205 protein-coding genes, 2 tRNA genes, 5 pseudogenes and 1 riboswitch (1 of these 213 only partly in view) are annotated in these 230,686 nt (G+C 67.0%); of the genes and pseudogenes, 129 read left to right on the top strand and 83 right to left on the bottom strand.

The annotated features are described in order from the left end of the window. Positions 1 to 31 precede the first annotated feature (31 nt). The gene (locus RCH22_RS14230; protein WP_323508156.1) at positions 32 to 301 is read left to right on the top strand and encodes a DUF1003 domain-containing protein; all 270 of its coding nucleotides are present in this window, start codon (positions 32 to 34) and stop codon (positions 299 to 301) included. 470 nt (positions 302 to 771) lie between these two features. Here RCH22_RS14230 and RCH22_RS14225 read toward each other — a convergent pair whose 3' ends face one another. Continuing rightward, positions 772 to 1,245 (bottom strand): hypothetical protein, encoded by a 474-nt coding sequence (locus RCH22_RS14225; protein WP_322136637.1) that lies wholly within the window; start codon positions 1,243 to 1,245, stop codon positions 772 to 774. Between the two features lie 139 nt (positions 1,246 to 1,384). Between RCH22_RS14225 and RCH22_RS14220 the strand changes: the two genes are divergently transcribed. Next, complete coding sequence (locus RCH22_RS14220) at positions 1,385 to 1,738, top strand: hypothetical protein (RefSeq protein WP_322189253.1); 354 nt, start codon at positions 1,385 to 1,387, stop codon at positions 1,736 to 1,738. A 210-nt stretch (positions 1,739 to 1,948) separates the two neighbouring features. Here RCH22_RS14220 and RCH22_RS14215 read toward each other — a convergent pair whose 3' ends face one another. The 6 genes and pseudogenes from RCH22_RS14215 to RCH22_RS14190 form a co-directional block, all read right to left on the bottom strand. Beyond that, positions 1,949 to 2,650 carry a GntR family transcriptional regulator gene (locus RCH22_RS14215; RefSeq protein WP_322136635.1) on the bottom strand — a complete coding sequence of 234 codons (702 nt, stop codon included), beginning with the start codon at positions 2,648 to 2,650 and terminating at the stop codon, positions 1,949 to 1,951. 202 nt (positions 2,651 to 2,852) lie between these two features. Beyond that, positions 2,853 to 3,623: pseudogene (locus tag RCH22_RS14210) on the bottom strand (transposase); the annotation flags it as partial. A gap of 72 nt (positions 3,624 to 3,695) precedes the next feature. After that, positions 3,696 to 3,905, bottom strand: a pseudogene (locus tag RCH22_RS14205) (M1 family aminopeptidase); the annotation flags it as partial. A 28-nt stretch (positions 3,906 to 3,933) separates the two neighbouring features. Beyond that, complete coding sequence (locus RCH22_RS14200; protein WP_322136634.1) at positions 3,934 to 4,536, bottom strand: hypothetical protein; 603 nt, start codon at positions 4,534 to 4,536, stop codon at positions 3,934 to 3,936. Positions 4,537 to 4,557: 21 nt separating this feature from the next. Next, positions 4,558 to 5,688, bottom strand: coding sequence for a DJ-1/PfpI family protein (locus RCH22_RS14195; protein WP_327014460.1), 1,131 nt, complete (start codon positions 5,686 to 5,688; stop codon positions 4,558 to 4,560). Positions 5,689 to 5,868: 180 nt separating this feature from the next. Further along, complete coding sequence (locus RCH22_RS14190) at positions 5,869 to 6,813, bottom strand: alpha/beta hydrolase (RefSeq protein ID WP_322136632.1); 945 nt, start codon at positions 6,811 to 6,813, stop codon at positions 5,869 to 5,871. A 163-nt stretch (positions 6,814 to 6,976) separates the two neighbouring features. Here RCH22_RS14190 and RCH22_RS14185 point away from each other — a divergent pair, with 163 nt between their 5' ends. From RCH22_RS14185 to RCH22_RS14175, 3 genes are all read left to right on the top strand, one after another. Further along, a complete protein-coding gene (locus tag RCH22_RS14185; RefSeq protein WP_327014459.1) occupies positions 6,977 to 7,918 on the top strand; it encodes a helix-turn-helix domain-containing protein in 942 nt (313 codons plus the stop codon). A 102-nt stretch (positions 7,919 to 8,020) separates the two neighbouring features. Further along, positions 8,021 to 8,479: a hypothetical protein gene (locus RCH22_RS14180; RefSeq protein WP_322136630.1), complete on the top strand. Its 459-nt coding sequence runs from the start codon at positions 8,021 to 8,023 to the stop codon at positions 8,477 to 8,479. Between the two features lie 3 nt (positions 8,480 to 8,482). Further along, positions 8,483 to 9,055 (top strand): TetR family transcriptional regulator, encoded by a 573-nt coding sequence (locus tag RCH22_RS14175; protein ID WP_322136629.1) that lies wholly within the window; start codon positions 8,483 to 8,485, stop codon positions 9,053 to 9,055. 139 nt (positions 9,056 to 9,194) lie between these two features. On the opposite strand, the gene araA is transcribed toward RCH22_RS14175, so the two are convergent. The 3 genes from araA to RCH22_RS14160 all read right to left on the bottom strand — a co-directional run bounded on the left by araA (position 9,195) and on the right by RCH22_RS14160 (position 13,632). Further along, complete coding sequence (gene araA, locus RCH22_RS14170) at positions 9,195 to 10,715, bottom strand: L-arabinose isomerase (protein WP_322136628.1); 1,521 nt, start codon at positions 10,713 to 10,715, stop codon at positions 9,195 to 9,197. Then, a complete protein-coding gene (locus RCH22_RS14165; protein WP_322189257.1) occupies positions 10,712 to 12,352 on the bottom strand; it encodes an FGGY-family carbohydrate kinase in 1,641 nt (546 codons plus the stop codon). Before RCH22_RS14165 ends, araA begins: the two co-directional genes overlap by 4 nt. Before the next feature lie 83 nt (positions 12,353 to 12,435). After that, positions 12,436 to 13,632 (bottom strand): LacI family DNA-binding transcriptional regulator, encoded by a 1,197-nt coding sequence (locus RCH22_RS14160; protein WP_322140600.1) that lies wholly within the window; start codon positions 13,630 to 13,632, stop codon positions 12,436 to 12,438. Here RCH22_RS14160 and RCH22_RS14155 point away from each other — a divergent pair. Then, the gene (locus RCH22_RS14155; protein ID WP_322136624.1) at positions 13,603 to 14,448 is read left to right on the top strand and encodes a sugar phosphate isomerase/epimerase; all 846 of its coding nucleotides are present in this window, start codon (positions 13,603 to 13,605) and stop codon (positions 14,446 to 14,448) included. The two genes, RCH22_RS14160 and RCH22_RS14155, sit on opposite strands and share 30 nt — an antisense overlap. Here RCH22_RS14155 and RCH22_RS14150 read toward each other — a convergent pair. Beyond that, on the bottom strand, positions 14,421 to 15,305 hold the full coding sequence (locus tag RCH22_RS14150; protein WP_322136623.1) for an AraC family transcriptional regulator: 885 nt from the start codon (positions 15,303 to 15,305) through the stop codon (positions 14,421 to 14,423). The two genes, RCH22_RS14155 and RCH22_RS14150, sit on opposite strands and share 28 nt — an antisense overlap. A gap of 165 nt (positions 15,306 to 15,470) precedes the next feature. Here RCH22_RS14150 and RCH22_RS14145 point away from each other — a divergent pair, with 165 nt between their 5' ends. From RCH22_RS14145 to RCH22_RS14125, 5 genes are all read left to right on the top strand, one after another. Beyond that, on the top strand, positions 15,471 to 16,571 hold the full coding sequence (locus RCH22_RS14145; RefSeq protein ID WP_322140601.1) for a glycoside hydrolase family 88 protein: 1,101 nt from the start codon (positions 15,471 to 15,473) through the stop codon (positions 16,569 to 16,571). 33 nt (positions 16,572 to 16,604) lie between these two features. After that, positions 16,605 to 17,417 (top strand): gluconate 5-dehydrogenase, encoded by an 813-nt coding sequence (locus tag RCH22_RS14140; protein ID WP_322189259.1) that lies wholly within the window; start codon positions 16,605 to 16,607, stop codon positions 17,415 to 17,417. A gap of 57 nt (positions 17,418 to 17,474) precedes the next feature. Continuing rightward, positions 17,475 to 18,113, top strand: a complete 639-nt coding sequence (locus RCH22_RS14135) for an RpiB/LacA/LacB family sugar-phosphate isomerase (protein WP_323508581.1) — start codon at positions 17,475 to 17,477, stop codon at positions 18,111 to 18,113. 72 nt (positions 18,114 to 18,185) lie between these two features. Further along, positions 18,186 to 19,520: an MFS transporter gene (locus RCH22_RS14130; protein WP_323504847.1), complete on the top strand. Its 1,335-nt coding sequence runs from the start codon at positions 18,186 to 18,188 to the stop codon at positions 19,518 to 19,520. A 151-nt stretch (positions 19,521 to 19,671) separates the two neighbouring features. Further along, a complete protein-coding gene (locus tag RCH22_RS14125; RefSeq protein WP_322136617.1) occupies positions 19,672 to 20,850 on the top strand; it encodes an MFS transporter in 1,179 nt (392 codons plus the stop codon). A gap of 180 nt (positions 20,851 to 21,030) precedes the next feature. Here the strand turns inward: RCH22_RS14125 and RCH22_RS14120 are convergent, their stop codons facing one another. The 3 genes from RCH22_RS14120 to nrdD all read right to left on the bottom strand — a co-directional run bounded on the left by RCH22_RS14120 (position 21,031) and on the right by nrdD (position 25,529). After that, positions 21,031 to 22,539: a DUF222 domain-containing protein gene (locus RCH22_RS14120; RefSeq protein ID WP_322140603.1), complete on the bottom strand. Its 1,509-nt coding sequence runs from the start codon at positions 22,537 to 22,539 to the stop codon at positions 21,031 to 21,033. A 148-nt stretch (positions 22,540 to 22,687) separates the two neighbouring features. After that, positions 22,688 to 23,290: an anaerobic ribonucleoside-triphosphate reductase activating protein gene (gene nrdG / locus RCH22_RS14115; RefSeq protein WP_322136615.1), complete on the bottom strand. Its 603-nt coding sequence runs from the start codon at positions 23,288 to 23,290 to the stop codon at positions 22,688 to 22,690. Continuing rightward, on the bottom strand, positions 23,283 to 25,529 hold the full coding sequence (gene nrdD, locus RCH22_RS14110; protein WP_322136614.1) for an anaerobic ribonucleoside-triphosphate reductase: 2,247 nt from the start codon (positions 25,527 to 25,529) through the stop codon (positions 23,283 to 23,285). The genes nrdG and nrdD overlap by 8 nt, the downstream gene beginning before the upstream one ends. A 446-nt stretch (positions 25,530 to 25,975) precedes the next feature. On the opposite strand from nrdD, the gene RCH22_RS14105 reads away from it, so the two are divergent. The 4 genes from RCH22_RS14105 to RCH22_RS14090 all read left to right on the top strand — a co-directional run bounded on the left by RCH22_RS14105 (position 25,976) and on the right by RCH22_RS14090 (position 28,701). Beyond that, positions 25,976 to 26,527, top strand: a complete 552-nt coding sequence (locus RCH22_RS14105; protein ID WP_322136613.1) for a hypothetical protein — start codon at positions 25,976 to 25,978, stop codon at positions 26,525 to 26,527. A 110-nt stretch (positions 26,528 to 26,637) separates the two neighbouring features. Then, complete coding sequence (locus RCH22_RS14100; RefSeq protein WP_327014458.1) at positions 26,638 to 27,540, top strand: DUF6545 domain-containing protein; 903 nt, start codon at positions 26,638 to 26,640, stop codon at positions 27,538 to 27,540. Between the two features lie 31 nt (positions 27,541 to 27,571). Then, on the top strand, positions 27,572 to 28,027 hold the full coding sequence (locus RCH22_RS14095) for a hypothetical protein (protein ID WP_322136611.1): 456 nt from the start codon (positions 27,572 to 27,574) through the stop codon (positions 28,025 to 28,027). Further along, complete coding sequence (locus RCH22_RS14090; RefSeq protein WP_322136610.1) at positions 28,024 to 28,701, top strand: hypothetical protein; 678 nt, start codon at positions 28,024 to 28,026, stop codon at positions 28,699 to 28,701. Before RCH22_RS14095 ends, RCH22_RS14090 begins: the two co-directional genes overlap by 4 nt. 53 nt (positions 28,702 to 28,754) lie before the next feature. Here the strand turns inward: RCH22_RS14090 and RCH22_RS14085 are convergent, their stop codons facing one another. The 4 genes from RCH22_RS14085 to RCH22_RS14070 form a co-directional block, all read right to left on the bottom strand. Further along, positions 28,755 to 29,141, bottom strand: a complete 387-nt coding sequence (locus tag RCH22_RS14085) for a DUF1304 domain-containing protein (RefSeq protein ID WP_322136609.1) — start codon at positions 29,139 to 29,141, stop codon at positions 28,755 to 28,757. Between the two features lie 80 nt (positions 29,142 to 29,221). Next, the gene (locus tag RCH22_RS14080) at positions 29,222 to 29,551 is read right to left on the bottom strand and encodes a hypothetical protein (protein ID WP_322136608.1); all 330 of its coding nucleotides are present in this window, start codon (positions 29,549 to 29,551) and stop codon (positions 29,222 to 29,224) included. Next, a complete protein-coding gene (locus RCH22_RS14075) occupies positions 29,544 to 30,203 on the bottom strand; it encodes a hypothetical protein (protein ID WP_322136607.1) in 660 nt (219 codons plus the stop codon). Before RCH22_RS14075 ends, RCH22_RS14080 begins: the two co-directional genes overlap by 8 nt. Beyond that, a complete protein-coding gene (locus RCH22_RS14070) occupies positions 30,200 to 30,775 on the bottom strand; it encodes an RNA polymerase sigma factor (protein WP_322136606.1) in 576 nt (191 codons plus the stop codon). Before RCH22_RS14070 ends, RCH22_RS14075 begins: the two co-directional genes overlap by 4 nt. A gap of 134 nt (positions 30,776 to 30,909) precedes the next feature. On the opposite strand from RCH22_RS14070, the gene RCH22_RS14065 reads away from it, so the two are divergent. From RCH22_RS14065 to RCH22_RS14055, 3 genes are all read left to right on the top strand, one after another. Further along, positions 30,910 to 31,566, top strand: a complete 657-nt coding sequence (locus RCH22_RS14065) for an Asp23/Gls24 family envelope stress response protein (protein ID WP_322136605.1) — start codon at positions 30,910 to 30,912, stop codon at positions 31,564 to 31,566. 123 nt (positions 31,567 to 31,689) lie between these two features. Further along, a complete protein-coding gene (locus RCH22_RS14060; protein ID WP_322136604.1) occupies positions 31,690 to 31,956 on the top strand; it encodes a GlsB/YeaQ/YmgE family stress response membrane protein in 267 nt (88 codons plus the stop codon). A 149-nt stretch (positions 31,957 to 32,105) separates the two neighbouring features. After that, positions 32,106 to 34,004, top strand: a complete 1,899-nt coding sequence (locus RCH22_RS14055; protein WP_322189263.1) for a polysaccharide deacetylase family protein — start codon at positions 32,106 to 32,108, stop codon at positions 34,002 to 34,004. Between the two features lie 98 nt (positions 34,005 to 34,102). On the opposite strand, the gene RCH22_RS14050 is transcribed toward RCH22_RS14055, so the two are convergent. Continuing rightward, positions 34,103 to 35,080, bottom strand: a complete 978-nt coding sequence (locus RCH22_RS14050) for a magnesium transporter CorA family protein (protein WP_322140604.1) — start codon at positions 35,078 to 35,080, stop codon at positions 34,103 to 34,105. Between the two features lie 238 nt (positions 35,081 to 35,318). On the opposite strand from RCH22_RS14050, the gene RCH22_RS14045 reads away from it, so the two are divergent. After that, on the top strand, positions 35,319 to 36,419 hold the full coding sequence (locus tag RCH22_RS14045; protein WP_322136602.1) for an ABC transporter substrate-binding protein: 1,101 nt from the start codon (positions 35,319 to 35,321) through the stop codon (positions 36,417 to 36,419). Between the two features lie 49 nt (positions 36,420 to 36,468). On the opposite strand, the gene RCH22_RS14040 is transcribed toward RCH22_RS14045, so the two are convergent. Together RCH22_RS14040 and RCH22_RS14035 are read right to left on the bottom strand one after the other, a co-directional pair. Then, on the bottom strand, positions 36,469 to 37,365 hold the full coding sequence (locus RCH22_RS14040; RefSeq protein WP_323510572.1) for a hypothetical protein: 897 nt from the start codon (positions 37,363 to 37,365) through the stop codon (positions 36,469 to 36,471). An 82-nt stretch (positions 37,366 to 37,447) separates the two neighbouring features. Continuing rightward, the gene (locus RCH22_RS14035; RefSeq protein ID WP_322136600.1) at positions 37,448 to 37,639 is read right to left on the bottom strand and encodes a hypothetical protein; all 192 of its coding nucleotides are present in this window, start codon (positions 37,637 to 37,639) and stop codon (positions 37,448 to 37,450) included. Positions 37,640 to 37,783: 144 nt separating this feature from the next. Here RCH22_RS14035 and RCH22_RS14030 point away from each other — a divergent pair. From RCH22_RS14030 to panD, 11 genes and pseudogenes are all read left to right on the top strand, one after another. Then, a pseudogene (locus RCH22_RS14030) lies at positions 37,784 to 38,026 on the top strand (trypsin-like peptidase domain-containing protein); the annotation flags it as partial. A gap of 50 nt (positions 38,027 to 38,076) precedes the next feature. After that, positions 38,077 to 38,358: a hypothetical protein gene (locus RCH22_RS14025; protein ID WP_322137420.1), complete on the top strand. Its 282-nt coding sequence runs from the start codon at positions 38,077 to 38,079 to the stop codon at positions 38,356 to 38,358. Between the two features lie 66 nt (positions 38,359 to 38,424). Further along, on the top strand, positions 38,425 to 39,300 hold the full coding sequence (locus RCH22_RS14020) for a helix-turn-helix domain-containing protein (RefSeq protein ID WP_322140605.1): 876 nt from the start codon (positions 38,425 to 38,427) through the stop codon (positions 39,298 to 39,300). A 62-nt stretch (positions 39,301 to 39,362) separates the two neighbouring features. Further along, positions 39,363 to 40,544, top strand: a complete 1,182-nt coding sequence (locus tag RCH22_RS14015) for an acyl-CoA dehydrogenase family protein (RefSeq protein ID WP_322136598.1) — start codon at positions 39,363 to 39,365, stop codon at positions 40,542 to 40,544. Between the two features lie 109 nt (positions 40,545 to 40,653). Continuing rightward, entirely contained in the window at positions 40,654 to 41,844 is a 1,191-nt protein-coding gene (locus RCH22_RS14010; RefSeq protein WP_322136597.1) for an SLC13 family permease, read from the top strand. Positions 41,845 to 41,929: 85 nt separating this feature from the next. Continuing rightward, entirely contained in the window at positions 41,930 to 42,646 is a 717-nt protein-coding gene (locus tag RCH22_RS14005) for a PRC-barrel domain-containing protein (protein WP_322136596.1), read from the top strand. Between the two features lie 265 nt (positions 42,647 to 42,911). Then, positions 42,912 to 43,109, top strand: a complete 198-nt coding sequence (locus RCH22_RS14000; protein ID WP_322136595.1) for a hypothetical protein — start codon at positions 42,912 to 42,914, stop codon at positions 43,107 to 43,109. A 382-nt stretch (positions 43,110 to 43,491) separates the two neighbouring features. After that, complete coding sequence (locus tag RCH22_RS13995; protein WP_322136594.1) at positions 43,492 to 45,240, top strand: chromosome partitioning protein; 1,749 nt, start codon at positions 43,492 to 43,494, stop codon at positions 45,238 to 45,240. A gap of 105 nt (positions 45,241 to 45,345) precedes the next feature. Next, positions 45,346 to 45,978, top strand: coding sequence for a hypothetical protein (locus RCH22_RS13990; protein ID WP_322136593.1), 633 nt, complete (start codon positions 45,346 to 45,348; stop codon positions 45,976 to 45,978). Between the two features lie 154 nt (positions 45,979 to 46,132). Further along, entirely contained in the window at positions 46,133 to 47,101 is a 969-nt protein-coding gene (locus RCH22_RS13985; RefSeq protein ID WP_322140606.1) for an FKBP-type peptidyl-prolyl cis-trans isomerase, read from the top strand. 82 nt (positions 47,102 to 47,183) lie between these two features. Then, positions 47,184 to 47,594, top strand: coding sequence for an aspartate 1-decarboxylase (gene panD / locus RCH22_RS13980; RefSeq protein ID WP_322136592.1), 411 nt, complete (start codon positions 47,184 to 47,186; stop codon positions 47,592 to 47,594). On the opposite strand, the gene RCH22_RS13975 is transcribed toward panD, so the two are convergent. Further along, a complete protein-coding gene (locus RCH22_RS13975; protein ID WP_322140607.1) occupies positions 47,547 to 48,083 on the bottom strand; it encodes a pyridoxamine 5'-phosphate oxidase family protein in 537 nt (178 codons plus the stop codon). The genes panD and RCH22_RS13975 overlap by 48 nt on opposite strands. Positions 48,084 to 48,236: 153 nt before the next feature. Between RCH22_RS13975 and RCH22_RS13970 the strand changes: the two genes are divergently transcribed. Next, complete coding sequence (locus tag RCH22_RS13970; protein ID WP_322136590.1) at positions 48,237 to 49,034, top strand: transglutaminase family protein; 798 nt, start codon at positions 48,237 to 48,239, stop codon at positions 49,032 to 49,034. 205 nt (positions 49,035 to 49,239) lie between these two features. Here the strand turns inward: RCH22_RS13970 and RCH22_RS13965 are convergent, their stop codons facing one another. From RCH22_RS13965 to RCH22_RS13955, 3 genes are all read right to left on the bottom strand, one after another. Further along, complete coding sequence (locus RCH22_RS13965) at positions 49,240 to 49,731, bottom strand: potassium channel family protein (protein ID WP_322136589.1); 492 nt, start codon at positions 49,729 to 49,731, stop codon at positions 49,240 to 49,242. A gap of 85 nt (positions 49,732 to 49,816) precedes the next feature. After that, on the bottom strand, positions 49,817 to 50,491 hold the full coding sequence (locus tag RCH22_RS13960) for a response regulator transcription factor (protein WP_322136588.1): 675 nt from the start codon (positions 50,489 to 50,491) through the stop codon (positions 49,817 to 49,819). Next, positions 50,488 to 51,756, bottom strand: a complete 1,269-nt coding sequence (locus RCH22_RS13955) for a histidine kinase (protein WP_322140608.1) — start codon at positions 51,754 to 51,756, stop codon at positions 50,488 to 50,490. Before RCH22_RS13955 ends, RCH22_RS13960 begins: the two co-directional genes overlap by 4 nt. Positions 51,757 to 51,959: 203 nt before the next feature. On the opposite strand from RCH22_RS13955, the gene RCH22_RS13950 reads away from it, so the two are divergent. Beyond that, entirely contained in the window at positions 51,960 to 52,658 is a 699-nt protein-coding gene (locus RCH22_RS13950; RefSeq protein ID WP_322136585.1) for an ABC transporter ATP-binding protein, read from the top strand. Next, positions 52,655 to 53,947: an FtsX-like permease family protein gene (locus tag RCH22_RS13945; RefSeq protein WP_322136584.1), complete on the top strand. Its 1,293-nt coding sequence runs from the start codon at positions 52,655 to 52,657 to the stop codon at positions 53,945 to 53,947. The genes RCH22_RS13950 and RCH22_RS13945 overlap by 4 nt, the downstream gene beginning before the upstream one ends. 11 nt (positions 53,948 to 53,958) lie before the next feature. Here the strand turns inward: RCH22_RS13945 and RCH22_RS13940 are convergent, their stop codons facing one another. After that, positions 53,959 to 54,675: a TetR/AcrR family transcriptional regulator gene (locus RCH22_RS13940; protein ID WP_322136583.1), complete on the bottom strand. Its 717-nt coding sequence runs from the start codon at positions 54,673 to 54,675 to the stop codon at positions 53,959 to 53,961. 69 nt (positions 54,676 to 54,744) lie between these two features. Between RCH22_RS13940 and RCH22_RS13935 the strand changes: the two genes are divergently transcribed. The 4 genes from RCH22_RS13935 (at position 54,745) to RCH22_RS13920 (ending at position 57,810) form a co-directional block, all read left to right on the top strand. Continuing rightward, positions 54,745 to 55,761: an ATP-binding cassette domain-containing protein gene (locus RCH22_RS13935; RefSeq protein ID WP_322137363.1), complete on the top strand. Its 1,017-nt coding sequence runs from the start codon at positions 54,745 to 54,747 to the stop codon at positions 55,759 to 55,761. Next, the gene (locus RCH22_RS13930) at positions 55,758 to 56,588 is read left to right on the top strand and encodes an ABC transporter permease (RefSeq protein ID WP_322136582.1); all 831 of its coding nucleotides are present in this window, start codon (positions 55,758 to 55,760) and stop codon (positions 56,586 to 56,588) included. The genes RCH22_RS13935 and RCH22_RS13930 overlap by 4 nt, the downstream gene beginning before the upstream one ends. 81 nt (positions 56,589 to 56,669) lie before the next feature. Next, positions 56,670 to 57,113 carry a VOC family protein gene (locus tag RCH22_RS13925; protein ID WP_322136581.1) on the top strand — a complete coding sequence of 148 codons (444 nt, stop codon included), beginning with the start codon at positions 56,670 to 56,672 and terminating at the stop codon, positions 57,111 to 57,113. After that, positions 57,106 to 57,810 carry a GyrI-like domain-containing protein gene (locus RCH22_RS13920; protein ID WP_322136580.1) on the top strand — a complete coding sequence of 235 codons (705 nt, stop codon included), beginning with the start codon at positions 57,106 to 57,108 and terminating at the stop codon, positions 57,808 to 57,810. Before RCH22_RS13925 ends, RCH22_RS13920 begins: the two co-directional genes overlap by 8 nt. 214 nt (positions 57,811 to 58,024) lie before the next feature. Here RCH22_RS13920 and RCH22_RS13915 read toward each other — a convergent pair whose 3' ends face one another. After that, positions 58,025 to 58,816, bottom strand: a complete 792-nt coding sequence (locus tag RCH22_RS13915) for a LysR family substrate-binding domain-containing protein (RefSeq protein WP_322140609.1) — start codon at positions 58,814 to 58,816, stop codon at positions 58,025 to 58,027. 86 nt (positions 58,817 to 58,902) lie between these two features. Here RCH22_RS13915 and RCH22_RS13910 point away from each other — a divergent pair, with 86 nt between their 5' ends. Next, positions 58,903 to 59,343: a DUF5997 family protein gene (locus RCH22_RS13910; protein ID WP_134558379.1), complete on the top strand. Its 441-nt coding sequence runs from the start codon at positions 58,903 to 58,905 to the stop codon at positions 59,341 to 59,343. Between the two features lie 115 nt (positions 59,344 to 59,458). Here the strand turns inward: RCH22_RS13910 and RCH22_RS13905 are convergent, their stop codons facing one another. Next, positions 59,459 to 60,172 (bottom strand): alpha/beta fold hydrolase, encoded by a 714-nt coding sequence (locus tag RCH22_RS13905; protein ID WP_322189273.1) that lies wholly within the window; start codon positions 60,170 to 60,172, stop codon positions 59,459 to 59,461. A gap of 193 nt (positions 60,173 to 60,365) precedes the next feature. Here RCH22_RS13905 and RCH22_RS13900 point away from each other — a divergent pair, with 193 nt between their 5' ends. Further along, complete coding sequence (locus RCH22_RS13900) at positions 60,366 to 60,953, top strand: NUDIX hydrolase family protein (protein WP_134446366.1); 588 nt, start codon at positions 60,366 to 60,368, stop codon at positions 60,951 to 60,953. Positions 60,954 to 61,007: 54 nt separating this feature from the next. Here the strand turns inward: RCH22_RS13900 and RCH22_RS13895 are convergent, their stop codons facing one another. After that, complete coding sequence (locus RCH22_RS13895; protein WP_322136577.1) at positions 61,008 to 61,520, bottom strand: hypothetical protein; 513 nt, start codon at positions 61,518 to 61,520, stop codon at positions 61,008 to 61,010. A gap of 153 nt (positions 61,521 to 61,673) precedes the next feature. Here RCH22_RS13895 and RCH22_RS13890 point away from each other — a divergent pair, with 153 nt between their 5' ends. Further along, positions 61,674 to 62,369 (top strand): response regulator transcription factor, encoded by a 696-nt coding sequence (locus tag RCH22_RS13890; protein WP_322136576.1) that lies wholly within the window; start codon positions 61,674 to 61,676, stop codon positions 62,367 to 62,369. A gap of 3 nt (positions 62,370 to 62,372) precedes the next feature. Next, positions 62,373 to 63,803: a HAMP domain-containing sensor histidine kinase gene (locus RCH22_RS13885; RefSeq protein WP_322136575.1), complete on the top strand. Its 1,431-nt coding sequence runs from the start codon at positions 62,373 to 62,375 to the stop codon at positions 63,801 to 63,803. Positions 63,804 to 63,842: 39 nt separating this feature from the next. Here RCH22_RS13885 and RCH22_RS13880 read toward each other — a convergent pair whose 3' ends face one another. The 4 genes from RCH22_RS13880 to RCH22_RS13865 form a co-directional block, all read right to left on the bottom strand. Continuing rightward, on the bottom strand, positions 63,843 to 64,337 hold the full coding sequence (locus RCH22_RS13880) for a GNAT family N-acetyltransferase (RefSeq protein ID WP_322136574.1): 495 nt from the start codon (positions 64,335 to 64,337) through the stop codon (positions 63,843 to 63,845). Between the two features lie 112 nt (positions 64,338 to 64,449). Continuing rightward, positions 64,450 to 66,141 carry a DEAD/DEAH box helicase gene (locus RCH22_RS13875; RefSeq protein ID WP_327014457.1) on the bottom strand — a complete coding sequence of 564 codons (1,692 nt, stop codon included), beginning with the start codon at positions 66,139 to 66,141 and terminating at the stop codon, positions 64,450 to 64,452. A gap of 291 nt (positions 66,142 to 66,432) precedes the next feature. Beyond that, positions 66,433 to 67,071 carry a DUF1684 domain-containing protein gene (locus RCH22_RS13870; RefSeq protein WP_327014456.1) on the bottom strand — a complete coding sequence of 213 codons (639 nt, stop codon included), beginning with the start codon at positions 67,069 to 67,071 and terminating at the stop codon, positions 66,433 to 66,435. Further along, on the bottom strand, positions 67,068 to 67,634 hold the full coding sequence (locus tag RCH22_RS13865; RefSeq protein ID WP_327014455.1) for a hypothetical protein: 567 nt from the start codon (positions 67,632 to 67,634) through the stop codon (positions 67,068 to 67,070). The genes RCH22_RS13870 and RCH22_RS13865 overlap by 4 nt, the downstream gene beginning before the upstream one ends. Positions 67,635 to 67,676: 42 nt before the next feature. Between RCH22_RS13865 and RCH22_RS13860 the strand changes: the two genes are divergently transcribed. The 5 genes from RCH22_RS13860 to RCH22_RS13840 all read left to right on the top strand — a co-directional run bounded on the left by RCH22_RS13860 (position 67,677) and on the right by RCH22_RS13840 (position 71,527). Continuing rightward, complete coding sequence (locus tag RCH22_RS13860) at positions 67,677 to 68,111, top strand: EVE domain-containing protein (RefSeq protein ID WP_327014454.1); 435 nt, start codon at positions 67,677 to 67,679, stop codon at positions 68,109 to 68,111. A 65-nt stretch (positions 68,112 to 68,176) separates the two neighbouring features. After that, positions 68,177 to 69,448 carry a hypothetical protein gene (locus RCH22_RS13855; protein ID WP_327014453.1) on the top strand — a complete coding sequence of 424 codons (1,272 nt, stop codon included), beginning with the start codon at positions 68,177 to 68,179 and terminating at the stop codon, positions 69,446 to 69,448. A gap of 19 nt (positions 69,449 to 69,467) precedes the next feature. After that, positions 69,468 to 70,049: a hypothetical protein gene (locus tag RCH22_RS13850; RefSeq protein WP_327014452.1), complete on the top strand. Its 582-nt coding sequence runs from the start codon at positions 69,468 to 69,470 to the stop codon at positions 70,047 to 70,049. A 116-nt stretch (positions 70,050 to 70,165) separates the two neighbouring features. Further along, positions 70,166 to 70,468 (top strand): DUF427 domain-containing protein, encoded by a 303-nt coding sequence (locus tag RCH22_RS13845; protein WP_327014451.1) that lies wholly within the window; start codon positions 70,166 to 70,168, stop codon positions 70,466 to 70,468. Positions 70,469 to 70,717: 249 nt separating this feature from the next. Beyond that, complete coding sequence (locus tag RCH22_RS13840; RefSeq protein WP_327014450.1) at positions 70,718 to 71,527, top strand: nuclease-related domain-containing protein; 810 nt, start codon at positions 70,718 to 70,720, stop codon at positions 71,525 to 71,527. 135 nt (positions 71,528 to 71,662) lie between these two features. Here the strand turns inward: RCH22_RS13840 and RCH22_RS13835 are convergent, their stop codons facing one another. From RCH22_RS13835 to RCH22_RS13815, 5 genes are all read right to left on the bottom strand, one after another. Beyond that, positions 71,663 to 72,157, bottom strand: a complete 495-nt coding sequence (locus tag RCH22_RS13835) for a SprT-like domain-containing protein (protein WP_327014449.1) — start codon at positions 72,155 to 72,157, stop codon at positions 71,663 to 71,665. Next, positions 72,157 to 72,423 carry a hypothetical protein gene (locus RCH22_RS13830; protein ID WP_327014448.1) on the bottom strand — a complete coding sequence of 89 codons (267 nt, stop codon included), beginning with the start codon at positions 72,421 to 72,423 and terminating at the stop codon, positions 72,157 to 72,159. The genes RCH22_RS13835 and RCH22_RS13830 overlap by 1 nt, the downstream gene beginning before the upstream one ends. Positions 72,424 to 72,712: 289 nt before the next feature. Further along, a complete protein-coding gene (locus RCH22_RS13825) occupies positions 72,713 to 73,258 on the bottom strand; it encodes a hypothetical protein (RefSeq protein ID WP_327014447.1) in 546 nt (181 codons plus the stop codon). A gap of 128 nt (positions 73,259 to 73,386) precedes the next feature. Further along, a complete protein-coding gene (locus RCH22_RS13820; protein WP_327014446.1) occupies positions 73,387 to 80,364 on the bottom strand; it encodes a hypothetical protein in 6,978 nt (2,325 codons plus the stop codon). A gap of 228 nt (positions 80,365 to 80,592) precedes the next feature. Then, positions 80,593 to 81,462 carry a fused MFS/spermidine synthase gene (locus RCH22_RS13815; protein ID WP_327014445.1) on the bottom strand — a complete coding sequence of 290 codons (870 nt, stop codon included), beginning with the start codon at positions 81,460 to 81,462 and terminating at the stop codon, positions 80,593 to 80,595. Between the two features lie 375 nt (positions 81,463 to 81,837). Between RCH22_RS13815 and rpoB the strand changes: the two genes are divergently transcribed. From rpoB to RCH22_RS13800, 3 genes are all read left to right on the top strand, one after another. After that, complete coding sequence (gene rpoB / locus RCH22_RS13810) at positions 81,838 to 85,329, top strand: DNA-directed RNA polymerase subunit beta (protein WP_134449706.1); 3,492 nt, start codon at positions 81,838 to 81,840, stop codon at positions 85,327 to 85,329. Positions 85,330 to 85,376: 47 nt separating this feature from the next. Continuing rightward, positions 85,377 to 89,288 carry a DNA-directed RNA polymerase subunit beta' gene (locus tag RCH22_RS13805; protein ID WP_322138823.1) on the top strand — a complete coding sequence of 1,304 codons (3,912 nt, stop codon included), beginning with the start codon at positions 85,377 to 85,379 and terminating at the stop codon, positions 89,286 to 89,288. Positions 89,289 to 89,487: 199 nt separating this feature from the next. Beyond that, on the top strand, positions 89,488 to 92,385 hold the full coding sequence (locus RCH22_RS13800; RefSeq protein WP_327014444.1) for an EAL domain-containing protein: 2,898 nt from the start codon (positions 89,488 to 89,490) through the stop codon (positions 92,383 to 92,385). Between the two features lie 288 nt (positions 92,386 to 92,673). On the opposite strand, the gene RCH22_RS13795 is transcribed toward RCH22_RS13800, so the two are convergent. Then, complete coding sequence (locus RCH22_RS13795; RefSeq protein WP_327014443.1) at positions 92,674 to 92,841, bottom strand: hypothetical protein; 168 nt, start codon at positions 92,839 to 92,841, stop codon at positions 92,674 to 92,676. Positions 92,842 to 92,850: 9 nt separating this feature from the next. On the opposite strand from RCH22_RS13795, the gene RCH22_RS13790 reads away from it, so the two are divergent. Continuing rightward, the gene (locus RCH22_RS13790) at positions 92,851 to 93,129 is read left to right on the top strand and encodes a sugar transferase (protein WP_327014442.1); all 279 of its coding nucleotides are present in this window, start codon (positions 92,851 to 92,853) and stop codon (positions 93,127 to 93,129) included. Positions 93,130 to 93,135: 6 nt separating this feature from the next. Here RCH22_RS13790 and RCH22_RS13785 read toward each other — a convergent pair whose 3' ends face one another. Together RCH22_RS13785 and RCH22_RS13780 are read right to left on the bottom strand one after the other, a co-directional pair. Then, positions 93,136 to 93,873: a CPBP family intramembrane glutamic endopeptidase gene (locus RCH22_RS13785; RefSeq protein ID WP_327014441.1), complete on the bottom strand. Its 738-nt coding sequence runs from the start codon at positions 93,871 to 93,873 to the stop codon at positions 93,136 to 93,138. A gap of 38 nt (positions 93,874 to 93,911) precedes the next feature. Continuing rightward, on the bottom strand, positions 93,912 to 95,750 hold the full coding sequence (locus RCH22_RS13780; protein WP_327014440.1) for a bifunctional diguanylate cyclase/phosphodiesterase: 1,839 nt from the start codon (positions 95,748 to 95,750) through the stop codon (positions 93,912 to 93,914). Between the two features lie 190 nt (positions 95,751 to 95,940). On the opposite strand from RCH22_RS13780, the gene RCH22_RS13775 reads away from it, so the two are divergent. From RCH22_RS13775 to RCH22_RS13740, 8 genes are all read left to right on the top strand, one after another. Then, positions 95,941 to 97,383, top strand: coding sequence for a polysaccharide biosynthesis tyrosine autokinase (locus RCH22_RS13775; protein WP_327014439.1), 1,443 nt, complete (start codon positions 95,941 to 95,943; stop codon positions 97,381 to 97,383). Next, positions 97,380 to 98,093 (top strand): low molecular weight phosphatase family protein, encoded by a 714-nt coding sequence (locus RCH22_RS13770; RefSeq protein WP_327014438.1) that lies wholly within the window; start codon positions 97,380 to 97,382, stop codon positions 98,091 to 98,093. The genes RCH22_RS13775 and RCH22_RS13770 overlap by 4 nt, the downstream gene beginning before the upstream one ends. A gap of 2 nt (positions 98,094 to 98,095) precedes the next feature. After that, positions 98,096 to 99,112, top strand: a complete 1,017-nt coding sequence (locus RCH22_RS13765; RefSeq protein ID WP_327014437.1) for a hypothetical protein — start codon at positions 98,096 to 98,098, stop codon at positions 99,110 to 99,112. Positions 99,113 to 99,279: 167 nt separating this feature from the next. Further along, the gene (locus RCH22_RS13760) at positions 99,280 to 100,773 is read left to right on the top strand and encodes a sugar transferase (RefSeq protein ID WP_327014436.1); all 1,494 of its coding nucleotides are present in this window, start codon (positions 99,280 to 99,282) and stop codon (positions 100,771 to 100,773) included. 68 nt (positions 100,774 to 100,841) lie between these two features. Then, positions 100,842 to 101,891 (top strand): hypothetical protein, encoded by a 1,050-nt coding sequence (locus RCH22_RS13755; RefSeq protein ID WP_327014435.1) that lies wholly within the window; start codon positions 100,842 to 100,844, stop codon positions 101,889 to 101,891. 119 nt (positions 101,892 to 102,010) lie between these two features. Then, a complete protein-coding gene (locus tag RCH22_RS13750; protein WP_327014434.1) occupies positions 102,011 to 103,150 on the top strand; it encodes a polysaccharide biosynthesis C-terminal domain-containing protein in 1,140 nt (379 codons plus the stop codon). Continuing rightward, positions 103,147 to 104,154: a glycosyltransferase gene (locus RCH22_RS13745; protein WP_327014433.1), complete on the top strand. Its 1,008-nt coding sequence runs from the start codon at positions 103,147 to 103,149 to the stop codon at positions 104,152 to 104,154. Before RCH22_RS13750 ends, RCH22_RS13745 begins: the two co-directional genes overlap by 4 nt. 320 nt (positions 104,155 to 104,474) lie before the next feature. Further along, positions 104,475 to 105,221 carry a hypothetical protein gene (locus RCH22_RS13740; protein WP_327014432.1) on the top strand — a complete coding sequence of 249 codons (747 nt, stop codon included), beginning with the start codon at positions 104,475 to 104,477 and terminating at the stop codon, positions 105,219 to 105,221. Between the two features lie 258 nt (positions 105,222 to 105,479). On the opposite strand, the gene istB is transcribed toward RCH22_RS13740, so the two are convergent. The 6 genes from istB to RCH22_RS13710 form a co-directional block, all read right to left on the bottom strand. Then, positions 105,480 to 106,235, bottom strand: coding sequence for an IS21-like element helper ATPase IstB (gene istB, locus RCH22_RS13735; RefSeq protein WP_327012613.1), 756 nt, complete (start codon positions 106,233 to 106,235; stop codon positions 105,480 to 105,482). Continuing rightward, positions 106,232 to 107,470, bottom strand: coding sequence for an IS21 family transposase (locus RCH22_RS13730; protein ID WP_327012612.1), 1,239 nt, complete (start codon positions 107,468 to 107,470; stop codon positions 106,232 to 106,234). Before RCH22_RS13730 ends, istB begins: the two co-directional genes overlap by 4 nt. A 36-nt stretch (positions 107,471 to 107,506) precedes the next feature. Continuing rightward, complete coding sequence (locus RCH22_RS13725; protein WP_327014431.1) at positions 107,507 to 108,910, bottom strand: hypothetical protein; 1,404 nt, start codon at positions 108,908 to 108,910, stop codon at positions 107,507 to 107,509. A gap of 202 nt (positions 108,911 to 109,112) precedes the next feature. Further along, entirely contained in the window at positions 109,113 to 109,727 is a 615-nt protein-coding gene (locus RCH22_RS13720; RefSeq protein WP_327014430.1) for an acyltransferase, read from the bottom strand. 159 nt (positions 109,728 to 109,886) lie between these two features. After that, positions 109,887 to 110,780, bottom strand: coding sequence for a glycosyltransferase (locus RCH22_RS13715; protein WP_327014429.1), 894 nt, complete (start codon positions 110,778 to 110,780; stop codon positions 109,887 to 109,889). A 336-nt stretch (positions 110,781 to 111,116) separates the two neighbouring features. After that, on the bottom strand, positions 111,117 to 112,262 hold the full coding sequence (locus tag RCH22_RS13710; RefSeq protein ID WP_327014428.1) for a glycosyltransferase: 1,146 nt from the start codon (positions 112,260 to 112,262) through the stop codon (positions 111,117 to 111,119). Positions 112,263 to 112,990: 728 nt separating this feature from the next. Here RCH22_RS13710 and RCH22_RS13705 point away from each other — a divergent pair. The 13 genes from RCH22_RS13705 (at position 112,991) to RCH22_RS13645 (ending at position 129,555) form a co-directional block, all read left to right on the top strand. After that, complete coding sequence (locus RCH22_RS13705; RefSeq protein ID WP_327014427.1) at positions 112,991 to 114,232, top strand: glycosyltransferase; 1,242 nt, start codon at positions 112,991 to 112,993, stop codon at positions 114,230 to 114,232. A gap of 38 nt (positions 114,233 to 114,270) precedes the next feature. Then, positions 114,271 to 115,323, top strand: coding sequence for a GDP-mannose 4,6-dehydratase (gene gmd / locus RCH22_RS13700; protein WP_327014426.1), 1,053 nt, complete (start codon positions 114,271 to 114,273; stop codon positions 115,321 to 115,323). Then, positions 115,320 to 116,306, top strand: a complete 987-nt coding sequence (locus tag RCH22_RS13695) for a GDP-L-fucose synthase (protein WP_327014425.1) — start codon at positions 115,320 to 115,322, stop codon at positions 116,304 to 116,306. The genes gmd and RCH22_RS13695 overlap by 4 nt, the downstream gene beginning before the upstream one ends. Positions 116,307 to 116,759: 453 nt before the next feature. Beyond that, positions 116,760 to 117,290, top strand: coding sequence for a sortase (locus RCH22_RS13690; protein ID WP_134564254.1), 531 nt, complete (start codon positions 116,760 to 116,762; stop codon positions 117,288 to 117,290). A gap of 217 nt (positions 117,291 to 117,507) precedes the next feature. Next, complete coding sequence (locus tag RCH22_RS13685) at positions 117,508 to 119,247, top strand: DUF4012 domain-containing protein (protein WP_327014424.1); 1,740 nt, start codon at positions 117,508 to 117,510, stop codon at positions 119,245 to 119,247. A gap of 139 nt (positions 119,248 to 119,386) precedes the next feature. Then, positions 119,387 to 120,805, top strand: a complete 1,419-nt coding sequence (locus tag RCH22_RS13680; protein WP_327014423.1) for a polysaccharide biosynthesis tyrosine autokinase — start codon at positions 119,387 to 119,389, stop codon at positions 120,803 to 120,805. A gap of 386 nt (positions 120,806 to 121,191) precedes the next feature. Next, on the top strand, positions 121,192 to 122,682 hold the full coding sequence (locus RCH22_RS13675; RefSeq protein ID WP_134564251.1) for a sugar transferase: 1,491 nt from the start codon (positions 121,192 to 121,194) through the stop codon (positions 122,680 to 122,682). A gap of 366 nt (positions 122,683 to 123,048) precedes the next feature. Further along, positions 123,049 to 124,113: an O-antigen ligase family protein gene (locus RCH22_RS13670; protein ID WP_327014422.1), complete on the top strand. Its 1,065-nt coding sequence runs from the start codon at positions 123,049 to 123,051 to the stop codon at positions 124,111 to 124,113. Beyond that, positions 124,110 to 125,459: a glycosyltransferase gene (locus tag RCH22_RS13665; RefSeq protein WP_327014421.1), complete on the top strand. Its 1,350-nt coding sequence runs from the start codon at positions 124,110 to 124,112 to the stop codon at positions 125,457 to 125,459. The genes RCH22_RS13670 and RCH22_RS13665 overlap by 4 nt, the downstream gene beginning before the upstream one ends. A 52-nt stretch (positions 125,460 to 125,511) precedes the next feature. Continuing rightward, positions 125,512 to 126,618, top strand: coding sequence for a glycosyltransferase (locus RCH22_RS13660; protein WP_327014420.1), 1,107 nt, complete (start codon positions 125,512 to 125,514; stop codon positions 126,616 to 126,618). Then, positions 126,615 to 127,700 (top strand): glycosyltransferase family 1 protein, encoded by a 1,086-nt coding sequence (locus tag RCH22_RS13655; RefSeq protein WP_327014419.1) that lies wholly within the window; start codon positions 126,615 to 126,617, stop codon positions 127,698 to 127,700. The genes RCH22_RS13660 and RCH22_RS13655 overlap by 4 nt, the downstream gene beginning before the upstream one ends. 77 nt (positions 127,701 to 127,777) lie before the next feature. Next, on the top strand, positions 127,778 to 128,383 hold the full coding sequence (locus RCH22_RS13650) for a DapH/DapD/GlmU-related protein (RefSeq protein ID WP_166788308.1): 606 nt from the start codon (positions 127,778 to 127,780) through the stop codon (positions 128,381 to 128,383). Beyond that, the gene (locus RCH22_RS13645) at positions 128,380 to 129,555 is read left to right on the top strand and encodes a glycosyltransferase family 4 protein (protein ID WP_327014418.1); all 1,176 of its coding nucleotides are present in this window, start codon (positions 128,380 to 128,382) and stop codon (positions 129,553 to 129,555) included. Before RCH22_RS13650 ends, RCH22_RS13645 begins: the two co-directional genes overlap by 4 nt. 2 nt (positions 129,556 to 129,557) lie before the next feature. Here the strand turns inward: RCH22_RS13645 and RCH22_RS13640 are convergent, their stop codons facing one another. The 4 genes from RCH22_RS13640 to RCH22_RS13625 all read right to left on the bottom strand — a co-directional run bounded on the left by RCH22_RS13640 (position 129,558) and on the right by RCH22_RS13625 (position 132,847). Then, positions 129,558 to 130,640 carry a glycosyltransferase gene (locus RCH22_RS13640; RefSeq protein ID WP_323503013.1) on the bottom strand — a complete coding sequence of 361 codons (1,083 nt, stop codon included), beginning with the start codon at positions 130,638 to 130,640 and terminating at the stop codon, positions 129,558 to 129,560. Positions 130,641 to 130,727: 87 nt separating this feature from the next. Further along, positions 130,728 to 131,249, bottom strand: coding sequence for a YdcF family protein (locus RCH22_RS13635; protein ID WP_134564244.1), 522 nt, complete (start codon positions 131,247 to 131,249; stop codon positions 130,728 to 130,730). 123 nt (positions 131,250 to 131,372) lie between these two features. Continuing rightward, positions 131,373 to 132,236: a glucose-1-phosphate thymidylyltransferase RfbA gene (gene rfbA, locus RCH22_RS13630; RefSeq protein WP_327014417.1), complete on the bottom strand. Its 864-nt coding sequence runs from the start codon at positions 132,234 to 132,236 to the stop codon at positions 131,373 to 131,375. A 2-nt stretch (positions 132,237 to 132,238) separates the two neighbouring features. Continuing rightward, a complete protein-coding gene (locus RCH22_RS13625) occupies positions 132,239 to 132,847 on the bottom strand; it encodes a dTDP-4-dehydrorhamnose 3,5-epimerase (protein ID WP_327014416.1) in 609 nt (202 codons plus the stop codon). A 66-nt stretch (positions 132,848 to 132,913) separates the two neighbouring features. On the opposite strand from RCH22_RS13625, the gene rfbB reads away from it, so the two are divergent. The 6 genes from rfbB to RCH22_RS13595 all read left to right on the top strand — a co-directional run bounded on the left by rfbB (position 132,914) and on the right by RCH22_RS13595 (position 139,277). Then, a complete protein-coding gene (gene rfbB, locus RCH22_RS13620) occupies positions 132,914 to 133,903 on the top strand; it encodes a dTDP-glucose 4,6-dehydratase (protein WP_327014415.1) in 990 nt (329 codons plus the stop codon). 110 nt (positions 133,904 to 134,013) lie between these two features. Next, positions 134,014 to 134,241, top strand: coding sequence for a sugar nucleotide-binding protein (locus tag RCH22_RS13615; RefSeq protein ID WP_134564238.1), 228 nt, complete (start codon positions 134,014 to 134,016; stop codon positions 134,239 to 134,241). A 142-nt stretch (positions 134,242 to 134,383) separates the two neighbouring features. Further along, complete coding sequence (locus RCH22_RS13610; protein ID WP_327014414.1) at positions 134,384 to 135,838, top strand: lipopolysaccharide biosynthesis protein; 1,455 nt, start codon at positions 134,384 to 134,386, stop codon at positions 135,836 to 135,838. 560 nt (positions 135,839 to 136,398) lie between these two features. Further along, complete coding sequence (locus RCH22_RS13605; protein ID WP_323503019.1) at positions 136,399 to 136,944, top strand: sortase; 546 nt, start codon at positions 136,399 to 136,401, stop codon at positions 136,942 to 136,944. 195 nt (positions 136,945 to 137,139) lie between these two features. Then, the gene (locus RCH22_RS13600; protein ID WP_327014413.1) at positions 137,140 to 138,453 is read left to right on the top strand and encodes a UDP-glucose/GDP-mannose dehydrogenase family protein; all 1,314 of its coding nucleotides are present in this window, start codon (positions 137,140 to 137,142) and stop codon (positions 138,451 to 138,453) included. Between the two features lie 50 nt (positions 138,454 to 138,503). Beyond that, entirely contained in the window at positions 138,504 to 139,277 is a 774-nt protein-coding gene (locus RCH22_RS13595; RefSeq protein WP_327014412.1) for an HAD-IIB family hydrolase, read from the top strand. Between the two features lie 13 nt (positions 139,278 to 139,290). Here the strand turns inward: RCH22_RS13595 and RCH22_RS13590 are convergent, their stop codons facing one another. After that, positions 139,291 to 139,593, bottom strand: a complete 303-nt coding sequence (locus tag RCH22_RS13590; protein WP_327014411.1) for a hypothetical protein — start codon at positions 139,591 to 139,593, stop codon at positions 139,291 to 139,293. Positions 139,594 to 139,800: 207 nt separating this feature from the next. Then, a complete protein-coding gene (gene galU, locus RCH22_RS13585) occupies positions 139,801 to 140,694 on the bottom strand; it encodes a UTP--glucose-1-phosphate uridylyltransferase GalU (protein WP_327014410.1) in 894 nt (297 codons plus the stop codon). A gap of 200 nt (positions 140,695 to 140,894) precedes the next feature. Between galU and RCH22_RS13580 the strand changes: the two genes are divergently transcribed. Together RCH22_RS13580 and RCH22_RS13575 are read left to right on the top strand one after the other, a co-directional pair. Next, a complete protein-coding gene (locus RCH22_RS13580) occupies positions 140,895 to 141,575 on the top strand; it encodes an LCP family protein (protein ID WP_327014409.1) in 681 nt (226 codons plus the stop codon). Between the two features lie 9 nt (positions 141,576 to 141,584). After that, positions 141,585 to 141,923 (top strand): hypothetical protein, encoded by a 339-nt coding sequence (locus RCH22_RS13575; protein ID WP_327014408.1) that lies wholly within the window; start codon positions 141,585 to 141,587, stop codon positions 141,921 to 141,923. Between the two features lie 424 nt (positions 141,924 to 142,347). On the opposite strand, the gene RCH22_RS13570 is transcribed toward RCH22_RS13575, so the two are convergent. The 4 genes from RCH22_RS13570 to RCH22_RS13555 form a co-directional block, all read right to left on the bottom strand. Further along, positions 142,348 to 142,686: a hypothetical protein gene (locus RCH22_RS13570; RefSeq protein ID WP_327014407.1), complete on the bottom strand. Its 339-nt coding sequence runs from the start codon at positions 142,684 to 142,686 to the stop codon at positions 142,348 to 142,350. Positions 142,687 to 142,869: 183 nt separating this feature from the next. Further along, positions 142,870 to 143,379: a VanZ family protein gene (locus RCH22_RS13565; RefSeq protein ID WP_327014406.1), complete on the bottom strand. Its 510-nt coding sequence runs from the start codon at positions 143,377 to 143,379 to the stop codon at positions 142,870 to 142,872. 247 nt (positions 143,380 to 143,626) lie between these two features. Further along, positions 143,627 to 144,382: an ATP-binding cassette domain-containing protein gene (locus RCH22_RS13560; RefSeq protein ID WP_327014405.1), complete on the bottom strand. Its 756-nt coding sequence runs from the start codon at positions 144,380 to 144,382 to the stop codon at positions 143,627 to 143,629. Beyond that, on the bottom strand, positions 144,379 to 144,645 hold the full coding sequence (locus RCH22_RS13555) for a hypothetical protein (RefSeq protein WP_327014404.1): 267 nt from the start codon (positions 144,643 to 144,645) through the stop codon (positions 144,379 to 144,381). The genes RCH22_RS13560 and RCH22_RS13555 overlap by 4 nt, the downstream gene beginning before the upstream one ends. A gap of 224 nt (positions 144,646 to 144,869) precedes the next feature. On the opposite strand from RCH22_RS13555, the gene RCH22_RS13550 reads away from it, so the two are divergent. Then, positions 144,870 to 145,898 carry an LLM class flavin-dependent oxidoreductase gene (locus tag RCH22_RS13550; RefSeq protein ID WP_327014403.1) on the top strand — a complete coding sequence of 343 codons (1,029 nt, stop codon included), beginning with the start codon at positions 144,870 to 144,872 and terminating at the stop codon, positions 145,896 to 145,898. A 104-nt stretch (positions 145,899 to 146,002) separates the two neighbouring features. Then, entirely contained in the window at positions 146,003 to 147,106 is a 1,104-nt protein-coding gene (locus RCH22_RS13545; protein WP_327014402.1) for a hypothetical protein, read from the top strand. Positions 147,107 to 147,598: 492 nt separating this feature from the next. Here the strand turns inward: RCH22_RS13545 and RCH22_RS13540 are convergent, their stop codons facing one another. The 5 genes from RCH22_RS13540 to RCH22_RS13520 form a co-directional block, all read right to left on the bottom strand. Continuing rightward, on the bottom strand, positions 147,599 to 149,107 hold the full coding sequence (locus RCH22_RS13540) for an MFS transporter (RefSeq protein WP_327014401.1): 1,509 nt from the start codon (positions 149,105 to 149,107) through the stop codon (positions 147,599 to 147,601). Between the two features lie 2 nt (positions 149,108 to 149,109). Next, complete coding sequence (locus RCH22_RS13535) at positions 149,110 to 149,673, bottom strand: PadR family transcriptional regulator (RefSeq protein WP_327014400.1); 564 nt, start codon at positions 149,671 to 149,673, stop codon at positions 149,110 to 149,112. Positions 149,674 to 149,808: 135 nt separating this feature from the next. After that, positions 149,809 to 149,882: transfer RNA gene (locus tag RCH22_RS13530), tRNA-Pro, on the bottom strand. A 172-nt stretch (positions 149,883 to 150,054) separates the two neighbouring features. After that, positions 150,055 to 151,041: a metallophosphoesterase gene (locus tag RCH22_RS13525; RefSeq protein ID WP_327014399.1), complete on the bottom strand. Its 987-nt coding sequence runs from the start codon at positions 151,039 to 151,041 to the stop codon at positions 150,055 to 150,057. Beyond that, positions 151,038 to 153,560: a transglycosylase domain-containing protein gene (locus tag RCH22_RS13520; RefSeq protein ID WP_327014398.1), complete on the bottom strand. Its 2,523-nt coding sequence runs from the start codon at positions 153,558 to 153,560 to the stop codon at positions 151,038 to 151,040. The genes RCH22_RS13525 and RCH22_RS13520 overlap by 4 nt, the downstream gene beginning before the upstream one ends. Positions 153,561 to 153,670: 110 nt before the next feature. Here RCH22_RS13520 and RCH22_RS13515 point away from each other — a divergent pair, with 110 nt between their 5' ends. Continuing rightward, the gene (locus tag RCH22_RS13515; protein ID WP_327014397.1) at positions 153,671 to 153,832 is read left to right on the top strand and encodes a hypothetical protein; all 162 of its coding nucleotides are present in this window, start codon (positions 153,671 to 153,673) and stop codon (positions 153,830 to 153,832) included. Between the two features lie 54 nt (positions 153,833 to 153,886). After that, positions 153,887 to 154,357, top strand: coding sequence for a RidA family protein (locus tag RCH22_RS13510; RefSeq protein WP_134449663.1), 471 nt, complete (start codon positions 153,887 to 153,889; stop codon positions 154,355 to 154,357). Here RCH22_RS13510 and RCH22_RS13505 read toward each other — a convergent pair. Beyond that, the gene (locus tag RCH22_RS13505; RefSeq protein WP_327014396.1) at positions 154,354 to 155,625 is read right to left on the bottom strand and encodes an acyltransferase; all 1,272 of its coding nucleotides are present in this window, start codon (positions 155,623 to 155,625) and stop codon (positions 154,354 to 154,356) included. The two genes, RCH22_RS13510 and RCH22_RS13505, sit on opposite strands and share 4 nt — an antisense overlap. Positions 155,626 to 155,687: 62 nt before the next feature. Further along, a complete protein-coding gene (gene acs, locus RCH22_RS13500) occupies positions 155,688 to 157,643 on the bottom strand; it encodes an acetate--CoA ligase (RefSeq protein ID WP_327014395.1) in 1,956 nt (651 codons plus the stop codon). A 607-nt stretch (positions 157,644 to 158,250) separates the two neighbouring features. Here acs and RCH22_RS13495 point away from each other — a divergent pair. The 5 genes and pseudogenes from RCH22_RS13495 to RCH22_RS21210 all read left to right on the top strand — a co-directional run. Then, positions 158,251 to 159,196: pseudogene (locus tag RCH22_RS13495) on the top strand (TadA family conjugal transfer-associated ATPase). 14 nt (positions 159,197 to 159,210) lie between these two features. Next, positions 159,211 to 160,224, top strand: coding sequence for a hypothetical protein (locus RCH22_RS13490; protein WP_327014394.1), 1,014 nt, complete (start codon positions 159,211 to 159,213; stop codon positions 160,222 to 160,224). A 484-nt stretch (positions 160,225 to 160,708) separates the two neighbouring features. After that, on the top strand, positions 160,709 to 160,915 hold the full coding sequence (locus RCH22_RS13485; RefSeq protein WP_327014393.1) for a DUF4244 domain-containing protein: 207 nt from the start codon (positions 160,709 to 160,711) through the stop codon (positions 160,913 to 160,915). Beyond that, the gene (locus RCH22_RS13480) at positions 160,896 to 161,294 is read left to right on the top strand and encodes a TadE family type IV pilus minor pilin (protein WP_327014392.1); all 399 of its coding nucleotides are present in this window, start codon (positions 160,896 to 160,898) and stop codon (positions 161,292 to 161,294) included. The genes RCH22_RS13485 and RCH22_RS13480 overlap by 20 nt, the downstream gene beginning before the upstream one ends. A gap of 86 nt (positions 161,295 to 161,380) precedes the next feature. Beyond that, positions 161,381 to 161,671, top strand: a pseudogene (locus RCH22_RS21210) (Rv3654c family TadE-like protein); the annotation flags it as partial. 126 nt (positions 161,672 to 161,797) lie between these two features. On the opposite strand, the gene RCH22_RS13470 reads toward RCH22_RS21210, so the two are convergent. Beyond that, positions 161,798 to 162,040 (bottom strand): hypothetical protein, encoded by a 243-nt coding sequence (locus RCH22_RS13470; RefSeq protein ID WP_327014390.1) that lies wholly within the window; start codon positions 162,038 to 162,040, stop codon positions 161,798 to 161,800. A 141-nt stretch (positions 162,041 to 162,181) separates the two neighbouring features. Between RCH22_RS13470 and topA the strand changes: the two genes are divergently transcribed. From topA to RCH22_RS13440, 6 genes are all read left to right on the top strand, one after another. Beyond that, on the top strand, positions 162,182 to 165,256 hold the full coding sequence (gene topA, locus RCH22_RS13465; protein ID WP_327014389.1) for a type I DNA topoisomerase: 3,075 nt from the start codon (positions 162,182 to 162,184) through the stop codon (positions 165,254 to 165,256). After that, positions 165,253 to 165,915 (top strand): dTMP kinase, encoded by a 663-nt coding sequence (gene tmk, locus RCH22_RS13460; RefSeq protein ID WP_327014388.1) that lies wholly within the window; start codon positions 165,253 to 165,255, stop codon positions 165,913 to 165,915. The genes topA and tmk overlap by 4 nt, the downstream gene beginning before the upstream one ends. 55 nt (positions 165,916 to 165,970) lie before the next feature. Continuing rightward, a complete protein-coding gene (locus RCH22_RS13455; protein ID WP_327014387.1) occupies positions 165,971 to 167,170 on the top strand; it encodes a DNA polymerase III subunit delta' in 1,200 nt (399 codons plus the stop codon). Positions 167,171 to 167,270: 100 nt separating this feature from the next. Next, a complete protein-coding gene (locus RCH22_RS13450; RefSeq protein ID WP_327014386.1) occupies positions 167,271 to 168,881 on the top strand; it encodes an alpha/beta hydrolase in 1,611 nt (536 codons plus the stop codon). A gap of 75 nt (positions 168,882 to 168,956) precedes the next feature. Then, positions 168,957 to 169,595 carry a TetR family transcriptional regulator gene (locus RCH22_RS13445; protein ID WP_327014385.1) on the top strand — a complete coding sequence of 213 codons (639 nt, stop codon included), beginning with the start codon at positions 168,957 to 168,959 and terminating at the stop codon, positions 169,593 to 169,595. 52 nt (positions 169,596 to 169,647) lie between these two features. Further along, a tRNA-Thr gene (locus RCH22_RS13440) sits at positions 169,648 to 169,720 on the top strand. Between the two features lie 51 nt (positions 169,721 to 169,771). Here RCH22_RS13440 and RCH22_RS13435 read toward each other — a convergent pair. Then, the gene (locus RCH22_RS13435) at positions 169,772 to 170,344 is read right to left on the bottom strand and encodes a hypothetical protein (protein WP_327014384.1); all 573 of its coding nucleotides are present in this window, start codon (positions 170,342 to 170,344) and stop codon (positions 169,772 to 169,774) included. Between the two features lie 420 nt (positions 170,345 to 170,764). On the opposite strand from RCH22_RS13435, the gene RCH22_RS13430 reads away from it, so the two are divergent. The 3 genes from RCH22_RS13430 (at position 170,765) to RCH22_RS13420 (ending at position 172,176) form a co-directional block, all read left to right on the top strand. Beyond that, a complete protein-coding gene (locus RCH22_RS13430; protein ID WP_327014383.1) occupies positions 170,765 to 171,025 on the top strand; it encodes a hypothetical protein in 261 nt (86 codons plus the stop codon). Positions 171,026 to 171,096: 71 nt separating this feature from the next. Then, positions 171,097 to 171,318, top strand: a complete 222-nt coding sequence (locus RCH22_RS13425) for a hypothetical protein (RefSeq protein WP_327014382.1) — start codon at positions 171,097 to 171,099, stop codon at positions 171,316 to 171,318. A 69-nt stretch (positions 171,319 to 171,387) separates the two neighbouring features. Beyond that, entirely contained in the window at positions 171,388 to 172,176 is a 789-nt protein-coding gene (locus RCH22_RS13420; RefSeq protein ID WP_327014381.1) for an alpha/beta fold hydrolase, read from the top strand. 119 nt (positions 172,177 to 172,295) lie between these two features. Here RCH22_RS13420 and RCH22_RS13415 read toward each other — a convergent pair whose 3' ends face one another. Then, positions 172,296 to 172,796: a 2'-5' RNA ligase family protein gene (locus RCH22_RS13415; protein WP_327015535.1), complete on the bottom strand. Its 501-nt coding sequence runs from the start codon at positions 172,794 to 172,796 to the stop codon at positions 172,296 to 172,298. Positions 172,797 to 172,929: 133 nt separating this feature from the next. Then, entirely contained in the window at positions 172,930 to 173,835 is a 906-nt protein-coding gene (locus tag RCH22_RS13410; RefSeq protein WP_327014380.1) for a LysR family transcriptional regulator, read from the bottom strand. Positions 173,836 to 173,951: 116 nt separating this feature from the next. On the opposite strand from RCH22_RS13410, the gene alsS reads away from it, so the two are divergent. From alsS to RCH22_RS13385, 5 genes are all read left to right on the top strand, one after another. After that, a complete protein-coding gene (gene alsS / locus RCH22_RS13405; RefSeq protein WP_327014379.1) occupies positions 173,952 to 175,742 on the top strand; it encodes an acetolactate synthase AlsS in 1,791 nt (596 codons plus the stop codon). Continuing rightward, positions 175,739 to 176,473, top strand: a complete 735-nt coding sequence (budA, locus tag RCH22_RS13400; RefSeq protein ID WP_327014378.1) for an acetolactate decarboxylase — start codon at positions 175,739 to 175,741, stop codon at positions 176,471 to 176,473. The genes alsS and budA overlap by 4 nt, the downstream gene beginning before the upstream one ends. Positions 176,474 to 176,715: 242 nt before the next feature. After that, a complete protein-coding gene (hemG, locus tag RCH22_RS13395) occupies positions 176,716 to 178,254 on the top strand; it encodes a protoporphyrinogen oxidase (RefSeq protein ID WP_327014377.1) in 1,539 nt (512 codons plus the stop codon). Further along, complete coding sequence (locus tag RCH22_RS13390) at positions 178,251 to 179,453, top strand: TIGR04053 family radical SAM/SPASM domain-containing protein (RefSeq protein WP_327014376.1); 1,203 nt, start codon at positions 178,251 to 178,253, stop codon at positions 179,451 to 179,453. Before hemG ends, RCH22_RS13390 begins: the two co-directional genes overlap by 4 nt. Next, positions 179,450 to 180,655, top strand: a complete 1,206-nt coding sequence (locus tag RCH22_RS13385; protein ID WP_327014375.1) for a ferrochelatase — start codon at positions 179,450 to 179,452, stop codon at positions 180,653 to 180,655. Before RCH22_RS13390 ends, RCH22_RS13385 begins: the two co-directional genes overlap by 4 nt. Before the next feature lie 57 nt (positions 180,656 to 180,712). Here RCH22_RS13385 and RCH22_RS13380 read toward each other — a convergent pair whose 3' ends face one another. After that, complete coding sequence (locus tag RCH22_RS13380; protein WP_327014374.1) at positions 180,713 to 181,321, bottom strand: TetR/AcrR family transcriptional regulator; 609 nt, start codon at positions 181,319 to 181,321, stop codon at positions 180,713 to 180,715. Between the two features lie 47 nt (positions 181,322 to 181,368). Here RCH22_RS13380 and RCH22_RS13375 point away from each other — a divergent pair, with 47 nt between their 5' ends. The 17 genes from RCH22_RS13375 (at position 181,369) to RCH22_RS13295 (ending at position 201,130) form a co-directional block, all read left to right on the top strand. Beyond that, positions 181,369 to 181,497 (top strand): hypothetical protein, encoded by a 129-nt coding sequence (locus tag RCH22_RS13375; RefSeq protein WP_327014373.1) that lies wholly within the window; start codon positions 181,369 to 181,371, stop codon positions 181,495 to 181,497. A gap of 110 nt (positions 181,498 to 181,607) precedes the next feature. Beyond that, entirely contained in the window at positions 181,608 to 182,822 is a 1,215-nt protein-coding gene (locus RCH22_RS13370) for an aminotransferase class I/II-fold pyridoxal phosphate-dependent enzyme (protein ID WP_327014372.1), read from the top strand. Between the two features lie 119 nt (positions 182,823 to 182,941). Next, a complete protein-coding gene (locus RCH22_RS13365; RefSeq protein WP_327015534.1) occupies positions 182,942 to 184,192 on the top strand; it encodes an aminotransferase class I/II-fold pyridoxal phosphate-dependent enzyme in 1,251 nt (416 codons plus the stop codon). A gap of 23 nt (positions 184,193 to 184,215) precedes the next feature. Continuing rightward, positions 184,216 to 185,199 (top strand): Gfo/Idh/MocA family oxidoreductase, encoded by a 984-nt coding sequence (locus RCH22_RS13360; RefSeq protein ID WP_327014371.1) that lies wholly within the window; start codon positions 184,216 to 184,218, stop codon positions 185,197 to 185,199. A gap of 114 nt (positions 185,200 to 185,313) precedes the next feature. Next, on the top strand, positions 185,314 to 187,623 hold the full coding sequence (locus RCH22_RS13355; protein ID WP_327014370.1) for an EAL domain-containing protein: 2,310 nt from the start codon (positions 185,314 to 185,316) through the stop codon (positions 187,621 to 187,623). After that, positions 187,587 to 189,968 (top strand): EAL domain-containing protein, encoded by a 2,382-nt coding sequence (locus tag RCH22_RS13350; RefSeq protein WP_327014369.1) that lies wholly within the window; start codon positions 187,587 to 187,589, stop codon positions 189,966 to 189,968. Before RCH22_RS13355 ends, RCH22_RS13350 begins: the two co-directional genes overlap by 37 nt. Next, a complete protein-coding gene (gene dacB, locus RCH22_RS13345; RefSeq protein WP_327014368.1) occupies positions 189,965 to 191,494 on the top strand; it encodes a D-alanyl-D-alanine carboxypeptidase/D-alanyl-D-alanine-endopeptidase in 1,530 nt (509 codons plus the stop codon). Before RCH22_RS13350 ends, dacB begins: the two co-directional genes overlap by 4 nt. Positions 191,495 to 191,530: 36 nt before the next feature. Beyond that, positions 191,531 to 192,130: an isochorismatase family protein gene (locus RCH22_RS13340; RefSeq protein WP_134447084.1), complete on the top strand. Its 600-nt coding sequence runs from the start codon at positions 191,531 to 191,533 to the stop codon at positions 192,128 to 192,130. Between the two features lie 200 nt (positions 192,131 to 192,330). After that, entirely contained in the window at positions 192,331 to 193,044 is a 714-nt protein-coding gene (locus RCH22_RS13335) for a DUF4397 domain-containing protein (RefSeq protein ID WP_327014367.1), read from the top strand. Between the two features lie 236 nt (positions 193,045 to 193,280). Continuing rightward, complete coding sequence (locus RCH22_RS13330) at positions 193,281 to 194,135, top strand: DUF4397 domain-containing protein (protein WP_327015533.1); 855 nt, start codon at positions 193,281 to 193,283, stop codon at positions 194,133 to 194,135. A 28-nt stretch (positions 194,136 to 194,163) separates the two neighbouring features. Continuing rightward, positions 194,164 to 194,916: a class F sortase gene (locus RCH22_RS13325; protein WP_327014366.1), complete on the top strand. Its 753-nt coding sequence runs from the start codon at positions 194,164 to 194,166 to the stop codon at positions 194,914 to 194,916. Between the two features lie 112 nt (positions 194,917 to 195,028). Further along, positions 195,029 to 195,589, top strand: coding sequence for an RNA polymerase sigma factor (locus tag RCH22_RS13320; protein WP_241975372.1), 561 nt, complete (start codon positions 195,029 to 195,031; stop codon positions 195,587 to 195,589). After that, complete coding sequence (locus RCH22_RS13315; protein WP_327014365.1) at positions 195,576 to 196,655, top strand: anti-sigma factor; 1,080 nt, start codon at positions 195,576 to 195,578, stop codon at positions 196,653 to 196,655. The genes RCH22_RS13320 and RCH22_RS13315 overlap by 14 nt, the downstream gene beginning before the upstream one ends. 64 nt (positions 196,656 to 196,719) lie before the next feature. After that, positions 196,720 to 198,195, top strand: a complete 1,476-nt coding sequence (locus tag RCH22_RS13310) for an NAD-dependent succinate-semialdehyde dehydrogenase (RefSeq protein ID WP_134447094.1) — start codon at positions 196,720 to 196,722, stop codon at positions 198,193 to 198,195. Between the two features lie 26 nt (positions 198,196 to 198,221). Further along, complete coding sequence (locus RCH22_RS13305) at positions 198,222 to 199,019, top strand: RNA methyltransferase (RefSeq protein WP_327014364.1); 798 nt, start codon at positions 198,222 to 198,224, stop codon at positions 199,017 to 199,019. A gap of 97 nt (positions 199,020 to 199,116) precedes the next feature. Continuing rightward, positions 199,117 to 200,304: a thiolase family protein gene (locus RCH22_RS13300; RefSeq protein ID WP_327014363.1), complete on the top strand. Its 1,188-nt coding sequence runs from the start codon at positions 199,117 to 199,119 to the stop codon at positions 200,302 to 200,304. Position 200,305: 1 nt separating this feature from the next. Then, positions 200,306 to 201,130, top strand: a complete 825-nt coding sequence (locus tag RCH22_RS13295) for an SDR family NAD(P)-dependent oxidoreductase (protein ID WP_327014362.1) — start codon at positions 200,306 to 200,308, stop codon at positions 201,128 to 201,130. A 16-nt stretch (positions 201,131 to 201,146) separates the two neighbouring features. On the opposite strand, the gene RCH22_RS13290 is transcribed toward RCH22_RS13295, so the two are convergent. The 3 genes from RCH22_RS13290 to RCH22_RS13280 all read right to left on the bottom strand — a co-directional run bounded on the left by RCH22_RS13290 (position 201,147) and on the right by RCH22_RS13280 (position 205,215). Further along, positions 201,147 to 202,769, bottom strand: coding sequence for a hypothetical protein (locus RCH22_RS13290; protein WP_327014361.1), 1,623 nt, complete (start codon positions 202,767 to 202,769; stop codon positions 201,147 to 201,149). Positions 202,770 to 203,161: 392 nt separating this feature from the next. Beyond that, complete coding sequence (locus RCH22_RS13285; RefSeq protein WP_327014360.1) at positions 203,162 to 204,217, bottom strand: agmatine deiminase family protein; 1,056 nt, start codon at positions 204,215 to 204,217, stop codon at positions 203,162 to 203,164. After that, on the bottom strand, positions 204,214 to 205,215 hold the full coding sequence (locus RCH22_RS13280) for a nitrilase-related carbon-nitrogen hydrolase (RefSeq protein ID WP_327015532.1): 1,002 nt from the start codon (positions 205,213 to 205,215) through the stop codon (positions 204,214 to 204,216). The genes RCH22_RS13285 and RCH22_RS13280 overlap by 4 nt, the downstream gene beginning before the upstream one ends. Positions 205,216 to 205,327: 112 nt before the next feature. Here RCH22_RS13280 and RCH22_RS13275 point away from each other — a divergent pair, with 112 nt between their 5' ends. Further along, positions 205,328 to 205,957: a TetR/AcrR family transcriptional regulator gene (locus RCH22_RS13275; protein ID WP_327014359.1), complete on the top strand. Its 630-nt coding sequence runs from the start codon at positions 205,328 to 205,330 to the stop codon at positions 205,955 to 205,957. A 113-nt stretch (positions 205,958 to 206,070) separates the two neighbouring features. On the opposite strand, the gene RCH22_RS13270 is transcribed toward RCH22_RS13275, so the two are convergent. The 3 genes from RCH22_RS13270 to RCH22_RS13260 form a co-directional block, all read right to left on the bottom strand. Further along, positions 206,071 to 206,373, bottom strand: coding sequence for a hypothetical protein (locus tag RCH22_RS13270; RefSeq protein ID WP_327014358.1), 303 nt, complete (start codon positions 206,371 to 206,373; stop codon positions 206,071 to 206,073). 60 nt (positions 206,374 to 206,433) lie between these two features. Further along, complete coding sequence (locus tag RCH22_RS13265) at positions 206,434 to 206,748, bottom strand: hypothetical protein (protein ID WP_134447109.1); 315 nt, start codon at positions 206,746 to 206,748, stop codon at positions 206,434 to 206,436. A 163-nt stretch (positions 206,749 to 206,911) separates the two neighbouring features. After that, a complete protein-coding gene (locus RCH22_RS13260; protein WP_327014357.1) occupies positions 206,912 to 208,354 on the bottom strand; it encodes a helix-turn-helix domain-containing protein in 1,443 nt (480 codons plus the stop codon). A 180-nt stretch (positions 208,355 to 208,534) separates the two neighbouring features. Between RCH22_RS13260 and RCH22_RS13255 the strand changes: the two genes are divergently transcribed. Continuing rightward, on the top strand, positions 208,535 to 210,385 hold the full coding sequence (locus tag RCH22_RS13255; RefSeq protein ID WP_327014356.1) for a phosphoenolpyruvate carboxykinase (GTP): 1,851 nt from the start codon (positions 208,535 to 208,537) through the stop codon (positions 210,383 to 210,385). A gap of 52 nt (positions 210,386 to 210,437) precedes the next feature. Here RCH22_RS13255 and RCH22_RS13250 read toward each other — a convergent pair whose 3' ends face one another. Further along, a complete protein-coding gene (locus RCH22_RS13250) occupies positions 210,438 to 211,010 on the bottom strand; it encodes a TetR family transcriptional regulator (protein WP_327014355.1) in 573 nt (190 codons plus the stop codon). A 57-nt stretch (positions 211,011 to 211,067) separates the two neighbouring features. Here RCH22_RS13250 and RCH22_RS13245 point away from each other — a divergent pair, with 57 nt between their 5' ends. The 5 genes from RCH22_RS13245 (at position 211,068) to RCH22_RS13225 (ending at position 217,319) form a co-directional block, all read left to right on the top strand. Then, positions 211,068 to 212,198 carry an MFS transporter gene (locus tag RCH22_RS13245; RefSeq protein ID WP_327014354.1) on the top strand — a complete coding sequence of 377 codons (1,131 nt, stop codon included), beginning with the start codon at positions 211,068 to 211,070 and terminating at the stop codon, positions 212,196 to 212,198. A 36-nt stretch (positions 212,199 to 212,234) separates the two neighbouring features. After that, the gene (locus RCH22_RS13240; protein ID WP_327014353.1) at positions 212,235 to 212,558 is read left to right on the top strand and encodes a hypothetical protein; all 324 of its coding nucleotides are present in this window, start codon (positions 212,235 to 212,237) and stop codon (positions 212,556 to 212,558) included. Positions 212,559 to 212,724: 166 nt separating this feature from the next. Then, a complete protein-coding gene (locus RCH22_RS13235; protein ID WP_327014352.1) occupies positions 212,725 to 215,838 on the top strand; it encodes a glycoside hydrolase family 38 C-terminal domain-containing protein in 3,114 nt (1,037 codons plus the stop codon). Between the two features lie 252 nt (positions 215,839 to 216,090). Continuing rightward, complete coding sequence (locus tag RCH22_RS13230; RefSeq protein WP_327012584.1) at positions 216,091 to 216,303, top strand: hypothetical protein; 213 nt, start codon at positions 216,091 to 216,093, stop codon at positions 216,301 to 216,303. A 74-nt stretch (positions 216,304 to 216,377) separates the two neighbouring features. After that, positions 216,378 to 217,319, top strand: a complete 942-nt coding sequence (locus tag RCH22_RS13225) for a DDE-type integrase/transposase/recombinase (protein WP_327012585.1) — start codon at positions 216,378 to 216,380, stop codon at positions 217,317 to 217,319. A gap of 131 nt (positions 217,320 to 217,450) precedes the next feature. Here RCH22_RS13225 and RCH22_RS13220 read toward each other — a convergent pair whose 3' ends face one another. From RCH22_RS13220 to RCH22_RS13190, 7 genes are all read right to left on the bottom strand, one after another. Next, on the bottom strand, positions 217,451 to 220,153 hold the full coding sequence (locus RCH22_RS13220; RefSeq protein WP_327015531.1) for an ABC transporter ATP-binding protein: 2,703 nt from the start codon (positions 220,151 to 220,153) through the stop codon (positions 217,451 to 217,453). 259 nt (positions 220,154 to 220,412) lie between these two features. Then, entirely contained in the window at positions 220,413 to 221,780 is a 1,368-nt protein-coding gene (locus tag RCH22_RS13215; protein WP_327014351.1) for an MFS transporter, read from the bottom strand. Between the two features lie 266 nt (positions 221,781 to 222,046). Further along, the gene (gene ribH, locus RCH22_RS13210; protein WP_327014350.1) at positions 222,047 to 222,526 is read right to left on the bottom strand and encodes a 6,7-dimethyl-8-ribityllumazine synthase; all 480 of its coding nucleotides are present in this window, start codon (positions 222,524 to 222,526) and stop codon (positions 222,047 to 222,049) included. Next, positions 222,523 to 223,785 carry a GTP cyclohydrolase II gene (gene ribA, locus RCH22_RS13205; protein WP_327014349.1) on the bottom strand — a complete coding sequence of 421 codons (1,263 nt, stop codon included), beginning with the start codon at positions 223,783 to 223,785 and terminating at the stop codon, positions 222,523 to 222,525. Before ribA ends, ribH begins: the two co-directional genes overlap by 4 nt. Beyond that, positions 223,782 to 224,414, bottom strand: a complete 633-nt coding sequence (locus RCH22_RS13200) for a riboflavin synthase (RefSeq protein ID WP_327014348.1) — start codon at positions 224,412 to 224,414, stop codon at positions 223,782 to 223,784. The genes ribA and RCH22_RS13200 overlap by 4 nt, the downstream gene beginning before the upstream one ends. A gap of 1 nt (position 224,415) precedes the next feature. Beyond that, positions 224,416 to 225,474, bottom strand: coding sequence for a bifunctional diaminohydroxyphosphoribosylaminopyrimidine deaminase/5-amino-6-(5-phosphoribosylamino)uracil reductase RibD (gene ribD / locus RCH22_RS13195; protein ID WP_323510930.1), 1,059 nt, complete (start codon positions 225,472 to 225,474; stop codon positions 224,416 to 224,418). Between the two features lie 93 nt (positions 225,475 to 225,567). Continuing rightward, a riboswitch (FMN riboswitch) is annotated at positions 225,568 to 225,698 on the bottom strand. Between the two features lie 78 nt (positions 225,699 to 225,776). Then, a complete protein-coding gene (locus tag RCH22_RS13190; protein WP_327014347.1) occupies positions 225,777 to 226,748 on the bottom strand; it encodes a sugar-binding domain-containing protein in 972 nt (323 codons plus the stop codon). A 153-nt stretch (positions 226,749 to 226,901) separates the two neighbouring features. Here RCH22_RS13190 and RCH22_RS13185 point away from each other — a divergent pair, with 153 nt between their 5' ends. The 3 genes from RCH22_RS13185 to glpK all read left to right on the top strand — a co-directional run. Next, on the top strand, positions 226,902 to 228,617 hold the full coding sequence (locus tag RCH22_RS13185; RefSeq protein WP_327015530.1) for a glycerol-3-phosphate dehydrogenase/oxidase: 1,716 nt from the start codon (positions 226,902 to 226,904) through the stop codon (positions 228,615 to 228,617). A gap of 151 nt (positions 228,618 to 228,768) precedes the next feature. After that, on the top strand, positions 228,769 to 229,533 hold the full coding sequence (locus tag RCH22_RS13180; RefSeq protein WP_327014346.1) for an MIP/aquaporin family protein: 765 nt from the start codon (positions 228,769 to 228,771) through the stop codon (positions 229,531 to 229,533). A 102-nt stretch (positions 229,534 to 229,635) separates the two neighbouring features. After that, positions 229,636 to 230,686, top strand: partial view of a glycerol kinase GlpK gene (glpK, locus tag RCH22_RS13175; RefSeq protein ID WP_327014345.1) — the 5' portion only. The gene runs 464 nt beyond the window's last position; only the first 1,051 of its 1,515 coding nucleotides appear in the window; its start codon is at positions 229,636 to 229,638; the stop codon falls past the right edge of the window.

Raw genomic sequence — 230,686 nt, 5'->3', positions numbered from 1 at the left:
GGAATGGGGAGTTGGCCTTTTGTGGGCAGCTTTGTCGGAGAAGGCGTGGGATCCGTACCCGTATATCCTGCTGAATCTATTTTTGTCGATGCTCGCCGGGCTGCAGGGTGCAATCTTGCTCATAGCCGCTAAGCGTCAGGACGCTATTGCAGGAGTGATGGCCCAACACGATCTCGACACGAATGTGGAATCGAAAAAAGAGATCGAGCTGTTGATGGCGATCAACACTCAGCAACTGCAGATATTGCGGGAGCTGCAGGTTGTGGCTTCTGGGCGCACCACGCCTCAAAGTCCAAAGTAGTTCGCTAGCGCAAAATGTTGCAGTCAAGAATGTTGGACGACGAATTCACGAAATACGACATTGCTCCCGCGAGAGTCGGGAAGACGGCGCGCTCCACCGGGTCAAGGAATACCATCACTTCAAAACTGCCGTGGTTCTTGGCGATGAAGCCAACCAGGCAAAGAGCGATGTCTGTGGCAATGCGGCGGTCAATGATCCTCCATCGCAACCGGACAAAGCGCGGACTTCGATATCCTCTCCCGTTCGCGTCTGCAATCGGACGGCGATCATTGTGCTTCCTCATCTCAATCTGCCCGTGATTCTCGCATGTGGTGCTCGTTTGTTGACGCATCGCCTGCCTTGGCAGTACCGAGCCCGGCTCCCCTCCGCTTCGTCGAGCGGTTCATCACTCCGGCGGCTCCCGGAACTTCGCCCGGCCTCCTGGGAGTGACCATTTTGGGGGTGAATCTTCTCCCTACTGACGTCCAGCTTCACCAGAATTCATGCAAGTCCGGGTCACCCCATTCGTAGCTAGGGACAGCAACCGTCTCTGAATACCCGGTCTCTCCAGGAGTGGACGCCGCCTGGCCGAGAAACTCAAGGTGCATAACGGCGTCTGCGGCATCGGGTTCAGGCCAGAAGGATTCTTCCGGGATAGCGACGAAAGCGCTTGTCGGCCCGAGGAGAAGTGTTGCCGTCACCACTGCGCCCCCGATCAACACCACTGGGATTAACGCGACTGCAGACTTATGTTTGGCGTTGAGCACCACCAAGAGACTGACGAGGGAGTCTGCGATTCGATCTGCCGTCAGGAACGAGGCACCGCCGAACGTAATTCGTCTCATGCGTACACCCTGAACTCGTATCTGTCCATGCGCAACCAGGTTGACATGATGTGCATATCGATGAGATAGCAGGCTCACAACAACGCCTCCTTCGATCTCCGCAACTTCGCCGAACACCATGCACATCTATTCGCGCGCATTTCAAGGCAACGTGTACTTCTGACTCACGTCGGCCGGATACAGGGATGGAAGGGGCCCGGCAAGATTACGAATGTTTTCGAGCTGCTGCAGCGCAGAAACCGGGGCAACTGTGAAGAGAATGTCTTACTGCGGAACGACGTTCCTAACCACAAATACCGTTGCGGATGCGCTCCTGGAGTTCGCCGCAACGCTCAGCGAGTGGCACAAATCCGAAGTAGTAGAGGTGCCGTCCTACACAGCAGACGGTAGCGAAATACTCATTCGCCTTCTCCTTGCCTCCGGCAGCGAACTCATCAGCATTCCCGAGAATACTGTGGGTGACGAACCGGTGACGCACCACGCCGTGTCCGTCCTTCGCTACGACATCAACTCTCTCGCTTCGGTGTCCAGTACTGAAAGCATCGTCACACGTGCAGTGGCATCAGCGTCCGAAGACTGGTCGACCGAGGACCACTGGGACGACGTCTACTAAACCCGGCCAACATCATCTACCAGTCATGCCCGACGATCACACTGCCGCAGCTCATCATCTGAGGTCCTGACTGAGCGAGACCAGCCCTGAACCCTCAGGCGCGGCGAGACCAGCGGCATCCTTCTACATGTCTGAACAACGACAGGACTGACGCAGGAATCTCCGCTGCAACGGGCCGCCCTACGCCCCCAGACACCTGCCCGCGTGTGACTACGCAGTGTCGAGATCCGTGCTGTCCCCATCCAGGATTGCGTTCCGAGCGCCGAGAATGTGAGCGCGCATCATTGCTTCGGCCCAGACGGCGTCGTGTGTCCGAAGCGCCGTGAGTATGTCGCGGTGATGATGATTGCTGCCTGCCCGAAATCTCCCACCATCGCGGCGAAAAACCTGCGCCATCATCGGGATACGGCCAACAGAATCGGTCAGATGGATCAGCTGCTGATTCCCCGACGCCGCCACGCTGATGTGATGGAATTCGGCGTTGAGCTCGCCAAGCCGGGTAACCCCTTCATCGTCAGTGGCGAGTACGAATTCGTCCATCGACACGATGAGATCAGCTAGTTGTCCGAGAATTTCATCGCCGATCCGGGTGGCAGCCAAACCGGCAGCTCTACTCTCCAGGCCTGCGCGCAGGTAATACGTCTCCCGCACCTGTTCCTGAGTCCACGAGGCAACCGTCGCACCACGATTGGGTGTGAAGTCAACGAAACCGGCTTCGTCCAAGCGACGCAAGGCCTCGCGAACCGGGGTCCGGCTCAGACCCAATTCTTCGGCCAAGGACTGCTCCCGGAGCACCGCTCGGGCGGGAATCTCACCCGACAGTATGCGGCGCCGAAGATAAACGAACGCGGCCTGTCCGCCTGTAACTGGCTCCGCACCGCGTGTGACTCCGGTTGTCTGCACTGACACCATGGCGTATCCATTTCATACTCACCTGCGCGCCAACAATCTGAACACGCACGATACTTTCAGGTGAGCTCGATTATTGCCCACTAGCCCCGCGGAGGCAACGACGGCCGAGAAAACGAAAGCGGGTGTGCCTCCCTTGGTCAGGTCGCGGAGGGGGGGAAAATCGCCCTGGGCTACGGGGCTACGGGGCTACGGGGCTACGGGGCTACGGGGCTACGGGGCAGCGGGCGATGCGGAGTTCGGCGACGAAGGAGACCCGGTCGGGGTCGCGGTGAGCGTGTTGTGCGGCCTCGATCATCAGGGTTCGGATCGCGTAGTGGCAGCAGAGGTGGCCCCAGATTTCCTGCTTGACCAGGTCCGGGGCCTTGGACCGCATCACCATGCGCTGGGCGCGCTGATGCGCTTTCAACTCATCGAACACAGACTCGATCTCCCACCGTTCTGAGTACACGGTCGCGAGCTCTTCCGCAGATGCCTCACCCGGATCAAGGATCGTTGTCAGCAACCGGTAGCCATCGGGATTGTCGCGGCCGTCGTCGATCGTGTAGTCCACGACCCGCACGGTCAACGGTGCTGTCGACTGCCGCCCCGGGAAGCCACGGTCGGCCAGGACCAGCATGCCCGGCCCGAAGCGCCCGGCGAGCTCCCGTGAGAGTTCAATTTCCGACGTCCTGCATGGGCCTATCGCCGCATCCAGAATCGTATGCGTCCCGCACTCGGCCAACGCCACCAGGCGCGCCTGTGGGAAGGCAGATTGCTCGCCACGGCTGACTGGCGGCCGGCCAAAGAACTCTGCATTCACCACGCTGTCGGCCAGATCCAGAATCGTTCCGTCGATGGACATCAAACGCCGCCCAGCCAACCACGAACCCGGCGTGTCCGGCCCGGCCAGGGGCCGCGCGACTCGGGCAAACAGATCCCGCACCGATTCAAATCCGAGCCGTCGACGCGCCTGGAAAATAGCCGACTTCGACGGCGGCATATAAGCGGCGCCCGCGAAGAACGCCTTGTCGCCGACCTTCGCGCGCAACGCGTGCAGGTCGGCCGCTCCCCGCAGGTAGACCGGAGCCGCGAAGAGATCATCGCGACCTGGGTCTGCGATGTTGAGCGTCCAGCCGTTGTTCGCGTCCAGGTATGACACCGCGTCGGCAAACTGCGCAGGCATCGTCGCAGTGCCTTGATGCTCGGCCCGCAGCCATTCGACGTAGGTGGCCCAGCCTTCGTTCAGCCAGATGTCCTTCCAGTCAGATGGCGTCACCGAATCGCCGAACCATTGGTGCCCGAGTTCAGGGACCACTGACTATCGGGAGACCGCGCGGGCCCGTATGGGTGGCCAGGGTGAAGTCACCGACCGTCGCCGTCGACAGGTAACTGGACATCGGGTCCGTCGCCTGCGATGACCAGGTGGTCCACCCGGCTTTGGTCCGTGGCGGGCCGGCCGCCAGACCGTTCGCAACGGCCGCCTTTCCAGCCGGCACCGTGATGTGGAACGAATACGTGGCCTTATCGTGCGGGTCGTCGTTCACGGGATACCAGGTCGAGGCGCCATCGGGTTCGTTGACCACGATCGCGCCATCCGCAGTCGTGACCCATCCATAGAGGGCGCCGGTCGTGTCGAGCGGCCGCCCGGTGCTTCCCCCGTACTCGACGATGATCGTTGTGGACTGTCCCTCCGTGAGCTTCGGCAGCAGACCGACGGTGAGCCCGTGCGCCGCCGCCTTGCCGTCCACCCGGACCGACGTGACGTCGAGACCGCGCAAATCGAAGTTGAGCGACGGCAGGTTCTGCTTCGCGCGGAGTGTGATGGTCGCGACGCCGCTGAGGCGTCCTACCAGTACCGCGGGGTCCCTCGGTGGCGCGTGACGAAGGGCGAGGTCGTAGTGCAGCACGTCGTAGCCGCCGTTGCACTATCAGGCGCGAGCCCTCATGCGGCGTCGGACGAAGCCGAGGATGATGGTGGGCAGCATTCCGACGCCGACCGCAAGCAGGAGGCCGAGAACCAGGAGAAGCGAAGTACGTGCTTGCGCGATCAGCGGTGCCCTCTCCTGTCTGACCCGATCGAGGGGGTACTCGATCATCTTGGACACGGACTGGACGACCGACGAACTGCTGCTCCTCGACAGTTGTTCGAAGGCGGCGTCGAAGCCCTGCGGGCTTCCTGGTGCACCGAGTTCGCCGGCAACCACCGTGGTCGTCGCGCCATCGAGAATCGAGGTCTTCACAACGAGGCCGTGCTTGGTCGTTACGAACCCTTTCGCCGACAGGGCGGAGGTGGTGGCACCTTGCGAGTATCCATAGACCTCGAAGATTGCAGCGGCATCGATCTCCTCGACGCCATCTTTCAGCTCGACGGCAACCCTCGGTCGCCCCCAAGGGAAAGCCGTGTTCATGAGAATGGCAGCGTCTTCGAACCCAAAGACTTTGACGGGCATCGCCGTCGGACCATCTAGTTTCAAGCCTGGGTAGCCGACGGATTCGCCGACCCGGTTGGCTTCCGCATCACCGGCCATGTCGGCGATGACTTTGAGTGAGCCCGGGATGCTGGAGGTCACGCCACCGGTAGTCGTTACTCGGCCGTCTTGGACGTAGCGCTGTCCGGTGACCCAGGAAACCTCGGGGTTCGAAGTTCTGAGCGCGGCGATTCGGGACCAATGGGACGTCGCGCGAAGCCCATCGAGAACTCCGGAGGCGGCGAGCAGCCGGGAGCCCGCACAAATGCCGAGGATGCGAGCGCCCGCGTTGTACTGGTTGACGATGAACTCGCGCGCCGCGGCCTCCTCGGGCCCCGACGGACTGTTCACGGCCGGCACCACGACCAGGTCAGGCGTGGGTGCAGCACCAGCCGCCACCTCACCAAAAGTGTGGGTCGGCACGACCCACATGCCACCGTCGACGACCGCCGGGGCGGCGGAGGCGGCAATCGTGTAGACGAAGAAGTCGGGTGAACTGGCCAGAACGTCATATGGCGCGAGAACGTCGGCGGTGTCGGATCCGGACCGGCCGAGAATGACCGCAACGACGAACTGCCCGTGGAGCGGCACGGCGCCAGGCTGAGGGGGTGGCGCCCCGATGCTCGCCGCGGAGGCAGTCTCAGCGCTCGATTGGGACAACCCGGTGACCGCTATGGCGGCGAAGGCGGTAATAGTGAGGGTAGTGGCGAGTGTGATGCTGCCGACTCGGCGGGCGATTTTTGACACGACGATCTCCTGGTGAGCGGGGGGTTAGCGGGTGAGACGGGAAAGGAAGTCGGAGATTATCCGAGCGAACGCCGGGGACTGCGTCCAATGCAAGTAGTGGCTTCCTTCGAGCACGTTGAGTTCGTGCGTCGTGACGTTCTCGAGTTCGGCCTCGTGGTTCGGCAACCATTGGGGCATCGTCCGAACGCTGTCGCTCGAGAGGATCTCGAGCACCGGCAGGTCCGAGGCGAACGGCTGCATCGCGGTTTTGGTCGAGTTGGCGCCGATGCGGCTCCATTCGTCGGAGACCGACGCGTTGACGTAGTTCCAGTTGGTCATCACGGCGATGCGGTGCCGCTCCTCCGCCGTATAGGCAGACCCTGGAGGCTGAACCAGGTCGGGTGCGATCGTCGTGACCACGCGGAAGAGCCCGGTCGCGGCCTGCATGCTCTCGACGGTCGAGGGTGCGCCCTCATCAAGAGACGACGACAGGGCGGCGGTAGGGTCGACGCCAACGATCGCCATCACCTCGTCCGGGTAGGCGTTCGCGTAGTAGCGGGCGTAGATGCCGCCGATTGAATGGCCGACCAGGATCACCGGCTCGTCCACCCGAAGCTTGGCCAGGACCTCGTGCAGCTCGCGGGTGATGTTCTCGATGGTGCGATCACTGACGTTCAGGTCACTGTAGCCGTAGCCGAAGCCCTCGACCACGATGACGTTGAACGCGTTCAGCTGGCGGATGAGCGGGGCGAAGTCGATTGCCGGTGCCGGCGTCCCATACCCGCTCAGGAGCACCATCGTCGGCCCGGTCCCGCCGTTGCGGTAGACATTGATGTCGCCGGCGTCGATGGCGACCTTCTTCCCATACGGCACGAGGTCGGCGTGTTCCGAGGTGTTCAGTGCCACATTGACGGTCGTCGAGACGGCCGTGAGAGCCAGGACAACAGCGAGGCCGATGCCGGCGGCGCGTGCGATTCTGGGGAAGTTCATATCAGGCTCCATCGGATTCGGGAGGTAAGGGGGTCGCGGATTCGCCGCGCCGACGTGCGTGTTTGCGGGTATGACTTCACGGTAGGGTTCGGTTGTCGGCCCACCTAGGACACGCTGTTGACGATCTCGGCCACGGAGGAAGACAGTGAGCGAACTACGCATCGTGATCGTCGGGTTCCCGTCCGTGCAGATCCTCGACGTGACCGGGCCCCTTGAGGTGTTTTCCACCGCCTCACGATTCCTGCCGATCGCTCGGTACGCCACGGAACTCGTGAGCACCGATGGCGGGCCGGTGCTATCGACGAGCGGCCTCGAGTTCGCGACGGGACCGATCGATGCAGTGGTCGGAAACATCGACACTCTCGTGGTCGCCGGGGGCCGGGATATGGAGGAAGCTGCGGGCGATCCGAGGCTGGTCGACAGCATTCGGCGGCTGGCGTTGGTGTCGCGGCGGGTCGCATCCGTGTGCTCAGGCGCGTTTCTACTCGCTGCCGCGGGCCTTCTGGACGGTCGCCGCGCGACCACCCACTGGGCCGAGTGCGAGGTGCTTGGGCGGGCCTACCCGGAGGTCATGGTCGACCCCGATGCCATCTATGTGCAGGACGGCAACGTCTGGACCTCGGCCGGCGTCACGGCCGGAATCGACTTGGCCTTGGCGTTGGTTGCCGATGACCATGGCCGCAAGGCCGCTGCGACCGTAGCGCGGCGCCTTGTCGTGTACCTCCGCCGTTCGGGCGGCCAGGCGCAGTTCTCAGCGCTGCTGGCCGCACAGTCCGCGAACGACGAGCCCATCCGTGACGTGTTGGCCTGGCTCCCTGACAACCTGACCGCCGATCTCTCCATCTCTGGTATGGCCACTCGCGCCCACCTCTCGGAGCGCCAGTTCAGTCGGGTATTCAAGTCCGAGGTAGGCATCACGCCGGCCGAGCATGTGGAGGCGGTGCGGATGGAGGCAGCGTGCAGTCTTCTCGAGACGACGATGCTGACAGTGGAGGAGATCGCGCGAGCATGCGGATTCGGCACCCCTGAAACCATGAATCGAGCGTTCCGGCGCCGCCTCAACACCACCCCGACCAACCATCGAGATCACTTCGGGTCCGACTGACCGTGCCAAGTCTCCGCGATTGACCGAGTGATCATTGACCGAGTGATCAATGTAGAGTCGGAGCATCGCTTCTCCCTCGCACGCCCCCACGAAAGCCGCAGCATGAACCTCCTCGCACCTCAGAAGACGCGCGCGACCGTGCTTCGCACCGTCTTCAGGATGACGCTGGGAGCCTTCCTCCTTCTCGCCGGCATCAGTCATCTCACCGTGAACCGGGAGGCGTTCCTCGCCCAGGTGCCCACCTGGGTGCCGATGGCGGGGGACTTCGTCGTCCTGGCCTCAGGCGTCGTCGAGATCGTCCTCGGCGCTTCCCTACTCGCCCTGGGCAGGTACCGGGTGCAGGTCGGCTGGATCGTGGCGGTCTTCTTCGTTGCCATCTTCCCCGGCAATATCTCGCAGCTGGCGACGCATACCGATTCCTTCGGGCTGAACACCGACCTCGAGCGCAGCGTGCGGCTGCTGTTCCAGCCCGTGCTGATGCTGTGGGCGCTCTGGTCCTCTGGCGCCTGGCTGGCGTGGCGCCGGTATCGCGCCGCCCGGCGTACCGAGGGAGACGGCTGATCGATGGGCGGCCCCAAGAAGCCCGAACAGGAGCGCTGCGACGCGATCCTCGCCGCGGCGTACGAGATCGCCCTCGGCGAGGGTCTCGATGCCGTCACCGCGCGCCGGGTGGCCACCGCGGCCGGCATCTCCACGGGCCTCGTGTTCTTCCACTTCCAGTCGAAAGACGGTCTGCTGGAGGCGCTGCTCGGCGTACTGCTCGACGGCACGCTCGACGCCCTGTCCGACTCCGGCCTGGCCCGGCTGGAACCGTGGGACCGCCTCGAGCGGATGATCCGGGTCGAGCTGGAGCGCCTGGTCGAGTACCACGATGCGGTCGAACTGATCTTCGCGTTCTACTTCTCCCGACGTGACGACCTGTTCCGCGCCCGCATCGAATCGAGCTTCGGGCGCTACCTCGCGGCGTTCTTGCCGGTCTGTCGTGAGGTCGCCACCGGGACCCGCGTCCAGGGTGACGAACTCGCGGAGACGGTGGTCGCTCTGGTCCAGGGTGCCTCGATCCAGGCGATCCGCAACCCGGAGATCTTCAGCCCGGAAGCGATCCTCGCGACGCTCCGAGCGGTGCGCCCGGCCTGATCGGAATGGCAAGAGCGCTTGCTCCGGTCTGGTGGGCTGCGCCGGGACACAGCGATCGGATCGCCTGGCCGAAAGCGGCCAGGCGATCCGATCCTGGGCTCAGAGGCTCAGAGGCTCAGAGACTCAGAGACTCAGAGACTCAGAGGCCCTGGGCCAGCCGGTAGTACGCCTGGTTCCAGCGGATCCCGTGTTCGAAGCTCCGGAGGTCTGTCGTCGCATCGATGACGAGAAGCTCCGTCTTCGCGATGTCGGCGAAGTCGGTGAACGCTTCGAGGCCGACCGCGGTCGACATCACGGTGTGGTGCGCCGCACCAGCGGTGAGCCACGCGGCCGCCGAGACCGCGAAGGACGGTTCCGGCTTCCAGACGGCGCGGCCGACCGGCAGCTTCGGCAGGGGAGCGGTGGGCTCGACCACCTCGACGACGTTGGCGACGAGGCGGAACCTGTCGCGCATGTCACTCATCGCAACCACGACGGCGGGTCCAGGATCTGCCGTGAATACGAGGCGCACGGGGTCTTCCCGGCCGCCGATGCCGAGCGGGTGGATCTCGAGCGTCGGCTTCGCGGTTGTCAGGCTCGGGCTGACCTCGAGCATGTGGGCACCCAGGATGACTTCCGCTCCGGGGGTCAGGTCGTAGGTGTAGTCCTCCATCAGGGAGGCGCCGCCGGGGAGCCCGGAGCCCATGACGTTGGCGGCGTGCACGAGGATTGCCGTCTTCCAGTCGCCTTCGGCGCCGAAGCCGTAGCCGTCGGCCATCAGGCGCTGCACGGCGAGTCCGGGGAGCTGGCGGAGGGCTCCGAGGTCTTCGAAGCTCGTGGTGAACGCGCCGAATCCGCCCGCTTCCAGGAAGGACCGGAGGCCGATTTCGATCGCGGCACCGTAGCGCAGCGACTCGTGACGCTCGGCGCCCGCCCGTAGCTCAGGAGCGACGTCATAGAGTTCCTCGTACTCGGCGACGAGGGCGTCGATCTGGTCCTCCGTGGCCTGGGCGACGGCCTCCGCGAGTTCGTTGACGCCCCACGTGTTGACCTGCACGCCGAACCGCAGCTCTGCCTCGGTCTTGTCACCCTCGGTGACCGCGACGTAACGCATGTTGTCGCCGAACCGGGCGAGCTTGAGGCTCTTGGTCGCAGCCCAGCCGGCGGCGGCACGGGTCCAGGTGCCGATCTGCGCGGTGACAGCGGGGCTCGTGGCGTGGCCGACGACCGTCTTCCTGGCGACGCCGAGGCGAGTCTGGATGTAACCGAACTCCCGGTCGCCGTGCGCGGCCTGGTTCAGGTTCATGAAGTCCATGTCGATGTCCGCCCACGGCAGTTCGACGTTCGCCTGGGTGTGGAAGTGCAGCAGGGGCTTCTGGAGGGCGTCGAGCCCGGAGATCCACATCTTCGCGGGAGAGAACGTGTGCATCCATGCGATCAAGCCGATCACGTTGTCGGCGGCATTCGCCTCGAGGATCGCGCGCTTGATCGACTCCGAATCCTTCAGCACCGGCTTCCACACGATCGTGATCGGAATGTCGGATGCTGCCGCGAGCGTGTCCGAAATGGCGCGCGACTGCTCCGCCACCTGTCGAAGGGTCTCCTCGCCGTAGAGGTTCTGGCTGCCGGTGAGGAACCAGACCTCGTAGGAGGTCAGGTCGGGAGTGATGCGGTTGCTCATAGGGTGATTTCCTTCAGTGAGAGTGCGTCAACGGCGGTACGTTCGACGGCGAGGCCGGCGGAATAGCGTGCAAGGTAGGTGGTGAATCCGGCGACGTCTGTCGGATCCGGCTGGGTAGTGTCGAACGCGGTGTTCGCGAAGACCTGTTCGTCGAGGTAGTCGTCGAGGCTCTGGCCGTGCTCGGCGGCCCGCAGGTAGGACGCCAGCACCGCGATGCCCCAGGCGCCGCCTTCCGAGGCCGTTTCGGTCACGGTGACGGGGGTGCCGAGCGCCCCGGCGAGGAATCGCTGCGCGACCCCTGCGGTGCGGAACATGCCGCCGTGGGCGAACATCTCCTCGATCACGACGCCCTCGTCGGCAAGGACGCGCATCCCGAGGCTGAGCGTGCCGAAAACGCCGTAGAGCTGGGCCCGCATGAAGTTCGCGAGCGTCAGCCGGCTGTCCGGCGTGCGCACGACGAGGGGTCTGCCCTCGCTGAGGCCGGCGATCGGCTCGCCCGCCAGGTGATTGTAGGCCAACAGCCCACCGGCGTCCGCCTCGCCCTCGAGTGCTTCGCGGAACAGCGCGTCGAACACGACATCGCTGGCGAGCGGCTGGCCGGCGACCGCGGCGAACCGGGCGAAGAGGCCGACCCAGGTCGCGAGTTCGCTCGCACCGTTGTTGCAGTGGACCATCGCGACGGGGTCCCCGGCGGGAGTCGTGACAACGTCGAGCTCGTGGTGCACATTCTCGAGCGGTCGTTCGAGCACGACCATGGCGAAGATACTCGTGCCCGCACTGACATTGCCCGAGCGGGGGGCGACAGATCGGGTCGCGACCATTCCCGTTCCGGCGTCACCCTCGGGCGGGCAGAGGGCCGCGCCGGGCTTGAGCGTGCCGGTCGGGTCGAGAAGCCGGGCACCCTGTTCGGTCAGGGCCCCTGCGGGCTGACCCGCCACAAGCACCTCCGGCAACAGGTCGACGATGCCTGATCCGGGCGTGCCGGCCGCGGAGAGCCCGTCGTATCGCGCCACCAGCTCGGCATCGTAGGTCTTCGTGAGCGCGTCGATCGGGAACATGCCCGATGCGTCGCCGACTCCCAGGACTTTCCGACCCGTGAGCCGCCAGTGCACATAACCGGCAAGGGTGGTGAGAAAGGCGATCTCGGGGACGTGCGGTTCGTCGTCGAGGACCGCCTGACGGAGATGTGCAATGGACCAGCGCAGCGGGATGTTCACGCCGAACAGGTCGGTGAGTTCCGCGGCAGCAGGGCCGGTCGTCGTGTTCCGCCAGGTTCTGAAGGGCGCGAGGAGGTCGCCGGCCGCATCGAACGCGAGGTATCCGTGCATCATGGCCGAGACGCCGATCGCCGCGAAGCCGTCCGGGCGTAAGCCGTAGCGTGATTCGGCATTGTCGATGAGGTCGGCGTAGGCCGCCTGCAAGCCAGACCACACGTTCTCGAGCGAATAGGTCCAGACCTGTCCGACGAACTCGTTGTCCCACTCGTGACTGCCGACCGCGATCACCTGGGACGGGTCGTCGCCGATCAGGCACGCCTTGATCCGGGTCGACCCCAGTTCGATCCCGAGCGAGAGGCGCCCCGCACGGAGGTCGTCTCGTGCGGAATCGCCGGGGGAAACGGTACTCGATGTCGACACAAGACTCCTTTGACTTACGCATGTGATCGATCACATTGGCGATCATATGCAGTCTACGACATCGGCATCCCGTATGTCGACCGTCAGCATTCGGGTCGCGGCCGCTCCGGCGGGGCTCCGGTGGACGCCCGCTCGATGAGCTCAGGGTCGACGGCAGGACGCACGTCAGCTTCTCCGAGGAGAAGGGCCACGGCGCGCCGTCCGGCTTCGGCCAGGTCCTGCCGAACGGTCGTCAGCGCGGGCTGGTAGTACGCGGCCTCGGGAACGTCATCGAAGCCGACGATGCTGAGATCCCCCGGCACGGTCATCCCCAGGGAGACCGCGGCGCTCAGGGCGCCGAGCGCCATCTGGTCGTTACCGGAGAAAATGGCCGTCACGCCCTGTTCGATCAGCGCACGGGCGGCACGATGACCTGACGCGGCGCTCCAGTCGCCGATCTCTACGAATCGCGGATCCAGCTGGCGCGATCGAAGCTCCTCCTGGAAACCGGTCAGGCGCTGTTGCGCGTCGAGCCATTCTGGCGGGCCGGCGATGTGGCCCACGCGCTGATGGCCGAGATCCATGAGATGCGAGGTGGCCAGCCGGGCCCCCCGGATCTGGTCCAGCATCCCGCCATGCAGCCCGCTCCCCGCTGCCGTCTGCAGCGTCACATATGGCACCGGGATCGTCAGGCCTTCGAGAGCGACGAGCACCTGGGTCTGCGGGGCCACCACGATCAGCCCCTCGGCAGAGAGGTCGGCCAGATGGCTGAGTGCGTCATCCACTGATCTTCGGTCGAGTCCGTCCGCGTTCGCGATCGTCACGCTGTAGCCGCGACTGCGTGCTGCTGCCCCGATGGCGGCGACGATGGTCGCGGGGCCGTACTCTCCACTCGAGGTCGACAGTATTCCGATCAGGCGCGATCGACTCGAGGACAACGCGCGGGCGGCCGCGTTCGGCCGGTAGTTCAGCTCCCGAATGGCATCGAGCACCTTCTGTCGCGTGGCTGCGCGAAGGCTGGGGTGATCATTCAGGACACGGGAGACCGTCTGGTGGGACACTCCAGCGACCCTGGCCACATCGAACACACTGGCGGCACGAGGTCTGGCATCCTCGTTGTCTCGATCTGCGCCCATGGTCTGATTATCGCCGTGCGTGGGGGTTGCGCTGGTCACGGGGCCGCCATTCTCCGCCCGGATGACCAGGTCAGGGCTCGCCCAGGCAGAGGTGTACAGTTCGGCGAGTTGGCCACAGCGGTGAAAGGTACGGATATGACGATCAATTTCGGCGCTCGCGGACACGACGTGACGTGGGCGTCAACTCCCGAGGCGCTGGCGCGTGGCCTGGCGGGATACGGGGTGCACAACGTGCAACTGGCCCTGGGCCGGTCCTTCCCCGAACTGAATGGCGCACGCGCTGTCAACCCCGGCCTGGGCGCTTACTTCCGCCGCGTGATGGCCGCCCAGGGCGTGGATATCGCCGTGCTGGGCTGCTACGACAACATCATTCATCCGGATGCCGATCGCAGGGAGGCGATCCTGCGGAAGTTCGAGGCCTATCTGCTCAACGCTCGGCATTTTGGTGCCCCGATGGTGGCGACCGAGACGGGGAGCGTCAATGCGGAGGGTTTTGCCTATACCCGGGCAAACTTCACGGATGAGGCGTACCGGGAGGCCGCAGCGGTGATTCGGCGGCTCGCGGAATTCGGCGAACGCGTGGGGACCATCGTCGCCATTGAGCCGGGCATTAACCACCCGATCTATAACCTCGATCGGGTCGAGCAACTCCTCGACGACGTCGACTCACCCTTCCTCGGCATCGTGTTCGACGCCACGGCGTTGCTCGACCCGAACGAGCCCGTCGATCTTGCGGCATTGACGAGCGACGCCTTTGAACGGTTCGGGGGACGCATCGTCGCGGCCCACCTCGACGACTACCGCCTCTCGGACGGTCGCGTCGTCCGCTGCGACATCGACGACGGGGTCCTCCCGGTCGCCCAGATTCTGGCCACGATCAGCGCGCACGCTCCCTGTCTCGCCGTCATCATGGAGGAAACCGTCAACGACGCGATTGCCAGGACCGTGGATCGCTACACGGAATCGGGATTCTCGAAGTGAATGCCTTCGGGGTTGCGACTCCGGCGGATGAATTCCTTGCTCGTCATGCCGAACTCATCCTTGAAGCAGCGGAGGAAGTGCGTGTACGACGAGAACCCGGCGATCCGATAGACGTCCAGGGCGTTCCCGTGCGTGCTCAGGAGGTCTTTGCTGTGCAGCAGTCGCTTCTTGAGCGTGTACTGGTGGAAATTGAGTCCGGTGTTCGTCTTGAACTGGCGTGACAGGTAGTACTTACTGATGAAGAACCTGCCCGCGACGGCATCGAGTGACAGATCCTCGTCCAGGTTGTCGGCGACGTAGCCCATGACCGCCGAGATGAGGGCCGACACGGGAAGGTCGTGGGGAACGACGGCGTTCTCGGAGCCGAAGACCGCCTTGTTGAGGTCGATCAGGAACTCGATCAGCCGGTTCTCTCGGACGAGGTCCGCGCCGAAGCCCTCCTGATCGGGCTCGTCCAGGTGAGAAATCTGTTCGCGCAACCAGTCGGCATCCACACTGATGACCTGGCTGGTCGGGGTGCCGTCCTTGGCGAACAGGAGGTTGAGGTTGGTGCTGTCTGAGGAACGGCTCGTGAGGAACTCCTCGCGAATGTGGATGTACGCACGTTCGTAGTACTCGCTGGACTGCCTGACGATGTTGTGCAGGTCGTTCCTCCGCACGAAGGTCACGGTTCCCGGTTCCGTGGAGTACTCGGTTCCGCCGAGCCGGAAGACACCCGTGCCGCGCAGTACGCAATTGATCTCGTGGAAGTCGTGATAGTGCAGGTTTGCGTGCTCACGGACGGCATTGTCGACGTGGTACAGCTCGAAATGCCCGGAGACCATCGTGTTCACGATCACTGCGCGGCGAGGCTCCATCGGCGCCTCCTCTCCGAGAGCTCAGGCGACAGTCTGGCACGCAGCCTCCGCTGCAAGAAACGGCAGTTTTTGAGCAACGGTCGACACCACGGGGCCTATATCGACGGATTCCGGGGTTGTAACGTTTCAAATACAAGGAATCAAAGAAGATTGTGAAGAGAAACCATGCATCTAGACACTGCCGTCAGCAGAGAGCAGATCGTTCAAAAGATCGATGCCATGATCTCCAACCTGACCACAATCAGGGACGAGTCAGGTAAGTTTTTACTCCATTTCAGTGATGTCGTCGTCGACGACAAGAGCTGGAATGTCTGGAATTGGCCCCAGGGTGTCGGTCTCTACGGGATCTACAAGAACTACCGGATCACCGGAAATTCCCTGGCAGCGGATGTCGTCCGCGAGTGGTTCGATACCGCGCTCGCCGCGGGCGCTCCGCCGAAAAACGTCAACACGATGGCACCGCTGCTCGCCATGGCCTGCCTGTATGAGGACACCAAGGACAGCAGGTACATCCCGTACCTCAACCAGTGGGCGCAATGGGCCATGCACGACATGCCGCGCACTCACGGTGGTGGCATGCAGCACATGACCTATGCCGGGCCGAACTCTCAGCAGCTCTGGGACGACACCTTGATGATGACGGTGCTGCCCCTCGCGAAGATCGGTCGCCTCCTGGATCGGCCGGAATACATCGAGGAAGCCAAGTACCAGTTCCTCATCCATGCCCAGTACCTCTTGGACAAGAAGACGGGCCTCTGGTTCCACGGCTGGTCGTTCGAGCGCCGTGACAACTACGCAGACGCGCTCTGGGCACGTGGCAACTGCTGGATCACCATCGCCATTCCGGAACTCATCGGCACCCTGGGACTCAAGCCCGGAGACCCGATCCGGGACTGGTTGCTCGAAATTCTGAACAGCCAGGTCTCCGCACTCGCGGAGCTGCAGGACGAGTCCGGCATGTGGCACACGCTGCTCGATGACCCGACCTCCTACCTCGAGTCGTCCGCGACCGCCGGTATCGCATACGGGCTGCTCAAAGCGGTACATGAGCGCTACATCGACAAGAGCTATGCGGCCGTGGCGGAGAAGGCCGTCGCCGCACTGTACGACCGGATCACCGACGAGGGCGAAGTCCAGAACGTCTCGGTCGGAACCGGAATGGGTGACGACCTGGACTTCTACAAGAACATCGACCAGACGGCGATGCCGTACGGCCAATCGCTCACGGTGCTGTGCTTCGCCGAATATCTCGTCTCCTTCTGCTGAGACGACCATGCCTTCCACGAAAAGAGTAAGAAAATGACCGAAAAGTTTGACATGGAGAGCTTCTCCCTGAGCGGCAAAGTCGCCCTGATCACCGGCGCCAGCTACGGCATCGGACTGGCAATCGCCTCGGCGTATGCGGTGGCGGGCGCCCGGATCGTCTTCAACGATCGCGACCAGGCGGCCGTCGACCGGGGACTCGCCGCCTACAAGGAAGCCGGGATCGAGGCTCACGGATATGTCGCGGACGTCACTGACGAAGACGCGATCGTTGCGATGGTCAAGCAGATCGAGGACGAGGTCGGCACCATCGACATCCTCGTCAACAACGCCGGCATCATCAAGCGCGTCCCGATGCTCGAGATGAGCGTCGCCGACTTCCGTCAGGTGATCGACGTCGACCTCAACGGGCCGTTCATCGTCGCCAAGGCCGTGCTGCCGGGAATGATCAAGAACGGCCACGGAAAGATCATCAACATGTGCTCGATGATGTCGGAACTCGGGCGCGAAACCGTGTCGGCTTACGCCGCAGCCAAGGGTGGCCTGAAGATGCTCACCCGCAACATCTGCTCCGAATTCGCCGAGGCCAACATCCAGTGCAACGCCATCGGCCCTGGCTACATCGCAACGCCGCAGACGGCCCCGCTCCGTGAACTCCAGGACGATGGCTCCCGGCATCCCTTCGACCAGTTCATCATCGCGAGGACCCCGGCCGCGCGCTGGGGGACCCCCAGGGACCTGATGGGGCCGGCAGTGTTCCTGGCCTCCGACGCGAGCGACTTCGTCAACGGCCTGGTCCTCTATGTCGACGGCGGCATCCTCGCCTACATCGGGAAAACCCCTCAGTAACGCGGGACTGCCCGCACCACATCGTGAGCACCATCAATGAAAAAGGTCGAAGAACCAATGAAGATTGCTTTGATAAACGAGAACTCCCAGGCTTCCAAGAACGCCATCATCTACAAGGCGCTCAAGGATGTGGCCGACGAGAAAGGCCACGAGTCCTTTAACTACGGGATGACCGGGAAAGAGGGCGAGAGCCGGCTGACCTACGTTCAGAACGGTCTCCTCGCCTCGATCCTGTTGGGCACGAAGGCCGTGGACTTTGTCGTCACCGGCTGCGGCACCGGCGTGGGGGCCATGCTCGCCTGCAACAGCTTCCCCGGCGTGGTCTGCGGCATCGCCATCGAACCGACGGATGCCTACCTCTTTTCCCAGATCAACGGAGGCAACGCGCTCTCCATCCCTTATGCGAAGGGCTTCGGCTGGGGGGCCGAGCTCAACCTCACGCTCATCTTCGAGCGCCTGTTCGCCGAGCCGATGGGTGGCGGGTACCCCAAGGAACGGGTGGTCCCTGAGCAGCGCAATGCACGCATCCTCAACGAGGTGAAGGCGGTCGTGTACAAGCCCCTCATCCAGGTGCTCAAGGAAATCGATCAGGACTTCCTGAAGGAAACCATCGCCACCGAGAACTTCACGGAGTATTTCATCGCAAACGCCGAACCGGGGGAGGTGCGCGACTACATCCTCGCGCCACTCGCCTGACCGGCGAACTGCACTCTGCACCACGAACGATCACACTAGAACCACTTATCAAGGAAGATCAAGGGTTTCGTCATGAGCGAAAACACGGCAACGTCACAGAGGACGCCGTCGAACGACAAACAGGTTTCATCCCGCAATCTCAAGCGCGCCGCCTTCAGTGGGTGGATCGGAAGCGCACTGGAGTACTACGACTTCACGTTGTACTCCCAAGCAGCAGCACTCGTGTTCCCGACGGTGTTCTTCCCCACCGCGAGCCCGGCCGTCGCCATCGTCGCCTCGCTGGCGACGTACGGCGTCGGCTATGTCGCGCGGCCCATCGGCGCCATTGTCCTGGGCAACCTGGCCGACCGCCACGGGCGGAAGCATGTCCTCGTCATCGCCATGATGATGATGGGCCTGGCCACGCTCCTCGTGGGCGTTCTGCCGACGTACTCCCAGGTCGGCATTCTCGCGCCGATCCTGCTGGTGGTGCTCCGGCTCGTCCAGGGCTTCGCCGTCGCCGGGGAGCTGGGCGCCTCCAACGCCCTCATCGTCGAGCACTCGCCCGATGCCAAGCGGGGCTTCTTCGCAAGCTTCAGCCTGCAGGGGTCCCAGATCGGCAGCATCCTCGCCCTCGCCTTCATGCTTCCGCTGGCATCCGCGCTCCCCGCCGAGGCCTTCCAGAGCTGGGGATGGCGGATTCCGTTCCTGCTCAGCGCGGTCGTCATCCTCGCCGGCTACTTGATTCGCCGCAACATCGAAGAGCCGCCCGCCTACCTGAAGCAGTCCCAGGTCAAGGAGTTCAAGACCCCGGCGATCGAACTGTTCCGTCGCTACCCGCGCATGCTCCTCATCTGCGTCATCAGCACGCTCGCCAACGTGATCGGCACCGCGACCCTGGTCTTCGGTGTCACCTACGGCAAGCAGGAGAGTTACGGAGTCGGCTTCACGACGAGTGAGTTCCTGTGGATCATCCTCATCATCAACACGGTCTCTGCCCTGACGATCCCGCTGTTCGGGAAGCTCTCCGACGTCTTCGGCAGGAAGGCGCTCATGATCACCGGCGCCCTCGGCGGCGGCCTCACCTCGATCCCGTTCCTCTTCGCGGTGCAGGAAAAGAACTTCGCCATGGTGCTCATCCTCGGCGTGCTCGCCATGTCGATTTTCTTCCAGATGTGGAACGCCACATTCGCCACGGCCTACCAGGAGCAGTTCCCCACCCGGCTGCGCGTCACCGGCTTCGCCGTCTCGCAGAACGTCGGCCTGATGCTTGCCGCGTTCGCGCCGGCGATCTTCACCCTGATGGCTCCTCCCGGAACGAGCAACATCCCGATCGTGATCGGCATCACCACACTCGTGGTCACCGTGATCGCGGCGGGTGCCACCCTGTTCCTCTGCAACGGATCCGGCGAGAGCCTGGCCGAGTAACGGGCACGACAAAGCCCCCTGCCTCCCGCATTTGACCGGGAGGCAGGGGGCTTTGTCGTGCGCTGCACCCGGGGCTCGCCGCACGACGAGGGAAACAGTGCCACTTTGCTGCGCTGCGTCCACACGCGCAGGTTCCTGGCGTCGAGCGACCATGACCATCCAAGAGAACGCGGAGATTGTCTCTGCCGCAGAGCCCACCCCCGCCGTCTTTGGTTCAGAAGCCCGACTCAATACGAAGGAGAAGGTCGCCTACGGATTCGGCGACCTGGGCAGCGGGTTCATGTTCGACCTGGGTCAGGCCTACCTGACCAAGTTCTGGATCGACACCGCGGGCATCGGCCCGGCGGTCGTCGCCCTGATCTTCGTGCTCGTGAAACTCTTCGACGCCGTCATGGACCCGCTCGCCGCGATCTTCATCGACAGCCGCAAGATCGGCAAGCGCGGCAAGTTCCGCCCGGTGATGATGGTCAGCGCGATCCTCCTCGCGGTCATGACCGTCGTCACCTTCACCATGGTCTCATTCGTGCTCTGCTACCGGGGCACCAAGGAGAATGTCGTCATCAACCGGGCAGCGAGCTCGGGGAAGAACGGCATCAAGGATTACGCCAGGGCAGTTCTCACCAATCGCCCGCTGCTCGGCCTCGTGCTGATGTCCCTCTTCACGATCTCGTCGATGAACGTCAACAACATGATGATGATCTTCTTCGCCCAGTACAACCTCGGGAACCTCGCACTCCAGGCCGTACTGAACCTCGTCATGATCGGTGCCTCCATCGTCGGCATCATGTTCATCCCGAGGCTCGTCATGCGCTTCGGCAAGAAGCGCACCGTGATGGGCAGCTTCATCATCGCGATCGTCGCCAACGGGCTGGACTTCATCATCCCGACCAACCTGTGGACGTTCATGATCCTCGTCACCATCGGCTCCGCCGCACTGGCCATCCCGAACGGCATCACCTGGGCGTTCGTCTCCGACACGATCGACTACGGCGAATGGCACACCGGGGTGCGCAAGGAGGGCGTGACCTCTGCCGCCTTCAGCTTCTCTCGCAAGCTCGCCCAGTCCCGCGCCGCGGTGGTCGGTGCCGGCATGCTCGCCGTCACCGGATATGTGGCCAAGGCCACCAGCCAGTCGGGCGAGACGCTCGAAGGTATCAAGGCGGTCATGACGCTGTATCCGGCCCTCGCACTGGTCATCGCCGCCATCATCATCTACTTCATCTACACCGTGTCCGACGATAAGTACCGCAGGATCGCCAACGACCTCGACGAACGCCGCTGGGAACACGGCATCATCGGTGAGAGCACGAGCTCAACCAGTGCCAAGTAGCGCAGTACCCAGTAGCGCGGTACTAAGTCGCGAGCGTCAAGCGGCGCAGTACCAAGTAGCGAGCGTCTAGCGGCGCAGTACCAAGTCGGGCTGTACCCAGCATCACCGTACCCAGCATCACCGCACCCAGGGGCGTCCGCAGGCACCAGCCCGCTGGCGCCTCTTCGGCTGCGCTGCTGACTAGAACGGGCTTGGGTTGTCGGGGTTGTCGGGGTCGTTGGGTTCGGGGTCGAGGGTCCAGACATCCACGAACGGAACCCGCGGTTTCGGTGCGGGTTTGGGTTTCCGGGGTGGCCTCATGTCGGCGGAGGGTTCCACGATGTAGCGGTACCCGGCCGGGGACGTCCACTCGATCCGACCATCGCCCAGGTGTCTCGGTGTCCATCTTTTGTAGCTCTTGACCGCGTGGTGATACGGGCAGAGGTGGGCGAGGTTCATCGCGTTGGTTTCGCCGCCGTGCTGCCACTCGACGCTGTGGTCCACGTCGGAGCGTTTCGCCGAGCGGCGGCAGCCGGGGAAGGTGCAGGTTTCATCGCGCACCTCGAGCCACTTCTTGAGCGCGGCGGGGACCTTGTAGGTGTCCCGTCCCATCGAGAGCACGACCCCGGTCTCCGGGTGGGTGAGCAGCCGGGTGAAGCTCGGCGCCCCCGCCGCGAGACGCCGTGCCGTGTCGGGGTCGATGGGTCCGTACCCGGCCGGATACCCGGGTTCCTCGCTCGTGCCCAGCAGGGTCAGGACCGGGACGGTGACGTTGACCTGCGCGGCCACCCCGGCACCCAGTCCGTCCGGGGTGACCCCGCTGAGCAGCACGTCGGTGAGCACGTCTGCAGCCAGCTGGGTCAGGGTGCGGGTTTCCTCCGGGCCCTGCAGGCAGAGCGCCGTGTCGAGGGTGCGGTGGTAGGCGGCCTGCACCTTCTCCGCGTCCCCGGTCACATACAACGACGCCATCCCGTCGTTGAGGGCCTGGAAGACCACGTGCCGGTCTTCGACGCTCTTCTGGTGCCTCGCGGTGATGGTTTCCGGGTGGGTGCGTTCCCGCACCCGCCGGGCCCGGTCGGACAGCTTCGCCACGGTGAGGACTTCCGCGACGGGCACCAGGACGTCTTCGAACACGGCGCGGGCCCGGGCGGCCGCTTCCGGGTCGTCTCCCATGCGGATGCCCCAGGCCTGGTCCATGATCACTTGAGCGTGCCGGTAACTGATCGCCCCGATGGCGAGGGCGTCCCGGGTTGCGGGGAGGTCTTCGGCGAGGGTGCGGCTGGCTTCGATCAGGGTCTCCGCCGTGCGCCGCGGCAGCCGGAGCAGGGCCCCGACCTCGCAGGTGAACTCCTCCTTGGTGGCCTCCTCCGGCGACCACGGCGGGCGCGGCCCGCCGGCCTGCTCGGCGGCCTCCGCCCGGGCCCGGCCCGCATCGGCCAGCACCCGTTGCGCGGTATAGATCGCGGCGGCCCGGCGAGCGGTGGCCCGGTTGATTTCCCGGTCTGCTTCCCGGATCGCGTCATAGAAATCGGCGAGGGACGGCTCCACCAGGCCGAGGTGCTGGGCGTTGAGGCTGCTGTCGGGAGGGACATCAGGAGGGATGGCGGGAGGGTTCTCGGGAGGGGTCCCGGGAGGGGGTTCCGCAGCGCTGTCCACACTGCTGTCCACGGGGCTGTCCAGGTGAGATTCTGAGGGTTCTTCAACTGTCATGGGGGCACTCTACGGACCACCACCGACATTCCACCGGCATCCGCCACCCCACAAATGGCCTGTGGAAAACCCGGTCAGAGAAACTTTGTTGAGGACGGGCCGCTGCCGGGGGCGGTCGCGGCGTGCGCTGTGTTCCCCGACCCGGGGACTAGATCAGTTGGCGCTTCTCGATCTGTTCGAAGGTGTTCGTCGCATCCCGGAGTCCACCCCACAGGACCACCTCTCCGGCGGTCAGGGACGCGGGGACGTCGATGATCCGCTGGTTGCTGCTGCCCCGGAACTGCAGTTTCAGGTCACGTTTCGCCAGCTCGAACCGACCGTCGACCAGGACGTCGATTCCGCGGAGCATGGCGAGCTTGTCCGGGCTCTCGAGCAAGAGCTCCTCGAAGGTGTATCCGGTCCAGGACCACACGTCCTTCGACGAGCCGAACTCCCGGCGCACCCGGTCGATCAGCCCGAGGCAGACCCCGGTGTTGAGGAAGGGTTCGCCGCCGAGCAGGGTCAGGCCCTGGACGTACTCCTGGCCGAGGTCGGCCAGGATCTGGTCTTCGAGTTCCTGGCTGTATTCCTGGCCGTAGCGGAAGCTCCAGGTGGCTTCGTTGAAACAGCCCTCGCACGCGAACAGACATCCGGACAGGTAGAGGCTGCACCGCACGCCTTCGCCGTCAACGAAGACGAAGGGCTTGTAGTCCCCGACGTATCGCTGGCTCAGCTTCTCAGACAGCCACTCGCCGGGCCGCGGGTTACGCATCCTCGGAGACCGGTGCCGGGGCATCCGCCCCGCTGATGCCGGTGCCGCCCGCCATGTGCTTGACCCGGGAGGTGATCTCCATGTGCCGGCCGTGCACCATTGGTCGGGCCTGCGGGTTGCCGAGGTAGCCGCAGGTGCGCTTGACGACGTCGCAGGTCATCGGGTCGGCGTTGCCGCATTCGGGGCACTCGAAGCCGCGCTCCGTCGCGTCGAAGTCGCCCGAGAAGCCGCAGGCGTAACAACGATCGATCGGGGTGTTGGTTCCGAGGTAGCCGATCCGGTCATAGGAGTAGTCCCAGACCGCCTCGAGTGCCTTGGGGTTCTGCTGCAGGATCGGGTATTCGCAGTAGTGGATGAACCCACCGGAGGCGAACTCTGGATAGACCTTCTCGAAGTCGAGCTTCTCGAACGGCGTCGGGCTCTTGCGAACGTCGTAGTGGAAGCTGTTGGTGTAGTAGTCCTTGTCGGTGATGTCAGCGACCGAACCGAACTTCGCGGTGTCGAGCCGGCAGAACCGGTCGGTCAGGCTCTCGCTCGGGGTCGAATACACGCTGAACTGGTAGCCGTACTCGTTGCTCCACTCCTGGGTGCGGTCGTGGAGCGTGCGGAGGATGTCGACGGTGAAGTCTTTCGCCTCGGGGTTTGATTCCCAGGCTCCGCCGTAGAAAGCCGAGGCCACCTCGTAGAGGCCGATGTAGCCGAGCGACACGGTGGCGCGCTTGTTCCTGAACACGGTGTCGACGGACTGGCCGGCCTCCAGATGCTGGCCGAAGGCGCCGTAGACATAGAGGATCGGTGCGTTCTCCGGGGTCGCTTCCTTGCAGCGCTCGATCCGGAAGAGCAGGGCGTCGCGGGCAATGCTCACACGTTCGGCGAGGATGCTCCAGAACTTGTCCTTGTCGCCGGCGGCCTCGAGGGCGATCCGCGGCAGGTTGAGTGTCACGACTCCGAGGTTCATCCTGCCCTCTGAGACGTCGTTGCCATCTTCGTCCGTCCAGCCCTGGAGGAAGGACCTGCAGCCCATCGGCACCTTGAAACTGCCGGTGAGTTCCACGATCTTGTCGTAGTTCAGGATGTCGGGGTACATGCGCTTGGTGGAACACTCGAGCGCGAGCTGCTTGATGTCGTAGTTCGGGTCGGTCGGGTCGAGGTTGAGGCCGCGCTTCACCGTGAAGATCAGCTTCGGGAAGATCGCGGTGCGCTTCTCCCTGCCGAGTCCCTCGATGCGGATCTGCAGGATCGCCTTCTGGATCTCGCGTTCGAACCAGCTGGTGCCGAGGCCGAAGCCGAGCGAGGTGAAAGGGGTCTGCCCGTTCGAGGTGAACAGGGTGTTGATCTCGTATTCGAGGCTCTGCATCGCGTCGTAGATGTCCTTGAGGGTCTTCTCCTCCGCGAACTGCTGGTGCTGGGACTCATCGGCGATCCATGTCCTGGCGTCGGCGAGGTGCTTCTGGAGGTTCTTCTCCGCGTACGGGGCGAGCACCTCGTCGATCCGGTTGCCCGAGCATCCGCCGTACTGGCTCGACGACACGTTCGCGATGATCTGCGAGATCTGCGCGGTGGCCGTCTGGATCGAGCGGGGCGGGTCGACGTCGGCGTTGCCGATCCGGAAGCCGGTGCTGAGCATCGTCTTGAAGTCGATGAGGCAGCAGTTCGTCATCGGGGCATAGGGGTGATAGTCGAGGTCGTGGTAGTGCAGGTCGCCCTTCTGGTGGGCGTTGGCGACGTGCGGCGGCAGCATCTTCAGGCCGATCGCCTTGCCCACCGCGCCGGCGGTCAGGTCACGCTGGGTGTTGAAGACATCGCTGTCCTTGTTGGCGTTCTCGTTGACGACTGTTTCGTCTTTGCTGATCAGCTTGATGATCGAGTGGTTGATGTCGGTGGACTTACTGCGCGCGAAGTCGCGCTGGATCCGGTAATTGATGTACGCCTCTGCGGCTTCGTATTCCTTGCTGTCCAGCAGGGCGTGTTCCACGATGTTCTGGACCTCGTAGATCTTGATGTCGACCGCGAAGCGCGAGGCTATCTCGCGATCGATACGAGTGACCAGGTCACGGATGATCCGGTGCGTGAGCGGGGTCAGTTCGCCGTTCACTTCCGTGAAGCTCTTGGCCAGTGCGGCATAGATCCGGGCGTCATCGAAGGCGAGCCGGCGACCGTCGCGTTTCGACACCATAAGGGTGCTGAGACCGCTGCCAGCCGTAGGCGTTCCTGTGCCGGGGTCTTCTGTCTTCAACACGCGCTGCTGCCTCCTTGACTAATACTCCCCACGACAATCGAGCGGGACAGTTAGTCGGGCGAAAGACCATATCTAGTGGTTGGGGCGTGAGATCGATACTACCTGTTGTGGTCAGACCACAGGAGCACATTTTGCTCCGCGCCACGCGAAAGGTGTCGGAAAAGGCCAGATTCCGGATCAAGCGCAGCCGCAAGTCATGGGCGGCACGGTAGGCAGCGTGGCGCAGGGGCGGCATGGTGAGGAGCCTGTGCGGCGAGAAGACGATGTGGCGAGGCGGCTGCGTGGTGCGGAGGCCTGTGGGCAGCTCCGCACCACGCGCACGGCGACGCCCCGCTGTCGCCCGTGAATCCGCATCGTGCGTGGTTCGGACATGCCGGTTACGGCGTTCCCCCCGGAACTGTAACCTAGACATGTCCAACCGAAGGCAAGCGTAGCAGACGATAGACATGTCCAATGTTGAGGTCCGGGGTTGGCTGAACGTGGCATCGACCGGGGGAAAGACCATGGATCACCAAGAACGCCAGAAGCGCGCGCACGAGCTTGTCGCGGCACTCGATTTGCCGCGGCCGCTCACGCCCGAGCGGCTCCACGCGCATATGGAGAGCCTCCGGAAAAAACAGATTGTGATCCGCGAGGGCAGCGAAACGATGCTGCACGCTGGTGTCTGCGGACTCTGGATCGAGGTCGCCGGCGAAGCCTTCGAGCGCATCCACCATGCCCCGACGATCTCAGCAGTGCATCGGCAGCAGCTCATCAACCATGAATATGGCCATATGATCCTCAGCGACGACAAGGAATTACTCTCGGCCGATCAAGTCGCGCGATTCGCGCCCCTGATCCCCTATGACGCCATCGTGCACGCACTTTTGCGAAGCAGTTTGACCGACGAGCTGGAAGCACTCGCCGAAGCGATCGGCGACCGGCTCGCCTTGACTATGCTGAGTGACCGCGCGGAGGCCCGTGACGGCGCCCGGACCGGATTCGGGCGGGTGCTGTAGTGGCCTCCCTCATCGCTGGTGGCGTGAGCGCGCTCCTTTGGCTGGCCGCCCTGTTCTGCCTCCCGTCCGTCGTGCGGGGCCGTCGGCGCCTGCTGTTCTCGTTTCTTGCGGTGTTCGCGCTGACGATGTCGCTGCAGACCGATCTTGTCTTCGACGTGCTCGATGCCGCTCTCGGCGGCGTGAACGTGACGTATTACCTTTTCCACGTCACTGCGGTCATCGCAATAGCACTTCTCAACGAACTCGTGCGGGCCGCATCGTCGGCGCACCCCGGTGGGTGGCGGATCAAACCTCTCTCTGCGATCTTCCCGGGGGTGGTCATTCTCATTCAGTCAGTGTTGTTCTTTGGGGCCGACTGGCGACTGCTGCCGGACATCCGCTTTCTCGATCGGTGGGACTACACGGCGTACGCGGCGACCACCTGGGTGGCCCTGGCGTATTTCTCGGTCACGGTGGCGGCGGCATGTCTCTCGGACCGGCGAAGGCAGCGACGACGGCTGACCCGGGTCTCACTCGGCTTCGTCGTTGTCGGCTGCGCCGGTGTCATCGTGTACGCCGTCGTCAGCCTCCTCAATGCGGTCATGGCGAACGTCAACCACAATGCTGACTTCGCGACCGGGACGGGCGGCGTCTACTATGCGGCGCTATTGATCGCGCCCTCGTGCCTGGCCGTTGGATTCGGCCTCACGGCGGCGGTGGACGGCGTCATACGAGTCCAACGGGAAGTCCAGGTTCGCGTTCTCCTGGTGAGGCTCGCACCTCTCTGGGAGCGGCTGTTGTCCGAGTCGCCCGAACTCAGCCTTGACGTTCCTGAGGCGAGGATCCACTTGGTTCTGACCCGCGGCGCCGCTGCGCGACTCTACCGTCGCTATGTCGAGGTTCGTGATTGCCTCCTGCTGTATCCTCAGGAAATATCGCGGTCGGACCAGGCGCTGTTGGCTACCGCTGAGCACCTCGTTTCCCCGGGTGGCGCTCGAGCGTTGCCCGTTATGACTGTGGAGGGGCAGCCGTGATGCGACGAGACGTAGCGGGGACGGCGCACCGATGAAGAGGGGAACGCCTGACGTGAACGGCAAGACTCCTCCGACCGCACAGGGTCTCAGCGCGCAGATGGAACTGGCGAGGAAGCTCAACCTTCTGCTCGACGTCGTCGTCGCAGAGGGAAATACCCCGTATACCTACCGCGAGATAGCCGAGGGCCTGCGGGACCGGTCGCTTTCCCTCTCCCGAGCCCGGTGGGCATATATGATCGCGGGGACCGGCCCTCTCGTGACAGACGAGAAACTCCTGACCGGAATTGCCGAATTCTTCCGGATCCCGCCGGCCTACCTCCTGGGTTCCGACGACGATATCCCCGTCCGAGTGGACACCCAACTCGCCTTTGTCAAGAAGCTCCGCGCACAACGAGTCGTGAATTTCGCCGCGAGGACTCTCGGCGATGTCTCCCCGGAGACTCTGCGCACCATCACCCAACTTCTGAAAGAGGACACTCTCGAATGACTCCGAACGCATTTGTGGCTCCCGCCGATCTGACTGCCGCGCTTGATCGGTTCCGGACCGCGCATGGCCGCGCCCCGCGTATCGGGGTCGACCTCGATGCGACGACCGCCGACACGGTCGGTGGTCTCCGAAACTGGATGGGGGAGAAGCTCTCGATCCCCCTGGCTGAACGGTCCACGCGATTCCCCGACCTCGACCAGTACGCCATGTGGATCGGCGACGACGCGTGGTTTGTCGATATGCCGGACTTCCTCGGCCATTTTGGTCATGCCGAACGCCACGGCTTCTACCTGGGCCTCGCGGTGTTCGACGAGGCCGTCGTGACGCTTCTCGCCCTTGAGGCTGCCGGATGCGAGCTTGTTGCCGTCACGGCCAGGAGTGACGAGTTCAACCCCGATACGCGGGAGTGGATCGCGTCGAACGGACTGCCCCTGGCCACGGTCGTGCATTCGGGTTTCGACAAGCATGCGCTCGAGGGGATCGACCTGTTCGTCGACGACGCCCCGCCCGTCGTGACCGGTCTGCTGAAGGCCGGACGGAGCGTCGTCGTTTTCGACCAGAGTTACAACCGAACGATTCCGGAGCACGACCGCGGAACGCGGGCGACCGGCTGGGGCGCACCCATGCTCGCGGCCGTGACCCGTCTGCTGACCGCGCAGGCAGCGGTCGACTAGCGTCGGCGTGCGCGCCGAGCGTGGTCGCCACGCGGCGGGCGCTGTTCGTGGGGTTAGCTGAGGCTCGCCAGGACGAGGGCGAGGGCAGCGGGGAAGAACTGGAGTGCGGCCGCGCGTCGGTAGGAGGGTCCCGTTGAAGCGAGGACGACGCCGGCAACCGACATGCAGGCGGTTCCGAAGATGACCGCCGTCTTGCCCGCGATGAACGCGGAACCGGACTGCCCGAGCAGCACGACGCCGACGAGCACCCCGACCGCGAGGGCGAGGTTGTAGAAGCCCTGGTTGTACGCCATCGCGCGGATCGTCGCCGCTTCGTCCCTGGATGCGATCCCGAACCGCCCGTAGACGGCGGGGCGCATCCAGAGCACGCTCTCGAAGAGGAAGAAGACCACGTGCAGGAGTGCGGCGATGGTGGCGACGATTTGGGCGGCGATGAGCATGGGTTCCTCCGGAAGATTGTGAACCAATCGGTACGGAACTCATCCTGCCGTATCGGAGTCTGCGGCGCGACTCACGGGCGTCAGCCGATGCGGGCGACCGTGACAGCGATCTCGGAGATGACCGGGTCTCCGGCGTGACGGAAGTGCTCGGCGATGGCATCGTGAACGCGGCGGCAGACATCCGGTGCCGCATGATCGGGGCCGACGCCGATGTTCGCGGCGATCGAGAGTGCGCCGGACCTCTCGACGACGACGATTGGATTCGGCGCAGCCACGCTCGGGATCAGCGCGGCGACGACTGAGGCCACGACCGTGGTCAGGAGCGGGCCGGCCGGGTAGAGCGCGTCGACGCCGGGGACCGCGAGAATGTAGTCGTCGAGTTGGTCGGCAGCGACAGCGGGCTCACTCATCGGCTTCTCCTTCGGGGGTCGGCAGGGCTGTCGTGAGGTACAGGTCGGTGACCGTGATGTCGACGGCGGCGATCGACAGTTCCGTCTGCTGCACGAGCACGGCGTAGACCGCCGCGCGCAGGCGTGCGGTGAGGGCCGTGATGCTCTCGCCGACATTCATCCCGTCGGCCCCGACCGACACCTCGAGGCGCACCGTGATCGGGGCTCCCGGCTCGGTGACGTCGCCGTCGAGGCGGCAGCGACTGATCAGGATGCCGTCGATCCCGTCCCCCGCCGTGCGCAGGACACCGATGACCGCGCCTTCGGTGAGCGCCAGCCGGGCGACCGGTGAGTCGGACGTGAGCGGGATCCGCCGACCGGCCCGGGTCTCGAGCCGGATGCTGTCGATGATGGTCGCGACCCAGCCGTCAGTCCGTGACGACTCCCGGTCCACGGCGGCCGAGTCGACCCGGCGCAGCGCTGCTCGGAGCCGCTCGAGGCGGGTGAGGGCCGTTGTGCACGCCGGGGAGTCGTCGATGCTCGAGTCGCTCGGGGTGCGACCTCGGTCGAGGTAGTCGTTGAGGTCCTCGATCGTGTGCCCGGACAGGCGGGCCTGCTCCTCGGCCAGCTCTTCGGGGTCGAAAGCCACAAAGGGGGTGTCTGGGGCGTTCATCGCCAGTCCTCCAATTCCCGCAGCAGGGTTTTTCGGGCGCGTGCCAACAAGCCTCGCACGGTCGACACGGGCAGGTCGAGTTCTTCGGCGATATCGGTGTAGCTGTATTCGCCGAGTTCCCGCAGGGTCCAGCAGCGCCGCTGGTCGTCCGGCAGCTCCGCGAGGCATCGCGCGAGCGCCTCGGCCTGTTCCTGCGTCTCGGCGACGTGGTGCGGCGTGAGCGCCGCCGGAGCCGCGGCATCCGTTTCGGTGATGTCGGCGTGGTCGCGGCGGGCGCGAACCCGGTCGATGCTCTTGCGACCGCAGATCCGCATCAGCCAGCTCTTCACCGCGGCGCAGTTCTCAAGGGTCGGCAGTTGCCGCCAGGCCGTGATGAATGACTCCTGCACCACATCGTCCGTCTCGTCGTTCGAACCCAGGATCCGGGTCGCGTGCACGCGCATCAGAGGGCCGTGGCGACGGACGAGAACCTCGAAGGCGCGAACATCGCCGTCGGCCGCGCGGTCGGCGAGCAGGGCGTCGGATGCCGCGTCGAGAGCGGATGGGACGGCGTGCCTCGTAACGGTGGTCATCACGTCCTTCCCGATTCACCCGGTGGTGCGCCCAATAGATTTTCGATCTCCGCGTGACGAACCGGTGGCGGCCTACGTCATACCAGTGACGATCATCACGATCTTCGCCCATCGACAACGAAAGAATACCCAACATGCCGCTCTCCCGTGCTCTCCGCGGTATTTCCGATCGCGACTCGTCCGGCGGTGTCTCCGGCGGCGATTCGGTCGGCGGACAGACCGTCATCAGCGACAGCGTTGTCGCCAAGGTCGCGGGCGTCGCCGCCCGTGGCGTGACCGGGGTGCACTCCCTCGGCAGCGCGCCCGTCCGGGCCTTCGGCGCCATTCGCGAGGCCCTGAGCGGAACGGACCTGAGCCAGGGCGTCAGCGTCACGGTCGGTGACACGGACGTGGTCGTCGACATCGTCATCGTGGCCGAGTACCCGGTTCCGGTGCACCAGATCGCCGCCGAGGTGCGGGCGAGCATCACGCGGGCGATCGAGGACTTCGTCGGCCTCGGCGTGTCGGCGGTGAACGTCACGATCAATGACGTGCACCACCCCTCGGAAGACGACCAGACTTCCCGCGCAACCGCGTCGGGCACCCCCAGAGAAACACCGAGAGAAAGTGACAACACGATGAGCGCATCAGACAAGATCAAGAACGCGGCCGAAGACCTCAAGGGCAAGGCCAACGAGGCCATCGGCAAGGCCACCAACGACGACTCCAAGGTCGCGGAGGGGCGTGCGGAGCAGGCATCCGCGAGCGCCAAGAAGGCCGGCGAGAACATCAAGGACATCTTCAAGGACTAGACCTCTTCCGGCGCGGCGGGCCCCGGCCTGCCGCGCCGCCGTCGTTCCGCCGCCAGACCGCTCCACCGCTAGACCGTTTCAAAATCCGCAACCACGTGTGACCAATCCAGAAAAGAGCACCCCATGGGCTTCTTCGGCTTCCTTTTCCTCGGCCTGATCGCCGGGGCCATCGCCAAACTCATCCTCCCCGGCCAGCAGGGCGGCGGATGGTTCGTGACACTGCTCCTCGGCGTCGTCGGCGCACTCCTCGGCGGGTTCCTCGGCGGCATCCTGTTCAACGCTCCGCTGCAGGACTTCTTCTCGCTGCAGACCTGGCTTCTCGCCATCGGCGGCTCCATCGTCGTCCTCTTGATCTACGGACTCGCAACGGGTCGCCGCCGCGCGGTCTAGGCATCCGTTCTACCCCCCATTCTGGTGGGGCGCCGCGCATTGACAGGGCCGAGAGGTCACCCGTTAATGGGGATTCCGGCGCCCTAACCCGACTGTCTTCCGCGCCATCCCGGCGCGGGAGACAGGGGCCCAGAATGGAGCTCAGCGATATGGACGTTCAGTCAGGCAATCCTGCGGCCGCCAAACACCGGCTGACCGGTAATTTCAGTCGGAGCCGCCCGCGCTGGCTCGCCTGGGTCTCGACCTTCGTGCTTGCACTCGTCTCCGTCGGAGTCGCCGACGGATTCGCTGCCCTTCCGGCCAGCGCTGCCGTTCCCGCCGTCATCACGCTCACCTTCGACGACGCGAACGCGGACCAGCTGACCGCGGCCTCGATCCTTAAGGCGAATGGGTTGCACGGCACCTTCTACACGCCGTCCGGGTATATCAACCAGCCGGGCTACATGACACTTGCCCAGGTGCAGACTCTCGTCGCCGACGGCAACGAAATCGGCGGCCACACCGTGACGCACCCCGACCTCGCCACCCTCCCGACGGACGAGGCGACCCGCCAGGTCTGCAACGACCGGGTCAACCTCACCAACTGGGGATTCCGGGTGACGAGCTTCGCCTATCCCTTCGCCTCGCTGCTGACCCCTGCCACCGAAACCATTGTCAAGAACTGCGGGTACAACAGCGCCCGTGGCCTCGGAGACATCCAGACCCGGTTCGGCTGCACGGGATGCGCGCTCACCGAGAGCGTCCCGCCGCCCGACCCGTACCTGACCCAGGCTCCGGATGAGGTCGACAACACCTGGAGCCTGACCGACCTCCAGAACACCGTCACCCAGGCCGAGACCGCGGGCGGCTGGCAGCAGCTGACCTTCCACCACATCGCGACGGGGCTCACCGACCCGCTCACGATCAGCCCGACCCTGTTCACCCAGTTCGTGCAGTGGCTGAAGACCCGCCCTGCGACGACGACGGTCAAGACGGTCGACCAGGTCATCGGCGGCACCGTCAAAGCCGTCGTCTCCGGCCCGGCCGTCACGCCGAAGCCCGCCGGCATCAACCTGGTCTCCAACCCCGGCTTCGAAACCCTGACCGCCGGACTACCCCAGTGCTGGCAGGGCGCCTCATACGGCACGAACACCCCCGCCTTCACCACGGTCACCCCGGGCCACAGCGGCAACCGGGCGGCCCGCCTGACCATGACGGGCTACTCCAACGGTGACGCGAAATGGCTGCCGACCCCTGACCTGGGCGGATGCGCCCCCGCGGCCACCCCGGGCACGGCGTACGCGCTCGCGGCCTGGTACAAGTCCACGGCAGCGACCCAGATCGAGGTCTACTACCGGACCGGACTCGGCTCCTGGACCTACTGGACCGCGAGCCCGCTCTTCGCCGCGTCCGCGACCTACCAGAAGGCGAGCTGGACGACCCCGGCACTGCCCGCCGGGGCGAGCGCGATCACCTTCGGCCTCAACCTCCTGAGCAACGGCACCCTGACCACGGACGACTACACGGCCTTCGACGCCGCAACCCTGCCCGTATCCCCGCCGCCGGCCCCCGGCGCCAACCTGATCCAGAACTCGAGTCTGGAGACCGCCGGCGTCGCCGCCCTCCCGCAGTGCTACCAGATCGGCGGTTACGGCACCAACACGGCTGCGTTCACGACCGTCGCGACGGCGCACACCGGCACCAAGGCGGAGAAGCTCGTCGTGACGAACTACGCGAACGGCGACGCGAAGCTGCTGCCGAGCCTGGACAGCGGGGCCTGCGCCCCGCCCGCGATAGCCGGGCGCACCTACTCGCTCCGGGCCTGGTACACGTCGACGACCTCCACCCAGTTCGCGGTCTATTACCGGGATGCGAGCGGGGCCTGGCAATACTGGACGTCGAGCCCGTGGCTCGCGACGGCATCCGCGTACACTCAGGCGAGCTTCACGACCCCGGCCCTGCCGGCCGGTGCCACCGCGATCAGTTTCGGGCTGAACCTGTTCAGCAACGGAACCCTCGTGACCGACGACTACGCGATGTTCGACACGGTCGGAGCCCCGGCCTTGTAATGGCAGGGGATGCCGGTCGCGCCGCCCTGGGCCGCGCCCGGCATCCCCTGTGCGCGCGTGTCGTGCCTGTCGTGCCTGTCGTGCCTGTCGTGCCGGTCTCAGATCCAGTCGTTGCGCTTGAAGAGCAGGTAGAGCAGGGCGGACAGGCCGACGATGAGCGCGATGGAGCTGTAGAAGCCGCCGACTTCGCTGAAGCCCGGGTACGGAACATTCTGGCCGTAGAAACCGGTGATCGCCGTGGGCACCGCAATGATTGCCGCGTAGCCGGTGACCTTTTTCGTGATCACGTTGAGCCGGTTGCCCTGGATCGCGAGGTTCGCCTCGAGCACGCTCGTGGCCAGGTCCCTGAGGCTCTCCGTCCACTCCATCGCGCGCAGCACGTGGTCATAGACGTCCTGGAAGTACGGCGCCATGTCGTTTGGCAGCAGGTGCACGTCGCGGCGTAACAGGGTGTTGACGACCTCACGCATCGGCAGGATCACCCGGCGCATCAGCACGAGGCTCTTCCGGAGATCAAAGGAGCGGCGCTGCACAGCCTCCTGGTCGCTCCTCGGTTCGAAGAGCTGGCTCTCGAGCTCCTCGACCTGTTCGTCAAGGGCCTCGACGGCCTCGAAGTAGCCGTCGACGAGGAAGTCGAGGAGTCCGTGCAGGAGGAACGCGACACCGTTCGAGGCGAGGTCGGGGGAGGAGTCCCAGCGGGCGACGACGGCGTCGACGTCGAAGTCAGGGTCCTTGTGCACGGTGACGAAGGCCCGCTCGGTGATGAAAGCGGCGATCTCCGAGGTCTCCACCGAGGCCGTCTCCGGCGAGAACGTGATCGAATACGCCGACAGGAACAGGTGGTCGGAGTACCGGTCGAGTTTGGGACGCTGGTGCAGCTTCAAGGCGTCCTCGACGGCGAGGGCATGCAGGCCGAGTTCCTCCGCGAGCAGGTCCAGGTCCGCTTCTTCAGGCGAGCACAGGTCCACCCAGACCACACAGCCCTCGTCGGCGAGGTGTTCGGAGACGTCGGCGAGCGGGAAGCCCTCGTCGACGAGGTCCCCGTTCCGGTAGCAGCGGGTTTTCGGTGTGCGCACACCTCAGTCAAGCAGCATCCGCGGAGCAGCGGGGTCAACGCTCCTGCCGAGTCTCATCGCCGTCGCGCCGAGGCTCGTCGATGCTGTGTGACGCTGCGCTACGTTTCGTGACCGGGCGTGACCGGCCGGAATGTCGCTCAGGTCATTCGGTGAATAACGTCGTCTCGAGACCACCCCAGGTCTCGAGACCACCCCGGGTGCCGCAGCGTACGCCGTCCACCGAATGGAAGTGAAGCCCATGTCCACCAAGACCCACACCACTGCTCGTCGCACGGGGATGCGCCTCGCCCTCGGCGCGGCATCCGTCGCCCTGCTCGCCACCACCCTGAGCGGATGCGCCGCCTCGGCCGATGCCACCTCCGGTGCCACCGCAGCCGGTCCGGCCGCAGAGCTCCGGCTCGGCTACTTCGACAACGTCACCCAAGCCCCTGCCCTCGTCGGAATCGAGAACGGCCTGCTGCAGGATTCCCTCGGCAGCACCAAGCTCAGCACCCAGATCTTCAACGCCGGCCCCGCGACGATCGAGGCGCTCAGCGCCGGCGCGATCGACGCGGCATACATCGGCCCGAGCCCGGCCGTGAACAGCTACATCAAGAGCAAAGGCGAGTCGGTCGAGATCGTCGCAGGCGCGACAAGCGGCGGAGCAGCCCTCGTCGTGCGCGAGGGGATCAATTCCGCCGCCGACCTCAAGGGCAAGACCCTCGCCTCCCCGCAGCTCGGCAACACTCAGGACGTCGCACTGCGAGCCTGGTTGAGCAGCAAAGGCTTCACAACGGACACCTCCGGCGGCGGCGACGTGAAGATTACGCCGACCGAGAACGCACAGACCCTCACCCTGTTCCAGAGCGGCGCCATCGACGGCGCCTGGCTACCGGAGCCCTGGGTCTCCCGCCTCGTCGTCGACGCCGGCGCCAAAGTGCTCGTCGACGAGTCCTCGCTGTGGCCGGACGGCGCCTTCCCGACGACCGTACTCCTGGTGCGGAAGGGATTCCTGGCCGAGCACCCGGAGACGGTCCGGGCCCTCGTGGCCGGCAACGCGGCATCCGTCGACTGGCTCACGAAGAACCCGACGGATGCGGCAACCGTGATCAACAAGAAGCTCACGGCCGACAGCGGGAAGGCTCTCTCCGATGCCGTGATCACGCGAGCCTTGACCAAGGTGACGTTCTCGACGGACCCGCTCGCGTCGACGTTCGCGGTGAGCCTCGAGAACGGCGTGTCGGCCGGCACCACCAAGACCGGCGACCTGAACGGCCTGTTCGACCTGACCGCGCTCAACAAGGTGCGCACGGCGGCCGGTGAGAAGCCGGTCTCGGCCGCGGGCCTCGGTACCGAATAGCCCCGCTTCCCGCCGCGAGAGTCCACTTTCGGCCCTTATCGCCGGTAACTTAAGGGCCAAACGTGCATTCTCGCGGGAGCGCGGCGGGAGAGCGCGGCGGGATCGCGCGGGCGGCAAGGAGGGCGACGATTGCGCCGAAGAGCACGAGGCTCACCGGTCCCGTGCCGAAGTCGAGGCCGCCCCGCTCGAGCGAGACGGCGGCCCAGTCGGCGAAGGATGCCCCGAGCGGCCGGGTCAGGATGTACGCGAACCAGAATGCGAGCGTTGCGTTCATGCCGAAGCGGCGATACGCCAGTGCGGGGATGGCGATGAGCACAGCGAAGACGATTCCCGACGCGAGGTAGCCGAGGCCGAAGGTCATCGCGGTCAGGTCGCCGGCAGCGGTGCCGAGGGCGAAGGTGGTGAGGACCGTCGCCCAGTAGAAGAACTCGCGGCGGCGGGTCACGATGCTGTGGATGGAGAGCGACTTCTCGGTCGTCCGCCACGCAAGGAAGATCGCAGCGAGCGCGAGGACGAAGGCGACCGTGGACACGAGGTAGGGGATTCCGAGGCCTACGTGCACGGCATCGGCTGCCATCGTGCCGAAGATGCTCACCATGACGACGGCGAGCCAGTAGACCCACGCGACGTAACGGCGAACGGCGAACTGCAGGAGCAGGGCGGCGAACAGGCCGAGGCCCGCGAGGCCGACGGCGACGGGCGGGTCGATCTGGTGCACGAGGTAGTCGGCCGTCGTCTCGCCCATCCCGGTCGTGAGCACCTTGGTGACCCAGAACGCGGCGGTCACCTCGGGGACCTTGCTGAGTATCGGGCGGCCGCTGAACCGCGGGACACGCAACCGTTGGCCACGCGGAGCCGTCTCCTCGGCCGTGCCCAGAGGCGTCGCAGGCTCCGCAACCCGTGCCCGGTCAGTTATCGGAAGGGGATTCTGATCGATCTCTGCCACGTGTGCTCCGCTCGTCCGCTCCCCAACTTACGGAGAGGCGGGCCAGGAACAATGACGGATCGGGTGCGCGGTCAGGTTGCGGTCAGGCGCGCTCGGCCTGGTCCTGCCGGGGCGCCCGGGCGCAGAACTCCCGCACCTCGAGGGTGATCGCGCCCGTCGCAGCCTCGCGCTGCCGGCCGGGGAGAAACGTGCGCTCAGCCCGCCTGCTGTGTGCGCCGAGGGCGTTGACCGGGGAGCGGTGACGCGGGCAGACCCCGGTTACAGGGGGCGGCATCCGCGGCGACCGCGGTGAGCGAGAACGGGAGGAGAGGAGCTGGCCGAAGAAACGGACGACCCGAGGGAGGGTCCGCTCGACGCGTACTCCCGGGTCGTGACCGAGGTCGCCGCGACCGTGACCCGCCAGGTCGCGGCGATCGAGATGTCGGTCGCCACGCCGCGCGGACGGGTGCGCCGCGGCGCCGGTTCGGCCCTGCTCTACTCCGCACAGGGCTACCTGCTCACGAACGCTCACGTCGTGCTCGGGGCGGATGCCGGCCTCGCCCTCTTCTCCGACAGCACGAGCAGCGCCATCGAGATCGTCGGCTCCGACCCGCTTTCCGACCTCGCCGTGGTCCGTTCCCGTGCGCTGACCCCGCCGGAGCCCGCCCGGCTCGGCAACGCCGACACTCTCCGCGTCGGCTGCCCGGGTCATCGAAGACGTCATCCAGACGGATGCAGCCGTCAAACCCCGGCAACTCCAGTGGGGCGCTCGCCGACTCGCGCGGCACCGTCGTGGGCATCAACACGGCCGCCGCAGAGGTCGGACTCGGCCCCGCCGTGCCGATCAACCCCACGTCCCGGCGCATCATCGAGACGCTTCAGCGGGAAGGCAGGGTGCGCCGGGCATACCTCGGCCTGGTCAGTACGCCGATGCCGCTTCCGGTCACCGTGCTCCGGGGCACCGCGATGGTCGACGTGATCGCCGAGACGGAGGAGCTCGCAGCCCTGCGCTGAACCCGCCCTGCGCCAGGCGTTCGGGTGGGAAGGAGACTGCGCGATTCCGTGCTACTTTCACGACTGATGTCCGTTTCCGCAACAGAGGCCTCCGGCCAGCCCCGTCCGGCTCGCACCCGCTCCCGCGTCGAGGTGGCCGACATCGCCGTGCGCCTGTTCCGCACCAACGGCTACGAGGCCACGACCGCGACCGACGTCGCCAGGGCCGCCGGCGTCTCGCGCAGCACCTTCTTCCGGCAGTTCCGATCCAAGGAAGATGTGATCTTCGCCGACCATGACGAACTCGCCGTGCAGATCGCCGCCTACTTCGCCGCGCAACACGACGACCCCTGGCTTGCGGTCCGTGACGCCGCGACGATGGTCTTCGAGCGATTCCGCGAACGGCTCGACAACGTCCGCGTCCGCGATCTCATCGTGCGCGACACCCCGGCCCTCCGCGACCGCGAGACGATCATGGCCATCCGTTACGAGCGGATGTTCGCCGCCTACCTCCGCTCCGCCCGTCCCGACGTGCCGCAGCTCACCGCCATCCGCTACGCCGCAGCGATCACAGCAACGCACAACTACGAACTCCGCCGCCTGATCCGCGGCCCTGTCCCGTCCTCGTCCGAAACGGGGGCCGCGTCGAACGCCGCGTCGAACGCCGAGCCGGTCTCAGTGAGCGACGCCGACATGGATGCCGCGCGGGACGCCGAGCATGCCGCGCATCTCGCAGAGGAACTCGCCGCGGAGCTCCGCGAAGTGGGGCGCCTCTTCCACCCCGACGCGGCACCTGACCAGGCCGGGCAGCACGCGGACGGGCACCAGCGGGCGGGGGAGGCCTCAGCCGAGCTCGTCGTAGCGGTGTTCTCCGAAACGATTTCCCCGGACGAGCTCTCCCGAGAGGTCGCACGCGCCCTCGGTGGACGCCGCGCCGCGAGCACGCCGGGGCGCGCAACTTGACACTCAGTGTCATTTGACCCGACACTGAGTGTCACACCAGCCGAACCCAATGAAGGGGAACCGTGCCCGACTACGACGTATCCGTGCCGCTCGACACCGACTACTACGAACTCTTCCGGGACGTGCCCGCCGCCGACCGCGTCTTCTGGGACCGGGCCCGCGCCTTCGCGATCGAGACGCTCGACGAGGTCACCGAGGCCTGGGACAAGGCCGAGTATCCGCTGCACCTCGTCCGCAGGCTCGGCGAACTCGACCTGCTCACCGACGGCGTCGTCGGCCCCGGCCTTACCCCGATGTCCCCGCTCGCCGCCGGCCTCGTCAACATGGAGATCTCCCGTGGCGACGGCTCGATGGGCACCGTGGTGGCCGTGCAGGGCGGGCTCGCGCTCCGCAGCATCGCCCTCTACGGGAGCGAAGCCCAGAAGGCCGAGTGGCTCATCCCCCTCGCCCGCGCCGAGAAGCTCGGCGCCTTCGCCCTCACCGAACCCGACCACGGCTCCGACTCCGTCGCGCTCGAGACGACCGCGACCCGCGAGGGCGACGAGTGGGTGATCACCGGCGAGAAGAAGTGGATCGGCAACGGCTCCGTCGGCGACGTGACCGTGGTCTGGGCCCGCGACGACGACGGCAACGTGCGCGGGTTCCTCGTGCCGCAGGACACCCCCGGCTACCAGGCCCAGACGATCACCGGGAAGGGCTCCCTTCGCGGCATCCACCAGGCTCGCATCGTGCTCGACAACGTGCGCGTGCCCCTCGACGCCCTCCTGCCGGGCACCCGCACCTTCAAGGACACCGCGACCGTGCTGTTCGCCACCCGCCTCGGTGTGGCCTGGTCGGCGCTCGGCCACGCGACCGCGGTTTTCGAGGCCGCCCTCAGCTACTCGAACCAGCGCATCCAGTTCGGCAAGCCGCTCGCCGGCTTCCAGCTCGTGCAGGAACGACTCACGCGGATGCTGTCCCAGCTGACCGCGATGCAGCTCTACTGCCTGCGCCTCGCCGAACTCGACGCGGCCGGAACCATGCGTCCGATCCAGGCGTCCCTCGCCAAGTACCACAACACTCGCGCCGCCCGCGAGATCGCGGCGACGGCGCGCGACGTGCTCGGCGGCAACGGCATCCTGCTCGAGAACCACGTGATCCGGCACCTCGCCGATATCGAGTCGCTGCACACCTACGAGGGCACCGAGAGCGTGCAGTCCCTCCTGATCGGCCGCGACCTGACCGGCGTGAGCGCCTTCCGCTGACCCGCCTCCCTCCCCACCGCCCGCCCGCCCCCTCCAGCCCCGCTCCCGCCACACCAGGCATCCGCTCACCCTGCGAGGCGTGGCGCTCCTGGCCGATACACTCCCATTCATGGTCCTGTCCCTCATCGGCGCCGGTCTGCTCCTGCTCGGCACCGTCGCCGCGGTCACCGGCCTGCTCCCGCTCCCCGAACTGCTCGTTCTCGTGGACCGGGTGGCGCCGATCCTCGTGTTCGTCGTGGCCATGACCGTCGTCACCGAGCTCTGCAGCGAAGCGGGGGTGTTCCGCTGGATCGCCCGCCGGCTGCGGCACTGGGGTGGCGGCAGGGCCTGGTTGCTCTGGTTGTGGGTGGCCGGCATCGCGATCGTCACGACGGTGTTCCTCTCCTTCGACACCACCGCCGTGCTCCTGACGCCGGTCGTCGTCGTCGTCGCGCGGCAGGCGGGCCTGCCGCCGCTGCCGTTCGCGCTCACGACGGTGTGGCTCGCCAACACCGGCAGCCTGCTGCTCCCGATCAGCAACCTGACCAACCTGCTCGCCCAGAACCGCCTCGGCGGCATCTCACCGATCGCCTTCGCCGGGTTGACCGCGGCCCCGGCGCTCGTCGCCGTGGTCGTGCCGATGGCAATGGTTGCGATCGTCTTCCGGAAAGACCTCGGCAAACGGTATTCGAGCGTCCCCGTGCAGCGGATGCGCGTCGCGGGAACGTCGGGAGCGGTGGCATCCGTCGACCGGGTGCTGCTCGGGACGAGCGCGCTCGTGCTCGCTGCCCTGCTGCCCGCCCTCGTCGTCGGCGTGCCGGTATGGCTGCCGTCGAGCATCGCCGCACTCGTGCTGGCCGTCGTGTTCTTCGTCAGGCGCCAGAGCGTTCTCCGGATGACCCTGATTCCCTGGTCGCTCCTGCTGTTCAGCGGCGGGCTGTTCCTCGCGATGGAGGCCCTGCAGAACCTCGGGCTGCCCGTGCTGCTCACCGCGCTTGCCGGGGCGGGGAACGCGCCGAGGGACCTGTTCCGCCTGGCCGGCACGAGTCTGGTCGGCTCGAACCTGACCAATAACCTGCCCGCCTACCTCGCGCTCGAACCGGTCGCCGACTCGACCCCGCGGCTGCTCGCCGTCCTGATCGGCGCGAACGTCGGCCCGCTGGTCACCCCGTGGGCGTCGCTCGCGACGTTGCTCTGGCACAGCAGGCTCGAGAAGATGAACGTGCTGATCCCCTGGCGCGGGTATGCGCTCTTCGGCCTCGTGCTCGCCCCGGTGACGGTCGGGTTGAGCGTGCTCACGATGATCCTGGTCACCGCGTGACGCCTGGGCAGCCGCACCGGACGGTGCGAGAATACAGAAACCTGTCCGTGCCCCCAGCGCGTGCCTCCAGTGAAGGAATGACCGCATGATCACCCTCGAAGGGATCGACGACATCGTCGTCAACGGCGGTGTCGTCGTGACGAGCGACGGTGCGAAGCTCGGCTCGGTCGAACAGGTCTTCCTGAGCGAGGACTCCGGCGAGCCGGCCTTCGTCACGGTGCGCACCGGCCTGTTCGGCATGCTCGAATCGTTTGTTCCGCTGGCCGGCGCGACCATCGACGGCCCGCGCGTGGTCGTGGCCTTCGACCGCGACCGCATCCGCAACGGCCCCCGCATCGAGAGCGACCGTGGATCGATCACCGCCGACGAGGAGAACGAACTCTACGGCTACTACGGCACCTCCGGGCCCGAGTCGGGTGGTTCGCCCGAGTCGCCCGAGTCGCCCGAGTCGCCCGAGTCGCCCGAGACGCCCGAGTCGGCCGAGTCGGCCGAGTCGAGCGTTTCCGTCGAACCGACCGAAATAGCAGCGGATGCCACGGGCACCCCGGCGCGGCAGGTGCAGTCTCCGGGTGCGCCGCCCACCCCGGACCATCCGCATCCCCACCCGCCTGACGGTCCGCATCCGCCCCCTCCGCATGCTCCGAACGGGCCGCATGACGGTCCGCCCCCGCCCCCGCCCCCGCCTCACTTGCGCAAGCACGAGGTCGACGGTCGCCCGCATCCGCACGACGGCCCGCCACCGCCCCCGCATTCGCACCCGCACCCGCACCCGCACGATTCCGGCCCGGTGACACGCCCGTAACACAGTGACGTTTATGTGACGATTCATCAGTTTTACTGGGCATCCGTCGGCCCCGGCCCTAATCTGGTCAGCAGCAGAACACCGTGCATGGAGTGTCGATCCGTCGACACCCCACGCGAGAGTGACGACCGGCTCGATGCCCGCAGTGGGTGTAGCTCACCACCGTCCGAAGCAGTTGAACCACCAGGCACCGTTGCCGGCGCACGACGCAGGCCGGCGGTGTCGTGCACCACGAAACAGTGCTGGGAACCAGAAATGCACCGCCATGACCGATGATGAACTCCTGCTCGAGACGGATTACACGAGTTACGCCAACTCCTGCCGCGACCCGCACATCACGTCGACCCAGGACCTCGTCGAGTGCCGCCGCCAGAACGGCCACGACGACACCCACGCCACCCGCTCGGGCCTCCGCGCCATCCGCTGGCACCCCGAGGCCGAAAACCTGCCGCTCCCGGGCTGAGCCTCTGGGCTGAACAGGCGAACGGAGTTCGCCGATAGCGGATGCCCGGCTCGGCATCCGCACACGGCGCCGGCCATCCGAGCATACGACTCGCGCCTGCGACCACAGGCGCACGCGATAACCACCGAGAGTCGCCGTTTCCGTCGAGTGACCCTGGTATGGCGGCAACCGTCGGCGCGAACGGCGACTCTCGCGAGGTCGGGTGCGCTCAGGGGTGCGTTCCGCACGTCGGTGCGTGGTCGCCGAGGGCACAGCTGAGGAAGAATCACGCCTAAACGAGGGGTAAGCACTCCCGCCCGTTAGGCTGGTCTGTGGCGCGGTCCAGTTATTCCGGAGCGCACCAAAGAACGAAGAGCTGAGCTCGACGGAAAAAAGGCTGACCATGAAACACGAAGTATCCGTACCTCCTCGCATCCAGGCAACGATTCGTAGCAACGGAACCGGCGAGCTGATCATCGACGGGGTTGGCCAGCAGGTGACGGCCGGCGACGAGGCTGGTGTTCGTGAAGAGATCATCAACCGCGTGACGGATGCCGCCCGTGTACTCGGTCGCCCGGTGCGGCTGACCGCCGACGACGAGCAGGGCCAATGGCCCCTTGTCGTCCACCCGGACGGCGAAGTGGAGGCCGCGGGCGACTTCATCCCGGCCGCCGCACGCACCGAAGCCGAAGCTCCCGCAGCGTCGCAGGGCAAGGCCGCCAAGCGCACCATGGCGCACTCCGGAGACCGCAGCGCAGCGGCATTCATGGCCGAACCGATGGAACCGATCGACGCCCTCGAGGAATTGGCAGAGCTCGCGGCCCTCGGTGACCCCCTCGATGCCGCGGCGCGGACCTCCGTCGACAAGGCGGACGCCGAGTCAGTGTTGGAGCGTGAGGCGGAAGCCGAAGCAGAAGCCGAAGCAGAAGCGGAAGCCGAAGCGGATGCCCTCGCAGGCACGGACGGCGCGGGTGAGCCCGCATCCGGGCACGACGCCTCGCAGGCCGCCGAGTCCCTGCCCGCCGGACCCCGCCGCACGCCAGTACCGCCGCCCGGACTCTTCGAGGACATCATCTTCGAACACCGCGATCTCGACGCCGACGATGACGATGAGGAGATCGCGGCCGGCCCGTTGGCAGCCTTCCGGTCCACGCCGATCTCCGCGTCCTCCGCTCTGCTCGTGCCTGCACAGCACCCGACCCTTGTCGCAGCGGAAGACGGTCCGAACCTCGCCGATTTCATGAGCTCCCGCCCCGCGATCGTGGCCGGCCCGGCCCTCCTCGGCTGGCAGGGCACCGTGCGCAGGGTCACCGGCGGACTCGTGAACCCCTCGCCCGGCCGGAGCGAACTCGCCCGCCGTGCCGCGATCGCGGCCGTGCAGCGCAGCCTGAGCGGTCCTCGCACGATCGTGGTGCTCAACCCCAAGGGTGGCGCGCACAAGACCACCGCGACCCTGTTGATCGCCGCGACCTTCGGCATCCACCGTGGCGGGTACACCCTCGCCTGGGACAACAACGAGACGATGGGCACCCTCGGCGTGCGGGCGCAGGGCGCCCAGCACACGAACACGGCCGTTGACCTGCTGCGCGACCTCGAGGACTTCGCCTACTCGACGTCGGCCAGGGTCGGCGACCTCGACAAGTACGTGCGCAACCAGGGCGACGCACGCTTCGACGCGCTCGCCTCCGACCTGGACCCCGCCGGAGCCGCGAGCATCGACGACGTCGCGTTCGGCAAGCTCCACGCCGCGCTCAGCCGCTTCTACCGGATCCTGATCATCGACACCGGCAACAACATGCGCGCCTCCAACTGGGAGGCGGCCGTCGAGACCGCCGACCAGCTCGTGGTCGTGTCGACGATTCGCGAGGACACCGCGTACGGCGCGGCGTCCCTCCTCGACGGGCTGCGGCTCAAGGGGCACGGCGACAAGGTCGCCCAGGCCGTGACCGTACTCGCGTCCCCGGCGAAGACCGCCGACCGCGCCCTGTCCGCCCGGCTGCACGACCACTTCAGCCAGCTCACCCGCACCGTCGTCGACGTGCCGTACGATCCGGCGCTCGTCGCCGGCGGGCCGCTCAACATCGACGCCCTCGCCCCGCGCACCCGTGAGGCCTGGCTCTACGCGACCGCGGCGATCGCCGAAGGGCTGTAGGCCGCGTCCGGAGCGGGGGACGTGAACCTTCCCGTTCGCCTCGATACGCCATAATGCACGGCGGGCGCGCCAATCGGGGCCGCCCGCCGACAAGAAGGTCCACCCGTGCGCAGCTACCCCGCCCTTATCTCCCTCGGAGTCTCCGCCGGTCTCGTCGCGGTCTGCGTTGTGCTCGCGCTCGCCGGATGCAGCCCGGCAGCGACCCGGTCGCCCGCCGCCCCAGCCGGCTGCGCCCAGCCGGGGGCCGCCTCCGACGCCGTGGTCGCGCCGGGGGCCATCGGCAGTGCGCCAGAGGTCACCTTCACCACGCCGCTGACCGCCGCGGACACCGAGCGCACCGTCATGACCGTCGGTACCGGCGTCCCGGTGCAGACCGGCGACTACGTGGAACTCGGCGTCGCGTTCTACAACGGCAGGACCGGGGCTAAGATCGACGCCCGCGGATTCGGGCCAGGCACCTCGGGACTCGACACCGGAGCCCCCGTCGGCGTGAACCTCGACGCACCGAACGGCACACTGCCCGCTATCGTCAAGGGCGTCACCTGCTCGACGGTGGGTTCCCGGGTGGCCGTCGTCGCGAGTCCGGTGGACGCCTGGGGAGCGAAGGAGAACATCGACCTCGACCTCCACGCGGATGACAACGTCGTCATCGTCGTCGACGTGCTGACGGCGGCGGCGACCGCGCCCGTCGCGACCGGTGTCCCCGCGACAGGAGCTCCCGACACCAACGTCGGTTAGCGACTGCCGCCGGGCGTCCGCTTCCGGGTGCCCGCTTCCGCGTGCCGCCGTCGGGCCTCCGCCGGCTGGCCGACTCAGGTTCCTCATAGATGCATGGTCCATACTGGCCGAGGCCCATCATCGAAGAGACCATTCTCGAAAAAGAAAGATCAGCGTGCGCAAACTTCCTGCCCTCCTCGCCGTCGCAACCGTCGCGGTGCTCGCCCTCACCGGGTGCAGCGGATCCCCGTCGTCGACGCCGACGGCATCCGCCGCCGCACTGACGTGCACCGACCCCGGCACGAGCTCCGACGCCGTCACCGTCGCCGGTGACGCCGGTGTCGAGCCCACCGTTACCTTCACGGCGCCGCTCGCGGCGACCGCGACCCAGCGCACCGTGATCACCAAGGGCGACGGCGAAGCCGTCAACACCGGTGACGCCGTCGAGATCGCCTACACCGCGTACAACGCAACCTCGGGCGCCAAGCTCAACGCCGGCGGTTACGGCGCCGCAGCCGGCCTGACTGTCACCGTCGCCGAGACCGGCTCCGTCATCCCCGGCATCCTCAAGGGCATCGCGTGCTCCAACATCGGCTCGCGCGTCGCCGTCGTCGTCCCGCCGGCCGACGCGTTCGGTACCACGGGCAACACGGACCTCAAGGTGTCCGCGACCGACAACATCATCTTCGTGATCGACGTCAAGGGCAAGGTTCCCACCCGCGCGAGCGGCACGGACCAGGCCCCGCAGGACGGTTTCCCCACCGTCGTGCTCGCCGACGACGGCGCCCCGACGATCACCGTCCCGAAGAACGACGCGCCGACCGAGCTCAAGACCGAGGTCCTCAAGAAGGGCGACGGCGCGACCGTCGCCGACGGTGCGACCGTGACCGTGCAGTACGCGGGCGTCGTCTGGGCCACCGGAACCGTCTTCGATCAGAGCTGGGGCAAGGGCGGCCCGGCCACCTTCGCGACGGCCAACGTCGTCCCCGGCTTCGCCCAGGGCCTGATCGGCCAGACTGTCGGCTCGCAGGTCGTCATCGTCATCCCGCCGGCGCTCGGCTACGGCAGCACCGGCAACACGACCGCGGGCATCTCGGCAACGGACACCCTCGTGTTCGTCGTCGACATCCTCGCGACCGCGTGATCGCGTAGCAACGTAACCGCATAACCAGACACCCGCACCAGGCGGCGGCCTTCGGGCCGCCGCCGGAAGGCCCAGTTCCACCATGCAGCGCACGATGTTCAAGTCCAAGATCCACCGCGCCACCGTGACGCAGTCCGACCTGCACTACGTCGGTTCGCTGACGGTCGACGAGGACCTGATGGAGGCAGGCGACCTGCTCGCCGGTGAGCGCGTCAGCATCGTCGACGTGAACAACGGCAGCCGCTTCGAGACCTACCTCATCGCCGGCAAACGCGGCAGCGGGGTCATCGGCCTGAACGGCGCCGCGGCCCGCCTCGGCATGCAGGGCGACCTCATCATCATCATCTCCTACGCGCAGATGAGCGACGAAGAGTCCCGCAGCTACGTGCCCGTCGTCGTGCACGTCGACGCGGACAACCGCATTGTCGCGGTCGACTCGGACCCCTCAGGTGTACATGTCGCTGGACTCAGCCGCCCGCCGCTCACGGCCTGACGTCGAGCGTTCCTCGAATCGGCCGGTCTTCTCGGTCAGCCGGATCCGGTAGATCACCGGGGCCTGACCGGATGCCGCCACCCGGCCCGCCGAGGGCGGCACCGGCTCCGACGCGGTCGTCCTGATCCCGTGGAACGTGCCGTCGGGACCGGAGACCGGCTGCGCCGTCGTCGAGGTCACGTACGGTGCGAGCCGGGCGAGGAGCTTGCGCAGGCCGTCGTCGGCATCCGCGTCATGGAGCTCCTCGAACTCGCCCCAGGCGACGACCGTGCGCCAGTTCGCGAGGTCGTCGAGCTGCTCGACCTCGAAGCAGACGTCGGGGTTGGCCCGCATCATGTCGACCTTGGTGCCGGCGGCACTGTGGGCGTACACGGTGCCATCATCATAGGCGTACGTGATCGGCACGATATAGGTGCGGCCGTCGCTGTGGCAGCCGATCCGGCCGACCACACTGGTCTGCAGGACTGCGTCGATTTCACGATTGTTCAATTCCCCGAGCATGTCCCCAGCATGGACCCGCCTGGCGAGGTGCACCAGCCCGGACCGCGCCGCACGGCGTGTCCTCTCCGGGTCTGCGGCATCGATGCGACGCGCTGGCGAGGGCGGTACCGCGACGCGCCGGGCGCATGCCATCATCGTGGGATGGAACGTAACGCATCCGCTCGCCTCGCTCTCGACGTGCGCGCGCCCGCCCGTTTGATCCTCTCGATCGGCGTCGCCGACGACCCGGCCGTCTCGGTCGTTGAGACCTTCACTGCGGTGCAGGACGGCGCGCCGCTCGAGTCTCGGATCGTGTTCGACCAGCACGGCACCCGGCTGCACGTCGTCGAGGCGGAGGCCGGTTCGGTCGATATCGACTACTCCGTGACCGCGACCGGGCAGACGAGCGACGCCGGCTACTCGGAGATCGACCTCGTGCGTTACCTGCGCCCGAGCCGGTACTGCGAATCCGACCGGCTCTGGGGCACGGCCGCTGCCGAATTCGCCGGGCTCTCCGGCACCGTGCTCATGAACGCGGTGGCCGACTGGGTGGGCGGGAAGCTGCGCTACGAACCGGGGTCGAGCCTGCCGACCGACGGCGCCGTGCGCACCCTGATCGACCGGCAGGGCGTTTGCCGGGACTTCGCCCACCTCGTCGTCGCGCTGCTGCGCGCGCGGGACGTGCCGGCCCGGGTCGTCTCGGTCTACGCGCCCGGGCTCTCGCCGATGGACTTCCACGCGGTCGCCGAGGTCTTCGTCGACGACGCCTGGCACGTCGTGGACGCCACCGGACTCGCCCCACGGCAGACGCTCCTGCGCATCGCGACCGGCCGTGACGCCGCGGACACCGCCTTCCTGACCACGGTCGGCGGCGCGGTATTCCTCCGCGACCTGACCGTGACCGCGACCGTGGACACCCTGCCGCGCGACGACCGGTACTCCCTGGTGCGCCTGCACTGAGCGGATGCCCCCACACGCATCCGCGGCCGCGCCGGTTTTCGCAGGCCGCGCCCAGATGTATCCGCCGCCGCGCCGGTTCCGGCAGCCCGCGCCCAGATGTATCCGCCGCCGCGCCGGTTCCGGCAGCCCGCGCCCGCCGTTTCTGTAGCGGGCTGCGGATTCGGTAGCGGCGGCGGGGCGCGGGGACCTCAATCGGCGCGCCGCATCACTTGTCGGCGCCCTGGTCGCGGGTGAGATCGGCGACGCGGTCGACGACCCACGAAGCAACGGTCGCCGTGACGGCCCCGATGAGGGCGATCCCGCCGAGCATGATGGCGACCGTGACCAGCCGGCCTTCGATCGTCACGGGGGTGAAGTCGCCGTAGCCGACCGTCGCGATCGTGACGAAGGTCCACCAGAGCGCGTTGCCGAACGAGGCGATGTTCGCGCCGGGAGCGCGCCGCTCGGCGTCGAGCACTGAAAGGGAGGCCAGGAACACGAGAAGGACGGTCGCGGGCGTGACGTAGATGCCGACGCGGGACCGCATCGCTGTCCCCGGCGAGCGAGGGAAGGCGGAGAGGCCGGTCACGAGGCGGAGCAGGCGCAACGAACGCAGCACCGGCAGCACGAGCACGAGCAGGTCCCGAACCGATGCCCGAACAATGGCGGAACCAATTCGACGGAGTATTTGGATTTCTGAGACGTGGGCGGTATTCATCAACCGGTTCAGAACCGAAAATCTCCGTCGAATTGGTTCGGGGCCGGTGTCGGGGTGGCGGATGCCGCGGCGCGCGCGACCGGGGTCAGCTGCCGGTGCCCGGCACGAGGAGTCCGCTCTCGTAAGCGATGACGACGAGCTGCGCGCGGTCGTGGGCGTAGAGCTTGGCCATGGTCCGGTTGATGTGGGTCTTCGCGGTCAGCGGCGAGATGAACAGGCGGGCCGCGATCTCCTCGTTCGACTGCCCGCGCGCGACGAGCGTGAGGACCTCCCGCTCCCGATCGGTCAGGTGCGCGAGGCTCGGCGGCACCACGGCTGCGCGCCCGGGCCCGGCCGGCAGCACGTAGCGGCGGATCAGGCTCTGCGTCGCCGTGGGGGAGAGCAGCGCGTCGCCCTGGTGGATCGTGCGGATCGCCCGCATCAGGTCGGCGGCCTCCGTGCCCTTGCCGACGAAGCCGCCGGCCCCTGCCCGAAGGGCCTGCACGACGTATTCGTCCTCTTCGAAGGTCGTCAGGATCAAGATGCGCACGGTCGAGAGCCCCGGATCCGCGCAGATCGCACGGGTCGCTTCGATGCCGTCGAGTACTGGCATGCGGATGTCCATCAGCACGACATCGGGCAGCAGAAGCCGGGACTGTGCGAGCGCTTCGGCCCCGTCAGCGGCTTCGCCGACGACCTCGAGGTCGGGCTCGTGCCTGACCAGTTCGCGCACGGCCGTGCGGATCAGGGTCTGGTCGTCCGCGATCAGGACCCTGATCACGAGGTCGCTCCTGCTGCAGGGTCCGGAACCGAGGTCGGGGCCGAGATGCGAGCAGGGGCCGGCGGCCCGGTGTTCGGGATGTCGGCGGAGGGATCCGCCCCGGCGCTCGATATCGGCAGGCTCACGGCGAGGCGGAAGGTGTCCGGGGGACGCACGCCGAACTCGACCGTGCCGCCGATGGTGCCCGCGCGTTCGGCGACGCCGACGAGGCCGTGGCCGGCCGGGGCATCCGCTGCGGGGTGGAGCACGTGGAACGCGACCGGATTCTCGACCTCGATGTCGACGCTGCCGCTGCCGTAGCTGATGCGGAGCTCTGCGGTGTGGCCAGCGCCGTGCTTGTGCGCATTGGTGAGCGCCTCCTGCACGATCCGGTAGGCGATGGTGTCGACGGGGGCCGACAGCCGGGTGCCCGCGCCGCGCGCACTCACCGTCACGGCGAGGCCGTCGCGGGCGAAGTCGGCCAGGAGCGCGTCGACGCGGCCGAGGCCGATCTCGGCGGCCGGGGGGCGGGGGCGGCCGGCAGAGTCGTCCCTGAGCACGGCGAGCAGGGTGCCGATCTCGCGCAGCACCGCCTGCGCGGCCTGGCGGATCGTCGTGAGCGAGTCCTGCGCATCGGCCGGGCGGTCGGGGAGGGCCTGGGCGGCGACCCCGGCGTGCAGGTTGATCACGGCCATCTGGTGGGCGACGGCGTCGTGCAGCTCGCGGGCGATGCGCAGGCGGTCCTCGGCGACCCGGCGCAGCGCCTCGGACTCGCGGGTCTCCTCCGCGTTCCTGGCGCGTTCGGTGATCGCCATGATGTATGCGCGGCGCGACCGCATCGCGTCCCCCGCAGCACCGGCGAAGGCGATGACCGCCGCATACTGCACCACGCGGGCGTCGAGCAGTTCGGCCGTTGTGACGGCGAGGCTCGTGCCGACGAGCGTGGCCGCGGCGATCGCCGTGGCGATGAGCGTCGTGCGCCGGTCGGTGCGGATGGCGACGTTCCAGACCGCGATCGCCGTCGCGAGGGAGAACGCCGGATTGAGCACGCCGAGGGCGCCGGCGAGCACGAACAGGGCGACGCACGCCGCGAGTGCCGGCAGCGGCCAGCGGCGGCGCGGCAGCAGCACGATGACCGCTGCGAGGGCGATCAGCACGCCGGTGGGGCTCGACGCGACTCTGGCGTACTGGCCGGCCGGCACGAACGCGCTTCCCAGAACGGCGAGGCTGACCAGCACGTCGGCGGCCCAGCGCGGCACGTGCGCATGGCTGTACATCGAGGTCATCTTTCAAGGATGCCCCCTGCACCGGGCTGCGGCATCCTCCCGTGGGAGGAGGGGTCGTACCGCGCCCGCGGTACGGCAGGTTGCTGCCGCAGGAGGATGCCCCGCGCGACGGATGCCGCGACGCTGGGACAGTGCCGACTCGCGGCATCCGCCACGCCCGGCCCGGCGCACCCAGAGCGCCACAGCACACGGAGGAAAACACGATGTCCCACCCCATCCTCGCCGCCTACGACCTGAAGAAGTCGTATGGTCGCGGCCAGAACCGATTCGACGCGTTGAAGGGGGTCACCCTGGAGATCTTCGCCGGCGAATCGGTCGCCATCGTCGGGAAGAGCGGCTCGGGCAAGTCCACCCTGATGCACTTGCTCGCCCTGCTCGACAAGCCGAGCACCGGCACCGTGCAGCTCGGCGGCAGCGACACCTCGACCCTGAGGGGCAAGCGCCTCAACGAGACGCGCAACAAGACCTTCGGGTTCGTCTTCCAGCAGTTCTTCCTCACGCCGGGGGCGTCCGTGCTCGAGAACGTCGTGTTGCCGCTCAAGATCGCCGGGGTCGGTTCCCGAGGTCGCAAGCTGCGCGGCCACGCGGCGCTCGAACGCCTCGAGCTCGACGACAAGGCGAGGAGCAAGGCCAACGCACTCTCCGGCGGCCAGAAGCAGCGAGCGGTGATCGCACGCGCCCTGGTCAACGATCCGCGGATCATCTTCGCCGACGAACCCACCGGCAACCTCGACAGTGCCACCGGCACGATCGTCGAGGACATCCTTTTCGGGCTCAACCGCGACCAGGGCATCACGCTGATCATCGTGACCCACGACGAGGACCTCGCCGCCCGCTGCGACCGACGGATCTACATTCGCGACGGCCTCGTCGTCGCCGAGGAAGCCCGGGTCGCAGCATGAGGGCCATCGACGTCGTCGGCTCGGCCATCGGCAACAGCTTCCGCAGCCGCCTCCGCACCACCCTCACCGTGCTCGCGATCTTCATCGGCGCGTTCACGCTCACCATCACAAACGGCCTCGGCACAGGGATCAACGCCTACATCACCGACACCGTCGCATCCATCGGCGCGAACGACGTGCTCACGGTGACGAAGGTGTCGGCGGATGCGACAGCGACCGGCCCGCAGGAATACTCGGCAGACCAGATCACCAGCCGCGCCGCGGCGGGACCGGGCAGCACGACGGTCGCCGCGATCACGTCCACGGACCTCACCACGATCGCCGCCATCGACGGGGTCACCTCCGTCGAGCCGAGCCTCTCGGCCACCCCGGACTACGTGACGACGGGCAGCAGCAAGAAATACCGGCTCGGGCTCGGCAGCTTCGTCACCGGGACGACCCTGCAGCTGTCCGCGGGCGCCCAGCTCGACCCGGCATCGTCAGAGCTGCAGATCGCGCTGCCGGTGTCGTTCGTCGCACCGCTCGGGTTCGCGAGCGACGCGGATGCGATCGGCACCACCGTGCAGATCGGCATCACGTCTGCCGCGGGAACGTCGAGCGTCATCGATGCGACCGTCGTCGGGGTCTCGGAAGCGGGACTCGGAGCGACAGGGAACGCGACCGCCAATGCGGCGCTCACGACCGCGCTCTACGAAGCGCAGAGTGTCGGACGCAGCGCGACCGCGAAGGACAGCTACGCCCAGGCCGTCGTGCACTTCGACGCGAACGCCTCGGCGAGCGAGGTCACCGCGCTCCAGGCCCGCTTCACCGACGCCGGTTTCACCGCCAAGACGGTCGCCGACCAGATCGGCACCTTCAAGTCGGTGATCGATGCGATCGTGCTCGTGCTCAACGCGTTCGCCGTGATCGCCCTGCTCGCCGCGAGCTTCGGCATCGTCAACACGCTCCTGATGAGCGTGCAGGAGCGCACCCGCGAGATCGGCCTGATGAAGGCGATGGGTATGGGCGCCGGCCGGATCTTCGGCCTGTTCAGCATCGAGGCCGCGTTCATCGGCTTCCTCGGCAGCGCGATCGGCGCCGGCATCGCCATGATCGTGGGCACCGTCGTGAGCCGCGCGCTCTCAACCAGGCTGTTCGCCGACCTGCCCGGCCTCCAGCTGATCTCGTTCACTCCGGCGTCGATCATCACGATCATCCTGATCGTGATGGGCATCGCGTTCCTCGCCGGCACCCTGCCGGCCTGGCGCGCCGCGCGGCAGGACCCGATCGGGTCCCTCCGCTACGAGTAGCGCGCTCGCGGCTACAGGCCCTGCTCGACCATGGTGACGACGCGGCCGATGAGCGCCTCTGTCGCGGCGGCGGGCAGGGCGCGGAGCGGGCCGTCGAGCAGGAGCGAGGCGAGGCCGTGCACCGCAGACCAGGCCAGGAACTCGGCGCCCGGTCGGCGCTCGGCGGGGAGAACCCCGGTGGTCACGAGGTCGTCGAGCGCCTCGCCGAGCAGTTGGAACGGGGTCAGCCCGCGCGCACCGGCCCGTGCAGCGCTCGTCGCGCTCTCGAGGTCGGACGAGGCTGTGAACGCGGTGCGGAAAAGCCCCGGTTCGGCCAGGGCGAAACGCAGGTAACCGGTGCCGACGGCGCGGAACCGGAGCCGGGCCGTCGCCGCGGTGAGGGCCGGGGCCGGCGCCGGAGCGGCATCCGCCTGGGCGATTGCGGGCGCGGCGGATGCCGCGGGCGGGGCTGGGAGCGCCGCCTGCCCGTCCTCGATCGCGCGGGCGACGCCGGACTGGCACTCCGAGCAGACCGCCTCGAGGAGCGCACTCCGGTCGGCGAAGTGACGGTAGGCGGCGTTCGGGGTGACCCCGGCACGGCGAGTCGCCTCGCGGAGCACGACGGCGGACGGGCCGCCGGACCGGGCGAGCTCGAGGCCGGCGTCGATCAGGGCACGCCTCAGGTCGCCGTGTCGGTAGGTCGTGCGACCATGGCCTTCGGTGGCTGAATCGGTGTTCGTGGTTGTCAAAGTGAGGCCGCCTCGTTACGCTGGATCCACAATGTGTACAACGTCCACAATACCGCGGGGATGAACACGATGACGATCATCGAGGCCACGGGCCTGACCAAGACCTACCGCTCCAAGAGCGGGCCGGTGCATGCGCTCGCCGGGCTCGACCTCTCGGTGCCGCGGGGCAGCGTCAAGGCCCTGCTCGGTCCGAACGGCGCAGGCAAGACCACCGTCGTGAAGATGCTCACGACGCTGATCCGGCCGGACTCCGGAACAGCGTTCGTCGACGGCATCGACGTCGTCGCCGACCCGAAGGCCGTGCGCCGGATCATCGGGGTGTCCGGCCAGTACTCGGCCGTCGACGAGAACCTGACCGGCTTCGAGAACCTCGAGATGGTCGGCCGGCTCTACCACCTCGGTGCGAGCGAGTCCCGGCGTCGCGCCCAGGAACTCATCGATCTCTTCGAGCTCACCGCGGCAGGCAACCGACCGGTCAAGGGGTTCTCCGGCGGCATGCGCCGGCGGATCGACCTCGCGGGCGCGCTCGTGATCAACCCCAAGGTGCTCTTCCTCGACGAGCCGACCACCGGGCTCGACCCGCGTAGTCGCATCGCGCTCTGGAACGTGATCAAGCGGCTCGTCGCCGACGGCACGACCGTGCTGCTCACGACCCAGTACCTCGAGGAGGCCGACCAGCTCGCCGACGACATCGTCGTGGTCGACGACGGCCGGGTCATCGCCGAGGGCACCTCCGATCAGCTCAAGGCGCAGATCGGCGGCCACCGCCTCGAAGTCGCGCTCGTCGACGCCGGCGCCGGCGCGAGCGAGGCGGCTCGCGGCATCCTCGCCCGCTTCGGCGACGGCGAACCGAGCGTCACGAGCGACGGCCGCGGCCTCGAGGTCGCGGTGACCGACGGCCCGCGCGCGCTGCAGCTCGTGCTCGCGGCACTCGGGGACGCCGGCATCGAGCTGCACGACGCCGGCATGCGCCGTCCGACGCTCGACGACGTGTTCCTCAAGCTCACCGGGCACAAGGCCGACAAGGCGCATGGCGCAGCGGATGACGACGCCCTCGACTCGAAGGAGGCGGTGAAGACCCGATGAGCGCGATTTCCACGACCCTGCCGAGCTGGAACCCGTTCTCGCTCTGGTACTCCGACGGCTGGACCGTCACCAAGCGCAACCTCATCAAGATCAAGCGCTCCCCGGACATGCTCGTCTTCGCCGTGATCCAGCCGGTCATGTTCGTGTTGCTCTTCAGCCAGGTCTACGGCGGGGCGATTCAGGTGCAGGGCACCGACTACACCCAGTTCCTGATGGCGGGCATCTTCGCCCAGACCGTCGTGTTCGGGTCGACGTTCTCCGGTTCTGCGATGGCGCTCGACCTCAAGGAGGGCATCATCGACCGGTTCCGCAGCCTGCCGATGAGCTCGTCCGCGGTGCTGATCGGCCGCACGAACAGCGACCTCGTGCTCAACACCATCTCGATGGTCATCATGATGGCCACCGGCCTCGCCGTCGGCTGGCGGGTGAACTCCTCGCCGGCCGAGTTCCTGGCCGGCGTCGGGCTGTTGCTCCTGTTCAGCTACGCGTTCAGCTGGCTGATGGCGCTGCTCGGAATGAGCGTGAAGAGCCCCGAGGTGATCAATAACGCCTCGTTCCTCATCCTGTTCCCGCTCACCTTCGTCTCGAACGCCTTCGTGCCGAGCGACACCCTGCCGACCCCGCTGCGGATCTTCGCGGAGTGGAACCCGGTCTCCTCGCTCGTGCAGGCGGCACGGCAGCTCTTCGGCAACGAGGGCACCGCGCCCGTGCCCGACATCTGGACCATGCAGCACCCGATCCAGACGGTGCTGATCGGCATCACCGTCATGCTCGTCGTGTTCGTGCCGCTCTGCATCCGCAAGTTCGCGTCGATCAGTTCGCGGTAACGTGACACGACCGGCGTGATCCAGCGACTCACCTGTTCCACCGACTAACCTGTTCCATCCGTTCGAGCAAGGGAGTTCGACATGACTGACTCAGAGACCGGAACGGCGACAACCGACCGGGGCATCGGCATCCTCGACGTGTTCAGCGGTTTCGCTGTCCCCGACATCGAGGCCGCCCGCGCCTTCTACGGCGGCACGCTCGGACTCGAGGTGACCGACGGCGGGATGGGACTGCTGCGCATCGAGTTGCCCGGCGGGGCGCACGTGATCGTCTATCCGAAGGCCGACCACGCGCCGGCGACGTACACGATGCTCAACCTTGCTGTCGGCAACATCGACGCCGCCGTCGACACGCTCATGGCCCGCGGGGTGGTCTTCGAACGGTACGAGGGCTCGCCCCAGGACGAGAAGGGCATCATGCGCGGGTACGGACCGACGATTGCCTGGTTCACTGACCCGGCCGGCAACATCCTCTCGGTGCTCGAAGATTCGGTGCTGGAGGAGTCGGCACAGCCCGATGAGTGACGAGGTACCGTTCACGACCGACCGGCGCACCGGTCAGTTGCGTGCGCCGCGGAACACCGCACCGCGGGTGACGGGACCGTACGACGTGAAGCGGGAGGACAAGCCCCTGTATGCGCCGACGAACCGCGACTGGGAGCTGATCGAGGTTCCCGTGCAACGGTTCATCGCGGTCGACGGACGCGGCGACCCGAACGTCGCGCCCGCATACACCGAGGCCGTCGAGGCGCTTTATGCCGTTGCGTACGCGATCAAGTTCGCGGCCAAGCGCGGCCTCGGGCGTGACCTCGTCGTCGCCCCGCTCGAAGGACTCTGGTACGCCGATGACCCGGCCGGCTATGCCGCGTTCGCGGCCGGCGACAAGGCCTCCTGGAGCTGGACGATGCTGATCAGCCAGCCCGAGTGGGTGACGGATGCCGCAATCGACGAGGCCGTGACGGCGACCAGGGCGAAGAAGAAGCTTCCGGCCCTCGCGAGCGTGCGCATCGAGTCCCTCGACGAGGGCCTCTGCGCTCAGCTGCTGCACGTCGGACCCTACGAAGACGAGGGGCCGGCACTCGCGCGGCTGCACGGGGAGTTCCTGGCCCAGCATGGTCTGCGCCCGAACGGGCTGCACCACGAGGTCTACCTCGGCGACCCGCGGCGAAGCGCCCCGGACAAGCTCAAGACCGTCCTCCGGCAGCCGGTCGCGCCCGCCTGAGCCCGACATCCGCTGCGCTGCCGAGATCGCGCGCCAGTTGCGCCGCTTCGCGCCAGCCGCGTCGGTCCGCGCGCCAGTTGCGCCGCTTCGCGCCACGCGTGCCTGGCGCGAAGCGGCGCAGTTGGCGCGCGAAGAACCAATCGCGGCGGATGCGATGGCCGCGCGCGGCATCCGCTGCCGCTGCCGCTGCCGCTGCCGGCGCGGGCTGCGCGGCTCAGCGGCCGGTGCGCTTGCCGAGCTTGAGGTTCGCGGTGCTGCGGGTGCGGCCGGGCGCGGACTGGGTCTTCTTGGCCACGGCGGGCTTTGCCTTCGCGGCGGCGACGCGCAACGCCTTCGCGGCGGCCTTGGCCTTGTCGGTCTTCTTCTCCTTCTTGACCTTCTCGCCGCCGGCAGGCAACGAGTCGACCCGGGAACTCGCCTTCGTGCGGCCGCGCACGATGCCGATGAATTCTTCGATGTCCTCGGTCGTCTCTGCGGCGAGCCAGGCGAGGGAGACCTGGCTCTCGGCGACGTCCTCGACGGGTCGGGAGACGAGGTCCTTGCGGCTGTGCAGCCGGGCGATCGAATGCGGCACGATCACGATGCCGACGCCCGCGGCGACGAGCTCCATGGTCTCGTCCATGTCGCGCACGGCGGCGAGCGGGCGGCGGATGCCCTCGCGCACCTCGGTCGCGACGTCGCGCCACTCGGGAACGGCGTCGGGGTCCTGCAGCAGGTGCTCGTCGGCGAGGTCGGCGACGAGGAGACTGTCCGCGTCGGCGATGAAGTGGTCCTTCGCGGCGACGACGACCGGGATTTCCCGGTAGAGCGCGATCAGGCTCAGGTCGTGTTCGTCGATCGGGAGGCGCACGATGCTGACCTGGGCGCGGCCGTCGCGGAGGACGGCAGACTGCTCGTCCGGCGTGGTGCGGAAGACCTCGAGGGGCTGGTCGGGGCGCCGTTCTGCCCAGGCGCGGGTCCACTTGGTCGGCGTGACGCCGGCGGCGAAGGCGATGGAAAAGGTCACCGGCATCCTCTCTTTTGTGGCGCGCGGGGCGGCGCACCGTTATGAACCGCCGAAGCGGTGGTGCTCTCAGGCTATACGCTGGACTGATGAGCGAGAAGAAGACCCAGACCATGAAGCCCGCAACGGCGGCCCAGAAACTCGGGATTCTGCTCGAGGCAGCCCCCGAGGAGTTCCAGAACACCCTGATCTCGCGCACCGAGCTCACCGAACTCGACACGAACCCGCCGGAGTGGCTCGCCCTGCTGCGCGCCAATGGCCCGCACCCCAAGCAGGTCGTCGCCGCGAAACTCGGCGTCTCGATCTCCGGGCTCGCGCGCGGCAAGGTCACCGAGCCGCTCACGAGCGCCGAGATCCTCGCGTTGCTGCAGCAGCCGCCGGCGTGGCTCGTCACCGAGCGCGCTACCCAGTTCGAGGTGCGTGAGGAGCAGATCCGCGTCAAGGACCGCGACGCCGAGCGCGCACGCAAGGCCGCGCACGCCGCCCGGTTTGCCGCCCAGAACGAGAAAGCCGCCGCGAAGAAGCGCTAACCCTCACGCGCTGTGCCCTAACCAATTCGACGGACTTTTTGATTTTCTAGGACGTACGAGCGTGTTTTTAGCGCTTTCCGGGCAAAAACTCCGTCGAATTGGTTAGGCGAGTGGGTCAGGCTACGTCCGCGGGCGCGTCAGCGTACTGCGTGCGTAGGAATCCGACGATGTCGGAGAGTTCGCCCTGCGAGATCGAGTGGCCCATGCCCTCGTAGATGCGCTCGGTGAGCACCGAGTGGCCGGGCAGCCAGTCCTGGGTGCGGCCGACGGCATCCGCCTGGATCACCGGGTCGGCCGTGCCTCGGCCCCAGAACACCGGAACGGGTCGCTCGGCGAGGTCGGCGTCGCCGGGCTGCGGCGCCGCGGCGACGAAACCCGAGAGCTGCACCGCGAATGCGAATCGGTCGGGCGCCTGGCGCAGAAGCTGCAGCGCCATCGCGCCGCCCTGGGAGAAGCCGAGCAGCCCGACGGATGCCGGCGGCACGACGAGCGCGTCGAGCCAGGCGAGCACGCCGTCCGCTGCCGCCTCGATAGCGGATGCGTTCGGGGCGCTCGGGTTGACCAGGCCGCCGGGCATGCCGACCGGGAACCAGGCCCAGCCGTCGCCGACCGGAAGTGGCGCCCGCAGCGCCGCGAGGACCGGCTTGAGCGGCAGGTGCGGCGCGAGCGAGAACAGGTCACCCTCGTGGGAGCCGTAGCCGTGAAGGATCAGGAGCAGCGGGCGCCCGACCCGGTCGGCTTCGGACGCCGACCAGAGCACTGCGCCGGGATCGATCGGCAGGGCGACCGGTTCCACCGGGTCTCCTGCGCCGTTTCGGGTCTCGTCCATGTCGGTCCTCCTGCCGGGCGTCGAGGCCTGGTGCGTCGACCGGTCAATACTTTCACTGCCCCGGACCTTTCACTGCCCAGGACCCGAATGCGCCTCCCGCGCTGGCGGGTCCGGCTCGCCGGCAGCGACGGGCGCGACCGCCCCCGGAAACGGGTATGGCGCATCGGCTCGCCGGTTAGGGGAGAATGAAGGCATGAGCGTGCGCACCCCTGACCCCGACCCGGACTGGACGCCTGGCCCCGAGAACATCCAGCCACCCAACCAGAACCAGGGCTGGCTGAGCGATGTCGAGCTCGCGGACATCCGCCGGCGCCTGCCGATCCTGTACATCGAGGCCGTCCCCGTGCGGGTCGACGGGCTCGGCCAGGTCGTCGAGCTCGGCGTGCTGCTGCGTGCCCGGCCGACCGGCGAGATGACGCGCACCCTGGTCTCCGGGCGCGTGCTGTACGGCGAGACCTTGCGCGATGCGCTGTTCCGGCACCTCGAGAAGGACCTCGGGCCGATGGCGTTCCCGCAGCTGCCCGCGAGCCCGGTGCCATTCTCCGTCGCAGAGTATTTCCCGCTGCCCGGCATCACCGCCTTCACGGATGAGCGCCAGCACGCCGTCTCGCTGGCCTACGTCGTGCCCGTCACCGGCACCTGCGACCCCCGCCAGGACGCCCTCGAACTCACCTGGATGACGCCGCTCGAGGCGGCATCCGAGGCTGTGTCCGCCGAGATGGAGGGCGGCCGCGGCTCCCTGCTGCGGATGGCGCTCGCTTCGGTCGGCCAGCTGCGCTGACGCGTCCGGTGGGCGAGCCGCCCGCCGCGGCCGTCGCACCCGCCACGCCCTCCGCTACGAACCGGCTGTCGGAGTGGGGGCCGGCGTGGACGTGCCAGGGGCGGTCTGCTGGTGTGCCTTCACGTCGGCGCGCACAAGGTGGCGCAGGGCGTGGCGCCACCGCTTCGGCACGTCGGCCTTGGACTTGTCGGCGGCCGCGGCCTCGATCTTCGTGAGGTACTGGCTGGCCTGCGCGCCGTATGCTCCGGCGAGGACGTCCGTGCGAATGGCGGCGATGGCCGCGGGGCGTGCGGCCGCGTCGAGCTTGAGCGCCGCGCGCAGGTCCGCGCGCAACTGGGCAACGGTCTTCACCGTCTCGTCCGCGGCGACAGCGGTGTTGGCGGATGCAGACACGGCGGTCGCGAGTGAACCGGCGACGGTGGACCCCGATACCGAGGACGCTGCAACGGTCGTGGGCATCTCGGCCGCGCTCGCCGCGCCGACCGCGAACGTGCCGCCTGCAATCAGGCCGAGGCTGAGCGTCCCCGCAGCGACAACGGTCGTGGCTCGCTTCGTGAATGCATTCATATTTTCCTGCCTTTCGCTGGACCGGGAGGGTCCCGGCGGTGAAGCCACAGTGGCAGGCGCACGCAAACGCCGTGTTCGGGAAATGTACGGAAAACGTAAGGCGAGTCCGGCATCCGCCCGCCCGGTTCGCAGCAACCGGCGCCTACTGGCTTAATGGAAGCTGTGGGCGACGACAAAGGGCTGGTGCTGGTCGTCGAAGACGACCCCGCAATCGCGGACATCGAACGCCTGTACCTCGTGCGCGCCGGTTTCACCGTGCATCTGGAGTCCGACGGCCGCGCGGGACTCGAGCAGGTTCGCCGGTTGCGGCCGGCCGCGGTGATCCTTGATGTCGGCCTGCCCGGGCTCGACGGGATCGAGGTGTGCCGGGCCATGCGCGAGGCGGGGGACTGGACACCCGTGCTCTTCGTCACTGCACGCGACGACGAGGTCGACCGGGTGCTCGGCATCGAACTGGGTGCGGACGACTACGTGACCAAGCCGTTTTCGCCGAGGGAACTCGTCGCGCGGGTGAAGGGGATCGTGCGCCGCTCCTCGGGTCTCATCGGCGACGCGGTGCTGCGGGTGGAGGATGTGACGCTCGACCCGGCGACGCGCATGGTCGCGCGCGGCGGCATCCGCGTGGACCTGACCGCGACCGAATTCGACCTGCTCGCCCAGCTGATGGCCCGGCCCGGACGGGTGTATTCGCGGGAGGAACTGCTCTCCCTGGTCTGGGGAATCGCGGACTACAGTGCGAGCAGGACGGTCGACGTGCACGTCGCCCAACTGCGGGCCAAGCTCGGCGAGGGAAATCCGATCCGCACGGTCCGCGGCGTCGGGTATTCCGTCGCCGGCCAGGAGGGCTGAGCGGTGCGGCGCTGGTTCGCGTCACTCGGCGGCAGGATCCTGCTCGTCACGGTGGGCGTGGCGTTCGTTGCGGTTCTCGTCACTGCCGTCGTGTCCCTGCAACTCGTGCAGACCCTCGTCACGACGCAGGCCCAGGCGGACCTCGGCGCACGGACGACCGCGCTGAGCGAGCGGCCGCTCTCGACCCTGCGCATCCTGCTCAAGGACGACACCCTCCTCGGCGCACGCGGCGAGCGCTTTGTGTTGGTCGGCGCCGACGGGAAGGTGCCGGAAACAGGTTCGGGCGCGCTCACGGTCACGCAGGACGTCAAGAGCCGCATCACCCAGGTACTGGATGCCGGCCGCTCGGTGTCGACGTCGCTGCAGATCCGGGGTGAGTCGTACGTGGTGGAAGCGCGGCCGCTCGCGGGAGGCGGTGGGCTCGTGGGCTTCGTGCGCGTTGCGGACATCACCGACTCGGGCAGACTCGTCGCCGGACGCATCCTGCTGGCCGTGCTCGTCGGGCTCGTCGTGGCCGTGCTCGCCGGACTGTTCCTGTCCCGGCGGTTGGCGCGACCCCTGGAGCGGACCGCACGAGCCGCCCGGCGGCTCGCCGACGGTGAACGCGGCGTACTCCTCGCGGCCCAGGGCATTCCGGAGATCGACGACGTGTCCCGCTCGCTCCGTGCCCTCGACCACGCGCTGGGTACGAGCGAGACCCGTCAACGGGAGTTCCTGCTCTCGGTGTCGCACGAGATCCGCACGCCGTTGACCGCGATCCGCGGGTACGCGGAGGCCCTCGCCGAGGGCGTGATTCCGGCAAGCGGCAGCGCGGCGGTCGGTGAAGTCCTGGTCGCGGAGACGAAACGCGTTGACCGTTTCGTGAGTGACCTGCTCGAACTCGCCCGCCTCGAAGCCGATGACTTCACCGTGCACCTGCAGCCGATCGACGTCGGCGGAGTGCTCGCGCAGGCCGCGCTCGCCTGGCAGGGTCAATGCACCCAGCTCGGCGTCGCGCTGCGCGTCGACGGGCCGGGGGACGGTGCGGGGGACGGTGCGGGTGCGGGCGCGGTGCCGGGTGACCTCACGATCGTGACCGACGGCATGCGCCTGCGCCAGATCGTCGACGGCCTGCTCGAGAACGCATTGCGCGCAACGCCGGCCGGCGGCGAGGTCGTACTCGCGGCTCGCCAGGTCGACGGCCGACGCGTACGGGTCGAGGTACGCGACAGCGGCCCTGGCTTGAGCACATCGGATGCCGCCGTCGCGTTCGAGCGCGGAGTCCTGCGAGCCAGGTACCGCGACATCCGCCCGGTCAACACGGGCCTGGGCCTGTCGATCGCCGCCCGGCTGGTGACCAGGATGGGCGGCACGATCACGGTGCAGTCCGCTGCCGAGGGCGGCGCGTGTTTCGCCGTGATGCTGCCGGTGGGCGACGGGCCCGTCGCACGCTGACGCGAGCGACGCGCGCCGGGCATCCGCCTGCGGCGAGACCTACCGGACCAGGCGGACCTCGTGCAGCTGCTCGCCGAGTACTTCCTGCACCTGCTCGTGACCGTCGGCGGCGTAGCCGTTGCGGGCGTAGAAGGCGTGGGCACGCGGGTTGACCGCGGCGACCCAGAGGTAGGAGGGCCCGGGGTCGACGACCGCGTCGAAGAGCTTCTGGCCGATGCCGCTTCCGTGCTTGTCCTCGAGCAGGTACATGAAGTACAGCTCGTGGGCGGCGGGGGCGTTCTCGTCGCGGGCGGGTCCGCTGCCGGCGAAGCCGACGACCTCTCCGTCGACGAGTGCGACGACCTGGCGGTATTCCGCTCCCTGGGTGGTGAACCGGCGCCACATGGCGGCGAGGCGCTGCGGCCGCAGCTGGGAAAGGGCCGCCTGGCTCAGCAGGTGGTCGTAGGTTTCGTGCCAGCAGAGGGCGTGTACACGGCCCAGACTCTCGGCGTCCGCTTCTTCGACGGGCCGAACAACGACGGTGGTGGTGTCCATAATCTGACCCTAACCCAGCCGGGGGACACCGGTTTACCGCGCCCGGTGCGGGCAGACAAACGGGCCGGACTCCTGGTGGAGTCCGGCCCGGTGGGTGTCGTGCTCGTGCTGCTTAGCCCTGCGCGCGGCGCGGGGCCGAGCGACGGGCGCCGCCGGCGCCGGCGCCCGAGCCGGATCCGCGGACGAGTCCGCCGACCTGAATGCCGCCGGAGCGACCGGAGCCCTGCGGGGCGTGGCTGCGACCGGATGCCGCGGGGCGGCCCGAGTGCTCCTGGCGTGCTCCGCCGGCCGAGGCGGCGTCGTTGCTGCGGCTGCCGCGGTTTCCGCGAACGGGGGCGGTGCTGGCGCCGTCGCGGTCGTCACGGCCGCGCGAGCGCTGCCCGTCGGACGAGCGCGAGGTGTCGGATGACGACGAGGAGGCGTAGGAACGGCTGCCGCCCTGCGAGCGTCCGCCGTCTGAGGACGAGGAACGACCGCCCTGCGAGCGACCCCCCTCAGAACGGCCGCCCTGCGAACGGCCCCCCTCAGAACGGCCGCCCTGCGAGCGACCGCCCTGCGAGCGTCCGCCCTGGGACTGGCGCTGCTGCTGCTGGTGCGGCTGCTCGGTGCGCGGCGCCGGCTTGACGTACGCGGCAACCTCGCCGACGAGGGCGGCGACGGCGGGGGAGTCCGCGGTCACGCGCTGCGGGGTCACCTTGATGGCGGCCTTGCGCAGCAGGTCTGCGGTGTCGCGACGCTGCTCCGGGAGCACGAGGGTGACGACGTCACCGGCGTGCCCGGCGCGGGCGGTGCGGCCGGAGCGGTGCGTGTACGCCTTGTGCTCTGCCGGCGGGTCGACGTGGATGACGAGTTCGATGTCGTCGACGTGCACGCCGCGAGCGGCGACATCCGTTGCGACGAGCACGCTCACGTCACCGTTGCTGAACGCGGCGAGGTTGCGGTCACGGGCGACCTGCGAGAGGTTGCCGTGCAGGTCGACCGAGGGGATGCCCGCCTCGGTGAGTGCCTTGGCGAGCTTCTTCGCGTGGTGCTTGGTGCGCATGAAGAGGATGCGGCGTCCGGTTCCGGAGGCCAGCTTCTCGATCAGGGCCTTCTTCTGTTCGGCGTTGTCGACCTCGAAAACGTGGTGCGTCATCGCGGAGACGATGCTGTTCGAGTCGTCGACCGAGTGCAGCACCTCGTTGTGGAGGAACTTGCGGACGATCTTGTCGACGCCGTTGTCCAGGGTGGCCGAGAACAGCAGGCGCTGGCCGCCGTTCGGCGTCTTGTCGAGGATGCGGGTGACGACGGGGAGGAAGCCGAGGTCGGCCATGTGGTCGGCCTCGTCGAGCACGGTGATCTCGACGGAGTCGAGGTTGACGTAGCCCTGCTTCATCAGGTCTTCGAGGCGTCCGGGGCAGGCGACGACGATGTCGACGCCCGCCTTGAGCGCGGAGACCTGACGGCCCTGGGAGACGCCGCCGAAGATGGTCGTCGTGTTGAGGCCGTATGCCTCGGCGAAGGGGGTCAGTGCGGTGGTGATCTGGGTGGCGAGCTCGCGGGTCGGCGCGAGGATCAGGCCGAGCGGGCGGCCCGGGCGACGCTTGCCGCCGGCGAGCTTGCCGCCGAGGCGCGCGGCCATCGGGATGGCGAACGCGAGGGTCTTGCCGGAGCCGGTCTTGCCGCGACCGAGCACGTCACGGCCCTTGAGGGTGTCGGGGAGGGTATCGACCTGGATCGGGAAGGGACTGTCGATTCCCTGCGCCGTGAGAACGGCAACGAGGGGAGCCGGCACGCCAAGCGCGCCGAAGGAAATTTCAGACAAAGTGTTGCCTTTCAGGCATCAGAGCCCTCCGTCGAACCGTGTGCGCACCCCGAGTGAGGGAATGCAGGCTTCGGAGCCAGGAGGATTCACATGGCGAAGGTGCCGATGGGCACATTCGTTCGCCGTAAGAATGTTCATTCGCAATATGCGCTCGGCCCACCGGGAAGGTGTGCCGCCGCAACAAGAAGAGGGCGTTCTACGACGCAGCGAGCGCAGCGATGCATTCGCAAGTTCCCTCAGTCTAGCGGATGCTGTCAAGCACCCTCCCAGGAAACCCCCGGTCGGTGCGTTCTAGTCGCGGTCGCCCGTGTAGAACTCGCCGACGGGAACGTCCACCGCGACCGTGTTGCCGGCTTGCGCGAGCGGGCAGGCCCACATCGGGTCATAGGCGCAGGACGGGTTGTATGCGAAATTGAAGTCGAGGATCAGGGTGTCGTCCCCGACCCCCGGTCCGAGGTCTGCACCCTTGATCGTGTCGAGCAGGTAGCGCCCGCCGCCGTAGGTTCCGCCGGGGCGTCCGGCGAGACCGTCCTTGAGCGGCAGGAACAGGCCGCCGCCATAGCTGCCCAGTCGCCACAGGTCGATCGGGCCGAGGTAGGGCAGCCGCACGATGCCGACCAGGTCGAACGGCACGGTGCCGTCCGTCCCTGTGCCGACCGCGATCCGGTGCGGCTCCGGCGCCCGGTGCACCTCGACTTCGAAACGCCAGTCCGGGTCGTACGGCGCGACCGTGAGCCCAGTGAACGCGGACCGATCGTCGGGCAGCAGGGGCGACGACGGATGCCCCGCGAACAGGTCGTCGCGCCCGCTCCGCCAGAGCTCGTGCCCCGCCGCAGGGTTCTGCACGCTCAGCTGGCGCACGCCTGCATACAGGCCGGTCACGCGGCGGCGCCAGTCGGCGAGCTGCAGGGCGCCCAGCGTCGAGCTCATGCCGATGCCTCCGTCGGCGCAGAATCTCCGTCGGATTCGTCAGGGCCAGCGGATGCCGCGGCGTCGACCGCGTCGATGCCCACGTCGAAACGCCAGGTCGGGGCCAGCCGCTTGAGTTGCAGCATCCGCCACTGCCACATCGTCCAGAACACCGGCCAGCTCGGCAGGGTGAGCGCGCCGGTGCGGAAGATGAGCTGGTCGCGGTAGAGCGTCTTGCCGGTGCCGGCCGGGTCTGCCGACACGGCCATCCGGTGGTCCCAGAGCGTCACGGCTTCGAGGGCCCCGGAGATACCTCGGCCAGTGTCGCGCACGATGCGCACGCCGTCGCGTCGCTCGGTAGACATCTGCAGCCGGATCACCTGCTTGCCCATCGGCAGGAGGCCGAGCGCGCTCAGCTCGACCGGGTGCTCGCCGGGCTCCCAGATCGAGGGGAAGCCGTCGGCCTCGAGCGACTCCACGCTGATGAGGGGCGAACTCACCTCGCGGAAGACGGCGGGGCTCTGCAGGGCGCGCCACGCGGCATCCGGCGGGCAATCGAGGATTTGTTTCAGGAGAACACGCATGCTCCCAGTCTGTGGCGCTGGGGCATGCAGTACAACTGAGGAGTGGCAATTCGGTACTGGCTCGGGGTCGCGCAGCGCGATAACGTGCGGCGGGGCGTCGCCATGGGCTTCGCGCAGGCCGGCTACCGGCTGCGCACCACGCTCGAGGGCATGCGGGAGAGCGACGGGGTCGTGTACTACTCGCCGAAGACCGCCGTCGAGGGCGAGCTGCTGCGCGAGTTCACCGCAATCGGGTTCGTCGCCGAGGGGAACGCATACGAATTCCGGAGCCCGGAGACGCCCTCGGGCACCTATGTGCCGTGGCGGCGGCGCATCGACTACGACACGGATGCCGTCAGCACGTCGATCCGCCCGCTCCTGAACGTGCTCGAGTTCACCCGGGAGGATCCCGACTGGGGCTACCAGCTCCGCCGGGGGCTGCTCGAGATCTCCCGGCACGACTACGACGTGATCCGGCGGCAGATGCGCCGCATGTAGGCGCCGGCACGGCATATTCACGGGTGCTCCCGCTCGCCTCAGCCGCGTTGATTAGACTCGCGGCTATGACTGGCGATCTCTGGTGGGTGCCCTCGGCCATACTTCTCGCGTTCGTGGTCCTCGGGGTGAGCCTCGTCGTCGCATCCGCTCGTCGTCGTCGCCGCGACCGCGAACAGGCCGAAGCTGCGGTCGCCACCGAACGCGCACGCGCCGCGGCGATCTCCCTGGTGCGTGCCGATGACCAGGTCGGCGCCGCGACAGACGAACTCGGGTTCGCGGTCGCCCAGTTCGGCGAGGCGGCGACCCGGGACTTCGCCGCGGCCCTTGAACTCTCCCGTCGCCGGCTGCGCGATGCCTTCGCCCTGCAGCAGAAGCTCGACGACAGTGTTCCGGACACCGAGTCCGAACGCCGACACTGGACCGAGCAGATCATCGCGCTCGCCGCGGAGGCGACGACCCGCCTCGCCGAACAGGACCGCGCCTTCACCGCCCGCCGCGGTCGCGAGCGCGACGCCCCGCTCCTCCTCGAGCAGCTCAGCCGGCGCGTCGATCGGGTGACCGACCGGGTCGCAGCGGGCGCGGCGAGCATCGACAGGCTCCGGCTCAGTTACGCCCCCACCGCGCTCGCAGCGTTCAGCGGCAACGTCGCCGAGGCCCGCACTGCCCTCGGGCAGGCGAAACAGGCCACGGATGCCGCCGCCGCTCATCTCGCGGCCGTCCCCGGCTACCCGATCGGCGATGAGCTCGCGGCAGCGGAGCTCGGGCTCTTCCACGCCGGCGAGCTCCTCGACGCGATCGAGACCGGAGAAGACCAGCTCCACATCGGCTACGCGACCCTCAGCGCCGCCCTCGACTCCGCCGACGCCGAGATATCAGAGGCGCGCACCCTGCGCGACGGGCACGAGGAGTCCCTCGCGGCAGCCGACCTGAACCGGGTGATCACCGCCGCCGACGCGATCGTGGCCGAGTTGCGGCATCCATCGCGGGTGAGCGACCCGGCCGCCGACGTCGCCCGGCTGCGCGAGGTGCTCGACGGGCTCGACGTCACCCGGTCTGAGGCCCGCAACCAGCAGCTGCGACTCGACAACGCCCGGGCCGCGCTCTCCGGCGCGCTGTTGGCCGCGCGCAGCCAGGGCACCGTGACCCGCGGCTTCATCGCGGCCAACCCCGGCCGAGTCGGTGCGGAGGCGCGGACCCGCCTCGCCGAGTCCGAGCGGCTCGTCGCGCTCGCCGAGGCCGAAGCCGACCCCGTGACCGCACTCGACGCCGCGCGCCGGGCGATGACCCTCGCAACGGATGCCGACGCCCTCGCCCGCTACGACGCTCGCCTCGCCTGACCGAGGGTAGCCTTTCCCAGTGAGTGAATTCCTGCCGCAGCAGAAGTACCAGGTCCGCTTCGACGTCGGTTTCGCCGGGTTCCAGGCGCTCGCCGGGGATGCGGACGTGATCATCCTCGCGGATGCCCTGCCCGCCGTCGGCGACACGGAACCGGCGACGCCCCTTGGCGAGCACCTTGTGATCGTGGCCGACCTCGGCAACCCGGTGCGCGTCGCCGAGTGGGTGCTCGCGCGCCAGTCCGAGAAGGCCGACCGGTTCTCCGTCGCCGTGATCGCCGTCGGCGAGCAGCGCCGGGACGGATCCCCGCGCCCGGCAGTCGAAGACTTCCTCCTGGCTGGGGAAGTGATCGACGAGCTCTCCCGCCTCGGAATCGACCACTGTTCGCCGGAGGCTGCCGCCCCCTCCGCCGGATTCCTCGGGCTCCATCGCGCCCTGCGTCACCTCGTGAGCGCGTCCGAGACCGCTGTCGCGCTCGGCGTGGCCGGTCGGGGCGACGAGGTTCGGGCCGCCATCGATCTCGCCCGGCTGCACACGGCCACGGATGCCGCCCGGCAATCCGCCGAGATTCGCTGTGTCCGGGAATTCCGGTTTCCGGCCTGACGTTTGAGCAGGGGTACAGTCCAGCATTTCAGCGCCGGCAGTCCGCGCCGACCGGCCACCGGCATCCGCAACCGCCTCGCACCACCCCGATTCACCGACCGAACCAGGAGCACCCCATGAAGGCAGTATTCAACGGCACCACGATCGCCGAAGCCCCGCAGTCCGAGCTCGTCAAGATCGAGGGCAACTGGTACTTCCCGCCGGAAAGCCTCAAGCCCGGTTTCCTCGTGGAGAGCGCGACGCCGTACACCTGCCCATGGAAGGGCGAGTGCCAGTACTACGGCCTCAAGGACGGCGATGCCCTCCTGCAGGACCGCGCCTGGAGCTACCCGAAGCCCTACCCCGCGTCGTTCGACCGGGTCGGTCAGGACTACAGCGGCTACGTCGCCTTCTGGAAGGAAATCTCCGTCTCGGAGTAGTGCGCGTTCCACCATCCTCAGCGTGCGCGCGGGCCGTGCGCGGGCGCGCGGGCGTTCGGGCGTTCGGGCGTTCGGTCGCGCCGTCGCATCCGCTTGCGCCGCCTGCCGGTCGGCCCGCCCAGGAAAAGTTCCGGGATTGGGCTGACCATGCGGCATATTCCCGCTGAGTAAGGACGCGCCCTTGTTCGGGGGGACAATTGGCTGACAGGATTTGCGATCGCGCGTAGTTAAAGTAACGGACCGACAGACATGGTGAGGCTCAGCGGCGGCGGCATGTACAGGCGGCGCACGGCGGAATCCGTGATCGACAAGCTACTGCGCGAACAGACCGGAACGCCGGTGCGTTCCCCGTGGCACCGTTTCCGCGGGCGCTCCCCGCTCGGCAAGCGCTGCGAGGGCTGGTACTTCGCTGCGCTCGGCGAGATCGCTGTCGGGAAGAGTCTCGAGGCGCTCAGCTCCGACTGGACGATCTTTCACGCGCTTCCGATCGGCCTCGAGGGCTGGGATATCGATCACCTGATCGTCGGCCCGGGTGGCGTGATCACGGTCAACGCGAAACAGCACCCCGCGGCACGCATCGTCGTCGACAAGGCCGTGCTGACCGTCAACGGGCGCACGGTGCCCTACCTCCGCCACGCCGAATTCGAGGCGAACCATGTCACCGACCTGATGAGCGACCGGCGCGCCCAGACCGCACCGGTCCGGCCGACTGTGGTCTTCGTCGGCGCCCGGGACGTCAAGGTCAGGGCTCGCCCGCCGTTCGTCACGGTGCTCGGCGTCGACGACCTCGTCGGCTGGCTCGAAGGGCTCCCGGTCGTCCTCGACCAGAACGAGTGCGGCCGGTTCACCGACCTGTTCGACAACCCGGCGATGTGGGCGAACGTGCCCGTCGAAACCGGCGACGACCTGATCGAACGCTTCCAGGCCCTCGATGCCGAGGTCCGTGCGGCCAGCCGCCAGCGCCGCATTTACGTTCCGCTCGCGATCTTCATCGGCGGCGGCGCAGCCTTCTTCGGCATCGTCGGGCTCGTGTCCGAGGCCATGGGCCTCTCCGGCTGACATTCCGGCGGCCGCGTAAGCCAGCGGATGCCGTCGGCCGGGAGCGTCAGCGTCGGCACCGGCGTCGCTCCGGCGAGCACCGGCCCGATCAGCCGCCACGGCGCGCCGCGGCGTCGGCCGGCCTCCCTGTCCGGCCTACAGGCCGGCCGACGCCGCGGCGCGCCGCCGAGCAGCCGCTGTGATCTCCCGGCTCGTCCAGGTGACGAGGTGGTCACTGTTGAAGCCGCGCCCGCACAGCCCGCAGGCGAGGGCGTGCGTCGGCCTCCGGTAGCGATAGTGGATGTGCCCGGCCGGGCAGACGCCCACCCACGGGGCGAGCTCGTTGGCGATCTCGCCGTCGTGCGTGCGTTTGCCGTCGTAGCCCAGGTCCCGGGCGATGGACTTCCACTTCGGGCCGTGGCCGGCGCGCGGGCCGGCGAGCGCGTGACCGACCTCGTGCAGCAGGATCTGGTGCACCTCGTCGTCCTCGTACCCGGAGGCGAGGTAACGCGAGACGGTGATGCGTTTCGCCGTGAAGTTGCACAGCCCGGCGCGTTTCTTGGCGTTGTCGAACGCGAAGGTCCAGCCGGCGTCGAGGTGCAGGTCGATGAGCGCTTCGGCCCAGCGCCGCACGCGGGTGAGGTCCGCCATCAGGGCGCCGCCGCAAATCCGGCGGGCTCGTTCGCTCGTGGCGCCACCCGAATGTCGCGCGCCAGGGGCGTGGGCTGCTCCACTCGAACCGAGTAGAGACTGTCGTCGCCGGCGGCTCGGGTGCCGCGGCCATCCGTGTTGTTCGTCACAAACCACAGTGTGCCATCCGGGCCGGGCACCACGTCACGCAGTCGGCCGTAGGTGTTGACGAACCACGCGCTCGCCGAACCTGTTGAGGAGTCGACCCGCCAGAAAGGATCGACCACGGCACCTCGAGGCCGGAGGCAAGCACGATTGGGCCACCGACCGGCTCGACCGGGCCCGCGCCCTCACCGGGGCCCGGGCCGGGTCCGGTGCTCGGGTCACCCGGTTGGCCCCCGGGGCCAGGACTCGGCACACCGGTTGCACCAGGGGAGGGCGTCCCGGGCGACGGCCCCGACGATGCGGAATCTGCCCTTACCCGGCGCCATAAGGGCCAAAACCGCACTCTCGCGAGACCGGTTACGCGAGTGAGGTTGCGGCGCGGGCGCGGTTTGCAGGGCGGGCGGTGTGCGGTTAGCGGCTCGGGCCCCGCTCGGCGATGATGGACTCGACGACCGCGACGGCGACAAGAGACCCTTCGAGCTGCTCGACGGATGCCCCGGCCTTCTCCCGCAGGAACACGGCAGCGGTGAGGTCGGTGAGGGCACCCTCGAGGTCGCCCTGCTCGAACAGGACCTTCCCGCGGTTCTCCCGGGCGAAGGCCGCAACCGCGCTCCACCCGTGCGTCTCGGCCTCGAGGACGCAGTGGGTGAGCTCGCTCGCGGCCTCATCGAGCTTGCCCTGGAACTGCATCACCTGGGCCCGGCGGATGCGGCTGGCCGCGAGTTCCTCCCGGGAACCGGTGAACCGGGCCTGGCGCAGGGCGGCGTTCGCCATGTCGAAGGCCTCGTCGAGGCGTCCGATCAGGCGCAGCAGCGCGATCTTCTCGTTGAGCGCGGACAGGCTGCGCAACTCGCCGAGTTCGTCGAGGCGCTGCCCGGCGGCGAGCAGGTCGACTTTCTCACGGAGAGTGACGGCGTCGTAACCAATGATGATGGGCAGGGTGTAATCCAGAGGCAAGGGCGGCCGGGTGTGCCGCGGACGATCGGGTTCCCTCACAGGATATCCCGACCATGCCGCGGCGACACCCGTACGGGGGTGTGCCGGCGAACTTTCCGGCCCCGCCCCGGTCCGCTCGCCGCACCCCGCTAGTACCCCGTGTACGTGTCCTTGACGTACGAGTCGACTCCGGAGGCCATGCACGCCTTCATCGACGACGCGTAGCTGCTCCAGTTCGTCGCAGCATCAGAGCCGTACATGCTGAGGTTCTCGCCGAACGATCCGACGATATTAATGAACGTTCCCACGTCACCGGTCACCGCCCCGATCGGCACCGCGCCGCTGTACCCCGTTTTCGAGGCGATCCGGGTCTGGAGGTCGGCCTTGGCGGCGTTGAAGATATCCTCGGCCGTCGCGTTCGGGCCGAGCCCCGCGCCGGCGCCCAGCGTGGGAGTCGCGCTGGTCGAGGACGGCAGGGTGAGGATCTCGCCCGTGCCGTTCGCCCAGTCGTTGAGGCACTTCGTCGCGAGCATCGCGAGGTCGACCTGTGCCTGGATGACCGTTCCGGCCTTGTCGATCGCATCGGCGACCGCACCACCGGCTCCCGCGGCCCGGAGGCCGGCTGCCGCGAGCTTCAGCCCGACGGCGGCGACCTTGGCGACCATCAACTGGGCGAGGGACACCCCTGTCGCGACGGTGATCACGGCGGCGAGCATCCGCTGGCTGATCGAACTGAACCAGTTGCCGACCTTCTCGGCGGTGCTGTAGCGGTGCACCTTGGCCTCGACGTAGCGGTCCCTGTCCATGATCACCCACGCGGTCTGGTCCCTCGACGCGTCGGCGTAGTCCCAGCCGTCGAAGCGGTTGCCTTCGATGCCTTCTGCCTGCAGCTGCACGGTGGTCCCGCGCTTGTACCGGTTGCCGGCCCCTCCCGGGCAGTTGCCGGGCGTGGTCGCCGACAGGTCCCTCCCGGAGATCGAATAGCAGATGACCTTCAGGTCGAGGGCGTTCAGGCCGGAGACGTTGCCGTGGGCATCCACGACGCGTGTCGGGCCGGTGCCGTCGGTGCTTCCCGCAACCGAATAGGTGAACTGCCCCGCAACGGTCACGGCGGTGCCTACGCTGCGGCCCGGTCGGGAATACAGCGGCGGGCATCCGCCGTCGTCGACGACGATCTTCTTGGCGGTCTCCTGGTCGAGTGCGGATGCCTGGCCCGAATCGTCGATGACCCGAACGTTCAGCCCGATGGGCGCGCAGTACTCGAGGCGATAGGTGCCGCCGCCATAGACCTTGGCGCGACCTTCGAAGAAGCCCTGGGAGGCGCCGAACTCCGCCATTTCGTCCAGGCCCGAGGCGTTCACCAGGCTCGTGATCGGCACGAGATTGGGGGACCCGGCGATGGCGGCGGGCAGCAGGTAGCCGGCCTGGCCCCGGGGCAGTTCGCCGGCGCGTTCGCAGAAACTCTCGTCGGCTGACAGGGGGGCGATCATGTATGAGCCGCCCTGCGGAAGGTTCACGATGGGCGGCTTGCAGCTCGTGTTGTACCAGCCGGCTGTCAGCGTGATGGCGCTGTTGACCCGCGCGAGGTCGATCTCCGTTCCCCCGGAAGTCCCCTGGCTGCCGTTCCAGACGACACCCTGCTCGCTGCTGCTGCTCCAGCGCACCGAGGCGGTGTTGCCGGTGTAGCCGCGCCAGCCCATGATGCCGTACTCCGGCTCCGTCGTGGTCAGGTGCAGGCGTCCCGTGGCGACCATCGAATCCGTGGTGGTGACCACGTGGTAGCCGCCGAGTGCGCTGTTGCTGGTCGTGGCCGTGGATGCGACGTCGCCGCACTGCGTGAGGGGGCCGTCGTGTGCCCACGAGGCGCCGACGGGCGTGCCATAGCGTCCGTTGAAGTAGTCTCGAATCGCTTTGGAGACGACGGTGACCGTCACGCACTTGACCATGCTGAACTGGGCGCCGACCTGGAACCTGTCCGCCCAGGGCACGGTGAGTTGTGTTGTGGCGGTGGTGGCACCGCTCGTGAGTAGCTGTCCGGTCGGAGCCGCCAGCAGCGTCGTCGGGGTGTTGTCGCGTGACGAGCCGCCGAGCCAGGAACCGAACGTGGCGGTGGGCTTCGCCGTGGCCACGACGGTGATCTTCGTTCCGGGAACGTACCCGGCCTCGCCGCCGACGGTGCATGCTCCGGACAAGGGCTGCAGTCCCCAGCTGCTGTATGGCCGGTCGGCGGCCGTCACCACGACGCTGCCGCCCTCGGTGACGGGGAGGTCGACCACAGTGCAGGCCTTGACGCGGAATGTGGCGGTGACCGCTCGATCGGCGTCCATCACGACCTGGGCGTAGAGGTCGCCGGTGCGGGTGGCTCCGGTGAGAGTGTCGAGAATGAACTCGGTGGCTCCGGAATCTCCGGGAAAATTGGCGGGGACGAGCATCATGTCCACAACGGTGCCCGCCGCGTAGCGGGGGAAGCCGGCCTTCTGGTCTGCCAGCTCCTGGGGAGTGGACGCGTACGGACTCGCGCAGTTCGGCCGGGTCATTGCGCGCGCCCAGCCCTGCGCGTAGGGGTCGAGCAGGCCCCAGTCCACCGTGGGGGTCAGCTTCAGGGTGAAGCAGGTCGGCGCGTAGTGCTCGGTGTAGCCGACCTGGATGAATCCGGTCACGACAAACAGGAAGGACCGTCCCTGCGCAAGACGCATCGAGCCGTCGATCGTCCAGCTGTCGACGGCGTAGTCGGGATGCGCGTATGCCGTGGCGCGCAGCAGGCTGCCGGTGACGACGCCCTGCCCGTCCCTGCCGCAGCGTTCGGCGGTGCCGTACTCGATGGTTCCGAAGACGATCGGGTATGCACACAGCCTGGCGTCGGCCGATCCGCTCACGACGGCGCCGGGGGCGTCGTCTCGGGAGATGAAGGTGACGCTGTACTCGGTGCTGACGGGTGCCGACTGGGCGGTCGTCACCGGGGTGAGCGTGCAGCTGCCCGCGAGCGCGGGCCCGTTGCATCCGACGCCGGGGAGGTCGAAGTACACCCGTCCCACGGCGGCGGCACCGGTCGTCGTGGTGGTCCAACTGGCGGTGATCGGCTCCCCGTACACCCACTGGTCGGGGGTCGGGGAGAACGTCACCGCTAGGTTCGTGCCCCGGGCCGACGCGGTGAATTGCGTCACACTGTGCGACGCTTCGTTGTCGGCGTCGCCGTCGTAGCGCGCGTACAGGGTGTTCTCGCCCATCCCCACGGAAGCCCCGGGCAGGGTGCATCCGCCGGTCCCGTCCGCGGCGCAGAGGATGTCGTCCCAACCGGTGAGGATGATCGTGCCGGTGGGCGCGGGGCTGGTCTGGGAGCCGGCCTGCAGCACCCGGGCGGAGATCGGGAGGGCGTCGCCCGCGCGCGCCCCGTCCGGAACGACCACCGCGACGCTCGTGGCGCGTTTGACCACGATGGCGGTCAGGACGGCGGTCGCGGCACTCGCGTCGACACCGTCACCCGGTGTGGACGCGGCCACGGCGAGGGAGCCGGCGTGCAGGGTGGGGACCGCGACCGTGCCGCGGAAGAACCCGGTGGCGCCGCTGCGGGTCAGGTTCAGGGGATAGTCGGTGCCCAGCACGGTGACCGTGGCCGGCACCGAACGGGAGGACCCCGTCAGGGTGCCGCTCGGCTCGGCCGTGACCGTGACCGTGAGGCTGTCGCCGACCGTGACCGGCTGAACGGCCAGGGACAGGTCGGTCGTGGGCGCGCTGACCGCGATGTCGAGGACCGGGCTCGACGTGGTGGCCCTCAACGGCCCGTACTCGACACTGGCGTGCACGGTCAGGGTGCCTCCGCGGAGGTTGGCGACGGTCACGGTTCCGCTCAGTCCCCCCGGGGACCGGAACAGTTGCGTGGTGCCGATGACCGTGCCGGTGGCGTCCAGGAGATCCGCTCGTGTGCCGGCGGCGAGTCCCGTCGACGAAAAGGAGAGCCAGGCGGCGGTGACGGTCAGCTCGACGGACGTGCCGGCGACGAGCGCTGCGCCGGGGTCGGTCCGGGAGACCGTGAGCTGGGGGACGGGAACCGGCTGCACCGTCGTGACGGCGGGGTCCGAAGCGGCAGGCGCCAGTTCGCTGGCCGCGGTGAAGGTGACCACCGCACGGATGCCGCGGGCCCCGGCCACGAGCAGGGTGGGCGCTGCCGTGCCGTGGCCGGACGCATCGAGGGTGATTGTGCCGAGGTCGCTGACCCTGGCATCCGGGTCCGTCGCCGTGAGGTTCACCTGGGTCACGAGGTCGAGCGGAACGCCGCTGAGGTCGACCGTCACCGGGAAGGCGGTGCCGAGCGGCGCAGACGCCGGGGAGCCGACGGTGATCGAGGGGGTGTAGTTCTGCAGCTCGGAGACCGGCAGCACGTCGGTGCGCGTGGCATAGAGGCCGTCGCCGGTGTACTCGGCGCGGAGCACGGGGTGCGCACCAGGCGTGGACAGCCGCAGGGTGACCGAGCCGTCTGCCAGGTTGCCCGTGGCGATTATGCCGCCGGAGGCATCCAGGATGCGGATGCCGCCGGTCGGAACGGCGCGGTTCGGTGCCGACGCATAGGTGAGGCTGAGGGTGCGGTCGCTCGGGGTGAGGTCGCCCGTCCAACCGAAGACAGGGGCCGAGGCGATCGCCCGGGCGACCGTCAGTGCACCGGTCGCGTTCGACGGCTCGTACTGAAACGTCGTGTCGAAGTAGGAGGCCTGCACGGCGAAAGTGCTCGCCTGGGTCGGAGTGAACGTGTAGCGGGCCGTGCCGTCGGCGGCGAGGTCCACTCGTGCGGAGGAGCGGTCCGGCAGCGTGAAGGTCACGGCCCCTGGCAGGGTCGGCTCGCCTGCGGCCGCCGTCGTCGCGGCGACGAGCGTGACGGGGGTGCCGATCTCCACCGTGTCGACCGTCACGGCCCCGGCCGAGATAGTGAGCATGGTGCTGGTGAGCCCGGCGCCGATCGAGACGCTCTGTCCGGCGGATGTGGCCGGGGCGTGATCGGCGTCGCCGACCACGGTCGCCGCCAGCGTGTAGCTGCCGATCGGCAGGAGTCCCGTGAGAACGACGCTGCCGGTGCCGTGCTGGTCAGTGACGGTGACGGTGCCGGTGGCCACGAGGGCGGAGGTGCGGGTGTTGCGCACCTCGACCGTGCGCGGTCCGTCCAGGTCCGAGGTGACGTCGACGGTCACCGCGTGGGCGCTTCCGTGCGGCACCAGGGTCGGTGAGGAGGCCGGCTGCAGGGCGGCGGAGACGCTCGTACGGGCCGGGGCGATGGCGATCGTCGAGGTGGTCTCGGAGGCCTCGAATCCGGTGCCCGGAACGAAGACGAAGCGCAGGGCGCTGCTTCCCGCGTGGAGGGCGGTCGTGGGGATGCTGAGCGTCTGGGTCAGCTTGGACGACTCGGTGAGCAGGGTCTGGCCCGCCCAGACCTGGATCGTCCCCTTCACGACGGTGCCGTAGTCGGCGTTCGGCGCCGTCACAACGGCGGAGGCGTTGATCACCGTCCCGAGGGTGAACGGCGGGTTGTAGACGGTGGCGACGATCTGGGTCTGGTCAGGGACGATGACCGCGCCGACCTGGTAGTGGCCGGAGCTGGGCTTGAACAGGGCGGATCCCGAGGAGTCGGCGGTGATGTACGGATCGAGAAGGAGGGTGACCTGCTTCTCCGCCGAGCCGTCGACGAGCGTGAGAGTCTCGGTGGTCCCGTCGATGGTGAGGTCGACGGTTCCGTCCGGCTTCATCGACGTGGCGTAGGTCGGCGCGACCGTCACGGTCACGGTCGCCGGTCCGTTCACCGCGGCGCCGGCATCCGTGCTGATGGTGACCTCGGTGTCGGCGAGGAACGACCAGATGTGCACGTTCGAGGTGCCGGCGGCGACGGCGGTACCGGCCGGTTCGAAGCTGAAGCTGAGCGGATGCGAGCCCGGATCGAGGGGAACTATGCCGTTCAGGGAGGCGCGGGCGACGTGCGGGTCGCCGGGCGCGAGGGCCAGGGCGACCCGGGCGCCGAGGGGGACGGCGCCGTCGAGGAACTGCACGGTGCCCATCGGGTCGCCGTCCGGCACGGTGACCTCTGCCGAGAGGACGGGTGTCGCGCCATAGCCGTCGAATCCGATGGTGAGCACGGGTTCGATCATTGCGGGGGCGACCGCCGTCGACGGGGTGACGCTGGCCGCCTGGGCGGGTGCCGTCACGGTGACGGCCGGAACGACGCCGGCGATGAGGGCGACGACCACGAGCATGGCGACCCGGCCGCCGGCGGCCGTCAGGGGCAGGGTGCGCCGCCACGGGCGGCGCGGTGCGCTCATGCCCGCGGTCGTCGCGGCGGATGCGCCTGGCACGGCCGCGACGATGACGGCGAGGGCCGCCCCGGTGAGGGCGAGGAGTGCCGCGAGGATCGCCGCGAGCACGAGCAGCCCGGTGGCGCTGGTGCCGTCGCCGTCGATCGCGCGCGATGCAGCGGTGCCGGCCCAGGTGAGGCCAGCGGATACTCCGGCGCCCACGACGACGAAGAGAAGCAGGGGGACCAGGCGCTGGCGCAGGCCGATGATCGCCGTGCGGACAAGCGCTCGGAGGGAGCGGGGAGCGTTGAGGGTGGCCGCGAGCAGGGCGGGCAGGAGGAGGAGCAGGGCCAGCGTCGGAACGGACGGGATGGCGGCCACGAGGGCGATGCGCGTGCCGCGGGTGAATCGCGTCCCCTCCGGCTCGCGCACGCGGGCGCTCCGCACGAACAGGACACCGGCCAGGATCAGCGCCGCAGCGCTCGCGGGAAGCGCCAGGATCGTGACGAGCACCAGAGCGACGAGCGTCAGCAGCAGGGCCAGCGCGAGCCGGGGAAAGGCGCGCGCCGCGCCGAGCAGAGAGCGGCTGACCCGGGGCGCGCTCGCGCGAACGCCCTGGGGGAGGTGGGCCCGACGGTGCAGGACGCCGACCGCGACGATCCCGAAGACCAGGAGGGCGGCACTGACGACGGTGATGAGCGTGGTGACGATCGTGGCCCAGACGCGTGCGCCGTCTGCCGTTTCGGCCAGCCGACCGCCGACGAAGGTACCACCGAGCAGGAGGAAGGCCATCAGCAGGAGGGGGCCGGCGGCCACGGAGGCAGCGGCAACGCCCGCAGTGCGCAGCAGCATCATTGGCGACACGCTGCGGCGTAGTCGCTCGGAAAAGGACACACGTTCGAACTCGACAGCAGACATCGCTCGGACCCCCGGAGATCAGCGCGCTACCGTGCACGACAGTGTCTCGGAGCCTAGTGGTATTTTCGGCCTCGATCGGGCTTTTTATTGCAACGATTTGTCTCCGTCGCCGGGGGCCCCTTCGTGGTGCCGCAACGTCACCAAACGTTCATGTCACGCTCGGGCTCAGTTGCCGATCTGGAACACCGTGCGGCCGGGCAGCGGGGACGGCGTCGCCGTCGCATCCGTGGTCACGAGCGCGGTCGCCATGAACTGGCGCAGCTCCGCGCCCTCGACGACCTTGGCCGGGTGCGGCCCGCCGGCGAGCAGCCGCGGCACCCAAGTCAGGTCGACCGGCGAGAGCGTCGCGACGAGCACGATGTTGCCGAACCGGCGCCCCTTGAGCACCTGGGTCTCGGCGAGGCCGATCACGTGCGGGAACACCGCGGAGAGCGTCGCGGCCTGCGCGCGCGCGAAGGCGAGCCCCGGCCCGTCGGCGACGTTCACGACGAGCACCCCGCGTGGGCTCAGCAGCGGCCGGGCGAGCTCGTAGAATTCGCGGCTTGTCACGTGGGCAGGGGTGCGCGCCCCCGAGAAGATGTCGACGACGACGAGGTCGGTCGTGCCGTGCAGCCCGGCCGGCAGCTTGGCGAGCACCTCGCGGGCGTCGCCGTGCCGCACCCGCAGGTTCGCGCGCTTGTCCCAGGGCAGTTCGGCCCGCACGAAGTCGATCAGGTCGCTCTCGATCTCGACGACCTGCTGCCGCGAGCCGGGCCGCGTCGCCTCGACGTACCGGGGGAGCGTGAGCGCACCCGCACCGAGGTGTACGGCCGTGATCGCTTCGCCCACGTCCCCAAGCAGGTCGATGACATGCCCGATCCGCTGCACGTACTCGAAGAACAACTCGTCCGGGTTGTCGATGTTCACGTGCGACTGCGGCGTGCCGTCGACGATGAGCTCGAAGCTCCCCGGAACGAACCGGTCCGGCACGATTTCCGCGGTCAACCCGCTCAGCTTCAACGTGACCGACGGATGCTGCACTTCTGACCTGCTCATCCCCCCAGTCTCCCCCAGTCTCCCCGCGCACCCCCGCGCACCCCCGTGCCCGGGCCGCGAAAGCGGGTGAATCGTCGGTTAGAGCGCGCCATAACGACGATTCACCCGCTTTCGCGAAAGAGCGGGGGTGGCGGATGCGGCGGGTTATACCTGAGAAAATGGTGAAGGTCAAGATTGGGGTGGACAGAGGGGGAAAGACAGCCTATAGTTGATCTTTGCGCTCCCAGACAAATCTATGCCTTCATATTGCGGTCGGCTTTGCGTGCTCAAGCCACCTTGAGGCATACCTCGTTTCAAACTGAGGGTCTGGGGAGCGTACTCGGAATTCATTACTAACAGTGACTAGACCTGACGGGGTCTACGGAGGTTATTTCCTTGGCTGCTGCGCGCAACGCAACCACCAACTCACCCAAGAACGGCCGCGCTGCAGGGCGTCTGTCGTTCGCAAAGATCACAGACAATCTGACGGTCCCGGACCTGCTCGCCTTGCAGACGGAGTCCTTCGATTGGCTTGTCGGAAACGACAAGTGGAAGAAGCGTGTCGAAGAAGGTCAGGCGCAAGGTCGCCAGGACCTCCCGACCCGCACCGGGCTCGACGAGATCTTCGAAGAGATCTCCCCGATCGAGGACCTCGGCGAAACGATGCAGCTGTCGTTCACCAACCCCGAGCTCGAGCCTGAGAAGTACACCATTGACGAGTGCAAGGAAAAGGGCAAGACCTATTCCGCACCCCTCTATGTGAACGCTGAGTTCATGAACCACCTCACCGGTGAGATCAAGACCCAGACCGTGTTCATGGGTGACTTCCCGCTGATGACCCCCAAGGGCACCTTCGTGATCAACGGCACCGAGCGTGTCGTCGTTTCACAGCTCGTGCGCTCGCCCGGTGTGTACTTCAACCGCGAGCAGGAGAAGACCTCCGATAAGGACATCTACTCCGCCCGCGTCATCCCGAGCCGTGGAGCCTGGCTCGAATTCGAGATCGACAAGCGCGACCAGGTCGGCGTTCGCATCGACCGCAAGCGCAAGCAGTCCGTGACCGTGTTCCTCAAGGCACTCGGCCTCACGAGCGAGCAGATCCTCGAAGAGTTCAAGGGCTTCGCGTCCATCGAGCTCACCCTTGAGAAGGACAACATCCTCACCAAGGAAGAAGCCCTCAAGGACATCTACCGCAAGCTGCGCCCCGGAGAGCAGGTCGCCGCCGAGGCAGCCCGCGCGCTCCTCGACAACTTCTTCTTCAACTCCAAGCGTTACGACCTGGCCAAGGTTGGTCGTTACAAGATCAACCGCAAGCTCGGCATCGAAGCGCCGCTCAGCTCCTCCGTGCTGACCCTCGAAGACATCCTCGCCACGATCAAGTACCTGGTTGCCCTTCACGACAACCAGACCACGATCTCCGGCATCCGTGAGGGCGTCCCCACCGACATCCGCATCGACATCGACGACATCGACCACTTCGGTAACCGTCGTATCCGCGCCGTCGGCGAGCTCATCCAGAACCAGGTCCGCACCGGCCTGTCCCGCATGGAGCGCGTCGTCCGCGAGCGCATGACCACGCAGGACATCGAAGCGATCACCCCGCAGACCCTGATCAACGTGCGCCCCGTCGTCGCCGCGATCAAGGAGTTCTTCGGAACCAGCCAGCTGTCGCAGTTCATGGACCAGAACAACCCGCTCGCCGGACTGACGCACAAGCGTCGCCTGTCCGCGCTGGGCCCGGGTGGTCTGTCCCGTGACCGCGCCGGCGTCGAGGTGCGAGACGTTCACCCCTCGCACTACGGCCGCATGTGCCCGATTGAAACCCCGGAAGGCCCGAACATCGGCCTGATCGGTTCGCTCGCCTCGTTCGCGCGGATCAACGCCTTCGGTTTCATCGAGACCCCGTACCGTCGCGTCGTCGACGGCGTCATCACGACGACCATCGACTACCTGACCGCGAGCGAAGAAGACGAGTTCATCGTCGCCCAGGCCAACGCGCCGCTGACCAAGGACGCCCGGTTCGCCGAGCCCCGGGTCCTCGCGCGTAAGAAGGGTGGCGAGGTCGACCTCTTCCCCGCAGAAGACATCGGCTACATGGATGTCTCCCCGCGCCAGATGGTGTCCGTCGCGACCTCCCTCATCCCGTTCCTCGAGCACGACGATGCGAACCGCGCCCTCATGGGTGCGAACATGCAGCGCCAGGCCGTTCCTCTCCTCATGAGTGACAGCCCGCTCGTCGGTACCGGCATGGAGGTCTTCGCGGCCATCGACGCCGGCGACGTCATCACCGCCGACAAGTCGGGTGTGGTGATGGAGGTTTCGGCCGACGTCGTCACCATCCAGCTTGACGAGGGTGGCACGCAGGACTACTACATGCGCAAGTTCGCGCGCTCCAACCAGGGCACGAGCTACAACAACCGCGTCATGGTCACCGCAGGTGAGCGGATCGAAGCCGGCGAGGTCATCGCCGACGGTCCCGCCACCGACAACGGAGAGCTCGCCCTCGGTAAGAACCTCCTCGTGGCATTCATGCCGTGGGAAGGCTACAACTACGAGGACGCGATCATCCTGAGCCAGAACCTGGTCAAGGACGACACCCTCTCCTCGATTCACATCGAGGAATACGAGGTCGACGCCCGCGACACGAAGCTCGGCAAGGAAGAGATCACCCGCGACCTGCCGAACGTCTCCCCGGACCTGCTTGCAGACCTGGACGAGCGTGGCATCATCCGCATCGGCGCCGAGGTTCGCCCCGGCGACATCCTGGTCGGAAAGGTCACGCCGAAGGGCGAGACCGAGCTTTCCGCCGAGGAACGCCTGCTGCGCGCCATCTTCAACGAGAAGAGCCGCGAAGTTCGCGACACCTCGCTCAAGGTGCCCCACGGTGAGCGCGGAACGATCATCGGCGTCAAGGTGTTCGACTCGCAGGATGGCGACGACGAGCTCGGCTCTGGCGTCAACCAGCGTGTTGCCGTCTTCATCGCCCAGAAGCGCAAGATCACCGAGGGTGACAAGCTCGCCGGCCGTCACGGCAACAAGGGTGTTATTTCCCGCATCCTGCCGATCGAGGACATGCCGTTCCTCGCCGACGGTACCCCGGTCGACATCATCCTCAACCCGCTCGGTATCCCCGGTCGCATGAACTTCGGCCAGGTGCTCGAAACGCACCTCGGCTGGATCGCGAAGCAGGGCTGGGACGTGGAAGGCAAGCCCAAGTGGGCCGCCAACCTGCCCGAGCAGGCGCACCACGCCGCACCGAACACCAAGGTCTCCACCCCGGTGTTCGACGGCGCGTTCGAGATCGAGATCGAGGGTCTCCTCGACTCGACGACGAAGACCCGCGACGGCGTGCGACTGATCGACTCCACCGGAAAGACGCAGCTGTTCGACGGCCGCTCCGGCGAGCCGTTCCCGAACCCGATCTCGGTCGGCTACATGTACATCCTGAAGCTGCACCACCTCGTCGACGACAAGATCCACGCTCGTTCGACCGGTCCGTACTCCATGATCACGCAGCAGCCGCTGGGTGGTAAGGCGCAGTTCGGTGGACAGCGATTCGGTGAGATGGAGGTCTGGGCGCTCGAGGCATACGGTGCCGCGTACGCCCTGCAGGAGCTCCTGACCATCAAGAGCGACGACATCCTCGGCCGCGTCAAGGTGTACGAGGCCATCGTCAAGGGTGAGAACATCCAGGAGCCGGGCATCCCCGAGAGCTTCAAGGTCCTCATCAAGGAAATGCAGTCCCTGTGCCTGAACGTCGAGGTGTTGTCCTCGGACGGAACCGCCGTCAGCCTGCGCGACACGGATGACGAGGTGTTCCGCGCTGCGGAAGAGCTCGGCATCAACATTTCCACCCGCTTCGAATCATCCTCGATCGACGACATCTAGGGCCGGGCAGAATGACAAATACTCCGAACACTCTTCAAGGAGAGAAATTGCTCGACGTAACCACGTTTGACGAGCTTCGAATTGGCCTGGCGACCGCAGACGACATCCGTCGCTGGTCGCACGGTGAGGTCAAGAAGCCCGAAACCATCAACTACCGCACGCTCAAGCCGGAAAAAGACGGCCTGTTCGGCGAGCAGATCTTCGGACCGTCCCGGGACTGGGAATGCTCATGCGGTAAGTACAAGCGAGTTCGCTTCAAAGGCATCGTCTGCGAGCGTTGTGGCGTAGAGGTCACCAAGTCGTCGGTGCGTCGTGAGCGGATGGGCCATATCGAGCTCGCCGCCCCCGTCACCCACATCTGGTACTTCAAGGGAGTCCCCTCCCGTCTCGGCTACCTGCTGGACATGGCACCGAAGGACCTCGAAAAGGTCATCTACTTCGCTGCGTACATGGTCATCACGGTCGACGAAGACGGCCGTCACCAGGACATGCCGGGCCTTGAGAACGAGCTTCGCCTCGAGATCAAGACCCTCGAAGGCCAGCGCGATTCCCGGATCGCCGACCGCCTCGTCCGCCTCGAAACCGACCTCGCCGCCCTTGAGGCAGAGGGCGCCAAGAGCGACCAGAAGAAGCGCACCAAGGACGCCGCCGAGAAGGAAATGGGGCAGGTCCGCAAGTCCCTCGACGAGCAGATCGCGCACCTCGAGCGCGTGTGGGAAGACTTCCGCACCCTCAAGGTCGGCGACCTCAAGCCCGAGGACAGCGTCTTCCACGAGCTCCAGGACCGTTTCGGCATGTACTTCGAGGCCTACATGGGCGCCGAAGCCATCAAGAAGCGCCTGCTGGCCTTCGACCTGGTCACCGAGAGCGAAAACCTGCACCTGCAGATCGCCGAGGGCAAGGGCCAGAAGAAGATCCGCGCCATCAAGCGTCTCCGCGTGGTCAACGCCTTCATCATGACCGGCAACTCGCCGGCCGCGATGGTGCTCGACGTCGTCCCGGTCATCCCGCCCGAACTGCGCCCGATGGTGCAGCTCGACGGTGGCCGTTTCGCCACGAGCGACCTCAACGACCTCTACCGTCGTGTGATCAACCGCAACAACCGCCTGCGTCGCCTCCTTGACCTCGGTGCCCCCGAGATCATCGTGAACAACGAGAAGCGGATGCTGCAGGAAGCTGTCGACGCACTGTTCGACAACGGTCGTCGCGGCCGTCCCGTCACCGGAACAGGCAACCGCGCCCTCAAGTCCCTGAGCGACATGCTCAAGGGCAAGCAGGGTCGTTTCCGCCAGAACCTCCTCGGCAAGCGCGTCGACTACTCCGGCCGTTCGGTCATCGTCGTCGGCCCGCAGCTCAAGCTGCACCAGTGTGGTCTGCCCAAGCAGATGGCACTCGAGCTGTTCAAGCCGTTCGTGATCAAGCGCCTGATCGACCTGAGCCACGCTCAGAACATCAAGGCCGCCAAGCGCATGGTGGAACGTTCACGCCCGCAGGTCTGGGACGTGCTCGAGGAGATCATCCGCGAGCGCCCGGTGCTGCTGAACCGTGCGCCCACCCTGCACCGCCTGGGCATCCAGGCCTTCGAGCCTCAGCTCGTCGAGGGTAAGGCCATCCAGCTGCACCCGCTCGTGTGTGCCGCGTTCAACGCCGACTTCGACGGTGACCAGATGGCTGTGCACCTGCCGCTGTCGATGGAGGCCCAGGCCGAAGCGCGCATCCTGATGCTCGCCTCGAACAACATCCTGAAGCCGTCCGACGGCCGCCCGGTGACCCTGCCCACCCAGGACATGATCATCGGTCTGCACCACCTCACGACGCTCAAGGAAGGCGTGATCGGCGAAGGCCGCTCGTTCTCCTCGATCGCCGAGGCGATCCTGGCCTTCGACCAGAAAAAGGGAGAAAACCAGGGCCTCGACCTCAACGCGAAGGTACGCATCCGTCTGACGGACAAGTACTTCGAAGAGGGCACCCAGCCGGAAGGCGTGGAACTCGTCAACGGCCAGGCCGTCGGTACCGTGCTGGTGAACACCACGCTCGGCCGCGCGATCTTCAACGAGGCCATGCCGGTCGACTACCCGTACTTCGAAAAGGTGGCCGACAAGGGCAGCCTCTCGGCGATCGTCAACGACCTCGCCGAGCGGTACCCGAAGGTGGAAGTTGCCGCGACGCTTGACCGCGTCAAGGACGCCGGTTTCTACTGGGCCACCCGGTCCGGTGTGACCGTCGCGCTCAGCGACATCCTCACTCCGCCGGACAAGCCCGAGATCGTGGCCCGCTACGAGAAGCTCGCCGCCAAGGTGCAGTCGCAGTTCGAGAAGGGTCTCACGACCGACCTCGAGCGCCGCCAGGAGCTCATTCAGATCTGGACGAAGGCGACCGAAGACGTCGCCGAGGCCATGCAGAAGAACTTCCCGAAGGACAACACCATCAACCGCATGGTCACGTCCGGTGCTCGTGGTAACTGGCTGCAGGTGCGTAACATCGCCGGCATGCGAGGCCTCGTGAACAACCCGAAGGGTGAGATCATCCCTCGCCCGATCATCTCGAGCTACCGCGAAGGCCTGTCCGTCGCCGAGTACTTCATTGCTACTCACGGTGCCCGTAAGGGTCTGGCCGACACCGCCCTCCGTACCGCCGACTCCGGGTACCTCACCCGTCGTCTCGTGGACGTCTCGCAGGATGTCATCATCCGCGAAGACGACTGCGGAACGACCAAGGGCCTCGAGTTGCCGATCGCGATCGTCGACCCGCTCGGAAACCTGGTTCGCCACCCCAACGTGGAGAACGCGGTTTACGCTCGCAGCCTGGCCGCAGCCGCGGTCAACGCAGCCGGCGAGGTTGTCGCCGACGCCGGAGACGACGTCGGAGACGTGCTGATCGAGAAGCTGGTCGAGGCCGGCATCGAGACCATCAAGGTGCGTTCCGTGCTGACGTGTGAGTCTGCCGTCGGTGTGTGTGCGGTCTGCTACGGCCGTTCGCTCGCGACCGGCCTGCTCGTGGACATCGGAGAGGCCGTCGGCATCATCGCCGCACAGTCGATCGGTGAGCCCGGCACGCAGCTGACCATGCGTACCTTCCACACCGGTGGTTCGGCATCCGCTGACGACATCACCCAGGGTCTGCCGCGCGTCCAGGAGCTTTTCGAAGCACGTACCCCCAAGGGTGCGTCGCCCATCGTCGACACTGCCGGACGCATCACGATCGAGGACACCGACCGTAGCCGGAAGGTCATCCTGACCCCCGACAACGGCGACGAGCCGATCGCGTACCCGGTGCTCAAGCGCTCCACCCTCCTCGTCGAGGATGGCCAGCACGTCGAGCTCGGCACGCAGATCATCATCGGCGCCGTCGACCCGAAGGAAGTTCTTCGCGTCAAGGGTGTCCGGGCCGTGCAGAAGCACATCGTCGGTGGCGTCCAGGACGTCTACCGTTCGCAGGGTGTGCCGATCCACGACAAGCACATCGAGGTCATCGTCCGCCAGATGCTCCGCAAGGTCACCGTCGTCGAACACGGCGACACCGGCCTGCTCCCCGGCGAGCTCGTCGACCGGTTGAAGTACAACGAACTCAACCGTGCGGCACTCACCGAGGGCAAGAAGACGGCATCCGCTCGTCAGGAAGTCATGGGAATCACCAAGGCGTCCCTGGCGACCGAGTCCTGGCTGTCGGCTGCTTCCTTCCAGGAAACCACCCGGGTTCTCACCCAGGCGGCCATGGAAGGCAAGAGCGACCCGCTGATGGGCCTCAAGGAGAACGTCATCATCGGAAAGCTGATCCCGGCAGGCACCGGCCTGCCCCGTTACCGCGACGTCACCGTCGAGGCAACGGAGGAGGCCAAGGCCGAGCGTTACCCGAACCGCATCTTCACCGATGATGCCGCGTTCAACGAGGGTGACCTGAGCTTCGTCGACTTCGACAGCTTCTCGTCAGACGACTTCACGCCCGGTACCTACAAGTAGCGTGTAGTTCTCTCAGACGGATGCCCCTCTCACTTCGGTGAGGGGGGCATCCGTCGTTAACGCCCCGTCGCTGGAGCGCCGGCGACACTCGGCGCGCCGGGCAATTCTCGACGGAAGCGGTGGTGTGACGCGCTGGGCCGCGCCGGGTACCCTGTGATGGGGCGCAGGTATTTCCGCGTCTCGCGAGCACGAGGGCAGCATGCAACTTCTACTGGCACGCATCAGCGCGGCCGTCACCGGGGCGATGGGACTCATGGTGCTCGCAGGCTGGTATCTCGGTGCGAGCACCCTGCCGGCCCCATTCGCCGGCCCCTGGTCGATGAAGCCGACGCCGGCCTTGGCTCTCATCATGCTGTCGCTGGCCCTGTTCCTGCTCGAGCGGCGTCGGGTGGCCCTGGTCCTGGGGCTTCCCGTCGCCCTGCTCGGCGCCCTCACCCTCGCCGAAGACATTCTGGGCGTGACGCTCGGCGTCGACAGACTGCTGCCCGGCATCGCCTTCGGCGGTCAGGATCCGCGCATGGCGCCGGCGACGGCCGTTTCACTGATACTTATGGGCATCGCCGTCTGCGCGAGCCTGCTGCCGCGGGCGTCCTGGATGCTCGGCCTCGCCTTCGGCTCGCTGACCGTGAGCCTGCTCGCACTGCTCGGCTACGCCTACGGGGCGTCCTCGCTCTACACCTTGGGCGGGTACACGAGCATGGCTCTCATCACCGCTCTTGCGGTGGCGTTCGCGTCGGTCTCGATCCTTCTCACCCGGCCCGACAACGGCCTCGTCGGATTGCTGCGCGACCCGGGTAGCTCAGGGCGGCTGCTCCGGCCCGTCGTTCCGCTCCTCCTGCTCGGCCCCTTCGTGCTGGGCTGGCTGCGACTCTGGGGCGAGCGACAGGGCTGGTTCGACACGGTGCTCGGTGTCGCCTTCATGATCGCCACGATGACGGTGGTCGGCATCGGCCTGAGCTGGGTGGCCTCCCGTAGGCTCCGCGACCTCGACCGGCAGCGCGACTCCGCCATGGTCGCGATGGACGCGGCCAACCACGCCCTCGAGACGGCGGTGGAAAGCCGCACCCGTGAACTCGTGCAGGTCGCCGACACGCTGCACACGCTCGTCGCGATCGCCCCGGTGGGCATCGTGCAGATGGACGCGGCGGGCGGACTTCTCACTGCCAACGACCAGTGGCATGCCCTGAGCGGCCTCACCAGGGAACAGTCCCAGCGGGACGGGATGGCCACCGCCATCCACCCCGACGACTCCGAACGCGTGCGCCGCGACTGGGCCGCCGCGATCGGCGCCGGGGTTGCGTACGAGGCGATGATGCGCTTCCGCACCCCGGGCGGTCAGGTCAACTGGGTACAGGTGAGCACCGCGCCGATCCGGGACGCCGGTCAGGTCACCGGGCACGTGGCCACGGTCACCGACGTGACCGCGCTCCACGCTGCGGAGCAGGCGGTCTCGGCCGCGCGGGCACGGTTCGAGGCGGCGTTCGCGTCGTCACCGCTCGGCACGGCGATCGTGGATCTCGACGGCAGGGTGGTGGCGGCCAACCCGCGGCTGTTCGAGCTCGCCGGGCCGGCATCCGTTGTCGTCGACCAGCACATTGAGGCCATCTTCATGCCGCTCGATGCCGGAGCGCCCGGCGACCGCACGTCGGAGGTGTTCGACGGGCCCTCCACGCGGCAGCGCATGGACCGGCGGATGCTCCGGGTCGACGACGAGGAAACCTGGGTCAAGGTGAGTATCGCCGAGATCCCCGCCGGGGAGCAGGCTGGCGCACTGCTCTACCAGGTGGAAGACATCACCGCCCGCCGCCTCGCCGAGGCCCGAGTGGAGCACCTCGCGTTCCACGACCCGCTGACCAACCTGCCCAACCGCCTGTTGCTTCTCGACCGGCTCAACCAGGCGCTGTTGCAGTCATCCCGGCACGGGCAGGGCGTGGCCGTGCTGTTCATTGACCTGGACCGGTTCAAGTTCGTCAACGACAGTCTTGGCCACCACATCGGGGACGCCGTGCTCACCGAGGTCGGGGTGCGGCTCCGGCAGCAGGCGCGGTCCACCGATACGGTGTCCCGCATCGGCGGAGACGAATTCGTGATCATCTGTCCGGGCGTGGCCAGCAGCCAGGACGTGAACACCCTCGCCGACAACCTGCAGCGGGCAATCGCCGAACCGATCCGGATCGGGGACCTGGTCGCATCCGTCGACGCGAGTATCGGCATCGCCTTCGGCGTCGGCCACGACGACGCAGAGGCGCTACTCCGCAACGCGGACCAGGCCATGTACTCGGCCAAGGGTCGGGGCCGGGCCCGCTACGAGGTCTTCGACGACGACCTGCGCGGCCGCATCGACCGGCGGCTGGACACCGAGCTCGCCCTCCGCGACGCCGTCGAGCTCGGCGAGATCGAGACCTGGTACCAGCCGATCGTCGATCTCCAGGAGGACACGGTCGTCGCCACCGAGGCTCTCGCCCGGTGGCGCCGCCCCGAGCGCGGCATCGTATACCCGGGCGAGTTCATCGCGATCGCAGAGGAAGTCGGGTTGATCAATGGCATCGGCGTGACCGTTCTCGGTCAGGCCTGCCGGGCGGCCGTGACCCTCGACGGCGGCCTCGCGGTGAGCGTCAACGTCTCTCCACGACAGTTCGCGCAGGATGACTTCGGCGTCGTTGTCAAACGCGCGCTGGCGGAGAGCGGGTTGCCTCCCGAGCGCCTCTGGATCGAACTGACGGAGAGCGCCGTGCTCGAGGCGATCGACTCCGCGGCCCGGACCTTGCAGGAGCTGAGGGAACTGGGTGTCAAACTGGCGATCGACGACTTCGGCACCGGCTATTCCTCCTTCACGCACCTCCGCGCCTTCACCGTCGACCTGCTCAAGATCGACCTCACCTTCGTGCGCGACCTCGAACGCTCCGAACACGACCGCGCGATCGTCGAGGGCATCCTGCGCCTTGCCGATTCGCTCAGACTCGACGTCGTCGCCGAGGGCATCGAGTCGGCCGGCCAACGCGACCTGCTCCGGTCCATGGGCTGCCGCTACGGGCAGGGCTACCTCTTCTCCAGGCCGGGCCCGTCACCGCTGCCCGTCGTGAGCTTCGACCGCTGACCGACGCGCGCGCCAGCGGTCGAGTACGGGGAGGCGCGCGAATGAGGTCGATCGGTGAGCCGGCACGCAGATCCCCTCACCGAGTTCCGGCGGGCGGGTCCGCGCTCCAGTGCTGTCCTAGCCTCGCGAGATTGCTGGTGGATCAGCGGTTTTCATAGCGGCGCCTCACTCGCGGAGTTCTCACATAACGGATGCCCCTCTCGCCTCGGCGAGGGGGTATCCGTCGTTAAGTGCTCCCGTTCTTCCCTGTACCCGAGAGCCTGCTCTTGAGACTCGATGCCGGCAGCCTCACCGGGCCGGCGGCATCCGTGGCGCCCGCGCCGGTTTACGAAGGCCGCGCCCGCCTAATGTCATGCCCGCGGCGGCCGCCTGTTCACCCTGCTCGGCTTCGGGTCGGCGGATGCCCGGCGCCCCGGCGCGCGCCGGCGCCGCTTCGGTCTCGACGAATTCGCGCAACTGGTCAGCGTGCTCACCGGCACGATGTCGCTCGTCGGACCGCGCGCGCCGCTCGAGGACGAGGTTGCGGGCTTCGACAGCCTCGAGCACCGCCGATTCCTGATGAAGCCGGGCATGACCGGCCTCGGCGAGCTCTACGAGCAGTCCACCCTGCCCTGGGAAGAACGGCTGCGCCTGGACATGTACTACATCGAGAACTGGTCGATCGTGGGCGACATGATCATCTTCTGGCGCACCGCCCGGGCCGCTCGCCGCCGCACACGTCGCGGCCGAATCCGCGCCCGCTGACGCCCGCTACCCGAGCAGAGCCGGCACCATCACGAGCCCGTTGAACACCACGTGCGCGACGATCGCCCCGCCGAGCCGCCCGGTGACCGCGGTGACGGATGCCGCCGCGAGCCCGAACACGAATGTCCCGGCTCCGACCACCCACAGGGCGGTCGGCGAACCGGCATCCACCACGTGCAACAGCGCGAACACGAGCGCACTCACCGCGCACGCGAGGGACAGGGCCACCGGGCGGCGGGCATCCGTTGCCGCGGCGACCGCGCGCAGCATCAGGCCGCGGAAGAACAGCTCCTCGATGAAGGGAGCGATCAGCACCGGGGCTAGGAGCGACAACACGATCCACCAGGCGTCGTGCGCCGGGGCGTCGAGCGTGGCGCCCGCGGTGCCCATCTGCCCGTAGCCGGCGATCTCGAACAGGCTCGCCACCACCCGGGTCAGGAGCCCGATCGTGAGCCCCCAGAGCAGGTCGAGCGGGTGGAAGCGCAGCCCGAAGTCACGGGCGAGCGAGCGGGAGCCGCGCAGGTAACAGGCCACGAGCACGCTTCCGAGCAGCGGCACCCACACCACCAGATAGCTGAGCACCTCGACGAGCCGCGGGTCGGTGAGGTAGCCGTGGCTGAGCGCCCAGTCGGCCGCGAGCACGAGCAGGATCGCCCCGACCGCGCCGGCGGCCGCGTCATCGAGGCCCCAGCGCACGCGCCGGGCCGGGGGAGTCGCGGGGGCTGCGGGTGTGGCGGGGGTCATGCACTCAAACTATCGTGTGGGCCGTGCGCCCGGCCCGCCTATTCCGGGCGCAGCGCCGCCGAGCGCGCGCTCAGCCCCGCGCACACGGCGGCAAGGTCGGCGGATGCCACGGGCCGGGAGAACAAATACCCCTGCGCGAAGCGGCACGCGTGTTCTTCGAGCCAGTCGGCCTGGACATCCGTTTCGACGCCCTCGGCGATGACGCTGCTGCCGAGCCCGCGGGCGAGCCCGAGGATCGACTGTACGAGCGGGGCGTCGTCGGCGGCGCAGTCGATCCCCGAGATGAAGCGACGGTCGATCTTCAGCACGTTCGCACGCACCTCGCTCAGCCGCTCGAGGTTGGACGAGCCTGTGCCGAAGTCGTCGATCATGATCGGGATGCCCGACGTCTGCAGCTGGGCCATGTTCGCGTGCACCGCGTCGTACTCCACGACGTAGTCGCTCTCGGTGAGCTCGATCTTGAGTGCGCCCGCCGGCAGCGCGGCGGCTGCGCACAGTGCGAGCAGCCGGTCGGCGTAGTGCGGGTCGCCGAGTTCGATGCCCGAGGCGTTCACGCTCACGTAGAACGGCGGTGCACCCGGCTCGACCGGCATCGTCCACGAGGACGCGATCGTCACGGCGGTGTCGACGATCCAGTCGCCCAGGCGCGGCATCGCACCGCTCGCCTCGCACAACGGGATGAATTCGACCGGCGAGATGGCGCCCCGGGTCGGGTGCGTCCAGCGCAGCAGCGCCTCGGCGCCCACGGCCCGCCGGGTGCGCAGATCCACGATCGGCTGGAACACGAGGCTGAACTCGCCGTTTGCGATCGCCTGGCCGACCGCCGTCGCCGTCGCATAGTGGCCCCCATGGATGCGGGTGGTTCCGCGCCCCGCCCGCTTGGCGCTCGAGAGCGCTTCGGTCACCCGCGTGCGGAGCCCGGAGGCCGACTCGCCCGGCTCGTGGCCGGCGATGCCCGCGGAGAACACGTGGACATCCGCCCGCATCGCCTCGACCGCGGCCTCGGCTTGCCAGGTGGTCATGCCCGGCAGCAGGATCGCGAATTCGTCGCCGGCGGTGCGGGCGACGACCGCGCCCGAGTCCGGGCCGCCGAGCCGTGTGCACCGGGCGGCGAAGTCGATGAGAATCGTGTCGCCGTAGGCCCGCTGCCGCACCTCGTTGGTGAGGGTGAAGTGGTCGAGGTCCACGAGCACGACCGTCGTCACGTCGCCGGGCGGGGCGCTTCGAACGTGATCGTTGAGGATGCGTTTGAAGTAGATCCGGTTGCCGAGCCGGGTCAGGTCGTCGGTCTCCGACTTCAGAGCGCTCGTCACGAGCCAGTGCAGCCCGAAATTCGCGATGATCGCCGCGGGGATGATCAGGAGCAGGTCGATGCCGCGCATACCCGGATGCACGAACAGGGCAGTCGTGACCAGTACCGTACCGGCCACGGCGAACGGCAGCGATTGCACGATCGGCAGGAACATATAGGAGAGAGCCAGCACCACGAGAATCCAGGTGCTCATCGCGAGGGCCGAAGAGGTGGTGTCGGTCAGGTAGACGCTGACGGCGGTGTCGACCAGCACGAACGTGAGCACGACCTTGCGCACGGCCCGGGTGAAGAACCGGCGGAACAGCATCGAGAGCAGCCCGACCGCCAGCGAAACGCTCGCGATGAGGACGAACAGGCCCGCGTGTGGGGCCACGCTCTCGTCCGGTGTGCTTACGTAGACGAAGAGCACGAGGGATGCGAACGTCGTCAGGCTGCCGAGCAGCAGCCCGGCCACCTTCGGGTTGTCGAACATCCCCGGGTGGAACGTGGCCATCAGTTCGGCGCGGAAGAATCGACCGAGCGATTCACCCAGCTGTTTCCTGCGGTTCCCCAGTGACGCGCCCATTCTGCGAGCCTACCGTCCCGTCACCAGCACCCCCCATTTGCTCAGTATTCTGACCCCCATTCAGGCAGATTGCCCAGTCCTAGCCCAACGGCACGGTGCACCTGTGACACCATGACGAAGGGGGCATCTGCTGTGCCCTCGCGCACCACCGCACACGCGCACGGTAAGTCAACACAGGGAAGGCCGCCTAGTGGAACTTCGCGACTACATTCGCATCCTCCGCAAGAGCTGGGTGATGATCCTCATCCTCGCGCTCGTCGGCGTCGCCGCCGCCGCTACCGCGTCGATCGTGCAGACCCCGAAGTTCAGCGCCACCGCCAAGGTCTTCGTCTCCACCCAGTCCACCGGCACCACGAGCGACCTCGCCCAGGGCAACAGCTTCACCGTGCAGCGGGTCAAGACCTACTCCGACCTGGTCGCGACCCCGATCGTGCTCCTGCCTGTGATCGCGAGCCTCGAACTCGGCATCCCCGCCGATGTCCTCTCCAAGCAGATCACCGCGGCCGCCCCGCTCGATACCTCGATCATCGAGATCACCGTCATCGACACCGACCCCGTGCGTGCCGCCGACATCGCCAACGCCACGTCGCTGAGTCTCACCGCCGTCGTGCAGACCATCGAGACCCCCGCATCCACGGCCACCGGCGCCGAGCCGGTCTCCCCGGTCAAGCTCACCCGCGCGCAGGAGGCCACCGTGCCGAGCGTTCCGGTCAGCCCGAACGTACCTCTTAATATCGCGCTCGGCCTGCTTGTGGGCCTGGCCCTCGGTGTCGGCGCCGCGGTGCTCCGCCAGACCCTTGACACCCGCATCCGCAGCGAACGCGATGTGGAGCAGATCACCGACATCCCCATCCTCGGCGGCATCGTCTTCGATGCGAAGGCGAGCGAACGCCCCCTGATCGTGCACGTCGACCCGCGCAGCCCCCGCGCCGAGAGCTTCCGCACCCTGCGCACCAACCTGCAGTTCCTCGACGTTGGCCGCACCGACCGCAGCTTCGTCATCACCTCCTCCATCCAGAGCGAGGGAAAGAGCACGACCGCCGCCAACCTCGCGATCGCCCTCGCTGACTCCGGCGCGCGCGTGCTGCTCATCGACGCCGACCTGCGCCGCCCGAAGATGGCCGACTACATGGGCGTCGATGGCACCGTCGGCCTCACCGACCTCCTCGTCGGCCGCGCCGAGCTCGCCGACATCATCCAGCCCTGGGGCAAGGCCCAGCTCTTCGTCCTCCCCGCCGGCCAGGTGCCGCCGAACCCGAGCGAATTGCTCGGCTCCGCCCGCATGTCCTACTTCATCGGCGAGTTCAACGACAAGTTCGACGTCGTCATCTTCGACGCCCCGCCGCTCCTCCCGGTGACGGATGCCGCCATCCTCGCCAAGAACGTCGGCGGCGCCATCATCGTGGCCGCGGCCGGCCGTGTGCAGAAGGGCCAGCTCACCGCCGCGATCGCCGCCCTGGGTAATGTGGGCGCCTCCGTCTCGGGTCTTGTGCTCACGATGCTGCCGACGACCGGCGCCGACGCGTACGGCTACGGCGGCTATGGCTACGGGTATGGCTACGGGTACGGCGAAACCGATACTCTGGACCAGACCCCCCGAAAGAGGGGGCCTAAGCAGAAGGTGCGCAATTGACGATTGACTCAGTCCCGACCGGGAGTACAGCCCCCGCCGAGCCTCCGTTCACGATTCTCGTCGTCTGCACCGGCAACATCTGCCGGTCGCCGCTCGCCGAGCAGCTGCTCGCCGCCCGCCTCACCGCGGCCGGCGTTCCCGCCCGAGTGCTGAGCGCCGGCACCTACGCCATGGTCGGCGAGGGCATGCCCGACGAAGCCGCCGCCCTCTCCATCCACTACGGCGGCCACCCCGAGGCGCACCACGCCCGCCAGCTCACCGCGAAGCTCGTCGCCGACGCCGACCTCGTGGTCACCGCCGCCCGCGAGCACCGCAGCGAGGTCGTCTCCCTGCACCCCCGCGCCTCCCGCTACGCCTTCACGCTCAACCAGCTCGCCCGCCTCACCGCGGGCCTCGCCGAGGCCGAGCAGGCCGCCGCCGTACACGCCGCCGCCGAGCGCACCCGAACGGATGCCGCCGCTCCCACGGCCGCCCACGCCGTGTCCCTCGTCGATGCGGCTGCCAACCCCGCCAGCACCCTCCGCGCCTACATCGCCGAGGTCGCCGCGAGCCGGGGCCTCACCCCGCCGCCCGCCGCCCCGGCTGACGACGACATCGAGGACCCCTACCGGCGCTCCCAGGCCACCTACGACCGAGTCGGCGTCGCGATCGACGCCGCAGTCAGGACCATCGCCACCGCCCTAGCGGGTTCACTCGGAATGAGGGTCTGACCATGGCCCGCAAAACCCGTTACACGCCCCGGGACAGCTCCCGCCGCCGCGTCTGGGTCTACATCGGCGTGGCCGTCTTCATCGCCTTCGACATCCTGCTGATCATCTGGGCTATCAACTCCACCCGCGCCTCCGCCACCGGTGGCACGCCCCGCATTATCCCGTCCTACGGCGCCACGACCGTGCCCACCGCATCGACGACCCCGGCCGCGACGCCCAGCGCGACACCGGCTGCGACCCCCACCCCCGCCAGCACAACCGCGAGCAGCGGAACCATCCTGCCCGTCCCTGCCACTCACCTCCTTGTCGCGGTGGACGCGACCACCGCCTGGCGTGCCCAAACCGGCGCCTGCCCCGCCACCACGGCCGCCCCGCAACTCACCACCGACTCCGGCGCCACCTGGGACACCACCGACGCGAGCGGCCCCACCGACGTAACCGCCCCGCAAAGCCTCACCGTCACGAGCGCAACCACCGTCGAACTCCTCGGCCTCGCCAAGTCCAACTGCGCACCCCAGGTCGTCAAGACCTTCGTCTCCGGCGACAACTACAAGGCCTACCCGGAGAAGGTCGCCACCAGCTGGTATGTCGACCCCGCCAACCGCGCCCGCGTGCACGCCCCGGGCGCCGACCACGCCGCTCCCTGCGACGCCGTCGTCGCGCTCGCGCCTAAGGGCGACAAGGTCGCCGCTGCGCTCTGCGCCGACGGCCGCCTCTTCACTACGACGGATGCCGCCGCGACCTGGTCCGCCCCGGCAACCCCCCCCGGCGCGATCGCCCTCGCCCGCGCCAGCACGGGCTACCTTGTGGTCTCGGCCGGCCGCCCCGACTGCGCCGGCACGCAACTGCTCACCGTCACCGACGCACTTGTTGCCACGGTCGCTGGCTGCCACACCACGAGCACCGCGGCCGCCGCCCTCCCCGGAACCGTCGCTGTCTCGGAGGCCGGCAGCACCATCTGGCTCTGGGCGGGCGACACCGTCGTGCGCTCGACCGACGCGGGCGCGACTTTCAAGTAAGCCCATATCTCGGGGAGTGAAGCCGCTAAACACCGGAAGTATCTCCTATCAGGTTTTTACCCCCCTCAATGGGGGGTAGCCTCCGTTTGTAAGCTTATCCCTGAGCGATGCACATCGATCCTGTAGGCCAATTGGAGTCTTCCTGGTCTGCATCCGTCCGGGGGGACATGAGCGAGAACGTCATACCGCTGGCAGTGCGGGCACCTGCGCGACCTGCGAAGTCAGTGTCCCGCGACTGGCGCACCGTCTACGCACTCCGGCTAGCCATCACCGACTTCCTCGTATTGGTCTGGGTCGTCTTCGGCGTTCAGTTCTTCTGGTTCGGCCTTGACTCCGCCGACCTGTCCATCCGTCGAACCTCGCTCGACCTCGCGGTGAACTACACCGCAGTGTCCGTGGTCCTGATCCTCTGCTGGGTGCTGATGCTCACGATCTACGGCAGCCGGGGGTACCGGGTGCTCGGAACCGGCCCAGACGAGTACAAACTCATCGCCAATGCGTCCCTGCGCTTGTTCGGCTTGCTCGCCATCATCGCATTCCTCTTTAAAGTGGATGTCGCCCGCGGCTATATCCTCATCGCCTTCCCGATCGGCGTGGCAGTGCTGGTCTTTGCCAGGTGGATGTGGCGTCAGTGGCTCGGGGTGCAACGCGAACGAGGAACCTTTTCTTCGACCGTGCTCCTCGTCGGGTCGGTTCACTCAGCGACCCATCTTGCAGAAGTCTTGAGATCCTCAACCGAGGCTGGATATAGGGTTGTCGGCGCGTGCGTGCCGCGACCGGCCGGATTGGAACACCTCCCCGGCACTACAGTTCCGGTGGTCGGTGATTTCGACGAGCTGCAGGCCGCGCTGGCACTCACAGGAGCCGACACAGTCGTTATCACGAGCAGTGATGACCTGCCGGCCGCACGCATTCGCGAACTGAGCTGGAGTCTCGAACCTGGGCGCCAGCACCTCGTCATGGCCCCTGCCCTCACGGACATCGGTGGTCCTCGGATCCATGCGCGTCCGGTAGCTGGCCTACCGCTGATTCACGTGGAGACACCGACCTACGACGGTCTCAAGAATTTCGCCAAACGGAGTCTGGATATTGTCGGATCGATCACTCTTCTGGCTCTATTTTCTCCCCTTCTCATAGGTATTGCGGCCCTGGTCAGTTTGACTAGTGTCGGGCCGGTCATCTTTCGGCAGGAACGAGTTGGCCTCAATGGCGAGCCATTCCGCATGCTCAAGTTCCGTTCCATGACAGTTAATGCGGACGCCCAGTTGGTCGCCTTGCTCAAGGCGCAAGGAACGATTGATCAACCGCTGTTCAAAGTCGCCAACGATCCACGGTTCACGAAAATTGGTGGATTCCTGCGTCGGTATTCTCTCGACGAACTATTGCAACTTTTCAACGTCGTGAAAGGGGATATGAGTCTTGTGGGCCCGCGTCCTCAGCGCGGGGGGGAAGTCGCCCTCTACGATTCCGCCGCGACACGGCGTCTATTCGTTAAGCCCGGAATGAGTGGCCTGTGGCAGGTTAGCGGCAGATCGAATCTGTCGTGGGAAGATAGCCTCCGGTTAGATCTTTACTACGTTGAGAATTGGTCTTTCACTGGCGACATCGTGATTCTGTGGAGAACCTTCAAGGCTGTGTTCAGCTCAGATGGGGCGATTTGAAATCGTCGTGTTGCGAGCAAGAGCTCATGTCCGAATCAACTAAAGGTACCGAATTGGCCGAATGCACGATGATCGTAGAAAAGAATCCTGACGGTCACCGCTTGTACTACGTTCGGATTCTGGCTGAACACTGCCTCCTGCTGGGGCGCAGAGTATGTCTAGTTCTCGGAAAGGCCACAGAATCGGGTGCGGAAACGCAGATTCACCTCCGCGACCTACTCAACCGTGTAACGGTACTTGAAACGACGGACTTTAGTCAGGGCGAGGTCGAACGACTCTCACGGGTAGTGGGAGCAACCCTCACGGTAATTCCCGACGGCGATAGATTCGCGATCGAACTTGGGCGTGCTGGATCCTGGGCAGGCTCCGGAGAGGTGTCTCTTCTAGTCATGAGGGAGCGCGCGCAACCTCAACGTCTGCCCGGAGTCCAACTCGCAAAGACGCTCCTTAGGTCATACTTCTTTGCTCGCGCCCGTCGAACTTCGAACGTCCGACTTTCGCTGCTGAAGAGCGCGACGTGGGCGGGCACATCCAAGGTGCGAGTTGCCCTCGATCCGGTTACGATTCATGCGGACGAACAGGACAAGATGCGCGTCGCCAAGGCGTGGGACATGGATTCCGACCTTTACTGGTTCGGAGTTCTTGGTGTCATCTCCGTCCGCAAGAACCTCTCTTTCGTTGCTGACGCTGTAAAGCGGATGGGTGGTACGCCCGTTGGGCTTCTCGTGGCCGGCCGCGTTGACGAGGATGCGCGCTCGGCGCTCGAATACCTCATCGCGACGTTGACGACGACGGGCGTACAGGTTCGGGTCGTGGACGGGATCCTCGAAGAGCGGGACCTCGATGCGGCCGTCGGACTTCTAGACTGCGTTGTTCTTGCGCATTCCAACGAGGGTCCGAGCGGGCTTCTAGGAAAGGCTGCCGCGTGTGGGACCCGCATCCTGGCCGCTGGTGCATCGTCGCTTCGGCGAGACGTTGCTAAGTATCCAGAGTCTGCTACGTGGTGTGAACTATCGATTGGGCCGATGTCAGCGGCGATGAGGGAATGCCGCATCCTGCCCCGCCCAGAGCGAGTTCGGGATTTGGGCGTTACTGGCTTTGTGGAGTCGCTACTTTGAGCCGCACGGAGCGCAACGTAGAGGATCGAGCGAATGTCCCAGCGCGGAGTGCGGGAATCGGACTGAAGTCCGTTGGTCTCGCCGGCGCTACGGGCATCGCGCAAGTTGTTCTCGCGGCGATGTACATTCTCGTTGCTAGGCTCAGCGGCCCAGAAGACTATGGATCGATAATCGTTGCGATCGCATTGGGAATGACAGTCTGCACATTCTTGGACTTCGGATCGAATTCGCTCTGGATTCGTGAGGGAGCGAGCGGCCGACTGAACACCATCCAGCTGGGCGATCGAGCGTCAGCGAAAATTGGAATTGCCGCGATCTCGCTCTCAATGTGGACTTCAGCTCTTGTCTTCGTGCCGGACCAGTCGCTTTGGGTCTCAGGCCCGATCGCACTCGCAACTCTGACGTCCCAGACGGCGCAAGTTGGGCCACGAAGGCTGGGCAAAATTGGCATCGTCTCGATTACTGTGCTCGCGGATCGAATGGCAGGATTGGTCACTTTGGCCACGTTGGTATATGTAGTCCGTGTTGATGCGTTGACCGCCCTTTGGTGCTCACTTTTCGTCGGTTCTTGTGTAGGGTCAATTCTCTGCTTGGCTCTCCTGCCTCGCGGTGAGCGGCTGATGCTTGGCTGGAGAATTACCGTCAACCCCTGGAGGGGCTCGAAGTACTATGGCCTTGCAGGTGTCGCCGGTGGTATTCAGTCACTTGAGATGCAGGTAATCGGCGGCATAGGTGGGTCGCACACGGTCGGAATCTTTGGCGCGGTCAACCGGTGGACTCAACCCTTGGGTCTCTTGACGAACGCATTTTCATCGGCAGCTGTTCCATTTGTGGCTGCTGCGACAACTTGGCAGATCGCCTGGCCAACAATTAGGCGGGCACTGTGGTTGCCTCTAACCGCTATGGGTGGCGCCCTGTTGGCGGTCTGTCTAGCTCCTTTCGCTGTCCCCCTCCTGCTCGGTTCGGACTATGACGGCGCGATTCCCGTGCTTCAACTTCTCGCATTGGGGACAATCCCCGGAATCGCAAATCAGACTTTGGCTGTCTTTTTGCAGGCACGGGGCAAGGACAGAATTGTCTCCTACATCTTGTTTGTCGCGGCTGTCGCCCAACTCGCGGCCGTGGCCTCACTCACCGCTGTATTTGGTGCCGTGGGCGCAGCATTGGCATCATCCAGTGTTCAGTTGCTCCCGCTGATCGGTCTAACGCTCGTTGCGCTCCGAAGCCATCCGACAAGGTGGAAGGGTCGCCGCGCTTGAGTATTCGTATTCTTCAAGTTCTATTGAGCCCCCGAATTGGTGGGGCGGAATCACTCGTCGCAGCTCTCCAAGACGCTTGGGAAGACGAAGGAATCGTCGCCAAAACGGTTTACGTCGATCCAGGCAGGGCGGGAGGGCGCTTCCGTCGGTGGAGTGAGCTTCGCAAAGAGATCCGTTTCTTTGGCCCGGAAGTAATAGTTGCCCACTCTGCGATACCAGGCGTGTACGCTCGGTCTCAATTTCTTCGAAGTATTCCTGTGATTTCCGTCATTCACAGTGCACAAGACGACCACAAGGCTCTCAAACTCCTTATTGCGGAGAAGATCCTAAGGAGGTGGACCGCAGCTGTCGTTACTGTGAGCGCTGGCCAAGCAGCGGACTATCGGCGACATTTTTCTGATCGAGTTCCTGTCTCGGTGATTCCAAACGGAATTTCAGATAAGTTGCCGCTGAAGGAATTTCACGCAAGCAGGGTTCGCAGGATTTCAGAGATTGCGCGCGTTACCGATCAAAAAGAGCCACGCCTCTGGATTTCTGCTGCCGAGGAATTCTTGAAGATTCACGGTGACGTCGAATTTGATTGGTGGGGCCCCTTCGATGAGGATGCTCGCAGGAAATATCACCTTCCCACGCTTTCACCGATCTCGTTTCGTGGACCAACCACCGTCGCCGGCCAAGTGCTTCTAGAAACAGACATCTACTTTCATACATCAACCCGCGAAGCCCACAGCATTGGTCTCCTAGAGGCTGCTGCCGTCGGAGTGCCGATTGTTTGTTCGAAGAGTGTGGCTTTAACATTGCCCGACCACCTACCCGCCGCCGTCTTCGACGACGGTGATCCTCTGGCGGCGGCTGCAGCGCTCGAGATCGTGGTGAGTTCCTTCACAGACTGTGTCGCGCGCGCCTATGCCAATGCGACGCAGGTACGGGCAGTTTCCGGGATCGTGCAGTGTCGACAGGCTTATGACGACGTCATCGCCTCGGTTCTACGTCCTAAGGAGTAAGAATCAATACCTTGCCATATGACCCCTCCACCACGGAGACGGAAGCTGTCCTCGGGGACCTCGTTGAACATTCCGGCGCATTCGACCCGAGCAGCCCGCTAAGGATCGTGCGTTACGGATACGTTGCTGAGCGTTCGGCAGTCGTTTCGTTTGTAGTCCCGGTTCACAACCAGGTCACGCGCATCCGAACAAATCTAGAGGCCGCTAGAACCTCGTCGAAACTTCAAGGCGAATTCGTTGTAGTTTTGGACGATTGTACGGATGGATCAGCCGAGGAAGTGGCTTCCTGGGCCCAGAACTTGGACTATTCGCAAGGCTCAGTGAGCGGCGTCACTATCGTCCTGACCCCAAACGGTCTATTTGAGACCATATGCGACTCGATCGGTATTGCGCTGTCATCAGGCGCGTACGTGATCGAAATTCAAGCTGACATGCTCATCGACGAAGTTTCATTTGACAGCACAATGGTTGAAGTGCTCGAGGCGGTTCCGAGCCTGTTCCTGTTGAGCGGAAGGGGCGCGCACAGCCTTGACTATCCAGGTCGACGTTCGACTCGTGCCATGCTCTTGGGAAAGTCGAGATCACTTGCCTACCTCGCCTATCGGGCCGTTCATAGACGCCGCGGCTGGTATGCGGCTTCTGCTTGGGAACTCGCGCTTTCCAACTCAGTGGGTCGTGTCGGTAACCTGATTGAACTTCCCGCCGTGAGTTTGGAGAGGCGATGGGTGTACTTGCACGAAACGGTCATGCGCGGGCCCCTCGCCTTTGAAAAAGCACGGTATGAGGCTCTTGGTGGTCTTGATGCAGACCACTTTTTTCTTGGCGATGATGACCACGATCTGGCCGCACGAGCCTGGGGCGAGCGGAGTTGGAGAAGTGGATATACATCGATTTCCTTTTCTTCGCCGTTAGATGCAGGTTCCACCCGAGCTCTGCGTTCAATCGTTCAACAGAGCCGATTCGACTTCCTCAACGACTTCTACAAGAATGCGGAGCGGGAGAGCTATCGCGCATTGCGCGGTTCTAACCTGCCTAAGGCACCTCGTCAGCGAATCGAGATTCTGTAAGCCGTATTCTGACTCCTCGAAAAGTCCTCCGAAGGCACCGACGATCATGCACTCGCTCAGATCATCGGATCCATTCCTAATGGACGCCCGCAGGGCGCTCTCGGTGCGCGGCTCCTTACCGGAACATGTGCCCGTCCATTGGAACATCAAGTCGATCTACCGGGGCCATTCTTGGGTGGGCCTCGTGTGGATGTTGACGCCGACCCAAAACAGGGCCAATAGTGCCGTTTGAAAGCAGGACCACCATGTGTGTTTCTACTATGCCGTATCGGCGGCGGGCTGGTGGCTTTTGAGCCGGTAGCTGTTGCCTTTGAGGCTGAGGACGTCGGCGTGGTGGACGATGCGGTCGATCATCGCGGACGCGACGGTGGGGTCGCCGAAGACCTCGCCCCAGCGTCCGAATGACAGGTTGCTCGTCAGGATCAAGGACGCGTGTTCGTAGCGGCTCGCGACGAGCTGGAAGAACAGGTTCGCCGCGTCCTGGTCGAACGGGATGTAGCCGACTTCGTCGCAGATCAGCACGCTGTAACGGCGGAGCCGGATCAGTTCCGCGGCGAGCTTGCCGCGGGAATGGGCCTCTTGGAGTCGGGCGACCCAGCCTGTCGCGGTGTCGAAGAGGACACGGTGGCCGTGTTTGGCGGCCTGGACGCCCAGAGCGACGGCGAGGTGGGTCTTGCCCGTGCCGGGCGGCCCGAGGAGCACGATGTTCTTCGCCTCTGTGACGAACACGCTCGTGCCGAGGTGGGCGATCAGGTTCCGGTCCGCGGAGGGCTGGTGATCGAAGTTGAAGTCCTCTAGGGTCTTGTGGCCGGGGAACCGGGCCGCTTTGATCCGCAGGGCCGCGCCGGACGCTTCCCGCTCCGAGACCTCGCGGGAGAGGACCGCGGCAAGGTATTCCTCGTGGGACCAGCCCGCGTCGCGGGCCTGATCGCCCAGGCGCCGGAACGCGTCACCGATCCTCGGGGCGCGCAACGCGCGGGCGTAGTACTCGATCTGAGACGCCGCGCCGCTCACGCGAGCCTCCCCAACTCGATCAGGCCGGGACCGATATCGACACCGAACACATCGTCATAGTCCGACAGGCTCGCCGACTCGACGAACGCGACGTGGGCCTGGGGCCGGTGATGGCGGTGCAGGCTCTGGAACTGACGCCGGAGCACGGCCGCCTGGATGACATGGTCGGGGTCGGTGATGGTCAGCTGCCGGGCCCAGGCCCGGTCGTGAGAGGTGACGGTGACACCGTTGTGGGCGACGTGGACCTGCTCAAGGTCAGCGGTCACGTCCACGAGCCTGCCGATCAGGGCCGGCGCGACGGAGTAGTCGTTGGAGTGCACCCTGACGTAGTAATCCCGCGGCAGACGCACCGTGTTCCGGAACAACACGTCCGGCGCCACCGGCGACAACGGGCGCATCGCGGCCCGGTCCTGGTCGATCAGGTCGACCGGGCGGGCGCGCCGGGACCGGGAGTGACGCGCGTTGGCCACCGGCAGCCAGGACGCGAGCTGCTCGTTGAAGTCCTGCGGGGACACGAACACCCGGCCCGGCATGAACGAGGACCGGAAGAACCGGTTCCGCCGCTCGACCATACCCTTGGACTCCGGATCCCGGGCCTTGAGGAGCTTGACCTCGGTGCCGAGGGTGCCCGCGAACGCGGCAGTAGGCTCGGTGAGCTTGCCGCGGCCGATGCCGGACTCGTTGTCCCAGAGCAACCGTCGCGGGACCGCGCGGGCGGCCTGGAGCAGGGACCACATCCCGCCGAGCAGGTCCGGTGTTTTCCGAGACGGCAGCATCAGGGCTTGGAAGAACCCGGAGAACGTGGACGTCATCACCAGCACCGGCGGCGCGCCCTGCTGCCCGTGGCCGAGCGGGAGGTCCTCGTGCGGGAACCACAAGTCGCACTGGACCTGCTGTCCGGGCTCGTGCACGAGCCGGTCCGCGGGGTCCGGCGGCACGTACTCCGGCCGGATCCCCGCGACTTTGTCCCGGAACACCGACGCCGACCCGAGCCAGCCAACCCGCTCCGCGAGCGTGGACGCGGCCATCGTCGGCGTCACGGCCAACAACACCCGAACCTGCGGGGCGAACGCATCAAAACTCGACCCGACCGCGGGCCGCTGGTACTTCGGGAGCCGGTCCGTTTCCAACGCCCGATCCACCGTTCCCCGGGACACCCCGACGAGCCGGCCGATCTCCCGCTTCGAGTACTGGCCCGTGGAAAACAGTTGGCGTATCTTCGCCCAATCATCCATATTGATCACCTTCCATAATGGTCGGTGGCCCTGTTTTCAATCGGCGATACTGGCCCTATTTTCGGTCGGCGTTAACAGTGGAACGCTGGCAGTGAACGCCGTCACCGCTGCCTCGGGGACTTCGGCCGAGTCGGGGGTCCGAAATTGAGCTACTGCCAAAGCAACCAGCATGAAGACAGCGGTTGAATCGAGGGCCGGCTGGGAGGCGATTAGTGTGATGAAGATGACTGTAGCGATCGGTGCGAGTAATTGCCAACGGCCTATGAGCGGGGAAAGAATCGCCAACGCGATCGCGAAAGAGAACGGGACGCCGAATGACGCAATCGCTGCGATCAGATTGACTGCTCCGATGTTGCTCGATTGTATGCCGCCCGAGAACGGCGAGGTCAAGAGAGCGTGTAGCCCGTCGAGGGTGGCCGCGGTGCGCTCGTCCAGAGAAACGATGTTGAGACTGGCTTTTGCAGATAACCCGAGGACCGGGGCGACGATGGCGAGCCAAAGGGAAAATCCGAGGAGGGCTGCAGAGAAGGCCAGCCGGATGTAGCCTCCCAATGCCGTCTTGGCCCGACGCGACACGATCCAGGCGACTACCGCTGCAACTGCGAAGGACCCGAACCCTGCGGTAGAGAGTGGTGCGATGATCGAGACAAGAATAACTAGGCGCAGCCACTTGCTCTTACAGCCGACCGCTGGGGCAAGAAAGAAGGCTACCGCGCTGTAGAGAGCCATCCAACCGGGTTCCCGCCCAATGCCGACGAATCGCGGAATAACTATTCCATTGATATTTGATTGACTAAGGGTTGGGGTGAAGGGAAAGTAAACGGGTTGGAGGCCGGGCCAAGAGCCGACTGTTATCTGCGCAACCTGTCCGCTCCCCATGCCGCCCACAGACCACACTGCGAACGTCACTACGTACGACAGCGAGAGTGCTGCAATGAGGCTTACAAAGAGTCGGCCCGCCGTTCGCGCGCGTCTGGGATCGGCGAGCACGATGGATGCGAATAACACCGTCCCGACCAACAATGCTCCGCCTTGCGCGATGGTGACAACAGCGGACTGAGGATCAAACAAGGCCGCTCTCACAAGTAACCACAAGTAAGCCAAGCCGGCCCACAGCGAGACCCGCCGCAGCGGGGCAGAGTCTCTTCCGAAGAGTTTTACACGGCCGTGGTCCTCAACAACGGTGATGAGCGCGGCGGCGCCGACGAGGACGGCAGCAAGTAGTGAGGTGCTCTCGCCGAGGATGCTTGGCCGCATCAGGGGCAGCGCGCAGACTATGAGTAGCGGCGCGACTAAACCGGACCAGCGCAGGGATACGAGTAAGGCTACCGAGAGCCCGACTGCGATGGGGATAACCACTGTGGCATTGATAGCGCCGAGCGTCACCAGGCAAACCACAGGAACGCAAAGCGCGATGAATTTCAGCTGAAGGTTATACATGCGATTTTGATTCCCCCAAGACATAATTTCGAGCCTACGTGGCAACGGGCCTGGTTGATGCCCGGTTCAACCCCCCGAACAAGGGGAACCATCTGAATCGGCACCCTGCAAACTGACCCCGTTGTCTCCCCGTCGGCGCCACGCCCGTTGGTGATCTGCGATGGGTCGAGAAACATGGAGGTAGCGATTCGGGTGAGTCGGCTTACCTCCACCGGATATTGGCGCGCAGGACACGAGCCGGAGTGCCACCAATAAGCGAATTCGGAATTTCAAAACTCTTTGTGACGGTCGAGTTTCCAGCGACGACGCACCCGTCAGCGATGGTCACTCCTTTGAATACCTTGGCATGGCTGCCAATCCAGACATGATGCCCGATCTTGATCGGCGCCGCCATCTCCGAAAATGGCTCGCCTATCGAGCCGATCTGGTGGAAGTCACTATCTAAGAACTGGGCGTTCCATCCGACGGCACAGCCATTTCCGAAGAGGAGCCCCTTCGTGATTATTACTTTGACGCCAGGGGAAAGATACGTGTTCTCGCCGATCTCTAATTTCGCTCCTGAGCCAACATCTAGGCGGCTCCCGACGCCGATCGCAACCCCCTGTGCAACGGATAGTCGACCCCGAATGCGCAAAATCCCGCGCTCTTTGGAATCGGCGAATCCGTAGGGAAGAGTGCCCAACGATAGGCGTGCGCCGGCGAGTAGGGCAACATTTTGCAGGCCAATAATGCGGAATCCTCTACCCACAAGGATTTTGCGCCCCATCGCAAAGCAACATGTAGTTCGCATGATCGAGATGCGGAATTCGCCGAACAAGAGAGACAAATATCGCTTCAACGGGGACCAGCCTCATGTAAGAGGAAGTTCTCTTCCAGAAATGAAGCTTGTGGGCTGAGCAGTTCCCCGGGGTTCATTTCTTCCACCATGTTGAGACTGGCCAAAGAACACTCTTGACTCTGCTGAGAGGTTGTACCTTCATCCGAGTTTACTTTCCGCTTTGGTCGCCGTAGAGCCTTGCTCAACGTGGAGGGCGATCGCGAAGACTTCCGCGAACGCCACCGGAGTATGCGTCAGGATCTCCGGGTTGAAGATCGGACCCTTCCAGCCTTCCTTGCTGCGTCGCATAGCGCCCTCGATAGCGTCCGGTTGGATCCCGCAAATGAAGACACCGGTCATTCTGGCGACGGAGGCCGCGACACCGGATACGTCGCTGACAACGACGTGTATACCAGAAGCCAGCGCTTCATTGATGACCAGTCCCCAAACTTCCTCAATTGAAACGAGAATCAGAGTGTCCTGGCTGGCTAGAAGGGCTGGGATTTCACTATTGGGAAGGTCCCCTAGGAAGGTCAGTTGAGGCAGGATCTTGAGCGATGCTCCGAGTGCTTTCAGCTCGGATTCCGACTCCCCCGACCCAAGGATCGTGAGTTGGTCCGACGGCTCTCGCATTCGGGCAAAAGCCTCCATCATTGCCGTCAGATTCTTGCGTGGAATTAGCTGACCGACGTAGATGAAGCGGTGTCCGATTTCTGCTACCTGCGCCGTTGTCTCTCGCCGCTGAGAGCTTTCGAGGTGGAAACGGCTCACGTCGATTGCGTTGAAGCCGACATAAATATTGCTTGGATTGACCCCCATTGCTAGAACTGCTTGCTCGGCTGCCTCCCCAGGTACGACAACACCGTCGAGTCTTCGGAAGAACCAGGCCCGCGCCCAGGAAATGGGGCCTCTCCTGAATCGATTTGTGCGAAGCGTGGACTCGTAAAACCCGACACTTCGAATATGTAGGCGTCTAGCGAGGAAGAGAGCCTGCCAGAAGGCCGGAGACTCCCAGCCGCCGAGTAGAACGGCGGAGTATTCACCGGCACGCATCCGGAGGGTTCCACGAATTGCGAAGTACGTGGATTCCCCGATCGCAATCCTGAATGTCGGAACATGCTCCATTGCGTAGTTTGCACTTTCGAAGCTGGCCCAGTCCGATCCCCTGCGCCCGTCCCGGAGTAGGCGACGATTGCTCTCGAGTAGCGCAACGGTCAAGTTGACCTGTTTTGCGAGAGCGTCCCAGACTGGGCGTCGATAGGGGGCGGCAACGTTGGTAACCCAGAGCAGGTTCGGGATTTGCCGTATTCCTGTGGTCGGACCATGAAATTCGATTGGGATCCCCCTGCAGCTTCTATTGGCACAAGCGTTAGTGCGCCGTCGTCAAAATCATTCATGACCAGTCGTCCCCTTGGCGAATCGCTGTGCGTATAGTCCGCGAAGCGAGTCGTTGTAGTGCTGGGAGTTGAGCAGTGCCTCGGTAAGCCTTGTTGCGCCAGCCTGCGCGGACTGATAATGCTCCGGATTGTCCAATAATTCGTGAACAGCGCGGGCCAAAGCGTGAGGGCTATCGTCACTGACTACCCGCCCCGCTCCAAATTTCTCAATGTCACTAGACAGTGCCGTTGACGCAGTCACTACGACAGGTTTGCCAAGTGCGAGGGCTGCGGTCAACGCGTGGCCCCATGGTTCGTTCTCAGAGGACAGCACGAATACCTTGGCCCGTTGAATCCGACGCGTGACTTCGGCGCCTGCCAGCGGACCCTCGTAACAGATATTTCGCGACCGTGCTTGAGCAGAGAGGACTAGGGGCAATTCGCCCTCGTCTGGTCCCACGACCACGTAGTGGTCATTCCAGCCCGCGTCTTCCGCAAAATGTGCTGCATCTAGAAAGAGACCAACTCGCTTCCGTGGGTGAAGTCGAGCGAGGAACAGCACTTCGTGCATATTGCCGTCGGACTCAGTGCAGTCCGTCAGTGTTGCCACGTCGTCCGGCACTGGGTTGCCGAGGATGAAAATACGTGGTTTAAGACCTCCTGCCCAGGAACGGAGCTGGTTCGCCTCAACGACAGTGAGAGCTGCAAATGTCGCGTGGAAGCCAATTGCTGGGCGTAGGAATAGGTCTACAGCGTGATGGGCCACGCTCGTTCGAGAGGTCAACATTCCGTGCGGCTGAAGCACAATGTTTTTTCTGTATATTCGCGCGATGAGGAGGGCCGATATCGGTACGAATTCTCTCGATATGCCAATATGTACGATGTCCGCGACTCGAATCTCTCGGACTTGGCTTCGGAATAGCGCCCATGAATGCAGCCCAGTGAAATTGGATTTCGGAATCAGCTGATGAACTCTGCGCAAACGGACGTCGCCTCTGAGCGACAGCGCTTGCGGGTAGTCGCCACCGACGAATCCGCAAACCAATACTGATTCAAACCCGAGTTCGGCTGCGATTGAAGTCTGGCTAAGCGCCACCTCGAGCGGACCGCCGTATCGGCCGGACTGGCTGGCTAGAGTGACGACGTTGACGATTCTCAATGGCGCAGCGTCGATAGAGGGTCGGAACGTCACGTGGGTCTGGAACTGGCTTTGTCGGCGTTTCCAACGAACCGCCCGAACCCAAAATTCTTTCCAGCTGAGATTATGCAAAACGCATTCCGACGACCTCTGCGGTAGGTCCGGAAACGATAGTCCCAGGCCCGACTTTGCCGCTCACGACAGTCATCGGCGTGACAATTGCCGAAACGCCAATTTCTGCTCCGCCCAAGACAATGCAGCGCGCTGTTATCCAAACGCCATCAGAAATATGGACAGGCCGAGTGATAAGAGCCATATCTCTGCGGTGTGCGTGGCTTCCCGTGGTAACAAAAGTTTCTTGAGAGATGACGACGTCATGACCCACGTATACGTGATCCTGGTTGTGGAACCACACGCCTTCACCGATCCAAGACTGGTCGCCAATGTGAAGTTTCCATGGAAATCTAACCCTGGTTCGTGGCCGGAAGATAACTCTCTGACCGATCTCGGCGCCAAAGACACGGAGAACCAGAATTCGCAGTCGCGAGCTAATTTGCCACGGATTTGTGACGAAGACCAGCTCGGCAATCGCCCATATGTATACGACTGCTCGCGGACGATCCCACGTTGATCGTTCGCCAGGAGCTGCCGCAAGATCGACTATCGGCAATGCTGAACGAGCGGACGTTGCCTCGTCGATGGCTGAGCCCCCGAACTTTAGCCTTGCATTGATCGAATAGCCTCAAACGATGCCATCGAATCCCCGAATAACAATCATAGGTCTTCACTTCCCGCCTGAAACTACGGGCAATGCCCCCTATACGGGGTCGTTGGCTCGGGGGCTCCTGGCGAAGGATCTTTCCACGCTCGTAATTACGGGTCACCCGCACTATCCAGAATGGGTCATCCGCACGGGCTACGGTGCCTGGGTCCGAAGAGAGCTCGTTGATGGCGTCCACGTGACCCGACTGCGGCATTACGTTCCATCCAAGCCGAATGCGGTGCGCCGTCTACTTTCAGAGGTCTCCTTCGGGATCCGAGTTTTGTTCGAATCGTGGGGACGCCCGGACGTCGTGGTTCTCGTGTCACCCGCGCTCTTCGCGACTGCCATCGCTGTCCTCAGGGCGCGATTGAGTCCGAGCCGGCCAGCCGTTGTTGTGTGGGTCCAGGACCTGTACTCACTCGGTGTTACAGAAATTGGGGCCGGCGGTAGATCGGTAGCGGCGATCATGACATGGGTGGAAGCAATGACGCTTAGGGCGGCGAGCAAGGTTGTGGTGATTCACGAGCGGTTCGCGATATACGCCCGAGAATCTCTTGGCGTCGAAGCTCAGCGAATTCAAGTTGTAAGGAACTGGACGCATCTGGCGTCGGCGCCCGACCGCGACGTCGCGGCCGTGCGCTCCGGTTTCGGCTGGGACGCTGACGAAACAGTCGTGTTGCACGCCGGCAATATGGGTGCCAAGCAGGGCCTGGAAAATGTAATCGCGGCCGCCCGGTTGTGCGATGACGCGAATCTTCCGATTCGATTCGTACTTCTCGGTGATGGCAACCAGCGTGAGCATCTAGAACTGATCGGCTCTGGTGTGAAGAGACTTCAATTCATCGACCCCGTAGCCGACTCGGATTTTCAGGCCGTGCTGGCGTCTGCCGACATATTGCTTATAAACGAAAAACCAGGAGTATCAGGGATGTCTGTCCCCAGCAAGCTAACTTCCTATTTCGATTCAGGTCGTGCGGTGGTCGCGGCAACCGGTCCCGACGGAATTACCGCCGCAGAATTGCAGGCCGCTGACGGGGGTTTTGTCGTTGAATCGGGAGACCCCGGCGCGCTCGTGACGGTGTGCCTAAACCTGCGCGAACACCCCGAAAAGGCAGAGGCGTTCGGGAACAACGGCCGTCAGTTTCGCCGGGACGTGCTGGGGGAGGAAAGGGCAATCGCAGGTTTTGCTAACATGCTGGAGGATGTTGCAACAAAAAAAGCCCGGTAATCGCGCTGTTGTTGCGAGCAATCTTATCTGGGGGACCAATGACCAAGCGCGCACTCATAACAGGAATAACGGGCCAGGACGGTTCATATCTAGCAGAACTGCTCCTGCTGAAGGGGTATGAGGTCCACGGCCTCATCCGTCGGGCGTCCACGTTCAACACGTCGCGCATCGATCATCTATATGTTGATCCTCACGATCCGGAGGCTCGTCTCTTCCTTCACTACGGTGACCTGAGCGACGGAAGCCGTCTGGTGACCCTACTTAACAAAATCAAGCCCGATGAGGTTTACAACCTCGCTGCACAATCCCATGTGCGGGTATCGTTCGATGAGCCTGAGCACACCGCCGATACGACGGGAATGGGGACCATTCGCTTGCTGGAAGCTGTGCGCATGTCTGGCATTCAGACGCGCTTCTACCAGGCCTCGAGCTCCGAAATGTTTGGCGCCACGCCGCCACCGCAGAATGAAGAAACCCCGTTCTATCCCCGGTCTCCGTATGGTGCCGCCAAGGTCTATAGCTACTGGATCACGAAGAACTACCGTGAGGCCTACGGCATGTTTGCGGTTAATGGCATCCTGTTCAACCACGAATCCCCTCGCCGCGGTGAGACTTTCGTTACGCGCAAGATCACACGGGCTGTCGCCGCGATAAAGGCCGGCACTCAGGACCACGTATACCTCGGAAACCTCGATTCCATCCGCGACTGGGGCTACGCAGCCGAGTACGTCGAAGGCATGTGGCGAATGTTGCAGGTTGACGAACCCGATGACTTCGTGCTCGCAACCGGTGGCAACTTCACCGTTCGCGACTTCGTTGAAACGTCCTTCAGTCACGCCGGGCTCAAGTGGGAGAACCACGTCCGATTTGACGAGCGCTACTTGCGCCCGACCGAGGTCGACGCCCTCGTGGGCGACGCATCCAAAGCTGAAGCCAAACTCGGCTGGAAAGCCACCGTGGATACCGCGCAACTGGCTCGAATTATGGTCAATGCCGACATCGAGGCGCTCGAGCACTCGGGCAGCCGTTGGATCGATGAGGTCAAACTCGAGAGCTGGGGAACAGCGCTCGCGACGGCGGGCGTCCGATGACATCCGGAACTCAGGATCGGGAACCATTCGAGGCTGCGCCGCTCGATCGATCATCGAGTTTCTACGTGGCCGGCCATCGTGGACTCGTCGGGTCCGCGATCTGGCGCAATCTCGAAGCCGAGGGCTTCACCGGGCTGATCGGGCGTACCTCCTCAGAACTCGATCTGAAGGACCGCGATGCGGTCTTCGCGTTCTTTGCCGAGACCAAACCGCGGTACGTGGTTCTCGCGGCTGCAAAGGTGGGCGGAATCCTTGCGAACAGCACGTACCCCGTCGATTTCTTGAGCGAGAACCTGCGCATCCAGGTCAACGTTCTCGACGCGGCGGTGGAGCACAGCGTCGAAAGGTTGCTCTTCCTGGGGTCCTCGTGCATCTACCCGAGGATGGCGCCGCAACCGATCCGGGAGGAGTCCCTCCTAACCGGGTATCTTGAGCCCACCAATGACGCCTATGCGATCGCAAAGATCGCCGGCATCCTGCAGATCCAGGCCATCCGACGCCAATACGGACTGCCCTGGATCTCCGCCATGCCGACGAACCTCTATGGTCCTGGCGACAACTTCTCGCTGACCGGCTCGCACGTGCTTCCGGCCCTCATCCGTCGCTACGACGACGCGGCCAAATCGGGTGCCGCAACGGTGGTGAACTGGGGCACTGGAACTCCTCGCCGAGAATTCCTCCACGTCGATGACATGGCGGCAGCATGCCTGCACTTGTTGGAGAACTATGACGGGCCATCCCAGGTGAACGTCGGTACCGGGAGCGACGTCACCATCGCGGAAATCGCAGACACAATCGCGGGCGTTGTCGGATTCACCGGCACGACTGAGTGGGACATCAGCAAGCCCGATGGAACTCCGCAAAAGCTTCTCGACGTGTCCAAGCTGGCCGGCGAGGGCTGGACATCCAGAATCGGGCTGGAGGCGGGGCTGCGTTCCACCGTGAAGTGGTATCGCGAACATGCGGACGATCTTCGGAAATAGGCGACCGGGGGCAAAATTCCCCTAAAGTGCTTACCCCCAGTCATGGGGTCACGGGTGCATCGGAGATGGCGGCAGTGCGTAGGGTGCTACCTGAAACTCACTTGTTTGGCGCTGTGGACTCCTGGAAGTCGCGGGCCTCACGATCTGTTCTCCCCGGGCGACACCAGTTGTCACGCTGGGAGCGATGGCTCTGAATCCCAGCTAATGAGCGGCATCCGGCCGGAACGGGCGCCCCCGAAAGAGCGACCGTCATTCGCTGGACGACGAATTGTTCCCGGGTCGTGAGCCCAAAAACACATGCTTTCTCGTACGTGGCTTCGCAGTGACGGCTGGACGGCCGAGTGAAACTCTTTTGCCTCCTGACCTGTGAATCTGCCGTATGGTGAAGAAGTGCTCTCAACGACGCTTGCATCCGTCGGCACAACAATCAACTTTTACTAGGGGGAACTCATCATGGCTAAAAAAGCTCTCGCAGCGGCAGCGCTCGCGATTATGGCAGTCTTCGCGGTACCGGCCGCTGCTAACGCAGCCGGCTACGTGCCCGACGCCAACGACACCGTCACCGGAACCGCCACCGCGGGCAGCACGGTTACCGTCGGCTTCACCGATGGTTCCTTCACCGATGGCGAGACCGTTTCGATTGCCGTCTCCGGCTCCGGAACTGCCACCCTCTCGGTCGTGAAGGCCGCTACCACCACGATCTCCAAGACCGCGACCGCTGCTGGCGCCGTCAGCGTCAAGGTCACCCTGCCGACCGACGCGACCGGCTCCTACACGCTCACCGCAACCGGCGCCACGTCCGGTCTCGTCGGCACCTCGACGATCACCGTCGTCGCTGCTGACGCCGGATCTGCCCAGGCCCTCGCCAGCACCGGTTACAGCGCCCCGATCGTGCTGATCTGGGGTGCAGCCGGCGCGTTGTTCCTCGGCATCGCGCTCGTCGTCGTTCTCGGTATCGTTCGTCGCCAGCGCGCGAACGCGTAATTTCCTCGCGCACTGGTAACAGTTGGGACGCGCTTCCCGCCGGGCCCCGAATGCAAGTTCGGGGCCCGGCGTCGTTATTGCCAGACGTTCATTGAGTTGAAGACGTCTGGGCTTCGGGCGCAACCACCATGTCTGGTTAACTGGGTCAATGTCTCCTTCGCACTCGGCCCGCCGTGCCACTGCCCGACGGCCCCGGGCCCGTCGACTGCTGCTCTGGGTGGGCATTCCCGTACTTCTCGTCATGGCGGCACTGGCCTGGGTGGGTACGCGCGCGTATCTTGCAAAGGGCGAACTCGAGAGTGCCATTCCACTCGCCGCGCAGGTTCAAAGCGACGTTGTAGCTGGCGATGCGCCTAGTGCGGCGACGACGTTCGATAGCTTGGCCAGTCATTCATCTAACGCGGCGGACCTGACCAGCGACCCGATATGGCGAGCCTTCGAGGTTGTTCCGGTTGTGGGCGCGAACCTCACCGCGGTGCGGGAGCTCGCGGCGGCGGTCGATGACATCTCGCAAAACGCGGTCGGGCCGCTGACGAAGATCGCCGGCTCGGTCAAGCTCAAGGACTTCAAGCCCGTCGATGGATCCATCAACGTGCAGCCCCTTCTCGATGCTCAGCCGGGCATCGCCGAAGCCAGCGCCGCGCTCCAGGACGCCGAACACACGGTGCAGTCAATCGACACATCCGGCACCCTTGCAGTCGTTTCAAGTGCCGCCGACCGACTGTCATCGGCCGTTGAAAAGGCAGCCGAGAGCGTCACGATCTTGGATCGCGCCGTGCGAGTTGTGCCAAATATGTTGGGTGCCGCCGGGCCTCGCAACTACGTGCTGCTATTTCAGAACCCGGCTGAACTCCGGGCATCGGGTGGAATCCCTGGAGCGGTTGCGTTGCTTCATACGGAGAATGGACACCTCAGTCTGGCGCAGCAGGCCTCCAGCGCTGACTTCCCGAAGTACGACAAGCCCGTCCTCGATCTCCCGATGGAGACCCGGGGACTCTATGGAGATATCACCGGCACGTTCATCCAGGATGTGACCCTCACGCCCAACTTCCCGCTCTCGGGACAGATTGCCCGCGAAATGTGGAAACGGCAGTTCGGGGTCGAGGCTGACGGTGTGATCTCGATCGATCCGGTGGCGCTCAGCTATCTACTGAAGGCCACCGGGCCGATAACGTTACCGACGGGCGACGTTTTGAATTCGGAAAATGCAGTGAAGCTGCTGCTTACAGACGTGTACGCGCGATATAAGAGTTCCGCACTCCAGGACAAGTTCTTCGCCGCCGCCGCGGCATCGGTTTTCTCGGGAGTCGCCAGCGGAGATGCTGACCCGGTTGCCCTGATCAAGGCGCTCGGACAGGCGGGTGTAGAGCGGCGCGTGCTCGTCTGGAGTTCCCATGACGATGACCAGTCCGTACTGGCCGGCACGACGCTGGCTGGCAATCTGCCCGTCAGTGACGCCACAGCGAAGCGGTTCGGTGTCTATTTGAACGACGCGACCGGCGCCAAGATGGACACGTACCTGGACGCGAAGCTCGGCCTCGGCCAGGTCACCTGCCGGCAGGATGGTCGACCCCACTACGTGGTCACGGTCACTTTGACGAACACGGCGCACGCGGATGCCGCGACTTCGCTGCCGGAATACGTCACCGGTGGCGGTTCATTCGGAGTCCAGCCCGGAAACGTGAAGACCATCCTGTCCGTGTATGGCGCGCCCGACATGCAGCCGCTTGGCGTCGTTCGCGACGGAGCCGTCATCGGCTATCACCCAGCTACGGATTCGACCTATCCTGTGAGTTCGTCAACCGTTGAACTGGCTCCGGGGGCGAGTGCTGTACTCGATTTTGGCTGGCTCGGCGCCGAAAAATTCGAAGGCGAACTGGAAGCCGAGAGTACTCCCGGGGTGAACCCGATATTGGTCGCCAAAACGGCGCCAACCTGCGATTCCGCTCTCTGGTGACCGCCGATGCGAGGTTTCGGGCTCGTTAAGTCGCGCCCGTGCGAGGCTGCCGGGTTCTTCTCTCGACTGTGCGTGTGGCACCATAAGGGGGGGTACGGGAACTCGGACCAGTAAGAGCACGTCACAGAAAGGCCGCTGGGTGGAACTTCGCGACTATATTCGGATCCTGCGCAAGAGCTGGGTGCTCATCGTCCTACTACTGCTTGTGGGTGTCGGCGCGGCGGCGGCATACTCGCTTACGGCGACGCCAGTCTTCAGCGCCTCATCAAAAGTGTTCGTGTCCACGCAATCGACCGGCACCGCTCAGGACTTGGTTCAGGGCAACAGCTTTACGGTTCAGCGCGTCAAGACCTACTCCGATCTGGTTGCGACACCCATCGTGCTCCTGCCTGTGATTGGAACGCTCGGTCTCAACGTCACCTCGGAGTCACTGTCCCAGAGGATTACGGCCAGCGCTCCGCTCGACACCTCGATCATCGAAATCACTGTGACCGACACCAATCCTGTTCGGGCTGCCGATATAGCTAACGCGACTTCTCAGAGCCTCACTGCAGTCGTGCAGGACATCGAAACACCGGCGGAAACAGGTTCTGTTTCACCGGTCAAATTGACCAGGGCTCAGCAGGCCGACGTGCCATCCACTCCCGTGAGCCCGAACGTGCCCTTGAACATCGCACTCGGAGGACTCATTGGGATTGTTCTCGGCGTAGGTTTTGCCGTGCTGCGGGAGACTCTCGAAACCCGCATTCGCAACGAGCGCGATGTGAAGCAAGTGACGGACGTTCCCATTCTCGGGGGCATCGTGTTCGACTCAAAAGCAGCAGAGCGCCCACTTATTGTGCACGTCGACCCGCGCAGCCCTCGCGCTGAGTCGTTCCGTTCGCTGCGAACGAACCTTCAGTTTCTGGACGTCGGTCGCCCGGATCGTAGCTTTGTCATTACCTCCTCGATCGAAAGCGAGGGTAAGAGCACGACCGGAGCCAACCTGGCGATCGCTCTTGCGGATGCCGGTTCTCGTGTTCTGTTAGTCGATGCCGACCTTCGCCGCCCCAAGATCGCGGACTATATGGGCGTCGAGGGCGCTGTAGGACTCACCGACGTCCTGATCGGTCGGGCCAAGTTGTCCGACGTGGTCCAGCCGTGGGGAGAAGGTCATCTCTTCGTGCTGCCGGCAGGCGAGATGCCGCCGAACCCCAGCGAACTTCTAGGCTCGGCCCGAATGGCGGCACTCATCAAAGAGTTCAACATGCAGTTCGACGTGATCATCTTCGATACGCCACCCCTCTTGCCCGTGACCGATGCCGCTATCCTGGCCAAGATCGTTGGCGGTGCGATCATCGTCGTCGCTGCTGGTCGCACGCACAAGAACCAGCTCAAAGGCGCGGTGGCCGCGTTGGATAACGTCGGCGCACCCATCTCGGGTCTCGTCCTGACCATGCTGCCGACCAAAGGGCCCGACGCGTATGGTTACGGTCACTATGGCTACGGCTACGGCTATGGGTACACAGAGGATGTCCCGGAAGAAAAGTTGTCTCGCCGAATCAAGAACCTCAAGTGACCTCGTGATCTTGGGTAAGCACTCGTAAGTTTCCAGACCAGTGCGCATCGAACGCAGGAGCGAATGGGCATCCGAACGCCCCACTCGCTATCGAGCCACCCGACTGAGAACTGATCGGGGTAGTTAATATCTCTGTAACCCAAATGGGGTACGTTGAAGCCGCGGTGGGTCCTTCGGAACGTGCGGGGGTGCAGCTGACCGCCCAGTTGCAGGCGGCGATCGCGTCCACCGAACCTGGTTGCCTCGCTGCCGATGTGCACGCGGAGGTTTTGCAAGGCAACGTAGCCGCTCCCGAGGACGTCGGCACGGTCCGCGCCGGGGAAACCATCCGGCGGTCACTCGATCAGGGAAGAACGTGCCAATAATTCGCTGCCACGAGGAGTCACATGAACAATCGCGCGACTGTGGGTAAGCCCGCCTCTGAAACGAAGGTCAGCGACGATCGGAACTGGCGCGAGGCCTACGCGGCTCGGCTCATCACAACAGACCTCCTCGTGCTCGTCTGGGTTGTATTCGGGGTTCAAATCGCGTGGTTCGGGTTCGACGCTTCCGATGTGCAGTTCCGGGGCAGCCTGACGGATACCGCGATCAGTTATACGGTGATCTCCGTTGTCCTGATCGCCTCCTGGCTGGTCACGTTGGGGATTTATGGATCCCGTGGCTATCGGGTCCTGGGGACAGGCTGGCAAGAATACCGACTCGTTGCCGGCAGCACCATCCGCCTATTCGGTTTAGTAGCCCTGGTCGCGTATCTCTTCCAAATCGATCTGGCCCGAGGATACATTCTGATTGCTTTTCCCCTCGGACTCGCCGTATTGGCCCTCTCGCGCTGGATGTGGCGGCAGTGGCTGAGCGTCCACCGCCAGAGCGGTCGCTATTCTTCCCGAGTGCTCCTCGTCGGATCAGAGGTTTCTGCCGCGCACCTCGCTCGCGAGCTGTCCCGGCAGCCACGGGCCGGGTACTTGGTCGTGGGGGCCTGCATTCCGAGCGGATACGTCGCCGGTTACCTTCCGGACACTGAGATTCCGGTCTTCGGCAACCTTGACAAGTTGCAGGCCGCGATGACAGCCGTTGAGGCCGACACCGTCGTGATCACAAGTAGTGACGAATTGCCTCCGGAGCGTATCCGTCAACTCAGTTGGGGTCTGGAGCCGGGACGGCAGCATCTCGTCGTCGCACCGAGCCTCACAGACATCGGAGGGCCACGGATCCACACACGCCCGGTCTCCGGACTCCCGTTGATCCATGTGGAAACGCCACGTTTCGAGGGACGCAACTTCTTCGCCAAACGTGCCTTCGACATCCTCGCTTCAGGGCTACTCCTTATCGTGCTCTCCCCGTTCCTCATTCTCATTGCCATTGTCGTGCGCTTGAGCACGCCCGGCGACGTGTTGTTTCGTCAGGAACGGGTCGGCATCAACGGCACTCACTTCAGCATGCTGAAGTTCCGTTCCATGGTCACGGATGCAGAGGCTCTCCTCACCGACCTGCAGAACGAAGAACGTGCGGAAGGAAACACGGTCATGTTCAAGATGAAGGATGACCCGCGCGTCACACCGATCGGCAAGTTCCTGCGGCGATACAGCCTCGATGAACTGCCCCAATTGTTCAACGTGTTCGGCGGATCAATGTCTCTGGTGGGTCCGCGGCCACCCCTCGAGCGTGAAGTCACCGAGTACGAGAGCCACGTTCACCGCAGATTCCTCGTCAAGCCGGGCATTACGGGGCTGTGGCAGGTGAGCGGACGTTCCAACCTGTCATGGGAGGACACAGTGCGGCTTGACCTCTACTACGTCGAGAACTGGTCGATTACAGGTGACCTTGTGATCCTGTGGCAAACAGCCCGTGCAGTCGTTGCGAGCGACGGTGCGTACTAGTGCTGAATACGCTAAAGGACGGTTGACATGAGTGCGACGGGCGGATCTGTAATCCTGCGCTCTAATCGACGCATCATCCTTCCGGGGGTGGCGGTCGTCCTCACGATGGTCCTGGCCGCGGCCGCGTCCGCAGGCGGTGGCCAGGCGGTGCTGACGGGAATTTTTGGGACCATCGCGGTAGCTGCCGCCGTGCGGTCCGTGAGGCTGGCCTGGGCGCTGTATTTCCTGTCGATTTGTCTGACGGGAGTGACGACGTCCGTTGGCTCGGCGACTGTCAGACCCGAGCATTTCGGATTGGCCCTTCTGTTCATCGTCAGCGCCCGCGCCTGGCCGTCCCTGGACCATTCGACCCCGAAACTAATCCCGGTGGCCACCCTCGTGATTTCCGGGGCATTCGTCGCCCTTGCTGTCGTGACATCAGCCGCGAATGCACCCGACCCGTTGAAGAGCATCTGGATCGCGCTTCAGATCGCGCTCGGCATCGTGGCCTACTTCGCTCTGACCAAGAGCAGCGCGTCAAGACTGGACATGGTCAAGATCGGCACCGTTGTGATCGGATGCATCGCGGCGCTGAGCGTTGTCAGCTATCTCGGGAGAACCTATCTCGGACTCCCGGCGAGTCTCACGCCCGGGGTCGCAGCCGACTCTCGTCTCATCGGCTTCTCATTCGAAACGAACATCTTCGCAACCCAGTGTGTGGGCTGGCTGGCAGTGATGTACTGCTGGCGGCAGTCATTATCCCGGTCGTCACTCTGGGGCGCCGGCATTCTGGTTCTGGCTGTGGCCCTTGCCGGAACACGTTCCGCCTGGATCGGCCTCGGCATCTTGATCGTAGTGATGGTGGCCACGAAATGGCGCAGGTCGCCGGCTTTTATCCCCATCATCGCGGCCACGGCGGCTGTCTCCCTGCTGGCGGTTGCCCTATTGCCGGCGCCCACGGGAGGAGCCGTCGAATCGTCCAATTCGCTCTCGTGGCGGCTGGGACATCTCCTGGACACTCAGTCAGGAACCGGAGCCTATCGGGCCGACATTTTCAAGACGGCGCTCGCCGACATCGACACACTCGCACGGTGGCTTTTCGGAAGCGGCCTGAACTCGTTCTCACAATTCCACGAACGGGATACGACAAACACGGGCCGGCCATACCTGAGTTCCGTGTGGTACGCGATGCTCTACGACGTGGGTCTCGTTGGACTTGTCCTGTTCGTCGTGCTCCTCGTGGTGATGGCATTCAGGAACCACCGACGCCTGGACGCCTTTATCGTGCTGAGCATCCTATTGGTCTGCTCCTCCGCAACGAACTCGTTCTGGATGACGTTCACCTGGATCTACCTGGCACTCATCCCGCTTCACGCAAAGGGGGGCGACTCCCCGGAACCACGAACACTCGGGATCAGTAGCCCGGCACTGGAAGGATCATCCCGGTCATGAGACGAGCCAAGACCATCGTGATCAGCGCGTTCGCTGCGAATCCTGCGATGAGCAGCGAAACCGGAATCGGCTGGTCCTTCATCAAGGTGACTGCGCAACTGGCCATGGAGCGGGGCCTCGACGTCGTCGTGGTCATGAACCTGAGGTCCAAAGGGCCGGTGGACGCCCAGTTGCAAGCAGAGGGGCTCGACGGTGTCGTTGAAACGATCGGAATCGATATGCCCCCCGGCCTGAGGGTTCTGAAGAAACCCCAGCTGACTCGGTTCGAATACGTGGTTTGGTGGATGCTGGCCGGCCGCGTGATGCGCTCCCTGGAGGCCTCGCGTCCGGTTTTTCTGGCGCACCACGTCACCTTCGCCACCGAAGTGTTCCCAACGCCCATCACCGCATTCTCACGGAGAGTCTTCAAGGTATGGGGACCTATCGGGTCGGCCGGCGACAGCGCCGTCTACAAGGTGAAGCCCTTGGCGATGGGCGTTCGCCGGGAGGCCCTCACCCAGGCCCTGCGCGATCGAATTGCTCTCCTGCCGGCCAAGGCATTCGGGCGACGAGTGGACTTGGTGGTGGCCCAGAATCAGGCCGTCGGTAAGATCTTCGAGCGCTTGGGAGTCCGAGCGCGGGTGTTTCCGAATGTGATCTTGAAGCCCGAGCTGGAAAGAGCCATCGATGCGGCGAGAAGGCTCCGGTCCGACGCAGAGGATCAGCCGTCGCAGGCACTGCGAATTCTCTCGGTTGGACATCTCGTGCCTCGGAAGCGGTTCGACCTGGGACTTCAGGCCCTCACGCATCCGCTTCTCGAGAACGCCCACTATGAGCTGCTGGGGAAGCCGCTCGAGGGCGTCGCCGACAGCCTGCCCGCACTTGCCGCGGAGTTGGGAGTTTCCGATCGCGTCGTCTTCCGCGGGAAGCTGCCGCGCGATCAGGTGCTGGCCGCCATGGCCACCTCCGACGTTTTCTTCCACCCGTCGGGCAGGGAAGGGGCGAGCGGAGTGATCGGAGAGGCTACAGCAATCGGGATCCCTGTTGTCTGCTTCGCGAACACGGGCGCTTCGTCTGTCCTGGAGGAAGCCGGCACCAGCGGTGTGATGATTCCGGCGACGGCGGATCTCTCGGTTTCCACGATTGCGGAGGCCCTGCTCGAGGCCGCGAGATTACCCCGGGCACACACCACGTTGTGGACCGAGGCAAGATTCAAGAACTTCATGCAGGAACTGATCGCTGAGGGTATGGAACGCTCAATCACCCGAGAGGACGCTACCCAGCCCCAGCCCCAGCCCCAGCCCCAGACCCAGACCCAGCCCCAGTCCCAGCCCGAGTCCGAGTCCGAGCGCAGCGAACATCCGTGACTGTCGTCCACATCCTGCACCGCACGTCACCCAGAGAACGGACAACCACGTCATGACGAAATCAGTCGCCATCATCGGCACCCGCGGATATCCCAGCTACTACGGCGGGTTCGAAACCGCGGTGAGGAGTCTCGCACCGTACTTGTCCGATCACGACTGGAAGGTCGTTGTTTACGGGCGGCCCGGAGCGACGAAGGTAGACGATACGACTCTGGACCAACGTGTGTCCGCCGTCGAAACCTGGGGCCTTGAAACGAAGTCTTTGAGTACTTTGTCGTTCGGTCTTTCCTCAACGCTCCACGCCCTTATTCGAAAGCCAGACGTCGCGCTAGTCATGAACGTCGCGAATGGGTTCTGGCTGCCGCTCCTTCGTGCCCGAGGCATTCCCGTCCTGGTCAACGTAGACGGAATCGAATGGGAGCGCGCCAAGTGGGGAATGGCCGCAAAGGCCATGTTTCGGTCCGGAGCCTGGCTTACCGCCCGGTTCGCATCCCAGATCGTGTGCGATTCGAAGGAAATCGCGCGGCGCTGGCGCAATGCCTACGGCATCGATGGTGTCTTCATCCCTTATGGCGGAACGCTGACCTCGGACCTGCCTGTCGAGGCGGGCCTCAAGCACCGCGGTTATGTGCTTGTTGTCGCTCGTTTCGTGCCCGAAAACACGATTCCAGAGTTCCTGGACGCGGCGGAGTTGATCAGCACGTCGATCCCCGTCGTCATCGTCGGTTCGTCGGGTTATGGGGGAGTCCTGGACGAAGCGGCGAGGGAACTCGCCGCTCGTAATTCGAATGTCCAGTGGTTGGGGCATGTGAACGACGATCAGCGCCTGTTCTCCCTATGGAACCATGCAGCAGTCTATTTCCATGGGCACAGCGTCGGTGGGACCAACCCGGCCCTGGTCCAAGCCATGGCGTGTGGCGCCCCGACCGTGGCCCGGGACACGGTCTACAACCGAGAAGTCCTCGGTGAGGACGGTGCATTTGTCAGTCCCGACCCGCAGTCGATTCATGACGGCATCATGACCGTGGTCCACGCACCTGAGCGGGCCGAAGCCCTGGCCGCCTCGGCTCTCCGACGAGTGAAGGATTCCTACACGTGGGAGATTGTCGATGGAGCCTACGATAGGGCGCTCACCGCGCTGTCCCGGAGCCGGAAGTGAAAGTTCTTTTTGACGCCTTTTGGTGGTTCGGGGGACCTCCCAGCGGAAGGAATGTCCTTCGCAGCCTCGTCCTGGCCTGGTCTCAGGAATTTCCGGATGATCATCTCACCCTGGAGATCCCTGCAGTTGACCTGCCCAGGCGCGGCGAGATCCGGGAGTCGCTGCCGAATGCCGAAATCCTCACCCGCCGTGCACGCCTGCATGCGGCGAGCGTCGTCTTGCGCCCCGGATTCCGTGAATGTTTCGACACTGTGATCAGCCAGAACTTCGTGACACCGTTCTCACGCCAGCATCGAACGGTGTTCTTGCACGACGCCATCTTTCAGGAGCATCCGGAATGGTTCTCACGCAAGGAACGCATCTACCTGTCGGTCATCCCGGGACTGCTGAGATGGGCGCAGCTGATAGCCACCTCATCCCACGCGGAGAAGGATCGAATCCAGAGGCTCAACCACCGTATGAGGACGCCGGTCGTGGCAGTCGGTTTGGGCGTACCGCAACCGTTGGGCCACTCGACGGCGACACTGACGAGCCTTCCACTCAAACCGGGACGCTATATTCTGGCCGTTGGGCGCATCAACGTCCGGAAGAATATCGACACACTGGCGCGCGCCTTGCTCCAGCGAGGCACGATAGCGCCCGAGTTTCCGTTGGTGATCGTCGGAAATCCGGACGGCATTTCCGGTGAACAGCACAGCACAGTCCAGGGAATCGCTGCCGGCTCCATCCTCAGCGCCGGTGGCGTCAGTGACTCCGAACTCCTCTGGCTTTACGAGAACTGTGCAGTCTTCGCGTTCCCCAGTCTCGATGAAGGCTTCGGTCTGCCCGTTCTGGAGGCTCTCAATGCCGGTGCACGCCTCGCGCTCAGCGCCATTCCGGCCTTCACGGAATTCGGAGATGTTGGGCAGTTCTTCGATCCGGAGGACATCGACGACATCGCCGACAAGGTGTCGGCGGCCATCGTCGCCGAGCGACCGCGACTCCCCGACCCGTCCCGCTACGAATGGTCCACCATCGTGCGTCGGCTGAGGACTGAGATATCCGATTCGATAGCCGCTTCGCGCACCGGGGGAGAGAAATGATTCGCAGAGTACTGGACCGGCTATACACACGCGTCCGCGGGGTCTCGCAGGGTATCGACCCTGACGTGCGGACCGGCATGCTGGCATCGTTCATCGCCCGCAAGTTCGCAGACCGAGCACGGGGTCTGGTCCGAGGGTATCCGAGCACCTACATCGGGCGCCGCGTGGTGCTGCGATCACGAGGCAACCTTACACTGGGTGGACAGACCTCGATTGGCACGCTGGTGACCATCGATGCGCTGTCGCGGTCCGGCGTGCATCTGGGCAGCCAGGTCACGATCGATCAAAACGCCGTTCTGCGCGGTTCTGGTGTCATCCGTCACCTCGGTGAGGGCATCAGGATCGGATCGAGAACCTCGATCGGTGCCTTCAACGTCATCCTGGGGCAAGGCGGAATCGAGATCGGCGCGGACTGTCTCCTGGGGCCGAACGTGACTGTCGTGTCGGAAAACCACGTCTACACGAAAATGGGGGTCCCCATTCGCGAACAAGGTGAGGTGCGCATTCCAACGCGCATCGGGAACGATGTATGGATCGGAGCCGGCGTCGTCGTTCTCGGTGGATCCTCGATCGGTGATGGTGCGGTCATCGCCGCGGGTGCAGTCGTGCGCGGCGACATCCCAGCCAATGCCATCGCCGGGGGAGTCCCGGCCCGAGTCCTGGGTTCGCGGGGTGACGCATGAATACTCCGCTGAAGGTTCTCATCGTCACGCAGTCCCTTGAAATCTGGGGCGCCGAACGCACGCTCATCGAGTTGAGCAAGCGAGTCGACCACGAGCGCATCCAACTGACCTTTCTGGTCGCCCATTCGTCTCCACTTGCCGCAGTGGTCCGTGACTTGGGGTTCGCCGTTGTCAACCATCGTTTCGCACGCCATCCCGCGTTGGAGCGCAATGGCGGACTCCAAGGCGCTGGAGTTCGACTTCTCCTTTTGGAAGCGCTGTCAGCCTGGGGAGGCGGGTGGCGTCTCGCTCCCGTGCTCCGCCGTTTCGATCTTGTGCTGTCCTTCAGCATCTGGCAGGCGATCGAGACTTCCGTGGCGTCCAAACTCAGTCGCCGCCCTTTGGTACTGGATCTCCACGAGACGTTCTCGGGTCGGCGCGGTCACTCCGTCGTCCGCGCCCTTGCACGACTTTCACGGGGCGTCATCGCCCCGTCACTCTCCGTCCTGCAGAGGAGCGGCCTGGAGCCGAGTTCTACCATCAGCGTGATTCCACGACCGGTGACCGTCCCACTGGACCATCCGAAGATTCCGCACCTCAGGCCCAGCGATATCCTGGTCGGAGTGTTCGGGCAGATTTCCCCCCACAAGGGTGTCGACAGTGTTATCGAGTCCGTGGCGGCGTGCCGTAGCGACAGCGTCCGGGTCCTCATTGTCGGCGGACGGCCGGAAGAGATTCGCACCGACTATGAGAATAATGTGAGATCCAGCGCAGCAAGGTTGGGCGCTCGCGCTTCCGTGGCGGACACGGTTCCTCACGTCGGCGAGCTCATGTCGACCTGCGATTTCGTCGTAAATGCATCCGACCACGAGGCCTTCGGCCGGGGAATCGTCGAGGCCATTGCGGCTCGGGCCGTCCCCATTTCCGTCGGCGACTCAGGTCCGAAGGAAATCATCCAGGACACCGGAATCGGGGTGGCACTCGATTCGATTTCTCAACTGACCGGGTATCTCGACTCTCTGGCAGACGGGACAGTCCCTAGGCCGAAAGTGGACGATGAATCCCGGGCCGCCGCGCTCGCACAGTACGACCCGATAAGAATCGCAGACGCGTACTTCCGCACGCTCGAGCAGCTCGCAGGGGGCACGATGGACGGCGCGCGGCCGCTCGACTCCAGTCAGACGCGATTATGAGATCAGCTCGCGGGTGTGGCGCGACTGCGGATCTCCCGCATTTCCGATTCCCCTGGCCGGGACCTGTGCTGCGAACGCAGCTCAATGAGTGAGCTATAGAGGCTGCTGTGCTGGGTCCTCATCACGGCCCAGGTGCGGCGGGACATATCGGGGTGAGTCCCGTCGATCGCCTTGAGCTTGGCCACGGTAATGGCAGATTCCAGTGCCTCCGCAGTCAGCGGCCATTCAAACAGCTGGACCCACTCCTCACCGACCTCCTGTCGGATACTTCGGTTTGTGGGAGTGTCCGGCACAAGCGTCGGCGTGTCGAAGGACAGCGCCAAGAGCAAGGCTCCGGAGTTGTACATGTAGCGGTACGGCAGGACGATCAAGTCCGCGTCGGCCACAATCCGGGAGAGCAACTCGTCCGGGATATGGCGGGTATCAAAACGGACGGCATCGGATTCCGCGGCCGCCTCATGTAGTTGCGCCAGGTAGTCCGGATCCAGGGACTTGCCGGCGATCAGGAGTTCGACGTCGTTCCGTCGGAGAGTCGTGAATGCTTCGATGAGGATCTCCACACCCTTGTATGGGCGCACGAGCCCGAAATAGGTGACCCGGGTGGGTGCGTCGGCAGACTTCTCGGGCGTGACGCGGTCATACCAGTCGCGGTAGGTCCCATGGAGTATGACCACGCCCTTCGAGTAATCGTTTTCCGCCGAGTCGTTGAGGAATATCTCCACCGAAACCAGTGGAAGGAAGAACCGCAGGAATAGTCGGTCGACCCTGGTCAAGCTGTCGTGGCTGTCCTGATTGTGCATCGTGACGATCACTGGCGTTCGCAAGAGATGCAAGCGGACGAGCCACAGGGCGGCAGCGGCCGCCCTGAGGGCGGTCTTCGCGACGGATGTGCCACGGACCTGATATTCAGGCCAGTGGGAGTGGAAGACGTCGTATCGGGAGAAGATCGCATTTCGCCAGGAGAAATAGCGGACGTTGAAGTCCTTGGCCGTCTCGCGCGCGACCATTACGACGTAGGGGTTCGCCGCCGCATCTGGCTCTGCGAACGAGTACATGATTGTGGGCCTCATGGTCTTCTTGCTCACTGTCAAACTCCAGGATCTTCGATTTCGGGCGCGTGCCGGGTGCTGCGGTGGAAACTCAACTCGGTGTCGAGAAGCATGCTCGGGAGGTCAGCAATTCGGGGAGAGTGCGGCCTTGATGAATGCACCCGACTGGTAGAGGTATTGTCCTGCCCACTCAACGGCGTTGAGTCGTGAGGGCGTCCCGATAACGTAAAGGTCGCCAGTGAAACAACGGCCCATTAGGAGCCTGGTCCGGCTGACATGGGCAACCCCTGTGATTACCGTGGCCGTTGTCCAGCCTCGCTTCTGCGAGATCTGCGTGAGAAGCCGGGCCTCGCCCTGGGTCGTGAACGGTTCCGGAGTCACACACGTCACGCGGAACTTCTGAGGTCTCACGCAGAGGCCCAAGCCCGTGCTGTTGTCGAACGCGCGATCGTTTACCGAGATGAGCAGTTCAGATGCCAGGCCCTTCCGCATCATTGCTGTGGCAATCGAGAGCTCAGCGGCATCGGGCGGGCCGATCACATAGACGACGTCGGACTTCGCCTCTGGATCCGAGCGTGGAAAGACGTAAATCGGAGATCCAAGGACGCCGAAGATGACGAGCGAGACCCCAACGATGCCCGTCACGCGCATTCCCATTCGCAGAATTGACATTCGCAAGGCCTCTCGTTGTACGGACTCCCTTGTCTCGGTTCCATGGATACGATCCCGGTGTTCCACTTCCGGCGGAGCGGACGCGTCATTCGGGAACTAGATAGTGGGCAACGCTAACAGGTAACTGCCGTAGCCGCTTTTCTGCAGCGGTGCCGCGAGAACGGCCAGCTGCTTGCTGTCGATCCAGCCGGCGCGCCAGGCGATTTCTTCGATGCAGCCGACCTTGAAGCCCTGGCGGTCTTCGATCACGCGCACGTATTCGGAGGCCTGCATCATGGACTTGAAGGTGCCGGTGTCGAGCCAGGCTGTGCCGCGATCGAGCACCTGCACCTGCAGCTTTCCCTGTTCCAGGTAACGCTCGTTGACGGTACTGATTTCGAGCTCGCCACGAGCGCTGGGCTCGATGGACTTAGCGATTTCGATGACCGAGTTGTCGTAGAAGTACAGTCCGGGGACCGCATAGTTGCTCTTCGGCTTGGCCGGCTTCTCCTCGATCGAGACGGCCGTCATGTTCTCGTCGAACTCCACGACACCGTAGTCGGTCGGATTGCTGACGTGATACGCGAAGATCCGAGCGCCGTCGATGTCGGTGTGGTTGCGGAGGGCGGAGCCGAGGCCCGCGCCGTGGAAGATGTTATCCCCGAGGACGAGGGCGACGCTGTCGTCGCCGATGAATTCCTCGCCGATGATGAACGCCTGGGCGAGGCCGTCCGGGGAAGGCTGCACCGCGTACTCGATGCGAACGCCGAAGCTCGATCCGTCGCCGAAGAGGGCACGGAACTGGCTGTTGTACTCCGGGGTCGTGATGATCAGAATCTCGTTGATCCCGGCCATCATCAGCGTCGACAAGAGGTAGTAGATCATGGGCTTGTCGTAGATGGGCATCAGTTGCTTGGAGATGCCCTTGGTGATCGGCCACAGGCGTGTGCCGGAGCCGCCGGCGAGGATGATTCCGCGCATCGTTAGTTTCCTTCGTTCAGTGCCGCGTAGAACGCTTTCGCGTCTGCCCAGGTCGGGAGGAGCCCGTTCGCGGCGGACTCGGCGAGCCCGGGAGCATCGGTGTCTTTCGGGGAGAGCAGGAGTTCGCCGGCCTCGGGCGGGAAGACCAGGCCGATGTCGGTGTCGAGCGGGTTGATGCCGTGTTCGCGGCCCGGGTTGAACGGGGCCGTCACGAGGTAGCTCACGGTGGCGTTGTCGGTCAGGGCGACGAAGCAGTGCCCGATGCCCTCGGCGATGTAGACGGCACGACGGTCGGTGTCATCGAGGAGGACGCTGTCCCACTGGCCGAACGTCGGCGAGCCGACGCGGATGTCAATGATGTAGTCGAGCACGGCGCCATAGGTCGCGGTGACGTACTTGGCCTGGCTCGGCGGAATGTCCGCGAAGTGGATGCCGCGCACCGATCCGCGCTTGGAGACGCTCGTATTCGCCTGAACGATCTCCAGCCGGTGTCCAATCGTCTCTTCGAGACGATCGAAGCGATACCACTCAAGAAATAACCCACGGGTGTCACCGAACTGTTTCTGAGATATTTCGTAAGAATCGGGCACTTTTAGTTCACGTAGCTGCACGAAAATCAGTGTACTGAGGCCCCTACAATTGCACACAACATCAGCGAACGGGACGGTTACAGCCATATGAAGATCCTCGTTACCGGTGGCGCCGGTTTCATCGGCTCCAACTTTGTTCGTCGCACCATCGAAGACGCCTACCCGGGTCTGGAAGGGGCCGAGGTCGTCGTCCTGGACGCTCTGACGTATTCGGGCAACCCGGCCAACCTTGCGCCGATCGCCGATTCCCCCCGGTACTCGTTCGTGCACGGCGACATCCGCGACGCGGCGTTGCTCGACACGATCTTCCCGTCCCTGGACGCCGTCGTGCATTTCGCGGCCGAGTCGCACGTGGACCGGTCGGTGCGGGACGCTTCCATTTTTGTTGAGACCAACGTTCTCGGCACCCAGCAGCTCCTCGACGCCGCACTCCGCCATAATCTGGCCCGGTTCGTGCACGTGTCCACGGACGAGGTCTACGGGTCGATCGCGGAGGGCTCCTGGAACGAGGAGCGCGCCCTGGAACCCAACTCCCCGTATTCCGCGTCCAAGGCCGGCAGTGACCTGCTCGCCCGCTCGTATCACCGCACGCACGGGTTGAATGTGTCGATCACGCGCTGCTCGAACAACTACGGCCCGTATCACTTCCCCGAGAAGGTCATCCCGTTGTTCGTGACGAACCTCATCGATGACAAGCACGTCCCGCTGTATGGGGCGGGCAACAACATCCGGGACTGGTTGCACGTGGACGACCACACCCGCGCGATCGCGATGGTCCTCGTCGGCGGTCGCGCCGGCGAGATCTACAACATCGGCGGCGGCACCGAACTAACCAACCTGGAGCTGACCCAGCTGCTGCTGGACTCCACCGGCAAGGACTGGTCCTACGTGGACCGCGTCGCTGACCGTCTCGGCCATGACCTGCGCTACTCGGTGGACATCACCAAGATCCAGGCCGAACTCGGCTACGCCCCGCAGGTTCCCTTCGAGAAGGGCCTCGCCGACGTCGTGCAGTGGTACCGCGACAACCGCGACTGGTGGGAACCCCTCAAGGCCCGCGCGGCACTGAGCTCATGACCCGGTACCTGATCGGCCAGGTCATCTGGAACGTTGACCTCGCGAGCCAGATCGTCGCCCTGCTCGATGCGCACGCGCCCGCTGGGATCTACCACGGCACCTAGTCCGGTATCGTCAGCTGGTTCGGCTTCGCACAGCCCGTCCTCGCCGCCAACGGCCTCGACCCGCCCGGGGCCTCCCAACCGATGGCGCCTCCTTCGTGCGCCCCCGCACCCCGCCCCGCCTACTCCGTACTCGGCCACAACGTCTGGGCTAACACCGGACTCACCCTCATGCGCGACTGGGACGACGCCCGCACCCAGGCCGTGGCCGAACGAGCCCTCGAACCGATAGGTTAGGGCAGCGCGTTCTGCTTCAGACGAATCTGTCGAGAAGAGATTGGATCGGTGCGCCTTGAGCCATCGTAGGGTCGCCGACGTTGAGCGTCGCATGTCGCGGAGCAACCATGAACGTCGAACGAAATAAGGGAAGTCTGCAATAGTGACATCTGAAAACGAGGGACTCGGGCGGTTCGCCGCACGAGGTGCGCTTTCAACGGTCGCGGGGCAAGTCATTCGTCTTGCCGTGCAGCTGGTCGGCGTTGTGATTCTGGCCAGATTGCTCGGCCCAACGGATTATGGGCTCATCGCCATGGTCGTTGCTATCGTCGGCGTCGGTGAAGTGCTCCGAGACTTCGGCCTCTCGTCCGCTGTCATGCGGGCTGAATCCTTGTCTGTCACTCAGCGCAACAACCTATTCTGGATCAATACCCTCATCGGAGCGGTTCTCACCATCGCCATCATTCTGTTGAGCAATCCCATCGCCGATCTCTACGGACAGCCTGAACTCGTCGGAATCTGTATCGCCATTTCCTTCACATTCCTACTGAATGGAATGGCAACGCAGTATCGTGCAGGTCTCGCTAGGAATCTCAAATTCGGGTACCTCGCCCTGGTTGAAACGGCGGCCCCGGTGTTGGGCTTGGTCGTCAGTGTCGCTCTCGCCTTTACAGGATTCGGATACTGGGCCCTCGTTTGGCAGCAGCTCGTCCTTGCCTCGACGGGGCTTATCCTCGCTGCATTCTTAGGCCGCTGGCTGCCTGGTCCATACTCAAGGAGAGCGGAGATGGGCTCTTTCTTTCGGTTCGGAGCAAATCTCGCCGCCACCCAGATCTTGAACTATGCAAGCGCCAACATCGACTCAATCGTTGTCGGATACAGTTTTGGATCGACTGTGTTGGGGTTCTACAATCGTGCCTTCCAGCTGATCAGCCTTCCTCTGAGCCAATTCAATGCGCCTGCGACAAAGGTGGCCGTTCCGATATTGTCGCGAATCAGAGATGATAGTCCACGCCTGGCTTCCTTCTTGATCCAAGGGCAGTCCGTCCTCCTGCATGTTGTGGCCGCGACCTTTGCCTTCACAACGGCACAAGCGTCTGGCCTGATAGACGTCGCCCTCGGCCCTCAATGGTCCGCCTCGGTCCCCCTCTTTCAGATCCTGGCGGTCGGCGGAGTCGCTCAATCTGCGGGATACGTTGTTTATTGGATATTTCTTGTTCGCGGACATACCGGGTCACTCTTGCGCCAGGAGCTAGCTACTCGACCAATAATGATCACGTTCATCATCGTCGGCTCGCTGTGGGGAACAGCAGGTGTCGCCGCCGGCTACGCCATGGGCCAAATTTTGGCATGGCCATTCGGGCTGTGGTGGGTGAGGAAATATTCAGTTCCGGCCCTCGCCTTGTTCGGTAATGGACTGCGAATATGCGCATACTATGCAATTGCAGGACTACTGTCTTTCTTCGTCAGCCATGCCCTGTCTCTAAATTCGATCGGGCAGTTGCTCGTGGGTGCGAGCACATTCTCTTTGGCGTTGGTACTTCTTGGTATCGCAAGCCGACGGTATCGTGCTGACGTGGCGCTATTCGCGAAGGTCGTCAGGTTGACCCGACGGTGAGGCGTTTCATGAAATGCCGATTCGTTGTCGGTGGACGGGCTCGACCGTCTCAGCGATATTTTCGAGGTCTCGTCGGGCCTGACAGAAGCACAGGAATGGGAGAACGAGGAAGACCACAATTTTTCGGGGGAGAGCGAGATCTGCATCCAAGGGCAAGTCCCATCCCGGACGAAGGCTGGTGGCAAATCCAATAGCCAAACTGACGGGGCTCCAAATTGCTTCGATCGCCATGAACGCGACCCTCAACGTGCGGGAGAGGGGCTGCTGTCGTTTTGGTTGACGCCTCACTCGTGGGATTTCGGTGGGGTGAAGCTATGCATAGCGACAGTGGTGGTGACGTCGGGATACGGCGTGTCGTTGTAGCGCTGAGTATTCTTCCTCTTGACCGCGAGATGACCACGCACTTATTCGGTGATCGCCGTCGACGCAACGAAATGTTCACCCGATCGAAACACTCGAACTGGAGATAGGCTGTGAATGTCACCTAAAGTGGGGGTAGCCTCACTCGAGGTCAGCCAGTGTCGGCGACAAATTAATTGATCCACAGCAGGGATACCACTATGGCAAAAAAAACCCTCGCGGTGATTGCACTCGCAGTCCTCGCCGTTTTCGCAGTCCCGGCAGCAGCTAACGCTGCCGGCTACGTTCCGGACGGCCAGATCGTCGTCTCGGGCACCCCGGCCCCCGGCGCGACGGTAGTCGTCGACTTCACCGGCGGATCCTTCACCCCCGGCGAAGACGTCTCCTTCTCTTGCACCGGTTCCGGACTCGCCACCCTTTCCGTCCTAAAGGCCGGCACCGCCACCCTCGTCAAGTCCTCCACGTCGGCTGGCGCAGCCAGCGTCAACGTCGTGCTCCCCGCCGGAGCCACCGGGTCTTACACCACTACCGCGACCGGCCTTACCTCGGGTACCGTCGGCACCGCGACCATCACGGTCGTGGCCGCTGATTCAGGCACGACCGCTTCCGGCACTGGTGGTGGCCTCGCCGGCACCGGTTACAACACCCCGGTTCTGCTCATCTGGGCGGCGGCCGGCGCGCTTCTCCTCGGTATCGCCCTCGTGGTCGTGCTGAGCTTCGTTCGTCGTCGTCGCGTAACCGCGTAGCGGATACCCTAGGCAACTTCTACCGACACTGTGTGAAGTTGATCGCCACGAAGTGAAACCCCCAGGAAAGGCCCCGGACATCGTCCGGGGCCTTTCTTAACGCGGGTGACAGGTGTCCTGTCTTCCGCAACGCCCGACGTCAGTTCTTTGTCACGGGTATCGCCGCCGCTAGGCTTTTTCTATGGAGTTGCACGCATGAAGATTTCCGTCATCGGTTGTGGGTACCTGGGAGCCGTACACGCGGCCGCGATGGTCGAGCTGGGGCACGAGGTCGTCGGTATCGACGTCGATGCGAAGAAGATTGCCCAACTCGCCGTCGGTCTGCCTCCGTTCTTCGAACCGGGACTTCCGGAAATCCTGACCTCGGCAATGGCCACGGGACGACTTCGATTCAGCACCGACATTGCCGAGGTCGCAGGCGCCCGTGTGCACTTCGTCGCCGTCGGCACCCCTCAGAAGCCCGGTAGCTACGCAGCAGACCTGACCTACGTCGACGCCGCCGTTCAGGCGCTCCTCCCGCACCTCAGCGCCGGAGACCTCGTCGTGGGCAAGAGCACCGTCCCCGTCGGAACCGCCAGCCGTCTCGCGGGCATCGTGGAGGCCTCCGGCACCGGGGCGACCCTCGCCTGGAACCCCGAGTTCCTGCGTGAAGGCTTCGCCGTGAAAGACACCATCAGCCCCGATCGTCTGGTCTACGGCGTTGCCGCTGGAGAGCCCGGCGAACATGCCACCGCGCTGCTCAACGAGATCTACGCCACGGCACTCGCCGCCGACACCCCCCTCGTGGTTACCGACTTCGCCACGGCGGAACTCGTCAAGGTCGCAGCCAACGCGTTCCTCGCCACGAAAATCAGCTTCATCAACGCCATGGCCGAGATCGCCGAGGTCACCGGTGCTGACGTGACCCAGCTTGCCGACGCGATCGGCTACGACAACCGCATCGGCCGCCGCTTCCTGGGCGCCGGCGTCGGCTTCGGCGGCGGCTGCCTTCCGAAGGACATCCGCGCGTTCACAGCCCGGGCCGAAGAACTCGGTCGCGGCGAGTCCGTCGCATTCCTCAAGGAGGTCGACGCGATCAACCTGCGTCGACGTCAGCGTGCGATCGACCTCACCGTGTCGGCACTCGGCGGCAGCGCCTACAACGCCAAGGTGGCCGTGCTCGGCCTCAGCTTCAAGCCGCACTCCGACGATGTGCGCGACTCGCCCGCACTCGACGTCGCCGTGCAACTGCACGGTCTCGGCGCCAACGTTGTTGCGACTGACCCGCAGGGCATCGAGAACTCGCGGGCGCGGCACCCGCAACTGACCTACTCGACGGACCTGGAGGAGACATTGCGGGGCGCGGACGCTGTCGTGCTCGTGACCGAGTGGCCTGAATTTCGGCACCTCGACCCGGTGTGGGTCGGCGGACTGGTCAAGAACAAGATCGTCATCGATGGACGCAACTCCTTCGACGCCGGCGCGTGGCGGGCCGCCGGCTGGACATACCATGGACTGGGCCGTCCCTAACTGAACCGGCTGCGGACTCCAGAGATTTAAGTAAGGAACACAGCACACTCATGACGACTCTTCCGCGCCTGGTGGCCTTCGACCTGGATGACACTCTTGCCGCCTCTAAGTCCCCGATCGACCCGCGTATGGCGGACCTGATGGTGCGCCTGCTCGGTGTTGTGGAGGTCTGCGTGATCTCCGGTGGCCAGATCGGCCAGTTCCACATGCAGCTGATCGACAAACTTATCGATGTCGACAATGCGGCGCTGGCCCGCCTCCACCTGATGCCCACCTGCGGCACGCAGTACTTCCTGCACCAGGCGGGCGGCTGGACACAGATTTACGCGGAGTACCTCTCGGATGACCAGAAGTCGCGCGCACTCGTGGCCGTGGAGACCACGGCCCGGGAACTCGGCTACTGGGAAAGTGACACCTGGGGACCGATCCTGGAGGACCGCGGGTCACAGATCACGTTCTCCGCGCTCGGACAGGCCGCTCCGGTGGCCTCCAAGGTCGCGTGGGACCCGACAGGGAGCAAGAAGAACGCTCTGCGTGAAGCCGTGCAGGTACTGCTGCCCGACCTCGAGGTCCGGTCCGGAGGCTCGACCTCGGTCGACATCACCCGACAGGGGATCGACAAGGCCTACGGCATGAAGAAGCTCGCTCAGCTAACCGGCGTACCTCTCGATGACATGCTCTTCGTGGGCGACCGGCTCGACGAGAACGGCAACGACTACCCGGTGCTTGCGCTCGGGGTCGAGTGCTTCGCTGTTGAGGGCTGGGAAGACACTGCCGCGTTCCTGGAGACGTTGATCCCCAAGCTCGCCGCCGCATCCGTCTGACGAGTCGTCAGCCTCAGTTGAGCGGGAAGTCCAGGGTACTCAGCGTGAACTTGTGCTCGAGCTTCCGCCATTTCGCCAGCACGAGGGTGGCCCCGTCGACGCGGAGGTCTTGGACGAGCCCGATCGTGAATACAGCGCGCTTCATCGAAGTATTCCAACCCTGCATGGGGTGGTAGACCGAGACGATCTTCGGCACGGCCTTCAGGTTGTCGAACTTGTCGAGGACAAACGGGTGGATCGATTTTAGGTCGACCTGCCAGGCGGCAGGTAATGAGTCGGGGGAGGGTGGCGGCGATTCGGGGCGCGGTGACGACATTGTGAATCCTCTGGTGACGACTGGCGAAGTCCGGGCGGAATCGTTGGTGCACTCTGGCCAGAATACGGCCGCAGAAGTACGAACTTGCTGAACTTTTACAAAGCGCAATGTGCGGGAAATGAACTCGTCACGTACTGCCAGTGTACCCACAAGAGGGGGCACGGAACCAAGTGGTTCGGTGCCCCCTCGGCGTGCTGTGGGCTTTCGCTACTCGAGGGTCGCGGCGAACTCCTGCAGCCAGGCGCGCAGGTCCGGGCCGAGGTCGGGGCGGTCGACCGCGAGCTGCACGATGGCCTTGATATAGTCGAGCCGGTCGCCGGTGTCGTAGCGGCGGCCGCGGAAGATGACGCCGTAGACGCCGCCGGTGAACTGCGGGTTGACCGCCATCACCTGCAGGGCGTCGGTGAGCTGGATCTCGTTGCCCTTGCCTGGCTTGGTGTTTTGCAACACCTCGAAGATCTCGGGGCGGAGCACGTAGCGACCGATGATGGCCAGGTTCGACGGGGCATCCGCTGCGGAGGGCTTCTCGACCAGGCCCGTCACCTTCACCACGTCGGGGTCGTCCGTGGTCTCGACGGCGGCGCAACCGTAGAGGTGGATAGCCTCCGGCTCGACCTCCATCAGGGCGACGATCGTGGCGTTGCGCTTGCCCTGCTCGGTGAGCATCTTGGAGAGCAACACGTCGCGGTCGTCGATGATGTCGTCGCCGAGGAGAACGGCGAAGGGCTCGTGGCCGATGTGCATCTTTGCACGCAATACGGCGTGGCCGAGGCCGAGCGGGTCGCCCTGGCGCACGTAGTGCACGTCGGCGAGTCCGGTGGCGAAACGCACCTTGGCGAGGCGGTCCTGGTCGCCCTTCTTCTCGAGGAGGTCTTCGAGCTCGGTCATCCGGTCGAAATGGTTCTCCAGCGCGTTCTTGTTGCGGCCCGTGATCATGAGCACGTCGGTGAGGCCGGCGGCGACGGCTTCCTCCACGACGTACTGGATTGCCGGCTTGTCCACGACCGGGAGCATCTCCTTGGGCATGGCCTTCGTGGCGGGCAGGAAGCGCGTACCCAACCCGGCGGCGGGGATGACGGCTTTGGTTATCTTCGTGGTCATGCCACTCAGGGTATTGAAGAAAGGTTACGGCGTCATTACGCGGTGATAGACGGCGTGTCGCCCCCCGTTTACGGGTGTTTTTGAGACTTCAGCCCCCGGGACAGGGCTTGCGGCGCGAGCTATATTGTTTGCACCTGAAACGCACCGTTCTTGCACCGCGACTGCTGGAGGCCCACCGTGTCGAACCCGAATCGAGAATCGTGACGGAGGCGGCCGCTGTACGCCAGCCGTCGGGGGTCTGGCGAATCACATCCATCCTGCTCGTCCTCCTCCTCGCTGCGGGTGCCGGTGTTGCGAGCATCGGGTCCATCGTGGGGCGACTCTTCGACCTCGAGCTCCCCACGCTGTCCCACCCGTTTCCGGCGGAGGCCGCACGACCGCCGGTGTCGACCGGGCTCGCCGCGGGGGCACAGAACATCCTGCTGCTGGGCTCGGACACCTGGGACCAAGTCAACGGTTCGCTCGTGAACATCAGTAAGCAGCGCTCGGACACCATCATGGTTGTACACATTCCGGCGGACCGGCACCACGTCTACGTGATGTCGATCCTGCGGGACAGCTGGCTCGACCTGCCCGGCTTCGGCTCGGACAAGATCAACGCGGCGCTCTCCTATGGGGGCGTTCCACTCGCCGTGCAAACGATCGAGGGACTCATCGGCACCCGCATCGACCACGTCGCACTCGTGGACTACGCCGGGTACAAGGGGCTCACTGACGCGCTCGGCGGGGTGGACATCCTGAACCCGGTCGGGTTCCAGTCCTCCGCGAGCGACCACTACTACCCGTCGGGGATGCAGCACCTCACCGGCGACGAGACCCTCGCCTTCGCGCGCGAGTGGCGGGCGTTCCCCGACGGGGACTTTCAGCGGGTGCGCAACTAGCAGCTCGTGATGCGGGCCACGCTCACGAAGGCGATGCAGCCGGAGACCCTCGTCGACCCCGGCAAGGTGTCCGCCCTGCTCAGCGCGGTTCGTCCATACATTGCCGTGGACGAAGGCCTCAACGTGGACTACCTGACCGGGCTCGCGGGCTCGCTCGCCAGCATCCGCTCGACGGACTTCACATTCGTCACGGCGCCGACGAAGGGGATCGCGGTCACCAGTGACGGCCAGTCGATCGTGAACCTCGACCTGGCGAAGCTCGCGACGGTGCAGCACGCGTTCCAGACCGACACTCTCGACACGTTCGAGCCGGAGTACCAGACCATGCAGACGGTGCCGGCGCCGTAGATCTTGTGGCGGCAGTCGAACGGCGTGGCGTGGGCGTCGGGCCGGTCGCGTGGGGGTGGACCTACTCCGCGGGGAGGTGACACTGCGGGGCTGGCTCCTCAAGCCAGGTTGTGCCTACGATGATCGCATGTTCATTCTGTTGTGCCCGAACTGCGACAGTCCTGTCGTGCGCGGGCCGTATGCTGTTTTGGCGGAGTTTGGCTTGCGGTACTGGGTGGATCGGTGCCCGCGAGAGGGCTGCGGGTGGGAAAACTCGGGGATGGACCTGATCTGAGGCGAGGTCGCCACCACAGGGGTCTCGGCCGCACCCCGATTCGTGAGGCCCTCCGCCGCCTGCACGAGGCCGGGTTGGTGGGCCTCATGCCCCATCGACCTTGATACTGATGAGGGACCGGGGAACGGTGCACGCCGGCCTCGGACGGAGCTAGTAGACGTCGTCCCAGTGGTCCTCGAACGCCCAGTCGGCACTCGTTGACGCCACTGCGCGTGTGGTGGTGATTGCGGTGTCGAGCTCGGAAGCGAGGACGTCGATTCGATCGCGCAGGACCGCCACTGCGCTGCGCGTGTCGCGTTCGGCACCGAGGCCGTCCTCCGGAATGCTGATGAGTTCGCTGCCGGGGGCGACGAGAAGGTTGACGAGTATTTCGCTGCCGTCTTGGGTGAATGAGGGCACCACAAGCAGTTCCGAATTGTGACCGTAGGTGAGCAGTGCTGTCAGCTCCAGCACCGCGTCGGCAACGGCATCCGTGGTGAGGAACGTCATGCCGCAGAACGACATTCTTTTCATGATTCCCCTGACCTGCGCAGCGCCGAGGCAGCCCGACTCACAAGGAAAATGCTAAGCCATTCCCGGGCCGACGGCCAGTAAGATTTTTCGGTTCACCCTCCTCACTGTCGGTGCCGAAATTGCCCTGCGTTCTCGGCCGAGGTTCCTCGAGTCGTTGAGCTAGACATCCGCCGTGCGGGTGCGCGGGCGGGCGATCTCAGCGAGGATCAGCAGCACGAGGCCGAGGAGGACGCCGACCACGGCCCCGCTCGTGTTGGCGATGACGTCGTTGAGGGTCGCGAAGCGGCTTGAGAGGAAGAGCAGCTGGCAGAGTTCGATCGTGCAGCTCGCGGCGAACCCAACGAGTATCGCCCACCACCAGCGCCGGGCGCCGGCGAGCACCACGATGAACACCCCGACCGGGATGAAGAGCACGATGTTCGCGCCGAACTCGACAGTGCTGTAGCGGAACCAGCCCGGGGCGCCGTGCTGGTGCAGCCAGTTGATGAGGTGCAGCAGCGGGCCGTCGATGTTGCGGTCGACGGGAACCGGCCAGAACGCGATCAGGGCGAGGGCGACCACATAGACGACGGCGAGGGCGATCACCCAGCGGCGCAGCAGCGGATGCCGGTGCCCGGCCCCCGCGGGGACGGGTCGTCCCTGACGTTCAGCGATCGTGTCGAACACCACAGCACCTCCCCGGAACAGAGCGGGTGAGCGACCGGTCCGACGGCGTCGGGTTGTGGACCACGTCACCATCGATCCGTCCACTGTATGCCTCCCGGCTGGTCGCCCGCTGGAGTCCGCGCGAACCAATTCGACGGAGTTTGTGGATTCTCGGCACGTGGGACGGCGGTTGAACCGGTTCAGAACGGAAAAAGTCCGTCGAATCGGTGAGGTACCGGGGTGTCGCTGGGTGCGCGCTGGCGCGGCGGCGCTAGCAGGAGAGGGCGCCGGCGCCATGGTAGAACGCCGAAGCGTCGACGGAGTGCAGCGCGACGACGTGCGGCACGCCGGCCCTGGCCCCGGGCGCGAGGTCAGCGGGACTGAAGCTGTAGGGCTGTCGGGAGTCGAGCATCCATTGGGTGTGCGGATGCTGCGGGGACTCGAACAACTCGTCGACCGAGCCCTGTTCGACGATGCGCCCGGTCTCCAGAACCGCAATGTGCTCGCAGCACTCGGCGGCGACGCCGAGGTCGTCGGTGACGAGGATGAGCGCGAACTGGTGCTTGCTCTGCAGGGCGCGTACGAGGCGGAGCAGGTCGGCTAGGGGGCGGGCGTGCGCGGGGCCGGCGGGGATCTCCGCGATGAGGAGCTCGGGGTCGAGGGACAGCGCCGCGGCGACCGCGACCCTCTGCACGACGACGGGGGAGAGATCGCCCGGGTAGGACAGGGCCACGACCTCGGGGTTGTACAGGCCGACGCGGTCGAGGGCTTTGAGGGCGAGCTTGCGGGCGGCGGGCCGGTCGAGGCGCCGGCGGAGCGGGGACGAGAGTTGGCTGAGGATGGTGCGGGTGGGGTCGAGGGAGCCCAACAGGTCGGGGGGAAGGTATCCAATGTTCGCGCCGAGCAGGCGCGCCTGGGCGCGGCGGTTCAGGCCGACGAGCTCCTGGCCGTTGAACAGGATCGACCCGTTCGTCACGGCCTTGGTCGAGGGCAGCAGGCCGGCGATGGCGAGCGCTGTAGCAGTCATGCCGCTGCCGGACTCTCGACGAGCGCGAGCGACTCGCCCTGCATCAGGGTGAGCGCCACGCGGGACACCTCTGGTTCACCGGGCGTTCCGGCGCCGTCGCGTGTGCCCTGACGAGTGTTGGCCACGGTGAGTCCGCGCACATCGAGCAGTGACATGGCCCGGAACGCATGGGAGGGCATGGGGTCCTGGTCGGCGCGCTCGCGCTCCGTAGCGGTGGACTTGGTTCCGGCATCCTTGACGGTGTGGTCACGTAAGTGGTTCATGGCCGGCCCTATCGTGTTGCAGTGGGTGCTTTACTGTATCCAATCGTCACCAGCTGCAACCGGTTCTAGAGAGATTCTCAGGAAGGGTATAACTCCTGCAAATTTTCCCCAAACAGGCCAAAGCGCCCATTGTGCGGGGTCTGGCGGGAATTTGCAGGAGTTATGCACCGGCGGGGTGCGCAAAACAGGGAATCTCGCACGTTCAAACGTTGTTTGAAGAGAAGATGAAAACTTTGCCGATCAGCGTGCTCGACCTGGCCAGCCGTCCCGCGGGCGGCACCAACGCGGAGGCCGTGGCCGGCAGCATCCGCCTGGCGCAGCGTGCCGAGGAGCTCGGCTACGACCGTTTCTGGGTGGCCGAGCACCACAACATGCCGGCGATCGCCTCGAGTGCGCCGTCCGTGCTGATCGCGGGGATCGCGGCGCGGACGACGCGGATCCGGGTGGGGTCCGGCGGCGTGATGCTGCCCAACCATGCCCCGCTCGTCGTCGCCGAGCAATTCGGCACCCTGCGCGCGCTCTACGGCGACCGGATCGACCTCGGCATCGGGCGGGCGCCCGGCACCGATGGAGCGACCGCGCTCGCCCTGCGCCGGAGCGAATCGGGGTTGGGCGTCGACGACTTCCCGCAGCAGCTCGTGGACCTGATCGGGTTCTTCCACGGCGGCATGGCGGCGAACAACCCGCTGCGCGGCATCACGGCTTACCCGGGGCTCGGCGACGCCCCGGAGATGTGGCTGCTCGGCTCGAGCGGGTTCAGCGCGCAGCTCGCCGGGGCGCTCGGGCTGCCGTTCACGTTCGCGCACCACTTCGCGGGCGAGCACACCGAGGAAGCCCTCGACCTGTACCGGGCGCACTTTGAACCGAGCGCGTTCCTGGCCGCCCCGCACGCGATGATCGCGGTCGGGCTGATCAGCGACGACGACCCCGAGGCGGTGCGCCGGGAGTCGCTGCCCGGGCTGATCACGTTCCTGCGGATGCGGCAGGGCAAAAAGCCCGCCCCGGTGTCGCTCGAGGAGGCACTCGCCTACCGCTTCAGCGAATACGAGCTCTCGTTCGTCGCGTCCCGGAACCGCCGCCAGGCCGTGGGCACCCCGGCCGAGGTGGATGCCCGGCTCACGGCGCTCCTCGATGCCACCGGGGCCGACGAGCTCATGCTCAGTGCGCAGTCCGCGACACTTGCCGGGCGCATCCGCTCGGTCGAGATCGCGGCGAGCCTGCGTGCGGACCCCGCGGAGCCCGCCGCGGCATAATACCCCTGTTCGGGGAAGAAACTGAGGGGTAGTCACGTCCCGCTGACCGGGATTTACTGACTGGGCCGCCCCCACCCGAACAGGGGCGGCACGGGCAGGTTGCTATGGACGCGCCACAACACCGGTCGTGGTTCCGCCGAACGGTCGGCGGGTGCGCCCGCGTCGTCGGGGCCGTGAGCCTCGTGCTCGTCGCGGCGACGCCCACGTTCGGCGCCGCCCGCATCACAGCGGATGCCCCCGCGCCCGACCCTGCCTCCGCGTCCGCCGCTGTCGCGCCCGGCTCCGGCACCGGCTCGGTCACTGGCTTCGCGCCGTCGTCGGCCGCCGGGGTCCGTGGGACAACCTCCGCCTCGCCCGCCGAATCCTCCTCCGGCTCCTCCGGCTCCTCCGGCTCCTCCGGCTCCTCCGGCTCGTCGGTCTCGTCGGTCGGCGCCGTCGGGTCCGGCCGGTACGCGAACCTGCAACGGACACCTTTCCGGTCGAGAGTGACCTTTGTGCCGGTCACCCTCGACCGGAAAAGTGCTTCTCGCGGTCTCATCGACTGGCAATCTCCGCGGCCGGGGTTCGCCGGGGCGGTGGCCCGGCTCGCGTTCGGCGCCACGCAGTCCGCCGCCGCGCACACGGAACGGATCGCGGAAGCCGCGCGCATCGCCGAGGTCGCCCGCGTCGCGGAAGTTGCCCGGGTCGTCGAGGTTGCCCGCGTCGCGGAAGTTGCCCGGGTCGTCGAGGTCGCCCGTGTCGCGGAAGTTGCCCGGGTTGCGGAGGAGGCACGGGCCACGGAAGCGGCGGCCGTTGCTGCGGAGGCGGCCCGGGTCGCCGCGGCCGCGCATGCCGTTGCGGAAGCGGAAGCGGCAGCATCCGCCGCCGCGCAGGGCGTACCTACCTACACGAAGTACGTTTGGACGAGTGGCTGGCAGGCGGAGATCGACCGCTGCCAGGGCGCCGTCGACCTCAGCGGCAACTACGGAGTCGCGGTGATCGCCGAGCACTGGTCGTGCGGCGGGTCGCACTTCCCGGTGGGCGGCACGCTCATCGCGCTGACCGGGGTGCGGTCGGGCACCTACCGGGTCGGCGCGGTCGTCGCGATCCTCAACGCGAACACCGAACGCACCGACGCCATCCCGCGCGGCTACGACCTGCTGTACCAAACCTGCATCAACGGCTCGAACGCGACCATGTCGTTCACCGAGCTCACCCGGGTCGGCTGACTCGCGGCATCCGCTTGCTGCAGCGCTGCTCATTTCGACGAGCAGCGCCCGTTCTCCCTCATGCCCGCGCCGGTTTCGGCAGGCTGCGCCCGAATCGGCGGTAGCGGCTTGCGGAAACCGGCGCGGTGGCGAGAGCGGATGCGCGCACTCATGTCGCGAGGGATGTCGTCCGGGCCGACCGTGGGCATCCACACCCGTGCATCCGCGCCAGTTTCGGCGAGCAGCGCCCGTTCTCCTTCACGCCCGCGCCGGTTTCGGCAAGCCGCGCCCGTTTTCCCTCACGCCCGCGCCGGTTTCGGCGAGCCGCTCCCGTTCTCCCTCATGCCCGCGCCGGTTTCGGCAGGCTGCGCCCGTTTTCCCTCATGCCCGCGCCGGTTTCGGCGAGCAGTGCCCGTTCTCCTTCACGCCCGCGCCGGTTTCGGCAAGCCGCTCCCGAAACGGCGGTAGCGGCTTGCGAAAACCGGCGCAGACGCGACGAGCGGATGCCGCGGGCTAGAAGTGCGCGTCGACCCGCTTCGGCAGCACGAAGACGAGCAGCAGCGCCAGCACGCTGAACGCGGCGCTGACGGCCATCGCATCCGTCGCGGCGGTCGTGAATGCGGATGCCAGGGCGTCCTTCCCCGGCCCGGTGACGACGAGGTTGCCGAAGAGCACGCTGCCGATCACGGCGATGCCGACGGCGGCGCCGACCCGCTGCATCACGCCGACGACACCGCTCGCGGCACCGGCCTCTGCGCGGTCGACGGTCGCGACGATGAACTGCGCGTTCGGGGCGATGAAGAACCCACTGCCGAGGCCCGCGATGAGCAGCGGCGGAAGCAGCTCCCAGTTGGTGATCGACGGGCCGATCAGGAGCAGGGCGAGATAGATCCAGATCAGGCCGGTCGTGACGAGGGTCACGCCGATCACGAGCACCGTGCGGCCGAGGCGCTGCGCCAGCCGGTTGCTCTGCGAGGCGGCGACGATGTTGCCGATCGCGAACGGGATCGAGACGAGCCCGGACTCGAGGGCGGTGTGGCCGAGCCCGGCCTGCCAGAGGATCGAGATCGTGAAGAAGATGCTCGTGAACGCCGCGAAGTAGACGAGCGCGAGCACGACTCCGCCGGAGAAGGCGGGGTGCGAGAACAGGTGCGGCGGCACGAGCGGGCTCTTACCGCGGCGGGTGTAGTTGACTTCCCAGGCCCCGAACAAGACGAGGAGCAGCGCGCCGGCGGCGAGGGTGAGGTAGGTCCAGAGCGGCCAGCCCTGGTCCTGGCCCTCGATGAGTGGCACGAGCAGGGCGACGAGGCCCCCGGAGAGCAGCACGAGCCCGACGAAGTCGATGCCCGAGCTCGGCTTGTTCGGGTCGCGCTCGGCGCCGGCGGGGAGCATGAACACGGCGGCGATGAGCGCCGCGACGCCGATCGGGAGGTTGACCCAGAACACCAGGCGCCAACCGTTCTCGTCGCCGAACGCCTGGATGATCAGGCCGCCGAGGATCGGGCCGAGCGCGGTGGAGACACCGATGACCGAGCCCATGATCGCGAACGCCTTGCCGCGCGCCATCGGCGGGAACACGAGCTGGATCACAGCGGTGACCGCGGGCACGAAGATACCGCCGGCGAGGCCCTGCACGACGCGGGCGATGATCATCTGCAGGTCGTTCTGCGCGAGGCCGCAAGCGAGGCTCGCGATGGTGAAGAGCGCGAGTCCGGTGAAGAAGACCCATTTGTGGCCGATCCGATCGCCGAGCCGCCCGGCGGGAATGAGCGCGAGGCCGAACGCGAGCGCGTACCCGGAGATGATCCAGGACAGCGTCGCCTCTGAGGCGTTCAGGCTCTCACGGATGGTCGGCAGGGCGACGTTCACAATCGTGGTGTCGAGCAGCGCCATGAACATGCCGGCGAGCAGCACGATCAGGGCCTGCCACGCGTGGCGGGGGATCACGACGGGCGGTCGGGTGCCGGGCGTGCCGGTGCCGGAGCCGGCCCCGGTGGTGGTCGGAGCGTTGGTGTCTGACATGGTCAGTCGGCCTTTCGGGCTAGTTCGTCCGCGACGATGTCGGGGAGGACGGTGACGAGGTGTTCGTGCCAGGTGATCTCGGCGCGCAGGCGGGCTGCCTTGTGCTGCATGACGAAACTTTCACTGGCGGTGAGATAGGGGAGGGCGCGCGCCGTGGTGGCCTCGGAATCGGTGAGCATGGCGCGGAGGGCGAGCAGGCGTGCCTCGATGGTCAAGGGGAGCTCGTCGAGGCGGTCGGGGTCGAGCCGGGTCATCGCGAGGTCGAACGGATCGGGCTTGAGCACGATCGTGCGTAACCCCTCGAGCCGGAGCGCGGCGAGGTCCTGGCGCCCGGCATCCGAAATCTCGTAGACCTGCCTCTCGGGGTAGTGGCCCTCGCGCTCGACGCGGGCCACGACGATCAGCGCCTCGGTCACGAGCCGCTTGATCGCGCCGTACACCGCGCCGACGGAGATGTCCGTCCACATGTGCACGTGCTCCTCCTCGGCGAGCAGGCGGAGCTGGTGGCCGTGCATCGGCCCGCGCTCGGCGAGGGAGCCGAGAATGAACAGGCGAATCGATGACATGCGCCTACTCTCGCACGAGTAGTCATGCGAGTCAAGGCCGAGAGTGAGCGTACCTCCCGAGCGGATGCCCACCCTGCCCACAGCAGAAAACCCCCACTCTCGCGAGTGGGGGTTTTCTGCTTCTGTGTGTTGCTGTCGGGGTAACAGGATTTGAACCTGCGACCTCGTCGTCCCGAACGACGCGCGCTACCAAGCTGCGCCATACCCCGATGGCTCGTAAGCCTTGTCAAGTATAACCCCATGTACACGGATGCTCGGTGCAGCCCCCGAACGGAGCCCGCGCAGGCCGCCACGCGGCATCCGCCCTCGCCACCGCGCCGGTTTGCGCAGGCCGCCACCGCCGTTTCGGGCGCGGCCTGCCGAAACCGGCGCGGGCGCGCGCTACGCCGAGGCGGTCAGGGTCAGCAGGGTCGCCTCTGGCGGGCAGGCAAAGCGCACCGGGGCGTAGATCGAGGTGCCGAGGCCGGCCGAGACGTTGAGGTAAGCGCTGCGGAGTCCGGATCCCCAGAGGCTGAGCCCCTTGACCTGCGAACGCGGAATGTCGCAGTTTGTGACGAGGGCGCCGAAGCCGGGCACGCAGACCTGGCCGCCGTGGGTGTGCCCCGCGAGGATCAGCTGCGCGCCGTGGTTCACGAACGAGGTGAGCACCCGGCGGTACGGTGCGTGCGCGACGCCGATCGTGACCGTCGGCCGTGGCTCGCGGTGCTCCGCGGAGTCCGGCCAGATCTCGTCGCCGAGCGGGTCGTCGCCGCGAAGGTCGTCGACGGCCCGGGTGATCAGGTCGAGGCGGTCGCGTCCGATGTGCGGGTCGTCCACGCCGAAGAGCTCGAGGTGGGTGCCGTTGATGTCGAGCGCCTCAGCGGAATTGTTGATGTCGTTCCAGCCGAGGTTCGCGAAGATCCCGTGCAGACGGTCGGTGTCGAGCCGGTTCTGCGGGGCGGCCTTGAGCAGCGACGGTCCGCCGAAGTACCGGAACGGGTTCTTCAGCTGCGGTCCCCAGAAATCGTTGGAACCGTTGACGAAGATCCCGGGGATCCCCGCGAACGGCTCGAGGGTGTACGCGAGGGCGTCGAAGGCATCCGCGTGGCCGAGGTTGTCTCCGGTGTCGACGACGAGGTCGGGCTTCAGCGCAGCGAGGCTGCGCACCCACTCCTGCTTGTCCTTTTGCCAGGGGGCGAGGTGCAGGTCCGAGATGTGCAGCACCCGGATCGGTTTCGAGCCGGGGGCGAGCACGGGCACGGATGCCTCACGCAGGGTGAACATCCGGCGTTCGAGCAGAGTCCCCCAGGCGAACGCGCCGGCACCGGCCGCGGCTAGCGCGCCCGTGCCGACGAGGAGGGCCTTGGCCCCGGTGCCGAGAGTGCTCATCCGCCGGCCTTGCCGTTGTTGGAGTTGCCGTTGGGCGTGACCGCGAGCTTTCCGATCACGATCGTGATGGTGTCACCGGGCTTGGCTCCGCCGCCGGCGGCCGGGGACATCGAGATGACCTTACCCACCTGTGTCGGATCGGTGGTGTCGCCGTCCGTCTTCACGACGGCGAACTTGCCGAGCGTCGATCTCGCCTCACCCTCACTCTTGCCGACGACGTCGGGCACGACGATCTGCGAGGCGTTGCTGGTGTACACGGTCACGCTCGAGCCGCGGCTCGTGCTTGTTGCTCCTGCCGGGTCGGTCTTGGCGACAGTGCCGCCGGGGAGCTCCGAGTCGATCGGGCCGCCGTCGACGAACAGGAAGCCGGCCGCCTCCAGGGTGGACTGGGCCTCACTGATGCTCTTGCCGCGGAGGTCCGGGATGGGGATCTGAACCGCATTGACGATCGTTCCGGTCGCGGCGGGGAACGCGTCTCCGCCGTACTTGGCGTTGGCGACGCTCATGATGACCGGCCACATCCGGTGCCGTGCAGTGGCCGCCTGGCCGCTCGCGAAGGTGGTGCTGCGCTGGTCCTTGTCGCCGGTGACGCTCATCACTCCGACGATGGTCGCGACCTTGCTGCTTGCGCCGCCCATCCAGGTGTCCTTGTTGCCGTCGGTGGTACCGGTCTTACCGATCATCGGGACCTTCGGGCTCGTGGCCGAATTGGAGGCGATTGCGGTTCCGCTGGTCATGACCTGTTGCATCGCGGTCGTCATGCCGGCAGCGACGTTCGGGTCCACCGACTGGTGGCAGTCGCTTGTCGGCGCAGGGAGCGTGGTTCCGTCGGAGCCGGTGATGTGGTCGATCACGATGGGGCTGCAGGTGGTGCCCTGGTTGGCGATGCCTGCGAAGGCGACCGCCATGCTCAGCGGTGCAACCTCGTTGGTGCCGAGTACCGCGGAGGCACCCTGCTCGAGCGGGCCGCCGTCGGCGCGGGTCACGTCGAAGGCCTCGGCCGTCTTGCGGATGGCACACAGGTCGAGTTTCTTGGCCATGCCGATGAAGCCCGTGTTGATCGACCCGATCGTGGACTGCAGGGCGCTGTAGTTGGCGCCGGTCTCGGACGACGAGTCGTTCTTGGGGTTGTAGCCGGGGAAGCTCACGGTTCCGCCGGTGGCGCAGCTGTCCCGGAAAGTGCCCCAGTTCGACTTGATACGGGAGTCGACCCGCTCATTGAGGGAGTGGCCTTCGGTGAGCCACTCGGCGAGGGTGAACACCTTGTACATCGAGCCGGGTTGGAACCCGTGCGAACCGCCCTGGTCGACGTTGGTGTTGTAGTTGATGCCGGTGTAGTTCGCTCCGGTGGCCTGGACGGCCGGGTCCTGGCTGTAGTCCTTGTTCTGCGCCATGGCGAGCACCTTCCCGGTGCCCACGCCCACGCTCACGGCGACGCCACCGACGTCCCAGCCGGGGAAGGTGTCGGGAACGTTGGCCTTCAGCGTGGCCTCGGCGGCCTGCTGCATGTCCAGGTCGAGGGTCGTGTATACGTTGAACCCGCCGCGACGGAAGTTGGCCATCCTGGTCGTGTCATCGGTGCCGAAGACCGGGTTGTTCTGCAGGGTGCTCACGACGAGGTCGCAGAAGTAGGCGCTGCCGCCGGCGGTCTGGCAGCCGGTCGAGGGTTCGTGGATGCTGGGCTCGATGGCCGAGGCGACCGCGGCATCGTGGTCGGCCTGGTTGATCTTGCCGTACTTGAGCATCTGGCCGAGGATGTAGTCGCGGCGGTCCTTGTTCGCGGCGTACCCGTTCGCGGCGCCGTTGGTCGCGCTGTCGGGCTGGTCGAGCTGGAACTTGACCGGGTTGTTCACGATCGCGACGAGGCTCGCCGCCTGCGGCAGCGTCAGCGTCGCGGCGGTCGCGCCGTAGTAGTACTCCGCGGCGGATTCGATGCCGTAGACGGTGCCGCCGAAGCCGGTGATGTTCAGGTACTGGCGGAGGATGTCGTCCTTCGCGTACTTCTTCTCCACGCCGATCGCGAGGCGCATCTCCTTGAGCTTGCGGTCGGGAGTGGTTGCGGTGGCCGCGTCATAACAGTCCGACTTCTTCTGCGCATCCGTGAGCACTTCGCACTTCTGCACCAGGACGTTCTTGACGTACTGCTGGGTGATCGAGGACCCACCGCGGGTGCCGCCGCCCCCAAGGGTCGAGACCAGGCCGCCGACGGTGCCCTGCAGGTCGACGCCGCCGTGGTCGTAGAACCGGGGGTCTTCACCGGAGGTCGCGGCGTCCTTGACGAACTGGTTGATCGCGTCCGAGGCGACCTCGACGCGGTTCTGGTCGTAGAACGAGGCCAGGAGATAGGGGGCGCCGGTACTCGTGGTTGCGTAGATGTTGCTCTTCTGCGAGAGCTGGTCGATCTTCAGGTAGTCCGGCAGGTTCTCGAAGACGTTGATCGTGTTCGTGGCAGCCATGCCCGACAAAGCGAGAGCGGGAGTGACCGCGGCCGTCACGAGAACGCCGACGATTGCACTCATTCCAACGAAACCCAGGAGACCGCCCAGGGAGCCGCTGACCGTTCGATTTTTGGCAGACATACAATTGAGCGTAAGGGACAAATCTGTAAAACCGCCTGAATCGGAGTCTTATGCCTGCCTGGGAGTACCTCACCACCCCGCTGATGATCCACAACACCGCCGCCATCCTGAACAGCTGGGGATCGGACGGCTGGGAGCTCGTCCAGGTCGTGCCCGGACCGGAGGGCGGCCTCGTCGCATACCTCAAGCGTCCCGTCGCTGCTGCCGTTTGACAGTGCCGCTGTTTCGCTCGCTTCGCCACACCTACGCTGTGAAAAGGACTGATCATGTCGATCATTGATGCTCGCCTCGCCGAACTGGGAATCGACCTGCCCAGCGTGGTTCCCCCGGTGGCGTCCTACGTTCCCGCTGTCGTCTCTGGCAACCTCGTCTTCACCTCCGGCCAGCTGCCGATGGTGTCCGGCGTGCTGCCGGAGACCGGCAAGGTCGGCGACGGCCACGGTCTCGTGCCCGCCGCGGACGCCCAGGAGTACGCCCGCCTGTGCGCGCTCAATGCCCTCGCCGCGATCAAGGCTGTGATCGGGTCGCTCGACCGCATCACGCAGGTGGTCAAGGTCACCGGGTTCGTCGCATCCGACCCCGGGTTCACCGGCCAGCCCGGCGTCGTCAACGGGGCGTCGCAGGTGCTCGGCGAGATCTTCGGCGACCGCGGCGTGCACGCCCGGTCGGCAGTCGGGGTCGCGGTGCTGCCGCTCGACTCGCCCGTCGAGGTGGAGCTCATCGTCTCCTTCGCTTAGGCGCTCGCGCGCTCGTTCTCGGGCGCGGGAGCGGCAGGGCGAGCGGATGCCGACGCATCCGCTCGCCTGCCGCCGCGCCTGCGTAGCGCCCCGGCCTTCTCGCTCGCCCACCGGCCCGTCCAGTTCGCGAGGCGTTGCGAGGGCAGCTCGACCCACAGATACATCAGCTGCGCGAGCACGAGGCTGAGCGGTACCGACACGAGCGCGCCGACCCACCAGCGGCCAGGGCCGAACATCGTGCCGAAGGCGACGACGACCGGGAAGTGCACGAGGTAGAGGCTGAAGCTCACCCTGCCGAGCCAGACCAGCGGCCGGGCGGAGAGCGGGCGCTGCAGCGGGGGCCAGAGCGCGACGACGGCGACGACGAGCACGGCGCCGGGCACCCGCAGCGCGAGTGTCAGGTCACCCCAGAGCCCGCTGAGTTGCGGGCGCAGCAGCCAGTGCGACACGAGCAGGGCAGGGCCGAGGGCGGTGACCCCGACCCAGATGGCGGTGCCGCCGCGCCGCGCGGCGACCCGGGCCGCCCAGGCGCTGAGCGACTCGTAGTTCGCGGCGAGCAGGGCGCCGAGGCCGAACGCGGGCAGGTACATCAGCGGTTCGATGCCGGTGACGTACCCGGTCGCACTCACGGCGAGGAACACCGCCGCCCAGAGCGCGGGCAGTCGGCGGGTCGCGACGGCGAGCAGCACGCAGATCGGCAGCAGAAGCGAGAACCACATTTCCCAGGTCAGCGACCAGAGCGGCGGGTTGACGTCCGGCCGGCCGGAACCGCCGATGACGCTCGCCTCGCCGAGCAGGTTGGGGAGGCCGATGTCAGGATTGTCCTGCCGCTTGAGCCAGCTGCCGCCGACGTCGATGCCCGCGCGCGGCACGAGGAGGATCCACGCGGCGGCGAGGGCGACGGACACGACGACGGGGATCGCCAGGCGGATGATGCGGCGCGGGTAATAGGCGACCCAGTCGTAGCCGCGGGCTGCGAGCCCGTTCGCTGTGCTCGCGGCCCGGCTCGCGAGCGGTGAGCGCACGAGCACGAAACCGCTGAGTACGAAGAAGACCAGCACGAACTCGGGTCCGGCGACGAGGAACTTGAGCGGGGTCAGGGTCGACCACCAGCCCGCCGAACCGGTGTCGACGCCGACGGTCGACTGGTATGCGGCCGCGATGCCGGGAGCGGTCATCGAGACGTGGTGCACGAGCACAATGCCCGCGGCGACACCGCGGAGGGCGTCGAGCGCGACCAGGCGTCCGGACGAGGGAAGACGAGGCATTGTCCCCACGATAGGGGTGCCGCTTGTGAAAACCCTCACTGCCCCTCGTCCGGCCGGCCCGGCTACCGCAGGGTGCTCTTGATCACCTGCATCACGGAGGTATCGGCGAGGGTCGTCGTGTCGCCGATTTCGCGGCCCTCTGCGACGTCCTGCAGCAGGCGGCGGATGATCTTGCCCGAGCGGGTCTTCGGCAGCTCGTTCACGATGAAGATCTGCCGGGGCCGGGCGATCGCGCCGATCTGCTGCGTCACGTGCGCACGCAGCACCGCCTGGATGTCCTCGTGCGAGGACTCCTCGAGGTGGCTGTACTTGATGATCACGAAAGCGACGACGGCCTGCCCGGTCGTCTCGTCGTGCGCGCCGACCACGGCCGCCTCGGCCGTCATCGGGTGCGACACGAGCGAAGACTCGATCTCCGCGGTGGAGAGCCGGTGCCCGGAGACGTTCATCACGTCGTCGACCCGGCCGAGCAGCCAGATATCGCCGTCCTCGTCGAGGCGGGCGCCGTCGCCGGCGAAGTAGCGCGGGTTCTCCTCACCGAACTTCTCCCAGTACGTCTCGATGAACCGCTCCGGGTCGCCCCAGATGCCGCGGAGCATCGACGGCCAGGGCTCGGTGACGACGAGCAGCCCGCCGTTACCGTGGCCGACGTGCACGCCGGCCTCGTCGAGCACGTCGATCGACACCCCGGGGATCGGTACCTGCGCGGCGCCCGGCTTCGCGACGGTGACCCCGGGAAGCGCCGAAATCATGATCGCGCCGGTCTCGGTCTGCCACCAGGTGTCCACGACCGGGGCGACGTTACCGCCGATCACCTCGCGGTACCACATCCACGCCTCGGGGTTGATCGGTTCGCCGACCGAGCCGAGCAGCCGCAGGCTCGACAGGTCGAAGCCCTGGGGAATCTGGCGGCCGAGCTTCATGAACGTGCGGATGGCCGTGGGCGCCGTGTAGAGGATGCTGACCTTGTACTTCTCGACGATCTCCCACCAGCGGCCCGGATGCGGGGTGTCCGGGGTCCCCTCGAAGAGGACCTGCGTCGCCCCGTTGGCGAGCGGGCCGTAGGTCACGTAGCTGTGACCCGTGATCCAGCCGACGTCCGCGGTGCACCAGTAGACATCCGTTTCGGGGTGCAGGTCGAAGACGTTCTTGTGGGTGAAGGCGACCTGGGTGAGGTACCCGCCGCTCGTGTGCAGGATGCCCTTGGGCTTACCGGTTGTGCCCGAGGTGTAGAGGATGAACAGCGGATTCTCGGCGGGGAAACCCTCGGCCTCGTGCTCGGCGTCGACGCTCGCGAGTTCGTCGTGCCACCACAGGTCGCGGTCGGTCCACTCCACGTCGTTGCCGGTGCGCTTGACGACGAGCACGTTGCGCACGGTCGTCGGCACACCGGTCAGCGCCATGTCGACCGCGGGCTTGAGGGGCGTGACCCGGCCCTTGCGGTAGCCGCCGTCCGCGGTGATCACGAGCACGGCGTTCGCGTCATCGATCCGTGAGCGCAGGCTCTCAGCGCTGAAGCCGCCGAAGATGACCGAGTGCACGGCGCCGATCCGGGCGACGGCGAGCATCGAGATCACGGCCTCCGGAATCATCGGCAGGTAGATCGCGACCCGGTCCCCGGCCCGCACACCGAGCTTTGTCAGCACATTCGCAGCGCGCTTCACTTCGGCCGTCAACTCGGCGTAGGTGATCGCGCGGGAGTCCCCTGGCTCGCCCTCGAAGTAGAGCGCGACCCGGTCGCCATTGCCCGCGAGCACGTGCCGGTCGAGGCAATTCCAGGCCACATTGAGGTGCCCGTCCTCGAACCATTTCGCGAACGGCGGGTTGGTCCAGTCGAGCACGGTGGTGAACGGCTTGTGCCAGTGCAGCAGGTCCCGGGCCTGATCGGCCCAGAATTCGAGGCGATCGTTCGCGGCATCCGTGTAGAGCTGCGCGGTGCCGATGGCGTGGTCCGCGAACTCGGCAGTCGGTGCGAACCTGCGGGTTTCGTTGAGAAGGTGGTCGATCTGAACGCTCATAGCTTGTCGCTCCTTTGCGATGACGGCCGGGTGCGTAACAAGCCGCTCGTGCACCATACCCTGACGATCCGCGAACTCACGTTGCGGGGAATTGCGGAGCGGCTCTCCCTCCGGAGAACTCCTGACGATCATCGGAGGTCACCCCTGAATGGGGGCCGCGTCTCCGTGTCCTCATTTATGAGGACACGGGGGACTTGCGCATCTTGATTTTCCTTATACACTTGGACACGTCCGAACGAAAGTTTTGACCTGCATCACGTTTGGTTCCCCCCAATCAGCGTGATGCCGAGGCGGCACCTGTTCCCCCCAATAGGTGCCGCCCCCCTTTTTTTAACGACCAGGCGGTTTTCCGGCCGTTTCCTGGAAGTTCCCGGGCCGTTATCCGGAAGTTTTCCGGCAGTTCCCCGGCGCGTCCTCCACAATCGTCGTGCAGGGCGAAGTGTCCCCAGCCTGGGTTGTGGCCCCCGCCCACGAGCTCATCGCCGGATACTTTCGGGTCATGGTGCAACCGTTCGTCGCCGTCCCGTCGCTCAGCCATGAGCGGATGCCCGAGGTCGCCGACCCGGGCGAGCGCGCGTCGGTGACGGGGCCGGTGCCCGGGCGGGACCTGACCGGACTGGGCCTGCTCGCGCGGTACGCGGCATCCGCCGGAGTGACCGACCTGTTCGTGAACGGCGAGGCCGGCCTCTGGGTCGATGCGGGCCTCGGTCCGGTGCGCGAGCCGGGCTGGCGGTGCGCCGAGGCCGAGGTGCGGGCGCTCGCCGTGCGGCTGATCGCCCTCGGCGGCCGGCACATCGACGAGGCGAGCCCGTGCGTCGATGTGCGGCTGGCCGACGGCATCCGCGTGCACGCCGTGCTGCCGCCGGTGTCGAGCACGGGTACCCTGCTCTCGATCCGGCTGCCGCGGCCCGACCGGCCGCGACTGGACGCGCTCGCCGCCGCGGGCCTGTTCGGCTCCGGGGCGGCGGGCCTCGCGCTCAGCGACCGGCTGCGTGCCGCGGTGCACGGCCGGGAGAACCTGCTCGTGACCGGGGCGGCCGGCAGCGGCAAGACCACCCTGCTGGCAGCACTTCTCGGCGAAGCGCCGCCGGGGGAACGCATCGTCGTCATCGAGGACGTCGCCGAACTTCAGTTATCTATACCCCCACGTCGTGGCGCTCGAATCGCGGCAGCCGAACCTCGAGGGCGCCGGGCGGGTCGGCCTGGACGCGTTGCTCCGCGAGGCCCTGCGGATGCGCCCGGACCGGCTGGTGCTCGGCGAATGCCGCGGCGGCGAACTCCGCGAACTGCTCGCCGCTCTCAACACCGGTCATGACGGTGGTGCGGGCACCCTGCACGCGAACTCCCTGGGCGACGTGCCCGCCCGGCTTGAGGCCCTCGGGGCGCTCGCCGGGATGAGCCAGGCGGCCGTCGCCCGGCAGGCGGTCAGCGCGATCGGCCTCGTGCTGCACCTCGAGCGCCGCCGCGGTGAGCGCAGGCTCGCGCAGCTCGGCCGGTTCGAGCTCGACGCCCGCGGGCTGCTGGTGGCCGTGCCGGTCGGGGGCGCCCCGTGATAGGCCGAGGACCGGTGCAGCAAGCCCGCGGGGACGCCGACATCGAGGACGCGGCCCGGATCGTGCAGCGGCTGGCCGTGCTCCTCTCGGCGGGGGTGTCGCCCGTGAACGCATGGGGATACCTGGACGAGGGCGCCGGCCCGGCCGCCTCTCGTGCCGTCCCGAAGGGTGCGGATCGGAGGCGACCGCGGGTGAACCGGGCGGGTGGCGATTCGCCGGCCGTCGGCATCCGTGTCGTGCGCGCCGCCGGTCTCGCCGCGAGCCGCGGGGACAGCGTTGCGGAGGCCATTGCGGGGGAGGCGCGGGCCGTTGGCGGGCAGTCGGGCGATGCCTGGTTGGCGGTCGCCGCCGCGTGGGAGGTGGCGACCCGGTCCGGGGCGCCGCTCGCCGCATGCCTGCGTCAGCTCGCGGCCAGCCTGCGCGACCTCGGTCGGCTGCACGCGGACCTCGAGACGGCGCTGGCCGGCCCGGCCGCGACCGCCCGGCTGGTCGCCGTCCTGCCGCTCGTCGGGATCCTCTTCGGTGTGCTGCTCGGGTTCAACACCGTCGCGACGCTGTTCCTGACCGTACCGGGCTGGCTGTGCCTCGGCAGCGGTACCGGACTCATGCTCGCGGGGAGCCGGTGGAATCGTCGGCTGCTCCGGCGGGCACGGGCCCGAACCCCGACGCCGGGCCTCGACCTGGACCTGACCGCGATCGCGATGAGCGGCGGCGGTTCGGTCGACCGCGCCCAGGCCCTGGTGACCGAGGCGCTCGACCGCTATCTCCCTGTCGACGGTGACCGGCGCACCGCCGGGGACCGGGTGCTGGACCTGGCCGTGCGCGCCGGCGTGCCCGCCGCCGAGCTCCTGCGCAGTGAGGCCGAGCAGCTGCGCCGCGACGCCCGGACTGCGGGCCAGCGGCGGGCGGTCACCCTCGGGATCGCCCTTCTGGTTCCCCTCGGGGTGTGTGTCCTGCCCGCCTTCATGCTGCTCGGCGTGGTTCCACTCCTCGTGACGGTTCTGTCGACGACGCTCTCGGAGTTCTAGCCGGGGCAGCCGGGCGCGGAAAAGACCCGGGCACGAAAAAAGAGCCGGACCAGAGGGCCCGGCTCTTTCGAAGTCACGGTGAAATTGTCCAGCTGCTCTAGTCCTTGCGCTCCGGACGAGCTTTCTTGTCGGCGCGTTTTTCCTTCAGAGTCTTCGCTGCGGCAGTCTTGCCGGTGCTCTTCTTAGGGGATTTGTCTGCCATCAGCGCCTCGTTCCCCGGACCCTTGTGGGTGCCGTTGGGAAGACACTACGCTCATCATTCGCCAAAGGTAACCCCTTTCTGAAATTGGTCGTCGCGGAACAAAAATCGCCTCCTCCCGGCACTCTCGCGATCCAACGGGGCGGGCGTCCTCAACGGGGCCGCGTTGGGCGGCGTTGTCCACCGAATCCGGATCGACCGCGGGATTCGGTGTTTGGCGGGCGAATCTGGAACCGATCGTGCCGCCGGACAACCGCGTCGATCGACGCGAGAGGAGAAGAACAGATGCCGAGCACCACAGACACGGTGAAACGACGACCCCACCGGGCCATCAGGCGCCTGCGGGAGGATGCGGGCGCCGCGACCGCCGAGTACGTGATCGCCACGATGGCGGCCGTCGGCTTCGCGGGATTGCTCATCCTCATCCTTCGGGGAGACGAAGTGCGCGGCATCCTCACCGAGCTGGTGCGCCATGCCCTCACGGTGGGGTAGCCGGAGGGACGCATCCCGTGCCGCGGCCTGTGGTGCGACCCGCAGCCATGGGAGCAGCGTCCCGGCCGAGGGCGGCAGCATCACGGCCGAGTTCGCCGCCGTCATTCCGGCCGTGCTCCTCGTGCTGCTGCTCTGCCTCGGCGGGGTGCAGGTCGGCGGTCAGCAGGTCCGGCTGGCGGATGCCGCGGCCCAGGCCGCCCGGTCCCTCGCCAGGGGCGACGGGCTGGACCACGCGACCAGTCTGGCCCGGCAACTCGTCGGCGACGCGGCCGTCTCGGTGGACCAGCGCGGTGACGCGGTGTGCGCCCGGCTGAGCGCTCCCGCCGCGCTCGGGATCACCGTGACGGCGGGCTCCTGCGCGCTCGGAGGCGCCGCGTGACGCACACCCGCCCGTCGGGCGCCGACACTCCCGGCACCGGCACCGGCACCGGCACCAGCCGACACCACGGGCGGGCGCCCGTCCGCATGGCCGGCGTCGCGGAACCACCCCCGGCCGCGGGCGATCGCGGCTCCGGGTCGGTGCTCGCAGTGGGCATCCTCGGGGCGGTCGTGCTGCTGACCGCGCTCCTGCTCCCGTTCGTCGCGGTGCTCATCGTCGGCCAGTCCGTGCGGGCGGCGGCGGATGCCGCGGCGCTCGCCGCAGCGGACACGCTGTCGGGACTCGTGGCCGGGGTGCCCTGCCAGGCCGCGGCCGAGATCGCGGCCCTCGACGGGGCATCCGTGGCGCTCTGCACAACGGTCGGCCCGATCGCGAGCGTCACGGTCACACGTGAATTTCTCGGCTGGAACCTGAGAGCACGCGCCAGGGCCGGTCCACCGGGTTCGACGGGTGCGCCGGGAGGCGGAGCTTCGCCCGGGACCGACCGGGGCGGAGCGGCCGGCTCAGTCGAAAATGGCCTCGAGGTAGCGGTAGTCGACGGCCGTCGGCCTCTCGGGAAACTCCGTGGAGTCGAACTCCAAGCCGGCGCCGCGGGTATAGAGGTAGCGCTTGCCACCGGACTCCGCGGGAATCTCCAGACGAGGCCGGATATCGCCCGTCTCGAGGAACTCGGTGGCGATCGTCTTGCCTTCGAGGGGGCCGTCCGTAAGCTTCGCGGTGTACCTGCCCGTAGCTGCTGTACCCATGCCTCCATTGTCCTCACCCAGGCGAGGCTGGCAAGCCCCAAAGCCCTGTGTGACGTGTGGCCGATTAGGTGGGCACCATCTTTCTGTGTGTATGGTGTGCCTTGGCCCTTCAACGGGTCGATACCTATAAAGAGGAGTCTGGTGCCAGGCACTAAGAAGCTGGTCATTGTCGAATCGCCGACAAAAATGAAGTCGATCGCCGCGTATCTCGGCGACGGCTACGAGGTCCTGTCCTCGGTCGGCCACATTCGGGACCTGATCGAGCCAAAAAACCTGCCCCCTGAACTGAAGAAGGGGCCCCTCGGCAAGTTCTCCGTCGACGTCGACAACGGCTTCGAGCCGTATTACGTCGTCTCCGACGCGAAGAAGAAGACCGTCGCCGAACTCAAGCGGGCGATGAAGACGGCCGATGAACTCCTGCTCGCAACTGATGAGGACCGCGAAGGCGAGGCCATCGCCTGGCACCTCCTGCAGGTCCTCCAGCCCAAGGTCCCGGTCAAGCGCATGGTGTTCCACGAGATCACCAAGGAAGCGATCCTGAAGGCCAAGGACAATACCCGCGACCTCGACACCGCCCTCGTCGACGCGCAGGAGACCCGGCGCATCCTCGACCGCATCTACGGCTACGAGATTTCCCCCGTGCTCTGGCGCAAGGTCGGTCCCGGCCTCTCCGCCGGTCGCGTCCAGTCCGCCGCGACCCGGCTCGTCGTCGACCGTGAACGCGAACGCCTCGCGTTCGTCTCCGCCGGCTATTGGGACCTCTCGGCCCAGCTCGCCTCCGGCACGGCGCGCGAGGATACCGCTTTCCAGGCCAAGCTCGTGCGCCTCAACGGCGAACGCATCGCCTCCGGCGGCGACTTCGACGATCTCGGTCGCCTCAAGCCCAAGGTCACGGCGACGACGCTCGATGAGGCATCCGCCCTTGCCCTCGCCGACGCGCTCAAGGAACCGAGCGTCGCGATCACCGTGACCAAGGTCGCCTCCAAGCCGTACCGTCGCAGCCCGGCTGCCCCGTTCACGACGTCGACCCTGCAGCAGGAAGCCGCCCGCAAGCTGCGCTTCACCGCCCGGCAGACCATGAGCGTCGCCCAGTCGCTCTACGAAAACGGTTACATAACCTATATGCGTACCGACTCGCCGTCGCTCTCGCAGCAGGCGATCACCGCGGCCCGCAACCAGGCATCCTCTCTCTACGGCCCCGAGACGGTTCCGGCCCAGCCGCGCCTCTACAAGGGCAAGAGCAAGAACGCGCAGGAGGCCCACGAGGCCATCCGTCCCTCCGGCGACACCTTCCGCACGCCCTCCTCGCTCGCGAACACCATCCGCGGCAACGACTTCCGCCTCTACGACCTGATCTGGAAGCGCACCGTCGCCTCGCAGATGGCCGACGCGACCGGTTCGACCGCGTCCGTCACCATCGCCGCAGGCCCGACCGGCGTCTCGCCGCACCCCGCGGCGTCCGGAGTGCTCGCCGAGTTCTCCGCGAGCGGCACGGTGATCACCTTCCGCGGCTTCATGCTCGCCTACGAGGAATCCCGCGACGAAGAGCGCAACGCGCCCACCGACCCGACCGAGTCCAAGCTGCCGCCGCTCGAAGAGGGCCAGTCACTGTCCCTGCTCGAGGTTGAGGCCAAGGGTCACGAGACCACCCCGGCCGCCCGATACACGGAGGCGAGCCTCGTCAAGAAGCTCGAAGAGCTCGGCATCGGCCGCCCGTCGACGTATGCCTCGATCATCTCCACGATCACCGACCGCGGCTACGTCACCCCGCGCGGCCAGTCGCTCGTGCCGAACTGGATCGCCTTCTCCGTGGTGCGCCTGCTCGAGGAATACTTCACCGATCTCGTCGAATACGACTTCACCGCCGAGATGGAAGACGACCTCGACCGCATCGCCGACGGCAAGGCCGACCGCGTCGATTGGCTCAACAGCTTCTACTTCGGCTCGGAGAAGCACCGCGGTCTCCGCCAGGTGGTCGACAACCTGGGCGAGATCGACGCCCGGTCGATCAACTCGATGCCGATCGGTGACGACATCACCCTCCGCATCGGCAAGTACGGCCCCTACCTCGAGGTCATCGATCCCGCTGCCGCAGCGGATGCCCCGCCGCGCCGGGTGAACATCCCGCCGGACCTCGCACCCGACGAACTGACCCCCGCGAAAGCACGTCAGCTCATCGACGCGCCCGTCGTCATCGACCGCGTCATCGGGGTCAACCCGGAGACCGGCAAGAACATCGTCGCCAAGGACGGTCGTTTCGGCCCGTACGTCACCGAGCTCGACCCGGCACCCGCCGTCGTCGAACCCGCCGTCGTCGAGCTCGTCGAAACCCAGACCGAGTCCGCCGGTGAGACCATCGACCCGCTCACCGGTGAAGTGACCCAGCTGGTGGACGCCGGCGCTCCCGCAGCGAAGCCCAAGCGCAAGCCGGCCGCGAAGAAGATCGCCCCCGCCGACAAGCCGCGCACCGCCTCGCTGTTCAAATCGATGGACCTCGCGACGATCGATCTCGAGACCGCGCTCCGGCTGCTCGCCCTCCCGCGCGTCGTCGGCCTCGACCCCGAAACGCAGACCGAGATCACCGCACAGAACGGAAAGTTCGGCCCGTACCTGAAGAAGGGCGTCGACACCCGCTCGCTCACCAGCGAGGATCAGATCTTCGAGATCGACCTGCCCGGAGCGGTCGAGCTCTACAGCCAGCCCAAGTACGGTGCGCGGCGTGCGTCGAGCGCCCTGAAGGAATTCGAGACGCCCGACCCGGACAGCGGCAAGGCGATCAAGATCAAGGACGGCCGATTCGGCGCCTACGTCACCGACGGGGTCACGAATGCGACGATCCCGAAGGCCGAGACGGTCGAAGAGATCGATTTCGACCGGGCCGTGCAGCTCCTCGCCGACAAGCGCGCCAAGGGACCGGCCGTCAAGAAGGCGCCCGCGAAGAAGGCCCCGGCCAAGAAACCGGTCGCCAAGAAGCCCGCAGTGAAGGCGGCGGCCGTCAAGAAGCCCGCCGTGAAGAAGCCCGCCGTGAAGAAGGCCACCGTGAAGAAGGCCACCGTGAAGAAGGCCACGGCCACGAAGACCACGGCCACGAAGACCGCAGTCACCAAGACCGCTGTCCGCAAGCCGGCCGTCAGCAAGACCGGGACCTCCACCAAGACCGCGACCACCAGGACTGCAGCGACGAAGACTCCCGCGGGTTCGACCACCCAGTCGTGACCGCACCAGACGTGACCGGGGCGGCCTCCACCGAGGCCGCCCCGACCGGGCTCTTCATCACGCTCGAGGGCGGCGACGGCTCGGGCAAGTCCACCCAGGCCCGGCTGCTCGCCGAGTGGCTCGGCGAGCAGGGCCGCACGGTGCTGCGCACCCGGGAGCCCGGCGGAACCGTCGTCGGCGTCGAAATCCGCGAGATCGTGCTGCACCACACCGGCGAAGTATCCCCGCGCACCGAGGCCCTGCTCTACGCGGCCGATCGCGCCCAGCACATCGCCACTGCCGTGCGTCCGGCGCTCGCCCGCGGGGAAGTGGTGGTCCAGGACCGCTACCTCGACTCATCCGTCGCTTACCAGGGCGCCGGACGGGTGCTCGGCGCCGCCGAGATCCGCGAGCTGTCGCTCTGGGCTGCGGAAGGCCTGCTGCCCGAGGTCACCATCCTGCTCGACCTCGATGAGACAGTCGCGCGCGGCCGACTCGACGCCGCCAACAAGCGTTTCGACCGCCTCGAGGCCGAGAAGGGCGACTTCCACCGGCGGGTGCGTGCGGCATTCCTCGACCTCGCCCGAGCCGAGCCCGACCGCTTCCTGGTCGTGGATGCCGCGAGCCCGGTCGACGAGATCGCGGCGGCCATCCGCTCCCGCGTCGCCCCCCTGCTCTGACCGGCCAGGGAAGCGCTCGGGGCGGGATGTCAGCGGCGACCGGTACCCTGAGGGAATGAGCGTGTGGGACAACCTGACCGGCCAGGCGGATGCGATCGCGGTCTTCCGCGCCGCCGCCGCGCCGCAGCAGAGCGCGGCTGACGCCCCCGCCGGCACCGCCGGCAGCACCGGCATCTCGGCATCAAGCACCTCCGCGTCCATGACGCACGCCTGGCTCATCACGGGCCCGCCCGGTTCGGGCCGGTCCAACCTGGCTTTCGCCTTCGCCGCCGCCCTCCTCAGCCCGGGAACGCCCGCCGAAGACGCGACCGCCGAACGGCTCGTGGAGGCCCGCACCCACCCCGACCTCGTCGTGCTCGCCACCGAGGGCGTCATCATCAAGATGGAATCCGTCAAAGAGGCCGTCAAACGCTCCCAGTATTCGCCCTCGGTCGGCCGCTACCGGGTCATCGTCGTCGAAGACGCCGACCGCATGGTCGAGCGCACCTCCAACGTGCTGCTCAAGGCCCTCGAAGAACCGCCGGAACGCACCGTGTGGATCCTGTGCGCCCCGAGCGAGGCCGACCTGCTGCCGACCATCCGGTCCCGGGTGCGCACGGTCCGGTTGCGCGTGCCGAGCGTCGCCGACGTCGCCGCACTCCTCGTCGCGCGCGAGGGCGTCGACCCCGTCATCGCCGAGCGCTGCGCCCGCGAGGCTCAGAGCCACATCGGAATGGCGCGGCGGCTGGCCACGAACCCCGAGGCCCGCGAACGGCGTGAGGAAACCCTGAAGGCCGCGCTCGGCATCCGTGGGGTGTCGTACGCGGTGAACGCCGCGGCGCGACTTCTCGCGATCGCGGGAGACGACGCGAAGGCGATCACCCTCGAGAGGGACGCCGCCGAACGCGAGGGCGTGCTTCGCTCCCTCGGCGTCGAGCCGGGCAAGTCGGTGCCGCCCGCGCTCCGCGGCCAGATCAAGGCGCTGGAAGACGACCAGAAACGGCGGGCCACCCGGAGCCTGCGCGACGGGATCGACCGGATCCTGGTGGATCTGACCTCGCTGTACCGGGATGTGATCATGGTACAGTTCGGCCGCGAGAATGAAGTGATCAACCGCGAGCTCCTCGTCGGAGTGCGCGCCGCAGCGGCGGCGTGCGCGACCGTCACGACGCTCGCGACACTGGACGCCATCGCGATCGCGCGGCAGAGAATTGAATCCAATGTGGCACCGGCCCTGGCCCTCGAGGCAATGCTGGTTTCCGCCATCCGACGTTAAAGCGATGACCACGACGATGACCGCCAAGATGCCACCGCCCACGCGCGGCGCTCGTGAGAGCCTGAACCGCCTGCATGACCAGACCAGTAAAGAGGAACCGTTGACCACACGCATCCGCCAGCGCCCGGCGTCGAACGGCCCGGCGTCAAACGGCCCGGCATCGAATGGCACACGGACGCGCCGCCCGGCCGCCCGCCGCTTTGCGAGTCTGGCCGCCGCCGTCGTCGTCACGATGGGGCTCAGCGGATGCGTGCCCGCGTTCCTGCCGCAACCCTCCGCCTCGACGTCGTCCCCCACCGGGGAGAGCGTCAGCAGCGCACTCGATCCGTTCTACAACCAGGTGCTCACCTGGACCGACTGCGGCAACAGCCTGCAGTGCACCACCGCGAAGGCCCCGCTCGACTGGAGCGCTGCCGGAACCGACACCGTCGACCTCGCCCTCGTGCGGCACGTCGCGACCGGCAACCGGGTCGGATCGCTCCTGGTCAACCCCGGTGGTCCCGGCGGCTCCGGGTACGACTTCGTGAAGGGGTCCCTCGACTACGCCACGGATGCGAAGCTGCAGGCCGGATTCGACATCGTCGGGTTCGACCCGCGCGGCGTCGGCCGCTCATCAGCGGTGAAGTGCTACGGGGCTGCCGAGATGGACCAGTACCTGTACGCCATCCCAACGGCAGCCCGCGGTACGGACGCCTGGATCCAGGAGGTCGAAAAGTCCTCGACCGACTTCGGAGCCGCCTGCGCCACGAACACCGGCGCCCTGCTCGCCCACGTCGACACCGTGAGCGCCGCCCACGACCTCGACATGCTGCGTGCCGTGCTCGGCGACACGCAGCTCAACTACCTCGGCTACTCCTACGGCACCTTCCTCGGCGCGACCTACGCCAACCTGTTCCCGGACAAGGTCGGCCGCCTCGTCCTCGATGGAGCCCTCGACCCGTCCACGAGCAACGCCGAGGTGACCCGGGTGCAGGCCGTCGGCTTCGAGAGCGCGCTGCGCTCTTACCTCGCCGATTGCCTCGCTGGATCGAAGTGCCCGTTCAACGGCACCGTCGACCAGGCGATGACCACCATCTCCGCGCTGCTCGACTCGGTGGACCGGAGCCCGATCGCCGCGAGCGACGGCCGGATGCTCGGCGCCAACACGCTGCTCACCGCCATCATCTACCCGCTGTACCAGGCGTCGGCATGGCCGAACCTGAGCGAGATGCTGTCGAGCGTGATGCAGGGCAACACCAAGATCGCCTTCCAGTTCGCGGACGCCTACAACGGCCGCAACTCCGACGGGACATACCTCGACAATTCGACCGAGGCCTTCCTGGCGATCAACTGCCTCGACTACAGCTACAACGACGACCCGGCCGTGATGCGCGCCGACGCCGCGGCCATCGAGGCCGCAGCGCCGGTCATCGGCAAGTACATGGCTTACGGCGACACCGGGTGCGCGAACTGGCCGGACAAGTTCACCGGAACCCGCGCCGAGATCCACGCGCCGGGAGCGGCGCCGATCCTCGTCGTCGGCACGACGAACGACCCGGCGACACCGTACGTGTGGGCGCAGAGCCTCGCCAGGCAGCTCGACAGTGCGCAGCTCGTCACGTACGCGGGCGAGGGGCACACCGCGTACAACAAGTCCAATGCCTGCGTGAACAACGCGGTGGACTCCTACCTGCTGCAGGGGACGGTGCCGGCGACGGACCCGAAGTGCTGATGCGCGGGGGCGGCCGTGCGGCATCCGGTTACGGCTCGAGGACTGCACATTTGCGCGCCGTGTAAGAATGTGACCATGGTGGATGTTGCGGAAGAACCCGGCCTGCGTGAACGGAAACGTCTGGCGACCCACCGGGCCATCCAACTCGCTGTGCTCACGCTCGCGTCCGAGCGCGGGGTCGACAAGGTCACCGTCGAGGACATCAGCCGGATCGCCGATATCTCTCCCCGCACGTTCTTCAACTACTTCCCGTCGAAGGACGCCGCCCTCGCCGGTGACGATCTCACCCTCGGTTCCGAGGCGGAGATCGAGGACTTCGTACGCAGGAGCCCCTCCGGCGACATCCTCGTCGACCTCGCGGTGCTACTCTCGACCAGCGTGCAGAATTCCGAGGACGACCGGGAGATCCACCAGCTGCGGCGACAGGTGATGAAGGAAAACCCCTACCTGTTCGGAATGCGGATGGCCACCCTCCGCAGCTTCGAGGGGCACCTCGACGACGTGATCAGCCGGCGCCTCGCGGCGGACGATCCCGTGCTCGCCGCCGACCCGATCGCGCTGCACCAGCGCGCCCTGTTGCTCACGCTCGTCGCTGTCGCAGCCCTGCGACACGCCTGGCGCTGCTGGGCCGAGGGCGACGAGTCGGAGCCGCTCGCCGATCGGGTGAGGGCGTCGTTCGCGGGGCTGTACGAATTGACCCTCCGGACCAGCTAAGCTTTGTTGCTGTGTCACCGCGCGTTTCCGGAAGGACGCATTCGGGCGTCACGCCGCCTTAGCTCAGTTGGTAGAGCATCTCACTCGTAATGAGAAGGTCGTCAGTTCGATTCTGACAGGCGGCTCCCTTCCCGCATCGCCCGGCCCGCTCTGTTCGTGCTGTTCCTGTGCTCGCTCTATCGGTCGGCGAGGAGCAGGTTGAGTCGCCTTCCCGCCGGCGCGGTTTCCTTGTTCGTGCCCATCAGTTGGGCATCGTTCAAATAGGTGAGGTCGTCGACTGTGATGCCGAATCGGGCGGCCACGTCGGCGCGGTATTCATTCGTTGCGGCGGTATAGCCCGCAGGCTTGCCGTCGATGACGTCGACTGCGCCCCCGGCGCCGGGCGTCGCACCGGAGTCGACGGGGTCGAGGTAGCCGCGGAGCGGCGTGAAGGTCCAACGGATGTCGGCGCGCGCGACGACGGCCTCAAGGCAGTCCGTGTCCGTCGTGCCGAGTTGAGCGGGGGTAGTGACCAGGATGACCTGGTCGATTCCGCTGGGATCTCCGCTGAGGATGCCGAGGTTACCCCAGCCGTAGGCGCCGCTTCCGCTCGTGAACTGCCCGAAGTCCATGCGGGAGCCGCCGTCGTAGCAGGTTTGGTTCGCCGGTATGGGCTGGGTCGCGGTCACCGCGTCGACAACGGCCGCTGCCGGAGTGACGAGGTCATCGATGTGGAGCGTGAGCTCGGTTCCGTGGAAATCGAACCTCACATTGCCGGTAGTACCGTTGTCGGACGTCAGCGTGCCCGTTCCGATGGTCCCGGTCGGGAGCGTCCCCGGAACGCCTGGTTGTGTTGCCGGTGAATCCGCGGATGCAGACGGCGTTGGGGCTGGCGTGCCGATGGCCCCGCCGCTCGAGCAGCTCGTGAGAACCACCAGCACCGATATCAACCCGCATGTTGCCGCGATTCCGCGCATCTCATACCCCCGTGTGCAGATCCTAAGGGCTGGAACACCTGACCAGTGCGGTCTTCATTCTGCGCGGCCCGGCGACGGCGTACTGCGGCGCGGCGCTTCGTCGACCGTCCCTATCGCTCGGAGGTAAGCGGCGGTACGGTCTGCGCGATGACCGGTTCGCGCGAACGCACCGCTCACCCTCCTGTCCCAGCGTCGGAACCGAGAGAGGCAATCATGACAACGGTGTTGATATTCCACGAGGTCGATGACGTCGAGCACTGGCTCAACTCACCCAGGCGGGAGGAGATGTTCGGGCCGCTCGGCATCAGTATCCAGGCCTTCATCGACCCGACCGACGACCACAGGGTCGGACTGATCGCCGACGTACCCGACATGGACGTCTTCCAGCGGGTGATGGCGTCCGGAGCCGCGGCGGAGGCGATGCAGTTCGACGGCGTCCGCCCGGAAACAGTCGTGATGATGGTGGAGGGCTGAGGATGTATGCCCGAATCAGCACCTTCAGGACCGGCCCAGACACCGACCCCCACGCGAATGAGAATGCGACCATGCTGCGGGTGCTGGCGAACCCCGGCTGCCGCGGTTTGTACTTCCTGAAAGGCACGGAGAATGACACGGCCCTGGCCATCACGCTCTGGGACTCGGAGGACTCCCTCGCGGGGAGCAGGGAGCCCGCGGAGTCCATTCGCGCCGACTCGAGCACCGAACAGCACCTGACGATCGTCGACGTCGAGGAATTCGAGGTGACGGCGAGCACCTTCATCGGCTGAGCCCGGCGGCGCCCTCCCTGGCGCGCTCGTTACGATGGGGGAGTCTCAGGCCCCGCTCGGAAGGCATCCATGGAGTACGCCCTCGCGCCCGACGGCGCCCGCATCGCCTGGTCGTCGACCGGCGGCAACGCGACAGGAGACCCCGTCGTCCTGGTCGCGGGGCAGGGCGTCTCGAGCCGATCCTGGTCTCCGCTGCTGCCGACGCTCGGTACCCGGCACCGGGTGATCACATTCGACACCCGCGGGGTCGGCGACAGCGAGCCCGGCGCCGACGCGCGCTTCACGACGGCGGCGCTCGCCGAGGACATCGTCGCCGTGCTGGACGCCGCAGGGATCGACAGGGCGCACGTGTACGGGCATTCGATGGGCGGCCGGGTCGCGCAGTGGTTCGCGATCAACCACCCTGATCGCCTGGGTGCCCTCGTGCTCGGCGCGACGAGCGGCGGCGATGACCGTGGCCTGACCCGCACGGCTGACGTCGCCCAGCGCATGGCCCGCGGCGACGCGCTCTCCATGGGTCCGCTGTTCTTCACGGATGCCTTCATCACGTCCCACCCGGACCTCGTCGCCGCCATGTTCGTGCGACCGACCTCCGTCCACACCCGGCGCCTCCTGTTCGGCGCGAGCACCGCGCACGACGCCTGGGACCACCTCCCCGGGATCACCGCGCCGACGCTCGTGCTGCACGGCGACGCCGACGAGGTCACACCAGCGGGGAACGGCGAACGCCTCGCCGAACATATTCCGAATGCCGCATTCGGTGAGCTGCCCGGTCTGCGGCACGGCTACTTCCTCGAGAGCGCGTGGGCGACGGATGCCGTCCTCAGGTTCTTCGCGGTGCATCAGCTCGCCGCCTGACGCACCTTTCTCTTCGCGCGCCACATGCGCCGCTTCGCGCCAGGCGTGCCGGGCGCGAAGCGGCGCAACTGGCGCGCCTGCGCTGGGTTGCGGCCGCCGACGCGTGCCGGCCGTCGAAGCTAGGCGCCGGCCGGGCCGGGGCGCGGGCGCAGCGGGATCGTCGCAAGAACGGCGCGGCCGGCCGGGTCGGCCCGGGGCGCCATATCGACGAGCGCGAGCTGGCCGAGATCGAGGGTCTCGCCGGTATGCACCCGCGCGTGGTGCTTGTCGGTGACGTGCGCCCGGAATTCGGTACCGGTGAAAGCCGCCTCATCCGGGGCGGCTGCGAACGGGAGCACGGCGGCGACCACGAGGTCGTGCAGGGCGGTCAGCTCGGGGTGCGGCTCGAGCACGGTCACGGGAATGTCGTGGCGCCGTCCGAAGCGTTCGGCGCCGCCGGCGACCACGCTCAGCGCGGGCAGGGCGGATGCCGCGGCCGCGAGAGCCTCCTCGATCACGCTGGGCGCGGCATCCGTCAGGAACGGCGCCAGCACCGTCACGTGCAGGGGCCAGTCGCGCACCAGGAAGGTATCGCCGACCGTCAGCGGCGTGAGCGGCAGGACCACGACGAGCCGGGGCATCACCGCGTCACCTGACCGCGGCATCCGCTGGCCGAGCCCGAACCAATTCGACGGAGATTTTGCCCGGAAAGCGCTTCAATCTCGTTCCTACGTGCTTTTTCATCAAAAACTCCGTCGAATTGGTTGGGGCGGGTCACCGGATCGCGCCGGTCTCGTCGTCGGCGAGGGCCAGGTCGATGAAGGCCCGCACCGCCGCCGACAGCCGGCGGGTGCGCGACGCCGCGAGGTAGACGGTGAAGTCGGGCATGCCCGCGACGGGGAGGCGCCGCACGTTGCGGGCGTCGCGGGCGGCGAATTCGGGAAGCAGGGCGACGCCGAGCCCGTTGGTCACGTATTCGGCGGCGGTGCCGATGTCGGAGACCTCGATCATCACCCGGCGTTCGAGGCCGGCCGCGGCGAAGGTCTCGTCCACGATCTGCCTGCTCGCGTAGCCGGGCGGCAGGTCGATGTACTCCTCGGGGGCGAGGTCGTCGAGATGGTCGAGCCCGACGTGCCCGGCCGTGGCGAGGCGGTGATCGGCCGGGACCACGAGCACCATCGGCGAGGAGGAGATCGGCGCGGCCACGAGCTGGGTGGGCACGGGTCCGCTGAGCGCGAGGAACGCGAGGTCAAGTTCGCCCGTCGCGAGCTCGTCTAGGAGCCCGGCCGAACCTCGCCTGGCCGCGCGCAGCCGCACCCCGACCCCCGGGTGGCCGGTGCGGAACAGCCCGAGCAGGCGCGGCACGTTGACGAGGGTGACCGAGGTCATCAGGCCGATCACGATCGACCCGGTGATCGCGTGGGTGGTCTCCTCGGCGGCGTCGCGCACCCCGTTCACTGCGTCGAGCGCCTCGCGCACCTTGGGCAGCAACAGCTCGCCCGTCGAGGTGAGCCGGATCTGCCTGCGGCTCCGGTCGAAGAGCTCGACGCCGAGCTCGTTCTCGAGCGCGCGCACACCCGCGGACACCGCGGACTGCGCGATCGTGAGCCGGTCGGCGGCGCGCGTGAAGCTCAGTTCGCTCGCCACCGCGCTGAAGAATTCGAACTGTCGCACATCCACTCGTGCATCATCTCATTCACAGATCGTTTCCATCATCATTCGGCGTTGTTTCTTATCTGTCCGAGCGGGACGATAGATACAGGGAGCCGCTCGAACGGCGAACCGGAAGGCATGACGTGACGAACAATTCAACTGTCCTGGGCAGCGGCCCCGTGGCGGACACCCCGATCCAGGCGGATGCCCGGGTCCAGACAGACCCTCATTCCGCGGTCCCCTCGATAACGGATGGCCTCGGCGCGCCCGCCGCGCCCCGGCGCTCGGCCGACCGGGTCGTCGAGGTACTCAAGGCCCACGGGGTGAAATGGGTGTTCGGCGTTCCCGGCGCCAAGATCGACCCCGTCTACGACGCCCTCGTCGACGACGGCCCCGAACTCATCGTCTGCCGGCACGAGCAGAACGCGGCCTTCATGGCCGCCGCCGTCGGCCGGCTGAGCGGCCAGCCCGGGGTCGTGCTCGTCACGAGCGGGCCCGGCACCTCCAACCTCGCGACAGGGCTGCTCACGGCCACGACAGAGGGCGACCCGATGGTCGCGATCTGCGGCGCGGTGTCCCGGGCCGACCGGCTCAAGCGCACCCACCAGTCAATGGACGCCGTCGGCATGCTCTCCGCCGTGACCAAGTCCGCCGGCGAGGTCAGCGTCGCCGACAACGTGCCAGAGGCCATCGCCAACGCGTTCCGCCGCGCGACCCAGGAGCCCAAGGGCGCCGCCGCCGTCGTGCTCCCGTACGACGTGCTCGTCGACACGACGACCGTGTCGATGACGGGCCCGCACTGGGTGCCGCGCCTCGGCGCCGCCCCGGCGGAGAGCGTCACGCGCGCCGCCGAACTGCTGAAGGGCGCGAAATTCCCGGTCATCCTCGCCGGCGCACGTGCGGGGTCCGACCGGGCGACCGTTGCCCTGCATCGCCTGCTGGGCGTCGCCGACCTGCCCGTCGTCGAGACGTTCCAGGCGGCCGGCGTGCTGTCCCACGAGCTCGAAGAGCACTACCTCGGCCGGGTGGGCCTGTTCCGCAACCAGCCGGGCGACATCCTGCTGCATAAGGCCGACCTCATCCTCGCGATCGGCTACGACTTCGTCGAGTACGAGCCCTCGAAGTGGAACAAGGACCACCAGCGCCGGATCATCCACCTCGACGAGCTCTCCGCAGACCTCGACGACTACTACCGCCCGACGATCGAGCTGCGCGGCGACGTCGCCGAGACCATCGACGCGCTCGCCCGGCAGATCGACGGCCTCGAGCTCAGTGCCGCGGCATCCGCTGTCGTCGCCACCGAACGGGCCCGCCTCGCCGAGGCCGACGAACCGCATTGGAACGACGACGAGTCGGAGGGCGTGCACCCCGCCGCCCTGACCCTCGCGATGCGCAAACTGCTGCCCGATGACACGACCGTGCTGTGCGACGTCGGGTCGCACTACATCTACATGGCCAGGCACTTCCGCACCTATCACCCGCGCACGCTGCTGTTCTCGAACGGGCAGCAGACCCTCGGCGTCGCCCTGCCGGGGGCGATCGCCGCGACCCTTGTGCGGCCGGGCACCCCGGTCGTCTCCGTCTCGGGCGATGGCGGCTTCCTCTACTCGGCAATGGAACTCGAGACAGCGGTGCGCCTCGGCTCGACGTTCACGCACGTGATCTTCAACGACGGCACTTACGACATGGTCGCGTTCCAGCAGCAGGGCAAGTACGGCCGCACCTCCGGCGTGCAGCTCGGCGACTACGACGCGGTCACCTACGCCGAATCCTTCGGCGCCCACGGCTACCGGGTCACGCACCTCGACGACTTCGCTGGCGTGCTGAAACAGGCCATGGCCGAGCCAGGGCCGAGCATCATCGACGTGCGCGTCGACTACCGAAACAACCGGGATGAGCTCATGGCTGATCTGGAAAGCGATGTGCTGCAGTGAGTGAATTCACGGTCTCCCGACACGAGATCTTCCAGACAAGCCTGATGAGCGCCCTGCTCGACGGCGTGTACGAGGGCGAGATGACCGTGCGCGACCTGCTCGGCCACGGCAGCTTCGGCATCGGCACCTTCAACGGGCTCGACGGCGAGATGCTGATCCTCGACGGCAGCTGCTACCAGCTTCGCGCCGACGGCGGAGTCTCCAAGGCCGATCTCGGCGCGCACACGCCGTACGCGGTCGTCACGAACTTCGTCCCCCACGTCGAGAGCGATCTGCCGGAGGGTGTCCTGCGCGCGGAGGCATCCGCGTTCATCGACCACATGACCTCGTCGGAGAACTACATGTACGCGCTGCGTATCGACGCCGAGTTCGAGTGGATCACCATGCGCACGGTCGTCAAGCAGGAGAAGCCGTATCGCCCGATGGTCGAGGCGACCGACGAGGACGCGATCGTCGAACTGCACAACGTGACGGGCACGATCGTCGGCTTCCGCACCCCGCTCTACGAGCAGGGCATCGGCGTTCCCGGCTGCCACGCCCACTTCGTCACCGACGACCGCAGCGCCGGCGGCCACGTGCTCGACTTCAAGCTGAAGTCCGGCCACGCCGCCCTCTGCCTCGGCACCGACCTGCGCCTGCAGCTGCCGCTGACGGATGCCTTCCGCGACGCCAATCTCTCGCCAGACGACCTCGAGTGGCAGCTGCAGAAGACCGAGTCGCACGCGAAGTAGGCATAGCCGCGGTCTCGGGTCACCGCGGCATCCGTGCGAAATGCAGGAGAAGCGGTTCGCTGAGGCTGGGGGAGCCTCGATGCGGCCCTGATCCTGCATTTCGTGGGCGGATGCCGGGCGCGGCACCGCCGGACGCCGACACTAGTGTCGGAAAACCCTTTCCAGCCGAGCCGTAGGATCGATGGAACGGTGTGCTCCAGCCTTCCGACTGTGCCGGTCCACCGGCAACGGAAGGACCATACGTGCTCTCTCGACCCCGGGTCGTCATCGTCGGCGGCGGAATCAGCGGACTGGCGACAGCCCACTATCTGCACCAGTCGCTCGGGGACGGGGTGCTGATCACCGTGCTCGAGGCCTCCCCCCGCCTCGGCGGCAAGATCGTCACCGAGGACTTCGCCGGGCACTCGGTCGACGCCGGCCCCGATGCGCTGATGGTGCGCGCACCCGTCGCCGTGAACCTCCTCACCGACCTGGGCCTCGCCGACCTCGTCGTCGCGCCCGCGAGCGGGGGATCGCGGATCTGGTCCCGCGGCCGGCTGCGCACGCTGCCCGCCGGCACCGTGTTCGGCATCCCCGATCGACTGCTGCCGCTGCTGAAGTCACGCTTGCTCTCCCCGCTCGGCTTCGCCCGGGTACTCCTCGACCTCGTGCTCCCCGCCGGGCGCACCCTGCCGGCCGACCCCACGATCGCCGAGATCGTGGTCCCGCGGATGGGCCACGAGGTCTTCGACCGGCTCGTCGACCCCCTCCTCGGCGGCATCCACGCCGGTCGCGCCGACGAGCTCAGCGCACACAGCACCGCCCCCGACATCGAGGTGCTCGCCCGCGGCAACCGCAGCCTGAACCTCGCGCTTCGCCGCCGGCGCCGCGCCGGGGCCGCGAAGGCCGCCGGCGCGTCCCGCGCCGTGGCTGTCGCCACCGCAGGGCATGCCGCGGCCGGGTCCCGCGCGACGGCGCCCGCCGGAACGGCACCCCGGCTCGCCCGGGCCGGCGGGGCCACCCTCGTCACTGTCGAGGGCGGACTCGCCCGCCTCATCGACGCGCTCGCCGCGCGGGCGGCGAGCGACGACATCCGCCTCGGCACGGCCGCCACGAGTCTGGCCCGCGAGGGTGCCGGCTACCTCGTGGGTCTCTCCGACGGGACCAGTGTCGAGGCCGACGCCGTCGTGATCGCCACCCCCGCGTTTGTCGCCGCCGGACTGCTCCTGGCCGAGAACCCCGTGCTCGGGGCCGCGCTCGCCGGGATCCCCTACACGGACGTCGCGACGATCTGCCTCGCCTACCCGCGCTCCGCGCTCGGTCGCCCACTCGGCGGCAACGGGTTCCTGGTTCCGCCGGTCGAGGGCAAACTCGTGGTCGGCTGCACGTTCTCGAGCGAGAAATGGCCGCACCTCGCCGATGAGGAGACCGTCATCATCCGCTGCATGGTCGGGCGCGCCGGGGACACCCGCTGGGCCGGCCTCGACGACACGACGCTCGTCGCGCAGGTGCACGCCGAACTCGTCGAGGCGCTCGGGCTGATCGAGAGGCCCACCAGCCACCACATCGAGCGCTGGCCGCTCGGGATGCCGCAATACGTCGTCGGGCACCAGGGCCGGCTCGACACCGCCGACCGGGAGCTCGCCGCACTGCCCGGGGTGCACCTGGCCGGATCGGGGTATCGCGGAGTCGGCCTTGCGAGTTGCGTCGCCGACGCCGAGCGGGTCGCCACCCGGATCGCCGAAAGCATCGCCGCCGGCACCATCGCCGCGGCGCAGGCACCGAGCGAGGTCGGCGCATGAGCATCGTGGACGAGACCAGAAGCCACGTGCTCGGCCACCCCGCCGTGCTGCCGACGCTGCCCGCCGCCCGGCGCGGCCCCGGCCCCGACTACTCGAAGCGCCCGATGCTCGTGTTCTGGGAGACGACCCGGGCCTGCGCCCTCGCCTGCAAGCACTGCCGCGCGAGCGCGACGATGCAGGCGCTGCCCGGTGAACTCACGACGGCCCAGGGCAAGGACCTGATCGACCAGATCGCCGGCTTCGGCCGACCGTACCCGATCCTCGTGCTCACCGGCGGCGACTGCCTGATGCGCCCCGACCTGTTCGAACTCGTCGAATACGCCACCGGACTCGGACTGCCGACGGCGCTCTCGCCCTCGGTCACGCCCACCCTCACCGCCGCGATGATCGAGAAGATCGTGGCGAGCGGGGTGAAGGCCGTGTCGATCAGCCTCGACGGCGCGAGCGCACCGACCCATGAGGGCGTGCGCGGCATCCCCGGCCACTTCGAGGACACCGTCAACGCCATCCGCGCCCTCGCCTCCGCCGGGCTCAGCGTGCAGGTGAACACGACGGTGATGCGCGCGAACGTCGACGAACTGGCGGATGTCGCCGCCCTCATCTCGAACGCGGGCGCGGCCATCTGGGAGGTCTTCTTCCTGGTGCAGGTCGGACGCGGCGTCTCGACGGAGGCTGTCACGCCCGAGGAACACGAGGAGATCTGCCACTTCCTCTTCGATGCTTCCCAACACGGTTTCATCGTCCGCACGGTCGAGGCCCCGTTCTTCCGCCGGGTCGTCGCCCGGCGCCGCGCGGGAGACCCCGCGCCGGAGACCGCGCTCTACCAGCGGCTGGCCGGCCGGCTCGAGTCCCTGATGGGGCCGTCGATCGGACTGCCCCGCGCGCAGACGGCGTCGACCCGCGACGGCAAGGGCATCGTCTTCGTCGCCTACGACGGCGAGGTCTACCCGGCCGGCTTCCTGCCGCTCGGCCTCGGCAATGTCGAGACGACCCCGCTCGCCGAGATCTACCGCGACAACCCGCTGCTCAAGCAGATCCGCGCGACCGAATTCTCCGGACGCTGCGGGAGCTGCGAATACGCCGACCTCTGCGGCGGCTCGCGGGCGCGCGCCTTCGCCTCGAGCGGAGATCCCCTCGGCGAAGACCCGGCCTGCCCGTACCAGCCGGGGGCGGATGCTGCGGCCGGCCTGACGGTATGAGCGAGACGGGGGAGGAGACCCAGCCTGACCGCGCATACGACGCCGTGCTCCTGCTCGGCTTCGGCGGCCCCGAGGGGCAGGACGACGTCATCCCCTTCCTCCGTAACGTCACCCGTGGCCGCGGCATCCCCGAGGAACGGCTCGAGACCGTCGCGACCCATTACCGTGCGTTCGGGGGAGTGAGCCCGGTCAACGGGCAGAACCGGGCCCTGCGGGCCGCCCTCGAGGTGGAGTTGGCCGACCGGGGTGAGCCGCTGCCGGTGTACTGGGGCAACCGCAACTGGACGCCCCTGCTCGCGGACACCGTGCGGGCGGCATCCGCTGCCGGTCATACCCGGCTCCTCGCGATCACGACGAGCGCGTACAGCTCGTACTCGAGCTGCCGCCAGTACCGTGAGGACATCGCGGGGGCCCTGACGGCAACCGGACTCGACGCCACCGTGCGCATCGACGCGGTGCGCCCCTACTTCGACGCGTCCGGCTTCGTCCTGCCCTTCGTCGAGGGCGCGCGTGCCGCGCTCGCCCGCCTCGCCGCGCGGGGCGTGCCGGTCGATCGCACCCACGTGCTCTTCACAACGCACTCGATCCCGACAGCGGATGCTGACCGCAGTGGTCCGCGCGACGCCGGCTGGGGCGCGGGTGGGGCCTACCTCGCCCAGCACCGGGCCGTCGCGGTCGCCGTGATGTCCGCCCTCGCCGATCCCGGCGATCCCGCCGCCCACGCCGAATCCGGCGCTGCCGCCATCCCCGACCCATCCCGGCCGGCCTGGTCGCTCGCCTTCCAGTCCCGCTCCGGCCCACCGGCGCTGCCGTGGCTCGAACCCGACGTCAACGACGCCCTCAGGGCGCTCGCCGCCGACGGAACCGAGGCCGTCGTGATCGTGCCGATCGGCTTCATCTCCGACCACATGGAGGTGCTCTGGGACCTTGATACCGAGGCCGCCGCCACCGCAGCCAGCCTCGGACTGGCGATGGAACGCGTCGCAACCCCCGGCATCCACCCCGCCTTCGTCGCCGCCCTCGCCGGGCTCGCCCTCGAGCGCCTGCACGGCCGCATTGGTACCCGTGAGGTGTCGCAGATCAACGTTCGCGCGGCCTGCGAACCTCGATATGCGACACCTCAGGGTGGCCGATGGGGTGACGTGTGCCCGAGTGGATGCTGCGAGAAAGGGGCCGGACGTCCCGGTCGTCCCGCGTCATGACCATAACCGCCAAACTCGCCGCCCACACAGCCGCTGCAGAGTGGTGCGGCGAGGGATTCAGACGTCGATCGTGAAGAGGGGGCGCAGGTAGCGCCGGAGCTCCTCAGCCATGTCGAGGGTGTCAGGGGCGAGCAGCCACTGCACCTGCAGGCCGTCGCTGAGCGCGATGAGCGACCGCGCGGCGCTCTGCGGATGTACTCCCTCGCGCAGCTGACCGACAGCCTGAGCGTTGGTGAATGCCTCGATCATCAGGGAAACCACCCAGCTGTACCTGTCGAGGAAGTACTGGTGAGCGGGGTGCTCTGGAGCGGTCGCCTCAGCAGAAAGCACACAGTGCAGTTCCACAAGACCCGGGGCAAATTCGGCGTTGTACTCGGCCACGCGCACGATGCCGCGAATTGTCTCGATGTCGGGCGTGCCATCGATGGGGACGAGCGCAACGGAGCGCTCGTCGCGCAGTGCGAGCACGCCCGCGAGCAGCTCGTTCTTGTTCGAGAAGTGGTGCAGCAGGCCGGCCTGGCTCATCCCGACCCGCTCGGCGATCTCCCGCAGCGAGCCGTTACGAAAACCGTGGTTGGCGAAGACCTCGATACCGGCCTCGAGGATCTCCCGGCGCCGTCCTGCCGTTTTGGCATAGCTTCCGCGCGACTTCCCCGTCATAGTCATGCGGCGACTCTAGTCTGAAATCCATCGACCATCCGAAAACCGTGTGCTTGAGCGTTTTTTCGTATTGCGTCTTCAGCCACGTGACCCTGGCCTGGCACACGCTTCTGGCCGGGTACCTCACCGTGGTCTTCGCGGTGCTGAGCATGCTCGAACTCGACCGATGGTGCCCCCCTTGAGTCGTTATGTTTCGCCTCGGGACGTCCCGCATCGCGCGCACTTGGTAGCGTGAACGCCACGCAGTACATGGTCGCAGGGGCGCCGGTGACCATCCATCCGAGAGATCCCCATGACGACTTCCCGCTTTGACGACATCACCCGCGAACAACTGAGCCGGCCCGACAGCCGGAAGTGGAGCCTGCACGCCGGCACCATCGGCGCCTGGGTCGCAGAGATGGACTTCGGAACGGCCCCCGTGGTCACCGAGGCGCTGCACCGCGCGATCGATGACGGCGACCTCGGGTACCTGGCTCCCGCGACCACGCGGCGGATGGCCGAGGCCGCCTCGGAGTGGCTCCGCACCGACTGCGGCTGGGAGATCGCGCCGGAGAACATCCACCCGGTCTCCGACGTGATGGCCGCCCTCGAGGTCGCAGTCACGAAGTACTCCCCGGCCGGGAGCGGCGTCATCATCCCGACGCCCGCCTACATGCCGTTCCTCTCCTTCATCCCGACACTCGGCCGGGAGGTCTTCGAGGTGCCCGGCATCGAGTCGGGCGGGCGCTGGACGCACGACCTCGCCGGGATCGAGGCGGCCTTCCACGCCGGCGCGCGCACCCTCATCCTGTGCAACCCGCACAACCCGACCGGGACCGCGATCTCCCGAGAGGAGCTCGAGGCCATCGCGGTGATCGTCGACCGGCACAACGGCCGGGTTTTCGCCGACGAGATCCACTCGCCGCTCCGCTACGGGTCCACGCCGCACGTGGCGTACGCCTCCCTTTCGGCCGTGACCGCCCGGCACACGATCACCGCGACCTCTGCCTCGAAGGCCTGGAACATCCCCGGGCTCAAGGCCGCGCAGCTCATCACGTCCAACCCCGCCGACGAGAAGCTCTACCAGATCTTCGGCTTCGCGGTGCTCCATGGCGCCTCGACGCCGGGCGTCATCGCCGCGACGGCGGCCTTCCGGCACGGTCGGGAGTGGCTCACCGAGGTCACCGACTACCTCGACGGCAACGGCCGCGAGCTCGGGCGGCTCCTGGCGGAGCACCTGCCCGAGGTCGGTTACCGCATCCCCGAGGCGACGTACATCGCCTGGCTCGACTGCAGGCGGCTCGGTATCGAGGGGTCGCTCGCCGACTTCTTCCGCACAGAGGCGGGTGTTGCGGTGACTGACGGAGCGCAGTGCGGGAAAGGATATGACGGGTACGTCCGGCTGATCTTCGCCATGCCCCGGCCGATCCTCGAGCAGACCGTGTTGCAGATGCGGGATGCCGTCCTGCGGCACACCGCGGAGCGCCAGAACGTGCACAGCAACAACGTGCGGACAGGAACACCGTGACCCACCAGGCCGACATCGAACCCACCCTCGAGGACACCGCGCCAGGGGACACGGCCACAGGGCACACCGTCGCCGCACCGGAGTACGACTGGGACGGCTACGCCTTCGACACCCGCCAGGTGCACGCCGGCGAGACCGAAGACCGCTCCAACGGGGCCAGGATCCAGCCGATTGCGATGACGGCCGGCTACCGTTTCGACTCCTACGACGACGCCGCGGGACGTTTCTCCGGCGAGGGCGACGGCCTGATCTACTCACGGCAGCGCAACCCGTCCGGCACTGTCGCCGAGAAGCGGATCGCCTCCCTCGAGGGGGGTACCGAGGCCATCGTCGTCTCCTCCGGTCAGGCAGCGATCACCGCCGCGCTGCTCGCGCTCGCCGGGTCCGGCGAACGGATCGTCTCGACCGCGAGCATCTACAGCGGCACCCGGGTGCTTTTCGGCCGCAGCTTCAAACGCTTCGGCGTCAGCGTCGACTACGTCTGGAACGAAGCGGACGACGACGAGTGGGACCGCCAGATCACCCCGGACACCAAGGCGATCTTCACCGAGACCATCCCGAACCCCAAGAACGACATCGTCGACATCGCCCGGGTCGCGCGGGTCGCCCGACGGCACGGGATCCCGCTCGTCGTCGACAACACGATCGCCTCGCCCTTCCTGATCCGGCCCTTCGAGCACGGCGCCGACATCGTCGTGCACTCCTCGACGAAGTTCCTGAGCGGCCACGGCGCCGCCCTGTCCGGCACCATCGTCGACGGCGGCCGCTTCGACTGGGCCGCCTCCACGCGCTCCTACCCGCTGCTCACCGAACCGGTGCGCTCGGGCCGGCCTTCGATCCTCGACCAGTACGGCCCCACCGCGTATGCACGGATGACCCGCGAGGCTGTCGTGAACGACATCGGTCCCGCGCTCTCCCCGTTCAACTCCTTCCTGCTGCACCAGGGCATCGAGACCCTGTCCCTCCGCATGGAACGACACCTCTCGAATTCGCTCGCGATCGCTGAATGGCTCGAGGGACACCCGCGCGTCGAAAGCGTCGACTACGCCGGCCTGCCCGGCAGCCCGTTCTACGAGCTCGCCGATCGGCTCTACGGCGGCCGCAGCGGCTCGGTGTTCTCGGTCACTGTGCGCGGCGGCACCGCGGGAGCCCGCCGGTTCCTCGACGGGCTCAGGGTGATCAGCCGGATGACCAACATCGGCGACGTGCGCTCGATGGCGCTGCACCCCGCGACGACGACCCACTCCTCCTTCACCCCCGAGCTCCGCGAGCGCCTCGGCATCGCGCCCGGCCTGATCCGGCTGTCGATCGGCATCGAGGACCCGACCGACCTGATCGCCGACCTCGACCGAGCCCTCTCCGCGCTCTAGCGGCACGTGACTAGGCTCGGAGCATGATCGAGACAATTCGCTGGGGAATCCTGGCCACAGGCGGCATCGCCCACGCATTCACGAGTGACCTCATCCTGGCTGGGCACACCGTCCAGGCCGTCGGCTCCCGGTCCCAGGCCGGGGCGGATGCCTTCGCGACCGAGTTCGGGATCCCCACGGCCCACGGGAGCTACGAGGCCCTCGTCGCGGACCCCGAGGTCGACATCGTCTACGTGTCGACCCCGCATCCGTTTCACGCCGCCAACGCGACGCTCGCCCTGAACAACGGCAAGCATGTGCTGATCGAGAAGCCGATCACCCTCAACGCGCGCGAGGCGAGGGAGATCACCGAACTCGCCGCGGAGAAGGGCCTGCTCGTGCTCGAGGGGATGTGGACCCGGTTCCTGCCGCACATGCGGCGAATCAGGGAGATCATCGCGGCGGGCACCCTCGGCGACGTGCACACCCTGATCGCCGACCACACCCAGGACCTTCCCGACGACCCGGGGCACCGGCTCAACTCCATGCAACTCGGCGGCGGTGCGCTCCTCGACCTCGGCGTATACCCGATCACCTTCGCCTCCGAGCTCTTCGGGACGCCGGAGACCATCCTCGCCGCGGCGACCTTCAAGGCGACGGGAGCGGATGCCCAGGTCGCGACGACCTTCCGCTATCCCGGCGGCCAGATCGCCGTCACGCTCTCGGCGAGCGACACGGCGGGGACGAACACGGCCGTGATCCTGGGCACGCTCGGCCGGATCGAGATCGACGCCGTCTGGTACTCGCCGACGAGTTTCCGGGTGCTGAACAGCAGCGGCGAGGTGCTCGAATCGTACGTGTCTGCCGTGACAGGCCGCGGGATGCAATTCCAGGCGGTCGAAGCCGAACGGGTCATCCGCGCCGGCCTCACCGAGAGCGACCTGCTCCCGGTCGCGGAGATGGTGAGCATCATGGAGACCCTCGACACCGTGCGGGAACGGATCGGACTGCGCTACCCGGGTGAATAGGCCGCTCACCAGCCGACGCCAGTGCTTCAGGCACGGTAGCCTGACCTCACAGGCAACCGCGACCCGGGGATGACCCCCCGGCCGGACGGTACGGCAATCGAGAGCTCGGATCCAATGGAATTGCTGGTGGGGGAGGACCGCAGGCGAGGTGCGGCCACGCCACGGTCGGATGCCTGGCTCGTCTGGTCGCTCATCGTGCTGGTGGCGGCGTCGGCGGTCCAGACCCTCGTCGCGGGTGTCGCAGGCGTTCGGACCCCGGTCGGCGACATCGTGGGGGCGATGTCCTTCTCCGCACCCGTCGTGCTCTGCTGGATGTCGGTCCATCGCGCCGTGGCGCGCCGGACCGAGTTGGTCCTCACGGCCCTGGCCCTGAGCGCCTATTCCCTGTCGGGCATCCTCTTCTCCGTGGTCTACCTGGTCTTCGCGGGCGTTGCCTCCGTCCCGTTGGCGATCCTTGCGACCGCGCTCTTCTTCTCGTTCTACCCGCTGGGGCTCGCGGCCCTCGCCGTCCTGGTCCACCGGCAGAAGGGGCGGCTGTCCTGGGGTGTGACTCTCGACAGCACCGTCGGCGCCCTCGGCGCGGCATCCCTCGTCGTCGTCCTCCTCGGCCCGAGCATCGACCGGGCATTCGGGACGCCGTTCTCGCTCGACTCGTTCGTCGCCGCCGTGAATCCCCTCCTGGACATCCTTGTCCTCGCCGCCCTCGCCGCCCTCGCCGGCGTCGCCGCCTCACGGTCGGTCAGTGCCGGGCGCAACTGGCTCATGCTGGTCGCGGGGCTGCTGCTCTTCTCTGCCGCCGACATCGGCTTCGCCCTCACCGGGATGACCATAGAGGGCAGCTACTCGACGGCGTCGCCGTTCGACGTCGGCTGGATTGCGGGCCTCGCACTGATGGCCCTGTGGGCGCACCGGTCGGCCAGGCCCGTGCCGCCGGCACCGGCCGTCCGCAACGCGGCCGTGGTGCGCTGGGCGCTCTCCCTCCCTGTCCTGGCCACGACTGCCGGACTCGTCGTCCTCCTGATCGCGAGCCAGATCGAGGTCTCCCCGCTCGCCATCTCCCTCGCGGCCGGGGCCGTGGTCCTCGCCGCAGCCCGCACGACGCTCGCGTTCCGTGAACTGCGGCGGATGGGCGACATGCGCAGGCAGGCCAGGACGGACGACCTCACCGGGTTGCCCAACCGGCGCGCCCTCTACGCCGAGGTGCCGTTGAGTCTCACCTCCGGTGCCAACCGGGCCCTCCTGCTGCTCGACCTGGACCGCTTCAAAGAGGTCAACGACAGCCTCGGGCACGACGTCGGGGACGAACTGCTGGTGCAGGTCGGGACTCGCCTCACGAGCCATGTCCGGGGGACCGACCTCGTCGCCCGGCTCGGCGGCGACGAATTCGCGATCCTGCTCGCCGACGTCGGGGAGGCGGAGGCCGTGATCGTGGCGGGGACGCTCAGGGAGGCCCTCGCCCGGCCGTACCTGCTCGAAGGAATCACTCTGCAGACCACGGTCAGCATCGGCATCGCCCTCTATCCCGGTCAGGCCCTCGACCTGACCGGCCTGCTCCGCAAGGCCGACATGGCCATGTACAAGGCGAAGGCAAGCCGCAGCGGTCACCGGGTCTACGACACGAGCGACGACAGCCACGGCGCCGCCAGGCTGCGCACCCTCCAGGAGCTGCGCGTGGCCCTGGCCGAGCGGCAGCTGGTGCTCTACTACCAGCCCAAGGTCGACCTCGCGACCGGGGCCGTGCGCGGTGTCGAGTCGCTCGTGCGCTGGAACCATCCGGTGCGCGGACTCGTCCAGCCCGGTGACTTCCTGAGCATCGTCGAGGAGGCCGGTCTGATGAACGCGATGACCGCGCAGGTGCTCGACATGGCCCTCGACCAGGCCGCCGTCTGGCACGCCACGGGTGCCGACCTGACCGTCGCCGTCAACCTGACGGCGAGCGCGCTCGTCGACGCGGAACTGCCGGAGCGGACCGCGGCGATGCTCGCGGACCGCGGCCTGCCGGCATCCGCCCTCATTCTCGAGATCACCGAGGAGTTCCTGCTCGAGGACCGCGCCCGGACCACCGCGATCCTAACCCGGCTGCGGGCGGGGGGCATCCGCATCGCCATCGACGACTTCGGGACGGGATACAGCTCGCTCGCGTACCTCCGCGACCTGCCGGTCGACGAACTCAAGCTCGACCGGTCGATCGTGTCGCCGATGAAGGACGACCCGCGCGCGGCCGCCCTCGTCTCCTCGACGATCGAACTGGCGCACAGCCTCGGGCTCACGATGGTGGCCGAGGGCGTCGAAGACGCCGAGGTCTACGCCGACCTGGCCCGGTACGGCTGCGACGAGGCCCAGGGCTTCCACATGTCCCGGCCGATGCCCGCCGGCGAACTCGACAGGTGGCTCGCAGAACGTCGACTCACGGCGTCACCGTGACGGCCGTCATGACGCCGCGCCGCCACGGCCTGGACCGGTGGATGCTCTGGGCGCTCTGGCTGATCATCGCCGCGCACGTGGCGAGCCTCGTGCTGCGGGCACCCGCGGACTACGTCTCCTCCCCGTTCATCCTGCTCGGGGTGCTCGCCGCCGCCGCGCCCCTCATCGTCTGCTGGGTGGCGGTCGCGCGCACCCGGTCGAATCGACTGCAGGCCCGGCTCGCCGCCACGGCCGTGACCGTGTTCGTGATCGGCAACGGCTTCTTCGCGGCCGCCGACCTGCCGGCCGGCGACTGGGTGCCGGTGCTGGCCGCCCTCGCCCAGCTCTGCTACCTCGCCTTCTACCCGCTGATGCTCGCCGCCCTGTTCACCCTCGTGCGGCACCAGTTGCGGAGCCTCTCCCTCGCGATCGCGCTGGACTGCGTCGTCGGCGGTCTCGGCGCCGCCGCGGTGGTGTCCGCCGTGCTCGGGCCCGTGCTCGCGGTCGGCGCCCAGGGGCCGCCGTCCATTTCCACCTTTGTGGGGATCGCGAGTCCCGTGCTCGACCTCGTCATCGTCGCAGCGGTCGTCGCGATCGCGGCGTCACCGATCCTGATGGCAGGCCAGAGCTGGATCCTGCTCGTGGGCGGGCTGCTCTCGTTCGCCGCGGGGGACATCCTCTTCGCGCTGGGCAAGCTCAACGGCACCTATGTGGTCGGTCACTGGCTCGACGCCGGCTGGTCGATCGGACTCGCGCTCGTCGCGACGTGGCTGCGCACGGCAGCGACCCCGGACACGGACGACGAAGGCACGGGCGACGGAGGCACGGGCGACGGAGGCACGGCCGAAAGCGGCACGGATGCAGCAGATCGGCCGGGCGCCTCGGCGAGCGGATCCGGCGTGCTCGCGGTCCCTGTTGTCGCGACGATCGCCGGTCTCGCCGTCCTCCTGGTTTCGAGCCGGCACGGAGAGTCACAGGTGACTGTGGGGCTCGCCGCCGCCACCCTCGTGGCCTCGTCCGCCCGAACGGTCATTGCATTCCGGGAACTCGGCCGGATGGGCGATCTCGCCATGCTGGCCCGCAGCGACGACCTCACCGGGCTCCCGAACCGGCGGGCCCTCTACGCCGAAGTGCCCGCCCGGCTGGCCCTCGGCGGTCGCAACGCCCTGCTCCTGCTCGACCTGGACCGGTTCAAGGAGGTCAACGACAGTCTCGGGCACGACGTCGGGGACGTGCTCCTCGTGCAGGTGGGCCTGCGGATCGGCGCCCAGCTCGGCGCGGACGACCTCCTCGTGCGGCTCGGCGGCGACGAATTCGCGATCTTCCTCCGCGACTCCGGCCGGGAGGAGGCCGAAGTCGTCGCGATGAAGGTGCAATCCGCCCTCGCGGCACCGCACACGCTCGAAGGTATCTCGCTGCAGTCGAGCGCGAGCATCGGGATCGCGCTGAGCCCCGAGCACGGCGAGAGCCTCGGTATCCTGATGCGCAAGGCTGACATGGCGATGTACCGGGCCAAGGTGCGGCGCGGCGGGCATCGCGTGTACCACCCGGTCGACGACAGCCATGGCGACACCCGGCTGCGCACCCTCGAGGAATTGCGCGCAGCGCTCGTGGCGAACCAGCTGGTGCTGCACTATCAGCCGAAGGTCGAACTCTCCGGCGGGGAGGTGCGCGGCGTCGAGGCCCTCGTGCGCTGGAACCATCCGAAACGCGGCCTGCTCTACCCGAGCGAATTCCTCGAACTCGTCGAGGACGCCGGCCTGATGCAGACGCTGACAGAGCGGGTCCTCGAACTCGCACTCGACCAGGCCGCGGTGTGGCACCGTCGCGGCGAGACGCTCACCATCGCAGTCAACCTCGCGGCGAGTTCGCTCCTCGACTCCGGCCTGCCCGAACGGGTCGGCGCCATGCTCACCGCGCGCGACCTCCCGGCGACGGCGCTCATGTTCGAGATCACCGAGGCCTTCCTGCTCGACGATCGCGGCCGGGCGAGCGACATCCTCGGGAGACTGCGCGCCCGCGGCATCCGCATCGCCGTCGACGACTTCGGCGTGGGTTACAGCTCGCTTGCCTACCTCCGCGAATTCCCGATCGACGAGCTCAAGCTCGACCGCTCGTTCGTGGCCCCGCTGAACGGTGACAAGCGCGCCGCGGCAGTGGTGTCGTCGAGCATCCACCTCGCCCACAGCCTGGGCCTGCGGATGGTGGCCGAGGGGGTCGAGGACGCCGAGGCGTATGCGCAGCTCGCCCGGTTCGGCTGCGACCAGGCCCAGGGATACCACGTGTCTCCGCCGGTGTCCGCCGCCGTTCTCGACGAGTGGCTGGCCGCGCGTCTCACAGCGGACGCAGGTACAGTACAGGCGTGAACGATCAGGACAGCACCGCGCCGCAGGGTCCAGGTGCCCAGGACGCCGCCCCGCACCGCCCCGGAACGCGCGGCCCCGGAGCGGCCGGGATCGCCGGGTTCCTCGCCCGGCACCGCACCGCTTCCTGGGCCTTGGCCTGGGCCGTTGCCTTTGCCCTGCTCGGTAGCGGCGCCGTCGTCGCCGGCGCGTCCATGCGCGCCTCCGCGCCGGTCTCCCTCCCGGTCACGAGTTCCGCGGCCCCGACGCCCACCGCCGCTCCGACGCCCACGTCGACGCCGATCCCCGTGCGCCCGGTTCCCGGAGCGGTCGTCCCCGCGAGCCACCTGCGCACGTGTTCCGTATCCGCGCTGTCCACCGACTCCCGCCTCGGCAGCTTCCAGTCCCAGGTCGTGAACGCGACGACGGGAGAGGTCCTCTTCGACCGGGGCGGCAGCACCCCCTCCCGCACCGCGAGCGTGCTCAAGGTCCTCACCTCTGCCGCGGCGCTGAGCGTGCTCGGCTCCGACTACCGGGCGACGACGACGGTCGTGAAAGGCGCGGAACCCGGTTCACTCGTGCTCGTCGGCGGCGGGGACCTGACCATCTCCCGGCTGCCAAGCGGAGCGGAGTCGACGTATACCGGGGCGGCACACCTCGACACCCTCGCCGCGCAGGCCGTCGCGGCGTGGCAGGCCGACCCCGCGACCGCGAACGTCCCGATCACCTCCCTCGTGCTCGACTCCTCCCTGTTCGGCGACCCGGCGTGGGACCCCAGCTGGAACCGCAAGGAACTCACCGACGGGTACATGCCCGAGATCACCGCCCTCCAGGTCGACGGCGACAGGGACAACCCGAAGCAGAGCACCTCCGCCCGCAGCAGCGACCCGATCGGGCGCGCCGGGCAGGCATTCGCCGACCTTCTCGGCAGCAGCGTCACGGTCACCCGTGGTACGGCGCCGGCCGGGGCGACCCAGCTCGCATCGGTCCAGTCGCAGCCGGTGTCGACACTGATCAAGCAGGCGCTCATCGTCTCGGACAACACCATCGCCGAGATGCTCGCGCGGCTCGTCGCGGTCAAGTCCGGCGCGGGCAACACCTTCTCGGCACTCCAGAAATCGACGGTCGCCGGGCTGCAGACGTATGGCATCGACACGACCGGCATCGTGATCGCGGATGGCTCCGGCCTGAGTGACAACAATGCCGTTCCACCGTCGTACCTGACCCGGCTCTTCATCAAGATCAACGCTCGCCAGGGCGATCTCGGGGTCATCTTCGACGGACTGCCCGTCGCCGGCGGCAAGACCGGTTCCCTCTCTTACAGCGACCGGTTCACCGGCAAGAACGCGGACGCCGACGGTTCCGTGTTCGCGAAGACCGGCTGGATCGACACCGGGTACACCCTCGCCGGCATCATCCACGCCGCGGACGGGACTCCGCTCACCTTCGTCGTTTACGCGCTCGGTGATGTGGGTGATAATGCGAAGCAGGCGATCGACACCATCACGGCGGCGTTCTATCGCTGCGGAAACAACCTCTCCAATACCTAGCGTCTCACGCAGGCGCAGAACCCAGAACGGAGCACCGTGGCCAGGGCCTTGTTCATCATCGACGTGCAGAACGACTTCACGGAGGGCGGCGCCCTGGGGGTTGACGGCGGGGCAGCCGTGGCCGCGGGCATCAGCAGACTGCTGGCGGAGCATCCGCTGCACTACGACTATGTCTTCGCCTCGCGCGACTGGCACAACGCGGCGGGCGACAACGGTGGCCACTTCGCCGCGGCGGGCGCAGAGCCCGACTACACCGGCACCTGGCCGGTTCACTGCGTCGCGGACACTCCCGGCGCCGACTACCACCGGGATCTCGCGCTACCGGCCGGGACCGTGCATATCCGCAAGGGACAGGGCGAACCGGGGTACTCGATCTTCGCCGGCGTCGACGAGTCGGGCGCGCGCACGGCAGAGGTGCTGATCGAGCACGCGGTGACGGATGTCGACATCGTCGGAATCGCGACCGATCACTGTGTGCGGGCCTCGGGTCTCGATGCGCTCGAGCACGGCCAGCGGGTGCGCGTGCTCACCGACCTCATGGCCGGCGTCGACCCGGACGCGAGTGCTGCAGCCCTCGCCGAGCTGGCGTACGCCGGCGCCACCCTGACCACCGCAGCGGACCTCGCGACCGCCTAGCACCTGTTCCGCCACCTGCCCCGCCACCCTCGTGGCCCGGCAACTGTTGCCGATGGGGACACCTGTTGCCCGCCCACCGGGAACTGTTGTCCATATCGGCCACAGTTTTGGCCGCGGGTGCATCCGGATGCGGGGTACCACCCGAAGTGGGGGTGGGAGGCAATGCTGCCTCCCACCACCACGACAAGCAGGAGGTAACCATGCGCAAAATTCTAGCCGTAGGCGCCGCAGCCGGTGTACTCGTAGCTCTCGCAGGATTCGGGCCGGCGTACGCCGGGGACGGGGGGCACGGTCACGGTTCCGGTGACAACGGGCCCGCCGAATTGACCGTGTTCCACGGTATCCCCGGGGTCACCGTCGACGTCTATGTCGACGGAGCCCTCACGCTCGACAACTTCACGCCGGGCTCCTTCTCGGACACCCTGTCCCTGGACCCCGGCACCTACTCGGTCGCGATCACCGCTGCCGACGCAGCGGATGCGAGCAACCCGGTGATCGGCCCTGTCGACCTCACCCTCGAGAGCGGCGACAACTACACCGCCGTGGCTCACCTCACCGAGGCAGGGACGCCGACGGCCACCCTGTTCACGAACAACCCCGACCCGGTTGGCAAGGGTGAAGGCCGGCTCACGGTCCGTCACGTTGCCGCAGCGCCGTCCGTCGACGTGCTCGCGAACGGTGCCGCGGCCATCACCGACCTCACCAACCCCGACGAGGTCGAACTCACCCTCCCCACCGGGACGATCTCGGCGGCCGTCGCCGCGACGGGCACCACCGACCCGCTCCTCGGGCCGGCCGATGTCTCGATTGCGAAGCGCACGAACACCATCGTGTACGCCTACGGCAGCCTCGCCGACGGAACCCTGGCGCTCGCCGTGCAGACGGTTCCACTCGAGAAGGGCCACAGACACTGACCGCCGGCACTGACCGCCGGCACTGACCACCGGCACTGACCGCCGGCACTGAAAAGTCAGCGGCCGGCTCGAGCGGACCGGCCTGCGCAGACACCCACTGCGCGGGCCGGTCTCCGTCCGTCCGAAGCCGGGCGCTCATTCTCCTCGAGGAATTCTTTCCTGCCGCTGCATCCGAAATGGCATCTGAACAGGAAGTAAGGGTAAGAAGCAGCTCACCCCCGCCGTAGGAAGACATGATGCACGCGACACACAGCACAGGATTCAAAGCTTCACTCACCGCCTCTCTCACGGCCGCTTCGATCGGAGCGCTCGTCATTTTCGGTGGTCTCGCCCCCGCCAGCGCCGCCACGGATGATGCGAAACTGTCGGTATTTCACGGCGTCCCCGGCCTCACCGTCGATGTCTACGTCAACAACAAACTGACGATTGACAACTTCAAGCCGGGTGACATGTCCGGTCCCCTCGACCTCCCCGCCGGCACCTATTCGGTCGCCATCACGCCCTCCGACGCAGCAGATGCGAGCAAACCCGCGATCGGCCCGGTCGACCTCAAGCTCGAGGCGGGTATGAACTACACTGCAGTCGCGCACCTCGGAGCAGACGCGAAGCCCACGGCGACCCTGTTCACCAACGACACGTCCATGATTGCCGCCGGCTCTGGCCGCCTCGTCGTGCGGCACGTCGCCGCGGCGCCCGCTGTCGACGTCCTGGCGAATGGCGCGGTCGCGATCTCGAACCTCTCCAATCCGAAGGAGTCGGTCCTGACGATTCCCGCGGGCACGATCTCGGCCGTCGTTGCGGCCACCGGCACCACGGCACCCGTGATCGGCCCGGCCGATGTGAAGGTGGCCGAGGGAGTCGACACGATCGTCTACGCCTGGGGCAGCCTCGCCGATAAGAGCCTCGCTGTCGCCGTGCAGACGGTCGCGGGCATGAACTCCGACCCCAACGGCATTCCCGCCGGTGAGGCCGGTCTCGTCGCGACCAACCGGCCGGCGGACACGACCCCGTTCTGGCTCGCCGGCATCGCCGTGCTGCTGCTCGGCCTCGGGTCGGCCAGCTTCCTCGGACTCCGCCGAGTGCGTCGCTGAGCGCGCGAACGAGGACTGAGGGAGAACGATGAGGGCCACGGCGGGCAAAATCGGGATGCTTGCTGTGGCCCTTGTCCTGCTCTCCGCAGCTGCCCTGATGCTGATGCTGATGCTGAGCGGATGCGGGAGCACGTCCGTCGCGGGGAGCCTTGCCGGTGCGCCGATGCAGCTCCCCGCGACGGGCGCTTCTGCGCTTCCAGAATCGTCTGCACTCCCCGAACCGTCCGCAGCCGCGCCGATACCTCCCGCTCCGACGGCGACTCCGCTCCCTCCGGCGGTGCCACTCGTCACCGGGGTGAGCGCCGACATCCGCTCGGTGCAGGGCGTGGCACTGGTCGCACCGGTGCGGATCAGGATCGAGGCGCTCGGGATCGATATGGGTATCGAAGCCGTCGGACTCGGCGACACCGGCGGCATGGGCCTGCCGAAGAATCCGGCGATCGCCGCCTGGTACCAGTTCGGTCCGGCCCCGGCCAGTTCGTCCGGCGCGACCGTGATCGCCGCGCACGTCGACTCCCTCGAATACGACATCGGTCCGTTCTCCCGGCTCGCGACGGCGCCGGCCGGCACGGACATCGTGCTCTTTCTGACGGATGGCGGTGAACGGCGCTACCGCGTCGAGTCCGTGGCCCTCACCCTGAAGCCCGATGTACCCTGGCCGGCGGTCTTCGACCGGACCGGGCCCGCCCGCCTCACCCTCGTCACCTGCGGTGGCGAATTCGACTACACGGCACGTCGGTACCTCTCGAACGTGATCGTTTTCGCGATGCCGGTTCCCTGATGAGCGGGATTGGCTATGCTGTCGCCGACGACGTCCGGCGCGACGCTCCCCGCAGGGACCGACGATGACCGGCAATCACATCACCCTGACAGTTGGGAGGCGACGAGACCCCGTGACCGTACCCATCGATGACGTCGACCACGTGCGACTTGCCGCCGCGTTCCAAGCGGGGGATGAACGTGCCCTTGCCGAGGCCTACGCACGGTGGTCGTCGCTCGTCTACACGATCGCGGTGCGGTCGCTCGGAGATCCCGGCGAAGCGGAGGACGTGACGCAGACGGTCTTCATCGCGGCCTGGCGCGGACGGGACAACTACAATCCCGAGCGGGCGCGGCTCCCCGCCTGGATCGTTGGGATCACCCGACACACCGTCGCGGACACCCATGAGGCACGATCAAGGCGCCGCCGGATCGAGCAGGCCGTTGCGGGCGAACTGCGGACGACCTCCGTCGACGACTCGGTTGACGTCGCCGACCGGGTGATGTTCGCCGAAGAGTTGCAGCGGCTCCCGCCCGTCCCGCAACGTGTCATGCAACTCGCGTTCTATGCTGACCTCACGCACGCGCAGATCGCCGCGATGCTCGATTTGCCGCTGGGAACGGTCAAGAGCCACATCCGCCGAAGCCTTGGGCGCCTGCGAGCCCGATTGGAGGCCGAAGATGACACATATTGACCGCGACGACCTCGCACTCATCGCCCTCGCGGAATTCGACCTCACCGAGGCGGAACGCGTGCACCTCTCGGTGTGCCCGCAGTGCGCGCTCGAGTTGATCTCCCTGCAGCACACCGCCTCGGTCGGCAGGTCCGCCCGGCACATCAGCCTGACCGAGCCCGCGGGCTCCGTATGGGCGGGCATCCACTCAACTCTCAGCCTCAGCGGCGCTGTCGGTGCACAACCGAGGCTCCGTGACTTCGTGCGCCCTGCGGATGGCGAGGCTGCCGGTGTCGTCTATGACGTGTACGACGCCTCCGACAACTCCGAGGGGTGCGACGTTTCCGAGCGGTATGACGTGTCCGACGGGTACGACGGGTACAAGGTCTCCGACGCGTCCGCCGCGTCCGCCGCGTCCGATGCCTCCGAGGTCTCGGACCTTTTTCCGGGCAGTCGGGAGGCATCCGCGGGGGATCCCGCAATTAAGGTGCCTGCCCGGCCGGTCGCGGCCCTGCCGGTGCCCGTGGCAGAGTTGCCCGTTTCGCCGCCGCCCCCCGCTGCGCAGCCGGCGACCCCCCGCGCTTCCGACTCGCCTGCCCGGCTGCGGCCTCGCCGACGTGTGAGGTCCACGACCCGAACCTGGGTGCGGGTCCTCATCGCCGCGGCGGCGAGCCTGGCGCTGCTCCTCGCCGGGTTCGGCGCCGCCCGCTGGGCCGACGCACTCGGCCCGCCCGCGACGGCGCCCATCACCTTCGAGGCCCAGCTCACGCCCTTCCCCGGCTGGAAGGCGAGCGGCAGTGCGGCGGTCGAGGTGACCCCCGGCGGTCATCGCGAGGTCGTCGTCGACCTCACCGGTCTCGCCGTCGCCACCGCGGCGGCCCCCCTCCGCGAAGTCTGGCTGATCAAGGCGGATGCGTCCGGCCTGATCAGCATCGGCCTGCTCGACGGGAACATCGGCCACTTCGATATCCCGGACGGCGTCGACCTCGCCCAGTACCCGCTCGTCGACGTTTCGGCGGAACCCGACAACGGAAACCCGGCTCACTCAGGAAATTCGATCGTGCGCGGAGAGCTGCACGCTATGTGAGCGCGGCCGCCCGCGGATAGGCTGGATGACGCAGAGCAGCAGACACTCGCGACAGGGAGCCACTATGACGAACGTCACCGAAGCCGAACTTCTCCGGATGGTTCCGAAGGAACTCTTCATCAACGGGGAGTGGGTGCCCGCGCGTGACGGGGCGACGCTCGACGTCGTCGACCCGGCCACCGGGCTCGTCATCGCCTCGATCGCCGACGCCGGGGTCGCCGACGGCGCAGCAGCCCTCGACGCCGCCGTCGACGCCCAGGACAGCTGGGCGGCGACCCCACCCCGGGTACGCGGTGAGATCCTTCGGCGCGCCTTCGACCTGATGCAGGAGCGCAAGCAGGAGTTCGCGCTTCTGATGACGATCGAGATGGGCAAGCCGCTCGCCGAGGCCTACGGCGAGGTCGCGTACGGCGGCGAATTCCTGCGCTGGTTCAGCGAAGAGGCCGTGCGCATCAGCGGCCGGTACGGCACCAACCCCGAGGGCACCGGACGGATGCTGGTGTCCCAGCACCCGGTCGGCCCCTGCTTCCTGATCACGCCCTGGAACTTCCCGCTCGCCATGGCCACCCGCAAGATCGCCCCCGCGCTCGCCGCCGGCTGCACCGTCGTTGTGAAGCCGGCGTCGCTGACCCCGCTCACGACCCTGTACTTCGCCAAGCTCCTCGCCGAGGTCGGGCTCCCCGCCGGTGTGCTCAACGTCATCACGACCTCGCGTTCCGGCGCGGTATCCGACCCGATCATCGCCGACCCGCGGCTGCGCAAGCTCAGCTTCACCGGTTCGACGGCCGTCGGCCGCCGAATGATCGGCCAGGCCGGCCAGGGCGTGCTGCGCACCTCGATGGAACTCGGCGGGAACGCGCCGTTCATAGTCTTCGCCGACGCCGACCTCGACAAGGCCATCGACGGCGCGATCGCGGCGAAATTCCGCAACGTCGGGCAGGCATGCACGGCCGCCAACCGGTTCATCGTGCAGGCGTCCGTCGCGGAGGAGTTCGCCCGCCGGGTCACCGAGCGGGTGCAGGACTTCGTCGTGGGTCGCGGCACCGCAGAGGGCGTGAACATCGGACCGCTGATCAACGCCGGGGCCGTGGAGAAGGCATCCACCCTGGTGCAGGACGCCCTCGAGCGCGGCGCGAGACTGCTCACCGGCGGCGACTCGATCGAAGGCGCCGGCACCTTCTTCGAGCCGACCGTACTGGCCGGGGTCGCGCCGGGCAGTGACATCCTGCGCGAGGAGATCTTCGGGCCGGTGCTCGCGATCGCGACCTTCGACGAGGAGGACGACGCAGTGCGGCTCGCCAACGACACCGAGTTCGGGCTGGTCAGCTACGTCTTCACCCGGGACCTTGCCCGCGGGCAACGCATGGTCGAACGCCTGCAGACCGGGATGATGGGGCTCAACATCGGCGTGATCTCGAACGCGGCCGCACCGTTCGGCGGGGTCAAGCAATCCGGCCTCGGGCGCGAGGGCGGCCCGGAGGGCATCCAGGAGTACCTCTCGACCAAATACACGATGACCCCGGACCCCTTCGCCGACTAGCACCCCCCGGCTCGTAGACTGAACGGATGCCCGTCACCCCGATCACCGACCTCGACGACCCGAGACTCGTCGACTACGCCCACGTCACCGACGTTGCCCTCAAGAAGGCCCGCGGCACCGAGCACGGCCTGTACATCGCCGAGTCTGCGCTCGTGCTCGAGCGGGCGTTGCGTGCCGGCCACCGGCCACGCTCCGTGCTCGCGCTCGGCAATACGGTCGACGAGGCGCGCGCGCTCGTCGGCGAGGACGTGTCGGTGTTCGTCGGGCCAGGGGAGCTCCTCGCCGAGCTGACCGGGTACATCCTGCACCGCGGTCTGATCGCGGCGATGAACCGGCCCGCCCTGCCGGACGCCGACACCCTGCTCGCCGGAGCCCGGCGCATCGTGATCCTCGAGAACGTGTCAGACCCCACCAACGTCGGCGCTATCTTCCGCTCCGCCGGCGCGATCGGGGCGGATGCGATCCTCGTCACGCCGCGCTGCTCCGACCCGTTCTACCGCCGCGCCATCCGCGTCTCGATGGGGACGGTGCTGCAGGTGCCGTGGACCCGCGTCGGCGACTGGACGAGCACCCGCGCCCTGCTGTCGAGGCACGGTTTCCACGTCGCCGCGCTCGCCCTCCGGGCGGATGCCGTCAGCCTCCGTGACGTGCAGTCTCGCGATCACGAGAAGCTCGCCCTGCTGCTCGGCGCCGAGGGCGACGGCCTCACCGAGGACGCCCTCGCCGCAGCGGACAGTGTCGTGCAGATCCCGATGAAGCACGGCATCGACTCCCTCAACGTGGCCGCGGCCAGCGCCGTCGCGATGTGGGCGCTCTCCGCCTGACCCGCGCCGCGCATCCGCCCGCCCGTTGCTCGCGGAGCCCTGCGCCGCGCCAACGCCGGCGGGCCCCGGCGGCGCGGCATAGGCCTAGGCTGTCGGCATGAGCAACGAGGCCGTGATCATCGATGTCGTGCGTACCCCGTCCGGGCGGGGCAAGCCGAATGGAGCGCTGTCGGGGGTGCACCCGGCGGACCTGCTCGCCGGGGTGCTCGCCGAGCTGGTCCGCCGGAATGACCTCGATCCCGCGCTCGTCGACGACGTGATCGGGGGCTGCGTCACGCAGACGGGCGAGCAAGGTTACAACGTGACCCGCACCGCGCTGCTCAGCGCGGGATTCCCGGAGTCCGTGCCGGGCACGACGATCGACCGGCAGTGCGGTTCCAGCCAGCAGGCGGCGACCTTCGCCGCCCAGGGCGTGATCGCCGGCAGCTACGACATCGTGATCGCGTGCGGAGTCGAGTCGATGAGCCGGGTTCCGCTCGGCTCGTCGCTGCGTCCGGGCCAAGACCCGTCCGGCCGGCTCCTGCTTGAGCGCTACCCGAACGGTCTCGTCGGCCAGGGCGTCTCCGCCGAGCTGATCACCCGCCGCTGGGGCCTCAGCCGCACCGAACTCGACGAGTACGCCGCCCGTTCGCACCGGCTCGCAGCGGATGCGACCGGCCGTGGAGACTTCGACCGCGCCCTCGTCCCGGTCCGGCTCCCCGACGGCTCCTCCGTCACGGGCGACGAGACCGTCCGTCCCGGCACGACGGCGGCGGGCCTCGCCGCCCTGCCGCCGGCGTTCCGCACCGATGCCCTCGCGGTCCGGTTCCCCGACCTCGACTGGCTGACCACCGCGGGCAACTCGTCCCCGCTCACCGACGGCGCCTCTGCGGTGCTGATCATGAGCGCCGCGCGCGCCGCCCAGCTCGGCTGCACGCCGCGGGCGCGGTTCGACAGCTTCGCCATCACGGGGAGCGACCCTCTCCTGATGCTCACCGGCGTGATCCCGGCAACCCGGCGCATCCTCGCCCGCTCCGGCCTCGACCTCGACGACCTCGACGCCTACGAGGTCAACGAGGCTTTCGCGTGCGTTCCGCTCGTCTGGGCGCGCGAACTCGGCGCCGATCCCGCACGCCTCAACCCGGACGGCGGCGCGATCGCCCTCGGCCACGCGCTCGGCTCCTCCGGCACCCGACTGCTCGGCACCCTCCTCGGTACCCTCGAGCGCACCGGTGGCCGCTTCGGCCTGCAGACCATGTGCGAGGGCGGCGGCATGGCCAACGCGACGATCATCGAAAGGCTCTGAGATGCGCATCGACGGATGCTCCGCACTGGTCACCGGAGCCGCCTCCGGCCTCGGGCTGGCCACCGTCACCGCCCTGCACGCGGCGGGGGCAGCAGTCGTGCTGCTCGACCTGCCGGGAGCACCCGGGGCTGCGATCGTGGCCGCCCTCGGCGACCGGACGCGCTTCGTGGCCGGCGACGTCACGAGCGCGGGCGATGTGCACAGCGCCGTCGAGGCGGCGGTGTCGATGGCGCCGCTGCGGATCGTCGTGACGTGCGCGGGAATCGCGCCGGCGGAACGCACCGTCGGGAGGGACGGCCCGCTCCCGCTCGACGACTTCGAGCGGGTGATCCGGGTGAACCTCACCGGGACGTTCAACGTGATCCGGCTCGCGGCCGCCGCGATGCTCGCCGCCGAGCCGATCGACGAGATGGCCATCGGCCTCGGCTCCGGCTCTGGCGCAGGTGCTGGAGCCGGGGGAGGCGGGACCTCCGAGCGGGGCGTCATCGTGACGACGGCATCCGTCGCAGCTTTCGACGGACAGGTCGGGCAAGCGGCATACGCGGCCTCGAAGGGCGGGGTCGCGGCGATGACACTGCCGCTCGCCCGGGAGTTCGCGCGCTCCCTGATCCGGGTCGTGTCGATCGCGCCCGGCGTCTTCGACACCGCGATGCTGCAGGGCATGCCTGCTGCGGTGCGGGAGTCGCTCGCCGCGCAGGTTCCGCACCCGGCCCGGCTCGGCGACCCGAGCGAGTTCGCCGCGCTCGTGCGGCACATCGTGGAGAACTCGATGCTCAACGGCGAGACGATCCGGCTCGATGGTGGAATCCGGATGCCGCCCCGCTGAGCCCGCGCGACCTGGCCTACTCGGTGTGGTTGACCTTCCGCTGCGGGGAGCCTGCCGCCCAGCGCTCCGCGGAATCCGTCGCGAGCCCGGCGATCTTGTCCTGGCGGTGCACGATCGTCTCGGCGGCCGCGATCCGCTCCGTCAGGGCCGGCAGTGTGACGCCCGCGAGCAGCGCCGAGAGCCGCGCCTCGTACTCGATCCGATAGTTCTCGGTGCCCTCGGTCAGCGAACTCAGCAGCGCCGCGTACTCGATGCGCGCCTCGCGGGCGGTGGCCTGCTCGGTCTGGGTATTCAGCTCGAAGAACTTCGTGCGCGCCCGGTTCTCGGAGATGAGGGCGGCGCGATAGTTCGGACCCGTGCTCTTCTGACCGGTCTTCACGCGCAGCTCGGTGGCCCTGGCCAGGATCTCCCTGGCCCGGTCCCGTTCGGCGCGCAGGATCTGAGAACCCGTGACCGTGCCGGCGTAGTTCGCCACGATCGGCGCACCCGGCGCGGGCGCCATCGGCGCACGCGCTGACCGAGTCAGGGGCGCCTGGGGTGCGCGCTGTGCGGCGAGGTGTGCGGCAGACTCCGCGGCGGACCGCACCGTCGACACCGGTTCCGGTTCCGGCGGCGCGGGCAGTCGCGACGGGCCGGCCAGCGGCACGTGCAGCGGCACGTTGATCGCTTGCGCTGCGGCGGCCCGTGCGGCCGCGGCCTGTGCTGCGGATGCCTGCGCCGCGGATGCCTGTGCTGCGGCGGCTTGCGCGGCTGCGGCTTCTTCTGCCGCGGCTTGTGCTTCGGCGTGTGCGGCGGCGGCTTGCGCCCGGGCGGCCTGCTCGATTGCGGCTTGAGCTGCCTCGGCCTGCTCAACCGCACGGTGTGCTGCTGCTTGTGCTGCAGCGGTTTGCACGGCGGCGGCGTGCGCTGCCTCGGCCTGTGCCGTCTCGGCTTCCGCGGCGGCGGCCTGCGCCGCGGCCGCCTGGGCGACCGCGGTCTCTGCGGCTGCGGCAAGCGCGGCAGCGGCAGCGGATGCACTGGGTCGCGGCGGCGGTGCAGCGACCGGTTGTGCGGCGGCCGGCGGCGCGGCCGCAAACGATGCGGCGATCGGCGGCGCGGTAGTAAACGGTGCGACAACCGGCAGTCCGGTGACCGGCGGCGCGGCCTGGAGCGCGGCGGGCAGAAGAACAACCGGCACCGCAACGGGTGCGGTCACAGCCGCACTCACGCCCGGATAACCGGCTTCCCGCGGCTGGACGGCCCGGGCCACGAAGTCGGGGACGACCTCGGTGCTGCCGTCGCCGCGCTTGAGCACCCAGTTCACGTTGTCCCGGCCGCTCACCGTGGGCACTGAGATCTGGGCGACGTCGACAAAGGCCTGTTGGGCGTAGTACTCCGCGTTGGACAGCACGCCCTTGCCCGGAGACACCCGCGCGTTCATGTGCCGGCTGAACCGGCTGCGCTCGGCGGCGCTCAGGAGCGCCGGGTTGAAGGTGATCGCTGCGCTGCGCCCGAGCCGGACGACGGGAGAGGTCCCGGTCGCGGGTTGGCTTGCGCGCGCGGCCGGCGGATTCTTCGCCGCGGTGCGTGCGGCGGAGCGCTGGCTGCGGCGCAGCAGGGCCTCGCGTTCCACGTCACGGAAATCGCCTGTGGCACTCATCCGAGAACTCCCGCTCGGACGTCGGTGTACGTCGGCAGCTTGTCGAAGGCTTCGGGTATCGGTGTATCGGGTGTCGGGTGGGTCACGGCGGGTCCGCGTTTCTCGCTTCGACGTCACCTCTTCGTCGGGGTGCTCAGCCGACAGGGGTTTCGGGACCGTGTGTCGGCAGTCGAACGGAGGGGACCGGTCCGCAGCGAGGGCTGCGAGGGGTCCGGCACCGTCTGGAAAATCGAATCAGCCGCTGGGGCGAACGACAGACCTTCCGACGAATGGTTACGTAGTGATAAATGGGTATGGTCGGCCGTGCGACGGACCCCGGAACAGGGGGGAAATCACGCGCCCACACATACCCTAGCTGCGCCGACAGCCTCACCGCCAGACATTGCGGCGGGTTAAGCCGCCGCGGGCTGCTGCTGGGTGATGCAGTGGATGCCTCCGCCGCGGGCGAAGAGCGGCCGCGCGTCCACGGTCACAACCTTCCGCCCCGGGTAGGCGTTCTCGAGGATCGACCTGGCCGCGGCATCCGCCCGGGGTTCGCCGAAGCCGCACGCGATGACGCCGCCGTTGACGACGAGGTGGTTCACGTAGCTGTAGTCGACGAAGCCCTCGGCGTCGGAGAGCCGGGCGGGCGCGGGCAGGTCAATGATCGTCCAGGGCCGGCCGGCGGCATCCGTCGACGCGGCGAGCCCCGCGCGCAGCTCCCGGGTCACACTGTAGTCGGGATGCGCCGGGTCGTTCTGGGCGTGCACCAGGAGCGTGCCGGGCGCGGGGATCGCGGCGACGATGTCGACGTGCCCGCGGGTGCCGAAGCGGGCCTGGTCGCGGGTGAGGCCGCGCGGCAGCCAGATCACGTGCGTCGCCCCGATCGTGCGGGCGAGTTCGGCCTCGACCCTGGCCCGGTCCGCCTGCGGGTTCCGGCCGGGGTCGAGCTGCACGGTCTCGGTGACGATTACGGTGCCCTCGCCGTCGACCTGGATGCCGCCGCCCTCGTTGACGAGCAGCGAGGACACCGGTCTCGCCCCGGCCGCGCGGGTCACGATCCCGGCGATGTCGGCGTCGCGGCCCCAGGTCGCCCAGTCCTGGCCGCCCCAGCCGTTGAAGATCCAGTCGACGGCGCCGAGCCGCCCGGCCGGATCGAGTACGAAGGTCGGCCCGATGTCGCGCATCCAGGCATCGTCGAGCGGGGCCTCGAGTACGTCGACGCCGGCGGAGAGGTGCCGCGCGGCGGCGGCCCGCGCGTCGCGTGCGCCGGTCCCGCCGGCGCTCCCACCGGGGTCGACGACCATGGTCACCGGCTCGAACTCGAGCACCGCGTGCGCGACGGCCGCCCAGGTGCTGCGCGCCTCCTCCGCCTCAGCCGCCGTGTCGCCGAGCGTGTAGCCGTCGGAGGGGAAGGCCATCCAGACCCGCTCCTGCAACGCGGTCTCCGCGGGCATCCGCCAGGTCATGCGCGGGCCGCCGCGCCCGCGCTCGAGTCCGCGTCCGCACCGAACGGATGCCCCTGCTCGACCGGGGTGGTCAGGCGTCCGTAGCTGTCGGGCCGGCGCGTTCCCAGGAACGGGAACAGGGTCAGCCACTCGGCCCGCTGGGCGAGATCGAGGTCGGCCACGAGCACGGCCGACTTGTCGCGGGGGGCCTGGACCAGCATCCGCCCGTAGGGGTCGGAGATGAACGAGGAGCCGTAGAAGGTCAGGTCGCCCTCATCGCCCCAGCGGTTCGGGACGACCATGAACAGGCCGCTCGTGATGCCGTTGCCGACGATGACGTGCTGCCAGATCGGCTGGGTGTCGAATGCCGGGAAGCCCGGCTCGGAGCCGATCGCGGTCGGGTAGGCGAGGATCTGCGCCCCCGCAAGGCCGTAGAGGCGCGAGACCTCGGGGAACCACTCGTCCCAGCAGGTCGGCATGCCGATGCGGGCGCCGTCGAGTTCGGCCGGGGCATAGACGGGGTACGCATTCTCCGGCGGCCCGGGGCGGAAATAGGTGTCCTCGTAGTAGCCCTCGGTCACGGGGATGTGCAGCTTGCGGGTGCGGCCGAGCAGCTCGCCGGAGGGGGAGACGATGATCGCGGTGTTGTAGCCGCGCGGGTCGCCGGGCTGGTCGGCCGGGTCCGGCCGCTCGAACAGCGAGGCGTGCACGACGACGCCGTGCGCGCGGGCCTGCTCGGCGGCGAAGGCGAAGGTCGGGCCGGTGAGGAGGTCCTCGGCGTCGAGCTTGGGCACGCCGGTCGCACGCCGGTTGCCCGGGTATTTGCGGAGGGTCAGTTCCGGGAGGAACACGATCCGCGCCCCCGCGGCGGCGGCAAGGCGGATGCCGTCTGCGAGTTCGGCGCGGAGGGCCGCGTCGTCCGCGTGCCAGCGGTGCTGCACGAGCCCGACCCGGAGCGGGGCGGGGGTGGGTGCGGCGTCGGTCACCCGGGTCAGCGGCGGGGCGGCGGGGGCGATGATGAGCTGCAAGGCGTCTCCTGGGGTGCCGGCAACGGCGGTCGAAGGAAGGATAGGGAGCCAGTTGATCACTTGATCAATAAGCCCGAGGCAAAACTATATACACTGAGGTGCGATGTCAACCCTTCCGAGCCGAGTCAAGCGCAAGTCCGGTCCCGAGCGCGCCGCCGAGATCGCGCGCACGGCCCGCGAGATCGCCCGCTACGACGGTCTCGACGCCATCACGCTCCGCGCGATCGCGGCCCGGATCGGTGTCACACCCGCCCTGGTCAGCCACTACGAACCGAGCACGGAGGGCCTCGTCGCGACGACCTTCGGCTCGATCGCCGGCGCAGAGCTCGCGGAGATCACGAAGGAGCTCTCGGCGCACCCGAGTTCCGTCGAGGCGCTGCGCGCGCTGATCGACACACTCCTGGGCCCCGATCGCAGTGCCGTGACGACAGTGTGGCTCGACGCCTGGAGCGTCGGGCGCCGCAACATCGCCCTTGCCCGTGAGGTCGGCGTGCAGATGGATGCCTGGCAGGCGTTTCTCGTGGCCCTCCTGAACCGGGGCTGCGCGCGCGGCGAGTTCGCCGTCGCCGACAGCGGCGCCCTGGCCTGGCAGCTCCTCGCGATCATCGACGGCATCAACGCGCACGCCGTCGTGCGCTACGGCGACGCCCGCGGCCAGCGCGACCTCGTGCGCACCGTCGCAGAGCACGAACTCGGTCTCCCGCCGGGCACCCTCTCTGCCGCACCCGCCTGACGCACTCGCTCCGGCGCATCCGCTCTCCGCAATTGGGTCGGAACATACATGTCGGCATCCGTTGCATCCGCTGCCAGACACGACGACTCCCACCGGGTACGCGCGCCCCGCGGTCAGGACGCGATGGTGAAGAGCCCCGCGATACCGACGAGGTACAGGCAGAGCACCGGGAGGAAGGCATTTCCTCCAAAGATGTCACTCATGGCGAGGTTGTCGTCGCCCTGTTTGATGGACTGCAGACCGGTGGAGAGCTCGGGCAGCGAGGTCGCCAGGGCCAGGATCGTGGCACCGAAGATGATTCCAGAGACTCCCAGCTGGTTCGCCGCCGCATCGCCGGACAACTCCAGAACGACGCCGGCGACGAGCGTCGCCAATGCCGAGACCGCGAAGATCGCTCCGGCCCTTCCGGTGCTCATTTTTGTGCCGCCGCTGAGGAGCCATTCTCCGTTACATTGTGGCGAACGCGCGCGGCGCACTCAATCGGCTTCCGCCTCCGCCTTCTCACCGTGCGAGACGATATCGCCGTCCGTGAAGAGGATGCCCTGAGCGATTTCTCGCCATTTCGGCTTTGCGCGGAGCAGGAACTCCAGTTCCATACTGAAATGTTTGTACTCTTCGCCGAGCGAATCCTCCATGATGGCGCGGGCGGCGGAATCCTGCTCAACGGCTATGCGTTGTTCATACCAGCCGATTGCTTCGGCTTCTTCGGAGAGGCTTGCGCACATCCTGGCGAACGTACGAACCTCGGCAGACAACTCCTGAGGCGGCTCGTGATACTGGTCTGTCGGCATGTTCTCTTCCTTTTCTGTCGGAAACGGCCCGACTAATCGCAGCGTAGGCCCTGATCCGGTGCGGGCGTAAGAACGCGAGACCACCGTGGAAGGTGGCGTTGCTTCGAAACATGGAATCCCCACACACATACTCGACCCAGCCGGACGCCAAAACACCATCCGATCACGGGGCCGCGTGGGCCTCGAGGAATTCGTAGACCTCGGTGTCGTCGACGCCGGGGAAGGTGCCGCTCGGCAGGGGCGAGAGCACGTGCGCGTGCAGGCGGGCGCTCGGCCAGGCGTGACCGGCCCAGTGCGCGGCCAGGTCGGAGGCCGGCCGGCGGCAGCAGGACTCGTCCGGGCAGCGCGACACGGCTCGCTGCACGGTCTCGCGTCCGCGGAACCACTTGGCGTGCACGAACGGCACCCCGACGCTGATCGAGAATTCGCCGCCATCCGCCGCCCCGGTCTGGGTGGCCGACCAGAAGGTGCCGGCCGGAGTGTCGGTGTACTGGTAGAACTCGGTCGTGCGGTTGGTATGCGTGAAGGCGCTGCGGGCACTCCACTGCTTGCAGACGAACTGGCCTTCGATCGAACCGGTTACGTCGACCGGCAGCGGCAGGCCGTCGTTCTCGTAGCCCTTCTGCAGGGCGCCGTCGCCCGTGACCCTGAGGAAGTGCAGCGGCATGTCCAGGTGCGAGGTGGCGAGGTTGGTCAGGCGGAGGGCCGCGGCCTCGTGGGTCACGCCGAACGCGTCGCGGAAATCCTCGACCGAGAGCTCGCGCTCGCGTTTCGCGCGCGCGAGGAACGCGACGGACGCGGCAGGCGGCATCAGGCACGCGGCCGCGAAGTAGTTGATCTGCAGCCTCTGCCAGAGGAACTCTGCGTAGCTCGCCGGGCGTTCGTGCCCGAGCAGCCGGTGCCCCATCGCCTGGAGCGCCATCGACCGCAGCCCGTGCCCGCCGGGGATCGACGCCGGCGGCAGGTAGATCCGGTGGTTGACGAGGTCGGTCACCGAGCGGGTCGAGTTCGGCAGGTCGTTGACATAGATCAGGCTGAAGCCGAGCTGCTCGGCCATCACGCTCACCTCGCGGTGCGTGAGTGCTCCGGAGACGTGACCGGACGCCCGCACCCGGTCCTCGGCGAGCTCCTCGATGTCGGGCATGTAGTTGTTCTGCTCGCGCATGAGCTCGCGCAGCTCCGTGTTCGCCCGCCGGGCCTCCTCCGGCGTCGCGATCGCCTCGCTCGCGCGCCGCGCAAGCTCACGGTGCAACCCGATGAGCGACTCGAGGGCAGTGACCGGCATGCCCTTGGTGACCTTGACCTCGGGCAGGCCGAGCGCACCGTAGAGCGGGTTCTTCTGCGCCCGCGCGAGCTCGATTTCGAGCGCGGCCCGCCGGTTCGGCGCCTCGCCGTTGAGCAGGTCGGCGATCGGGACGCCGAGCACGGTCGCGATGTCCTGCAGGATCGACAATTTCGGTTCCCGCCGGCCGTTTTCGATGAGCGACAGCTGGCTGCCTGCGAGTCCGACCTTCTCGCCGAGCTGGTCGAGGGTGAGGCCGCGCTCGCCGCGATAGTGGCGGATGCGCAGGCCCAGGGTGACGAGGTCAGAGGCTCGAGTCGACATTCCTTAACAATATCTAAAGAAGCACGATTCTTAACATGAGTTTTTTGATCCATGAGGGAAGATTGCGCGCATTCTGGTTCTGCAGCACAAAGTTACGGACGCCCGACGACAAGCCGCGCGGATGCTTCGATCACCACTGCAGGCATCCGCTGCACACCCCATACCGAGAAAGGCCAGGAGATGACCATCGCCCAGTTCCGAGTCACATCCAGCGGAAGCGATTCCGACGACACCGCCGGTACCACGGATCCCAATCTCCAGTCCTGGGTCGATTCCATCGCCCGGCTGACCCAGCCGGACGAAGTGATCTGGTGCGACGGTTCGAGCCGGGAGGCCGACGAACTCTCCAAGCAGCTCGTCGCCGAGGGCAAGCTCATCAAGCTGAATCCCGAGTGGCGTCCGAACAGTTACCTCGCCCGGACGAGCCCGTCCGACGTGGCCCGGGTCGAAGACCGTACCTTCATCTGCTCGACGGACCCCGACGACGCGGGCCCCACCAACAACTGGGCCGACCCCGCCGCGATGAAGGACGAGCTGCGCGCCGTCTTCGCCGGCAGCATGCGCGGCCGCACGATGTACGTCGTGCCGTTCTCGATGGGCCCGCTCGGTGGCCCGATTTCCCAGCTCGGCGTCGAGATCACCGACTCACCGTACGTCGTGCTCAACATGGGCATCATGACCCGGATGGGCGATGCCGTGCTCGAACTGATCGAGGCCGGTGCCCGCTGGGTGCAGACCATCCACAGCGTCGGGTACCCCCTCACGGATGCCGCAGGCGAGACCCGCCAGGACGTCACGTGGCCGTGCAACGACACCAAGTACATCGTGCAGTTCCCCGAGACCCGCGAGGTGTGGTCGTACGGCTCGGGCTACGGCGGCAACGCGCTGCTCTCGAAGAAGTCCTTCGCTCTGCGGATCGCGTCGGTGATGGCCCGCGACGAGGGCTGGCTCGCCGAACACATGCTCCTGATCAAGGTGACCTCGCCGGAGGGGCGTGCCGTGCACCTCGCCGGCGCCTTCCCCTCCGCCTGCGGCAAGACCAACCTGTCGATGCTGCGCCCGACGATCGCCGGCTGGACGGTCGAGACGATCGGGGACGACATCGCCTGGCTCCGCCCCGGCCCCGACGGGCGCCTCTGGGCGATCAACCCGGAGGCCGGCTTCTTCGGCGTCGCCCCCGGCACCGGCGTCGTCACGAACCCCACCGCGGTGCAGACCGTCTGGGGCAACACGATCTTCACGAACGTCGCCCTCCGCGACGACGGCGACGTCTGGTGGGAAGGCCTCACCGAGACGCCGCCGAGCCACTTGATCGACTGGCAGGGCAACGACTGGACGCCCTCGTCGCCGACCCCGGCCGCGCACCCGAACTCCCGCTTCACGGTCGCCGCGGCACAGTGCCCCTCGATCTCCGACGACTGGGAGGCCTTCGGCGGCGTCCCGATCGACGCGATCCTCTTCGGCGGGCGGCGGGCCACGAACGTGCCCCTCGTCGCCCAGGCCCGCAGCTGGAAGCATGGTGTCTTCATGGGGGCCACGATCTCGTCGGAGAAGACCGCCGCCGCAGAGGGCACCGTCGGCGAACTCCGCCGTGACCCCTTCGCGATGCTCCCGTTCTGCGGCTACAACATGGCCGACTACTGGGCGCACTGGCTGCGCGTCGGCAAGGGCCTCGGCAGCCGGGCACCCGAGATCTTCCAGGTCAACTGGTTCCGCAAGGGCGCGGACGGCAGCTTTCTCTGGCCGGGCTTCGGCGAGAACTCGCGGGTGATCGAGTGGATCGTGCGCCGCATCGAAGGGTCGACGGATGCCGTCGACACCCCGATCGGACGCCTCCCCGCCGCGGGCGCCCTCGACCTCGCCGGTCTCGACCTCTCGGAGGAGACCGTTGAGCAGCTGTTCCGCATCGACAAGACCAGCTGGCTCGCCGAGTGCGACCTCACCGAGGACTACTTCGCCCAGTTCGGCGACAGGGTCCCCGCTGCGTTGCTCGCCGAACTCGCGAGCGTGCGCTACCACCTCAAGGGGTAGCGGCGGGCCGTCGGGGCCGGCCGGGGGCATCCGCTGCCCGGGCCGCCCGGGCTCAGGGGGCGATGAGTTTGCGGGCGGCGGCGACCGCTGCGGCGCGACGGCGCTCCCGCACGGATACCTCCGGCCCGGGCCCCGAGGCCGGGAACACCCCGGGGGAGTGCACCCACGACGTCGCGAGCGCGAAGACGAGGGTGACGAGGTCTTCCGGATCCCAGCTGGGGTCGATTTCGCCGCGGGACTGGGCTGCCGCGATCGCGGTCGCCTCCGGGCCGTTGCGCCACTCCGAGGTCGTCGGCAGCAGCGCGGCGGCACCCTCGAGCCTGGCCCAGTCGAGCATCCGCGAGTGCTCGGGGTACTCGACGACGTGGTCGAAGACCCGGCCGACGAAGCCGGGCAGGTCGTCCGTGTCCATCGGGATCGCGGCCATCACGTCGCGCCGGTTGACCTCGAGCACGGCGGTGAACAGGGCGCCCTTGTCGCCGAAGTACGCGTAGAGGCGTTCCTTGCTCGCCTTCGCGGCCGTGGCGATGCGGTCGACGCGCGCGCCGGCCAGGCCGTACCGGGCGAACTCGGCCTGGGCGGCAGCGAGAATTCGCTCGCGGGTCGCTTCTCCGTCACTCCTCATGACTAAGATCATACCTATCCCAACCAACTAGTTCGTTTGAATAGGATTTCTGTCTCGATGAGTTCTACCGCTCCTGCTGTCTCCGTCTCTTCCCCGCCCCTGTCCGATCCCGCCGCGCACCCGCGCCGCTGGTGGCTCCTCGCCGTGCTGGCACTGGCCCAGCTCATGGTCGTGCTCGACGGGACCATTGTCAACATCGCCCTGCCGAAGGCGCAGCTCGCCCTCGGCATGAGCGACGGCGACCGCACCTGGGTCGTCACGATCTACGCGCTCGCCTTCGGCTCGCTGCTGCTACTCGGCGGCCGCATCGCCGACTACTGGGGCCGCAAGCGCTCCTTCCTCGTCGGGATGGCCGGCTTCGCGCTGGCATCCATGGTCGGCGGCCTCGCAGACACCACCACCCAGCTACTGATCTCCCGCGGCCTTCAGGGTGCATTCGCCGCCCTGCTCGCCCCGGCCTCGCTCGCGATCCTCACGATCACCTTCCCCGGCGGCAAGGACCGGATCAAGGCCTTCGCCGTCTACGGCGCGATCGGTGGCGGCGGCGCGGCCGTCGGCCTCGTGCTCGGCGGGGTGCTCACCGAGTTCACCAGCTGGAACTGGTGCCTGCTCGTCAACGTGCCGATCGCCCTCGTCGCGATCCTTGCCGCGATCCCGCTGATGCAGGAGAGCCGCGCGCACGGAAACACCCGCTATGACCTGCCCGGCGTGATCCTCATCGTCACCGGCCTCGCCTCACTCGTCTACGGCTTCAGCCAGGCCGAGAACGGCTGGGGGCGGGTCGAAACGATCGGGTTCCTCGCCCTCGGCGTCGTGCTCCTCGTGGCCTTCGTCATCGTCGAGGCCCGGGCGATGAACCCGCTGCTGCCGCTCCGGGTCGTCACTGACCGGGTCCGCGGCGGCGCCTTCCTGGTTTCGCTGCTCACCGGCGCGAGCCTCCTCGGCGGCCTGTTCTTCCTCACCCTGTACTTCCAGATCGTGCTCGGCTACTCGCCCCTCCGCTCCGGGCTCGCCTCGCTCCCGATGACGGCAACCATCATGGTCTGCGCGACCGCGCTCTCCGGCATCCTGCCGAAGGTCGGCGTGCGCCTGCCCCTGACGATCGGCCCGGTAATCGCGGCGGCCGGCCTGGCCTGGCTGTCGTTCGTCACCGTCGAGGACGCCTACGCGCTGAGGGTGCTACCGTGAGTCATCCTCCTCGGCATCGGACTCGCATGCATCTTCGTGCCGCTGCAGAACGTCGCCCTCGCCGGCATCGACGCGCACGACGCCGGCGTGGCCAGCGCCGCGGTGTCCGCGACGCAGCAGATCGGCGGGTCGATCGGCACCGCCCTGTTCACCGCCCTGTACACGGCTGCGATCTCGAGCTACCTGGCCTCGAACCCGGCGACGCCGACCGTTCAGCTCGACGCGTTCGTGAGCGGGTATTCGATCGCGTTCCTCTGGGCGGCCGGGCTGATCCTGCTCGCCGCCCCGATCTCGTTCTTCATGATCAAGCACTCCAAGGCGGACCTCGTCGGCGCCCCCGAGATCGTGCACCTGGGCTGACCGAGTCCGTGTTCCCCGCGCGTGCTCGGCGTCACCGCGACCGCGCGGGGGCTACTCAGAAGATCTGCCGGGATGCGCAGGCGGGGCCGCGGAACAGTGCGGCAGCTCCGTCGGACCGGTGCGGATTTCCTGAGTTCGCCCCCGGGGGCGGTCGTAGGATGCTGGCATGGACGACGAGGCCGCACTGATCCAGAAGCGCATCGACCGGTTCCTCCGCGAACGGCTGCGGCCGGCCGTGTACCGCGCGGCCGTGCCGCTGCAGGTCTCGGCCTGGGCTTCGACGGCTCCGGTGACGGATGCCCCTGCGACCTTCGCCGAGGCCGTGCGGCAGTCCTACACGCCGTTTGCCCCCGGCGAGGCCTGGGGCCGCCCCTGGGGAACGGTCTGGTTCCACGCGACGCGCCTGATCCCCGCGGACTGGGCCGGGCAGCCCGGTACCCGCATCGAGGCGGTCGTCGACCTCGGCTTCACCGACACGATGCCGGGATTCCAGGCCGAGGGCATCGCCTGGACCGCAGGCGGTGCCGTAATCAAGGGAATCGCACCGCGCAACCGCTCTCTGCCGCTTACGCCGCTGGTACCGCGACCGTTGGACGAGACGGGCGCCCCGGCATCCGTCGACTTCTACGTCGAGGCGGCCGCCAACCCCGACGTCACCGCAGGCTTCACGTTCGTGCCGACCCGGAACGGCGACCCGGCCACGGCCGGCACCGAACCGCTCTATCGGCTGCGACACCTCGACCTCGCGCTCCGCGACGACGAGGTCTGGGAGTTGCTGCAGGACGTCCTCGCCCTCGACGGGCTGCGCCGGGCCCTGCCGCACGGGTCGACGCGCGCTGCCGGGATCCTGCGCGCCCTCGAGCGCTGCCTCGACGTGCTCGACCCGGATGATGTCTCCGGATCGGCCGCGCGAGGCCGGGCCGTGCTCGCCCCCGCGCTCGCGCAGCCCGCCGCCGCGAGCGCGCACCGGGTGCACGCTGTCGGGCACGCCCACATCGACAGCGCCTGGCTCTGGCCGGTGCGGGAGACCGTGCGCAAGGTCGCCCGAACGTTCTCGAACGTGCTGGCCCTGGCCGAGGAGCATCCGGGATTCACGTTCGCCGCGTCATCCGCCCAGCAGTATGCCTGGCTCAAGGAGTACTACCCCGAGCTCTTCGAGCGGGTGCGCGCCCAGGTCGCTGCGGGTGCTTTCGTGCCTGTCGGCGGGATGTGGGTCGAGTCGGACACGAATATGCCCGGCGGGGAATCCCTCGCCAGGCAGTTCGTCGCCGGCAAACGGTTCTTCCTCGAGGAGTTCGGGATCGAGCCGCTCGAGGTCTGGTTGCCGGACTCGTTCGGCTATTCCGCGGCGCTCCCGCAGATCATCGCGGCGGCGGGGTCGCGCTGGTTCCTCACCCAGAAGTCGTCCTGGAACGAGACGAACCCGATGCCGCACCACTCCTTCCGTTGGGAGGGCATCGACGGCACGCGCATCTTCACGCACTTCCCGCCCGTCGACACCTACAGTTCCGACCTCTCGGGCGCGGATCTCGCCCGCGCAGAGACCCAGTATTCCGAGAAGGGCATGGCCAACACCTCGCTCGTCCCGTTCGGCTGGGGCGACGGCGGGGGCGGGCCCACGGCAGAGATGATCGCCGCCGCCCGCCGGACCGCCTCGCTCGAGGGGTCGCCGACGGTCGAGCTCTCCACCCCGCGACGGTTCTTCGAGGCCGCAGAGGCCGAGTACCCGGAGGCGCCGATCTGGTCGGGTGAGCTCTACCTCGAGTTCCACCGCGGCGCGTACACGTCGCAGGCCCGGACCAAACGCGGCAACCGGCGCAGCGAACACCTGCTGCGGGAGGCCGAGCTCTGGGCGGCGTCCGCGAGCATCCGCACCGGGGCCGCCTACCCGTACGACGCGCTCGAGCGGGCTTGGCAGACCGTGCTGCTCCAGCAGTTCCACGACATCCTGCCCGGCTCCTCGATCGCCTGGGTGCACCAGGAGGCCGAACGCCGCTACGCGGAGGTCGAACGCGACCTCGGCGCGCTCGTCGCGGCATCCGTCACCGCACTCTGCGGCGCCGGCGACCGAACCGTGGCACTCAACGCGGGCCCGTACGCCCTGTCCGGTGTGCCCGCCCTCGGTGCCGGTCGGGGAGCGACGATCAGAAACGACACCGGCCCAGCGGATGCCCCCGCGACTGTGGCCCGCACGGCGTCCGGCCTGCTCGTGCTCGCGAACGCCCTCGTCAGCGTCTCGATCGACGCCGACGGACTCATTACCTCCCTGCGCGACCTCCGCGCCGACCGGGAACTCATCCCGTCGGGCACTCGCGGCAACCGGCTGCTGCTGCACCGCGACACACCCACCCAGTGGGACGCCTGGGACATCGACGCCCACTACAAGCGCACGACCGTCCCGCTCGACGCCGCCGTGTCCGTCGAGGTCGTAACCGACACGACCGCCCGGGTCGGCGTGCGGGTGACCCGGGAGTTCGGCGGCTCCCGACTCGTGCAGGACATCACCCTTGCCGCCGGCTCCCCGGCGCTCGACCTCGGCTTCGACGTGGACTGGCACGAACGCCAGAAGCTCCTGAAGATCGAGTTCCCGTTCGACGTGCACGCCGAACGGGCCGCCTCGGAAATCCAGTTCGGGCACGTCTACCGCCCGACGCACGCGAACACCTCTTGGGACACCGCCCGCTTCGAGACCTGCGCGCACCGCTGGGTGCACGTCGGTGAGCCCGGGTACGGGGTCGCGGTGGCCAACGATTCCACCTACGGCCACGACATGACCCGCACGACGGATGCCGCCGGTCGCGCCACGACGACGGTGCGGCTGTCGCTCCTGCGCGCGGCACTCTTCCCCGACCCTGGGGCGGACCAGGGCCGGCACGCCTTCCGCGTCTCGGTGCGTCCGGGCGCGAGCATCGCCGACGCGATCACCGAGGGCTATCGGCTCAACCTCCCGCTCCGCACCGTGACCGGTGTCGCGAGCGAGAGCATCGAACCGCTCCTCGAGGTCGACAACCCCGCCGTCGTGATCGAGGCGGTCAAACTCGCCGAAGACCGCAGCGGCGACCTGGTAGTGCGCATCTACGAGGCGCACGGGACCCGGGCCCGTGCCCGGGTCATCCGCCGCTTCGAGGCAGCGGATGCCTACCCGACCGACCTGCTCGAACGCAGGTTGGCAGAACCCGGACTTCCGCTCGCGCAAGCGGGCCCGCTTCTCGACATCGAGCTGCGGCCGTTCCAGCTCCTCACCCTCCGCTACCCCCAACCGATTCGACGGAGTTTTTAGGGTTTTCCCTCTGCGTCAAGCTGGTTGTGAGTCAGTTCACGATCAGTAGGAGTCAGAGGAATGTCGATTAGTCCAGGGTTCACTGTGGTGGAGATCCGCGAGTTTGTTCATGAGTATCACCGGCAGCCGCATGGTCAGAAAGGTGCCTGGTTAGCGGGACAGCCGGTCTCGCATGCGATGCTGACGCGGTGGAGCGCCGCGGTGTATGGCGGTGATCTGGACCGGGGTCTGGTTCCGCGAGAGGGTAGGGCTATGACTGTTCCCCCTCGTAAGCGCACGGCGCTGGAGAAATCACGGGCCGCTGAGCGCGCGGCGCACGCGGCTGAGGTTGCGAAACTGAGCGCGCGGGTGCGCGAGTTGGAGGACACGAACAACACGCTGGGGAAAGCTATCGGGCTCTTGCACGCGATGAGCGAGGAAGAGCCCGCACCCACCCCGACGACATCCGATCCGTCCGGTTCCTGAAGCTCGAGAACACGCTCGTCGGTGACCTGACGCGTTTAACGGGGTCGCAACGCCGCGCTTTGGTCCTCGCGGGCGTGGCCCGCTCAACGTGGCAGTACCGGCAGAAGCCCCGCGCCCGGGTGCCCGAACCCATCGCGCAGAAAGACCGCGCGTACTTGTCTCGGATCCCCACGACGGATCGGAAGGTGATCGCGGAACAGATCACGACGGGGTGGACGGCGGGGCATTCCGTCGATCACACCTTTGCGAGCGTCTGGGACCAGGGTGTGATGCTCGCCGGGCGCCGGTCCTGGTGGCGGATCGCCGCCGACCTCACCGATCAGAGCACCCGCCCCGTCGTGCCCACCGGGCGTGGGTCTCGAACACCCCGCCAGAAGCCGGTGCTGGTAGCGACCGGGCCTGGGCAGGTGTGGTCCTGGGACATCACCGACCTCCGCTGCCCGTGGCGGGGCACAACGTTCAAGGCGTATTCCATCATCGATATCTACTCGCGCACGATCGTCGGCTGGCGGGTCGAGGAACGCGAGAGCGACCACCTCGCCGTGGAGATGTTCCAGAGCGCGTTCGACCAATACGGCACCCCCAAGTTCGTGCACGCCGATTCCGGGCCCGCGATGCGTTCGGGCGCTCTGGCCGATCTCCTCGCCGAGCACAAGGTGACTAAAACCCACAACCGGCCCTATGTGTCCAACGACAACCCGTTCTCCGAGTCTGAATTTCGCACAATGAAGTACCGGCCCAACTACCCCGGAACGTTCGAGAGTCTTCAGGCCGCCCGCGACCACCTGGCCGAGTACGTGCCTTGGTACAACACGACCCACAAGCATTCCGGCATCGCGTTATTCACGCCCCAGCAAGTCCACGACGGCTCCTGGAAGCAGGCCCACCGCATCCGCGACATGGCACTGCAGACCTACCACCAGAACCACCCGGAACGATTCCACTCGCGGCCGACTACACCCGCACCAGCCGGCACCGTTGGAATCAACATCCCCAAGGAAACTGTCAAAAGCTAGCCCACGTGACTCCACACAGCTTGACATCGAGCGTTTCGGGTCAAAACCGGCCTCCCACGTGCCGGAAACGCAAAACTCCGTCGAATTCGTCTGGGGGGCAGGGCGGGCACCGGGCGTGAGCCCCCGGGCGGTTAGACGAGCAGCTGGTGCTTGGCGAGCTCGCGATAGAGCGGCGTCGAGACGACGAGCTCGGAGTGCGTCCCTGTCCCGATCACCTGGCCGTGGTCGAGCACCACGATCTGGTCGGAGTCGACGACGGTCGAGAGCCGGTGCGCGATCACGATGAGCGTGCGGTCGACGGCGACGGCGTCGATCGCAGCCCTCATCAACTGCTCGTTGACCCCGTCGAGGCTCGAGGTCGACTCGTCGAGCAGCAGGATCGGCGGCGCCGCGAGCAGCGCACGCGCGATCGCGAGCCGCTGGCGCTCCCCGCCGGAGAGCATCACGCCGGATTCCCCGACGGCTGCGGCGAGCCCGGCCGGGTCGCGCTCGAGCACCTCGCCGAGGTTGACCGCGTGCAGCACGGCGATGCACTCCTCGTCGGTCGCATCCGGCGCCGAGAGCACGAGGTTGTCGCGCAGCGAGCCGGCGAGCACGGGGGCGTCCTGCTCGACGTAGCCGATCTGCGACCGCAGCGCCGTGCGATCCAGGGTGCGGATGTCCAGCCCGCCCAGTCGCACGACGCCCGCGTTCGGGTCGTAGAACCGTTCGATGAGCGCCAGAATGGTGCTCTTCCCGGCGCCGGACGGGCCGACGAGCGCGGTGCGCAGTCCGCGCGGAGCGCTGAAAGAAACCCCGCGCAGAACGGGCCGCGGCTCGGACGGGTCAGCGGCCGGGCCGGCATCGATCCCGGTGCCGACTGAGCCGGCCGCACCGGCGTCGACGCTGGGCGCACCGGTGTCATCTGCGGACCCGAAAGCCGGGGCGGTGTGCGGACCGTCGTCGGGCCCGGGATCGGACGGCGTGCTCGGCGTCGGAGCGGTCGCGGATGCGCCGGCGGCGGCCCTGCCGGCGGCCGTGCCGGCGAACGCAACGGCCTCGGTATCCGAGGTCTCAGAACTGGCCGAGGCATGCGAAGTGGCCGAGGCACGCGAAGCGGGCGAAGCGGGCGACGCAGGCGACGCAGGCGAATCGACTGAGGTAGCCGAAGTGGCTGAGGCGGGCGCATCGGGCGCATCGGGCGCATCGGGCGAGACAACGGTACCAGGGGCGTCGGCCGCGGAGCCGTCCGCGGCGGAAAGGCAGGGCACCTCGGCGTCGGCGGCCCGGGCCGGGGTCGGGGCGGCAAACGCCGTGGCCGCTGCGACCGCGGCGATCGACACGGTCCCGGTCGCCGCCGCATACACCGCTGCGGTCATCGCGGCCGATGCCTCGGCGGCGGCCTCGGCAGAGGCAGCGGAGGTCGCGGCGGCCCTGGCGGAGGCGGTCGCCGCGGCCGCGGACTCCGCGGCGAGGGCGGCGGCGGGACGCGCGGCGGCCATGGTCGCGGCGGCGTGCTCCGCTGCGGCAAGGTGGGCGGCGGCCTGCTCGGCGTGCGCCAGGTCGACGGCCGCCCGGTCGGCGGCGGCGCGGTCGGCGGCGGCGAGGTCGGCGTCGACCAGGTCGGGTTCGGCGAGCATCGCCTCGATCACGCCGGGAGCGACGAGGGCCGTCACGAGCGCGTTCGGCATGGCGTCCGCGGGGAGACCGGCAGGCGAACCGCCGGCACCAGACCCGGCACCAGACCCGGCACCAGGCACGCCGTCACCTGCGGCGTCGACGGGCACCGCGGCATCCGCCGTCGACGCCTGGGTCGCATACCCGAAGAACACGTTCTCGAAGGAGATCGCGGGGGCGTCCGGCCGCACCGATTCGTTGGCGGCGCCTACGGTGATCGCGAGCGGGAACAGGTCGCGGTCGAACTGGTCCTCGGCGGGCAGGTCGACGATCTCCTGGATGCGGCCGAGGGCGCCGAGCGCCGAGTTGACCGAGGTGATCGCGCCGAAGGCCTGGCCAAGCGGCAGGATCATCAGGAACAGGAAGAGGATGAACGCGATCAGGTTCGCGACCGTGATCTGGCCGCTCGCGACCCGGAAGCCGCCGACGCCGAGCACGACGAGGAATGACACCTGCATGGCGATGCCGGCGATCGGCACGACGAGGGCCGAGATCTTCGCGACCTCCAGGCCCATCTGGTACGCGCCGGTCGCGTCGGCGTCGACGGCCGCGATCTCGCGGTCTGTCGCGTTCGAGGCACGTACGGTGCGGATCGCGCTGATCGCCCGCTCGACGCTCGCGGCGAGGGCGCCGACCTTCTCCTGGGCCATGCGGCTTGCGACGCGGATCCGCTGCGACAGCAGCGTGACCGTGACGACGGATGCCGCGATCACGAGCACGGTCAGCCCGAGCAGCACCGGGTCGATCACGAGCATCGCGATCAGCGCGCCGAGGAAGGTGAGCGACCCGCCGATCGCCTCGACGAGTCCCTGGGTGAGCACGGCGCGCAGCAGGGTCGTGTCCGAGCCGACCCGGGAGACGAGGTCGCCCGTGCGGCGGGTGTCGAATTCGCTGATCGGGAGGCGCAGCATCCGCCCGATGAGCTTGCGCCGGCTCGAGAGCACGACGCCCTCCCCGGTGCGCTGCAGCAGGTAGTGCTGGTAGCCGCTGATCAGCCCGGACACGACCACGAGCGCGACGAGCCCCCACACGAGCGCGCCGAGGGGCTGGTTCTGTTGCACGACGGTGATGACCTGGCTGACCAGCAGAGGCTGGGCGAGGCTCGCGAGCGCCCCCAGAATGCTCAGCACGACGACGACACTGAGCACCTTCTTGTGCTCGAGAAGGTAGGGGAGCAGCTGGCCGAAGGTCGCGCGCGGGCCGTTCGCGGCATCCGCCCTGCGCCCGAGACGCCCGAGGCGGCTGCGCGGCTTGGGTGCCGGTGCGGGACCGGTGGATGGTGCGGTCTCGGCGGGCGTGCTGGTGTCACTGGTCGGGGTACTCACCAATCGAGCCTAACCGCAGCGGCATACGCAACGGTTGCCGCTTCGGACAATTGCGGCCCGTACAGGAGCCACAGTCGTCCGAAACTGCAACAGTTACCGGGGAGTGGGCCGGCTACGCCTCGATGTCGACGTCCTTGGTCTCTCGGCTGAGCAGGAGGGCGACCAGCGTGATGACCGCCATCACCGAGAGGTACACGCCGACCCAGAACGGGCTGCCACCGCCGAGCGTCCAGAGCCAGACTGCGATGAACGGGGCGACCGCCGCACCGAGGATCGAGCTCATGTTGTACGCGAACGCCGAACCCGTGTACCGCACCGCCGTCGGGAACAGCTCGGGCAGGAGGGCGCCCATCGGCCCGAACGTCATGCCCATCAGGGTGAAGCCGAGGATCAGGAAGATCATCACGCCGAGGAACCCGGCGCCGAGCAGCGGCACGAAGAGCAGTCCGAAGACGATGATCGCGAGGGTGACCCAGATCAGGGTGCGGCGGCGGCCGAAGCGGTCGGCCCAGGGCCCGGAGGCGAGGGTGAACACGCCGAAGAACAGCACGCCGACGATCATCATCAGCACGAAGGTCGTGTAGCTGTAGCCGAGGCCCGCGACGGGAGCGGTCGTCGCCGCACGGCCGTAGCTCAGGCTGAACGTCGTCATCAGGTAGAACAGCACGTAGGTCGCGAGCATGATGAATGTGCCGAGGATCAGTTCGCGCCAGTTGGACTTGAAAACCGCGGCGAGCGGGAGCTTGTGCACCCGGTTCGTGCGCGCGGCCTTCGTGAAGGCGTCGCTCTCCACGAGGCGCAGCCGCACCCACAGGCCGATGATGACCATCACCGCAGAGAACAGGAACGGCACCCGCCAGGCCCACTCGAGGAACGCGGTTGACGGCCGGGTGGGGTCGTCGCTCGGCAGCAGCGTGGCGATCAGCAGGAACAACCCGTTCGCGATGATGAAGCCGATCGGCGCGCCGACCTGCGGGAAGGTCCCGTACCAGGCGCGTTTGCCCTTCGGGGCGTTCTCCGTCGCCACGAGGGCGGCACCGCTCCACTCTCCACCGAGCGCGAAGCCCTGGGCGAGGCGCAGCACGACGAGCAGCAGCGGGGCGAACCAGCCGACCTGGGCGTACGTCGGCAGCAGTCCGATCAGGAAGGTCGCGATGCCCATCGTGAGCAGCGCGCCGACGAGGGTCGCCTTGCGGCCGACCTTGTCGCCGAAGTGCCCGAAAACGAGGGCGCCGACGGGACGGGCGACCATGGCCGCGCCGAAGACCGCGAAGGAGGCGAGCAGCGCCGTGGTCTCATTGCCGGTCGGGAAGAAGAGGTGCGGGAAGACGAGCACCGCCGCGGTCGCGTAGACGTAGAAGTCGTAGAACTCGATCGTCGTGCCGATGAGGCTCGCGAGCACGACGCGGCTGCGGGGGTTGGTGGGCGCCTGCGGCGCGGGGGTGGCGGCTGACGGATGCGACAGAGTGGATGAGGACATGGAAGAGAGTCATTCCGTGGTGAGGGGGCGTGAGCGGGCGTGTCGACCCGTGCGGGAGCGCCGGCGTCGATCAGGCGTCGTGCCCGCGCGGGGGTTGCCCGGAGGGAGGTGTCCGCTTGTGGCGGTCACTCTGCACCATACGTCCGTGACTCGTCGGACTCAAATCCTGAGGCGAACCGTCCCCCAATCGGGACTTTCCGTTTCCGGGGCCGAGGGTGAGATCGGATGCCCCCTCGGCATCCGCTCCCAGTGACCGATCTCGGGTATTACGAATTCGGCATACGGAGGGCGCGCAGCACCTGGGCGGTGTTGATAGCGGCGGATGCCGCTTCCTCGCCCTTGTCCTCCTTGGAACCGGGCAGGCCGGCCCTGTCGAGGCCCTGCTGTTCGTCGTCGAGGGTGAGCACGCCGAAGCCGACCGGCTTCCCGGTGTCGAGAGCGACCCGGGTGAGGCCGTCCGTTGCGGCCGCGGACACGTACTCGAAGTGCGGGGTGCCGCCGCGGATGATCACACCGAGCGCGATCACGGCATCCGCCCCATTCCCGAGAGCGACCTTCGCAGCGACCGGCAACTCGAAGCTGCCCGGCACGCGCACGAGCGAGAACGTGGCGCCGGATGCCTCGAGCACCCGGGTGGCGCCGGCGATGAGCCCGTCGGTGATGACGTCGTGCCAGCGGCCGGCGATGATGACGATGTTGAGGCCCGTGCCGTCGACGACGACCGTGGGCGAGCCTGCTCCACTCATAGTGCGAGTCCTTTCAGGATGTCCCGGTCGGCCAGGTGGTGGCCCATGCGTTCTCGTTTCACGGCGAGGTACTCCTGGTTGTCGATGCCCACGCCGACGATCAGCGGAACGCGTTCGAGAACCGTGACCCCGTGCTCTTCGAGCTGGCGGAGCTTCTCGGGGTTGTTGGTGAGCAGGCGCACCGAGGAGATGCCCATCTGGTCGAGGATGGCGCTCGCGGCGCCGTAGTCGCGGGCGTCGGCGGGCAGGCCGAGGGCGAGGTTCGCGTCGATCGTGTCGAGGCCCTGTTCCTGGAGCTTGTATGCCCGCAGCTTGTTGATCAGGCCGATGCCACGACCCTCCTGGCCGCGCAGGTAGATCACGATGCCGCCCTCTGCCTGGATGGTTTCGAGAGCCGCGTCGAGCTGCGGTCCGCACTCGCACTTGAGCGAGCCGAAGGCCTCCCCGGTGAGGCACTCGGAGTGCACCCGCACGAGGGCGCCGTCCCGGGGCGTCCCCGAGACGAGGGCGACGTGGTCCGCTCCGGTCATCCGATCGCGGTATGCCCGGATCTGGAAGTCGCCGTGCCGGGTCGGCACGGTCGTCTCGACCTCGAAGTCGACGCGCGGGGATTCCCGGATGGCGTGCGCGGTCGGCAGCTCGGAGTCCGCGTGGAACTCGTCGAGGTAGGCGATCAGGTCGGCGATCGTGATCACGAGCACTCCCTCGCGTTCGCCGAGTTCGAGGAGGCCGGGCAGGCGCATCATCTCGCCGTCTTCTCCGACGATCTCGGAGATTCCCGCGACGGGGGCGAGCCCGGCGAGTTTCATCAGGTCGACGGCGGCCTCGGTGTGGCCGTCGCGTTCGCGCACGCCGCCGTCCTTTGCGCGCAGCGGCATGATGTGGCCCGGCCGGTGCAGGCTCGACGGGGTGGATGCCGGGTCGGCGAGCACGCGCAGGGTGTGGGCACGGTCTGCGGCGCTGATGCCGGTGCTCAGCCGGTCGGCGGCGTCGACGGAGATCGTGTAGTTCGTGCCGCGGGGGTCTTCGTTGTTCGGCACCATGATCGGCAGGTTGAGCTTGTCGGCGAGCTCATTGGTCATCGGCGCGCAGATGAAACCCGAGGAGTAGCGCACGGTCCACGCGAGCCATTCCTGGGTGGCCATCTGCCCCGAGATGATCACGTCACCCTCGTTCTCCCTGCCTTCGTCGTCGGCGACGATGACCGGCTTGCCGAGACGCAGTTCCGCGAGCGCGCTGGGGATGTCTGCGAGGCTCATGAGTGACTCCTTCGTGATCCTGCGTCCGCGAGGGCGAGCATGCGCTCGACGTGGCGGGCCAGGATATCGGTTTCGATGTTGACGTGCTCTCCGACCGTTCGTTTTCCGAGCGTCGTGGCCGTGAGGGTTTCGGGGATGAGGGAGACTTCGAACCACTGCTCGGGTTCGGTCGCCGGGCTGATCGTGCTGACCGTGAGGGAGACCCCGTCGACGGCGATCGAGCCCTTGTTCGTCACGAGGGGCGCGAGCTCGGGGGAGAGGCTGAACCGCAGCACGCGCCAGGCGTCGCCCGGGGTGACCGCGAGCAGCTCGCTCGTGCCGTCGATGTGGCCCTGCACGATGTGTCCGCCCAGGCGCCCGCCGACGAGGGCGGCGCGCTCGAGGTTGACCGGGGTCCCTGGCCCCGCCTCGGCGAGGGTCGACATCCGCAGGGTCTGCGCCATCACGTCGGCGGTGAACGTTTCCGGCGTGCGCTCCACGACGGTCAGGCAGACGCCGTTGACGGAGATCGAGTCGCCGATCGCGGCCCCGGACACGGCGAGGGGCCCGCGGACGGTCAGGCGTACGGCATCCGTGCCGTGTTCGACCCGGTCGACGGTGCCGAGTTCCTCGATGATTCCGGTGAACATGTCAGATCCTTGTCTCTGTGTGTGCGGTTTCCACGTGCGGGAAGTCCCGCGGCCGGGCGATCACGAGCAGGTCCTCGCCGAGGCGCTCGATGCCCTCGACCGTGAGCCGGCGCTGCTGGTCGATCCCGGTCACGCCGATGTCGCCGACGGCGAGCCGGCCGCCGCCGAGCAGGGTCGGAGCGAGGTAGACGAGGTATTCGTCGACGAGCCCGGACCCGACGAAGGCGCTCGCGAGTCCCGGTCCGCCCTCGATGAATGCGCTGCGGATGCCGCGGGCGTGCAGGTCGTGGAGGATCTCGTTGAGGTCGGGGCCGGGGTAGAACAGCGGCGGATGCGGGTGCTGCCGGATAGTGGCATCCGCGGGCACCGCGCGGGTGCCGATCACCACGGGGACCGGCTGGGTCGGGAGCAGGCTTCCGTCGGCGGCACGGGCGGTGAGGGCCGGGTCGTCGGCGAGCACGGTGCCGGTGCCGACGAGGATCGCGCCTGCGGCCGCGCGCCGCCGGTGCACGTCGAGGCGGGCATCCGGGCCGGTGATCCAGCGGCTCGAGCCGTCGGCCGCGGCGGTCCGGCCGTCGAGGCTCGAGGCCCACTTGAGCGTCACGAACGGACGGCCGAGCCGGGCGGCGACCAGCCAGTCGGCGAGGAAGGCTTCTCCCTCGCCGGCGAGCACTCCGCCGACGACCTCGACGCCGGCGGCGCGGAGTCGCTCTGCGCCGCCGGACGACGCGCGGCCGGGATCGGAGACGGCGAAGATCACCCGGCTCACGTCCGCTTCGATCAGGGCGACGGCGCAGGGGCCGGTGCGGCCGGTGTGGTTGCACGGTTCGAGGGTGACGATGACGGTCGCGCCGCGGGCGGACCCGGCCGGGAGGTGCGACAGGGCGTCGACCTCGGCGTGGGCAGTACCGGCGCCGCGGTGCCAGCCTTCGGCCAGTACGACACCGTCCGGGTCGACGATGACGCAGCCGACCCGCGGGTTCAGCCCGGTCGCCGGGCCGTTGGCGGCGAGGGAGAGGGCGCGCCGCATGAGGACGTCACGCTCGGTGTCCTGGATCATTCCCGCCTCATTCGTTTCTGCAACGAACTCCGGGGGTGGATTGTGGATACGCGTACGCCATAATCCTTCGGCGGGCCCCGAAGGTCCAACCGAATCGTGCGCCTCTCATCCGGACTTTAACCGTCGGTGCTGGAATTTCACCAGCTCAACCGTTTCACCCTGGAGCGGAACGGGTCGCGGACTTTCACCGCCGGTTCGGATTTACACCGACCCCGGAGCACGTTTCTTGCTTCTAGTTATAGCCCAACGCCACCACTCCCGGATAATTCCCTCCTGGCCCTGTGCAGGATTTGGACGTTTTCTTACGACCCGACCAGGGCGCGGGCGGTGCCCTCGTCGATGAACAGGTCGGTGATGAGGCCGGCGGCCAGCGCGCCGCGCAGGCTGTCCACCTTGGACGTGCCTGCGACAACGCAGATGCGCCGCGGGGTGCGGCGCAGCACCGACAGTTCCGGTCCGGTCCCGCGGTCGTTGAGCGGGATGCCGTCGGTCGAGCCGTCCGCGCGGTAGAAGACCGTCGCAACGTCGCCGACGACCCCGGCATCGCTGAGCGCCGTGAACTCCTCGTCGTCGAGGTAGCCGCCGACGTACACGTGGCTGGGAACCATGGAGAAGGGCGATCCCACGCTGAAGAGCGCGACATCCATGTTGCCCTGCATTTCCAGCAACCGGCGCAGGCCGCGTTCACGCCAATAGGCCGTGCGTGTGGCCGGGTCGTCGAAGAAGGTGGGAACCGGGAACTGTTCCAGGCGGGCGTCGAACGCGTTGCTGAATCGCCGCAGGATCTCATTGGCGTAGTCGAGGCCCGTGCTGCGGGTGTTTCCGGCGCCGTTCAACTGCACGATCTGCGCGTTGTGGGTGCGCTTCGGCGTCAGGTGGCGGCTGACGGCATTCATCGTGGAGCCCCAGGCGATGCCCATGATCATGTTGGAGTCGAAGAATTCGCCGAGAATCCGTGCAACGGACAGGGCCACTCGCTCCAGCCTGTCGACGTCGCTGGCATAGTCGGGCACCGGCAGAACGTGCGCGGTGACCTGGAACCGGTCCAGGATGAGCTTCTCGACCCGGCTGGGAGCGTCGAGCGGAGAGCGGATCTGGATGTCGACCAGCCCGCTGGCCCTGGCCTGGCTGAGCAGGCGGGACACCGACGAACGGGAGGTGTGCAGCTCCTGCGCGATGGCCTCCATGGTGAGGTCCTGCACGTAATACAGTTGCGCCGCAGTGAGGGCGTCCGTGGTGCGGTCGGACAGGGGCGGATCATTCGGATGGATCACGGAGACTCCTTGCACATATGTTCACAGCTCTTGACCGTTTGTGTAGAACTTAGCAGGGTAGGAGAAGTTTCCCGTCCCGTATAGTTTCCCAGCCGCAAAGAAGTGAGCGAATCAGTGCCGTCAACTCCCGATCAGTCATCCTCCGCCCGGCCGCTGTCCGGAGCCGCCGCCCAGGCCGCCCTGCAGGAACTCCCCCGGGCCCAGGTGCTCATCATCGGAGCCGGAATTAACGGCATCGCGACCTTCCGCGACCTGGCGATGCAGGGTGTCGACGTCGCGATCGTCGACAAGGGCGACTACGTCTCCGGCGCCTCGTCGGCCTCCTCGCACATGATCCACGGTGGTGTGCGCTACCTCGAGAACGGGGAATTCCGCCTGGTCAAGGAGTCGGTCGAGGAACGCAACAGCCTGCTGAAGATCGCCCCGCACTACGTCAAGCCCCTGAAGACGACTATTCCGATCTACTCCACCTTCTCCGGGGTGATGTCGGCGCCGATGCGCTTTCTCACTCACCGCCAGGGTGCGGCCCAGGAACGTGGCGCCCTGCTGATCAAGATCGGCATGATGCTCTACGACTCCTTCTCCCGCGACGGCGGCACGGTGCCCCGGCACGAGTTCCTCGGCAGGAAGGCATCGCTCAGACTGCTGCCGCGCCTCAACCCGGGCCTCAAGTACACGGCCACCTACTTCGACGCCTCCATGCACGACCCCGAGCGCCTCGCGCTCGACGTGCTGGCCGACGGCCTGGCCGCCGGCGCGCACGCGCGCAGCGCCAACTACATCGAGGCCATCGGCATGGATGCCGCGGGCGTGCGTCTTCGGAACGCGGTCACCGGCGCCGAATTCAGCTTCCAGGCCGACATCGTCGTGAACACGTCCGGTCCCTGGACCGACCTCACGAACACGGCCCTCGGTCAGACCAGCACGTACATGGGCGGCACCAAGGGGTCGCACATCGTGCTCGACAACCTGGAGCTTCTCGCGGCCACGGGTGGCCGAGAGATCTTCTTCGAGCACAAGGACGGCCGCATCGTGTTGATCTTCCCGCTTGCGGGCCGGGTGCTGGTCGGCACCACCGACCTCGAACACGATATGACCCAGCCCGCGCGCTGCACTGAGGACGAGGTCGACTACTTCTTCGATCTCGTCAAGCACGTTTTCCCGGATGTGGCCGTCGACCGCTCAGAGATCGTCTTCCGGTTCGCCGGTGTGCGTCCGCTGCCGCGGCACGACGACGAGGCACCGGGGTTCGTCTCCCGCGACTACCGCATCGAGTCCCGTCCGCTCGGTGCCCGACCGGGCACACTTCTCAGCCTCGTCGGCGGCAAGTGGACGACGTTCCGGGCCCTCGCCGAGCACCTGAGCGGCGACATCCTCACCCTGCTCGGCCGCACCCGGGTCGTGTCGACGGCCGGCCTTCCCATCGGCGGCGGGCGCAATTTCCCGGCCACGGATGCCGCGCACCGGGTCTGGATCGCCGCGAACGGCGACGAGGTCGGCGCCTCGAGGGCCGACCAGCTGTTGACCCGCTACGGCACCCGCGCGGTCGACGTGATCGACTTCATCACCGCGGAACCGGACGCAGCGCTGGAACACCACGCCGATTACTCCCGTCGGGAGATCGAGTTCCTCGCGGCCACAGAATCTGTGGTGCACCTGACCGACCTCGTTCTGCGACGCACGAGCATGGCCTTCCGTGGTGAGCTCAGCCTGGCGCTGCTCGAAGAACTCGCCGGAGTCCTCGCTCCCGTGCTGGGCTGGGATTCCGCACGTCGCGCTTTCGAGCTCGACCTCGCCGTCGACGTGCTGCGCGACCTGCACGGTGTGGACCTCTCCGGCGTCGGCGAGGCATCCGCTTCGCTCGCCTAGCCCGCGATCTGCACGAACGTGCACGGCGGAACGCACCGATTAGTGCATCAGGCCGATAGGTTTCTCACGATTCGTTTTCGCTGTATATCGGCGGAACCTCAGCTGCACGACCATCGGTTACAACTCGGCTTCACTGAACAAGGGTGTCAATGTGGACAATCTCGGTATCGTTTTTCTTTCGGAGCTGGTGGGCACGGCCTTGCTGGTCCTCCTTGGTTGTGGGGTGGTGGCCAACGTGGCCCTGGCCAAGAACAAGGGCCTGGGCGGCGGTTTCCTGATGGTGACGGTCGGGTGGGGCCTCGCGGTCTTCTCCGGCGTCATCGTGTCCTACAACTCGGGGGCGCACCTGAACCCCGCCGTGACCCTCGGCCTGGTCGCATCCGGCGCCACTGAATTCGGCTCCGGGGTCCCGGTGAACTTCCTGTCGGTGCTGACCTACATCGGGGCGCAGCTGCTTGGAGCCATCATCGGCGCCGTCTTCTGCTGGCTGGCGTACAAGCAGCACTTCGACCAGGAACCGAACCCGGCGAACAAGCTCGGTGTCTTCTCCACCGGTCCGGCCATCCGTTCGTACGGCTGGAACCTTCTTACCGAGATCATCGGCACGTTCGTGCTGGTGTTCGTGATCATCGCCTTCGGCGGTGGCCGCCAGGGTGTCAACGGCGGGCTTGCCGCGCTCGGCCCGCTCCCGGTTGCCCTGCTCGTCATCGTGATCGGCACCTCCCTCGGCGGGCCGACCGGCTACGCGATCAACCCCGCCCGTGACCTCGGTCCGCGAATCGCGCACTTCATCCTGCCGATCAAGGGCAAGGGTTCCTCGGACTGGTCATACTCCTGGGTTCCGGTGCTCGGCCCCATCATCGGCGGCGTGCTCGCCGGACTCCTGTCCACCGCACTCCTGCCCATCCTGGCCTAACCAGGGAACCAGTGCCGTGGCCTCCGTTGACGGATGCCGCGGCACGTTCGGCTAGCAATTCCCACACCCAACCTGAACCGCACGACTACAAAGGAGTATTCAATGGCCCAGTACATCATTGCGATCGACCAGGGGACGACCAGTTCCCGTGCGATCATCTTCGACAAGGCGGGGTCGATCGTTTCGACCGGCCAGCTCGAGCACGAGCAGATCTTCCCGCGTGCCGGCTGGGTCGAGCATGACCCGATGGAGATCTGGAACAACACCCGCGAGGTCATCGGGCAGGCACTGTCCAAGGCGAACCTGACCCGGCACGACATCGACGCCGTCGGCATCACCAACCAGCGTGAGACCGCCGTGGTCTGGGACCGCACCACCGGGCTCCCCGTCTACAACGCGATCGTGTGGCAGGACACCCGCACCCAGCCCATCGTCGACCGGCTCGCCGCCGACGGTGGTGTCGAGCGCTTCAAGAAGCAGGTCGGCCTGCCCCTGGCGACGTATTTCTCGGGCACGAAGATCGTCTGGATCCTCGAGAACGTGGAGGGCGCCCGGGCCAAGGCGGATGCCGGCGAGCTGATGTTCGGCACGACGGACTCCTGGGTGCTCTGGAACCTCACCGGTGGCCTGGAGGGCGGCGTGCACGCGACTGACGTCACCAACGCGAGCCGCACAATGTTCATGGACCTCGAAACCCTGCAATGGGACGACGACATCCTCGCCGCCTTCAACGTGCCCCGGTCGATGCTGCCCGAGATCCGGTCTTCCTCCGAGGTTTACGGCATCGCGAGCGAACACAGCCTGCTTCGCGAGACCCCGATCGCCGGCATCCTCGGCGACCAGCAGGCCGCAACGTTCGGCCAGGCCGCGTTCGACCAGGGCGAGGCGAAGAACACCTACGGCACCGGTAACTTCCTGATCTTCAACACCGGCACCGAGATCGTGCACTCCCAGAACGGGCTGCTCACGACCGTGGGCTACAAGCTCGGCGACGGCGAGACGCACTACGCGCTCGAGGGGTCGATCGCCGTCACCGGCGCGCTCGTCCAGTGGCTGCGCGACAACCTCGGCATCATCGGCTCGGCCTCCGAGATCGAAGCCCTCGCCCTCTCCGTCACGGACAACGGCGGCGCCTACTTCGTTCCCGCGTTCT

Source organism: Cryobacterium sp. GrIS_2_6 (assembly GCF_035984545.1).
In the GTDB taxonomy this organism is placed as follows: Bacteria; Actinomycetota; Actinomycetes; order Actinomycetales; family Microbacteriaceae; genus Cryobacterium.
The sequence above is the reverse complement of the archived record's forward strand: the minus strand, read 5'-3'. Positions and strand labels throughout refer to the sequence as shown.

Coding starts and splice junctions, on each gene's coding strand:
- RCH22_RS13300 (WP_327014363.1), top strand. CDS start 199,117: ATGAGCAACGAGGCCGTGATCATCGATGTCGTGCGTACCCCGTCCGGG.
- RCH22_RS13840 (WP_327014450.1), top strand. CDS start 70,718: ATGGTGAGGCTCAGCGGCGGCGGCATGTACAGGCGGCGCACGGCGGAA.
- RCH22_RS13295 (WP_327014362.1), top strand. CDS start 200,306: ATGCGCATCGACGGATGCTCCGCACTGGTCACCGGAGCCGCCTCCGGC.
- acs (WP_327014395.1), bottom strand. CDS start 157,643: ATGAGCGTTCAGATCGACCACCTTCTCAACGAAACCCGCAGGTTCGCA.
- RCH22_RS13200 (WP_327014348.1), bottom strand. CDS start 224,414: ATGTTCACCGGAATCATCGAGGAACTCGGCACCGTCGACCGGGTCGAA.
- RCH22_RS13675 (WP_134564251.1), top strand. CDS start 121,192: ATGAACAATCGCGCGACTGTGGGTAAGCCCGCCTCTGAAACGAAGGTC.
- RCH22_RS13245 (WP_327014354.1), top strand. CDS start 211,068: ATGAGTTCTACCGCTCCTGCTGTCTCCGTCTCTTCCCCGCCCCTGTCC.
- RCH22_RS13895 (WP_322136577.1), bottom strand. CDS start 61,520: ATGAATGCATTCACGAAGCGAGCCACGACCGTTGTCGCTGCGGGGACG.
- ribD (WP_323510930.1), bottom strand. CDS start 225,474: ATGATCCAGGACACCGAGCGTGACGTCCTCATGCGGCGCGCCCTCTCC.
- RCH22_RS13380 (WP_327014374.1), bottom strand. CDS start 181,321: ATGACTATGACGGGGAAGTCGCGCGGAAGCTATGCCAAAACGGCAGGA.
- RCH22_RS13765 (WP_327014437.1), top strand. CDS start 98,096: ATGGCCCGCAAAACCCGTTACACGCCCCGGGACAGCTCCCGCCGCCGC.
- RCH22_RS13955 (WP_322140608.1), bottom strand. CDS start 51,756: ATGACCTCGATGTACAGCCATGCGCACGTGCCGCGCTGGGCCGCCGAC.
- RCH22_RS14225 (WP_322136637.1), bottom strand. CDS start 1,245: ATGGTGTTCGGCGAAGTTGCGGAGATCGAAGGAGGCGTTGTTGTGAGC.
- RCH22_RS14065 (WP_322136605.1), top strand. CDS start 30,910: ATGCCGCTCTCCCGTGCTCTCCGCGGTATTTCCGATCGCGACTCGTCC.
- RCH22_RS13525 (WP_327014399.1), bottom strand. CDS start 151,041: ATGAGCACTCTCGGCACCGGGGCCAAGGCCCTCCTCGTCGGCACGGGC.
- RCH22_RS13900 (WP_134446366.1), top strand. CDS start 60,366: ATGAGCGTGCGCACCCCTGACCCCGACCCGGACTGGACGCCTGGCCCC.
- RCH22_RS14180 (WP_322136630.1), top strand. CDS start 8,021: ATGAACCTCCTCGCACCTCAGAAGACGCGCGCGACCGTGCTTCGCACC.
- RCH22_RS14010 (WP_322136597.1), top strand. CDS start 40,654: ATGGTCCTGTCCCTCATCGGCGCCGGTCTGCTCCTGCTCGGCACCGTC.
- RCH22_RS14090 (WP_322136610.1), top strand. CDS start 28,024: ATGACTCCGAACGCATTTGTGGCTCCCGCCGATCTGACTGCCGCGCTT.
- RCH22_RS13760 (WP_327014436.1), top strand. CDS start 99,280: ATGAGCGAGAACGTCATACCGCTGGCAGTGCGGGCACCTGCGCGACCT.
- RCH22_RS13430 (WP_327014383.1), top strand. CDS start 170,765: ATGACAACGGTGTTGATATTCCACGAGGTCGATGACGTCGAGCACTGG.
- RCH22_RS13950 (WP_322136585.1), top strand. CDS start 51,960: ATGTCCCACCCCATCCTCGCCGCCTACGACCTGAAGAAGTCGTATGGT.
- RCH22_RS13515 (WP_327014397.1), top strand. CDS start 153,671: ATGCCTGCCTGGGAGTACCTCACCACCCCGCTGATGATCCACAACACC.
- RCH22_RS13750 (WP_327014434.1), top strand. CDS start 102,011: ATGTACATTCTCGTTGCTAGGCTCAGCGGCCCAGAAGACTATGGATCG.
- RCH22_RS13360 (WP_327014371.1), top strand. CDS start 184,216: ATGATCGAGACAATTCGCTGGGGAATCCTGGCCACAGGCGGCATCGCC.
- RCH22_RS13330 (WP_327015533.1), top strand. CDS start 193,281: ATGCACGCGACACACAGCACAGGATTCAAAGCTTCACTCACCGCCTCT.
- RCH22_RS14085 (WP_322136609.1), bottom strand. CDS start 29,141: ATGCTCATCGCCGCCCAAATCGTCGCCACCATCGCCGCACTCCTGCAC.
- RCH22_RS13455 (WP_327014387.1), top strand. CDS start 165,971: ATGAGCGTGTGGGACAACCTGACCGGCCAGGCGGATGCGATCGCGGTC.
- RCH22_RS14175 (WP_322136629.1), top strand. CDS start 8,483: ATGGGCGGCCCCAAGAAGCCCGAACAGGAGCGCTGCGACGCGATCCTC.
- RCH22_RS13370 (WP_327014372.1), top strand. CDS start 181,608: ATGACGACTTCCCGCTTTGACGACATCACCCGCGAACAACTGAGCCGG.
- RCH22_RS14000 (WP_322136595.1), top strand. CDS start 42,912: ATGACCGATGATGAACTCCTGCTCGAGACGGATTACACGAGTTACGCC.
- RCH22_RS13355 (WP_327014370.1), top strand. CDS start 185,314: ATGGAATTGCTGGTGGGGGAGGACCGCAGGCGAGGTGCGGCCACGCCA.
- RCH22_RS13690 (WP_134564254.1), top strand. CDS start 116,760: ATGGCTAAAAAAGCTCTCGCAGCGGCAGCGCTCGCGATTATGGCAGTC.
- galU (WP_327014410.1), bottom strand. CDS start 140,694: ATGACCACGAAGATAACCAAAGCCGTCATCCCCGCCGCCGGGTTGGGT.
- RCH22_RS13275 (WP_327014359.1), top strand. CDS start 205,328: ATGTCAACCCTTCCGAGCCGAGTCAAGCGCAAGTCCGGTCCCGAGCGC.
- RCH22_RS13235 (WP_327014352.1), top strand. CDS start 212,725: ATGGACGACGAGGCCGCACTGATCCAGAAGCGCATCGACCGGTTCCTC.
- RCH22_RS13600 (WP_327014413.1), top strand. CDS start 137,140: ATGAAGATTTCCGTCATCGGTTGTGGGTACCTGGGAGCCGTACACGCG.
- RCH22_RS13800 (WP_327014444.1), top strand. CDS start 89,488: ATGCAACTTCTACTGGCACGCATCAGCGCGGCCGTCACCGGGGCGATG.
- RCH22_RS13855 (WP_327014453.1), top strand. CDS start 68,177: ATGACTGGCGATCTCTGGTGGGTGCCCTCGGCCATACTTCTCGCGTTC.
- RCH22_RS13645 (WP_327014418.1), top strand. CDS start 128,380: ATGAATACTCCGCTGAAGGTTCTCATCGTCACGCAGTCCCTTGAAATC.
- RCH22_RS13415 (WP_327015535.1), bottom strand. CDS start 172,796: ATGCCCCGGCTCGTCGTGGTCCTGCCGCTCACGCCGCTGACGGTCGGC.
- RCH22_RS13970 (WP_322136590.1), top strand. CDS start 48,237: ATGGAACGTAACGCATCCGCTCGCCTCGCTCTCGACGTGCGCGCGCCC.
- RCH22_RS13510 (WP_134449663.1), top strand. CDS start 153,887: ATGTCGATCATTGATGCTCGCCTCGCCGAACTGGGAATCGACCTGCCC.
- RCH22_RS13605 (WP_323503019.1), top strand. CDS start 136,399: ATGGCAAAAAAAACCCTCGCGGTGATTGCACTCGCAGTCCTCGCCGTT.
- RCH22_RS13890 (WP_322136576.1), top strand. CDS start 61,674: ATGGAAGCTGTGGGCGACGACAAAGGGCTGGTGCTGGTCGTCGAAGAC.
- RCH22_RS13925 (WP_322136581.1), top strand. CDS start 56,670: ATGACTGACTCAGAGACCGGAACGGCGACAACCGACCGGGGCATCGGC.
- RCH22_RS14080 (WP_322136608.1), bottom strand. CDS start 29,551: ATGAGTGAGCCCGCTGTCGCTGCCGACCAACTCGACGACTACATTCTC.
- RCH22_RS13310 (WP_134447094.1), top strand. CDS start 196,720: ATGACGAACGTCACCGAAGCCGAACTTCTCCGGATGGTTCCGAAGGAA.
- araA (WP_322136628.1), bottom strand. CDS start 10,715: ATGAGCAACCGCATCACTCCCGACCTGACCTCCTACGAGGTCTGGTTC.
- RCH22_RS13755 (WP_327014435.1), top strand. CDS start 100,842: ATGATCGTAGAAAAGAATCCTGACGGTCACCGCTTGTACTACGTTCGG.
- RCH22_RS13665 (WP_327014421.1), top strand. CDS start 124,110: ATGAGACGAGCCAAGACCATCGTGATCAGCGCGTTCGCTGCGAATCCT.
- RCH22_RS14045 (WP_322136602.1), top strand. CDS start 35,319: ATGTCCACCAAGACCCACACCACTGCTCGTCGCACGGGGATGCGCCTC.
- gmd (WP_327014426.1), top strand. CDS start 114,271: ATGACCAAGCGCGCACTCATAACAGGAATAACGGGCCAGGACGGTTCA.
- RCH22_RS13250 (WP_327014355.1), bottom strand. CDS start 211,010: ATGAGGAGTGACGGAGAAGCGACCCGCGAGCGAATTCTCGCTGCCGCC.
- RCH22_RS13535 (WP_327014400.1), bottom strand. CDS start 149,673: ATGTCATCGATTCGCCTGTTCATTCTCGGCTCCCTCGCCGAGCGCGGG.
- RCH22_RS13695 (WP_327014425.1), top strand. CDS start 115,320: ATGACATCCGGAACTCAGGATCGGGAACCATTCGAGGCTGCGCCGCTC.
- RCH22_RS14035 (WP_322136600.1), bottom strand. CDS start 37,639: ATGCCGCCCCCTGTAACCGGGGTCTGCCCGCGTCACCGCTCCCCGGTC.
- RCH22_RS13725 (WP_327014431.1), bottom strand. CDS start 108,910: ATGTATAACCTTCAGCTGAAATTCATCGCGCTTTGCGTTCCTGTGGTT.
- panD (WP_322136592.1), top strand. CDS start 47,184: ATGCAGCGCACGATGTTCAAGTCCAAGATCCACCGCGCCACCGTGACG.
- RCH22_RS14145 (WP_322140601.1), top strand. CDS start 15,471: ATGCATCTAGACACTGCCGTCAGCAGAGAGCAGATCGTTCAAAAGATC.
- RCH22_RS13835 (WP_327014449.1), bottom strand. CDS start 72,157: ATGGCGGACCTCACCCGCGTGCGGCGCTGGGCCGAAGCGCTCATCGAC.
- rfbA (WP_327014417.1), bottom strand. CDS start 132,236: ATGCGCGGAATCATCCTCGCCGGCGGCTCCGGCACACGCCTGTGGCCG.
- RCH22_RS13590 (WP_327014411.1), bottom strand. CDS start 139,593: ATGTCGTCACCGCGCCCCGAATCGCCGCCACCCTCCCCCGACTCATTA.
- RCH22_RS13845 (WP_327014451.1), top strand. CDS start 70,166: ATGAAGGCAGTATTCAACGGCACCACGATCGCCGAAGCCCCGCAGTCC.
- RCH22_RS13945 (WP_322136584.1), top strand. CDS start 52,655: ATGAGGGCCATCGACGTCGTCGGCTCGGCCATCGGCAACAGCTTCCGC.
- RCH22_RS13705 (WP_327014427.1), top strand. CDS start 112,991: ATGCCATCGAATCCCCGAATAACAATCATAGGTCTTCACTTCCCGCCT.
- ribA (WP_327014349.1), bottom strand. CDS start 223,785: ATGAGCCTCGCAGACATCCCCAGCGCGCTCGCGGAACTGCGTCTCGGC.
- RCH22_RS14105 (WP_322136613.1), top strand. CDS start 25,976: ATGTCCAATGTTGAGGTCCGGGGTTGGCTGAACGTGGCATCGACCGGG.
- RCH22_RS14125 (WP_322136617.1), top strand. CDS start 19,672: ATGACCATCCAAGAGAACGCGGAGATTGTCTCTGCCGCAGAGCCCACC.
- RCH22_RS13780 (WP_327014440.1), bottom strand. CDS start 95,750: ATGGGCGCGTCACTGGGGAACCGCAGGAAACAGCTGGGTGAATCGCTC.
- RCH22_RS13270 (WP_327014358.1), bottom strand. CDS start 206,373: ATGAGCACCGGAAGGGCCGGAGCGATCTTCGCGGTCTCGGCATTGGCG.
- RCH22_RS13445 (WP_327014385.1), top strand. CDS start 168,957: ATGGTGGATGTTGCGGAAGAACCCGGCCTGCGTGAACGGAAACGTCTG.
- RCH22_RS13920 (WP_322136580.1), top strand. CDS start 57,106: ATGAGTGACGAGGTACCGTTCACGACCGACCGGCGCACCGGTCAGTTG.
- RCH22_RS14020 (WP_322140605.1), top strand. CDS start 38,425: ATGTCCGTTTCCGCAACAGAGGCCTCCGGCCAGCCCCGTCCGGCTCGC.
- RCH22_RS13595 (WP_327014412.1), top strand. CDS start 138,504: ATGACGACTCTTCCGCGCCTGGTGGCCTTCGACCTGGATGACACTCTT.
- RCH22_RS13305 (WP_327014364.1), top strand. CDS start 198,222: ATGCCCGTCACCCCGATCACCGACCTCGACGACCCGAGACTCGTCGAC.
- RCH22_RS13905 (WP_322189273.1), bottom strand. CDS start 60,172: ATGGACGAGACCCGAAACGGCGCAGGAGACCCGGTGGAACCGGTCGCC.
- RCH22_RS13865 (WP_327014455.1), bottom strand. CDS start 67,634: ATGCGTGTTCTCCTGAAACAAATCCTCGATTGCCCGCCGGATGCCGCG.
- RCH22_RS13995 (WP_322136594.1), top strand. CDS start 43,492: ATGAAACACGAAGTATCCGTACCTCCTCGCATCCAGGCAACGATTCGT.
- RCH22_RS13265 (WP_134447109.1), bottom strand. CDS start 206,748: ATGCCGACAGACCAGTATCACGAGCCGCCTCAGGAGTTGTCTGCCGAG.
- RCH22_RS13660 (WP_327014420.1), top strand. CDS start 125,512: ATGACGAAATCAGTCGCCATCATCGGCACCCGCGGATATCCCAGCTAC.
- RCH22_RS13935 (WP_322137363.1), top strand. CDS start 54,745: ATGACGATCATCGAGGCCACGGGCCTGACCAAGACCTACCGCTCCAAG.
- RCH22_RS13545 (WP_327014402.1), top strand. CDS start 146,003: ATGGACGCGCCACAACACCGGTCGTGGTTCCGCCGAACGGTCGGCGGG.
- ribH (WP_327014350.1), bottom strand. CDS start 222,526: ATGAGTGGAGCAGGCTCGCCCACGGTCGTCGTCGACGGCACGGGCCTC.
- RCH22_RS13570 (WP_327014407.1), bottom strand. CDS start 142,686: ATGACGTTCCTCACCACGGATGCCGTTGCCGACGCGGTGCTGGAGCTG.
- RCH22_RS13425 (WP_327014382.1), top strand. CDS start 171,097: ATGCTGCGGGTGCTGGCGAACCCCGGCTGCCGCGGTTTGTACTTCCTG.
- RCH22_RS13420 (WP_327014381.1), top strand. CDS start 171,388: ATGGAGTACGCCCTCGCGCCCGACGGCGCCCGCATCGCCTGGTCGTCG.
- RCH22_RS13520 (WP_327014398.1), bottom strand. CDS start 153,560: ATGAGTGCAATCGTCGGCGTTCTCGTGACGGCCGCGGTCACTCCCGCT.
- RCH22_RS13255 (WP_327014356.1), top strand. CDS start 208,535: ATGACCATCGCCCAGTTCCGAGTCACATCCAGCGGAAGCGATTCCGAC.
- RCH22_RS14095 (WP_322136611.1), top strand. CDS start 27,572: ATGAAGAGGGGAACGCCTGACGTGAACGGCAAGACTCCTCCGACCGCA.
- RCH22_RS13550 (WP_327014403.1), top strand. CDS start 144,870: ATGAAAACTTTGCCGATCAGCGTGCTCGACCTGGCCAGCCGTCCCGCG.
- RCH22_RS13820 (WP_327014446.1), bottom strand. CDS start 80,364: ATGATGCTGCTGCGCACTGCGGGCGTTGCCGCTGCCTCCGTGGCCGCC.
- RCH22_RS14025 (WP_322137420.1), top strand. CDS start 38,077: ATGCAGCCGTCAAACCCCGGCAACTCCAGTGGGGCGCTCGCCGACTCG.
- RCH22_RS14070 (WP_322136606.1), bottom strand. CDS start 30,775: ATGACCACCGTTACGAGGCACGCCGTCCCATCCGCTCTCGACGCGGCA.
- RCH22_RS13930 (WP_322136582.1), top strand. CDS start 55,758: ATGAGCGCGATTTCCACGACCCTGCCGAGCTGGAACCCGTTCTCGCTC.
- RCH22_RS13390 (WP_327014376.1), top strand. CDS start 178,251: ATGAGCATCGTGGACGAGACCAGAAGCCACGTGCTCGGCCACCCCGCC.
- RCH22_RS14155 (WP_322136624.1), top strand. CDS start 13,603: ATGACGATCAATTTCGGCGCTCGCGGACACGACGTGACGTGGGCGTCA.
- RCH22_RS14055 (WP_322189263.1), top strand. CDS start 32,106: ATGGACGTTCAGTCAGGCAATCCTGCGGCCGCCAAACACCGGCTGACC.
- RCH22_RS13910 (WP_134558379.1), top strand. CDS start 58,903: ATGAGCGAGAAGAAGACCCAGACCATGAAGCCCGCAACGGCGGCCCAG.
- RCH22_RS13730 (WP_327012612.1), bottom strand. CDS start 107,470: ATGGATGATTGGGCGAAGATACGCCAACTGTTTTCCACGGGCCAGTAC.
- RCH22_RS13560 (WP_327014405.1), bottom strand. CDS start 144,382: ATGACTGCTACAGCGCTCGCCATCGCCGGCCTGCTGCCCTCGACCAAG.
- RCH22_RS14130 (WP_323504847.1), top strand. CDS start 18,186: ATGAGCGAAAACACGGCAACGTCACAGAGGACGCCGTCGAACGACAAA.
- RCH22_RS14060 (WP_322136604.1), top strand. CDS start 31,690: ATGGGCTTCTTCGGCTTCCTTTTCCTCGGCCTGATCGCCGGGGCCATC.
- RCH22_RS13485 (WP_327014393.1), top strand. CDS start 160,709: ATGCCGAGCACCACAGACACGGTGAAACGACGACCCCACCGGGCCATC.
- RCH22_RS13870 (WP_327014456.1), bottom strand. CDS start 67,071: ATGAGCTCGACGCTGGGCGCCCTGCAGCTCGCCGACTGGCGCCGCCGC.
- RCH22_RS13575 (WP_327014408.1), top strand. CDS start 141,585: ATGCGGGCCACGCTCACGAAGGCGATGCAGCCGGAGACCCTCGTCGAC.
- RCH22_RS13480 (WP_327014392.1), top strand. CDS start 160,896: ATGCCCTCACGGTGGGGTAGCCGGAGGGACGCATCCCGTGCCGCGGCC.
- RCH22_RS13335 (WP_327014367.1), top strand. CDS start 192,331: ATGCGCAAAATTCTAGCCGTAGGCGCCGCAGCCGGTGTACTCGTAGCT.
- RCH22_RS14140 (WP_322189259.1), top strand. CDS start 16,605: ATGACCGAAAAGTTTGACATGGAGAGCTTCTCCCTGAGCGGCAAAGTC.
- RCH22_RS13230 (WP_327012584.1), top strand. CDS start 216,091: ATGACTGTTCCCCCTCGTAAGCGCACGGCGCTGGAGAAATCACGGGCC.
- RCH22_RS13215 (WP_327014351.1), bottom strand. CDS start 221,780: ATGTCCTCATCCACTCTGTCGCATCCGTCAGCCGCCACCCCCGCGCCG.
- RCH22_RS13285 (WP_327014360.1), bottom strand. CDS start 204,217: ATGACCTGGCGGATGCCCGCGGAGACCGCGTTGCAGGAGCGGGTCTGG.
- RCH22_RS14075 (WP_322136607.1), bottom strand. CDS start 30,203: ATGAACGCCCCAGACACCCCCTTTGTGGCTTTCGACCCCGAAGAGCTG.
- RCH22_RS13325 (WP_327014366.1), top strand. CDS start 194,164: ATGAGGGCCACGGCGGGCAAAATCGGGATGCTTGCTGTGGCCCTTGTC.
- rfbB (WP_327014415.1), top strand. CDS start 132,914: ATGAAGATCCTCGTTACCGGTGGCGCCGGTTTCATCGGCTCCAACTTT.
- RCH22_RS13965 (WP_322136589.1), bottom strand. CDS start 49,731: ATGAATACCGCCCACGTCTCAGAAATCCAAATACTCCGTCGAATTGGT.
- RCH22_RS13815 (WP_327014445.1), bottom strand. CDS start 81,462: ATGAGCAGGTCAGAAGTGCAGCATCCGTCGGTCACGTTGAAGCTGAGC.
- RCH22_RS13880 (WP_322136574.1), bottom strand. CDS start 64,337: ATGGACACCACCACCGTCGTTGTTCGGCCCGTCGAAGAAGCGGACGCC.
- RCH22_RS14120 (WP_322140603.1), bottom strand. CDS start 22,539: ATGACAGTTGAAGAACCCTCAGAATCTCACCTGGACAGCCCCGTGGAC.
- RCH22_RS13715 (WP_327014429.1), bottom strand. CDS start 110,780: ATGCGTGCCGGTGAATACTCCGCCGTTCTACTCGGCGGCTGGGAGTCT.
- RCH22_RS13555 (WP_327014404.1), bottom strand. CDS start 144,645: ATGAACCACTTACGTGACCACACCGTCAAGGATGCCGGAACCAAGTCC.
- RCH22_RS13290 (WP_327014361.1), bottom strand. CDS start 202,769: ATGAGTGCCACAGGCGATTTCCGTGACGTGGAACGCGAGGCCCTGCTG.
- RCH22_RS14135 (WP_323508581.1), top strand. CDS start 17,475: ATGAAGATTGCTTTGATAAACGAGAACTCCCAGGCTTCCAAGAACGCC.
- RCH22_RS13785 (WP_327014441.1), bottom strand. CDS start 93,873: ATGACCCCCGCCACACCCGCAGCCCCCGCGACTCCCCCGGCCCGGCGC.
- RCH22_RS14190 (WP_322136632.1), bottom strand. CDS start 6,813: ATGAACTTCCCCAGAATCGCACGCGCCGCCGGCATCGGCCTCGCTGTT.
- RCH22_RS14005 (WP_322136596.1), top strand. CDS start 41,930: ATGATCACCCTCGAAGGGATCGACGACATCGTCGTCAACGGCGGTGTC.
- RCH22_RS14215 (WP_322136635.1), bottom strand. CDS start 2,650: ATGGTGTCAGTGCAGACAACCGGAGTCACACGCGGTGCGGAGCCAGTT.
- RCH22_RS13505 (WP_327014396.1), bottom strand. CDS start 155,625: ATGCCTCGTCTTCCCTCGTCCGGACGCCTGGTCGCGCTCGACGCCCTC.
- RCH22_RS14220 (WP_322189253.1), top strand. CDS start 1,385: ATGTCTTACTGCGGAACGACGTTCCTAACCACAAATACCGTTGCGGAT.
- nrdG (WP_322136615.1), bottom strand. CDS start 23,290: ATGCGTAACCCGCGGCCCGGCGAGTGGCTGTCTGAGAAGCTGAGCCAG.
- RCH22_RS13650 (WP_166788308.1), top strand. CDS start 127,778: ATGCTGGCATCGTTCATCGCCCGCAAGTTCGCAGACCGAGCACGGGGT.
- RCH22_RS13385 (WP_327014375.1), top strand. CDS start 179,450: ATGAGCGAGACGGGGGAGGAGACCCAGCCTGACCGCGCATACGACGCC.
- RCH22_RS13315 (WP_327014365.1), top strand. CDS start 195,576: ATGACACATATTGACCGCGACGACCTCGCACTCATCGCCCTCGCGGAA.
- RCH22_RS13260 (WP_327014357.1), bottom strand. CDS start 208,354: ATGTCGACTCGAGCCTCTGACCTCGTCACCCTGGGCCTGCGCATCCGC.
- RCH22_RS14150 (WP_322136623.1), bottom strand. CDS start 15,305: ATGGAGCCTCGCCGCGCAGTGATCGTGAACACGATGGTCTCCGGGCAT.
- RCH22_RS13470 (WP_327014390.1), bottom strand. CDS start 162,040: ATGGGTACAGCAGCTACGGGCAGGTACACCGCGAAGCTTACGGACGGC.
- RCH22_RS13540 (WP_327014401.1), bottom strand. CDS start 149,107: ATGTCAGACACCAACGCTCCGACCACCACCGGGGCCGGCTCCGGCACC.